The organism is Pseudomonas sp. HLG18 (assembly GCF_051903985.1).
Taxonomy (GTDB): Bacteria; Pseudomonadota; Gammaproteobacteria; order Pseudomonadales; family Pseudomonadaceae; genus Aquipseudomonas; species Aquipseudomonas fluorescens_BT.
Genome location: NZ_CP195831.1, coordinates 2,038,211 through 2,265,638 on the forward strand (window position 1 = coordinate 2,038,211; position 227,428 = coordinate 2,265,638).

Here is a 227,428-nt window from a genome sequence, read left to right on the forward strand (position 1 = left end):
CCTTCGAACACTTTCAGCCTGTGCACCTGCATCTCGGCACGCAAGACGTGATCGCCCGGGTGGCGTTGCTCGAAGGACCACGGCTGCTTCCGGGCGAGCGCATGTTCGCGCAACTGTTGACCAATGTCCCGGTACACGGCGTAAAGGGGGATCGACTGGTCCTGCGTGATGCCAGCGCCCAGCGCACGCTCGGCGGCGGTCAATTGCTCGATCCGTTTGCCCCGGCCCGGCAACGGCGCAGCCCCGGGCGTCTGGCGCAATTGCGGGCACTGGCAATCAGCAGTGATCTTGAACAAGCGTTGCCGACGTTGCTGGAATACAGCGACAGCGGCATTGATCCGCAGCGACTGGAGCGTCAGTTCAACCGACCGCGTGAAGGCTGGTTGCTGCCGGACAACGTCCGCCTGATCGAAACGCGCCAGGGAACGAGGCTGTTCAATGCCCAGCACTGGGGCATCCTGAAATTCACGTTGCTGGAGCAACTGGCGCGATTCCATGAGCTGGAGCCCGACCAGATGGGCCCGGACCGTGATCGTCTGCGGCGTTTCAGCGGATTGAATATCGAGCATTCGACGTTCATCAGCCTGCTGGAAGAACTTCGCAGCGCCGGCTCGCTCACCGCCAGCGGCCCGTGGTTGCATTTGCCGGATCATCAGGTGCGCCTGAATGCCGACGACGAAGCCCTGTGGCTGGTGTTGCAGCCGCTGTTCGAACAGGCCGGTTTCGATCCGCCGTGGGTGCGCGACGTGGCCAAAGCCGTGGAGAAGGACGACGCGACCGTCAGGCTGTTGCTGCGCAAACTGGCGCGGCTGGGCGTGATGCATCAAGTGGTGCGGGACTTGTTCTTCACCGACATCACCTTGCGGCAAATGGCCGCCGTGCTGCTGCGTCTGGGTGAAGAAAATCCGCCGATTCAAGTCACGGCGTTCCGCGATGCGCTAGGCTTGGGACGCAAACGCAGTATCCAGATCCTCGAATACTTCGACCGCCTCGGCCTGACCCGGCGTCTCGGCGAGGGCCGGCAGATCCGCTACGACAACGCGCTGGCCAACCCCGGCGCGGATTGAGTTCAAGGAAGGCAATCGCGCCCGGTGGCGCGGCCGGGCTTCAAACCCGGTTGGGGACGGCATCCGTTCCCGGGCAGGTTCGACTCCGGCTGCCTTCCGCCATACTTTTCTCTTGGATGGGCTTTTCGTTGAAGCCTGTGCACTCATGGGCGCGGAGTGTGACATTCACAGAATAAGGGCGATGTGACATCATTTGCTCGGCAAGTTTCGTGCGGCCAACTGCGAATTCAACTCGTACGGTGTTTTGCCGAATCAGGTTCGATAGCGGCATTTATAGAATGATTTAGGGAAGACGGTTTTGCTTAGAAAAATATCAGTGTCCATCGGGCTTGCCCTGATCAAGGTTTTAATTTTGTTTATGTCCGTATGGCTTGTTTGTACAGGCGGTCCCAAGGCATGGCATTGGCTATTTCCAAACGACACTGTTGAAGTTGCCGATAAATCGATGGTTATAAAAAAAGCCATGATCGGCGAGGCCTGTAACAAGGAAAGTACGGACTGCAAGAAAAATGTCTTGATAATTATTGGCGCCATTGATGATGGCACGGCGAAAGCAATCGATCACCTGGCTGAAACCGCGACATTCGATACCGTATGCTTCAGTAGTCCCGGTGGCAGTGCTGGCATCGCACAAGACATAGGCAACTGGATAAAATCCCGGCACTTCAATACATGCATGGCCGAGCGCTACAAGCTTGAGGGTGGAATCGGTATCTCTAACGTACAGTGCCTGTCCGCCTGTCCTTATCTTCTGCTGATGGGGAAAACAAGAGTTGCGCTGGGAAGCGATTTCAGTATTGGCGTTCATCGCTCAGGCGTTACATTTGATTTGTGCGTTTGTCATTTCAAGGTCAATGAATTTTGGCCGTACGTTTCCACTTGGGGCTACCGCGACATGTTGGGGCATTCCGATCAACCAGAGATTCACCAAAGTCTTCTGAGTTTTAGCCTGGATGTTGATTCGACGGATATACATAACTTGACTCAGGCTGAGCTTAAAAAATATGCCGTTTTCAATGCAGGCAGCGTAGCGGGTTCCTCGACTCAATAGCATGGGTGTTCATCTCCGTTCTCATAAACCGAGCGGGTACTGAATCACCACATAGATCCGGTCAATGTCATCCCCCGCCTGAGCACTGTTGGCCCGGTGCGAGACGTGGGACAGCTGCACGGAAAGATCCTTGGCGGCACCGGACTGGACAATGTAGCGAAGATCGATGTCGCGCTCCCAGTGTTTGCCGCCATCCCCTTGCTGTGGTTGGTATTGACCGCTGTCCGGGTCGAACGGATTGTAGGCGCCGCCCTTGGGCGCGTGGGTACCGTCGATGTGGCTGCCGGAGACGTAGCGGGTCATGAAATTCAGGCCGGGAATGCCGAACGCACCGAGATCCAGATCGTAGCGGGCTTGCCATGAGCGCTCGTGGGCGCCGTTGAAGTCGGCGTATTTGATCGAGTTGGCGAGGTAGATCGAGTCGCCGCCGACGAAATCGAACGGTGTGTCACCGTTGATCCGTTGCCAGCCAAGCATCACCGCGTGCGGGCCGAAGGCGTATTTGCCCGAGAGACTGAACGCAGTGTTGTCGATTTCACCGGCCAGTGCCTGCCCGGTGTCGCGGGTGTGGTAGACGTTGGCATCGAGCAGCACGCCGGACTGTTTGAAATGCAGGTTGGCGTAGTACTGGTGCCAGGTTTCGCTGAGGTCTGAGGCGTACAGCGCACCACCGACCGGATTGTCAGTGAACAGGTCAGCGCCGATGAAGCTGATTCCGCCGGCCTTTGTACTGGCGCCGTAGCCCTGAAAATCGCCTTGGCCGGAAGAACTGTCCTGATTCTTGAACGCGGTGAAATGCCCGGCCACCAGATTGACGTTGTCGATTTCACGGCTGTTGAGCAGAAACCCGGTGGCGTACTCCGGTTGCAGGCGTTTGTCCGAGGTGTCGAACACCGGCGTCTCGACGGTCATTTCGCCGAAGGCGAGGGTGGTGCGCGAGGCCTTCAACTTGAGTGCCCCGCCCGCGCTGGAGTAGTCGCTTTCGCTGCGACCTTCGCTGTCCACCGGCAACAGACCGGTGCCGGAATGTCCCCGGCCACCGTCCAGTTTCAAGCCATAAAAGGCATGGGCATCGAGGCCAAAACCGACTGTTCCTTCGGTGAAACCGGATGAGAAGGTGCCGATAAAGCCTTGAGCCCATTCCTGTTTGTAGTTCTTGCCGCTGGGCGAGGGCGAGCGGTAGTCGTTGCTCAGAAAGAAGTTGCGGCTGAGCACTTCGCCTTTGGCGTCATCCAGAAAACCGCTGGCCAGGGCTGTGTTGACGGCACCACCGAGCAGCAAGGCGAGTGTGATGCCCGAGGGCGGAAATCCTTTCATGTGTCAGTGACCGGCGTAAATGGAATGTCGCCGGATTGTGGTGCCGGTTGCCTCTGAATGATTGAGCGGGTGTGCTGTGTCAATCGACAACAGGCAACTCGACCCTCGCCACCAGCCCCGAGCCCTTGCGATTGCTCAAGGTCAGTTCTCCACCCTGTTCACGCACGATCGCCCGGGCCGCCGATAGGCCGAGGCCGACGCCGCCGGTTTCACGGTTGCGCGAGGTTTCGAGGCGCAAGAACGGGTCGAACACCCGTTGCAGCGCGTCCTCGGGAATGCCCGGGCCCTCGTCGCAGATTTCGATGCAGATGGAGCGTGTGTTGCGACTCAGCGCGATGTGCGGGCGCTCGGCGTATTTCACGGCGTTTTCCAGCAGGTTGACGATCACCCGCTTCAGGCTCAGCGGCCTGCCGTCATAGACCAGATGGGCCGGGCCGTTGAAGTCGATGAGGACGTTCTGGTCGCGGTAGTCGTCGAGGATGGTTTGCAGCAGCTCGGACAGATCGAACGCCGTCGGTTGTTCAAGCCGTGTGCCTTCACGGAAAAACGCCAGCGCGGCGTTGATCATCGATTGCATTTCTTCGATGTCGCGAATCATTTTCTGCTGATTGTCCAGGTCTTCCATGAACTCACTGCGCAGGCGCATCCGGGTCAATGGCGCGCGCAAGTCATGGGAAATCGAGGCAAGCATGTGAGTGCGCTCACCGATGAAGTGCTGGATCTGCGCCTGCATCGTGTTGAAGGCGATGATCGCCTGACGGATCTCGTGGGGGCCTTCGATATCGATGGGGGGCGCGTTCAAATCTTTGCCAAACCGTCTCGCGGCGCCGGCAAAACGCTGCAGCGGATTGGCCAGTTGGCGCGTGGCAATCCAGGCGACCAGCAACGTGGCGACCAGGCCCAACGCGATGATGACCGCGATCCGGGCATCCAGGCTCAGTCCCCAGCTGCGTTCAGGTGGCGTGAATGTCAGCCAGCTGCCATCGGCCAGAGGCACGAGGGCGACGTAATGAGCCTGCGCACTGCCTGGTGGCCAGTCGTCGGGGTTGAATACTTCGATTTCCCGGTCATCGCCGAGCAATTGCCGCAGCGCAGGAACCTTGCCGGTCTCGACCGGTTCGCCGTCCCCGGGCAGATTGAACTGGCTGCGTTGCGCACTCCATAACACCTCAAGCGTCGAACTGCTGGCCGCGTTTGCCAGTTGCGGGCGTAATTGAGCGGGTGCCGCCTCGATCACGCGAGTGCTCGCCGCAATCCGTTCCAGTAGTCCGGTGCGTTCGATGGGGGGACGGGCCCAGGTGCCTGCCACCTGCACGAACAGGGCATTGAGAATCAGCGAGGCGAGCATGGCCGCAATGATCGTCAGGGCGATCCGGCGACTGAGGGTGTCGCGCGGCAGGATTCGACCGATCATGAGCGGCTGACCTTGACCGTGAACATATAACCGCCGTTGCGCACGGTACGGATCAGGTCCGGGCGTTTGCTGTCCGGTTCGATCTTGCGTCGCAGCCGGCTGACCTGCACGTCGATGCTGCGATCAAAAGCATCGTGGCCCTTGCCGTGGGTCAGGTCGATCAGTTGTTCACGGGTCAGGATGCGTTGGGGATGCTCGAGAAAAACCAGCAGCAGGTCGAATTCTCCGCCGGACATCGGGATCATCACACCGTCGGGCGAGCGCAGTTCGCGACACGTGATGTCCAGGTGCCAACCGGCGAAGGTCATTACCGGACGGGTCGGTTCGCTGGCGGGATGACTTTGCTCGCCGGCGCGACGTTGCAGGGCGCGCACCCGGGCCAGCAATTCCTGGGGAGCGAAGGGTTTGGTCAGGTAATCATCGGCCCCCAGTTCCAGACCGACAATCCGGTCACTCAGTTCAGCCATGGCCGTCAGCATGATGATCGGGATCCCCCTCTGCGCACGGATTTTCTGGCACAGGCTCAAACCGCCTTCACCCGGCAGCATCAGGTCGAGAATGATCGTGTCCGGTCGCGCCTGTTCGATGGCGGCCCACATGGCCTGGCCATCCGGTGCCACATCGACCTCGTAGGCGTGCTGAACGAAAAACTTCTTCAGCAGGGACAGAATTTCCACGTCGTCGTCGACGATCAGCAATCTGCTCACGTTTGCAGGACCCATGTACCCAAAAAGAGGGCATCTAAAACCATTTCGTGGCCAGGGTCATTTATTTCAATCGAGCAACATTCCTTCAACACGGACATCAGCCGGACATCGTCGGGCAAAAAACCTCGGGCACTCTGCCGGCATTCCATCCAAGGGGGTTCATATGAAGGATATGAAAAGCGTTTATTCCACTCAGAGTCATGGCGCCGTGCGCCCATTGATCCTGACCCAGCGCACCACAAGCAGCGTTCTCAACGCGCCGATCTTTTTCCAGGAAACCTGCCTGGGGATCGCTTCGGATCAAAGCCAACTCGTCATGCGCCGCTACTTCGAGCGCTTCAGCCCGACCGACAGTCATTGGGTGGAATACATCCACACGATTCCCACGGCCGAATTCATTCACTGGATCATGACCCATGGCCAGTTGCGCATCGAGTGTTCTGAAAATACCCCGTTCGGCCAGATTCAGACCGCTGGGGAAACGCATTGATGAGAAACAGTCATTCGCTGGCGTTGTTGTTTGCAGCGACTTTGAGCCTGTCGGCCTGCAGCAGCAAAAAAGTCGAACCGGAAATGTATTCCGGGTTTCTCAACGACTACAGCATGTTGAAGGAGCAGCAGACGCCGTCAGGACAGACGATTCTGAGTTGGGTCAGTCCGGCGTTGGCGAAGGGGCGTTACACCCGGATTTACCTGGCGCCGAGCCAGTTCTATCCGCAGGTTCAGCCCACGGGGCGGATTCCGCAGAGCACCTTGTCAGGTGTGACCCGCTACTACGACGCAGCCCTCAGGCAGGAACTGGGCAAAACGCTGCCGCTGGCATCCGGGCCCGGCCCGAACACACTGGTTGTGCGGCCAGCCATCACGCAAGTCGCCGCCAGCACCCAGGGCCTGCGGTACTACGAATGGCTGCCGATCACGCTGGTTGCGGCCGGAGTGAGTACGGCTGCGGGCATTCGTGATCAGGACAGTGAGATCGCCACGGAAGTGTCGATCGAGGATGGATCCACCGGCGAGGTGGTGGCGAAAGTCGTTCGCAAGGGCATGGGCGTGCCGCTGGAAAACGACAAACAGGTGATGACCGCCGAGAACGTCAAAGGCGTGCTCGACGGTTGGGCCACGGACTTGAGTCAGTCGTATGTCGTGACCCGCAAAGTAACGTTGCGCTGACAGCGGTGAGGTCAGAGACTTGCTTTCACCTGTAGACCCACCACCAGTGCATTATCGATGTCCTGCCCGGAAAACGCGCCCGGCTCGATGATGTACTGCAGGTTCGGTCGCAGAGTCAGCCATGGGGTGGCCTGGTAGCCGTAACCGAGTTCGATCAGCTGTTCAGCGCCGTCGATATTGGAGAGCGGTGTGCCGTTGGCCAGCGCGGCGTCTTGTTGCACGTCGCGACTGCGCGGGTTTTGCACGGCGCGACCGTAGCCCAGGGCGACGGTGTCACGCGGGCGGCCTTCGAACGGTTTGTACAGGACCACCCCGGCGCCATACCACTTGCTGAACGGCGAAGCCGCTTCGCTGGCCGCCGAGTATTGACCGAAAGCGTGCAGGCTGCGGCCCTCCGACGTTGGCGAACTCCACACCGCCTGATCAATGAGCAGGTAATGGCCGCCGCGACCGGACACTTCCTTGTCACTGCCGATGCGTTTCACGTCGGAGCTGTCGTAGTAATAACCGAGCTTGTACTCGCCGGGCAGCGTGCCCGCGTGTTTGTAGACCAGTTCGACAGGCACCACGGTGCCGGTGGTGTGTTTCGGCCCCAGGTGCCAGGCGCGGCTGGAGTTGCCGTTGCTTTCGGGATCGACGTTGAACGCGGCGACGCGCAGTTGCCATTCCGGCGACAGGTCGTATTTCACCCGCACGCCCAAGTGCGCGTTGGGATAGTTGGTCCAGCCGCTGCCGCCGGACATGTTCAGCGGATGGCCGCAGAAGCCGGCGTTCATGAAGTTGCAGAGAATGCCGCTGTCGAGGCCGCCGAGGTCGTTGCCCATGGCCATGTAGCCGAGTTTGACGTTCAGCGCCGGTGTGAACAGCGTGCGCTCGTAACTCAGTTCAGTCAGACGCGTGTAGAGGCCGCCGTAGTTTTCCTGGATCGGCAGACGGTTGCCGACCAGATCTTGCGAGGCGCTGTTGCCGCGCCGGTCATTGATGGTCAGCTGAACCTTGCCGGCGTTGTCCACGCCATAGATTTTGCTCAGATCAAATTGCGCGCCGAGCTTGATGTTCTGTGAGTAACGGGCTGAGCGGTGCTTGCCGCCGTCGGCGTTGTAGGCGGTTTCGCCGGTGTAATCGCCGGTGAACTTGACGCCATCTTCGTCGAGCTGGTGGCGCAGGCCACCCCAGTCGCCGGTCAGGGTATTGCGGGTGAAGACGTTCGAATCGGTGTCCGCGAAAGCGGGCAGGGCGGCGCTACAGGTGATACCGAACAGCACGCCGGTGAAGATGCCGGTGCGGGAAAAACGAACAACGAATGACATTGCTGAAATCCAGAGTTGGGGACATAAAACAACGCGACACCCGAAGGTGTCGCGCACAAGAACGTGAAGGAGGGCGCAGTGGCTTACGGCAGGGCGTAAGCCATTACGTAGTCGCCACGATCGGTCGACTGACGGGCGCCACCGGCGGTGATGACCACGTACTGCTTGCCGGTTTTCGGCGACACATACGTCATCGGGCCACCCTGGCTACCGACCGGCAGGCGGGCTTTCCAGATTTCTTCACCGTTGTTGCTGTTGTAAGCGCGCAGGTAGAAATCCTGGGTGCCGGCGATGAAGATCAGGCCGCCCTGGGTCGACAGCGTGCCGCCAAGGGTTGGCAGACCGATCTTGATCGGCAGGTGCATGCGGATGCCGAGCGGGCCAGTGTCTTCAACGGTGCCGACCGGAACCTGCCAGGCGACTTTCTGGGTTTTCATGTCGATAGCCGTCAGCGTACCGAACGGCGGGGCCTGGCACGGAATGCCGGCGACCGACAGGAAGCGGTTCTTGTTCACGGCGTAAGGCGTGCCTTTCAGTGGCACCGCGCCCATGCCGGTGTTCAGCGCTTCGCCACCGGAAGAGGCCTGAGCCTTGTTCTGCGACGGAATCATCTGAATCCACAGGCCCAGACGCATGTCGTTGACGAAGATGAAACCGTGCACCGGGTCAGTGGAGATGCTGCCCCAGTTCATGCCACCCAGCGAACCCGGGAAGCTCAGGGATTTGTCAGTGCCTGGCGCGGTGTACAGACCGTCGTAACGCATCGACTTGAAGTCGATCCGGCACAGCAACTGGTCGTACGGCGTAGCGCCCCACATGTCCGACTCGGTCAGGTGCTGGGCACCGATCTGCGGCATGCCCACCGATTTTGGCTGGGTCGGCGAGTACGGCTCGTTGGGGATATTGGCTGCCTTGACCGGCACTTCTTTCACTTCGGTCAACGGTTTGCCGGTGGCGCGATCCAGCACGTAGATCTGCCCGGCCTTGGTGCCGATCACCAGCGCCGGCACGGTTTTGCCGTCCTTGGTGAAGTCGATCAGGCTTGGTTGCATCGGCAGGTCGAAGTCCCAGAGGTCGTTGTGCACGGTCTGGTACACCCACTTTTCTTCGCCGCTGTTGGCGTCCAGCGCCAGGATCGACGCGCCGTAGGTGTGATCGAGTTTGCTGCGTTCCACGCCGTAGATGTCGGTGGAAGAACTGCCCATCGGCAGGAATACGGTGTTGGTTGCCGGGTCGTAAGACATCGGTGCCCAGCTGTTCGGCGTGCTGCGAACATAGGTCTTGCCGTCGGCAGGTGCCTTTTTATCCTGCGGGTTGCCCGGGTCGAACGCCCAGCGCATGGCGCCGGTCATCACGTCGAAGCCACGGATCACGCCGCCCGGCATGTCGGTCTGCACGTTATCCGCCACGCGACCGCCAACGACCACGGTCGTGCCAGCCATCAGCGGCGCGGAGGACAGTTGATAGTAGCTGTCCGGGACATCACCCAGACCGGCTTTCAGATCAACCTGGCCGTTGTTGCCGAAACCCTGGCAGAACTCGCCGGTGTCGGCATCGACTGCGATCAGACGGGCGTCGATGGTGTTGGTCAGCAGACGGCGCGTGCAGTTGGCGACGGGAGCGGCCGGCGTGTCGGTTACCGGCGAGCTGGCCGGTTTGGCGACGGCTGCGCTGGCATCGAAGTAGGCCATGCCACGGCAACGCTGCCAGACTTTGGACTTGGCGTTGATCGCGTTTTTCCAGAGTTCTTTACCGGTGTCGGCATCCAGCGCAATCAGGTTGTTGTGCGGGGTGCAGATAAACACCTTGTTGCCGATCTGCAGCGGGGTGAGCTGGTCTTCGGCGCCATTGCCGTCGCTCTCGGCGATGTCGCCGGTGTGGTAGGTCCACGCGACTTTCAACTTGTCGACGTTGCTGCGGTTGATCTGGTCCAGCGCAGCGAAGCGGCTGCCACCCTCGGTATTACCGTAGTGGTCCCAGTCTTTCTGCGCCTTTTCCGGCTCGACCGGTGTGAGGCCCGGGCCAGTGCCGGTAGGGGCGACGGTCGGGTGCGCGACGAACATGTTGCCGGCAGCTACCGCGAGTCCAACCGCCAGAACAGCCGCAACGCCGTAAGCGCCGCGACCTGCAACGTCACCATTGGCGCGTTTGAGCAGCGGATAGACCAGCGCAACCACCAGACCCACGGCGCTGAACATGAACAGGCGCGAGAACACCGGCCAGAACACCAGCCCTGCATCGATCACGGCCCAGATGGCGGTTCCAACCAGAAACGCAGCGAACAGCCAGGCGCCGGCAGGCTTGCGCCGCGCAATCAGCAGACCGGAGACAGCCATCACCAGACCACCCACCAGGAAGTACCAGGAGCCTCCCAGGCTGACCAATTTCACACCGCCAGCGGCCAGTGCCAGGCCGAGCAGGGCGATGATCACCCCGAGCCCGACCAGAATGATTGTTGATATGCCCGAGAGGCGTTGACTCTGCTTCACGTTGAATGTCCCGTTGAAATGAGGCGGGCATTATATCGTTAGGTAACTACCTAGTTAAATCACTAATTTTGAATGCAGTGTGTAAACAGCTAAATCGTGCGGCTGATTGGCGACGGGCCAGCGCCGACTGAAGCGGCGGATTTGCGGCATTGGATCGACTCGATATTGCGATTTGGCCCAAGTCTTTGTTGGTATTACCGGTGTTATGGCACTTTTCAAGCTTGCTGAAACGTTTCATCGCGTTTATAAAAATGGCACAACTCCAAAAAAGGCTACTGCCGTGACCCCGCTCAAACTCGTCGTTGCCCTCAGCACACTGTCCGCTGCCTCCCACGCCATGGCCTGGGATTACGTTCTGCTCGACACCGACAAAGCCGCCCAGAACTGGCAGATCACCAGCCAGCAACTCGGCCTGAAAACCGACAAACCCTTCAGCGTTACCCTGCGCACCTTGCATGGCGGTCGGCAGGAGGGCGTCAGCATCGTCGACATCGATAACGGCACGATGAAACTCTCGGTAGTGCCGACACGGGGAATGAACGTCTTGCAGGCTTCGGTCGGCAATGTGCGCATGGGCTGGGATTCGCCGGTCAAGGAAGTGGTCAATCCGTCCTTCATCGAACTCAATGGCCGCGGCGGTCTGGGCTGGCTGGAAGGTTTCAATGAACTGGTCACCCGCTGCGGATACGAATGGGTCGGCCACCCCGGCGTCGACAACGGCGAACTGCTGACCCTGCACGGTCGGGCCGCCAACATTCCAGCGAACAAAGTCACCCTGCACATCGATGAAACTCCACCGTACGCCATCACCCTGCGCGGTGAACTGAAAGAGCAGGCGTTCAAGAAGGTCGACTTCTCCGTCGCCACCGAGCTGGTCACCGAACCCGGCAGCGTAGTGTTCGCGCTCAACGACACGCTCACCAACAACGGCGACTATCCGAAGGAATACCAGGCGCTGTATCACAGTAACTTCAGCACCCCGTTCCTGGAGCAAGGCGCTCGTTTTGCCGCGCCGGTGAAACAGGTGTCGCCGTTCAACGACAAGGCCAAGGGCGATCTGCCCGAATGGCAAACCTACCGCGCACCGACCAAGGACTACGATGAAACGGTTTACAACGTAGTGCCGTATGCCGATGCCAAGGGCGATACGCTGACCGTGTTGCATAACAAGGCCGGCAGCCTGGGCGTTTCGGTCGGCTTCAATACTCAGACACTGCCGGTGTTTTCCCTATGGAAAAACACCGATACCCAAGGCCAGGGGTATGTCACGGGGCTGGAGCCGGGGACAAGTTTCTCCTACAACCGCCGTTATCAACGGCCACTGAACCTGGTACCCACAATTGGGCCGAAGGAACACAAGCAGTTCCGCATCAGCTACAGCTTGTTGGTGGATAAGCTGGCTGTGGATAAGGCCTTGAAGCAGGTGAGCGAGATTCAGGGTGGGCGGGAGACTGAAGTGCGGCAGACGCCGTTGGTTGATCTGACCAAGGAGTGACGGGCAGACCTCGCCAAGGGGCAATGCAAGGTCTGTGTGTCGGAGCCGATGCTGGAGGGGGAGGCGGCTGAGGCGGATGCTTTTACACTGCTCCTGCGCAATCCGCATGCTATCAACGCATGCGGCGTCTGCGATAATGACGACTCAGTGAGGTGCAAAGGCATGTCGAATACTCGTCTCGGCATCTGAAATTAGGCTTTGGAGAACCCCATGCGTGACATTATTGATGGCTTTCTGCGTTTTCAACGCGAGGTGTATCCACAACGCGTCGAGCTTTTCAGGCAGCTCGCGACCGAGCAAAACCCGAAGGCGTTGTTCGTAACATGCTCGGACAGTCGTGTAGTACCTGAACTTCTCACACAGCGCGAACCGGGTGAGCTGTTCGTGATCCGCAACGCCGGCAACATTGTGCCGTCGTACGGTCCTGAACCGGGCGGTGTTTCGGCCACAGTGGAATATGCGGTTGCAGTGCTCGGTGTACGGGACATTGTGATCTGCGGCCACTCGGATTGCGGAGCGATGGGCGCGATTTCACGCTGCACGTGTCTGGATCACCTTCCGGCCGTTGCAAACTGGCTTCGCCATTCGGACGCCGCGAAAGCGATCAATGCTGCGCATGAGTTCGATACGCCGCGTGCCAAGCTCGATGGCCTGGTTCGTGAAAACGTGATCGCACAACTGGCGAACTTGCGGACTCATCCATCGGTGGCGCTTGCGCTTGAGCAAGGACGTTTGAATTTGCATGGATGGGTCTATGACATCGAGGCGGGTTGCATCGATGCACTGGATGGCGCGACTCGGAGCTTCGTCAAGCTTTCCGATTCACCGGCGACCGTGGCAGTCGCTGCGCGCAATGTCGGTCAGTTGTAGGTCAGGGCGCAGATCTCTTCGTTTCGGCCAATTCCAGAGAGAACGTTCTGGCGAATAACAACGCAGGCGCCCCTGAAGAGGGGCGCTCTGACTTGGCTGGAACGGGCGTGATGACACTGTTATTTCTGGCGGACGCTATTTAACCGCATACACTTTGCGCACATAGCGCGTGCTTTTCCAGGCGCACGGCGCACCGCGCGCAACAAACACGCTGTCGCCGGTATTGACGGTCACGCTCAAACCCTCGGGCGTCTGCAACGTTACAGTTCCTTCGATCAGATACATCAGCTCATTGAGCTTGTGCGGGCGACCGTGACGTTCGTAGGGCGTCGAGTCCCACACGCCGACACGCAGATCGGTTGTGGCATCTTCGAAGGCATTACGTGACCGGCATTGCGGGGTTGGACCGATCAGAATCTGTTGTTCCGGCGCGGCGGAGGGAGACAGGTGCGCCAGCGGGTCGAGCAAGGTCAGGCCAGGCGTCGCGCCTTGGGTGGCCATGGCGCAAAACGCCCACCGGGTGCCGGTCTGTGCTTCGATCCGCACGTCCGTGCCCCGGCCGATGACCGCGCTGGCGCCGACGGCCAGTACCAGTGTCCGCTCCCGGGTTTTCAACGTCACGTGCCCTGCATGAACCACGATCACCTCGGTGTGCGGGAAGTCCTTGATATCAAGGCTTTCGCCTGCTTCGACGATGCCGGCAGACGCACCGTCGCTCCCTGACCAGGCGATCTGACGTCCGGTCGAGAAGGGGTCGGCAGCGTTCAAGGATTGCTGTTTGAAAGAGGTGTCGACGCGACTGCCATCGGCGCGAGCCAACAGCATGATGCAAGGTTCGAACATACGGGTGACGCTCCAGTTATTGAGAGATTTTTTGGGCAGGGACGAGTTCAAACCCGATGATCAGCCAATGGCTTGAGTGACCAGGGCAAACTGCCGAACGCCGTTGCTTGCTTGCGGTGCCGGACCGCGGGACATTTGTGCCACGGTGTCGACCTTTTTCAGGCCGGCGCCTTCCAGCCAATCGGCCAGGCCGCAATCCGCTGGAATATCAATGCGCACGAAGGCGTCCGGTACCTTGGCCAGCAATGTCGCGATCAGGTGTTGGGCCTGCTCAAGGTTTTCGGCGATCAACGGGCCGATGCAACGACCGCGACCGAACGGGCGCAGCAGGGCGAAGGCGCGCAACTGACCGTCGCGCACGATGCCCACCGAATGCTCGACGACAGCGAACAGATCAGTGAGCACCGCTTGCCGATCCAGTCCGCTCCCGGCATTGGCCAGTTCCAGCACCCGCGCATGATCCGCTTCGCGCAGTGGGCGGCATTCTTCACCGTCTGCCAATGGCTCGGGCAGGGGGGCTTGCGCCTGGCCCTGATGCTGCTGAATTCGGCCAAACTCGACAAAACCCTGGCTGGCATACAGCGGTGCGCCGGCCACGGTTGCATTCAATATCGCCGTGCTTGACTGGCAAGCCTGCAGCGCGTGTTCCATGAGCTTTCGCCCGATGCCCTGGCCCTGGTAATCGTCACTGACAATGACCAGGCCAATAGTCGTGAAATCACCTTGCGGGCAGGCGAACGCGGTGCCGATCAAACGCTCGCCATCAAGTACGACAAAGCCCTTGCTGACCCTTTGCAGCATGGCCCAGTCGTCGAGTCGATGGGGCCACTTCAATTGCACGGACAGTGCATGGGCCTTGGGCAGGTCGTCGGCAGTCATCGGCCGATAGACGTAGGACGGACGCGGGGTAGACATGGCGATTCTCCGATAAAGAGTGTGCGCTTACGCCGGTTTTTCCGGCGAGATGACGCCTGTATCCCATCTGGATGAAAGCCTGACAAGGGGGGAGGGAATATTCGGCAGATTCCGCGAAGCACAGTCCCGAAGACCACACTTACTACTTAATTGCGGCCTTGTGCCGGCAGCAAATGCTTGGGCTTTTTTACCCTATAAAAGGCTTGTACCGAGCTTTGTCGTTCAAGGCGCAGGATGTGCCTTCAATCACTTCAATTCAGAACCGGACCGACGTGTGTCGCAGCAACCGACACGTTCCTGCGAGGGGGCGCAGTTTCTGCGGGCAAAGTCGATATCCGAAATCCACAGCGGCTGATACAGGTCCATAAGAGCGCATAAACCGGGGCTTTGCCCAAGGCTGGAGCGCACCGCAAAGTCTGCTGAGCAGCGTGAGCAAAACGGTGATTTGTATCGAACGGAGGTCGCTTTTAACGCCATCTGCTGATTTCACGGTGTTGTAATGACGGTGTGCTGCAGCGTTGCATCGCTACTGCGCAATCCAGGCAAATGCTTGTAGCGCCATTGACCTCAACGAACTTCAGGAACGCACTCAATGAGCTTTCTTCGCCCCAAATTCATTACCTTCGACTGCTACGGAACGCTGACCAATTTCCACATGGGCACGATGACCCGCGAACTCTTCGCTGATCGCGTACCCGCGGAGCAGATGGATCAGTTCGTCAAGGATTTCTCGGCCTATCGCCTGGACCAGGTCATGGGCGACTGGATGCCGTATGACGAGATTCTCAAGACCGCTCTGGCGCGTACCTGCAAGCGCTGGGGAATCGAATACCGCGAAGAAGGCCAGCTGTATTACGACGCCGTTCCGACCTGGGGCCCGCACCCGGACGTACCGGCCGGCCTGTCGAAAATCGCCGACAAGATTCCCTTGGTGATTTTCTCCAACGCCAGCAACAGCCAGATCATGTCCAACGTCGAAAAACTCGGCGCACCTTTTCACAAAGTCTTCACGGCCGAACAGGCACAAGCCTACAAACCACGTCTGGCGGCGTTCGAGTACATGCTCGACAACCTCAACTGCGGCCCGGAAGACATCTTGCATGTGTCCTCCAGCTTCCGTTACGACCTGATGCCGGCCCACGACATGAAGATCAAGAACAAGGCCTTCGTCGCCCGTGGCCACGAAGTACCGGGCAATGCCTTCTACAGCTACCACCAGATCCCGGACATCGGCGGTCTGGCCGGGCTGGTCGGCCTGTAACGACATCCTCATTGGCAAAGGCGGGATTGAACATGGGCAGTGAATCCTACTGGCTCGACAGCGCACCGGCCTTCACCGGCGCACAGCTCGGCGGTTTGCCCGGGCAAGTCGATGTAGCCATCGTCGGTGGCGGTTTCACCGGGCTGGCAGCGGCCCGGGCCCTGGCGCTCAAGGGCGCCAGTGTGGTGGTGCTGGAAGCCGGGCGGGTGATCGGCGAGGCTTCGGGACGCAATGGCGGGCAGTGCAACACGGGGGTGGCGCAGGACTACGCCAGCCTCAGCGCCAGTCTCGGTGCCGATCGGGCGAAAGCCTATTACCAGGCTTACGAAAGTGCCGTGCAAAGCGTTGTGTCGCTGGTTGAGCAGGAGCAGATCGCCTGTGACCTGTTGCGTAACGGCAAGCTGAAACTGGCGGCAAAACCGCTGCACTACGAAGGGTTGGCCCGCACCTGCGAGCTGATTCGCAACGAAGTCGATGCCGATGTTGAATTGCTGTCTGCCGAACAGACCCGCACCGAAGTCAACTCTGCGCAGTTCCATGGCGGCCTGCTGCAGCGCAATGGCGTGCAGATGCACGTCGGCCGTTTCGGCGTCGGTCTGGCAGAAGCGGCGGTGCGTCACGGCGCACTGATTCATCAGGGCACCTCGGTGCTCGACTGGAAAGCCCGTGCCGGCGGTTATCAGGTCAACACCAGCAAGGGTTCGCTGCACGCCGGGCAGGTTCTGCTGGCGACCGGCGCCTGTCAGCACGGTGGTCTGGGCTGGTATCGGCGGCGGATTGTGCCGGTGGGCAGTTTCGTGATTGCCACCGAGGTTCTGCCTCAGGCGCTGATCGATCAGCTGCTGCCGGGACGCCGCGCTTATGTCACCAGCCGAATGATCGGTAACTACTTCCGCCTGACCCCGGACAACCGCTTGCTGTTTGGCGGGCGTGCGCGGTTTGCCATGTCTGACAGTGTCAACGATGCCAAGAGCGGCAAGGTGCTGCAGGCGGCAATGATCCAGATGTTCCCGCAACTGGCAGGCGTCAGGATCGATTACTGCTGGGGCGGCCTGGTAGACATGACCTCCGACCGTTTGCCGCGAGCCGGCCAGCACGGCGGCGTGTTCCACTCGATGGGCTACAGCGGCCACGGCGTGCAGATGTCGGTGCACATGGGGCAGGTCATGGCCGACGTGATGGCCGGCAATGCCGAGGCCAACCCCTGGCGTGAACTCGACTGGCCGGCGATCCCCGGGCATTTCGGCAAGCCGTGGTTCCTGCCTTTGGTGGGCGCCTACTACCGCTTTCAGGACTATTTGCACTGAGTTGATGTTGTGGCTTCACCGTCGTTTGCGTTTCCAGGACGTTCCGGTCAACCGGAACACTTGAGCCTTCTTGATTTCGACAGGTAGCACTGAAATGACTGATCACAAGAACGATTCACCGTTGATCTCAGGCGAAGAAAGCCTGCGGGTGTTCGAAGGCCTAAATCGCGGCATGTCACGCCGTCACGCGTTACAAATGCTCGGCGTGGCCGGCGTAGCGGCTGCCGGCGCCGGCAGCCTGTTCGGTGCCGCCGGCAAGCTGTTGGCTGACGATACGGCGACGCCGGGCAAAGGCAAGCAGGGTGGGCGGATACGCGTCGCCGGCATGTCCAGCTCCACCGCCGACACCCTCGATCCGGCCAAAGGCGCGCTGTCCACCGACTATGTGCGGCACTACATGTTCTACAACGGCCTGACTCGTTTCGACGCGCACCTGGTGCCGCAACTGGAACTGGCCGAGCGCATCGACAACACCGACGCGACGTTGTGGACGATCACCCTGCGCAAAGACGTGACTTTTCACAACGGCAAAACCCTCAGCGCGGCCGACGTGGTGTTCTCGCTGTCACGACACAAGGATCCGCTGACCGGCTCCAAAGTCATGCCGCTGATGGAGCAGTTCGCCGAAATCAAGGCCACCGGCACCAACGAAGTACAGATTCGCCTGACTGCGCCAAACGCCGAATTGCCGTCGATTCTGGCCGTCTCGCATCTGCTGATCGTTCCCGAAGGCACCACCGACTTCAACCAGGGCATTGGCACCGGACCGTTCAAGGTCAAGGAGTTCAAACCGGGTGTACGTTCGGTTGCCGCACGCAACACCGGTTACTGGAAGCCTGGCCTGCCGTACCTCGACGAAATCGAATTCATCGCCATTGGCGACGAGCCGTCGCGGGTCAACGCGCTGCTGTCCGGCGACGTGCACATGATCAACGAGGTCAACCCGCGCTCCACCGACCGGATCAAGGCCAGCGCCAGGCACCGGGTCGTTGATGCGCCGTCGGGCAACTACACTGATTTGATCATCCGTCAGGATCAGATGCCCGGCCAGAACGCCGATTTCACCCAGGCGATGAAGTACCTGCTCGATCGCGAACAGATCAAGTCGGCGGTATTCCGCGGCTTTGCCGTGGTCGGCAACGACCATCCGATCGCGCCCGGCTCGCGCTACTACAACAGCGACCTGCCGCAAACGGTCTACGACCCGGAAAAAGCCAAGTTCCTGCTGAAAAAAGCGGGCATGGAAAACATCAGCATGGAGCTGTTTGCGTCGCCTGCCGCAACGGGTTCCGTGGATATCGCCGTGCTGTTGCAGCAGTCGGCCAAGCAGGCCGGGCTCAAGCTCGACGTCAAGCGCCTGCCGAGCGACGGCTACTGGTCCAACCACTGGATGAAGCACCCGATCAGCTTCGGCAACATCAACCCACGGCCGAACGCCGACGTGATGTTCTCGCAGTTCTTCCAGTCGAAGGCGCCTTGGAACGAGTCCGGCTGGAAGAACGAGCAGTTCGATCAGTTGCTGATGCTCGCCCGCGGCGAAACCGACGATGCCAAGCGCGGCAAGATGTACGCGGACATGCAGACCCTGGTGCACGACCACTGTGGCATCGGCATACCGGTGTTCATCAGCAACATCGACGGCGTCGATCAACGGATCAAGGGCTACGGCAGCAACCCGCTCGGCGGTTTCATGGGTTACATGTTCGCCGAGCAGGTCTGGCTGGACGCTTGAACAGAGCCGTCGAAATGAACGGCAAGCCAGGTGCAGGAGGGTAGGCGATGAATAGCAACACACTGTGGTTGATCGGACGGCGGCTGGGCGCCGCGATCGTGACTTTGTTGATCGTATCGATGGTCGTGTTCGCGATCACGGCGGTACTGCCGGGAGACGCGGCGCAACAATCCCTTGGCCAGTTCGCCACCCCGGAACAGGTGGCGGCACTGCGCCTGAAACTGGGGCTCGATCAACCTGGTGTGGTGCGTTACCTGCACTGGTTGATGAGCCTGCTCGGTGGCGATATGGGCGTGTCGGTATCCAACGCAATGCCGGTCGGTGAGCTGATGGCCGGGCGCGTGCCCAACACCCTGATGCTGGCGGCCGCCACGGCGCTGGTGTCGGTGCCGGTGGCGCTGGTTCTCGGCATCGGCTCGGCGATGGGGCGGGGCGGACGGATCGACAGTGTCCTGAGTTTCACCACCCTGGCCATGGTCGCGGTGCCGGAGTTTCTGGTGGCGACCCTCGCGGTGTTGATCTTTGCGGTAAACCTGGGCTGGCTGTCGGCGCTGTCCTATGCCAGCGACATCACTTCACCGTGGCAATTCATGCGCACCTACGCCTTGCCGGTGATGACGCTGTGCTGCGTGATCGTTGCGCAAATGGCACGGATGACGCGCGCCGCAGTGATCGACCAGCTCGACAGCCCCTACGTGGAGATGGCCCGGCTCAAAGGCGTCAGTCCGATCCGCATCGTACTGCGTCACGCGTTGCCCAATGCCATCGGGCCGATTGCCAACGCGATTGCGCTGAGCCTGTCGTATCTGCTCGGCGGGGTGGTGATTGTCGAAACCATCTTCAACTATCCCGGCATCGCCAGCCTGATGGTCGATGCCGTGACCAACCGTGACATGGCACTGGTGCAGGCCTGCACCATGTTGTTCTGTACGGCTTATCTGGGTCTGGTGCTGATTGCCGACCTGTGCGCGATTCTGTCCAATCCGAGGCTGAGAAACCAATGAACAATCTCATTGTGAAATCGACGCCCGCAGCCCCCGATCTGTCAGCCGGCAAGGTGTCTCACGGGCCCGCGTGGCTGGGACTCATCGGCGCCGCCATCTGCGTTATCTGGCTGCTGGTTGCGTTATTCGGCCCGTGGCTGGCGCCGCACCCGGTCGGCGAGGTGGTCTCGGGCAACGTGTTCGACAACATCAGCGCGTTGTACCCGTTCGGCACTGATTATCTGGGCCGCGACATGCTCAGCCGGGTGCTCGTCGGCGCACGCTTCACCGTGGGCCTGGCGTTGATTGCGGCGGTGCTGGCCAGTGCGCTGGGCACCGGTTGCGCGCTGCTGTCGGTGGTGTCGCCAAAGTGGCTGGACGAAGTGATCAGCCGCTTGATGGACGCCTTTATCTCGATCCCGAGCAAGATGCTCGCGTTGATCATGGTCTCGGCGTTCGGCTCTTCAGTGACCCTGCTGATCAGCACGGCGGTGTTGAGCTTTGCTCCGGGCGCGTTCCGTATCGCCCGCAGCATGGCAGTGAACATCGAAGCGCTGGAGTATGTGCAGGTCGCCCGGACCCGTGGCGAGCGCCGCTTGTATATCGCTTGCGTGGAGATCCTGCCGAACATGCTCAACCCGGTGCTCACTGACCTGGGCTTGCGGTTCGGTTTCATCGTGCTGCTGCTCAGCGGCATGAGTTTTCTCGGGCTGGGCGTGCAACCGCCGGATGCCGACCTCGGTTCGCTGGTGCGGGAAAACATCGGCGGCCTCAATCAGGGCGCCGCGGCCATCGTCATCCCGGCGTTGGCCATCGGCACCCTGACCATCGGCGTGAATCTGTTTATCGACAGATTGTCGTCGCGACGCAGTCGCCGCACGGGAGGCCATTGAAATGACCCAATTGATTCGAGTTGAAGACCTGCGCGTGGTCGCTTGCGGCGAGCACGGTGAAACCGAAATCGTCAAAGGCGTGAGCTTTGCCCTGGAACAAGGTGAAGTGCTGGCGTTGATCGGCGAATCAGGCTCGGGCAAGACCACCATTGCCCTCGCGCTGTTGGGTTATGCGCGACGGGGCTGTCGGTTGTCCGGCGGAGTGGTACAGGTCGGCGAGCACAACATGCTCGCGCTCAGCGAGCAGCAATTGCAGGGCCTGCGCGGCAATCGGGTGTCGTATATCGCGCAGAGCGCTGCGGCGGCGTTCAACCCGGCGAAGAAACTGATTGACCAAGTGGTGGAGGGCGCCTTGATTCACGGCCTCGGCACCCGCGCCGCCCTTGAGGCCAAGGCTATTGAACTGTTTCGCGATCTGGCCTTGCCGGACCCGGATCATATCGGCCAGCGTTACCCGCACCAGGTGTCCGGCGGGCAACTGCAGCGAGTGATGGCGGCAATGGCGCTGATCAGTGATCCGTTGCTGGTCATCCTCGACGAACCGACCACGGCGCTCGATGTGACGACCCAGATCGATGTGTTGCGGGCGTTCAAACGCGTGGTGCGTGACCGTGGCGCAACAGCGGTGTATGTGTCCCATGACTTGGCTGTAGTGGCGCAAATGGCTGATCAGATCGTCGTGCTCAATGGCGGTCAGATATTCGAACAAAGCGCCACGGCGGCGCTGCTCAAAGGCCCGAGCCACGAATACACCCGCAGTTTGCTGGCGGCCGCACGGCCCGACACGACGATCCGCCCACCGGGTGGTATTGCCGAAGAAACCCCGCTGCTGACCATTCGCGGCCTGACCGCCGGTTACGGCAACAAGAACACCCAGGGCATGCCGGCCATACGTGTCCTGGAAGACATTGATCTGACCGTGCGCCGGGGCCGGGCGATTGGTGTGATTGGAGAGTCGGGTTCGGGCAAGTCAACGCTGGCCCGCGTGGTGGCCGGCTTGCTCACGCCGGCATTGGGCGAGCTGACCTTTGACGGGCAACCGCTGGGCGGTTGTCTGTCCGAACGCAGCGACGAGCAATTCCGGCGGATCCAGATGGTGTTCCAGAACGCCGACACGGCGCTCAATCCGATGCACAGCATCAGCACGATTCTGAGTCGGCCGCTGAAGATGTATTTCAACCTCAAAGGCGCGGCGTTGCGCGAACGTATCGACGAGTTGCTGGACCTGGTGCGCCTGCCGCGAGCCCTGGCCGAGCGTCGTCCAAGCGAGTTGTCCGGCGGGCAGAAGCAGCGGGTGAACCTGGCGCGGGCATTGGCGGCCAAACCCGATCTGATCCTCTGCGATGAAGTCACCTCGGCGCTGGACACCGTGGTCGGTGCAGCGATTCTTGAATTGCTCCGCGATTTGCGTGAGCAGCTCGGCGTGTCCTACCTGTTCATCAGTCATGACATCTCCACCGTACGCGCCCTGTGCGATGACGTGGTGGTGATGTACAGCGGCCACAAGGTTCAGGCCGGCAGCCGCCAGTCGTTTGCGCAGGCACCGTTCCATCCCTACACCGATCTGTTGATTCACTCGGTGCCGGAGCTGCGCCAGGGCTGGCTGGAAACCTGCGGGACCACCTGCGGCGAACTGCCGCCCATCGGGCCAAAAGCCAACGTCGCCGAGCTGTGCACTTTCCTCAATCGCTGCCCGGTGCGCGTCGATGGCCTGTGCAACCGTACGGCACCCAACCGCCGAATCATCGACGGTGGCAGTGAAATTCTCTGCCACCACGACAGCGTCGAACTGCTGAAAACCCAGCGGGACGTGACCACCTTCAATCAGGGAGCCTATGCATGAGCGCTCGTTTTGTGAGACTGGCCGAGCAGGGTCGGGCGACCGTCAGCTTGACCGTGGATGGCGTGCCCATCAGGGCGTTGCAGGGCGACACATTGATGGTCGCATTGCTCACTCAGGGCAATGCGTTGCGCCAGTCGGAATTCGATTCCGGTCGACGTGCCGGGTTCTGCCTGATGGGCGCCTGCCAGGACTGCTGGGTGTGGACGCGCAGCGGCGAGCGTCTGCGTGCGTGCTCCAGTGAAGTCCGTGAAGGACTGGATCTCGTCACCACACAACCGGAGGCAACATGGCCACTGCACGGGTAGTTATCGTCGGCGCCGGCCCTGCGGGGATTCGCTGCGCCGAGACGTTGGTGAAGGCCGGCTTCAAACCGGTCCTGATCGATGAAAATCGCCGCGACGGCGGCCAGATCTATCGGCGCCAACCCGAAGGTTTCACCCGCGACTACCGCGCGCTGTACGGCACTGAAGCGGCCAAGGCGCGTGACCTGCACGAGAGTTTCGAGCGCTTGCGCCCACACATCGATTACCGCCCCGACACGTTGGTGTGGAATCTGGTGCCCAGGCAATTGTGCTGCGTCAGCCAGGGGCACCATACGACGGTGGACTACGACGCGCTGATCCTCTGCACCGGCGCCACGGACCGTTTGATGCCCATTGAAGGCTGGCAGCTGGCGGGCACCTACAGCCTCGGCGGGGCGCAGATCGCGCTCAAGTCGCAGGCGGTTTCCATCGGCCATCGCGTGGTGTTCATGGGCAGCGGTCCGCTGCTGTATCTGGTGGCCAGCCAGTATGTGAAGGCCGGCGCCAACGTCGCTGCGGTGCTTGATACATCGCCACTGAGCAAACGCATCGGCGCGCTGCCGAAGATGCTCGCGCGGCCCGGCGTGTTGCTCACCGGGATGAAACTGTTGGCGCAGTTGTATCAGGCGAAGATACCAGTGCATCTGGGGATCAAGCCGGAGCTGATATCGGGAGATGCCACCGGCGGCGTCAGTGGTGTGCGTGTGCGCTCAGCCAAAGGCGAAACCCTGGACATCGACTGCGATGCCGTGGCCCTGGGGTATCACTTGCGTCCGGAAACCCAGTTGGCCGATCTGGCCGGATGTCGCATGCGTTTTGATGAAGCGTCCGGCCAATGGTGGCTGGCGCTTGATGAAGAAGGCCGCACTTCGGTCAGCGGTGTGTATGCCGCCGGCGACGGCGCCAGGATTCGCGGTGCCGATGCCGCTGAACATGCCGGGCGTCTGGTGGCGATGGCGCTGCTGGAGGATCAGCAAAAACCGGTGGATGCCGTATTACGCGCAGAGCAACGGCGCGCATTGGCGGTGATGGATCAGTTCCGCCTCGGTCTGGCGCAGGCATTTCCCTGGCCCGCCGAACAGGCCGGGGCCTTGCCGGATTCGGCGATCGTCTGTCGCTGCGAGATGATCAGCGCGGGCGAACTGCGCCGTACGGTCAGTGAAAAGGGCGCGTGCGAAGTCAATCGGGCCAAGGCCTTCAGCCGGGTCGGCATGGGCCGTTGCCAGGGCCGCTACTGCTCGCAGGCCGGCGCCGAAGTGATCGCCGCCGCAGCCGGTGTCAGTGTGCAACAGGTCGGCCGCCAGCGCGGTCAGGCCCCCGTCAAACCGCTGCCGATGGTGATCATCGAGGAACCGTCATGAACCCGCAGAAAAGTGATGTATTGATTATCGGCGGCGGCATCATGGGCGCGGCGTCAGCGTTTTTTCTGCGCCAGCGCGGGCACTCCGTGACCCTGCTCGAGCGCGACCAAATTGGCCAATACGCCAGTGGCGTCAACTTCGGCAACGTGCGGCGTCAGGGCCGTTATCTGGGGCAACTGGAATTGGCCAACCGTTCGTTTGCGCTATGGAAGCGCTTGCCGGAGCTGATTGACGACGATCTGGAGTTCATCGCCAGCGGCCACATGCGCGTGTGTTACCGCGAAGACGAAATTGCCGAGCTCGAAGCGTATGCCGCGGCGCCGGAAGCGGCGCAACTGGATCTGCAGATCTATCGCGGCGCTGAACTGCATCGGCGCTTTCCGTTTCTGGGGCCGGACGTGAAGGGGGGCTCCTACGCACCGCACGACGGTCACGCCAACCCGCGTCTGGCAGCGCCGGCATTCGCCCGGGCGGCGCGGCGGATCGGTGCGCGTATCGAAGAACAGACTGAAGTGGCCGAAGTGCAGAAAACCGCAGGCGAGTTCTGCGTCACCACTACCGATGGCCGGCAATATCGCGCCGCACAACTGCTGATCACCGCCGGCGCCTGGGGAGAGAAACTGTCCGCGCAGTTCGGCGAACCGGTACCGCTGGACACCCATGGCCCGCAGATGGCGGTGACGGAACCGGTGCCGTACGCCTTGCCGACGGTGATTGGCGTGTTCACCAAAATCCCTGAGGAAGTCATTTATTTCCGGCAGATTCCGCGCGGCAACATCATCATTGGCGGCGGCTATCGCAGCAAACCGGACATGGTCAATCGCCGTGCCTATGTCGAGCCACGCAGCATCCTCAACCAGATCCGGCAAATGCGCCGACTGCTGCCGGGTGTCGGCAATCTGAACATCATTCGGGTCTGGAGCGGCATCGAAAGCTATCTGCCGGACTCGCTGCCGATCATGGGGCCAAGCGGCACGGTCGAGGGGCTGTATTACGCATTCGGCTTCTGTGGCCATGGCTTCCAGTTGGGGCCGGGCGTCGGTGACGTCATGGCTGAATTGATCAGCACCGGCAGCACCTCCACGCTGATCGAACCCTTTTCCATACGCCGGTTCGCCCCCTTGGCCGAACAACGGAGCAAAGCCTCATGAAACCCCGTGTACTGGAGATTCTCAAACGATTGATTGCGTTCGATACCGTGTCCTCGGAATCGAACATGGCGTTGATCGAGTACGTTCGCGAGCTGCTGCTGAGCAAGGGCATCGAGTCGCTGATCGTCAAGGACGAAAGCGGCAAGAAGGCCAATCTGTTTGCCAGCACCGGCCCGAAAGACCAACCGGGCATTCTGCTGTCCGGCCACACCGACGTGGTGCCAGCAGCGGGGCAGGCGTGGACGGTTCCACCGTTTCAGGTGACGGAGCAGAACGGGCGGGTTTACGGGCGCGGCAGTTGCGACATGAAAGGCTTTATCGCGCTGGCCATCGACGCGATGCTGGATGCTGCTGACCATGCCCTCAGCCGTCCGCTGCAACTGGCGCTGTCACACGACGAGGAAATCGGCTGCGTCGGCGTGCGACGTTTGCTCGATGTGCTGCATCTGGCGCCGGTGCGGCCGTTTCTGTGCCTGATCGGCGAACCGACCAACATGCAGTTTGTGCTGGGGCACAAGGGCAAGGGCTCGTACCGCACCTATTGTCGGGGGCTGGAGGCGCATTCTTCGCTGGCGCCGCGCTCGGTCAACGCGATCCACGTGGCCTGCGATTTCATTGCAGCGTTGCGTGAATCCCAGCGTCAACTGCAGGAGCAGGGCGCCCGGGATGCCGATTACGACGTGCCTTTCACCACCGTGCACGTGGGCCAGATCGGCGGTGGCCGGGCGCTGAATATCGTGCCGAATCTGTGCACGGTGGATTTTGAAGTGCGCAATTTGCCAGCGGATGATCTGGAACAGATTCTCGCCCAGATGCAGGAGCGTGCCGAGTTGATCGTGCGCGAGGCGAAGAAGCTTTCGAGCGTGGCGGCCATCGAGATTGAAACGGTCAACGTCTATCCCGGCCTGGACACACACCCGAGCGTCGAAGCGGTACGGTTCCTGAAAAATTTCGCGGCGCCGGATACCACGACGTCCAAGGTTTCGTTCGGTACGGAAGGCGGATTGTTCAAGCAGCGTCTGGATGTGCCGGTGGTTGTCTGCGGGCCAGGTTCGATCGAGCAGGCGCACAAGCCCGACGAGTTTATCGAGATCAGCCAGATGGAGGCGGGGGAGCGCTTTCTGGAGGGCTTGCTCGGTTCGCTGAAACGATAGAAACAGCAGTTCTGCTGTTCCACCGCCAATTTCAGCAGCCGACACTGTCCGTCAAGCGCTTTCAGCATCCTTATCCGTCGAGTCTCCCTAGACTGGAATCTGTCTCGGATCAGGACTCGACCATGCTCAAGAATCGTTTGAAAGACCCCGGTCTTCTCGCAGAACTCGCTTATGTGAACGGCCAGTGGATCGGCGCCGATGACGGCGCGACCCTGGATGTCATCGACCCGGCCAGCGGCGAATTGATCGGCCGCGTGCCCGCCATGCAAGGCGTGGAAACCCGTCGCGCCATCGACGCCGCCGAACGGGCCTGGCCCGCCTGGCGGGCACGCCCGGCCGCCGAACGTGCGGCGCTGTTGGAGCGTTGGTATCAGGCGATGATCGACAACCTCGACGATCTGGCGCTGATCATGACCTGCGAACAAGGCAAGCCGCTGAATGAAGCCAAAGGTGAAATCCGCTACGGCGCGGGTTTCGTCAAATGGTTTGCCGAAGAGGCGCGGCGGATTTACGGCGAAACCATGCCGGCACCCAGCGGTGACCGCCGACTGTTGACCCTCAAGCAACCGGTGGGTGTCTGCGCGGCGATCACGCCGTGGAATTTCCCCAACGCAATGATTACCCGCAAGTGTGCTCCGGCCCTGGCGGCGGGGTGCCCGATCATCGTCAAACCGTCGGATCTGACGCCGCTGTCGGCGCTCGCATTGGCGGTGTTGGCTGAGCGCGTCGGTATTCCGGCCGGGGTGTTCAATGTGCTGACCGGCATGCCCGCCGGGATTGGCGAAGAGCTGACCGGCAACCCGACGGTGCGCAAGATTTCCTTCACCGGTTCCACGGCGGTGGGCCGTTTGCTGATGCGCCAGAGTGCCGAACACATCAAGCGATTGAGCCTGGAGCTCGGCGGCAACGCACCGTTCATTGTGTTTGACGACGCTGATCTTGAGCAGGCGATTACCGGAATCATGCTGAGCAAGTTTCGCAACGCCGGGCAGACCTGCGTCTGTGCCAACCGGATTCTGGTGCAGGACGGCATTTACCAGCGTTTTGCCCAGCGTCTGGTCGAGGAGGTCGGCAAACTCAAGGTCGGCAATGGCCTGCAGGACAACGTGACCATCGGCCCGCTGATCAACAAGGCTGCCGTGAGCAAGGTGGCCCGACACATCGATGATGCCTTGAGTCAGGGCGCGCAGTTGCTCTGCGGCGGCGTTCCGCAGGGCGACAGTCAATTTGTGCAACCGACGGTGCTTGGCGATGCCCACGCCGGCATGCTCCTGGCCAACGAAGAAACCTTCGGACCGGTCGCGCCGCTGATGCGTTTTACCGATGAAGCCGAAGCCTTGGCGCTGGCCAATGCCACACCGTTTGGCCTTGGCGCTTATTACTTCACTCAAGACTTGCGTCGCTCATGGCGTTTCGGCGAAGCGCTGGAATTCGGCATGGTCGGCCTCAACACCGGAATCATCTCCATGGAAGTCGCGCCGTTCGGCGGCATCAAACAATCGGGCCTGGGCCGTGAAGGCAGCAAATACGGTCTCGACGAATACCTTGAAGTCAAAGCCTTCCACATCGGCGGCTTGTAACTTCACAACAACGGGGAGCCACAACTGATGAGCAAGGTCTTCAAGATCGCCGCGATTGCCGGCGACGGGATTGGCAAGGAAGTGCTGCCCGAGGGGCTGCGGGTTCTGGAGCAGGCCGCGAAAAAATGGGAGCTGGACTTGAGCATTGAAGTGCTCGACTGGGCGCATTGCGATTATTACCTGGAACACGGGCAGATGATGCCCGAGGACTGGTTCGAACAGCTCAAGGGCTTCGACGCGATTTACTTCGGCGCCGTGGGCTGGCCGGAGAAAGTGCCGGACCATATTTCCCTGTGGGGGTCGCTGCTGAAATTCCGTCGCGACTTCGACCAGTACGTGAATATCCGCCCGGTGCGCTTGTTCCCCGGGGTGCCATGCCCGTTGGCCGGACGCGAACCGGGGGACATCGATTTCGTGGTGATTCGCGAGAACACCGAAGGCGAGTATTCATCGGTCGGCGGCAAGATGTTCGAAGGCACCGAGCATGAGTTTGTGCTGCAGGAATCGGTCTTCACCCGCCGGGGTGTCGACCGGATTCTCAAGTTTGCCTTCGACCTGGCCCAGACCCGGCCACGCAAGCGCCTGACCGCAGCGACCAAGTCCAACGGCATTTCGATCAGCATGCCGTACTGGGACGAGCGCACCGCGCTGATGGCCGCGCAGTACCCGCAGGTGACGTGGGACAAGCAGCACATCGATATCTTGTGTGCGCGCTTCGTTCTGCAACCGGATCGGTTCGATGTGGTGGTGGCGTCGAACCTGTTCGGCGACATCCTCTCCGACCTGGGGCCTGCGTGTGCCGGAACCATCGGCATTGCGCCGTCGGCCAACCTGGATCCGCAGCGACGTTTTCCGTCACTGTTCGAGCCAGTGCATGGTTCGGCGCCAGACATCTATGGGCAGAACATCGCCAACCCGATTGCGATGATCTGGTCCGGGGCGCTCATGCTCGATTTCCTGGGCAACGGTGACGAGCGTTATCGCGCAGCACACGACGGGATCTTGCAGGCGATCGAGCGGGTGATCGCCGAGGGACCGATCACCCCGGATCTGGGCGGGAAGGGCTCGACCCAGGATGTCGGCAAAGCCATCGCCGAGTTCCTCTGAAGCTTCGTCATCCTCTGCATGAGTGAGCCTGCTCGCTCGTGCAGAGGGTGTGAATCAGTAACCTTTGTTGCGGTCGATCTGACCGCTCATGGGCTCGCCGCGTTCGAAGCTGCGGATGTTCTCCAGCAGGACAGCAAATGCACTTTCCGGCTGAGTCATCGCCGCGATATGCGGCGTCAGCAGAATCTGCGGATGGCCCCAGAAGGGATGATCCGCCGGTGCCGGCTCGTTCTGCACCACATCCAGCACCGCGCCGCTGAGTTGCCCGCTGTCCAGCGCGTCGAGCAAGTCCTCTTCCACCAGATGCCCACCGCGCCCCATGTTGATCAGTGCCGCGCCATGCGGCAATTGGCGAAACAACTCGCGGTCGAGAATGCCACGGGTCTGCTCGGTCAGCGGCAATACGCACATCACAATGTCGCACTGGCTCAGAAACGCCGGCAGTTGCTCGCGACCGGCAAAGCACTCGACGCCGGCAATCCGATGCGCACTGCGCGCCCACCCCTTGAGGGCAAAGCCCAGGGGCTGCAAGGTGGCGAGAATCTGCTGCGCCTGAGTACCGAGGCCCATCACCCCCACCCGACGTTGATGCGCCGGCTGCAGCAGGTGCGCCTGCCAACAGCGCGCCATCTGCTGCTGGCGATAGCGCAACATATCCCGGTGCAAGCTGAGCACGGCAAAACTGGCGTACTCGCACATGCCTTGGGTGATCCCGGGATCGAGCAGGCGCACCACCGGAAGACTCGCCGGGATACGGCTCAGGTCCAACTGATCGACTCCGGCCGACAACGCAAACAACACCTGCAGATTCGGCAACACCGTCTGCAGATCCTCCGGCGCCTGCCACGCCGCCAGGTACTTGATGTCTGCGGGATCGCCGATGTCCGGCCAGGCGCGCCATTCGATGTCCGGGGCATGTTCGGCGAACAGTGCTTTCCACTGTTCGCCGCGCACGGGGTCAGCTTTGTAGAGCAGGGCCATGGTCAATTCCTGAGAGGGTTGAAAGTGCTCCCATCATCGCCCAACGCCAGAGCAGGATCTGTCGAAAGCAGCGCTGCGAACACTGTGCGTCATGTCATATATGCACGCGGCCGGCAGATTCGGCGGCCTGAAGGAATCTGCCGTTTGGCAGGGTGAAAACAGTCGATCCGGATTTCTCAGGGGCCAAGTTCGGCGTAGTTCGTTCCGCACAAGTCTTAATCTTAAGACCCTGTGTAACCACCTCCTGCATTCACTCCGGGCTGCCGGACTCACGAAGGGAAATGCCATGAACAGCCAAGTCGACCAAACACCTCATTTACTCCGTCAGCGTGATCAGTTCGTGCCACGCGGACTGGTCACCGCTCATCCGCTGGTGATTGATCGCGCCCAAGGGGCTGAATTGTGGGACGTAGACGGCCAGCGTTATCTGGACTTCGTCGGCGGCATCGGCGTGCTGAACATCGGCCATAACCATCCCAAAGTGGTTGCAGCGGTGCAGGCCCAATTGCAAAAAGTCTCGCACGCCTGCTTTCAGGTGGTGGCCTACAAGCCGTATCTGGATCTCGCCCAGCGCTTGTGCGAAATGATAGGCGGCGAGGAGCAATACAAAGCGGCGTTCTTCACCTCCGGCGCCGAAGCCGTGGAGAACGCGGTGAAAATCGCCCGTGCTCACACCAACCGCTCTGCGGTGATCTCCTTCCGCGGCGGTTTCCATGGACGCACCTTGCTCGGCACCACTTTGACTGGCATGAGCCAGCCCTACAAACAGAACTTCGGGCCATTCGCGCCGGAGGTGTTTCACACCCCATATCCAAATGCCTATCGCGGCGTCACCAGTGAGATGGCGCTCAAGGCGCTGGACGAGTTGCTTGCCACTCAGGTTGCGCCGGAGCGGGTTGCGGCGATCATCATTGAACCCGTGCAGGGCGACGGTGGTTTCCTTGCCGCGCCGGCACAATTCCTCCAGGCATTGCGCGAGTTGACCCACAAGCACGGCATCGTGCTGATCCTCGATGAAATCCAGACCGGATTCGGCCGCACCGGCAAGTGGTTCGGTTTCCAGCACGCCGGCATCCAGCCTGACCTGGTCACCGTCGCCAAGAGTCTGGCCGGGGGGCTGCCGTTATCGGGCGTGGTCGGCAAAGCCGACATCATGGATTCGCCACTGCCCGGGGGCCTCGGCGGCACCTACGGCGGCAACGCACTGTCCTGCGCAGCGGCCCTGGCGGTGATCGACGCTTATGAAGAAGAGAAACTGCTCGAACGCGGCTATGCATTGGGCAAGCGTCTGCGTGAAGGTTTGCTGCAGTTGCAGCGCCGTTACCCGCAGATCGGTGACGTACGCGGCACCGGGTTCATGTTGGCCATCGAGCTGATCAAGAACGATGAAGCGCGCTCACCGGACGCGGATCTGAACCAGCGTGTGATCGATGAAGCGCGCAAAGGTGGCTTGCTGGTGATCAAGTGCGGCGTCTATCGCAACGTCCTGCGCTTCCTCGCGCCACTGGTGACGACCGAAGCGCAGATCGATGAAGCCTTGCAGATTCTGCAGGCGGCGTTGGCACGGGTATTGAACTGATGTCCGCCGGGTTCAGAGGCGCGGTCGCTGGCCAGCGTCGCTGAACCTTTTTGGCGCATGGATTGATGAAACGCATCATCGGAGGCTGTGTACACCATGGGGCTGACTGATTATCGAGCACTGCTCATCGATTGCGACGAAGTCCTGGTTGACCGTGATTCGGGGGTCTGGGCAGCGCTGCAGCCGTTGCTCGACAGCCGGGGCGGGCGCCCGGACAAGGAACAGGTGCTGGGCGAATTTCGCGAGGTGGTGCAGGCGCTCTATCCCCGCTTTGACGAACTGGGCTTCAGCGGATTGCTGTGTTTTGCCCATCGCCAACTGGCCGAGCGCTGGAGCTTGAAAGCCAGTTGGGAGGAGGGCATGAGTTTCGCGCGTTCTGCTGCCAACTGGTCATTGTTCGAAGACGCGCCCGGAGCGATGCTGTACCTACGCAAGTTTTATCGCCTGTTGGTCGTGGGCGACCGGGATGCCGAGGATCGCGCCGTGTTGTGCGAGCACCTGGGGATTGTGGCTGATGACTTTATTTCGCTGGCCAGCGATCCGCTGCGGGACGAGGACTGGTTGAATGCCAACGAGCTGAAGCCGGTACACATTCTGCGGGTCACCCGACCCGCCGCCCGCGGTCAGGCGCTGACCGATGTGTGCCTGATCGGTCGCGAACGGGTGAAACAACCGACCCCATGCGCTGCGGATTATTGCATCAACAGCATGGCTGACCTGGTCGCACAGCATCAGATGTGTTTACGGCGCTGATTTTGCTAGTAGATTGTCCTACAAATGGCAGTCAAGAGGTTCGCAATGGAAGGTTTAGTCAAACTGGACCGCATCGACATCAGTATCCTGGTTGAGTTGCAGAAGGACGGGCGCATGACCAATGTGAGTCTGGCCGATGCCGTGGGATTGTCGGCCAGCCCCTGCCTGCAACGGGTCAAACGGCTGGAATCGGCCGGGTACATTTCCAGCTACAAGGCACACTTGAACCTGGCGAAGATCACCGAATCGGTAACGGTCTTCACCGAAATCACCCTGAGTGACCACAAGCGCGAAGACTTCGCCAAATTCGAGTCGAATATCCGGCTGGTGGATGAAGTGCTCGAATGCCATTTGATCAGTGGCGGCTACGATTATTTGGTGCGCTTCATGACGCGCAGTATTCAGCATTATCAGGAAGTGATTGAAAGCCTGCTGGATAAAAACATCGGCATTTCCAAGTACTTCAGCTACATCGTCATCAAATCCCCGGTGCTCAAGGACGGCGTGCCGTTGCGCAAGTTGTTGCGGCACTGAAGTTCCATACACCCATCAGGCGCAAACAGGGGGACAGCTGACTGTCCCCCATTATTTGCTAGCCACCAAAGCCAACGATGGCTTTGGTTTCCAGATACTCCTCAAAGCCGTAGACACCAAATTCACGACCATTGCCGGATCGTTTGTAGCCACCGAACGGTGCCATGGGATTCCAGGCAGGGTGGTTGAGCAGCACTTGTCCAGCGCGGATGCGTGAGGCAACGGCACGTGCATGATCAAGGTTGCGGGATTGAACGTGGGCGCTCAGTCCGTACACCGTATCGTTGGCGATCGCGACAGCCTCATCGAGCGTTTCATAGGCAATGATGCACAGCACTGGCCCGAAGATTTCCTCCTGGGCAATGCGCATGCTCGAATCGACCTCGGAAAATACAGTCGGTCGGGCATAGAAGCCGGTTTCATGACCAGGCACGCGTCCTGGACCGCCGCACAGGAGTTTGGCCCCTTCACTCAGGCCCGATTCGATCATGGTTTGCACACGCTTGAACTGGGCCTCATTGGCTATCGGACCGAGTACCGTCTCTTCCGATTGCGGATCCCCCACGATGATCGCGTTGGCGGTTGCGGCGGCCAGTGCCTCGACTTCCGCGAGCCGGTCCCTAGGTACGATCATTCTGGTCGGGGCGCTGCAGGATTGCCCGACGTTGCGAAACGCCGTCATCACGCCCAATGGCACGACGTTGGCGAAGTCGGCATCAGGCAGCAGCACGTTGGGTGATTTGCCGCCCAGTTCCTGGGTGACGCGTTTCACTGTAGGGGCGGCCGCCTGTGCAACCAGGGCACCTGCACGGTTTGAACCGGTGATCGAAATCATATCGATATCCGGGTGCGCAGCCATGGCGCCGCCGACCTCGGCGCCCGTGCCATTGACCAGATTGAAGACACCCGGAGGGAGGCCGGCGTCATGCACCAATTGGGCGAAAAGAAGGGCGCTCAGCGGTGACAGTTCGCTGGGTTTGAGCACCACTGTGCAACCGGCTGCAATCGCCGGGGCCACTTTGGCGGTGATTTGATAAAGCGGCCAATTCCAGGGGGTGATGAGACCGCAGACGCCGATGGGTTCGCGTTCGATCGCGGTGCCGCCTTCAACCGTCTGGAAGCGATAGGTGGACAACAGGTCACGGGCAATCCGAACGTGTTCGGCCGCCAAGGGCACTTGCATCGCTCGGGCGAAACCGATGGCAGCGCCCATTTCCAGAGAAAGGGCCTGCGCAAGCGACTCTTTTCGCTCAAGGATCAGGTCGTAAATTTTGCCAAGAAAATCCGCGCGCACTTCGGCGGAGGTCGCAGACCAGCGAGGAAACGCTGCACGCGCCGCAGCGACAGCCCGATCAACGTCTTCGGCCGATCCGCTGGCGACCTCTGCAACTACGCTTTCGGTCGCCGGACTGACCACGGGCAAACTGGCAGGCGTTGCCGGCGAGCACCAGCCACCATTGATATAAAACTGTTGAGACGTAGGCGAATCCACGGGGTGGGTATTCGAAGATTGTGTTGTCATCCAACTAGCTCCTTAGAGGACTGATGGGGGGGTGTTAACAGCAGGGACGGTGGGAGGTCAGAGCAACGCCGGGGCACCGGTACAGGCGGTGCCCTGTGGTTTGAATAAGCTAGCAAAAGTGCCCAGCCGAAATATGCCGTTCTTGAAATCGGCAAGGGATAATCTGCTGTATCTCAGGGGCTGACGTTGTCTCTGTGCGATCGGGCTTTTCAGAGGCATGCGTCCGGCCAAGTCATCTACCCGACCCCGCAAAGCCAGGACATGGTGTGCACTTCAATTTAAGTGGGCACCCGTTCCAGCCTTTTAAGCGGGTATTTCCATGCAGCGTATTCGGTGCGGCGAAGTCGCACTGCGTCTATCTGTTTGCCAATCGCCGCGCGACCCGAGTCAAAGTGCTGGTGCACGATGGGATTGGCGTCTGGCTGGCGGCACGCGCCTGCCAACGCAGCGGGTGAGTGAAATTGATCAGTTGCTGCCGCATAAGTGGCAACCGGTTTCATCGGTGTGCGGCATGAGCGCTTATACAAAATAAGCAATTTATTGACGTCAAATCATAGTTATGTATAGCACCATTCATTTGCCAGATTGCCCGCCGATACTACTTAAGTCGAATCCGTTGACGGTCACTGCGAGGGTAAGTCCATGTTCAATAAATCACTTAAAGATGAACTACAGGCCAGGAAGGCCGAAGTCTTGGGCTATAAGGGATTGATCGAAGCACTGGGCCGCTCCATGGCGGTAGTCGAGTTTGACCTGGACGGCAAGGTGTTGCGAGCCAACGATAATTTTCTCGCCACCATGGGCTATAGCGCTGAGCAATTGCTCATGAAATCGCATCGGGAATTCTGCTCCTCTGCGCTAACTAACAGTGCGGAGTACAGCCAGTTTTGGTCGCAACTGCGTGCTGGCAAGTTCGTGTCGGGTACTTTCCAGCGAATCAACTCGAAGGGACAGAATGTCTGGCTTGAAGCCAGTTACAACCCTGTGATCGACGAGCGAGGCCAAGTTATTACGATCGTCAAGTATGCCCTGGACGTGACTGAAAAAGTCGTTCAAGAAGCGCTGAATCGGGGCAAGCTTGCCGCACTGGATCGCGCCATGGCCGTGATTGAGTTTGACCTCAGTGGCAATATCCTCTCGGCCAACGACAATTTTCTACACACCATGGGCTATGCCCTAAACGAGCTCAAGGGTAAGCACCACCGGCTCTTTTGCGAGGCAAGCCTGATAAATGGAAGCGACTACAGCGACTTCTGGCGTCGATTGAATGCAGGTGAGTTTTTCAGTGGTCAGTTCAAACGTATCGGCAAACACGGACGAGTGGTCTGGCTGGAAGCGACTTATAACCCGGTGTATGACGCTACTGGCAAATTGACGAAGATCGTCAAGTTCGCCAGTGATATCACCGAGCGCATCGAGCGCTTTGAAGAGGATTCACGCGGCGCTTCCCGGGCGTACCATATTTCCGCCGAGACCGAGAAAGTCGCCGAACAGGGCGCCCAAGTCATTCAGGAAACAGCTCGAGAGATGCGCCAGATTGCCGAAAACATTGGCGCGTCGGCGAGGCTGGTTGGTCAGTTGGGCGACCGTTCCGAACAGATCACGGCCATCGTCAATACTATTCGCGGTATCGCTGATCAAACCAATCTGCTCGCCCTTAACGCCGCCATTGAAGCGGCCCGAGCGGGCGATCAGGGCCGAGGCTTTGCGGTAGTGGCCGACGAAGTTCGGCAACTGGCGGGACGCACCAGCCGGTCGACTGCGGAAATTGCCGAAATGATCGGCAAGATCCTTTCTGAAACCCGTGATGCCGTCGCCAGCATGAACGCAACTCAAGAGAGTGCACAACGCGGCGTCGGTCTGGCCGATCAGGCTGGCTCGGTGATCCTGCAGATTCGTAGCGGCACCAGCGACGCCGTCGAGGCGGTGAGCATGTTCGCCTCCAAACTCGACGAGTCAGAAGTGATTCCCAAAACCGCCGTCAGTTGGGTCGGGTAAAAGGCTACAACTGGTGCGCACTTGATTTAAGTGCGCACCCTGTCTTGGCTTTTTGTGCAGCTGGGTAGATGACTTGGCCAGACACTTTCAGAGCCGATAGCTAACGCCTGGAGCCGCTCAGTCAATGTCTTTTTGTGGCGGGGAATGACAACTTTTTGTCCTGACAACTCAATAGCCAGTTTGCTACGGATTCGCCAGTTGGACCTGATCACGACCACTTGATTTAGCTTTGTACATGGCGCTATCGGCACGCCGAATGAAGTCGTCAAACGATTCCGATGGCGCCCACGTTGCAACGCCGAAGCTACAAGTGACCTTTCCTGCCTCTTCAAATGGGAGAGTGCTTATCAGCACTCTTAGCTTTTCTGCCAGCAGGCTCGTATCGTTCGATTCGCTGTCCGGGCAGATCAATGCGAACTCTTCTCCGCCCGTTCTGCACAGCAAGTCGGTTTTGCGTGTTGCCGAACGTATTCGTGCGCACAACGACTTGAGAACGTTATCCCCACACTGATGCCCCCAGTGGTCATTGATGCATTTGAAGTGATCGACGTCGAACAGGATCAGCGATAGAGGCTTGTCGTGCTTGTCAGCCTCGATGAGCAGGCGCTCCATCAAATCTTCGAAATGCCGGCGGTTATAGACACCGGTCAGGTGGTCGGTAATGTTCAATAAACGCAAGTCTTGCGTGCGCTCATCCACCAGCGAGAGGGCGCGGGCGCGCTGTGTGATCAGCAAGTACACCATCAAGGTCAGCAGCAGCGTCAATCCTACTCCGAATAATGCAATCAAACTGACGGACAGGGCGTTGCTGTTGGCGACCAGAAAAGTCGAGCTGGGTCGAAACTGGATCAGGTAATTCTGATCAGCCACTTTCAACAGCCGTTGTGTGTACAGCTCTGAAGGGGCAGCAGGGGCCTGGCTCTGATAAATGGTTTCCCCTTGATGCTGCGTGTCGATCAGTGAAAGTCTCACGTTCAGCCGTTGCAGACTGGGTAATGGAATGCCCTGTTCCATCAAAGACGCCAGGCGTACGGTGGAGACAACGAAACCCTGCAAACCATCATCCTTGGCTGGAACCTCAAGGGAGTTCTGGAATACGGGGGCGACGAAGAAAATCCCGGACTGCCCATTAGTCATTTTCAATGGTTCCGACACGACTATTTGATTTGTTTCTCGCGCCTTGCTCATCAAGGCCTGGCGACCCGGACGAGCCATGACATCCATGCCAGGAACGATCTTCACGTCATCGCGCTTCAACAGGTAGAGCAATATCCAGTGTTCCGGCCTGCTGGAGAGGGGAATTTTTTCGCCGGTGACTGGATCAATTTCATGATATGAAAAATCACTTGTACCGTTGAGGAGCGCCTTGGCGCGAAACGACTGTAGATCCTTCTCGAGAATCCTCGGTACCCAGCTATAGGCTTCGTCCTCTCCAACTAGAGGCGTGACGAATCCCAGAAACTCCTTTTCAGTGACATCGTCGGCATTGATAAAGAAATGCTTCACAACGTCCAGCTTCAAGACCTGCGTATTGAAGCGTCGTTGCAGGCGACTGAATCGTTCGTCGACCTCCAGTTGGAACGCAACGTTGACGGTGCGCTGCTCCGACCCAACGAAAAGAATCAGTACCAAGACCGTGACGGCGACACCCGCCAGGAACACCAGAGCGCAAAGGCTCACATCTGTTGCTTTGAATGCGTTCTGACGAGAAAACATCATTTCCTGTTCCTTGCTCATCGCCAAAATCGACGCACGGCCATTCAGTATTCTTTCGAGTTATCGGCACTTGCGACGACATCTTTACAGGCTATGCGAGCCGGATACTTGCCTACTCAATCTGCAGGTTTGGGTCCGTAGCCGTTAGCGAAATCATCAACAAGGCGAAGCTGATGTGGGGGGAGCGTCCGCTACTCGTGCGCAGCACTTACTGCGCCGAGAGCGGCAACACTCCTGCATTGTTTCTGGAGCACGGTGGCTGGATCGAGGAACAGGGCGTCGACCGGGTCGACGGCAGTTCAGGCGGTATCAAAAAGATTAAGGTAAAGACCTTCCCAAACGACCAAGTGCCGCCTCGGTACTTCTGCGCAGGCAATTGAGTATCGCCACTAGCGTGGTGAGCTTGACTCAGGGCGGTCGTCAAGCCGAAGAGATCCTTCAGAACGGTCATACTGAACGAATTCTCGTCAGTCACCAGATGCTGCTTGATTCGCCCTGGGTAAGGACAGCTGCGGATAATTTGCAGTATCACGCAGCCTCACGCAAAAGCTTCACGTATTTGTAGACAGTAGCTCTATCGGAGTGTCCCGTGCCTCAGGACTTAGGGGGCATTCATTCTTTTATGCCTCGCAAGCGCAACGAGCGTCGACGCATCAGTTCAACAGCGACCAGCAATGCCACTGAGCCGAGAATCAGTAACGTGGCCGCCGCCAGGATGGTTGGGCTGATCTGTTCGCGCATGCCTGACCACATCTGGCGCGGTATGGTGCGTTGCTCAACCCCGCCAAGAAATTGCACCAGCACCGCCTCATCGAATGAGGTCACCATCGCAAAGAGCGCGCCGGACATGATCCCCGGACGAATAATTGGGAAGGTCACGCGGAAAAATGTATAGGTGGAAGAAGCTCCAAGGCTTGTCGCTGCTCTGGTCAACGAGTGGTCGAAACCCACCAATGTCGCCGTCACTGTGATGATGACGAATGGCGTGCCGAGTACCGCATGGCCCAGAATGATGCCAAGGTGGTTTTGCCCGATGCCCAGTGCGCTGTAGAAAAAGTACATGCCGGCAGAAGAGATGATCACCGGTACGATCATCGGCGAAATCAAGGTACCCATCAGCAGTCCCTTGCAAGGCAGATTAGCGCGACACAAGCCGAGTGCTGCCAACGTCCCGAGTGCCGTTGAAATCACCGTTGCGCAGAAGGCGATCAGCAGACTGTTCTTGAACGACAGCACCCACAGTAGATCCTCGAGAAGCATGTGGTACCAACGCATTGAAAAGGCCGCTGGATCAAGGCTGAGCATGCCGCTGGTAAAGCTGAAGTAGGGCTCGACGTTAAATGACAAAGGCACCACTACCAATATTGGCAGAATCAGAAACAACAGCACCAATACCGCAAAGCTTCGAACGCTGAAAAACCAGACTCTGCCCATCGGGCTGGTATAGCTTGGAAGACTCATCTTGATTACCCCAGTTTCATATTGTTGATGCCCACGACCCGGTCATAAATCCAGTACAGCACCAGGACAATCATCAGGAGGATGGACGCGATGGCGGCGGCCAGTCCCCAGTTCAGGGAAGTCTGCATGTGGTAGGCAATGAAATTACTGATGACTTGTCCGGTACGCCCACCCACCAACGCCGGAGTGATGTAGTACCCCGTGGCCAGAATGAACACCAGGATGCCTCCAGCGCTCAATCCAGGCAGAGACAAGGGAAAATAGATCTGCACAAAGGTACGGAACGAACTGGCGCCCATGGAGTGCGCTGCACGGGTATAGGTTGTGTCGATGCTTTTCATGACGCTGAACATCGGCAGCACCATGAACGGCAGAAGGATGTGGGTCATAGCAATGACCGTTCCGAACATGTTGTACATGAGTTCGAGTGGCTGGTTGATCAATCCCATGCTGTTCAACGTGCTGTTCAGCACACCGTTGGATTGCAAGATCACCATCCAGGCGCTGGTGCGTACCAGAAGTGATGTCCAGAACGGCAACAGCACCATGACCATCAACAGGTTGCTGGTTTTTGCTGGAAGGGTGGCGAGCATGTAGGCCAGCGGGTAACCCAGGATCATGCACAGCGCCGTGATACCCAGTGCGACCATCAAGGTCTTGATCAGAATGCTGACGTAGATGCGTCGGCTCTCAGGTTGTTGAACGACCTTACCTTGGTCGTCATAACGCAAGTCCAAGGCCGCGAGATAGTTGGTTGCGGAGTAGGCTGGCGCCATTTTCTTCAACTGCATCCAGGTGCCGATCTGCCCCCAGCGCTTGTCGATGCCGGTCATTGTGGTGTTAAACGCACCTGGCACGACGACCTTGCTGGCCAGGCCACGTGCAGTGCGGGCCATCAGGCTCTTGGCGTCACCCATCACTCTATTGAGATCGGAGCCGACACTGTCCAATTGTCGGGCCTCTTGCAGGGCGAGGATCTCATGACCCACGGTGGCGAACAGTTGCTCGTCTGGCAAGGCTGTGCCCTCCCAGTTGGCTAAAGCGGCTGCGGTCTGTGGCATCGCCGTGGAAAGTGTCGGGTTCTGAATGCTGCGCAACAACATCGCGCCGATAGGCAGCAAGAAAAATACCGTAATGAATGCCAGCAATGGGACGACCAATAGCAGTGATTTGGTCTTGTTTAGACGTTCTGCCCGGTCAAGACTGGACTTCAGATCTCCTTGAGGCAGGGTTTCGCTGACTGTCTCTAGCATGGGGCTGACGGTATATGAGTTGTTCATCTGGGTGCTCCGGCAAAACAGTAAAGTCGTTGTAGGGCCTCAGGCGTCCAGCGCCCGACAGTCGTCGGCTGACCAACCCACATCAATGCAAGTACCGGCTTGGGGAGCAGCGTGTCCTGCGGTGTTGACCATCTTGACGATGAACTCGTCGTTGCCTGCCAGTTTCAAGCGCGCTCGCAAGTGATCACCGTGATAAATGATCTCCTCAATGCGGGCCGGCATATGGTTGTCGTACTCACCTGGACGTGCGCCAATCTGCACGCGCTCAGGACGAATCGACAGTGTGGTGGTCGAGCTGACAGGGTGGATATTGACGGCCAGCGCCTTGACGAGGTGCTCACCAACACGCACCTGGCAGTAACGTTCCTGGCGCTCGATAATCTGCCCCTTCAGCCGGTTGTTCTCGCCGATGAAACTCGCGACAAAGGCGGTCTGCGGTTTTTCGTAAAGGTCGGACGGATTGGCCAGTTGCTGGACAATTCCATCGTTAAAGACTGCAATGCGATCCGACATCGTGAGGGCTTCAGTCTGATCGTGAGTGACGTACACAACTGTGATGCCGAGCTGTTTTGACAGGCGCTTGATTTCATATTGCATTTGTTCACGGAGCTGTTTATCCAGCGCTCCAAGGGGTTCATCCATCAGTACCAAACGTGGCTCGAAGATCAATGCACGAGCTAGTGCAACACGCTGTTTCTGACCGCCAGACAACTGAGCCGGCATTCGCTTTGCGAATTGTCCCAAGGCCACCAGGTCAAGTGATTTACGCACCCGGTCTTCGATGTCTTGCCGGGGCAATTTGCGCACCCTCAGCGGGAAAGCCAGGTTTTCCTCAATGGTCATGTGAGGGAAGAGGGCATAGTTCTGAAACACCATGCCGATACCGCGTTTTTGCGGAGCTATGTCATTTACCGGTTTTTCATCAATGCAGATTTGCCCATGAGTCACAGTCTCGAATCCTGCCAACATCATCAAACATGTCGTCTTGCCGGAACCTGATGGACCAAGCATGGTGACGAACTCACCCTGTTCGATTTCGAGGTTGAAGTTTTTGACGACCAGATGTTCGCCGTCATAACTCTTCTGCACATTTCGAAAGCTAACGAATGATTCAGTACGCATGGGAGATATCTCTTGTTATTGGTGCTGTAGAGGAGCCGGGCACGAAAAGTCGCCCGGGCCCATCAAAGGGGTGTGTCAGGTGTGTAGCAGCAAGGTTGTGGTTGAGTTTTTGGTTACTTTGACAGCCAAGCGTTGAAGCGCTCGTTCAATTCGTCTGCATGGTCTCCCCACCACTGGGAGTCCACCTGTAGCGCGCTGGCAAAGTTTTCAGGGCTGGTTGGCAAGTTGGGTTTGACCTTCGGGTCTACCAGGGCTTGCGCCGAGAGTCGTGTCGGGCCGTAAGCGATATAGTTGCTTTGGTCAGCCAGTACCGAGCTCTGAGTGGCAAACTTCAAAAAATCCATCGCCAGATCTTTTTTCGGGTTGCCGGCAGGCACTACCCAAGCCTCCATGTCATACATCTGACCGTCCCACACGATTTTGAACGGCTGCTGCTCTTTCTGCTGAGCAATCACGATACGCCCGCTATAAGCCGAGATCATGCTGACCTCGCCATCGGCTAGCAGTTGTGGGGCTTGCGCCCCGGCTTCCCACCAGATGGTGTCCTTTTTGATTGTGTCGAGCTTGGCAAAAGCTCGATCCAGGCCATCTTCAGTCCCAAGCATTTCGTACACCTTTTCACGGGGCACACCGTCGGCCATCAGCGCCCATTCAAGATTGACTTGAGGTGCTTTACGCAGTGCTCGCTTGCCTGGGAAGCGCTTGGTGTCGAAAAAGTCTTTCAGGGTATGGGGCTGTTCGCCCTTGAAGGCTTTGGTGTTGTAGGCCATGACTGTCGACCAGACGTAACTCGCCACGCCGCATTCTGTTAGAGCCCCTGGCAGAAAATCCTTTGCAGCAGGTGTTCCATCCGGTGCAGGAGCCAGGGTGGCGGGGTCAATTCGTTCGAGCAGGCCGTTGTTACAGGCACGAATGACGTTCGGTATTTCAGCGTCAACTACGTCCCAAGTGACCTTTTTGCTGTCGACCTGAGTCTTGATTTGCGCGATGCCCCCGGAATAGTCCTCCGAAATCACCCGGGTACCCGTGGCAGCAGTGAAGGGTTTGTGTGCGGCTTGGATCTGGGCATTAGTCAGGTTGCCGCCATAGGACACAACCGTGAGAGTGTTTTCTGCGTAAGCGCTGCAGGACACGATGCCGGATAGCAAAAGAAACGTTGCGCTTTTCATGCGTGAGACCCCTCGTTTTTATTTTTGTGGGAAACCGTCACGAGCTCTTTGCACGGGGGTGCGTGAGCAACCGAAGAGACGATCAGGGCTTTACTCTCGGCAAAAAAATCCGAAGGTAAAAGCAATAAAAAAAAGCCCAATGGGGCGATTTTTTTTATGGGCGCACAAAAATTATCTATTGATGGGTGAGGTGAAGGGCGTTCAGGGATTCAAAATCACTTCCTCATTCTTCGCTACGCGCGTCGGACGCTTCTTCCATTAGCCAATTTGCGAAAGCTGCTGCTTGGGGATTGACGATTTTGTGCGGGGAATACACCAAGTAAAACGCTTCTGAGGTTTTGAATTTTGCAGTTAAAGGGGCAATGAGTTGTCCTGATTCAAGATACTGTTCGACGAGTGATGATCGCGCCAAGGCAACGCCTTGACCAAGCTCCGCCATTTTCAGTGCGGAAATAAGCGTGTCGAACTGCAGTCCTTGAGATGAGTCAATGTCCTCGGCCTTGGCCTTTTTCAACCAATAGCCCCATCCCTCCTCATAACCCAAGACATGCAGAAGTTCGTGATGACGAATGTCTTTTGGGGTTTTCAAAGGTTTTTGCAGTGTGGGCAAATCAGGGGCGCACACAGGGAACAACAAATCCCAGGTCAGACGTTCACTCTTCAGACCAGTCCATTTCCCACTGCCATAGCGAATTTCCAGATCGGATTCGAGATCGGTTTCGCCCATCCAGATGTTGCTGGTGATGCGCAAATTGACATCTGGATGCTGTTCACGAAATCGCGGCAGACGACCCGCCAGCCAGTGAGTAAAGAAAACCAGACTACTGCGCACCGTGAGTACCTTCCGGTGCCCTTGACCGAATATTTCATCGGTCGCTGCTGCCAGACGCTCCACCGATTCATGGACAACGGGTAGAAAGGCTAAGCCAGGCTCCGTCAGTTCCAGACCTCTAGGCAGACGCTTGAACAACGCTGCGCCGAGTTGCGATTCCAGCGCTTTGATCTGCTGACTGACGGCTGCCTGAGTGAGGCTTAGTTCTACCGCCGCCTCCGTGAAGCTGAGGTGACGAGCGGCTGATTCGAACGCGCGCAACCAGTTGAGCGGAGGTAGTCGCTTCTTCATGGCTCAAAACTCTCTGGTGGGAAAATGCCTGGCAATGGGGCGAGCCAGCGTACGTCTTCTAGCGTTATCCATAAATCCTACTCCTGTCGCATAAAAAAAATGACCCCAAAGGGCTTTTTTTTATTGCTTTCGCAGTCCCCGACTTTTCTCGAAAGTAACTTCCAGATCGCCAACTCAATGGGCCAGGCCTGAAACGTTTTGTGCCTATGCAGACGGCCTCTGAAAACCGAAACCCTGCGTGAAAGCGTGAAGAAGCAGGACAATAAAAATAATGGGTGAAACATGACAAACCTCAGTCAGCTACCCCTTTGCGGTGTGAACGTTATCGATTTTGGCCAATACATTGCCGGCCCCGCTGTCGCGATGATCCTGGGTGATCTCGGGGCCACGGTCATTCATATCGATCCACCTGCTGGCCCACTCTGGGATAGCCCGGCGAATGCCGTCCTCAACCGAAACAAGCAGTGCTTGCGCTTGGACTTGAAGTCTCCTGAGGGGTTGCGCCACGCGAGGCAGATGATCGCTAAAGCCGACATCGTGATTGAGAACTTCCGTCCAGGCGTGATGAAAAACCTGGGACTGGATTTCTCCGAGTTGCGTCGTGAACACCCGCAGCTGATTACCTTGTCCATCCCGGGTTTTGCCACCAATGATGAGCTGCGAAGCCAATGGCGAGCCACTGAGGCAATTATTGCTTCAGCCTCAGGGGTTTTCACTGATATGGGGCAGAATCGGGTATTGATGGGCATTAACCCGAGCTTTTCGCCACTGCCGCTCGCATCCGCTTACGGCACCATGCTCGCTGTCTCGGCTGTGGTGCTGGCATTGCAATCCAGGCAGCGCACTGGCATGGGGGATGAAATCGAAGTGCCGCTCGCTTCGGCGGTCATGGAGGGACTTTCTTACAACTCAATCAAGATCGACGGCTATCCAGCGCGCTACAAAACCTTGCGTGAAAAAGAGATTGAACGTCGGCGAGCCGAGAACCTGCCGATGAACCTCAGTTATGAGGATTTGCAGGAGTATCTCGACCCCTTCTACCGTACCTATGAATGTGCGGACGGACGCAAATTCTACGCAGTTTGCCCTTCACATCGCTCGCATGCCAAACGCTGCCTGCAGGCAATGGGTTTGTACGAGGAAATGCTCGCTGCAGGCCTTCCCAAAGTTGAAGATCCCTACCTGCCATTTGCGCAATGGGAAGGTGATGCCTCACTCGGTGTTTATCCGTTACCCGCTCATTGGGCCAAGGCCATCTCGGCGCGCATGAAGGAAGTCTTCCTGACCAAGACGGCTGCCGAATGGGAAAAAATCTTCGGTGAAGGGCAGTTTCCTGGCGCTCCCCATCGTTCAACTCAAGAGTGGTTGCACGATGAGCATGCAAACACTGCAGGTCTAGTGGTGGACGTCACTGATCATCAATACGGGCTGATGAAACAGCCTGGTGCTATAGCCTGGCTGGAAGACAGTGCAGAGTTGATGTTGTCTCCGCTCTCACGACGAGAAGTCAGTATCGAGGAGGCATTGGCCACCTTGAATGAAGGCACTCGCGAGCAATTGCCGGTTGCAAATCAGCCATGCTCAAAAGGATGGCTGGACGGTGTTCGTATCCTCGACCTGACCAACGTGATTGCCGGCCCGCACTCGACCTCATTCCTCGGGCGATTCGGGGCTGATGTCATCAAGCTTGACCCCACCAAGCCAAATTACGATCCATGGAACACCGTGGTGTTCGGTATGTCTTCGGCGCGCGGTAAGCAAAGCGTGTTGGTCGACCTCAATCAAGAGGAGGGGCGTGAGGTATTCGACAGGCTGGTGAAGTCAGTGGATGTGATTGTCATGAATGCGCCTGATCGCCAACTGGCGCCTTTAGGGTTAGATGAAGCCAGCCTGAAGGCGGTGAATCCTGAGGTGATTTTCTGCCAGTTGGACTGCTTCGGCGGCCCGCGCCGTGGCCCTCGAACTGACTACTTGGGTTACGACGATCTCATCCAGGCCACGACCGGCATCATGCTGCGGTTTGGTGGCGGTATGCAGACCCCGGAAGAACATGCTCATGTTGGCACCATTGATGTGATGTGCGGTTTCGCTGCTGCGCTTGGCGTGGCCACAGCGTTGTATCAAAAGTCCAGAACAGGCAAGGTCAGCCGAGCTCGGACGTCACTGGCTGCCTTGGGCAACCTGGTTCAAATTCCTTTCTGTTACGACTACTCGGGGCGCGCCCCTTTTGATGAGCCGGCGGGTCGTGAGGTGTTGGGTTATAGCGATCTGTCGCGTTTCTATCGAACGGCTGACGGTTGGCTATACCTCGATGCAGATTCAGCGGATCTGGTGAGACTGGATGCAGTTCAAGGCTTAACCGGCCTTTCTGCGGCAGGTGACCACGCGGCTTTCCTCAGTGCAGCTCTGGCCAAGGCGGCGGGAGAAACCTGGCAACGTCGTTTGCAGGAAGCCGGAGTCGCCGCTGCTGTCCCGGATAACATCGACAATCTCCGCAATCGCTACAGCCGACCTGCTGACAACTACCCGGGCACGGACAACGGGAGCTACTCGTTCAGTGTCTATGCCGATCATCCGAGTGGGCGCTGCGTGACTCAGCTCGATCCCTTTGCCATACGCCCGCGCCATGCGGCGATCCGCAGCCTTTCACCAGCAGAAAAATTTGGCGCTTCAACCAGATCTGTCTTGGGTGAACTCGGTTACAGCGAAAGTGAACTTGACGCTCTCATGACCCGCAGCGTTATCAGCGACAGCTGGAGCCAAGAGTATTTGCCCAGCTGACATCCCCGTCAGAGGTCAGGGGTAAGAAGTTTCACAAATACCCATTTACCTCGGCGACTTCCATCACAAGAAAAATAGGGGGCGGCACTCTCCTGGAGTCGACGCCCTCACAGGGAAACTTTCGGAGGCAACATGTCGAATCAAATAGTTCTGCCGCGCATCCTGCAGGTGGGCGCCAAGGCCAGCGAGGCCATTCCAGATGTGCTCGCCAGCCTGGGTTGCCATCGACCATTGATCATCACTGACAAAATGATGGTGCAACTCGGTTACGCCGGTCGTATCCAGGATGTACTTGCAAGCAAAGGTTTGAGCGCCGACGTTTTCGCCGACACTGTTCCTGAGCCAACGGTCGATTCGATCCGTGCCGGTGTTGAACATGCCAGATCGGGCGACTATGACAGCATCATTGCATTGGGTGGTGGCAGTCCAATCGACAGTGCCAAAGCCATTGGCATTCTCGCCAAGTTCGGTGGCGAGATGCGTGACTATAAATTTCCACGGCAGGTGAGCGAACAAGGCTTGCCGATTATTGCAGTACCGACCACAGCGGGTACCGGCTCGGAAGTTACCCGTTTCACCATCATTACTGATGAACAGAACGACGAAAAAATGCTCTGCGCAGGCATAGGGTTTATGCCAGTGGCGGCATTGGTCGACTACACCCTGACGCTCTCCCTGCCAGCTCGTGTCACGGCTGACACCGGTATCGACGCGCTAACCCACGCCATTGAGGCCTATGTCAGCCTCAAGGCCAACCTCTACAGTGACAGTCAGGCGCTGGCCGCGATGCGCCTGATTGGCCCGAACTTGCGCCGGGCCTATCACGCAGGCCAGGACACTGCAGCGCGCGAGGCGCTGATGCTGGGATCTACGTTGGCCGGCGTTGCGTTTTCGGCAGCCTCGGTTGCCCTGGTGCATGGTATGAGCCGCCCGATTGGAGCTTTTTTCCATGTACCACACGGACTTTCCAACGCGATGCTGCTGCCAGGCGTAACAGCTTTCTCCATCCCAGGCGCCCCAAAACGTTACGCCGATTGCGCGCGGGCCATTGGCGTCGCGACCGTTGAGGACAGCGACGATAGCGCCAACGCTAAGTTGCTCGTCGAACTGCAAGCCCTCAATGACGAGCTGCAAGTTCCTACACCTGAAGGCTTTGGCATCAGTCGCGCACGCTTCTTCGAGCTGATGCCAATTATGGCTGAGCAAGCCCTCGCATCCGGTTCACCGGGCAACAATCCTCGGGTGCCTTCGGTTGACGAGATGATCGAGCTCTACCGAAACCTCTGGTAGCCAAAACGATAACCACGCCTCTTCATCACTTCAGCGGTAACTGCCGCGTACATAAAATAAGGAACACTCACATGATTACTGTAGGTCATCTGATCAACGGCCAGATTGTCACTGACACTGAGCGCACTCAGGACGTGTTCAATCCTGCGACGGGCGAAGTCACCAAACAGGTCGCGCTGGCCTCGAAACTAACGGTCGAAAAAGCCATTGCTGCCGCTGAAGCGGCTTTTCCTGAGTGGCGCAACACGCCACCTATCAAGCGCGCGCGGGTGATGTTTCGCTTCAAAGAACTGCTTGAGCAGAATGCCGAACGTATCTGCCAAATGATTGGTGAAGAGCACGGGAAAATTGTCCACGATGCCATGGGCGAGCTTCAGCGGGGCATCGAAAATGTTGAATATGCGTGTGGTGTGCCCGAGTTGCTCAAAGGGGAACACAGCAAAAATGTTGGCCCCAATATCGATTCCTGGAGTGAGTTCCAACCGCTGGGTGTCGTTGCTGGAATCACGCCATTCAACTTCCCGGCGATGGTGCCGCTGTGGATGTTTCCTATGGCGATTGCCTGCGGTAACTGCTTCATCCTGAAGCCCTCCGAGCGCGATCCAAGTTCGACCCTGTTCATCGCCCAACTGCTGCAGGAAGCTGGTTTGCCGAATGGCGTCATGAGCGTGGTTAATGGTGACAAGGAGGCCGTTGATACCTTGCTCCACGACCATCGTGTTCAGGCGGTAAGTTTTGTAGGCTCGACACCAATCGCTGAGTACATCTACCGGACGGCTGCGGCAAATGGCAAACGTTGCCAGGCATTGGGTGGAGCAAAAAACCACGCCATCGTCATGCCAGACGCGGACATCGATAATGCGGTCAACCAGTTGGTGGGGGCTGCATTTGGATCATCAGGGGAACGATGCATGGCTCTGTCTGTAGCGGTCACAGTAGGTGATGCAACAGCCGATGCCTTGATCAGTAAAATGCGCGAAGCGATGACCCGTCTCAAGGTCGGCGCCTATCAAGACAAGAGCAACGACTTCGGCCCTCTGATCACTCGCCAACATCAGCAAAAAGTGATCGGATACATCGACAGCGCAGAAGAGGAGGGCGCAGAGGTCGTGGTGGATGGTCGAAATATTCAGGTACCAGCTTGCGAGAACGGTTTTTTTGTTGGGGGAACATTGATCGATCAAGTCAAGCCCGGCATGCGCTGCTACGAGGAAGAGATCTTCGGGCCGGTACTGTTGATCGTGCGTGCGCAGAGCATGCAAGAGGCGATGCAACTGATCGATGCTCATGAATACGGTAATGGCACCTGTATCTTCACTCGCGATGGTGAAGCCGCCCGATACTTCACTGACAACATCAAGGTCGGCATGGTCGGCGTCAACGTACCGCTCCCAGTACCTGTGGCCTATCATAGCTTTGGCGGCTGGAAACGCTCGTTGTTCGGCGATTTGCATGCCTACGGCCCGGATGCGGTTCGCTTCTATAGCAAGCGTAAAACGGTCACCCAGCGCTGGCCGTCTTCGGGAATTCGGGAGGGGGTCGAGTTCTCTATGCCGACGATGAAGTGAGTCTCTTTATCTGAGGTGACCCAAATGCAAGGTTCGAATCTTTGCTGACCAGGTGATTTCAATTTGAGTACGGAAGGGCCCTTCAAGGGCCCTTTTTTCGAAAGGAAGAGTCCACAGTCAGTTCTGCCAGCGGCCTACCGATGTTCGGCGCACGTTTCCCGGATTCAATTGAGTAAAAGGGCGGGCTGCAACGATCCATTAATGGCCCCTGAGATTAAATGGCGCCTCGGGGCGGGCATGTGTCCACCCCGAGGCGCCAACGAGGTTTCATGCTCGATAGTTCAATATCGAGGGATTTCACAAGCATGAGTCATCACACGATCCGTTTCAGGGGAGTTTGAGTCCCGCTCTTTGCCGCATCCAGCAACTGGTGCAGGCGCAATGCATCGTTGAACGTCGCCGCCGCATGGGTGCCTTCGGCAACATCCTGCGCATACACGTGATAGAGCTCTGCCAGTTCAAGCACGGCTGACGGCAATGAGGAGGTCGGCAGGCGCTGATAACTCTCAGGCACGGGCAACACTTCCAGCGTCAGGTTATCGCCATGCGCGCCCTCGACGACATAGTCGTCGCCGACATCGCCAAATGCCGAACGGTTGGTGATTTTCAGATCCCCCTGGTCGCCGGTGATGTCGATCTGCACACCCGAGCCGTTGCGTTTACCGCCTTCGATGTGGATCGAAATGACGCCGCCGTCTTCGAGCATGCCGCTGAGTACGAGCTGATCGGGGGCGTTACTGTCCAGCACTTCGCCGGTTTCCTTGATCGTCACTTTCGGGAACTGGTTGACCATCAACCCCGAGACACTTATTGGCCAGCCGGTGGCGGTGAAGAGCATGTCGAGGAAGTGTCCGGCGTAGATGGCAATGACGCTGGAGTAGTTTTCCTCGGGGGCGGTCCAACGCAGGGCGTTGGGGCGCTGGGCCTGGAAGTAATTCATGCTGACGTGCATCCGCACGGAGCGCACCTTGCCGACGTAGCCTTGTTGCAGCAGGTCTTGCAGGTAGCGGTTGTGCGGCGCGTGGCGGCGTTGCAGGCCGACGATGTGACGCACGCCGGCGTCTTTGGCCAGGTGCAGCAAGTGTTCGGAGTCTGCGGTGGTGGTGGTCAACGGCCATTCGCAGTAGACGTCTTTGCCGGCAGCGATGGCGGCGCGCACGGTTTTTTCGTGTTGCGGGGCGGTGTTGAGCACCACGACCAGATCGACTTCAGGGTTGTTGACTAACGCGTCGACCGAGTCGGCGACCTGGCTGATGGCGTACTCGCTGGCCGCGGCTTCGGCGCGTTCACGGCGTTCGCTGTACACCGCTTGCAGGTGATATTGCTGCAGCAGATTAAGCACGCGCAGATGGCCGTGGCGAGCCCAGTTGCCAACGCCGATGATGCCGACGCGAATAGGGGACTGTGCAGTTGTCATGGGAATGTCCTCGTAGGGTTTGGCTGACGAGGTGAAGTCTAGGGAGCGAAGCCCCGCGGAAAAACCGGCCAAAGGGCCGAACACTGCGGACAGGAAAGGCGCTAATGGCGGCATGCCTGTCCGATTGCGGAACGATTGATCCGCAGTGATCGGAGCTGCGCACTGTTTTTCCGCAGTGATCAGATACCTAGCATGGCGCCACTCATTACTGTGGAGCTTTGCCATGAACGATCTGTCTGCATCACCGGCCACCGCTGCGCTCGCGCCAGCGGAGCCGTCCTCCTGGCGCGACTGGCTGTCGGTGTACGCGGTGGCCCTGGGCGCTTTTGCCTTTGTCACCACCGAATATCTGCCGGTCGGCGTCCTGCCGCAAATTGCCAATAGCCTGGGCATCACCGATGGTGTTGCCGGGTTGATGGTGACCGTGCCGGGCATGGTAGCGGCAGTGTCGGCGCCGGCGATCATGCTCGGTGCCGGGCGGATGAATCGGCGACACCTGTTGCTGCTGTTGACCCTGTTGCTGTTGGCGTCCAACGTCGTTTCGGCGGTGGCACCGTCATTGCCGATCATGTTGTTGGGGCGCGGCTTGTTGGGGGTGGCGCTGGGGGGGTTCTGGGCGGTGGCGATTGCGGCTGCCGGGCGGTTGGTCAGTGAGTCAAAAACGGCGAAAGCGACGGCACTGATCTTTGCCGGGATTACCTTGGCGACGGTGTTCGGTGTGCCGTTTGGTACGTTTGTCAGCACGCTGTTTTCGTGGCGGATGTCGTTTGCAGTGACCGCAGGGCTCGCGTTGCTGGCGCTGATTGCGCAAGCGTTGACCTTGCCGTCATTGCCTTCCAGTGAAGGCTTGAAGTGGCGCGCGCTCGTGGCATTTGTGTCACGCAGCAATGCCCGCCGCAGCATGCTGTTGCTCGGTACGGTAGTGGCGGCGCATTTTACGGCGTACACCTATATCGCGCCGTTCCTTGGGCATGATGCGGGTTTCTCGCCGAGTGCGATCACTTCGATTCTGTTGGGCTTTGGCCTGGTCGGCATGTTGGCCAACTTCGCCATGGCCGGGAGCATCACCACGCACTTGCGTGCGTCGCTGGGCGCCGTGGTGTTGCTGATGGTGATTGCGCAATTGGCCTTGCCCGGGGTGCAGGGGTGGGGCGTGACGTTGGCGGTGCTGGTGTGGGGTGTTGCCTACGGCGCAATTCCGCTGGGCGTGAGCAGTTGGATGCAACTGACGTCGCCGCAATTGCCGGAAGCCAGTTCCGCCATGTTGGTGACCACGTTTCAGGTGGCGATTGCTTCGGGTTCGCTGTTTGGCGGCTTGATGGTTGATCACGCCGGTGTGTCTTCAGCGTTGTGGCTGGGCGCCGCCATCGGCGTGTTCGGTTTGGCGGTGATGCTCAGTTTCGGTCTCGGCAAAGCGCCGATTGCCGAGGCACTGCAACGCTGATTCAAGCCTTCAAGATGTTGTCTTTGAAAAAATCGATCAACACTCGCAACCTTGGTGCGGTCTGCTTCGACGCAGGCCAGAGCATCCACAGGTTGCCAGTGTGGTCGGTGTAGTCCGCCAACACCACTTTCAGCCTGCCATCGGCCAACGGCTGGCGGATTGAAAAATCCGGTAGGCAGGCAATCCCCACCCCATCGATCGCCAGGTACGTCAGCGGGTCCATCGTGGTGCAGGTCAATGCTCGCGTCAGGTTCGGCTCGATGTGCGTATCGTCGACGCGCAGCGGCCAACGCTCAATCATCCCGGTGGCCGGAAACTTGTGCAGCAGGCACACGTGGCGGATCAAATCGTCCGGGTGTGTCGGATCGCCATGACGCTCCAGATACGCTGGCGATGCCACCAACTGCAATTGATAACCCCCCAGCTTGCGCGCCATCAGCCGCGAATCCTGCGGTGCGCCCGTGCGGATCACTGCGTCGAACCCTTCCTCGATCACGTCCACCATGCGGTCGGACATGTCCACGTCCAGCTCGATCTCCGGATAGGCACGCATGAACCCGGCCAGTACCGGCATGATCAACACGTTCTGGATCGGCACGCTGATGCGCACCTTGCCGCGCGGGGTGGCGGACAGTTCCAGCAATTCCATTTCTGCCGCTTCCACTTCACTGAGGATACGCTTGCAACGGTCCAGGAACAGCTCGCCTTCGGTGGTCAGGGTGACACTGCGGGTGCTGCGATGGAACAGCCGCACCCCCAGGCGTTCTTCCATGCGCGCCACGCTCTTGCCGACGGCGGAGGAGGAGATCTCCAGCAAGCGACCGGCTTCGGTAAAGCTGCGGGTTTCGGCGACTTGAATGAAGGCCGTGATGCCGCTGAGGCTGTCCATCATTTGAGGTGTGCTCGGTGCTGGGAAAGGGTTAAGGCAGAGTAGAGGCGGGCGGGGAAATTGGAAAGGGAAGTAATAGGGAGCGAGGCGTTGGCGTTGGCCGCGTTTTTAATACGACCTCTCGAATGCTGAACTAAGATCAACAGCCAGTACCGTAGGTCGCTAGTGGGAGTTGCCGGTTGGCTTCGTCCCTTTGCAGTGCTCCTCTACCAACGAAAAGGAATGGGAATGAAATTCTCCACGCTAGCTTCTCGCGCCGTCTTTGCAGTAACGCTGGCTATCAGCGGAGGACTTTTCTCAGTCGAGCCGGTTCAGGCCGCAGCGCCTATGCAACACAAGCAAGTCCCGGGCTTCTATCGCATGATGATGGGCGATTTCGAGGTCACCGCACTCTTCGATGGCGGCATCAGTATTGATTCATCGCTACTCAGCGGCGACCCGGCTCTCATCCAGTCGCTGCTGCTGCGATCGTTTTTCGATGATCCGCAAAAGGTGTCCGGTTCGGTAACGGGCTATCTCATCAATACGGGTTCAAAACTCATCCTCATCGACACGGGCACCGGAGGCCATTGGGGAGGGCCGTCACTTGGCAAGCTCACTGACAACCTGAAGGCTGCTGGCTACAAACCCGCACAAATCGACCTGGTGTTGCTGACCCATATGCACGCCGACCACATTGGCGGAATCTACGACGCCAAAGGCCAGCGCGTGTTCTCGAAGGCACAGATTTCCATGATGAAGACCGAGAGTGACTTCTGGCTGTCGAAGGACATTGCGGAAAAAGCGCCGGAGGGCGCAAAAATATTCTTCCAGATTGCCCAGGCTGCTGCTGCGCCTTATCTGGCGGCTGGCAAATGGAAGCCATTGCAGGGCATGGATGAAATCGTGTCGGGCATTACTCCCGTTGCCATCCCGGGGCATACGCCAGGGCATGTAGGCTACAGGGTTTCGTCCAAGAGCCAATCGCTGCTGATCTGGGGCGACGTTGCCCACGTCGTCTCTGTGCAAATGCCACATCCCGAAGTGGGTATCGCGTTCGACGCTGACGGACCGACCGCAATCAAGACCCGCGAAGACCTTTTCGTGAAGTTGGCAGAGGACAAAACCCTGGTCGGTGGTGCTCATATGCCGTTCCCTGGCTTTGGGCGCCTGCGCAAGGAAGACACAGGCTATTCATGGGTGCCGGTAACCTTCATGAACCTGAACTGATGGCCCAATCGACAAGAGACAAAACCACCTGCAGGTGATCATTCAAACCAAGGGTGATCACTGTACAGAAAGTTGCCTTAATGCTGGCTGCACTCTCTGCAGAGTCTGCCAATCCTGCAGTCAGTGAGATGTCCCGAAACGTCGGTATTTCGACCCATCTGCTTCTTAGCTCGCGCCTAGCATAGACCCTGAATTCACAGCACGGGCAACCCGCCCGTCTACCCGGAATCAGGAGAAGGCATGAGCACTATCGAACACGTCATTCTTGTACACGGTGCCTGGGCCGACAGCACCAGCTGGAACAAATCGCGCGCCTTGATCGAAGCTGCCGGCCTGAGCACGACCACGGTCAACCTGCCGCTGACGTCACTGGCAGCAGATGCCGACGTTGTGTCCCAGGCAATCGCCGCGGCTCCAGGACCGGTGTTGCTGGTGGGCCATTCCTATGGCGGTGCGGTCATCAGCGAGGCAGGTGTTCACGCCAAGGTGGCGGGCCTCGTCTATATCAACGCCTTTACCCCTGACGTTGGCGAATCAGCTTTGGGGCTGACCGCATTGGCCGAGCCGTCGCTGATGAGTGCCGAGATCCGCATAGATCAGGCGGGCTCGTCGAGCCTCACTTACGAGGGTGTCCATGAAGGCTTTGCTCAGGATGTGAGTGCGCAGGAGAAGCATCAGCTGTTTGAAAACCAGCGTCCGACCGCTGTAGCGGCACTCACAGCACCACTCACTCAAGCCGCCTGGCAGTACAAGCCCAGCTGGTATCTGGTGGCGACCCTTGATAACGCCATAGCACCGGCACTTCAAGAGCTGATGGTGAAGAAGATTGGCGCCGTCAGCGACCATGTCGATGCGGGCCATTGCTCAATGATTTCCAAACCTGCGGCTGTCGCCGACCTGGTCATTCGCGCCGCCAAGTAACCGATATGTCCCCTCCATTGTTCACGCTTTGCATTTCTGTAACCTCAGAGGACTCACCCATGAAACTCACTCAAAACACCATCTTTATAACCGGCGGCGGCTCTGGCATCGGCCGTGGGCTGGCCGAAGCACTGCACAAGCTGGGAAACCAGGTAATTATCTCAGGTCGGCGCAAGGGCCATCTGGAAGCCGTCGTTGCGGCCAACCCGGGCATGCACGCGGTCGAATTGGATATCACCGATCCAGCCAGTATTACCGCGGTGGCGAAACAGTTGATCGACGAATTCCCGCAGCTCAATGTGCTGATCAATAACGCCGGGATCATGTTGCCGGACACTGCGGCCGGCCAAGTGGATGACGAATTGCTGGTGTCGACCGTTACCACCAATCTGATGGGCCCCATCCGCATGACTTCGGCGCTGATCGAGCACCTCAAGAAGGCCGATGACGCCTATGTGGCGTACACCTCTTCAGTACTCGGTTTCGTGCCCATGGCGCTGACGGCGGTGTACAGCGCCACCAAGGCCGCGCTGCATTCTTATGCACTGTCTCAGCGCTTCATGCTGCGCGATACCTCGGTCAAGGTGCTGGAAATCGCGCCGCCATGGGTACGTACTGAGCTGATGGATAGCTCCGAAGCGGAACTGGCGATGCCATTGGATGAGTTTATTGCCGAGACGATAGCGGTGCTGGGCACAGACGCGGTGGAGATTTTGGTCGAGCGGGCCAAGCCATTGCGCGCTAATGCGGGGGCGGATGAACACGCCTTTGTCACTGAGTTCAATGGTCAGCTATTGGCACTCTACGCCCAGTGAGCACCTTGCGGCGCTTGCATGAGTGCGGGCGCCGTTATCCGGACATCGACAGTTCGACCTCCATGATCGCCAGCATTACAGCCAAAAAGTCCGAAGTGATGGGAAACGCGGCCCATTTATTCACTCCAGAAAATCACCTTTACTGATGCCAAGCGCCCCAACCCCGAAAGCCCACATGGCGATCGACCCGGGCAGATATCCAAAGGCTTTACACATACACTTCAATCGAGGCAACCATGTCCAAACTTCATTCCCCAGTTAAAGTCGGGCGGTTCACCTTCGCCCACCGCATTGTATTGGCGCCACTGACCCGCATGCGTGCCGAAGATGGCGCTCGTCCTGGCGCCCTGATGGCCGAGTACTACGCTCAGCGCACTTCCGAAGGCGGTTTCCTAATCGGTGAAGCCACCATCGCCGCACCAAACGGCAACGGCTATCTCGGCGCACCAGGCCTGTTCGACGACAGCCAGATCGTGGGCTGGAAACACGTCACTGACGCCGTGCACGCTAAAGGCGGCAAGATCTTTCTGCAGCTTTATCATGCGGGTCGCCAATCCAATGCCGACGTGCAGCCTGCAAACAGCATCCCCGTCGGCCCGTCGGAAGTGCTGCACGGCGGCGTTGCTTACACTACCGAAGGTTGGGTACCCAATACCCCGAACCGCGCCCTGACCCTCAAAGAGATCGCAGACCTGGTAGAAAGCTTCCGCAGCGCTGCCGAGCGCGGCGTGAAAGCCGGTTTTGACGGCGTGGAACTGCATGGTGCCAACGGCTATTTGATCGACCAGTTCCTGCAGGACAACAGCAACAAGCGCACCGACATTTACGGCGGCTCGTTCGAGAACCGCGCACGCTTCCTGCTGGAAGTGACCAACGCGCTGATTTCGGTGTGGGGCAGTGATCGCGTGGCGGTACGTGTCGGCCCGAGCGGCACCTGGGGTGACATGGGGGACAGCGATCCAGAAGGTCTGTTCACCTACGTCGCGCAACAATTGGCGCCGCTGAACCTGGCTTACCTGCACCTGATCGAGCCGCGCATCCTGGGCAACATCGAGGACGAGAATGCCGACCCGGCACCGGTCGCAGCCCAACTGATGCGCAAACACTACAAAGGCGTGATCATTGCTGCCGGTGGCTTTAACGGCGAATCCGCCGAGGCCATCATTCAGGCTGGCGACGCCGATCTGGTGGCCTTCGGTCGCCACTTCATCGCCAACCCGGACTTGCCGGAGCGCCTGCGTCACAATCTGCCACTGAACGCTTATGACCGTCCGACCTTTTTTGGCGGTACCGAGGTGGGTTACACCGACTACGAGTTCTATAAAGAAGAAGCGATTGCGTAACATCTTTCGCCAAGCTCGAGTTGCTTTAGCGCAGATACCAAACGAAGCCCCCTAGCGGGGGCTTTTTTATGTGGTTTCGTGCTATTTGGCTGGGGTGTTTCAGCCGCAATCGGCCTGGCCATCAGCGGCCGGGCGGTAGACCGAAGAGGCCCGCGCGCAGTCATCCTGCCGGGTCTCGGTTCTCTGACATTGCACTACAGCTCATTGGCTAACCTTGGCTTTGTCAGTGCCCTCTGCGCAGCAACGGCCTTGGCTTTCGCCTATACATCTGGCCGCCGACCTGCACCGCAACTTCATCCTTCACATTAAATGATCTACATACTCAAAAAGTAGCGTTCCAAGAATGAATAACGGCGGCCAATGGCCGCCGCTATTCTGCTGCGAAAAAATAGAAGCTTATACGTCGGCGTTAGAACCGAAGGTGCGGCGCAACGATTGCGGGGATTGGCCATATACGCGCAAGAACGCCCGGCGCATACGTTCGCGGTCGCCAAATCCGGTCTCCGAGGCCACCGCTTCAAGCGTCAGGCGCCCCTGTTCGATCATCAACCGGGCGGCCTCCAGGCGCAGATTTTCGATGGCCTTGGCGGGGGAGCTTCCGGTCTGCTCGCGAAAGCTTCGACTGAATTGCCGAGGACTCAGGCACGCCGCATCCGCCAGGTCTTCTACTGAAAGGTCGCGGTGCAGGTTTTTTCGAGCAAAGTCCAGCGCTTGCTGAATGCGGTCGGAGCTCGGACTCAGTTCCAGCATCGCCGAATGCTGGGACTGCCCACCCGCGCGGCGATGGTATAGCACCAGCCGCTGCGAGACGGTCCGGGCCAGCGCGGCACCGTAATCCTTCTCGACCATACCGATGGTTAAATCGAGCGCAGCAGTCATGCCTGCCGAGGTCCAGATCTTGCCATCGATGATGAAGATGCGATCTTCTTCGACCTTGATTGCAGGGAATCTGTCGCGCATTTCCTTGGCGCGAGCCCAGTGCACTGTTGCTCGGCGGCCATCGAGCAATCCGGACTCGGCAAGCGCGAAAGCACCGACGCACAAAGCGCCTACCCGCCGTGAATGTGCATTGGCTTCAACCAGAAAGGAGTGAATACCGTCCGACGCCGAACTGCGATCCATTGCACCGCTGATCAAGACGGTATCGAAATCAGTCTTGTTGAACTGCTGAGTATCAACCGACGTGAACAGGGAGCTGGCGACCAAGCCACCATGCTCGGATAGCACACTGATGTCGTAGAGTTTTTCACCCGCGGCCAGGTTGGCAAACTCGAAAGCTGAAAGCGCGGCAAGGCTCATCACCTGAAAATCGGGCCGTACGATTAACGCCACACTTTGCATAAAAACTCCCGTTCGCCCAGTTGAACACTGGCTTGAGGCATGGATGTCTGGTGACAGGCGAAACGTAAGCATGCGCGAAAATCGCGGGACTGCAAGCAGAACCGCGATTTAGAGGGGGGTAGCGTTTTACGCCGGATAAATTCAGTAAGGCCGATACTGAGGTACGAGAAACTTCGGAACGCCAATATTTCGGCCATGAACTTGACCAGACCAAGGCCGAAAATGATGGTTTTACGGCCTTTACCGACATACGGGCGTTCACTACTCTGGCCCTACTTCATGCACCGCCTTTGGAGCAAACCGCATGACTCATAAAGGCACGGCCGTTATAACCGGCGCTGGTACAGCAATAGGCATAGCTTTCGCCCACCGACTGACTCAGCGGGGCTACGACTTGATTTTAATTGCGGTGGATCGGCCGCAATTATTGACGCTTGCTGCAGCGCTCACTGACTCCAGCGGACGATCGGTGGAAGTGCTGAATGCTGATTTGGCAGTGTCCGCCGAAGTTGTCCGCATCGAGGCCTTGTTAAGCCAGGACGCCAGTATCACATTGCTCATCAACCATCACGACATCACTGAGGAAAATGAGATAGGGGCCACAATCGCCTTGGGGATCACTGCTCCCGTACGCTTGTTCTACGCATTGGCAAATGGTTTCGTAAAGAGGGGCACCGGAACGGTAATCAATCTGGTGCCCGTGTTCGAGGCGAGTTCCGGTGCTGCCATTGAGTCGGCGAACAGCGCTTTTTTACTCTCGCTCTCCCACGCGCTGCGGCAGCATTTCAATAAAGTCGCAGTACGAGTTCAAGCAATTTTGTATGCAGGTTCACAGCAAATCCAATATCAAAGCGCAGTGGCCATTGTGGATGCCGCGCTAGAGGATTTTGATTCTGGAGAAGCCATCTCGCTACCCAAGTTTGCCGATCGGGTGATATGGAATAAATTCGAGGTTGCCCGGCTGGAATTGCTCAGTAGGTTAGCAGCGGCGCCCAATATCGTATCACCTGCACGTCTGCTTCATTGACCTGAGGTGAGTAGCGAATGCGTGCGATCTGTATATCGGCGTGCGCCAGGCACGACTGGTGCTGATCGACAGCGATGGTGTCCGCGCCCGGATTGTCGCGAGCTGGCTGCGTCAGGCGCGGCATGAAGCCTATGTGCTGGCAGGTGGTGTGAGCAGCACGCTGTCGCACGTGCATACGCGGCTGGTGCATTCGGCACTGGCCCAGGGGGCCGGTGGCCGCGCAGTCAATGTGCCGGTGACTCGCTTGAGCACGGTGTTGTTCGACAACCTGGCGCAAATGCGTGACGCCCGTGCTCGTCGTGATAGCGAGCGGGTGCTGAGTTTTGGCGCGCGCGGCAATCCGACGGCGTTCGCCCTCGAAGACCTGGTCACCGAGCTGGAGGGTGGGTATCGCACGCGCTTGTACGGTACCGGGTTGGCAGCGATCGCACAGACGTTTCTTGCTTATCTGCGACCCGGTGACCATGTGCTGATCACCGACGCGGTATACGCGCCGGTGCGACGCCTGGCACGAGAGTTTCTTCAGCCCTTCGGCATTGAAGTCAGCTATTTCGCGGCCGACGGCCGTGACCTGGAGGTCCGGCTGCAAGCCAATACCCGAATGGTCTACACCGAAGTGCCTGGCTCGTTGTTGTATGAACTGTGCGACTTGCCGGCCATGGCTGCCCTGTGCAAACCGCGAGGTATCCTGCTGGCTGTCGACAATACCTGGGGCTCCGGTTACCTGTACCGTCCCTTGGCGCTCGGTGCAGATATCTCGATCATGGCACTGACCAAATACCTGAGCGGCCACAGTGACGTGGTCATGGGCAGCGTCTGCACGACCGAAGACGCATGGCCCGCACTGGCGGCCATGAGCGACAGCTTTGGAACGACCGTCAGCCCTGACGATGCGTATCTGGTGCTGCGTGGCGCTCGAACGCTCGCGTCACGACTGCAAGTGCATGAGCGTCAGGCTCTGGAAGTCGCTCACTGGTTACAGGCACACCCGCAGGTGAAGCAGGTGTTCCATCCGGCCTTGCACGATCATCCCGGCCATGCCTTGTGGCGCCGGGACTTCATTGGCAGCAATGGCCTGCTGTCCTTTGAATTGTGTGAAACGGACGTCGCGTACGTGGAACGCTTCATCGATGCGCTGCAACTGTTCGGATTGGGGGCTTCCTGGGGCGGTTTTGAAAGTCTGATCACCGTGGCCGATACCGGGGATCGCGGCAGTGCGGCGGATCGCTTGTTGAATCCGGTGTTGCGCTTGCACGTCGGTCTGGAGTGTCGCCGACTTGATTGAAGATCTGCAGCGCGGGTTTGCGGCTTTGGAGAGGGATGAAGGTCGTGCCGTTTGATGTTCGCTCACTCAGTGAGGGGACTCTGAGGTAGCGCCTGCACGGGCGCGGAACACTCCATCAAAACCGGGCTGAGTCTGCTGCTGGACGTCAGCCCGTCGATGAGTCGATCAAGCGTTGACAGGCACGGCTTTGGGTCTGCGATACAGGATCGTTGTCGCTGTGAATCCACACACGGCGGCAAACATCAGCCAGTACGCCGGCGAGGCCTTGTCACCTGTTGCCTGTACCAGAATTGTCGATACGGCGGGGGTAAAACCACCAAACAGCGCCGTCGCCAAACTGAATGCCAGTGAAAATCCTACCACTCGCACGTTTTGCGGCATGACCTCGGTCAATGCCGCCACCATCGCGCCGTTGTAAATGCCAAAGAAAAAAGAGAAGTACAGCAGCACGGCCAGCAGTCGCTCGAAACTTGCCGCCGCGGCCAGCCAGTGCATGGCGGGATAAGCGCTGAAAATGCACAGCACAGTGACTGCCAGCAGCAAGGGGCGACGACCGATACGATCGGAGAGCGTGCCTCCGATGGGCAACCAGATGAAATTGCTGAGGCCGACGAAGAGCGTGACCACCAGACTGTCGGTGGTGCTCAGGTTCAGCACGGTGCGACCGAACGTCGGTGTGTAGACGGTGATGAGATAGAACGTGGTGGTCGTCATCGATGCCAGCAGGCCGCCGGCCAGTACCGTACGCCAGTTGTCGCGCATCGAGCGAAAGACTTCACCGGCGCTCGGGTGGTGGCTGCGCGCCTTGAAGGCATCGGTTTCCTGTAGCGAACGGCGAATGACGAAGATGAACGGGATAATCAGGCAGCCAATGAAAAACGGGATACGCCAGCCCCAGGCTGCGACCTCGGCTGCCTCCATGGCTGAGTTGATGGCATAACCCAACGCCGCCGCCAGAATGATCGCCACTTGTTGACTGGCCGATTGCCAACTGGTGAAGAATCCTCGACGGCCCGGCGTGGCGATTTCAGCCAGGTACACGGAAACACCGCCCATTTCCGCTCCTGCAGAAAATCCCTGCAACAGTCGCCCGAGCAGCACCAGTATCGGCGCGGCGATGCCGATGCTGGCGTAACCCGGCACCAGGGCAATCAAGACCGTACCCGCAGCCATGATCGACAGCGTCACGATCAGTCCCTTGCGCCGGCCCACCTTGTCGATATAGGCGCCCAGCACGATGGCGCCCAGCGGGCGCATCAGAAAACCCGAGCCGAACACCGCGAAGGTCATCATCAACGAGGCGAACTCACTGGTGGCAGGAAAGAAAGTCTGCGAGATGTACGTTGCATAGAACCCGAACAGAAAGAAATCGAACTGTTCGAGAAAGTTGCCGCTGGTGACCCGCAGGATGGCGCCCAGTTTCGACCCTTGGGATCGGCTGTCTCGTGTTGTTGTTTTCATCATGGCTACCGTGGTGATCAATATTGTTTTTGGAAATGCGTCGCCGATCAGTCGTTTGCGGCATTGATCGGGTTGGGTTGGCGTTTTTCGATGGCGTACTTGAGCAGCGCGGCGCTGCGGAAAATGCCATGAGCGAATTTGCTGTAGGGCATGGTCAGGAAAAACGCCATGACCAGACCGAGATGGATCGCCAGCATCAAGCCCAGGGCAACGCTTTCGCGAACGGCCAGGAGCGCCAGGCCGCTGGCACTGACCAGGAACAGCAACGCGATAAAACCGCGATCCATGGGTTTCTGCTTTTCGTCGCCGTGCTCGGGGTGGCGACGCAGGTTCAACCACAACAGGCCTGCCGGGCCTATCAGCAGGCCGACGCCGCCTGCGATGCCCAGCATCACCGGCAGACTCAAGACGCGATAAGGCGCCGACCAGCCCAGCAGAAAATGGTAAAGCGTGGCCACACCGGTGGCGGCAAAACACAGCATGAAGCCGTAGAAGGTGAAATGGTGAAAGCGCCGCCGCCACAGGGTGAACCGGTCATCGGCGTTGTTGCAGCCCTCGCCATGCCCGCCGTCCAGATATTTGAGCCGGGCGACGTTGGCCGCGGCTTCCAGCGCAGCCGCTGACGTTTGCGGCCGGGGTGCCGCTGGCGGTGATACGTTGCGCCAGAAACGCCGCACGCCAATCGTCAATGCAAGGATCGCGAAACCAAACACCGCACCAAACATCAATGCCAGGGTGTCATGCGGGAAAATCCCGTAGAAATTCCCGCCGGGCATGGCAGTAAACAGATTGCCCATCACCATCAATGTCAGGCAGAGAAACAATGCCAATCCCGCACCTGAGGCCAGCGCAAGCGTCAGCCCGTTGCGCTGGTACAACTTGCCCAGCACCCGTGGCCAGGCGTACTCGGCATAAGTGTCGAGGCGGACTTTGGCCATGGCCTTGGGCACATTGATTTCGAATTCGTGAGGGGCCGCATACTGGCAGGCATGCAGGCACGCCCCGCAGTTATGACAAAGGTTCGCCAGGTAGTGGATATCTGCCTGGGCAAACTCCAGGCGTCTGGTCATGGCAGGGAATACAGCACAGAAGCCTTCGCAATAACGGCAGGCATTGCAAACGGTCAGTTGTCGCTGAACTTCACTTTCATCAAGGTTGAGTACGGGAATCAGATGGCCCGGTGCCTCGGGATCAAACAGCTGCATGGTGGGGCTCCGTGATTGAAGGGGTCGGCAAGCCAGCCGCTGCGGCGGCCTGCGCACCGGCGATGCGACCGAAGGCAGTACCGATGGCCATGCCGATGCCGGCGGTATAGCCCTTGCCCAATACGTTGCCCGCCATCATTTCTCCGGCGACAAACAGGTTGGGGCTCGCCTGACCATCGAAGTGAACGGCTGCGGTTTCGTCGGTCGCCAGCCCCAGATACGTAAAGGTCACGCCTGGCTTGAGCGGGTAGGCGCAGAAGGGGGGCTTGACCAAGGGACGGGCCCAGTGGGTTTTGGCGGGGATCAGACCTTCGGTGTGGCAATCGTCCAGCGCGGTGTGGTCAAACGTACCGACGCGGCAGGCGGCGTTGTATTGCTCGATGGTTTTGACGAACGGCGCAACGGGCAGCTTCAACCGCCGGGCCAGCTCTTGCAGCGAGTCGGCTTTGGTGCCCGGAAACACCGGAGGCATGAAACGGCCGAGGGCTTGCTGGTCGATGATCGAATAGGCCTGTTGTCCGGGTTGTCCGGCCACGAGGCGACCCCAGATCGCATAGCGCTTGGGCCAGAAATCTTCACCCTCGTCATAGAAGCGTTCGCCATCGCGATTGACGACCACGCCCAGCGAGACGCAATCGATGCGGGTGCAGATACCCCCGTCATACAGCGGGGCCCGGGCGTCGATGGCGACCATGTGCGCTTGAGTCGGGTCACCGATAAAATCGGCCCCCAGGCTCTGCATGCGCCGCAGCAGTACGCCGGTATTGAAGCGCGTCCCGCGGATCAGAAAGTTGTCGGAAGGCCATTCTCCGCGCTCGTTCTGCCCCCAGGCTTCGCGGAGCCATTGGCGATTGGATTCGAAACCGCCAGCCGCCAGAACGCAGGATTTGGCTTCAATGCGCTCGGCGGGGAAATGCCGACCTTCGACTTCCCGTTCACCAATATGCGCGGCGACGAACGCTTTGCCGTTCAACTCGATATCAGTGACTTGAGCGTCGTAGCGGATCTTGACGCCCAGCCGCTCGGCACTGCGAAAGTACGCATTGACCAGCGCTTTGCCGCCGCCCATGAAAAACGCATTGGTACGCGCCACATGCAACGCGCCCGACAGCGACGGTTGGAAATGCACACCATGGGAGCGCATCCAGTCACGGCAGTTCGACGAAGCGCGGATGACCAGGCGTGCGAGCTTTTCGTTGGTCATCCCACCGGTGACTTTCAGCAGATCCTGCCAATATTCCTCTTCGGGATAGGCATCGACCAACACGTCTTGCGGTGCGTCGTGCATACAACGCAGGTTGCGGGTGTGTTGCGAATTGCCGCCGCGCCAGATTTTCGGTGCGCCTTCCAGCAGCATGACGCTGGCCCCGGCCTCGCGGGCCATCAACGCGGCACACAGGGCGGCATTACCACCGCCGATCACTAATACATCGATCATCATTACTCCTCAATCGCAAGGAGGCATGAACGAAGTACTCCTCGCGAGTGGGGAAAGGTAGAGCGGTCGTCCTGTCCTCGAAAGGCGCGAAACGAGTCGGGGTGTTCAGTTTTCGTAAAGGCTTTGGCGCGCAAAGCGCCGGCATTGAAACGCGCGAAGCGGGCGCGCGAGGCTCAGGGCGCGGGATCCTCGATCCACGAGGCCCCCGGCCATTGGCGATCCATGACCAACTGCCGAGCGACATCGGTGATGACCCGTCGCGCCGCGAGGGCCGCGGGAGACAGTTCGTCATCGGGCAGTGTCGCCAGCAGGTTTCGTCGACCGACATGCACATCGGAAATTTCCACCACTGACAATCCCGACTCACCGCTGAGCGCAGCTGCCGCGCCGGGCTGGATGGTCGCCGCATGGCCTGCGCGTACAGCGTTCATCAACACGGCCAGACCGTCCACTTCCATGATGATGTTGGGCGCCAACCCCGAACGTTCGAACGCCACCGTCAGGGTAGATCGCAAACCGTGTTGTGCAGTCGGCATCACCAGGGGAAGTTGCCCCAGATCCGCCAGTTGCACACGGCTGCCCTGTGGTGCGTGGGGCAGTTGCGGTGAGCTGATGACAAACAGCTTTTCGTCGAGCAGCGGCGTCACGCTCCAGCGCTTGCCACCTTCGAGTTGAAACACAATGGCCAGATCGATCTGGCGGGCATTGAGCTGCGTGGCCAGGTGCCCGGACAGCATTTCGACCAGGTGCAATTGAATATCCGGGTAGCGCTCGCGCATCGCGTTGATCAACGGCAGCGCAAGCACAGTGGCGGTGGTGGGGGCCATGCCGACAGTGACATAGCCACTCATTCGCCCACGGTGGGCGGCCAGTATCGCGTTTTCGGCCTGTCGCAGGCACAACTGGGCGTGGTGCAGGAACGCCGTGCCGGAACTGGTCGGAGTGACGCCGGTCGTGGTGCGATTAAGCAGGCGCGTCGACAGCTCACTTTCCAGTTTCGCGATCTGTTGGCTGAGGGCTGACACGCCGACATCCAGCTCAAGAGCGGCGCGTCCCAGACTGCCGTGTTCGATGATTTTTACGAAATAGCGCAGCTGTCTCAATTCCAAGCGTTGCCGCTCCACGTCAGGTTGAAGGGTTACCGAGCTACCCGGGATTTCCTGTGGCAGCACTGCCTTGTCAGCGTGAGAGGTTATGCCGTGACAGTCAAACATCGTGGGCGGTAGAGCCAGAAAATCAGCGTTCTGACGTGACTGCAAAAGACTCGTTTCGAGTGGCTCTCGGAAGGATCAAATCGCTGCAGAGACCGCAGCCGGAAAACCGGGCGGGAAAGCCTAAGCTAATTCCAAAAAGATATTTATTTAATATTTTTAAGATCGTTTAGCTTTTAGCAAAGGAGACGTGCAGCGCCTCGCTTGCGGCGTTTTTTTTGCCTCAGGCCGACCCTGTCCGCGGTCATTGCCTGAGGCTCCTGTCCATTTTTTCTACCCTGAACGGCCATATATCTGGCCGTCAGCGGTTCGTTGCCCGGAGCCCTCGTGACACTTATTCAAACCTCTTTGGCAACGGTACAGGTCGACTTGCCTGAGCGATTGGCCCCACCCATCGACGATAGCGCCGAGGAGGGCGATGTTGTCCTCGAACTGCGAGGCGTCACTAAAGCTTATGTGCGCAAAGGCGGGTCGCCGTTGCCGGCTGTCAACCATGTCAGCTTGAAGGTCCGGCGCGGCGAAGTGCTGTGCCTGATGGGCACCTCCGGCAGCGGCAAATCGACCTTGCTTCGCCATATCAATCGTTTGATCGAACCCACCAGCGGTGAGGTCTTGATTGAAGGTCAGGCTATCAGCGGCTTGAGCCACAAAGCGTTGCGGGATTTGCGCTCGCGGCGAATCGGCATGGTGTTCCAGCATTTTGGTCTTTTGCCCCATCGCACAGTGCTGGACAACGTTGCGCTGCCTCTGGAGTTGCGCGGCGAATCCGAGGCCGTCCGGCACGCAGCGGCCACCCGACAGTTACAGGCGATGGGCCTGGAGGGATGGGGCGAGCATTATCCTCACGAGTTGTCCGGCGGTATGCAGCAACGGGTCGGTCTCGCGCGAGCATTGGTGACTGATCCGGATATTCTCCTAATGGACGAGCCTTTCAGCGCACTGGATCCGACCATCCGGCGAGACCTGCAAAGCCACTTTCTGGCGCTGGTACGCGAGCGCGGGATCACCACGTTGCTGGTCACTCACGATCCTGCCGAAGCGGTACGTCTCGCTGACCGGATAGCGGTATTGCGCCAGGGACGTCTGGTGCAGTCGGGCACCCCGAAACAGCTGCTCGAGACGCCGGCCGATGCTGAGGTCGCGGATTTTTTCCGCGATTGCCTTCCAGCCGCACCGGTATTGCACGATGCCGGTGGCGCGGTACGTCAGGTTCCCGAAACGGCACCGAAGGAGCAACCGGTTCAGTCGGGCTTGCGCGGCTGGCAAGCCCTGTTTCTCGGGCCGGCAGCGCTGGCGGCGCGGGGCAGAGGCGGGTTGTTCTGGCTCGGGTTCGCCGCAGAACTCGCGGCCTTGGCCACTGCGGTGCAAGGCATTGCGAGCGCATCCTGGATATCGGTCGTGGTGGGATTGGCCGTGCTGGCAGCCAGTCGTTTCACCGCGTATTCGCTGAGCCGTCAACCGGTGCGGCGCGCCGTTTCGAGTTGGGCGTTGCCGCTGGCGGTGCTGCTGGTCAGTCAGGCATTGGTGATCTGGCGGGTGTTGACGCCCGATACCACACAGGCGTTCTTGCAGTTCCCGGCCAGCCGCCAGGCGCTGTTACTGACTGCACAGAGCCTGGATGATTTTATTGGTTGGTCACAGGTGACATTCGAGAGCGCTTTTGTCGGCGTGATCGTTGCGGTTCGCACGGTCATTGAAGGGATCGAAACCCTGCTCGGTTGGCTGCCTTGGCCGGTTTGTGCGTTGGCGCTGATATTGCTGGCCTGGCGCTCGGCGGGCCTGGCCCTGGCGCTCACCAGCAGCGCAGCGTTGTTGTATATCGGCCTGTTCGGGTTTTGGGAGCGGACGATTGCAACCCTGGCGCTGGTTGGTTCTTCGGTATTGATCGCACTGGTGATCGGCGTACCCACCGGCATTCTGCTGGCGAAGCGGCCGTTTGCCCGCAGGCTGCTCACGCCCTTGCTGGATGTCATGCAGACCCTGCCGACCTTTGTCTATCTGATTCCCGCTGTGGCGTTCTTCTCCGTGGGCAAGACCCCGGCGGTCATTGCGACGGTGATTTTCGCCCTGGCACCGATGATTCGTCTGACGTCCCTGGGCATTCAGGAAGTCCCGAAGGATGCCGTGGAAGCGGCAATCGCCCATGGAGCAACCCCCTGGCAAACCCTGGTGAAGGTGCAACTGCCGCTGGCGCGACGATCCCTGTTGCTGGGGATCAATCAGACCATTGTCATGAGCCTGTCGATGGTGGTGGTTGCTGCCCTGATCGGCGCTGGAGGGTTGGGTTACGACGTCATGACGGCGTTGCGCAATATCAAGGGCGGCGAGGGCGTGCTGGCCGGCGTGGCGATCGTGCTGTGTGCATTGATTCCCGATCGAATCATTCAATCGAGCTTGCGCAAGCAAGACCATCTGCATAACTGAACTGTGAGACTTATCGTGACAAAACATCTATTGCGTAACCTGAGTACAGCCGCAGTGCTGGCTTCCCTGATCGTGCCGGCCAGCGTGATGGCCAAGGACAAAATTGTCATTGGCGAGCAGAACTGGACGGGGGCCATCGCCATTCAACACATTCTGGGAGAGGTGATCAAAACCCGTCTGGACGGTGATGTGTCGTATCTGGCCGGGGACGTGCCGGTGCTGTTCAGTGCGGCGGCCAAGGGCGACGGTTCTGTGGATGTGCTGACTGACATCTGGCTGCCCAATCAGTCGGCAGCGTGGGCCAGGTACGTCACCGGCGGCACCCGCTCACTGGTACCCAATGCTCACCCTTATGCCGGCGAACAAGGCTTCTACATTCCCGGTTATCTGCAAGACAAGTACGGCGTCAAATCGATCTACGACCTGAAAAAACCGGAAGTGGCCAAGCTCTTCGAGCCAGTGGGCGGCGGCAAGGCCGAACTGCTGGTGGGGCCGGCGGGCTGGGAGTCGACGTATATCGGCCAGATCAAGGCCAAGGATTACGGCTTCGCCGATAAATTCGAATCCGTGTCGACGGAAGCCTCGGTGACCTACGCCAAACTGGCCTCGGCTTACAAGGCGCAACGCGGCGTGGTGTTCTACGCCTACACCCCTGACTGGATTTTCTCGGCCTATGATCTGCGTCGCCTGGAAGAACCCGCGTTCGATGGCTACGCCCAGGACAACAAAAAAGAAGATCCTCTCTACAAGGCGGATGGCTGCTGGAAATTCGTCAGCCCGACCGTCGATCCCGACTGGCTGAACAAGAGCCACATCACCTGCGCCTTCCCGGATGCCAAGGTGTACGTCCTGGCTTCCACCGCACTGCAAAAGCGCGCGCCGAAAGTTGCCGAGTTTCTGCACAATTTCGCCATCGACCCGGCACAGTTGAACGGTTTGATCCAGAAGATCGAAAAGGAGAAACAGCCAGCAGACGTCGCCGCCAAGGCTTGGGTTCAGGCCAACCCTTCTACTGTTGACCAGTGGTTTGTATCGCAGGCGCCGCAAGTGAGTTCAGCCCAATGACCAGAGCGAACGTACGTGTACTCGATGGTGGCATGGGACGCGAGTTGAAGCGAATCGGCGCGCCGTTCCGTCAACCGGAATGGTCGGCCCTCGCGCTGATCGAAGCGCCCGAGTATGTGCTGCAGGCGCATCAGGCGTTCGTGACAGCGGGCGCTCGGATCATCACCACCAACAGCTATGCGGTGGTGCCTTTTCATATTGGCGACGAGCGATTTGCCGAGCAGGGAAGAGCGCTGGCTGAGCGCGCCGGACGGCTGGCGCGGCAGGCCGCCGACGAAAGTACCGATGCGGTCACCGTGGCCGGGTCGTTGCCGCCGGCGTTGGGGTCGTACCGGCCGGATCTGTTCGATCATCAGCGTTCAGTAGCGATCCACCGCGAACTCATTGCCGGATTGCGAACGCACGTCGATGTGTGGCTGGCCGAAACGCAAAGCTCCATTGCTGAAGTGCGGGCGGTGGTCGAAGCCCTCGGAACGGATCCCGCGCCACTCTGGGTGTCATTCACGCTGTTGGATGAAGAGGGTCGGGAACCGCGATTACGCTCAAACGAGGCCGTTGCCGATGCGGTTCGCGTGGCGGCTGAGCTGGGGGCCAAGGCGGTGCTCTTCAATTGCAGCCAGCCGGAAGTGATGGTCGCGGCCTTGATTGAGGCACGCGCTGTGATTGAAAACCTGGATCATCCTGTCGAACTGGGGGTTTATGCCAATGCTTTCCCCCCTGTCAGTGCCAAAGCCGAGGCCAATAGCGATTTGTTGGACATTCGGCGCGATCTGGGCCCCGAGTCCTACCTGGACTGGTCGAAGTCATGGGTTGCCGCAGGGGCCAGCATTGTCGGCGGATGCTGTGGGATCGGCCCGGAGCATATCGCCCAGTTGCATTTGCACCTGCAATATCTAAAGGGGGAGGAGGCCGCGCATGAGTGATGTTCCAGGCGACGTTCTGCCAGAGCAGGCGACATTGGGTGCCGGCTGTTTCTGGGGGGCGGAAGCCTCATTCCGGGCATTGCCGGGTGTGCTCGACACACGCGTCGGGTTTGCGCGGTCAGACCTGGGCGACGCCACCCTGATCGAAGTCGTGCAAGTCGACTTCGATTCGAACACTTCTGGACACTGCACGATCCCACGTCAGTCGACCGACAGGGTGCGGACGTCGGGGCGAAATACCGTTCCGCGCAGTTCTTCAACAGTGCCGAGCAGGCCCGACTGGCGCTTGTCGCCAGGCAGCAGCTGGATGCCAGTGGCCAGTTGGGCAAGCCAGTGGCTACGGTGATCCTGCCACTGGGTGAATTTCAAAAGGCGGATGAAGAACATCAGCGCTACCTTGAAAAACACGGTGGCAGCGCCTGTTCCATTTGATGCATATGCAACGCCTTTGACGTCCTGGATCGCTCGCAGGTGCGCCGCAGCCGTGTTGCACGCACGGTGCCTGAGTTCAAGTTGGACGTAGATGAATGGAATGATTAAGGGCAACGGCGCGGCGTTACCAGCTTGCACCAGCAGCGGTACACGCTGACCTGAAGAGAAACGGCACTGAATCAGCTTCATTGTCAGTCACCTCATTCAAGGACTTGTCATGAACACGAAGGACATGGTCCATTGTGAGAGTGAACGCCAGAAGCGGGTTTGTCGAATCAGCGCCTTAGGCAGCTCATGAACATCTACGACATGATCTGTCATTTAACATAATATACATTACACGTAACAAAATATTACGCGACCAGCCCGGTTGCACACACGATTTCAATCTGCAGCAACGCCCCAAGGCTATGGATGCCTGATGATCTCGCTATTCAAATGTACGGCTCTCAATCCTCGTCACGCGTCAGCTTTTCAATCAGCGCTCGGTGTTGTGGATATTGGGCCATAAGTTTCTGTCGATTTCCCATTTCCATGTCCGCGAAATCAAACCCTGGTGAGACGGCTTCGCTGATCAAACCAAAGCCATTCGAGCCGTTCAGCAGTCTGGAGGCTTTCCAGATTCCGCCCGGTACGTGCAGTTGCAAATGATGTCCTGCCAGAACATCGCTGCCCATCACCAACGTCTGCAACGAACCGTCAGCATGAATCAGGCTGTACTCGATGGCGTCGCCCAGATGGAAAAAATGCAGGATGTCCGACTGGTTGAAATGAAACTGGCCGACCGGTGAGTCTTCGGTCAACAGGTAATAAATGGACGTCATCAAATAACGTGGACCGCTCCGGGTTTCGAGCATGTCTAGATGATCTGCCTGAAATTTCCTGCGGAAATAGCCGCCCTCGACGTGAGCTTCCAGGTCCAGGACGGAAATCACGTCTTTGGCGTTCATTTGATGACCTTCTCCATTGACTGAGCACAGTTTTTTGCTTAGCTCAACTAAAGACTCATTTAGTGTAGTTAACCTACAATTACGACATATTCGAAGACGTTCGCTACACTTACACTCTTTGCCTTACCACGCTGCAATATGCGAATCCGCCCTCGGCTCAGTCCCGCCACAAAGCACACCACTGACCGGATCACGAAGAATGATCTGCCCTCGTCCATAATCGGTCAGATCACAGGCGATCTGCACCTCATGCCCACGTCGCGCCAGGGCATTGGCCAAATCCCTCGAAGCCCCCTGCTCAATCCCCACCTTCATCCCTCCCAGCCATTGCCAGCGTGGAGCGTCCAGCGCCGACTGCGGATTCAATCCGAAATCCACCAGGTTCATGACCATCTGCACATGCCCCTGAGGTTGCATGTATCCGCCCATCACGCCAAACGGCCCAAGTGCCTTACCGTCCTTGGTCAGAAACCCCGGAATAATCGTATGAAACGTCTTCTTGCCCGGAGCCAGACAGTTGGAGTGTTGCGGATCAAGACTGAATTCCTGCCCCCTGTTCTGCAGCGCAATGCCGCTGTCAGGCAGCACCACACCCGAGCCAAACCCGTGGTAATTGCTCTGGATAAACGAAACCATGTTGCCCTGTCCATCGGCCGTCGCCAGATACACGGTGCCGCTGGCATGCGGATCGCCAGGCCGGGGTGGCTGAGCTTTATCGCCGATCTGCCCACGACGCCGGGCGCTGTAGTCATCACTCAACAGATCGGCCACCGCCACGCGCATGTGCAGTGGATCGGTGATGTAGTGCAAACCATCGCTGTAGGCCAGTTTCATCGCCTCCAACTGATGATGCCAGGTCTGCTGGCTGTCACGATGATCAAACTCAAAACCCTCGAGAATCTTCAGCGCCATCAACGCGACCAGACCCTGGCCGCTCGGTGGGATTTCCCAGACATCCACACCACGATAATTGACGTGGATCGGCTCCACCCACTGCGCGCGATAATGCGCCAGATCCTCGGCTCGCAAATACCCGCCAGTCGCCCTTGAATGAGCATCCAACTGTTGGGCGAGCGCGCCGCGATACAAGCTTTCACAGCGGCTCTGCGCCAACGCTTCAAGCGTCCGCGCTTGCGCTGGATTGCGAAACAGCTCCCCTGCCCTCGGTGCGCGGCCATCAATCAGGAAAGTATCGAACCAGGCGTCCAGCACCTCGTCGCGATGAGGGCTGAACTCATCCAAAGCAACCTGCCACTGATGGGCAACCACTGGCGACAACGGAAAACCATCCCGCGCAAGGCTGATCGCCGGTTGCAGCAAATCAGCAAACGGCAATACTCCAAAGCGTTGAGAAAGCTCGGCCCAGGCCGACGGGCAGCCAGGCACCGTCACCGGCGTCCAGCCATACAGCGGCATTTGTTCATGGCCATCGGCCCTGACTGCTTCGATACTCAAAGCAGCCGGTGCATGGCCGTTGGCATTGAGTCCATGTAGCTGATCCTTGAACCAGACCAGAGCAAAAGCGTCCCCGCCAATCCCGCACCCTGTTGGCTCGACCACGGTCAGCGCGGCAGCCGTGGCGATGGCAGCATCGATCGCATTGCCGCCTTTTTGCATCATCTCGATGCCGGCCTGAGCGGCCAGAGGCTGAGACGCCGCCACCATGCCACGACGGGCAAACACGCATTGACGTTGCGACGGATACGGATACTCATGAGCAGAAAATTTCAGCATGGCAAAAGCTCTTCAAAGCAAGTTTTCGAAGTTTTTCAGGGTGTCGGGGGCAATCAAGTCGGACCCGTTGTCGACTTTCACCACCTCGTCGGCAGCCTGAATCATGGGCACCACGGCAGCGCAGCACAGGGCTGCAAACATGCTTGATAAACGCATCGTCAATATCCTTGTGAATCTCACAGCACGCGACTGAGAAAGGCTTGGGTACGGGGGTGGGTGGGGTGACTGAAGATCTGTTCTGGCGGTCCCTGCTCGATCAGTTCACCTTGATCGAGCACCACCACACGGTCGGCGACTTCACGGGCAAAGCCCATTTCATGGGTGACCACCACCATCGTCATGCCCTCCTCGGCCAGTTCTTTCATCACTTGCAGGACCTCGCCAACCGTTTCCGGGTCAAGGGCGCTGGTGGGCTCGTCGAACAGCATGGCCTGGGGTTTCATGGCCAGGGCCCGGGCAATTGCCACCCGTTGCTGTTGGCCACCGGAAAGCATCGACGGATAATGGTCGGCCTTCTCCGCCAGCCCGACACGCTTGAGCAGCGCCCTCGCCTGTTTCTCCGCCGCTTTGCGCGGCACACCCAGCACTTGAATCGGTGCTTCGATGATATTTTCCAGCGCGGTCATGTGCGGAAAAAGATTGAAGCGCTGGAACACCATGCCGATGTCCCGCCGCTGACGGGCGATGTTGCGCTCCGAGTCCCGCACCAGACTGCCATCGGCCTTCGTGCGATAGCCCATGGACTGCCCGTTGACCCGGATCTGTCCCGACTGAATGTCTTCCAGCAAATTGATGCAGCGGATAAACGTGGTTTTGCCCGACCCCGATGCGCCGATCAGCACCACCACTTCACCGCGTCGCACTTGCAGGGAAATCCCTTTGAGAATCTCGAGGTCGCCGAACGACTTGTGAATGTTCAGCGCTTCGATGATCAGCTCGTCACTCTGGTGCGCCATGATTAACGTCCCCTCAGCAATTTCAGCGTGCTGCGGCCGAACATCCGGCTGGATGCCGGCGGCGGCGACGAAGGTCGATCCGACTGGCCGAAACGGGTCTCCAGCCAGCGCTGAAAAAAGCCCCACAGCGTCGTGAGCAACAGGAAATAGATCGCCACCACGAGGTACAACTCGAACACCCGAAAGGTCGCCGAGGTGACCATTTGCGTGCTGAGCAACAACTCCTGCACGCCGATCACGCTGACCAGGGTCGTATTTTTGAGCATCACGTTGAACTCGTTGCCCAGTGGCGGAACGATGACCCGAAACGCCTGCGGCAAGACGATACGACGCATCAGCTTGGCGAAGGTCATGCCCAGGGAACGCCCGGCCTCGTACTGTCCCTTGTCGACGGCGCCGATACCGGCACGGATGATCTCGGCCATGTACGCACCTTCGTTGAGGCCCAACGCAATGATCGCGGCCTGGATATTGCCAGGGATCATCAGCCCGAACAGTTCAATGTCTTCGAAGCGGAAAATCCCGCCCGCCGCCAGTGCCGTGTAAAGAAAGACGATCTGCACCAGCAATGGCGTCCCGCGCATCAGCCACACATAAAAGCGCACCGGCAGATGCAGCAAAGGATTCTTCGACAATCGCAGCAACGCCGCGGCCAACCCCAGAACACAACCCAGCAACATGGCCAGCACACTGATCAGGCAAGTCAGCCAGAGCCCGGTAAGGTAGACCCCGCTGGGCTGCAACAGGTACTGCCAGAACACATCCCAATTGAAGTTCATCAACGCCTACCTCAATCAAGCGTGTCGCTGGAGACATGCCATTTACTCAGGAGCTGGTTGTAGCTGCCATCGCTGCGCATGTCGGCGATCACCTGCTGGACCGCAGCACTCAATTGCGGATCATCCTTTCGAATACCCAGGCCGGTGAGGATCCGACTGAAGGCCGGAACGCCTTCCTCAAACAGGTCCGGGGCCATGGCGGCGTAATAACCGGCGGTTTCCACCGTGGTGCCATAAGCGTCGACCTGACTGATCCGCAAGGCCTGGAATGCATCGGTGTCGGTGTTGTAGACCACCAGTTTCATCGGCGGCTTGCCGGCCCTGGCCAGGCTTTCATTCTCGGTATCGAGCAAGGTCTTGATGGTCGACCCGTTGAGTACCGCGATCTTGTGCCCGCTCAGATCGGCCAGGGTCTTGAGCCCCTTCGGATTGCCCTTGGGCACCACCACCGCCTGACTGGAGTACATGTAGTTGACGATGTCGATCACCTCGCGGCGCTCGGGCTTGTCGAACAACTGGTCGACGATCATGTCGCACTGCTTGGCCAGCAAGGCCGGCAGCAATCCGGAAAACGGAATCACCCGCCACTCGACCTTCTTGTCCCCCAGACGTTTGGCGACCTCCAGGCCCAGATCGACGGTCAGGCCCTTTGGCTTTTGCGCTTCATCGAAGGAAACAAGGGGCGGCGAATCCATGCCCGAGCAATAGGTCAGTTTGTCGACCTTGAGCAAACGCTCCGGTACGGCAGGAGCGGCAACCGCCCACTGCGTACAGAGCCCCAGAGAAATTGCAGCCAACAACAGCCGAGACGTATGCATGACCAGACACTCCAGTTCGGTTAGTAACGGGGCAGTTCTCAAAGTCACAACATTGGCGGGTTCGTTGCCCGCTCTGTGGTTATCGTTCCGATTGCAGAAACTTGATCAACTCAGGCACCGTGCCTTCGATGTGTTCGCGCACCACCGCTTCTGCCTTGGCGGCATCACCGGCGCGTATCGCATCGAGGATCACCACGTGTTCCTGGCGTGCACTCAACGGCTTTTCCACGTGCTGCAGCCAAAGGCGCATCGGGGCTTCGATCAGCGCATAGAGCGCACTGATCTGCTTCACCAGCCGAGGCCGTCCACTGAGACTGCACAGATACTCATGGAACTTGCGGTGACGGCTGACCCAAGCCGCACTCTCGTCGCGGTAGTCATCCATTTCATCGAGCAGTCGTTCCAGCGCCAGCAACTGACGCTCATTGATCTTCGGCACCGCCACCCGGATCGCCAGCCCCTCCAGGGCGCTGCGCATCTCGAAGACTTCGTGCATTTGCTCGACATCCAGACCGCTGACAATCGCACCGCGATTGGGCCGCAGCGTCACCAGCCCCTGAGCATCCAGACGTCGAAAGGCTTCGCGCACGGGCATCCGGCTCATGCCGATTTCAGTGGCGATGTCCTCGGCGATCAGCCGGTCACCTTTGCGGTAACGACCGCCGCAGATGCCTTCCAGAAGAAAGTTGTAGGCCTCCTCCTCGGCGGTCATCGGTTGGCGCTGGTCGAAGGCGGGAGCGAATTGCATGGCGGCACCTTTTGTCTTTTTGTATCCAATAATCCACGGATACACAAAAGCAGAATGCGTGCCAAAACCTGAAGCAATGCACCAAGCGTTTGATTTGAATGAATTAAGGAAAAAAGATGCCGTGCACAACCAGCAGATTTGCCGGCACGAAGATCGGGATTTGCTACCTGATGGCTCACTGCGAGACCGGAAAAGGTGCAGAACGGTAGCCCAGTAACACCTATTGAAAACAGCTGCCGCCGACAACCCTCCATCCGGATCTTTCTTTCAATGTGAACTTGCTAGTTTAAAGACCAACTAACCAAGTAAATCACTCAACTATCAAGAACGCTTATAGCCAGTCGCAATAACTTAAATAACAAAATAATGCCACATCGCCACCATCTAAGTAGCTTGCTAACAAACCCGGTTGAAAAAAATTACTCATCCGACTGTTTAATCAGCATTTAAATCACTTCAACAAAAGCGCTCATCATGTTGAAAACGCTATGTAAATACACGAACGAAATCCCGCACCTTGCGACACTCTCACGCCTACTAAACACTTTCTGAAAAACACCACGTCCCAGTCGACTTGCAAAACCACAACAACCGTCTAGGTTCATGAATATCCTCACTGGCACGATCCACCGAATAATAAGAACAGCCTTCCCGGCGGGAGCATTCATTCTTCTGAAACAAGTAAGACGCTGCTTTAGTTGCTGAACGGAACTCAGTCATCACAATCAAGAGGGATGCTTGATGAAGCACAGCCGTTGGTATCGTGCGCTCTCGAAAAATGCATCGGCCGGACATTTCTGGCTGTCACTGTTTTGCTTTGCAGCACTGGTGATTGCCAGCTTCCTGTTATTCGAACGGCAGATCCAGGACTTCCTCAATCATCTCGACCTGTACCTGCCGACTTCCCCCACCCAGCAACTCAACCTGGCGCTCTTGCTGATCGCCCTGTTGGCGCTGGACGTTGTATTGCCCGTGCCTTCAAGTGTGGTCGCGCTACTGGCCGTGGCCACGCTCGGCAGCGTCGGCGGTTATCTGGTGATCTTCATTGGCCTGTGTCTGGGCGCCGGATTGGGTTACGCATTGGGTGCCGGTTATTTCCGGATGCTGTCCAGTCGCCTTGGATTGCATCAGCGCAAGCCTGGGCAAATGGCCTATCGACTGGGCACGCTGTCATTGATCTGCCTGCGCGGCGTGCCGGTATTGGCGGAAACCTCGGTGGTGGCCGCCGGCATGCAGCGTTATCCGCTGCGGGCATTTCTGCTGGTCACTACCCTGGCCAACGCCGGGCTGGCACTGGCTTACAGCGCCATCGGTACATTCCTCGTCGAAGAGAACGCGCTGCTGGTGACGATTCTCGCCAGCATGGTGTTGCCGGGGCTGTTCATCGCTGGCTACAGCCTCTTCAAAACCTTGCGCAAACACGACGTCGGGCAAGTGCTGCATGGGCGTTTCGAGGTCAGTTACGACTACCCGGTGGTGTTCACCGAGCACCTCTTCGATTCTTCCAACCCCTGCCTGCATCAACAACTCACCGCCCGGCAAAACGGTCGGGTGACGGTGATGGTGTTCGCCGATGAGCAACTACTGAAAAGCGCGCCGCACCTGCTGGATCAGATCGATGGCTACTTTACCGCCCATGCAGCGGACCTGCATTTGCAGGCACCGCCGATTGCCGTTCCGGCCGGTGAACTGAGCAAGGATTCACAGGTGCTGCAGCAGCTCTACGCCGACATGCTGAAACACGGGCTGGACCGGCATTGTTACGCACTGGCCCTTGGCGGTGGCGCGGTGCTGGATTCCGTGGGCTACGCCTGCGCCACCTTCCATCGCGGCATCCGCCTGATCCGTGTCCCAAGCACGGTGCTGGCCCAGAACGACGCCGGCATCGGAGTGAAAAACGGCATCAACGCCTTCGGCCAGAAAAACCTGCTCGGCGCCTTCTACCCCGCCACGGCCGTGATCAATGACTTCCAGTTGCTGACCAGCCTGACCCGCCGCGACCAGATCGCCGGGCTCGCCGAAGCGGTGAAAGTTGCGCTGATCAAGGACCGGACATTCTTCGAATGGATGGAGCAACAGGCCGACGCCCTCGCCCGTTTCGATCATCCGGCCAGTCGCTATGCAATTCGCCGCTGCGCCGAACTGCACCTGGCGCACATCACCGGCGCCGGCGATCCCTTCGAGCGCGGCAACGGACGGCCGCTGGATTACGGGCACTGGGCCGCACACAAACTGGAGAATCTCAGTCACCACCGGTTGCGCCATGGCGAAGCCGTTGCGGTGGGCATAGCCCTCGACGGGCTCTACGCCAATGCCCTCGGGCTGTTGAGCGATATCAACTGTGAACGGGTGATGAGCCTGTTGACCCGGCTCGGTTTCAACCTGTGCCCACCGGAACTGACCCTCAAAGATGCACAAGGTCGCCCGCTTGTATTGCTCGGACTGGAGGAGTTCCGCCAACACCTCGGCGGACAACTCTCGATACCGATGCTCAGCGGAATCGGCCAGTCGGTGGACCTGCATGAAATCGACGACGCACGGATGGAACGGGCGCTGCAGAAGCTGTCCGTGCGCAGCACGCCGGTGCCCGACCTGAGCGAGGGCTTCGCAAAATGAGTCAGACTCCGCAAAACCTCAAGACCTGGCTGACCCTCGGCCGAGTCTCCAACCTGCCCACGGTGTGGACCAACACTCTGGCCGCCGCCCTGCTGGCCAGCAGCGCCGGTGCACTGGCGCCGCCCTCGTGGCTGGTGTGGATTCTCCTGCTGTTCACCCTGTCGCTGCTGTATCTGGCCGGCATGTTGCTGAACGATCTGCTGGATGCCGACTGGGATCAGCAACACCACAATCCTCGGCCCATCACTTTGGGTCTGGTCAGCCGCCAGCAAGTGCGCCTCGCCACTGTGTTGTTGCTGACACTGGCAGCAGCCTCGGTACTGGGCCTGAGCCAACTGATCGATCAGCCGCATTGGCTGTTGGCCAGCGTCACGCTGTTGGTGGGCTGCATCATTGGCTACAACGTGCTGCACAAAAAGTACGCCCACAGCGTGTGGTTGATGGGCGCCTGTCGCTCGGCGCTGTACCTCACGGCGGCGGCCAGTCTGGCGGTGCCGCCGGAGCCGATCTGGCTCTGCGCGATGTTGCTGGGCGTCTATATCAGCGGGCTGACTTACCTGGCGCGCAATGAGCACAACAACCTGTTGCTCAGTCGCTTGCCCCTGCTCTTGATGTTGAGCCCGCTGGCCCTGGCGATCTACGCCGGCAACCTGTGGTTCTGGCCGGTGCTGCTGCTCTGGCTCGGCTGGCTGGGCTGGCATTACCGGCAGCACCTTGCCAACCCGCAGCATCGAAAGGTCCGCGCCTTTATCGGTGCCGGCCTCGCGGCGCTGCCACTGTTCGATGCGTTGGTGATGGCCGTGGCCAATCAACCATTGGGCAGCCTGCTGTGTGTTCTGGTGTTTTTCCTGCTCCCACACTTCCAACGCTGGATCAAACCGACATGAACATGGACGTCACTGCGCCGCCGATGGCGGCCCTCGGCATGCGCCAGGATTGCCTTGCCGAACACCATCAGACCCTGACCTGGCAACTCGACGACACCGAATTGCACTGGTGGCGTCAGGCACAGGAACAATTGGCCCGGCAACCGGACGCCAATACTGCATCGCTCCTGAGCGGCCAGTGCAAGCGTCACCTGCGAGACCGAGCACTGCCGGACAGCCACTGGAGCCTGATCCAGCTGGCGCGCGCCTTATTGCTGGCACAGGTCCTTGAACAGTCCTCCAAGGACGGACAATTGTCCTTGCTGCGCCAGCTTTTTCTGTGGGGCGACGATCAGGAGAAGATCGCCGTCCTCAAAGCCTTCGACTGGCTCGACAGCCACGGGGTGTGCGTCGAACTGGCGTTGCAGGCCGGGCGCACCAGCAACAGCCAAGTGTTTGCCGCCCTCGCCCTCGATACGCCCTACCCGTTACGTCACTACCCGGAACGGGCCTTCCACCAACTGGTGCTGAAGGCGCTGGGCATGGGGCTGGATGTGCGACGCCTGACCGGTCTGAGCCAGCGACACAGCCTCACCCTCAATCAACTGGCCCTCGACCTGCTGGAAGAACAACTCGCGGCTGACCGAGCGGTGTCCGTCGGGTTGCCCCTGGCGATTGCCTTCGACCGGCTCACCCCGGCGCAGCGTCAGCGACTGGTCGAGCTGAACAAACAGCAACGTTTGCCGCCGGAATGGCGCAGCCACCTGAACTGATACCCAACGTCTCTTTTCCCTTGACGAGGATTCACCATGCCCAAGTACTTCGACCCGCACATTCACATGGTCAGCCGCACCACCGACGACTACCAGAACATGGCCGCCGCCGGAATCACCGGGGTGATCGAGCCGGCCTTCTGGCAGGGCCAGGCCCGGACCAGTGTCGGCAGTTTCATTGATTACTTCGACACCCTGCTGGGCTGGGAGCGCTTTCGCGCCAGCATGTTCGGCATCCATCACTTCTGCACCATCGGCCTCAATCCCAAAGAGGCCAATGACTTGTCGGTGGCCAATGAAGTGCTGGAGATCTTGCCGCGCTATCTGGTGAAGGACGGCGTCGTCGCGGTCGGCGAAATCGGCTACGACGACATCACGCCCGAGGAAGATCGCTTTCTCGCCGCGCAACTGGAACTGGCCAGACAGTTCAATCTGCCGGTGCTGGTGCACACGCCGCACCGCGACAAGATTGGCGGCACCAAGCGCACACTGGCGGTGATTCGTGAAGTGGGGATCAATGAACATCTGGTGATCATCGACCACCTCAACGAACTGACGTTGCCGCTGGTACTGGACAGCGACTGCTGGCGCGGTCACTCGATCTATCCCAACACCAAGATGTCGGAACAGCGCATGGTGGCCCTGCTCCAGGAGTACGGCACCGAGAAAATGGTGGTCAACAGCGCCGCCGACTGGGGCATCAGCGACCCGCTCAAAGTGCCGAAAACCGGTCAGGCGATGTTGGCGGCGGGCTTCAGCGAGGCTCAGGTTGAACAGGTGCTGTTCCACAATCCGGTGGATTTTTTCGCCCAGAGCGGTCAACTGGACAAAACCCTGATCAGCACCCCGCTGCCCATCGATCAGCGCCGGCAATGGCAGGACAACTCTGCCCTGCGCGGGCAGGAGCCGGTGATCAAATGAGTGCCGGCATGGGTTGGGCTGCCGCGCAGGTCGGGTATTGCAGCAACGTGCACCCGACCCATGACCTGGCCAGGCTGAAGGCCTCCATCGAACAGCACTTTCAGGGTGTGCGCACACAACGCGGGCTGAAAGAACAAGACAGCGGACTGTGGATCAGCGCCCTCGCCGCCACCGGGTTACAGCAGAAATCCGCACGTACGGAGTTCCTCGGCCTGCTGCAACGCAGTGGATTGCGACTGACCTCGCTAAACGGTTTCCCCTACGGGCAGTTTCATGAGGGTGCGGTGAAAGCCGCCGTGTACCTGCCCAGTTGGGCCGAGCCGAAGCGCCTGGCGTACAGCCTCGAACTGGCGCAGATCCTTGCGCAGGCGTTGCCGGCGGACTGTCATCAAGGGGTGATTTCCACCGTGCCGCTGGGGTACGCCGCCACCTGGAGCCCGACGCTGCAACAACGTGCGGAGTTTCAACTGCGCGAACTCACGACGTCACTGGCCAGACTGCATCGGGAGACCGGCAAGAAAATTCTGTTCTGCCTGGAGATGGAACCTGACTGCGTGCTGGAAAACACCGATCAGGCCATCGCCTTCTTCCGCCGCTGGCAAACCACGGATCCGCACCACGATTATCTGGCGCTGTGTTTTGACGTCTGCCACCAGGCCGTGATGTTCGAAGACTGTTATCGCTCGCTGGTCAGACTGCGTCAGGCTCGGGTGCCGATCGGCAAGATCCAGCTGTCCAATGCCTTGGTCTGTCGCCTGCCCTCCCCGGACGACCGCCGCCGCGAACAAGTCCTCAAGACCTTGAGCGACTTTTGCGAAACCACCTACCTGCATCAAGTGAAGGCGCGCGACGCACAGGACCGCCTGGTGGCCTGGGCCGATCTGCCCGCCGCTCTCGACGATTGCGCGAAGCACCCGGATCGCTATGCCGAGTTACGTATTCATTTCCATATCCCGCTGTTCAGCGAACAGCTGGTGTTGCCCGAGCTGAGTGGCAGTCAGATAGCGCTGGCGCAGACCTTCGACTATCTCGCTGACCATCGGGAGTTTCGCCCTGTGCTGGAGGTGGAAACCTACAGCTGGGGCGTCCTCCCCGCCCAATTGCGCCCGACGACCGAACACGCCCAACTGCAGGGCATCGCTGCGGAACTGAAATGGGTCGAGGAGCAGTTGCGCCAACGGCAACTGCTGCAACCACAAGCGCAGGAGACTTACGCCGATGCCCTCTGAACGACCACGCCAACCGCTGCTGCTGATCAACGTGGTCGGGCTGACGCCAGCATTGCTGGGAGACGCGACCCCGAACATCAATGCCCTGCTGAAAAACGCCAAAATGGCCAGCCTGCAACCGGTGTTCCCGGCCGTCACGTCGTCGGTGCAGGCCTCGATTCTCACCGGGCGGCCGCCGTCCGAACACGGCATCGTCGGCAACGGCTGGTACTTTCGCGATCAGGCCGAAGTGCGGTTCTGGCTGCAGCCCAATGCATTGATTCAGGGCGAAAAGGTCTGGGAAACGCTCAAGCGCGAGATCCCCGGGTTTCGCTGCAGCCAGTTGTTCTGGTGGTACAACATGTACGCCGACGTGGACGCCGCCATCACCCCGCGTCCTCACTACCCCGCCGATGGTCGCAAGCTGTTCGGTCTGTACTCGTCACCGGCTTCGTTGCACGACACCATCGAACGGCAAATCGGCGAGTTTCCCTTTCCGGCTTTCTGGGGGCCGGTGGCGGGTATTGCGTCGAGCCGCTGGATCGTCGATTGCGCGATTGCCGAATTCCAGCTCGACCGGCCCGATCTGCAATTGATCTACCTGCCGCACCTCGACTACAGCCTTCAGCGCGTGGGGCCCGAGCATCCGTCGATTGCCGATGAGGTGCGGGCTATCGACCATGAGGTCGGCCGGCTGCTGACCTTCGCCGAGGCGCAAGGCGCCGCGGTGATGCTGTTGTCCGAATACGGCATCGAAGCGGTCAACCAATCGGTGTCCATCAACCGCCTGCTGCGCTCGGAAGGTTTGCTGGAAGTACGCCAGTCGCTGACCTGGGAATTGCTCGACCCCGGCGCCAGTGCAGCCTTTGCCGTGGCCGATCATCAGATCGCCCATGTCTATGTGAAAAACGCCCGGGACATTCCCCGCGTCAAAGCGTTGCTGCAGTGCCAGCCTGGTATCGAGCAGGTGCTGGACAAGGCCGGGCAACGAGCCTTTGCGCTGGATCACCCGCACAGCGGCGAGCTGGTGGCCGTGGCCGCAGCGGGTTACTGGTTCGATTACTACTACTGGTTCGACGATCGCAAGGCCCCGGACTTTGCCCGCACCGTGGACATCCACCGTAAGCCGGGCTACGACCCGCTGGAGCTGTTCATCGACCCGGCCATTCGCTTCCCGAAATTGAGAGTCGCGCGCCGTCTGCTGCAGAAAAAACTCGGCTTTCGCTACTACATGGACCTGATCCCGCTGGACACCGGACTGGTCCGTGGCAGTCACGGACGCCTGCCCGAGCGCGAGGAAACCGGCCCGCTGCTCATCACCAATTGCGATCTGCCGTTGCCGCAAACCCTGGCGGCTACGGCGGTGAAACAACTGCTCCTTCAGCATTTTCTGGGGCACCTCTACCACCACTCGGCCAATGCCAAGGAGCTTCCATGCGGCGAGCCATTTCTATAACCGTTCTCAGTGCACTGGCCGGTTTGGCTCAGGCACAGGACACCAACAGTTTCGATTGCAATCAGTTTCTGAAATTTGGAACCGACATTGCCAAGACCCGGGCGGCGTTCGAGCAGAGTCCCGAAACCATGGCCTGGAACTGGTTTGTCTGTCTGAACCAGTCCAGCCCCACCCAGGCCAGTAACCGGGTGTGGGAAACCATGAAGCCTTCGGACCAGGTCTACCTGCCCGATGGCGCTGCGCCTAGCGCCTACGCCAGTCCCGTGCCGCCTCCGACCGAGGTGATAACACAGGCCCGAACGCTGGGGATGGACCTGAACCGGACCTTCCACAACATCAATGCCACGCAACAGGTCGATGGCCTGGCGCTGCACATGGGCGGCGCAGTGCCTGCCTCTCAGCGAGGCAACCCGGTGCGCTTTCAACTGTTGATGGGTGAAGACACCTTCGACTACATCGTGGCGCGTCAGGTCTACAACATGAACGGTCAGGCCGCGCTGGCGGACAACCTGAACTTCCCGGCCACCGCGTGGGAGTTGAAGGCGGCGTGGCTGTGGATCGGCTCGGACACGACCTATCGGCAAACCCTGGCCAACGACGGTTACTACATTGGCCAGGCTTATTACCGTCAGGACGACGGCAGCTATCAGGTCGGCTATGCGGCGTTGAGCGGGCTGCATGTGGTCAACAAGCTGGACGCCAACTGGGTCTGGACCACCTTCGAAAACGTCAACAACAGCAAATACACGGTGACCAACGACCCCACACCGAAACCGATGACCAACACCACCGGGCCGACCCCGGCCGCGAAACCGGTGAACGTCAGTTTCCAGGCCAACAACCCGACGCTGTCGAAATACGAGCTGATCGGGGTCGAGTTCCAGCCCATCACTCAGGTACTGGCCAACTCGCAGCTGGAATCGGCATTCCAGAACACTTCGTCCTGCCTGGCCTGCCATGGCACTGCGGCCTATTCGAACGACAAGGGCTATTTCGATTTCGCCATCAAAAAGGATGGCGGCATCGTCTACCCGACAACCCCGCTGCCGCCGTCCGCTTTCGACGGCTACAAAAAACTGGACTTTGTCTGGTCGCTGAAGCGCGCCCAGTGGCAACGCTAAGGAGCACGACATGAGCGTATTGAACTTCCCCCGGATCTACCTCAACGGCCATATGTTCTGGAACCCGCCAACGGCCAACAACAATGATGTGCTGCCGCTCTATGACGCCGTGAAGATGGACATCAACTGGCCGTTCACCCGCTACTACGACATCACCCAGGCGAACGCTTCCACCACTCTGATGCCCTGGATCATTTCCCCCGTGCAGCAGAATGATCTGCCGCCCTATGTGCAGCAGGTTCCGACCAACGGAAGCCCAAAAACCTTCCCGTTCATACCCGCCGAATGGGACCTGTTTGGCGACAACGCCTGCGGGACCGTGAGTTACCAGAGTACCCGCTCGACCATTATTGGCGGCGAGTTGCAGGCCAACACCTACATTGCTCAGGACGCACTGGTCGGCAGGGACTTCCAGCTGCTCGGCAATCCTTTTGGCAGTCAGAGCCCGACGGCCGCGCGTTTCGTGGACATCAGCCCGTGGCAGAACACCTTCACAGCGCTGTACTTCGACAAGCTGCAGCTCGGGGATGCCACCTGTGGCCTGACGTTGAACCGTGAATACCGGATGCTCGACCGCTTCCTGACGTTCAATTGGGCCGGCGACTTCGGTGGTCTGGCGTATGTCACCACCACCTGGCAGACCTGCTTTCCCCGGGACAATCTGGAATGGGTCATCGGCAATTCCGTCCTGCTGAGCAATCTTCAGCAACAGATGGAGGCTCAAAACGCTCAGGGCCTGATGTTCAGGTTCGCCACGTACCTCACCTGTTACGACAGGAACGGTGTGTTCAACGACTTCCCGTACGTCGACACCCGCGACAATGACAAATCGGCGCAGGCCCGTTTGACGGCGATGTATCAGAAGGGGCTGGACAACGTATCCGATATTTTCTTCAACCCCGCCTACAACCGTACCGTAGCGACCCTGGGTCTGTGGTTCGACCACGAATACCCCACGGCGCCCGCCGGCCCGCGTCTGGTCACCGACCAGAAGATCATGGTCACTCACCCCGGCATGTCTGAGCCGACCAGCACCAATCTGGGTGTGACCTCGGCGCAGATCACCAACAACATGCTGTCGCTGGATCTGGCCAACACGTTTCCGTTCTATCCGCTGGACAAGAACGCCGATGTCCTGACGGCCGAGAAGTTCCAGGCCGGCGACTACAAGCTGGGCGTATCGCAGAACGGGAATTTCGTGCCGGTGGTCGACATCGGTTTCGAGCAGTATCGACAGTCGGCGTTCGACAAGCGCTCGGGCCTGCTGGATATCCCCCTCAGCGCCACGCAAGCGACCACCTTGCAATCCGGCCCGCTGGAGCTGCAACAACAGACGTCATCAGGCCCCGTGAAAGCCGCCACTCAGCAAGTCTGGACCGCCGAGGTGGTAGAAAGTGGCACCTTCGTCGACGTGAACGATCGCAAGACGCTGAACATCATGGTGCAGAAAAATGGTCAACCGGCTGCCAACACCACACTCTGGGTGGTGGAATACGGCAACCCTTACAACGTGACCACCAGCGACTACTACCTGACGTTCCTGAATAACCCCGACTTCACGCTGTTTTACGACAACGCAGACCGCAACAAAAACACCGCCAACCTGCCACAGTTCAAGGGCACGGCGCCGGTAGCGAACTACCTGGCCACCGGCAGCGGTCGTCGACTGGTCAATCTGGAAGCCAAAGACAAACCGGTGGGCGTTGAGGTCAGTTATCAGTCATTCATGAATGGCTCAAGTCAACCGATCACGGTCCCCCTGACCCCTTGCCTGCAATTCGACGCCGGTGTGTACGTCAGCGGAACGCTGGATAACGATCAGACGGTGGATTACTCCTACGTCGCCACCACCACCGACGCCAACGGCATCGCCCAGGTGAGCTTCACGGCTGTGGCCCCGGGCTTCCCGACGCTGCGCTTCGTCGTCAAGGAAGACTCCAGCGACCCGGTCATTCCTTTCAGCTTCGCGCTCACGGACGCCCAGACCGACTTCCTCGCCCCGCTGCGCGTCCTGCCTCTGGACATGCAGCTGCAACAGGACTTCGTCAATTACTGGAACGACATCTACAAGGACAAGAATGCGCCCGAAGCGATCTGGGATGACTTCATCTACCCAAGGGTCCTCAAGACGTTCTATTACCTGTACCCGATCATGAACAAGTTCATGCCGCTCAATTCCCGGACACGTGTGGAAGGCGCTGTCGACCAGTTGATCCGGCTGATCAGCAAGGAGTACCAGGAAGAAAGCACCCTCGCGATGCCTATCACCCGCGACCTGTCGCAGAGCCGGCGCGCCGTGCTGGAGTTGTGGGCGCAGAAACTGGTCAAGCGCAACTTCCCGCCCATGCCACTGAAGATGAGCGATTACGACGACCTCTGATCCATCAGGAAAGATGAGCCACTGCGGGTGTTCAGGCCCGCAGTGCGCCTTGCCAGGGAGTGACCCATGAACGTCAGCCTCTTGAACCGTCTGTTGCTGTTGATCCTGTTGTTCTGTCCATCCGCATTCGCCCAGGACAGCGGCGCCGTCTACTTCACCAATGGCGTACACAACACGCTGGGGTGCAATGAACAGAACGGCAACTGCATCGCCAAACGCAATCCGGGTGAACCTTCCGACCCGTTCTTTCCGGCGTTCTGGATCAGCAACTGGACCATGTACCGGGTGATGCATAACTACGAAAACAACCCGCCGCCCTACAGCAACCCGCCAACGACCCTGAAGCCTGCGGACTACACCGTCTCCCGGGGGACCAGCTACTACGACACGACCTATATTCCGCCGGACGGCGACGGCTTCGGCGCGATGATGGAGCACTACGAGAAATACTGCCTGCCGATCTTCCCGATCAAGAACAACAACTACACCTGCTCGTTCGTCTCCCTGGGCAACAAGGCGTACTTCCTGACCTATCCGCAGGATCGCCCGAAAGACATGCCGGCCTGCTGCATGTTCTCACCGATGAATCATCCGCCACGGCAGGATTTCATCGAACACCTGCCCTACAGCGCCGAGCGCAGCAAGAATCTCGATGGCAGCGTGCAGGCCTACGCCCTGGATCTCGACTCGCCGCAAGGTCCGATCCTGTTCGGCTATGCCTTCTACAAAAAAATGTCGGGGCAACCGCCCTACCGGCAGCCGCAGTCGTTCTTCTTTTCCGGTGACAGCAGCGTCGCCAACGCACCGATCGTCAGCCAGAACTACACCGACTTCCGCATCGCCAAACCGGACCCGAAACAGACCTGGGCGCAGGTTGCCGCCATGTGCCCGTCGAATCCGCCGCCCTGCCAGTTGTTCGAGCCGCCGACGTCGCAGAGCAACGGCCAAAAGGCGCAGTGGAACAAGCTCATGCAGCGTAAACCGTGATCAACGACGAAGGATCGCCATGAAAACCACACTCTGTTTTTCCGTGATGTTGCTGGGTCTGGCCAGCCTGCCGGCGCTGGCCAGGGAACAAGCCATGCCATCGGTGCAGGCCAGCCAGTTGAACTGCCAGCCGCCCGGTACCGCACCGGCCGCCACGGCCGGTCAGGATCAGTTCGATCAATACAGCTGGCAGATGTTCATCGCCCTGAGCTGGCCGGCAAAGAGCGGGCAGCGCGGCAATCCCGACTGCACCAAGCAACCCGGTGCAGCCGGCTATACCGTGTGGCAGACCTACAAGACCGTCGGGGAAATCTTTCTGCCGAACGCTGCCAATCCGGGGCCGTGGAATTCCCCGCAGATCGCAAAAAGCTTCAACATCATCAACATCGCTTCTTTGAAAAACAGCGCTCAGGTCAACGCCGTCGATCAGGCGGTCGGCGGCTGGCTGATCGATCAGGCGAAAAACCCGACCTACTACGACATTTCGGCCAACGAGACTTCATACAACTACATCGTGGGCAACAACTTCTACAACGCCGATGTCGTCTCCAAAGCCAACAACATCACGTTTCCGTGGGGCGTCATCGAGATCAAGTCGAGCTGGCGAATCCTCACCGCCCATGACAACGCCAGCCGTTACCTGACCCTGCTCGCCCGGGTGGCGACCTTCAATGATCAGGGCCAGAAGAACGGTGTCACCGAGGCGTTTCTGGGGCTGGTCGGCCTGCACATCATCACCAAGGCCAACGGTTATCCGCAGTGGATCTGGTCGACGTTCGAACAGGTCGACAACGTTCCGCCCAAGGCACTGGTGAACGGCCAATGGGTCGATCAGCCTGTCGCAGGCACGGCCTACTCCTACTTCAACGCCGCTGCGCCCGCCGCATCCCTCAACCAGTCACCCTGCGACTGGCAGACTCAGGGCCCGCATCAGGTCTGCGTGCCCAAACCCGGCACCACGTTCCAGACCCCGAACCCGCTGAACCGGGTCACGCCGATCGCTGACATCACAAACCAGATCAACGCCCGTTACCAGGCCGACCCGGGGCTGCAAAACAGCGTATTGAAGTACTACCAGCTCATCACCACCCAGCGCCCGTTGATGCCGGATAACCCGAGCAACCCGCTGGGCCAGCCGACGCCAGCACTCTCGGCCAACGTGACCATGGAAAGCTACATCCAGCCCAACAGCAGTTGCATGAACTGTCACTCCATGGCGACGCCGGTCAAGAGCCCCTACAAGTCCGATTACTCCTATCTGTTCAAATTCGCCCATTCGCCGCTCGGCAAAACCATCAAGGACGGGAAATAAATCATGAGCATCCTCAATGGCCCGCGACTGAATTTCTGGGGCGGCATCCGCACGGATGTCAGCCTGCCGAACAACTCCCCGACCATTCCTTATGACGGCGATGACAACTGGCCGATCTTTGACCTGACCACTTCGACCCTGGCATCGGGGGCCCGGTCTTATACCGACGATCAGTTGAACAGCATGATCAATGCGCCTACGGGCGACTATTACACCGCTGGCGGCTGGAATCATTACGGGCAGCATGTCGTCGACATGCAAAACGCGCTGATCAGTTCTCAGGGCAGCCCGGGCAGCGTCAGTACCACTGGCGATATGGTGGGCCAGCCGGTCTATCTGCTGGGTTCCGTGGACCCGGTGACCGGACAAGGGCCGGTATCGGGCCCGATGATGGTGGACCTCGATCCCACCTCGACCACCACCACCCAGATATTTGTCGGTGGCCTGCAAATCGGTGGCAGTAACAACATCCAATTGCTGATTCACGACAATGCAGTTTGCAGCAGCCAGGATCTCGGCAAGCGGGTGCTGCAGCCAACGCCGAAGGAGCTGGATGCACCCGGTTCCTGCCGTATAAGCGGCACCTTCCAGCTGACCTTCCCGCTGAGCAGCATTGTCAGCTGGAACCAGAACAGCAGCGGTTTGCGATCGATCATCCAGGCACCGGGTGCCACCGGTATTGTCCTGCGCTTTGTGATGTTCGAAATGTGCCCGACAATGACCACGCCCCAGTTGCAAGCCGATTATGCCGCCGGCAGAGACACCCCGAACCCGAGCATCGGCCGGGTCATCGGTACATTGGCGCCGGCGTTCGCCAATGAGCCGCTGGACTGTCAGGCGGGCCGTCAGATCGTCAATCAGGGCACGGGCGGCACCGGCTATGCCGACCTGAGCAGCGCGGCAATGCTGAGCGTCGACATGGTCAACATCATTCCGAAAGAGACGTTCAGGGTCGTCCGGGATGACATCACCAGCCCTATCGGACCTAACGGCAATTACGGTCCTGTCACCCTCGCAGCCGGTGACACCAACCTCGCCACACTCGATCCGACCAGCAGTCCCCTGCTCGACTATTACGTGTATGGCGGCATTGTCGATCTGCCTCTCAATACAGCCCAACAGTCGGCGGTCAGATCCTCGGCACTGGCCATCAGCGCCCCCGGCAAGGTCGCCGGGACTACCTTGCAGGCAACAGAGTCGGTCTATCGGGTCTACGCCGATCAACGCAGTGTCTATACCGAGGACTACCCGCAGGGCCTGTCGATTACGCTACAGGTCCGGTATCTGGGGGCTGCGGTGACCAGCACAACCGAAATCGATCTCACCGCCGCGCCCTCGGGACCGTATTACACACAACAGCGCTACTGCGACTTCCTTTATTTCCCCCCGGCCCTGACGGTGAGCCCCGGTCAGTTGTCCGTCACGTTCTCCGTCAACGTAAAACCCGCAGCGGCGCCCCTGGCAGGGTTCGTCGCCCTGACCTACACCGTTAACGGTCAGGATAGCGGCACGTATTTCACCAACTTCCGCAAATACGCCCAGACCGACTTCGGTATCCCCAGAGGCACCAGCATCACCTGGGAAATGATGTATCCAAACGTCCTGCGCTTTCACTACCTGGCCTTTCCGGCCATGTCTCGCTACATCCCGCTGAACCAGCCCGACGCGATCATGGGCGCGAAAAATCCGATCCTCGCCCGCACGTCGGATGCCTACAAAGGCACCACGCTGTTCATGCCCGTGGTGCGCTCGATGTCGCCTTGTCAGCGGGCTCTGTTGCGGGCCTATCTCACGGGCGAACCCTGGCAGCCACCGCAGTAATCGCATCCCTCAGCCCATGGAGAGAAACCTATGACTGTTCATGTTCCTGCGCGCCCCCGCGAGACGCTGCGCCCCAGCACTATCATCGCCGAAGGCCTGTTGAACCCGCGCGGTGTCTGCGTGCAAGCCGATGGCAGCCTGCTGCTGGTCGAGGCTGGATCAGGCCTGCCGGACCAGACGTTCAGCGGCCGCATCAGCCGACTGCGACCGGACCCGCTCAAGCCCGGCGCGTATCTCGCCCCTGAAACACTGGCGCCGGGTTTTCGCTCGATGAACATGCAGGCCCGCATGCTGCGCGATGAAATCATGGGCCTGTCGGACATCGCCTGCGGTGAAGGACGCTGTCTGGTCAGCCAGACCGATTATGTCGCGGGCTCGAAACTGCTGGACCTGCAATACACCCCGCCCGAGCCGGTGTTTCACAGTCGGGGCAATCTCAATGCACTGTGTTATCACCCGACCCGCCACAGTTGGCTGGCCGTCAAACCCGATACCAACCAACTGGTGGAATTCCGTAGCGGCGAGGATGAACAGGTCCTGGTCCAGTTGCCCGATCTGGACATGGGACAGGAAGCCGTTCCCGTCACGCTGATCCACGAACCGGCGACAGACGCCGTGCTGATCAGTCTGTTCTCCGGAGAGCTGCACAACGACCCCGCCCGCAAAGGCATCGACTTTGACGATCAGGCCGGTCAGGTGATTCGGGTCTGGCCCGACACCGGCCGGATCGAAGTGCTGATTCGTGGCCTGCAATTGCCCACCGGGCTGGCACTGTGTCCGCAAGGCGATGTGTTGGTGCTGGAGCTCTGTAGCCGTCTGCAACAACCGTTGCCGCCTGACTGGAACGGTGAACCGCTGCATGGCGGCTTCACCCGATTCAGCGGGCGACTGTTGAGCTGCAATCTGCAAACGGGCGAAGTGACCGTGCTCGCCCGTGACCTGGATACCCCGTCCAATCTGTGTCTGGTGCAGGACGCGGTACTGGTGAGCGAAGGCATGGGGTTGACGGGGCGCCCCCTGCCCACGCCAGACAATAAAGTCGTTGCGTTGAGTGGCAGGCTGCGTCGGGTACTGCTCTGAAAACGGCTGAAAAAAGGCGCGCCCCTTTAAGAGGCGCGCCTTCTGTTTATTGAGTGACCACGATCTTGCCGATCATCTGCGGATGCAGCACGCAGAAATACTCGAACTCGCCCGGCGTATTGAACACCCAGGAAAAACTGTCATGGGTGTCCAGCGCCCCCGAGCGGAACACCTTGTGGGTTTCAGCCACCGTGTGCGGGATCTGGTCGTCATTGACCCACGTCACCTGGGTGCCCACGGCCACGGTCAGATCCTTGGGGCCGAACATGAACTCCTTGATATCGACTTTCACCTCCTGCGCCCACACCGGCATCGACAACATCAGGCACATCACGGCCAACAGTCGCGTTTTCATCTGGCTGCCCTCCCCTAGACCAGTGTCGAATCGATCAACGCCAGCGGATGATCGCCCTGTGTCGCCCGCACTTCGGTAATCCCCAGATAGTTGCGCAACTGATCGGCCGCCACGGTCATCGGCCCCGGCGACGGTGCCGCGCCCGGTGCGGGTTGCGGATACGCCGTGCCACGGGCGGTATGGAAGGTGATGTTGCCTTCGACCTTCTGGATGACCTGATGAATGTGCCCGTTCAGCACCGTCACCGAGCCGTACTTGCGCAGCATCGCAATCGCCTGATCGCCATCCTCGGTGCCCCAGCCCCAGGGCTGATAGATCGTCCACAGCGGAATGTGGGTGAACACCACGATCGGTGTACTGGTCGAAACTGCCCGCAGATCATCGGCCAGCCACGCCAGTTGATCGGCGCCGAGGTTGGCTTCATGGCCAGCCTGGAAGTTGAAGACATTGACCAGCGCGATGAAATGCACGCCGTGGTCATCGAAGCTGTACCAGCCATTGCCTTTGGTGCCCTTACCGTAGCGTTCCAGATAGAGCTTGCCGCCGCCCTCGTCGAGGGTGTCGTGTTCGCCGGGGATGTAATGCACGGTCGACGGCAGGCCTTTGAGTACCTGCGCTGCGGTGTCAAATTCCTCGGCCTTGGACAGGTGGGTGATGTCGCCGGTGTGCAGGATCAGCGACGGCCGTTTCGGCAGTGCGATGACCTTGTCGATTGCCACTTGCAGGGTTTTCACCGGCTCCGGGTTGGCGTCCTTGTTGAAGCCGATGTGCGAGTCACTGATCTGCACGAAATGAAAGGTGCTGGCCAACGCCTTGGGGTCGGTGACGTTACCTGCTTCATCCATCGCAAAGGCTCTGGGAATGCCACCGCTCAAGGCCCAGAGGACACCGGCCCCGGCCCATGCCGAGCATTTGAGCAGCGTTCGCCGGTCCGGGTTATGCAGCAAGCCGTCGGTGCGCAGTGGATGTTTTGTTTGATTGTCCATCGGTATGTCCTCGAGGGCGGACTACAGTCATGTAGCTGACACCAGGAAGAACCTTGCGGGACGAACGTTTATTCCGCGCCGCAACACAAATTTTCCAGGGAATAAAACACGGTGCATCACGGTTATAGGGGGTGTGACGGTGCGGAAATCACTATGAATCGATTCGAGGAACTGGTTGCGCCGCACCTGGACGCGGCTTACAACCTGGCGCGCTGGCTCACGGGCAGCGACAGCGCCGCGCGAGACGTGGTGCAGGAAAGCGCGTTGCGTGCCTTCCGGTATTTGCAGCGTTTCACTGACGGCAATGCCAAGGCCTGGTTCCTGACCATCGTGCGCAACGAAAGCTACACCTGGCTCAAGAGCTCGGCCGGGCGCCACTGGGTGCCTGTCGACGACGAAACCGGTCACCACGAAGGCGCCTTGAGCCACCACCAGACGCCGGAACTGCTGGCCATCCACACGGAAAACGCGGCACTGATCCAGCGGGCATTGAGCGCCTTGCCGCCGGCCTTTCGCGAGGTCATCGTGCTCAAGGAGCTCGAAGACATGCCCTACAAGGACATCGCCCTGGTGGTCGATATTCCCATCGGCACGGTCATGTCGAGGCTGGCCCGGGCCCGTGCGATGCTCAAGCTCGAATTACTGAAGTGGCACGAACATGAATGAACTCGATTGCGCGATTTGCCGCACGCAACTACACGGTTTTCTGGATCAGGAACTTGATCCGGAGGTGGCTGCGCAAGTGGCTGCGCATCTGAACATCTGCGGCGAGTGTTCCCGACGGCATGCCGAGGCGAAGGTGCTGAAGATCAGTGTGAAGCGCCACGCGCCCTATTACGCGGCACCGGAATCACTGCTCGCCAGTGTGTTGGCCGCGCAAACGCCCGCCTCGCCGAGTCGGCGTTGGCAAAACTGGTTCGCCCCGGCATTTTCCGCAGCAGCACTGGCGCTGGCGCTGGTGCTCTACGTGGCAACGCCCGGCAGCGAACAACCGTTGATGGACGAGGCCGTCTCCAGCCATGTCCGCTCGTTGATGGGCGAACACTTGAACGACGTGGTGTCTTCCGACCGCCATACCGTCAAACCCTGGTTCACCGGCAAGCTCGATTTCTCGCCGCCGGTCGTGGACTACGCGGCACAGGGCTTCCCACTGCTCGGCGGGCGGCTGGATTACCTGCAACACCAGACCACCGCCGCCCTGAGTTACGGCCGGGCCAAACACATCATCAATGTGTTTATCCTGCCGACGCCGGAGGCCGACAAACCCTTGCAGAGCCAGGCGATTCGCGGCTTCAACGTGGTTTCCTGGCAGGCAAACCACATGCGGTTCGTACTGGTTTCCGATGTGGAAAAAGGCGAACTGGAAGCGCTCGGGCAGTTGCTCAGAAAGGGCGCCTGAGAGGGAAATCGTTTTCTGTTAGCGGCAGGATCGCTTCAAAGTCTCACTCGGCAACTCATTAAACAGCGCCCGATAACTATTGGAAAACCGCCCCAGATGCCAGAACGACCAGTTCATCGCCACTTCGGCCACCGTGGTGCCCGAAGTGGCACCCTTGAGCAGTTCCCGGCGGGCACTGTTGAGCCGCCGCAGACGAAGCCATTGAGTCGGTGACATCCCGGTGTAGGCCTTGAACGTCTGCTGCAACTGCCGCAACGACACCCCGGCGACCTGGGCCAGTTCCAGCAGATTGAGGGTTTCTTCCGGCGAGTCCGCCGCCCATTCCCCCACCCGTTTCATGGTCGTCCGCTCTTCGGCGCGGCGCTGCAAACCACCACTGTCCAGACATACACAGGCGTTATCGAGGATGAACAGACAGTCCTCCATCAACTGCTGGGTCAGCGCTTCTTTGCTTGGATAATCAAGGGCTTGCGACAACTTCGTGAGCGTGGAGCTTAACCAGCGGCTGAACAGCGCATTCTGCGCGCCGTTGAGCGGCGCCATGAACAGACCTTCCAGCCGAGCCACGTCCAGACCGTTCTGGCGGACGAATTCGGGACCGAACACCACGGCGATTTCCTGGTAGTTCTCCGGGGTGATCCAGATGTTGCGACTCTCTTCATTCAGCAGATACAGCGCGTTGTCACTGCGATCGAAGCAGAACGCCAGAGACCCCGGCGGCGCACTGAAATTCTGCTCGACCCGGGTGTTCATCTGTTCTTCGTAGACCTCCACGCCTTCCAGGTCCAGATAGCGGATTCGCCCGGCGAAATGCCCCGGCGACATCTGTTGATACTGCTGGACCCAGCCCGGTGTCGCGCGGATCTGCTCGGCGACATCGGCGGTGTTGAAAGCTTGAACCTGTAGCGGATTACACGTCGTCATGGGAGACCTTGCGCACTCTTTTGGTGCGCTTTGGTGCTGCTGAAAGTGGATAGATGGAACGGCAAGGCCCGCCCAAGATAGTCGTCAACGCGCCACAGGGGAAGCCTGCGAAAGATGAAATCGCGATTCCCCCGCGTCAACAAAACCAACGACGAGGTCTTTATGAATGCCCCTTTCGATCAGCTGTTCACATGGCTGAAAGATCACAAGATTACCGAAGTGGAATGCGTGGTCAGCGACCTGACCGGCATCGCCCGCGGCAAAATTGCACCGACCAACAAGTTCCTGCATGAGCGAGGCATGCGTCTGCCGGAAAGTGTGCTGCTGCAAACGGTAACCGGGGATTTTGTCGACGACGACATCTACTACGACCTGCTCGACCCGGCCGACATCGACATGGTCTGCAAACCAGTGAGCGACGCAGTGTACGTGGTGCCATGGGCCATCGAGCCAACGGCCATCGTGATCCACGACACCTTCGACAAGTTCGGCAACCCGATTGAACTGTCGCCACGCAATGTGCTGAAGAAAGTCCTGCAGCTGTACACCGACAAGGGCTGGAAGCCGATCGTGGCGCCGGAAATGGAGTTCTACCTGACCCAGCGCTGCGAAGACCCGGACTTGCCGTTGAAGGCACCGCTGGGCCGTTCCGGGCGTGCCGAAAGCGGTCGGCAGTCGTTCTCCATCGATGCGGCCAACGAATTCGATCCGCTGTTCGAAGATGTCTACGACTGGTGCGAACTGCAAGGCCTGGACCTGGACACGCTGATTCACGAAGACGGCCCGGCGCAGATGGAAATCAACTTCCGTCATGGCGACGCGCTGGATCTGGCCGACCAGATCACCGTGTTCAAGCGCACCCTGCGCGAAGCCGCACTCAAGCACAACGTCACTGCGACCTTCATGGCCAAACCGATTGGCGACGAACCCGGCAGCGCCATGCACCTGCACCAGAGCGTGGTGGAAATCGCCACCGGCAAGCCGATTTTCGCCAACGCCGACGGCACCATGAGCGACCTGTTCCGCCATCACATCGGCGGTCTGCAAAAGCTGATCCCGAAAGTGCTGCCGATGTTTGCGCCCAACGTGAACTCGTTCCGCCGCTTCCTGCCGGACACCTCGGCGCCGGTCAATGTCGAATGGGGCGAAGAAAACCGCACCGTCGGCCTGCGGGTTCCGACCTCCGGTCCTGAGGCAATGCGCGTGGAAAACCGCCTGCCGGGCGCCGACGCCAACCCGTACCTGGCCATCGCCGCGAGCCTGCTGTGCGGCTACATCGGCATGGTCGAGGGCATCGAACCGAGCGCTGCCGTCGAAGGTCGCGCCTATGAGCGCCGCAACCTGCGCCTGCCGATCACCATCGAAGAGGCCCTGACCCAGATGGAAGAGTGCGACACCGTCGCCGAGTACCTGGGCAGCAAGTTTGTGCGTGGTTATGTGGCGGTGAAGCGTGCCGAGCATGAAAACTTCAAGCGCGTGATCAGCTCCTGGGAGCGTGAGTTCCTGTTGTTGAGCGTTTAACCAAAACAAAAACAACCAACCCAACGATCGTTCCCACGTTCTGAGTCCGCTTTGGGACGCGGAGCGCCCCGGGCTGCATTCCCACGCAGAGCGTGGGAACGATCAATCGAAGAGGTGTCGATATGCGTCTGTTGAAATCCGTGATCCCCGCCGCTCTGGCCCTGGCATGCAGTGCCGGAGCCCTCGCCCAACCGCAGGTCAGCGTCTACAACTGGACCGATTACATTGGCGAAACTACCCTCGCCGACTTCCAGTCATCCAGCGGGATCAAGGTGATCTACGACGTCTTCGACTCCAACGAAACCCTCGAAGGCAAATTGCTCGCCGGACGTACCGGCTACGACGTGGTGGTGCCGTCCAATCACTTCCTGGCCCGTCAGGTGAAGGCAGGGGCGTTCCTCAAACTGGACCGCTCGCAACTGCCGAACTGGAAGAACCTCGACCCGAAACTGCTGGCCCTGCTCGAGAAAAACGACCCGGGCAACGAACACTCGGTGCCGTACCTGTGGGGCACCAACGGCATCGGCTACAACGTCGACAAGGTCAAGCAAGTGCTGGGCATCGATCACATCGATTCCTGGGCCGTGCTGTTCGAGCCGGAGAACCTGAAAAAACTCACTCAGTGCGGCGTATCGATGATGGACTCGGCGGACGAAGTGTTCCCGGCGATCCTCAATTACATGGGCATGGACCCACGCAGCGAGAACCCGGAAGACTTCAAGAAAGCTGAAGCCAAACTGCTGAGCATCCGCCCGTACATCACCTATTTCCACTCTTCGAAATACGTGTCGGATCTGGCCAACGGCGATATCTGCGTGGCCTTCGGTTACTCCGGCGACGTGTTCCAGGCCGCCAACCGCGCCAAGGAAGCCAGGAACGGCGTGAACATCGCCTACGCGATCCCCAAGGAAGGCGCAAACCTGTGGTTCGACCTGCTGGCGATTCCCGCCGATGCCGGCAACACCAAAGAAGCCCACGTTTTCATCAATTACCTGCTCGACCCGCAAGTGATCGCCAAGGTCAGCGCCTCGGTCGGCTACGCCAACCCGAACCCGCCGGCCAAGCAGTACATGGACGTGGCACTGGTCAGCAATCCAGAGGCGTATCCGCCTCAGGAAGTCCTCGACAAACTCTACATTTCCACCACCCCGCCCCAGTCGATCATGCGTCTGATGACCCGTTCCTGGAGCAAAGTGAAGTCGAACAAATGAATCAGTACACCCAGGAACATGCTCGCTCCTACTACGCCGCGTCGGCCCGGACGAGCACGCAGTACCCTGCGCTTGAAGCCGACCTGACCGCCGATGTCTGCGTGATCGGCGGCGGTTTTACCGGCGTCAACACCGCCATCGAGCTGGCGCAGCGCGGCCTCTCGGTGGTGCTGCTCGAAGGTCGGCGCATCGGCTGGGGCGCCAGCGGACGCAATGGCGGCCAGTTGATACGTGGCATCGGCCATGAGTTCGAGGGCTTCGCCCGTCATGTCGGCACAGAAGGCGTGCGCTATCTGCAACAGGCCGGCGTCGATTCGGTTGAGCTGGTGCGCCGGCGCATCGGCGACAACGCCATCGAGTGCGACCTGCGCTGGGGCTTCTGCGAACTGGCCAACACCCCGGCACAGTTCGAGGCGTTCAAGGCCGAACAGGACAGTCTCGCGGTCTCGGGTTATGCCCACGAAACGCGACTGGTCAGCCCTGAAGACATGCGCCGGCAAGTCGTCAATTCAGGTGTCTACAAAGGAGGCCTGATCGACATGGGTTCGGGCCATCTGCACCCGCTCGATCTGGTCCAGGGCGAAGCGAGGCTGGCGGCGTCGCTCGGGGTACGGATCTTCGAGCAGAGCCCGGTGCTGGAAATCGTCCACGGTGCCACGGTGCAAGTGCGCTGCGCTTCGGGCACGGTGCGCGCCGGCAGTCTGGTGCTCGGTTGCAACGCGCATCTGGACGAACTCGAGCAACAGCTCAGCGGCAAGGTCCTGCCGGCGGGCAGTTACATCATCGCCACCGAGCCCCTGTCCAAAGAGCGTGCTACCGAACTGATCCCGCAGAATCTGGCGCTCTGCGACCAGAAAGTCGGCCTCGACTATTACCGGCTCTCGGCGGACCGGCGCTTGCTGTTCGGCGGCGCCTGCCACTATTCCGGCCGGGATCCGGCGGACATCGCAGCCTACATGCGACCGAAGATGCTCAAGGTGTTCCCGCAACTGGCGGATGTACGCATCGACTATCAATGGGGTGGCAAGATCGGCATCACTGCCAATCGCTTCCCGCAGGTCGGGCGGCTCAAGCAGCACCCGAACGTGTTCTACGCCCAGGGTTACTCCGGCCATGGTCTGAACGTCACGCACTGGTGCGCCAGGCTGTTGGGCGAAGCGATTCATACCGGCCACAGCCAAGGCATGGACGTGTTCAGCGGCGTGCCGCACATGACCTTCCCCGGCGGTCCGGCGTTGCGCTCGCCGCTGCTGGCGCTGGGCATGCTCTGGTATCGCCTGCGGGAACTGCTGGGCTGAGGCTCGCCGATTTGCTCTATCGCAAAGCACTTCTATATTGATGAAGTGCTTTTGCGTTCCTGACGCTCAGTGCCCAACACACTCTGGAGGTCATGGATGGAGTCGTCAGCCGCCGATCAACCGCGAGCACCCGGCCAAGCCCCGGTCAAGACCCGGCGTTTCAGCATTTCCCTGGTGTGGATCGTGCCGATCGTCGCGGTGCTGGTGGGCATTTCACTGGTGGTGCACAACCTGATGCAGGAAGGCCCGACCATCGTCGTGACCTTCAAGACCGGCAGCGGTCTGACCGCCAACAAGACCGAAGTCAAATACCGTAACGTGGTGATCGGCCAGGTCTCGGACGTCGAGCTGAGCGACGACCAGAAAAGCGTCAACGCCACGATCAAACTGGCCAAACAGGCCGAAACCTTTACCCGCGAAGACTCGAAGTTCTGGGTGGTGCGACCCCGTATCGGCGCTGGCGGTGTTTCAGGTATCGATACGCTGCTGTCCGGCGACTACATCGGAGCCGATATCGGCCAGTCCGACTCGCGCGCCAAACACTTCAAGGGGCTGGAAAACCCGCCACCGATCACCTATGGCGAACCGGGCAAGCGCTTCAAACTGCACACCCAGGACCTGGGGTCGCTGGATATCGGCTCACCGGTCTATTACCGCAAGATCCCGGTCGGCCAGGTCGTGGCCTATGCCCTGGATGCCGATGGCAAGGGTGTCAATGTCGAGGTGTTCATCCATGCGCCGAACGATGCCTACGTCACGGAGAACACCCGGTTCTGGAACGCCAGCGGCATTGACGTCAATGTCGGCGCCAATGGCTTTGCGGTGAAAACCGAATCGCTGTCGACCTTGCTGATCGGCGGCGTCGCCTTCCGCGCCCCGGAGTACAGCCCCAACGATGTCGCCGCCGCTGAAGAAAAGACCTTCGACCTGTTCGAAGACCAGCAGACCGCCCTCGCCCCGCCTGCCGGCAAGCCGCAGTACCTGAGACTGCGTTTCGATCAAGCGATGCGCGGTCTCAAGGTCGATGCGCCGGTTGAATTCCTCGGCATGGAAATCGGCCGGGTGGTGAGTATCAACCTGGACTACGACGAGAAGAAACGCAGCTTCCCGGTCAACGTCGGCATCGTGATCTACCCGCAACGCCTCGGACGGGCCCACGAGAAGATGCTCCAGGTGCTCAACCACAACCCCGAAGACGAAGCCGCCGCCGTGCGCCTGATCGGCACCTTCGTCGACAACGGTCTGCGCGCCCAGGCCCGCAGCGGCAACCTCCTGACGGGGCAGCTGTACATCGCTCTGGACTTCTTCCCCAAGGCCGAAAAAGTCGCGTTTGACACGACGGCCCGTCCGATCGTCATTCCGACCATCCCCGGCAGCCTTGAACAGCTGCAGGAAAAACTCGAGGCCATGGTCGACAAGCTGAACAAACTGCCCGTGGAGCGCATTGCCGGCAATCTCGACGGCAACCTCGTCGAGCTGCGTAAAAGCCTGACCCAGTTCAACGCCAAGACCTTGCCCGGCGTCCAGAACACCCTGGCCGACGTCAGCAAGACCCTGCAATCGGCCAGCTCGACCCTGGCCGAGGACTCGCCGCAGCGGGAGAAACTCACCCAGACCCTCGACGAGCTCGGGCGCATGTCGCGCTCGTTGCGTGAACTGTCGGATTACCTCGGTCGCCATCCGGAATCGCTGATTCGCGGTCGCCCCGACAACGCTGCGCCGCTGGACCTCAAAGGCCCGCCGCGCAATTGAGCACAGGAGCTTTGCCATGGCTTTACCGCTGAAGTTCACCGTGCTCGCTGCGTGCCTGCTGTTGGGTGCCTGTCGCAGCGACCCGATCAGCTTCCACACCCTGACCCCGGCACAGCCGATGCCTGGCCGATCAGGGCAGGACATCGCGATTGAAAGCATCAGCGTGCCGCCCCAGGTCGACCGCCCGCAAATCGTCATCCGCGAAGGCAACAACGGCCTGGCGATTCTGGAAACCCAATGGTGGGGCGCCAGCCTCGGCGATGAGCTGCGCAGCGCACTGGTGGATCAGCTAAGCAACGCTGGCGTTGCGCGCAGAACGTCGGTGCGCATCGATGTGCAGCGTTTCGATTCGATTCCCGGGCAATACGGGCTGATGGACGTGAAATGGCGCTTGCGTCCGGCCGATGCAGGCGACAGCGGCCTGCTCACCTGCCGCTCGATTCTGCAGACGCCGTCCGGATCGAGCATCGACGATCTGGTGAACGCTCAGCAGAACAACGTCAAACGCCTCGCCGCGCTGATCCGTCAGGCCGCCGGCAATGTGCGCAGTTGCCCGCCGTCCTGAGTCGCCGGCTTCAATTCAACGCTGAAGCGGCTGCCACTGGACTGGCCGCTGCTCAACTGCACCCGCCAGTGCTGGCGCCTGCAGATCCGCTGCACCAGCGACAACCCCAGACCGAGGCCTTCACCGCGGCCCTCATCACCACGCACGAATGGCTGGAACACCGCCTGACGCTGTTCCTCCGGAATACCGATGCCGCTGTCCTCCACCACAAAACCGTTGCTCGTCAGGGTCAGTCGGACGAACCCGTGATCCGTGTAGTGCCAGGCATTGCGCAACAGGTTGCCCATGACCGATTGCAGGAACGTCAGGTTGAAACGCTCCTTGCACGGCTGATCCACTTCGTAGAAAAACTGCAGGCCCTTTTCGCGGATCAACCGGCCCCAGATTTCACATTGAGCGTCCGCGACTTCCTTGAGCGTCACGCAGACATCATTGCCGGCATCATCCTCCGCCCGGGCCAACATCAAAAAGGTATCGACCAGTTGGCGCATCTCGTGGGCGGCGCGGGCGATCCGGTTGACCTGCGCGGTCGAGCGGGCGTCCAGCGACGGGTTGGCCAGCAGCAACTCGCAGGAGCCGCCAAGCACCATCAACGGCGTGCGAAGCTCATGGCTGACATCGCTGGTGAACAGTTTTTCGCGACTCAGGGTTTCACGCAGGCGCCCCAGGGTCTGGTCGAACGACAGCGCCAGCTCCCCCACTTCGTCTGCTGCGTAGTCCGGGTGCAGCGGCGGTGCCAGCACCAGCAACTGATCGCGGTGGCGCACCTGACGCGCCAGACGAATGACCGGTGCCATGACTCGCCGGGCCAGCAAACGGCCAAGCACCAGCGCCAGCAGAACACTCAGGACAAAACCGACCGTGACCACCATGAACAACAACCGCTCGCGATGTTCGAGGCTTTCCTGATCGCGCAACAACACGTACTTGCGTCCACCGACCACCTCGACCATGGCAAAGAAGTCATCGCCATTGAAGCTGATCTCCTGAAAACCGGGCGCCAGTGCCGCCAGCGAAGGAATGAGGGCCATCGGGCCCGGTCCGTCTTCGAAGAAAAACAGTTCGCTCTTTTCCGGCTGATGGCTCCAGCGATTGATGTCCTCCATCGCCAGCAAGCGGTGCAGACCACCGCTCAAGGTGCTGGTGGCCAGCCTGTGCTCGACCACATGCACGGCGGCAACGATGCCCAGTGCAAACACCCCGGCGACCAGGGCGCTCATCAAAGCGAACACGATGACGATCCGTTTCGTCAGGCTTTGCTTGAGATCCATTCGGGTCGATGACTCCACGGCTGAATTCAGACTTTGCGGTCAACAACAGGCGAGCACCGCCACATTGACCGAACCTGCGCAGCTTCACCGCAAACATAAACATTTGTTAAGACTGGCCGGTAAAAAAAGGGTATTTGAGTCTGGTTATCAAACACCGGATTAATTGCGCACTTTCAACTCTCGCGAAATTTTCACATGTTCTTCACCGCCCCCCGACGTGCACGAACGTAATGTTCAGCCATTATTCAAGTACACAACTATAAAAGTTGGTTAAATCGCCGGCCAATCTCGCCTGCGACGTCAAGGGGCATGCCGTGGAGCGACAGATGCAATTGACAGCGACATATAAACAACGCCGTACGCTGCGACTTGGAAAACTGTTGACCGGCATCGGTGTAGTCGTCGCTATTGCGCTGGTCAGCGGCTTCGTCTGGGTGACCCGCTCGCCCGTCGATCTGGGCCAGGCCGGCAAGGCCGCCCGGGCTGACTGGACCCGGGCCTGGCAGGCTGGAGAAGTCGTGGCACTGGTGCGTCATGCCGAGCGGTGCGACCGTTCCGACAACCTTTGCCTGGGCCCGGCCGACGGCATCACTCAGGCGGGCAATGACTCTGCAGCGCAGGTAGGCAAAGGCTTCATGAGTCTGGGCATGCAGCAGGCGCAGGTGTTCACCAGCCCGTTGACCCGTACCGTACAGACAGCGCGAGCCATGTTCGGTCAGGACGCTACCGCCCAGATCTGGCTCGAGTCCTGCGGTTCCTCTCTGCGCAACGATGTGGTGGCGCACAAGGTTGCCAGGCGCAATCTGGTGCTGATCACCCACAGCGGATGCATCAGTGATTTCGAAAAACAGACCGGTTTTCCTCACGCGGTCGCCGCCGAATATGGCAGTACTCTGTTTGCACGCATTGATGACAAAGGCGAACTTAAAGTATTGGGCATCATGAATGCGAATGCCTGGTCTCAACTCAATAGTCATTAATGCTTTAGTTGGGGCGGAGCGGCAACGTTGCACTTTTTTTCAACTAGCCAGTACGAATTTCATTAATTTGTAATGAGAGATGTATCCGCCCCCGATTTACTGGACAACGGTTTTTTTTAGGCTTGGCTATAGTGCGAGAACTCCAGCCTGGAGGTTCGGCAGTTCTCTGGATACAGGAATGCCCGTCGCTCGATCGCACACCTGCATTCATTCAACACGGTGACCCCGCCCGCTCAGGAACGCGCCGGGCAGGCCATCGACACAAGAACTTCGTTCGGTACCAAGGCTTTGTCATGACGTCTGAAAACATCCCGCTGCGACACGCTGCCCGTCATTTCTCCCCCACCACGACCTTCGAACGCTGGGCCATTCCCGGCCTGATTCTGGCCTTCGTGGTGTTTTACCTGTTGCCGTTGATGACTCACGGCCTGTGGATCCCCGATGAAACCCGCTACGGACAGATCAGCCAGGAAATGCTGCTCAGCGGCAACTGGGTCGCGCCGCATTTCATGGGTATCCGCTATTTCGAAAAACCGATTGCCGGCTACTGGATGATTGCCATCGGCCAGGCGATTTTCGGCGAAAACCTGTTCGGTGTGCGCATTGCGTCGGCACTGAGTACCGGTGCCAGCGTCTGGCTCACCTATCTGATGGCGCGCCGACTGTGGAACAACCCGCGCATCAGCGTCGCCAGCGCCCTTCTTTATATGAGCTTCGGGCTGATTGCCGGCCAGGCCGGCTATGCCAACCTCGATCCGCAGTTCACCTTGTGGGTCAACCTGAGCATGGTCGCCGTGTGGTTTGCCATCGACAACCAGACGCCTCGGGCGCGCTTGGGTGGCTGGGCGCTGCTCGGTGTCGCGTGCGGCATGGGCCTGATGACCAAAGGATTTCTGGCCCTGCTGCTGCCGGTACTGATCGCCCTGCCGTACATGATCTGGCAACGTCGTTTCGGCGAGCTGGTGCGTTACGGACTGGTCGCGGTGGTGGTCTGCACCCTCGTAAGCCTGCCGTGGGTACTGGCCGTTCATTATCGGGAACCTGATTTCTGGCGCTTCTTCTTCTGGCACGAACACATTCGTCGCTTTGCCGCCGGCGATGCCGCGCAGCACGCTCGCCCGTGGTGGTTCTACCTGCCGCTGCTGTTGGCCTCCACCCTGCCGTGGGCCGTTCTGCTGCCTTCGACGCTTCTGCGCACCTGGCTTGAAAAGCGTGAAGCCAAAACCGCCTACCTTGCATTGTGGTTCCTTCTGCCACTGGCCTTTTTCAGCCTGAGCAGCGGCAAGCTGCCGACTTACATCATGCCGTGCCTGCTGCCGATCGCCCTGTTGATGGGAAAGACCGTGGTCAACTGGCGGGATCAGAACAGTGGCCGCGTCCTGCGCCTGAACGGCGTGATCAACACCCTCATCGCCAGCGCGGCGCTGGTGGCGCTGCTTTATCTGCAAGCGACCAAGGAAATCTACGAAAACACCGAGATGTTCAGCCTGTCGCTGGCCTATATCGTGCTGGTGGGCTGGATCATCGTTAACGCCCTGCAAGTGCTGCGCCCGCTGACGCTGTGGGCCATGCCGGCGCTGGGTATCGGGCTGCTGGTGGCGTTGTTGCCGGCGGCCATGCCGGGGCAGATCGTCAACAGCAAGATGCCCGACCAGTTCATTGCCGAGCATCAACAGGAACTGAGTGAAACCGCGTCCCTGCTGAGCAATGACCTGGGAGCGGCCTCCGCGCTGGCATGGCGCCTGAAGCGGCCGCAAGTGGATCTGTTCAACACCATCGGTGAACTGAAATACGGCCTCGAAGACCCGGCCATGGCAGCACGCAAGGTCACCATGGACGGTGTCGGCCAGTGGATGACCGAAGCGCGTAAGAAAGGCGCGGTCGGGGTGGTCATGCGCGTCAACAGTACGCAGGAAGAGCAGGAAGTCGAATTGCTGCCGGTAGACGGCAAGCATTATCGTCGCGGCACTCTGCAGATCTTCATCTTCCCGCAGCGCCAGCCATGACCTTGCGCAATAACGACCGGGGCGCCCTGCTGCTCCTGCTGGCTGCCAGCGCCCTGATGCTGCTGCTCGGTCTGGGCAGCCGCGAACTGTGGGGCGCAGAAACCCGCTGGGCGAACATCGCCTTGCAGATGATGCAAAGCGGCGACTACTTCGATCCGTACCTCAAAGGTGATCCCTACTACGACAAGCCGTTGCTGTCGTACTGGCTGATCACCGCAACCGCCTGGTTGACCGGCAGTCTCGATCACTGGTCGCTGCGCCTGTCTTCGGTGGTGTCCGCGTGGCTCAGCGTCTGGCTGGTGTATCTGCTGGGCGAGCAATTGTTTCGCAAAGGCACGGGCCTGATCGCCGGGTGGATGCTGGCGACCACGTTCTATTTCGTGTTCTGGGCGCGGGTGGCCACCGCTGACATCCTGACGGTGTGTGGTGTTCTGGCAGCGGTCTGGTGGTACTGGCGGGGGCCGGACGACACGCGGTTTTCGCGCTATCTGGTGTTCTGCGTGTTGCTGTCCCTGACCTCGTTGTTCAAAGGCCTGATCGGTTTCATCCTGCCCGGGCTGGTGCTGCTGCCGCACCTTCTGAATGAAGGTCGCTGGAAGCGTCATCTCAACCTGCGCCTGCTCGCAGCGCTGGTGATTGCCGGGGCGTTCTACATGACGCCGTTCCTGCTGTCCCACCTCTACGGTGCGCCGAACTACGGGGAAAGCGGCCTGGGACTGGTCCTGCGGGAAAACGTCGTGCGGTTTTTCCAGCCGTTCGACAACATCGGCCCGATCTACACCTATTTGCTGTACCTGCCGATCTACACCCTGCCCTGGGCACCGTGCTGGATCATTGCCCTGTGGGTCGCGGCGCGGAACTGGAAACACATCGAACCGGATACCCGCTGGCTGATTCGGGGCCTCGGGTTGTTGATGCTGTTCTTCACCGCCAGCGGCAGCCGACGCAGTTATTACGTGCTGCCACTGGTGCCGTTCGCGCAGTTGCTCGGGGCCTGGTGGATCACCCGGCGCATGGCCGCGCGCAATGCCGAAAGCCCGTTCGGCGGGCGTGGCCTGAAAATCGGTTTTGCCGTGGCCACGGTATTGTTGCTGGGGATCCTCGGCGTGCTCTACCCCTGGACCAACAGCGGTGGCGGCGCGATCCGTTTCGGCGAGACCGTGCGCCTGCAGGCCAGCCAGCGGGCGCCGTTGAATCAATGGCACTTCGTCATGGTCGAGGTGGACAACAAGGTCCCGATGTACCTGCAGACCGGCGGCGAGCCGTTCTACTACGTGCCGGAAACCCGCGACTTCCCTCGCGATGGCGATGCCGGCGCGATGTTCCAATGGCTGGAACGCAACAGCGGCCGGCACTGGGATCCGCAACGTACGATCTTTGTCGCCCAGTACCGCACCGGCGATCCTGTGCCGCTCTCTCAACTCGGTCGAGACCATCAAGTCATCACGACCACCCCGACTCGCGGCGAACAAGTGTTCCATGGCCGCGAGGATCAAAGCGTCGCCTATCTGCCCCAAGGCTCCTGAAAGACAGCGCCGGGTTCACCCGGCGTCCCCGCCCCGCGACTGCTAACCTGAATGAAAATTACATGTATTAATGGTTTCTTTGACGTTTTTTTCTCATTTGCCGCTCTACATTGCCAGCCAGCCAACATATGCAAATCATTCGCATTGAAGATTTTCGGCGAATGCTTGCCCATAACGTCTGAAAAACAGGAGCTGCTCCGTCATGAGTCCATCCCTTCCGTCCTTTCTCAAGCACGCTACTCTGGCAACCGCGCTGCTTGCAGCCGGACAGGTGTTTGCGGCCGATTCCGTCGGGATCGTGGTCTACAACGCCCAGCACGAAACCCTGACCAAGGCCTGGGTGGCCGGTTTCACCGAGGAAACCGGGATCCCGGTCACGATCCGCAACGGTGACGACACGGAAATGGGCAACCAGCTCGTGCAGGAAGGCGCAGCCTCTCCGGCGGACGTGTTCCTGACGGAAAACTCCCCGGCCATGGTGCTGGTGGACAATGCCAAGTTGTTCGCCCCGGTGGCACCGGCCACCCTTGAGCAAGTGGGTTCGGCTTATCGCCCGGCCCATGGCCAGTGGGTCGGCATCGCCGCTCGCTCGACAGTCTTTGTCTATAACCCGGCCAAGCTGCCGGAGAAAGACCTGCCAAAATCGCTGATGGATCTGGCGACCCCGGCGTGGAAAGGTCGCTGGGCTGCATCCCCTGCCGGTGCGGACTTCCAGGCCATCGTCGCCGCCGTACTGCAGCAGAAAGGCGAAGCCGCCACGCTCGAATGGCTCAAGGGCATGAAAGCCAACTCCACCGCTTACCGTGGCAACAGCTCCGTGCTCAAAGCGGTGAACGCTGGCCAGGTGGACAGCGGCGTGATCTATCACTATTACGCGTTCGTCGATCAGTCCAAGACTGGCGAGAACAGCAAGAACACCGCCCTGCACTACTTCAAGCATCAGGATCCGGGCGCGTTCGTGAGCATCTCCGGTGGTGGCGTGCTGAAGTCCAGCAAACACCAGGAAGAGGCCCAGAAATTCCTCCAGTACATCACCGGCAAACAAGGCCAGGACGTGCTGCGCACCGGCAACTCCTTTGAGTACGCCGTTGGCAAGGACGCAACTTCCAACCCCAAACTGGTGCCGTTGAAGGATCTGGACGCGCCGAAAGTCGATGCGTCGAAGCTCGACAGCAAGAAAGCCGTCGAACTGATGACTCAGGCGGGACTGCTTTAATTGATGCCTGAAACTCTACCGGCGGGGATCGCTGTGGCGCCCCCCGCCAAACGGTCACGCAGACCCCGCGCCCTCAACGGGCGCGGAAGTCCCTGGGTGGTCGTATTGGCGGTCGGCGTGTCGCTGCTGTCACTTCTGCCGATCGCATTTGTCATCGGGGTGTCGTGGTACACCGGCTGGGCGACGATCGAAGCCATGATCTTTCGCCCACGGGTAGCAGAGCTGTTGATCAACACCGTGCTGCTGGTACTGATCACCCTGCCGATCTGCATTGTGCTCGGCATCACTCTGGCCTGGCTCACCGAACGTACCGACCTGCCGGGACGGCGATTGTGGTCAGTGCTGGCCGTCGCGCCGCTGGCGGTACCGGCGTTTGTACACAGCTATGCGTGGGTCAGTCTGGTTCCATCGATCAATGGACTGCCGGCTGGCGTGCTGGTGTCGGTGATCGCCTATTTCCCGTTCCTTTATCTGCCGATCGCGGCGACATTGCGTCGTCTCGACCCGGCGATAGAAGACGTTGCCGAATCACTCGGACTAAAACCGTGGGCCGTATTCTTCCGGGTGGTGCTGCCGCAATTGCGGCTGGCGATCTGTGGCGGGGCGCTGTTGGTGGGCTTGCACTTGCTTGCCGAGTACGGTCTGTACGCGATGATCCGCTTCGACACCTTCACCACGGCCATTTTCGATCAGTTCAAATCCACTTTTAACGGCCCGGCCGCCAACATGCTTGCCAGTGTTCTGGCGCTGTGTTGTCTGGCGATGCTGACCGTGGAATCCGCCGCTCGTGGCCATGCACGATATGCCCGGGTCGGTTCCGGCAGCGCCCGGGAACAGCGGACCGTGGGCCTGAAACGCAGCACCGCCACATTGGGCCTGTGCCTGCAAACCCTGACCTGCCTGCTGGCCCTCGGTGTCCCGATGCTCACGCTGGGCAGATGGCTGATCGCCGGGGGCGCTGAAGTCTGGCAGGGCGAAGAGTTGTTGCCGGCCTTGCTTCAAACCCTGTCATTCGGCGTGGCCGGTGCATTACTGACCAGCCTTGCGGCGATCCCGATTGCCTGGCTGTCGATCCGTGCGCCCGGCAAACTGCAACGTCTGCTCGAAGGCTGCAACTACATCACCAGCTCTCTGCCGGGGATTGTCGTGGCGCTGGCGCTGGTCACCGTGACGATCCACTTCGCCCGGCCGATCTATCAGACCACCATCACCGTGCTGCTGGCGTACCTGCTGATGTTCCTGCCGCGGGCGCTGGTCAGCCTGCGTGCCGGTTTCGCTCAGGCGCCCGTGGAGCTGGAAAACATCGCGCAAAGCCTCGGCCGCTCGCCGTTGCGCGCCTTGTGGCTGATCACCCTGCGCCTGGCTGCGCCCGGTGCGGCGGCGGGTGCAGCACTGGTGTTCCTGGCGATTACCAATGAACTGACCGCGACCCTGTTGCTCGCGCCCAACGGCACGCGCACCCTGGCCACCGGTTTCTGGGCCATGACCAGCGAGATCGACTACGCCGCCGCAGCGCCTTACGCGCTGCTGATGATCGTAATTTCGCTGCCGCTCACCGCCATCCTCTATCACCAATCCAGGCGCAGTGCCGGCCGATGAACGCTCTCGACATCATCAATCTCAGCAAATCCTTCGGCGCGCAAACGGCGCTGGATACCATCAATCTGTCGGTCCCGACCGGCAGCCGCACGGTGATCGTCGGCCCGTCAGGCTCGGGCAAGACCACGCTGTTGCGGATGATTGCCGGCTTCGAGTTTCCCGACGCCGGCAGCCTGTCGCTCAACGGCCAGACGCTGGTCGACAGCACCCACGCCGTGCCTGCCTACCAGCGCCAGATTGGCTATGTTCCGCAGGATGGCGCGCTGTTCCCGCACATGAGCGTGGCCGACAACATCGGCTTCGGGCTCGCCGTCACCGGCAGCGCCAGAACCGAGCGCATTCAGACGCTGATGGACAGCGTGGCCCTCAACGCCAGCATGGCCAGCCGCTGGCCCCATGAATTGTCAGGCGGCCAGCAGCAACGGGTCGCCCTCGCCCGTGCCCTGGCCCAGCAACCACGCTTGATGCTGCTGGACGAGCCCTTTTCCGCCCTCGACACCGGCCTGCGCGCCGACATGCGCAAAATGGTCGCCCGCCTGCTGGAGAGCGCCGGCGTGACCACAATCCTGGTCACCCACGATCAAAGCGAAGCGCTGTCATTTGCCGACCAGTTGGCCGTGATGCGTGACGGGCGACTGGTACAGTCGGGGCATCCGATGGACCTGTACCGCTACCCGGACGACGAGCAGACTGCAAGGTTTCTTGGGGAAGCGGTGGTCATGCCGGCGCGGATCGAGGCTGGCTGGGCCCACTGCGATCTGGGACGGGTGGCGGTGAACATCAACGGCTTTTCCGGTCCGGCGCAGATCATGCTGCGCCCCGAGCAGCTGCAATTGTCCGATCTCCCCGACGATCCGCAAGGCTGCAATGCCGTCGTCACCGACCGCGATTTCGGCGGCAATACCTGCACGTTGACGGTTGAACTGCTTGCCGGAGCCAGAGAAGCGTGCGGCCGTTCATTGCTGGTGCGCAGCTCCGGGATGCACGCGCCGCCGGCGGGCAGCGCGGTGCAGTTGTCGGTTCTCGGGGCCGCGCACGTCTTCGAGGTGCGGTGACGCTTCTCTACAGGTCGAAACGGTCCACGGCGCGGCGACGTTCATTGTCGTCGCGCACGTCGTAGTTGGCGGTGGTCTGGATATTGCTGTGGTGCGCCAGTTTCTGGGCAATCGACAGGTCATGCTCTTCAATGACCCGGGTGATGAAGGAACGCCGGAAATCGTGCGGCATGATCTTCACCCCGACCTGTGTGCCACGCTGGCGGGCAATGTAATAGATCGCGTGCTTGGTGATGCGCTCTCGGGTGATATGGCTGCCACGGCGAATGCGATTGAACAGAAACACATCGTCGCTCTCGCCTTCGTTGAGCTGTGAACGGCGAAATTCCAGCCAGGCGTTGAGCTTGGCAAAGGCCCAGGCCGGCGCGTACTTGATCAGTTGTTTGTTGCCCTTGGCGGTGACACAAAGACTGCGCTCGGCGAAATCCACCTGGCTCAGGTCCAGGTCCACCGATTCCGACTTGCGCATGCCGGTGCCGTACAGCAATGCAATCACGGCCGCATCACGCAGCCCCTGCGGACGCGGATCCGCCGCACAGACTTCCATCAACTCATGGATCAGCGTGCGCTTCAGATTGCGCCCCTGAGACAGCCGCGTACCGGCAATCCCCTTGACCGAGCGCATTTTCAACAGGTGATCCTGGCTGATCAGGCTCATGCGCCAGGCTTCGTTCATGACACCACGAATGGCGTTTACATAAAGTGAAGAGGTGTTGGGGGCATAGTTGTCTGCACGCAATGCCGCCACTAACGCCACAACATCCTCGGGTTGTAAGGCGTGCCATGCAATGTCCTCGACATTCATGTCTTCGAAGCCGAGACGATCGGCGGCATCTTGTAAAACGTACCGCATGGTGAGTTGGCTGGAAGGTGCCAAACGCGCCAGATACAAGGACAAAGGATTACTTGCGATGGATTCTGAAGGGGTAATGGGTAAGCTGCTCAAACGAAAGGCCTTGAGTAAAAACAGTCCAGCACAACAACTAACAACTGCAATGAACTTGATGTAAAGAAGAGTCTTTTAGTAGGACTTTTCAGATAAAACCGCGGAAATCTGAACAGCGGCTGTATGAATTTAAGATAAACGATTCGCCGACCGGTTTTTCATATTCCTTTCACAAAATCGGGAATAACCTTAGCTAGATAGGTCCTCAGTCGGTAACGCCCAACCTGCCGGGCATCGCCTGAAAAGTCAACCAACCTCCGACGTCATGCTTACCAAGCAACTCGTTGATGCAAAACCTGTTTTTGCGTCTACTCTGGGATTGGATCCGATGAACAGATGGATCTGTCCATTTTTTTTGCAATGAGGTGTCCATGAGTCAGGCGTTTCTCCCCTTCTCTCGCCCGAGTATCGGCGATGAAGAAATTGCGGCTGTCGAGCAGGTTCTGCGCTCGGGCTGGATCACCACCGGACCGAAAAACCAGGCACTTGAAGAACAGTTCGCGCAGTACGTGGGATGCAAGCACGCCGTTGCACTGTCGTCTGCCACCGGCGGCATGCACATCACCCTGCTGGCCCTGGGTATCGGCCCCGGCGATGAAGTCATCACGCCGTCGCAGACCTGGGTCTCCACCGCCAACATGATTTCCCTGCTGGGCGCCACGCCGGTGTTCGTCGATGTCGACCGCGACACCCTGATGACCGACGCCGCCCGCATCGAAGCCGCCATCACGCCACGCACCAAGGCCATCATTCCGGTGCACTACGCCGGTGCCGCCTTCGATCTGGATCCGCTCTATGCACTGGCGGACAAGCACGGCATCGCCGTGATCGAAGACGCCGCCCATGCTGCCGGGACCCGCTACAAGGGCCGCCATGTCGGTTCCCGGGGCACCGCGATCTTCTCGTTCCACGCGATCAAGAACATGACCTGCGCCGAAGGCGCGATGTTCGTCACCGACGACGAAGCCCTGGCCAACCGTGTGCGCATGCTCAAGTTCCACGGTCTGGGCGTCGATGCCTACGACCGCCTGACCGGTGGCCGCAAGCCGCAGGCCCAGGTCATGGAGCCGGGCTTCAAGTACAACCTGGCCGACATCAACGCCGCCATTGCCCTGGTGCAACTGGAGCGTCTGGACGCCATCAACGCCCGCCGCACCGAACTGGCCGGTCAATACCTGCGAAAGCTCGAAGGCCTGCCCGTACAGCCGCTGGCCGTGCCGCAGCAATACGCCCAGCAACACGCCTGGCACCTGTTTATCCTGCGCATCGACAGCGAGCGCTGCGGGATGGATCGCGAAGCCTTCATGAAGGGCCTGCAGGACCAAGGCATCGGCACCGGTATCCATTTCATCGCCACCCACCTGCACACCTGGTACCGCCAGCGTGACCCTGACCTGTACCTGCCCGACACCGAATGGAACTCGGCGCGGCTGTGCTCCATTCCGCTTTTCCCCGACATGACCGACCAGGATCTGGATCGTGTTGTCGGCGCCATCGCCACTCTTATGGACAAACGCTCGTGAGACCTTACCCGATTAAATGCGTATCGATCGTCATCCCGGTCTACAACGAACAGGACAGTTTGCCCGAGCTGCTTCGACGCACAGAGGCAGCCTGCGCCCAACTCAGACATGACTACGAAATCGTGCTGGTCGACGACGGCAGCCGCGACGAGTCGGCCAGCATGCTGGAAGAAGCCGCCGGTCGCGAAAACAGCCCGTTCGTGGCGGTCATCCTCAACCGCAACTATGGTCAGCACGCTGCGATCATGGCCGGTTTCGAGCAGTGCAAGGGCGACGTGGTCATTACCCTCGACGCTGACCTGCAGAACCCGCCGGAAGAAATTCCGCGCCTGGTGGCCGAAGCCGAAAAGGGTTACGACGTCGTCGGTACCGTGCGCGGCAACCGTCAGGATTCGGCCCTGCGCCGCTACCCGTCAAAGCTGATCAACCTCGCCGTGCAACGCTCCACGGGCGTGGCCATGAGCGACTACGGCTGCATGCTGCGCGCCTACCGCCGCACCATCATCGACGCGATGCTCGCCTGCCGCGAACGCAGCACGTTCATTCCGATCCTGGCCAACAGCTTCGCCCGCCACACCACCGAAATTGTCGTGGCCCACGCCGAGCGTGAACACGGTGATTCGAAATACAGCCCGATGCGCCTGATCAACCTGATGTTCGATCTGGTCACCTGCATGACCACCACGCCGCTGCGTCTGCTGAGCATCGTCGGCTTCGCGATGGCAGGTCTGGGTGCGCTGTTCGCCGTTGCGCTGATCGTCCTGCGCCTGGCATTCGGCGCGGTCTGGGCCGGTGACGGCACGTTCGTACTGTTTGCGGTGCTGTTCGTGTTCACCGGTGGCCAGTTCATCGGCATGGGTCTGCTGGGTGAATACCTGGGACGCATGTACAGCGACGTGCGCGCCCGCCCGCGCTTCTTCATTGAAAAGGTGTTGCGCAGCCAGCCGGCCTCCCCGGCGCCTGCGGTCACCGTTGACGGCCTTACTTCCAATTCCACTTCCGATCAGGTTCTCTCATGAGTGCAAAAACTGTTGTCTTCGCTTACCACGATATTGGCTGCGCCGGCATTGAAGCCCTGCTTAACAGCGGCTACGACATTGCAGCAGTGTTCACTCACGCCGACGATCCGAAAGAAAACGCCTTCTACGCCTCGGTTGCGCAACTGTGCGCCAGCAAAGGCATCCCGGTTCACGCGCCGGAAGACGCCAACCACCCGCTGTGGATCGAGCGCATCGCCAAGCTCGACCCTGATTACATTTTCTCGTTCTACTACCGCAACCTGCTGAGCGAGCAACTGCTGGCCCTGGCCAAAAAAGGCGCGTTCAACCTGCACGGCTCGCTGTTGCCACGCTACCGTGGCCGCGCACCGGCCAACTGGGTGCTGGTCAACGGCGAAACCGAAACCGGCGTCACCCTGCACCGCATGGTCAAGCGCGCCGATGCCGGCGCCATCGTTGCCCAGCAACGCGTTGCCATCGAGCGCAGCGATACCGGTCTGACCCTGCACGCCAAACTGCGCACTGCCGCCAGCGACCTGCTGCGTGACACTCTGCCGAACATGCTGCAAGGCAAGATCACCGAAACCCCGCAAGACGAATCCAAGGCCACCGTATTCGGCCGTCGTACGCCGGCTGACGGCAAGCTGGTCTGGGCCAGACCGGCCGAGCAGCTGTTCAACCTGGTTCGCGCCGTGACCCGTCCGTACCCGGGCGCCTTCTGCGCCGTGGGCGAGCACAAGCTGATCGTCTGGAGCGCCGAAGTCGTCAAGGGCAATGAAGGTCAGGCTCCGGGGCGCGTGATCAGCGTCGATCCACTGCGCATCGCCTGCGGTGAAGACTCGCTGGTGATCAATGCCGGTCAGCGCAACGACAACGGTCTGTACCTGAGCGGCCCGCAACTGGCCAACGAACTCGGTCTGGTAGACGGTTCGCTGCTGCGCGGTGCCGAGTCCGGCCGTGCACCACGCCGCACCCGCGTGCTGATCCTCGGTGTCAACGGCTTCATCGGTAACCACCTGTCCGAGCGCCTGCTGCGTGACGACCGCTACGAAGTCTATGGTCTGGACATCGGTTCCGACGCCATTGATCGTCTGCGCAGCCACCCGAACTTCCACTTCGTCGAAGGTGACATCAGCATTCACTCCGAGTGGATCGAGTACCACATCAAGAAGTGCGACGTGGTCCTGCCGCTGGTGGCCATCGCCACCCCGATCGAATACACCCGCAACCCGCTGCGCGTATTCGAGCTGGACTTCGAAGAAAACCTGAAACTGGTTCGCTACTGCGTCAAGTACAACAAACGCGTGATCTTCCCGTCGACCTCGGAAGTCTATGGCATGTGCCAGGACAAGAACTTCGACGAAGACAACTCGAACCTGATCGTCGGTCCGATCAACAAGCAGCGCTGGATCTACTCGGTGTCCAAGCAACTGCTGGACCGCGTGATCTGGGCTTACGGCGCCAAAGGCCTGAACTTCACCCTGTTCCGTCCGTTCAACTGGATGGGCCCGCGTCTGGACCGTCTGGATTCGGCCCGTATAGGCAGCTCCCGCGCCATCACCCAACTGATCCTGAACCTGGTGGAAGGCACCCCGATCCGCCTGTTCGACGGCGGCGAGCAGAAACGCTGCTTCACCGACATTGCCGACGGCGTCGAAGCCCTGGCACGCATCATCGACAACGACAACGATGTCTGCAACGGCCAGATCATCAACATCGGCAACCCGGAAAACGAAGCCAGCATCCGTCAGCTGGGCGAAGAACTGCTGCGTCAGTTCGAAGCTCACCCGCTGCGCAGCAACTTCCCTCCGTTCGCCGGTTTCCGCGACGTGGAAAGCAAGGCGTTCTACGGTGCCGGCTACCAGGACGTGGAACACCGCAAGCCAAGCATCGCCAACGCCAAGCGCCTGCTGAACTGGGAGCCAACCGTGGAAATGCGCGAGACCATCGGCAACACCCTGGACTTCTTCCTGCGTGAAGCCATGCTCGAAATCGCGGACAAGCGTTGATGCAGGCAGGTCTTCGTATCGATGTCGACACCTACCGAGGCACCCGTGAAGGGGTGCCCCGGTTGCTGGAAATCCTCGACGAAGCGCAGGTCAAGGCAACGTTTTTCTTCAGTGTCGGCCCGGACAACATGGGTCGACATCTGTGGCGCCTGATCCGCCCGCAATTCCTCTGGAAAATGCTGCGTTCCAACGCCGCCGGCCTGTATGGCTGGGACATCCTGCTGGCCGGGACCGCCTGGCCGGGCAAACCGATCGGTCGCGATCTCGGGCACCTGATGCGTCAGGCCCGGGACGCCGGCCATGAAGTCGGCCTGCACGCCTGGGATCACCACGGCTGGCAGGCCAATGCCGGGACCTGGAGCGACGCGCAACTGATCGAACAGATCCGTCGCGGCGTCGACACCCTGAGCGACATCATCGGCGAGAAGATCCAGTGCTCGGCCGCCGCCGGCTGGCGCGCGGACGAGCGCGTGATCGAAGCCAAAGAGACCTTCGGTTTTCGCTATAACAGCGATTGCCGCGGCAATCGGCTGTTTCGACCGCTGCTGGCCGATGGTTCAGCCGGCGCGCCGCAGATTCCGGTGGACATGCCGACGTTCGATGAGGTGGTCGGCCCGGCCGTGGCGGCGAAGGATTTCAACGCCTTCATTCTTGACCGGTTCCACCCGGACAACCTCAACAACTACACCATTCATGCCGAAGTAGAAGGGATTCTGATGGCCGAAGATTTTCGCCGTTTGCTGGCCGATGCACGCCAGCGAGAAATCAACTTCCAGCCCTTGGGTGACCTGTTGCCCGAGTTTCTCAACACATTGCCTGTCGGCCGTGTGCAACGTGGCGTCTTCGAAGGCCGTGAAGGCTGGCTGGGAGTGCAAGGGGCATGAGCAAACGCTGGGCATTGCCGCTGCTGATCGGACTGTTTCTGCTTGCCTACCTGCTGCCACTCGGCACCCATGGCCTGTGGATTCCCGACGAAACCCGTTACGCCCAGATCAGCCAGGACATGCTGCTGAGCGGCAACTGGGTGTCCCCGCATTTCATGGGCCTGCGTTATTTCGAGAAACCGATTGCCGGTTACTGGATGATCGCGCTGGGTCAGGAACTGTTCGGACAAAACCTGTTCGGCGTCCGCTTCGCCTCGGCCCTCAGCACCGGTTTGAGCGTGCTGTTGTGCTTCCTGGTCGCCCGTCGCCTGTGGAACGAACCGAGCAAGAGCTTCATCTGCGCCTTGCTCTACATGAGCTTCACGGTGGTTGCCGGTCAGGCGGGTTATGCCAACCTCGATCCGCAGTTCACCTTCTGGGTCAACCTGAGCCTTGTCGCCCTGTGGTTTGCCGTTGACAGCCGCAGTACCTGGCAACGTGTGATCAGTTGGGCGGTCCTGGGGCTGGCCTGCGGCATGGGGTTCATGACCAAGGGTTTTCTCGCCTGGCTGCTGCCGGTGTTGATCGCCCTGCCCTGGATGCTCTGGCAGAAGCGCTGGCGTGAACTGCTGATCTACGGTCCGGTGGCGGTTGCCGTGGCGATCGTCGTCAGCCTGCCGTGGGTCCTCGCGGTTCACGCGCAGGAACCGGACTACTGGCGGTTCTTCTTCTGGCACGAACACATCCGCCGCTTTGCCGGTGACGATGCCCAGCACGACGCACCGTGGTGGTTCTACCTTCCGCTGCTGGTCGCGTTCAGCCTGCCGTGGGTCGGCATGCTGCCGCCGGCCTTCAAGCAGGCCTGGCAGACCCGTGCCCAACCAGGCATTGCTTTCCTGCTGCTGTGGCTGGTGATGCCCCTGGCGTTTTTCAGCACCGCCAACGGCAAACTGCCGACCTACATCCTGCCGTGCCTGCTGCCGCTGGCGCTGTTGCTGGGTCATGCCCTGGCCGACCGTTTGCGTCTGGAACAGGGCCGGGCACTGAGCATTAACGGCTTGCTTAACCTGGTTCTGGGTGTCGTCACGCTGATCGCACTGGTTTACCTGCAACTGAAAAAACCGGTGTACGACCATGAGCTGCACAGCATGGTGCTGGTGTTCATTGCCCTGATCGGCTGGATCATCGCCAACCTGGCGCAAGCGTTTCTGCCGCTGCAGTGCTGGGCCGCTCCGGCGCTCGGCAGTCTGTTGCTGATCGGCGTCCTGCCGGCCGCGCTGCCAAAGTCGGTGGTAGCCAACAAGACTCCGGACCAGTTCATCCTGCATCACCTCGACGAACTGTCCGGCACGGCTCACCTGCTGAGCAACGATCTCGGTGCCGCTTCGGCACTGGCCTGGCGCCTGAAGCAACCCAAAGTGGCGTTGTACAACACCGTGGGCGAGCTGAAGTACGGCCTGAGCTATCCAGAAGGCGCGGAACAGCGGATCACCACCGATGAAGTCCAGCAGTGGGTACGCGATGCCCGCCGCACCGGCTCGGTCGGCGTGGTCATGCGAGTCAAGGGTGACGACGAGCTGCATGAAGTCGACCTGCTGCCCAAGGACGGCACCCGTTACGAGCAAGGCAACCTGGTGATCATCGTCCTGCCCAAGGATCCGTCATGAGTGGGTTGCTGTTGCTGACGGCATGTCTGCTGACGTGCCTGGGCCAGGTTGCACAGAAATATGCCGTAGAGAGCTGGCGCGGTGTCGACTCGTCCTGGGCCGGCAAACTGCGCTCGCCCTGGCTGTGGCTGGCCCTGTTCGCACTGGGCTCGGGCCTGCTGGTCTGGCTGTTGGTGTTGCAACGCCTTGAAGTGGGCATCGCTTACCCGATGCTCAGCCTCAACTTTGTGCTGATCACACTGATCGCGCGTTTCGTGTTTCGCGAACCGATCGATCGGCGGCACTGGATCGGCGTCGCACTGGTGATCGGCGGCGTGGCACTGCTGGGGCAGCAGTCATGAGTCAGAAACGCGGAATCGGCTTCGCGCTAGGCAGCGTACTGCTGGTCAGCGGCGCCCAACTGGGCATGCGCTGGAGCATGACGCGCCTGCCGCAGCCTGAACAATGGTTGTCCGCATTGACCACCGGCAACGTCGATCTGACGGCGCTGGCGGTGGTGTTCACGGCCATCGTCGCCTATGCGCTGTCGATGCTCTGCTGGCTCGCCGCCCTGCGTGATCTGCCGCTGGGCCGGGCCTATTCACTGCTGAGTATCAGTTATGCGCTGGTGTACCTGTTGGCGGCCAGTCTGCCGCTGTTCAACGAATCCTTCAGTTTCACCAAATCACTGGGCGTGGCACTGGTCATGCTCGGTGTCATCACTATCAACACTCGTCCGGCACAAGCGCCCGATTTGAGGAGTGCTCCATGAAAATCACAGTATTTGGAAGCGGTTACGTCGGCCTGGTGCAAGCCGCGGTTCTGGCAGAGGTCGGCCATGATGTCGTGTGCATGGATATCGATCAGAAGAAGGTCGAACTGCTCAGCCAGGGTCACGTCAGCATCTTCGAGCCGGGCCTGTCGAGCCTGGTCCGTGAAGGCCTGGATTCCGGTCGCCTGCACTTCACTTCCGATGAGAAAGCCGCCGTGCTTCACGGTCGCGTGGCGTTCATTGCCGTGGGCACTCCGTCCAGCGAGGATGGCTCGGCCGATTTGAAATACGTGCTGTCGGTAGGCGATGCCGTCGCCCGTCATCGCGAGCAACCGCTGATCCTGGTGGAAAAATCCACCGTACCGGTCGGCACCGGCGACACCCTGCGCGCACATATCCAGGCCGCGCTGGACAAGGCCGGTCGCGCGCTGCAGTTCGATATCGTCTCCAACCCGGAATTCCTCAAGGAAGGTTCGGCGGTCTCCGACTGCCGTCGCCCGGATCGCATCGTCATCGGCTGCGAAGGCGATGAAGTACGCGATGTGATGCGCGATCTGTACTCGCCGTTCAACCGCAACCATGACCGCATCATGTTCATGGACCTGCGCAGCGCCGAGCTGACCAAGTACGCCGCCAACTGCATGCTGGCGACCAAGATCAGTTTCATCAACCAGATCGCCGAACTGGCCGAGCACCTGGGCGCCGACATCGAATCGGTACGCCAGGGCATCGGCGCCGACACGCGCATCGGTTACCACTTCATCTATCCGGGCTGCGGCTACGGCGGCTCGTGCTTCCCCAAAGACATGCGCGCGCTGATCCACAGTGCCGAACAGGCCCATTGCTCCAGCGACCTGCTGCAAGCGGTCGAAGCGATCAACGAGCGTCAGAAGCACAAGCTGTTCGACCGCATCAACGCGTTCTACAAAGGCGATCTGCGCGGCAAGACCTTTGCCCTGTGGGGCCTGGCGTTCAAGCCGAACACCGACGACATGCGCGATGCGCCAAGCCGTGTGCTGCTCGACTCGCTGTTCGCCGCCGGCGCCAGCGTTCGTGCCTTCGACCCGGAAGCGATGCAGGAAACCCAGCATCTGTACCCGAATGAAGAGAAACTGATGCTGATGGGCACCCCGGAATCGGTGCTTGCCGGTTCCGACGCGCTGATCATCTGCACCGAATGGCAACAGTTCAAGGCACCGGATTTCGACCTGATCCAGCAACGCCTCAAGGATCCGGTGATCTTCGACGGCCGCAACCTGTACGACGCCGATCGCCTGTCGCGCAACGGCTTCAAGTACTTCCCGATCGGTCGCGGGGACTCGCGCAAATTGCCGATCCCGCTGCAACAATGGCCCAACACTGCGGCCGTCGCTTGATTACGTTGTCGCCTGCCATCCGCCGGCAGTCCCTGATCGCAGGGCTGCTGGCACTGTTGTTGTTTATCGCCGGGGTTTATGGACAGGCACCCATTGGCTTTGATTCACGCTTTGTACTGTTTGCCCAGGAAATGCTGCGACACGGGCCGACGGTATTTCCGACCACCTACGGCGAGCCTTACGCTGACTATTCGGCCGTCTCGACGCTGTTCATCTGGCTGTTGTCGCTGCCCTTCGGCGCGGTCAATACCCTGACCGCGTGGTTGCCCAGCGCCATCGCCGGCGGTGTGATCGTGACATTGATGTACCGCTTGCTGGCGGTGCATTCGCAACGCTGGGCATTGATCAGCATTGCGCTGTTGATGCTCACCAGCACTTTCGTCACGGAAGTCCGCGCAGTGTCGCAAGACCTGATGCTGGCCGCCGTTGCGTTGTCGGTGTTCTACCTGGGCTACGCACACGACCATTTCGGCTCCGGCCGGCGCTGGCCGCTGATTTTTGTCCTGTTGTTACTGGGTTTCGGCATCCGTGGGCCGATCGGGCTTGTGGTGCCAACCGGCATGCTCTGCAGTTATTACCTGCTCAACCGTCAGTGGACACGGCTGTTCGTGTTCGGTGTGCTGGCGTCGATCCTGCTCGCGGTGTGTGTCGGTCTGTTGTTGTGGCTGGCCAAGCTCAGCGGTGGCGAGGCTTTCCTGCAAGACGTGATCCGCATGCAGTTCATGGGGCGCATGGATGGCAGTGAAGGTGTCAGCGGTTCGCTGTATTACTTCACCAGTTCAATGGGCAACTACGCGCTGGCTTATCCGCTGGCCATTGTGGCGCTGGCGGCGGCGTGGTTGAGCAAACCGCATCAGCGCGGGCCGGCGTTGCGCCTGGTGCAGTACTGCGCAGCAGCCGGGTTGATCGTCATGGTCGGCCTGTCGATTCCACAGGCAAAGAAAGCGCGTTACCTGCTGCCGATGCTGCCGATGGCAGCGATCATCGCGGCGTACCCGTTCCAGGTGGTTCACGGACGGGTATTCGCCTGGTTGCGCGGGATCGTTCAGGGCGTGTGGATGCTGACACCACTGTTGCTGATCGTTGCCCTGCTGGTTGCACGACGCAAGTTCCCGGAGTTGTTGACCGGTGTCATGCCGGTGCTGATCGTGCTCGGCGTGCTGCAACTGCTGGCATTGTCCCGACTGTGGAAGGCGCGCTGGCGTGCCGAAGTGTTGGCCCTGAGCGCCGTCCTGGCGTTGTGGACGGTCTATGCAGCCGTGTTCGAGCCGGTGGAGCGCGCACTCTACGACACCCGCTCTTTCAGTCGTGCGGCGTTCGCACAGGTTCAACAGAACCCGGCGCCGCTGGTGCTGCACGGCATGGGCAAAGACGCCAAGGCGATCAAGTTCATGGTCAACGTCGAGCAGGACCTGCAACCGCAGTTCACCGAGACTGTTCAGCAACTGGAGGCACTGCAGGGGCCGGCCTGGCTGATCATGGACAGCAAGGATATGCAGTCACTGCAAGGCACGCCGCTGGCCAGCCTGCAACCGGTACTGAGCGGTCGCTTCGACAAGAACGATTACGTGTTGTTGTACCTGAAACCCTTGTAGACCCCGCTGAAGGCTGCGATCTTGCAGAGCTTCCCAAGATCGCAGCCATCGGCAGTTCCTGCATGACATTCCTCATTCGCCCCGCCCGGCCCGCAGACGCGGCCGCCCTCCCTGCCATCGAACGCTCGGCCGCTGAACTGTTTCGCCTCGACCCTGCGCTGGCCTGGCTGGCCGACAGCGATGTACCTGACGAGACGCAACATTTGCAGGCCATCGAACAGGGACGTGTATGGGTTGCAGAGCATACTGTCGGACAACTTGCCGGTTTTTTAAGGGCGGTTGAAACCGACAGCCAGTTGCATATCGAGGAACTGTCCGTCGGCCAACACTTTCAGGGCCAGGGCATCGGCCGCAAGTTACTGTCGGGCGTGATTGAACACGCACGACGGCAGCAACTTGAAGCCGTCACGCTGACCACTTTTCGCGACCTGCCGTGGAATGCGCCGTTCTATCAACGCATAGGTTTTGTGCCATTGAACGAAGTGGACGCCGGACCCCGTTTGATCGAGGTACTCAACGACGAAATCGCCCACGGTTTGCCCGGCGAGCGACGTTGCGCGATGCGATTGATGCTCGGCTGAATTACAGCGGTGCCTTCAGATCAACACCCAACGCCCGGGCAAACGCCTTCACCAACGGACTGCGCACGGTGTTGTGACGCAGGATCAGATTGAACGGCGTGGCAATGTTGATGCGCTCCGGCAGCACCGCACGAAACTGCCCTGCCGCCACCAGCGTGGCCGCGTAATGCCGGGGCAGGAAGCCAACGAAACGCCCGGTCTTGATCAGCAGCGCCACGGCTTCGACCTGGGTCGCCGAAGCGGAAAAACTGTCGTAGCGGGCAAAGTTCAGCTTGTCACGATGGATCGCGTAGCGGTGGTTGATGCACTCGTAATCCTGCAGCACATTGCTGTTCATCTGCGACTCCGGCATGTCGAACAATGGATGGCCGACAGCGCAGTAAACCTCCGAGCGTTCTTCATATAACGGGTAGTAATCGAACTCTTCGCGCTTTTGATATACAGGTACTATCCCGGCCACCAGACGCCCCTCTACGACGCCTCTTTCAACCTCATCCAGTTGCGTGGATTGAAGTTGAAACCTGACCTTTGGCGATTCCTCATTGATTCTTTTAAGCGCCGCAACTAACGGCGAACTTTCATCCGTAATCGTATTATCAATAACCCCCACACCAAGGTCACCAACAAGTTCATTCTGCGCCGAACTAAGCCGGTCGCGAAAGTTGTCAACCGACGCAAACAGATCAATCGACGCCTGATAAACCAGACGCCCCTCTTCGGTCAGGTGAAACCCCTCGCGACCTCGGGTACACAGGCGCATGCCGATACGGATTTCCAGGTCGGAGATCTGCTTGCTGATGGCCGCAAGGCCCACGTTCAGCTCGTTCTGCGCGGCACTGAAGCCACCTGCCTCGACCACGGCCTTGAACACCTTGAGCAGTTTGAAATCCAGTCCGCTGAGGGCCAGCGGTGCTCGGTGAGCCGTTTTCAGCGGCGGGTTTCCGGAATTGGAAAGTGGGGTTTCCATAATGCTGATTTACCTCTGGCGCAATGTTCAACAATCTGTGTCCAACAACAAAAACATCGCCGACTAATAATAATGACCACAGAAAACAGGCCTTGGCAACCGCCAAAAAACCTCGAACATCAGTGCCAACTCACTGATCGCCAAACATGAAAAGCTGACACTTCGATCAGCTCTTGTCTCTTTGCAACTGCCCTCTTGAAAACTGCTTTGGCCTGACTCTGTCCGCTAACTCTTCAGCGTGATTTTCAGGGCCCGGCACACCGATTTCAGTTCGCGTTACCGACGAGGAAAACAACAAATGTCTCAAACCACCGACCGTCTCTGGGGTGCCCGTTTCAAAAGCGGCCCGTCCGCAGCCCTGGCGGCCCTGTCCCGTTGCCCCGAGCGCTATTTCCGCCTGACGCCGTACGATCTGGCCGGCTCCAAGGCCCACGCCGGGGAACTGCAACGTGCCGGTCTGCTGGACGAGCAGGAAACCCGCACGATGATCGAAGCCCTGGACGGCATCGGTGCCGATTTCGCTGCCGGGCGCATCGCCCCGACGCTGGACGACGAAGACGTTCACACCTTCATCGAGCGCCTGTTGACCGAGCGCCTCGGCGCACTGGGCGGCAAACTGCGTGCCGGCCGCTCACGCAACGACCAGACCGCCAATGACCTGCGCCTGTTCCTGCGTGACCACGTCCGCACCCTGGCCGTGGAAGTGCTGGCCCTGCAAACGGCGCTGGTGGATCAGGCCGAGCAGCACGTCGAGAGCATCTGCCCGGGCTTCACTCACTTGCAGCAGGCGCAACCGATCGTGTTTGCCCATCACTTGCTGGCCCATGCCCAATCGATGTTGCGAGACGTGCAACGTCTGGTGGATTGGGACGCACGCACTTCGCTGTCGCCCCTCGGTGCCGCAGCCATGGCCGGTTCCGCCATTGCTCGCCAGCCGCAGCAATCGGCCAAGGAAATGGGTTACGCCGGGGTCTGTGAAAACTCTATCGACGCCGTGGCCAGCCGTGATCACGTCGCCGAATTCCTGTTCATCGCCAGCATGCTCGGGATCAACATCTCGCGTCTGGCCGAAGAATTTTGCCTGTGGTCGTCGCGCCAGTTCCGCTGGGTCGATCTGGACGACGCCTACGCCACCGGCAGTTCGATCATGCCGCAGAAGAAAAACCCGGACATCGCCGAACTGGCCCGGGGCAAGGCTGGACGCCTGATCGGCAACCTGACCGGTCTGTTGTCGACGCTCAAATCCCTGCCGCTGTCGTACAACCGCGACCTGAGCGAAGACAAGAACGGCGTGCTCGACAGCGTCGACACCCTGTTGCTGGTGCTGCCAGCGATGGCCGGGATGGTCGCGACCATGACCGTCAACGTCGAGGAACTGCGGCGTCAGGCACCGCTGGGTTTCACCCTCGCCACCGAAGTCGCCGACTGGCTGGCGGTGCGCGGCGTGCCGTTCAAGGAAGCCCACGAAATCACCGGCGCACTGGTGCAGGCCTGCGAAAAACACGACCTCGAATTGTGGGAAGCCTCGCCGGCGCTGCTGGCCGAGATCGACCCGCGCCTGACGGCAGATGTGCGTGACAGCCTGACCCTGGAAGCCGCCATCGCTGCCCGCAGCGGCTGGGGCGGCACCGCGCCGCAACAAGTGCGCGAGCAGATCGGCCGCCTGAAAACCGCCCTCGCCGCGCAGCAGCAGTGGACCGAAAACTACCAGGGCTTCCGCCTCTAAGCCGGGTCCCCCTCCCCCCGGGAGGGGGTGATCGATAAGTACAGTGTACGGAGAAACACCATGAGCCAGACTCAGGCAGAACGACTCCAGGCGGAGCGCAAACTGGCGGAAAACCAGTTCGACATTACCCAGTACCAGCATGTGCCACGGCGCTATTACGGGCGGATCTTCTTCGCCACCGTGATCGTCATCGCCATCATCGGCCTGGTGCGGGCCTTCGCCGAAGGCAAGATCGAATGGTCGTACATCGGCCAGTTCCTGACTTCCGAAGCGATCATGTGGGGCCTGCTCAACACGATCATCATGGCCGTTCTGGCGATGGCGCTGGGCATCGTGTTCGGGGTGATCACCGCGATCATGCGCATGTCGGCCAACCCGATCCTGCGTTACGTGGCAGTGACCTACACCTGGCTGTTTCGCGGTACGCCACTGATTCTGCAACTGCTGTTGTGGTTCAACCTGGCGCTGATCTTCCCCACCATCGGCATTCCCGGCCTGTTCGAACTCGACACCGTGAGCCTGATGACGCCGTTCGTGGCCGCCCTGCTCGGCTTGAGCATCAACCAGGGCGCCTACACCGCTGAAGTGGTGCGCGCCGGCCTGCTGTCGGTAGACACCGGCCAGTACGAAGCCGCCAAGTCGATCGGCATGCCGCGCCTGCAAGCGCTGCGCCGGATCATCCTGCCCCAGGCCATGCGCATCATCATCCCGCCGGTGGGCAACGAATTCATCGGCATGGTGAAAATGACCTCGCTGGCGAGCGTGATCCAGTACTCGGAACTGCTCTACAACGCCCAGAACATCTACTACGCCAACGCCCGGGTCATGGAGCTGCTGATCGTCGCCGGTATCTGGTACCTGGCCACCGTCACCGTCCTGTCCTTTGGTCAAAGCCGTCTGGAGCGTCGTTTCGCTCGCGGCGCCGGCAAGCGTTCTTGAGGAATCCGTCATGAGAAGCATCGTCAAGGCCGTGAGCCTGAACAAATATTACGACCAGTACCACGCGCTCAAGGACATCAACATCGAGGTCGAGCAAGGCGAAGTGCTGTGCATCATCGGCCCGTCCGGCTCGGGCAAGAGCACCCTGCTGCGGTGCGTCAATCAGCTGGAAAAGATCGACAAGGGCGGCCTCTGGGTCGACGGCGAACTGGTGGGCTACCGCGTGGTCGGGCACAAACTGCACGAACTCAACGAGTCACAGATCGCCCGCCAGCGCCTGGCCACCGGCATGGTGTTCCAGCGTTTCAACCTGTTCCCGCACATGACCGTGCTGCAAAACATCATCGAAGGCCCGTGCCAGGTGCTCAAGCGTTCGCCCAAGGAGGCGCACGAAGAAGCCCTGGAACTGCTGGCCCGAGTCGGTCTGGCTGACAAGCGCGACAGTTACCCGATCGAACTGTCGGGCGGTCAGCAGCAACGGGTAGCCATAGCCCGCGCCCTGGCCATGCGCCCCAAGCTGATGCTGTTCGATGAACCCACTTCGGCACTCGACCCGGAACTGGTCGGTGAGGTGCTGTCGGTGATGCGCGATCTGGCGCAGACCGGCATGACCATGATCGTCGTCACCCATGAACTGGGCTTCGCCCGGGAGGTTTCCAACCGCATGGTGTTCATGGACGGCGGGCAGATCGTGGAGGCTGGAAGCCCCGAAGAAATACTAATAAGTCCGCAAAACCCGCGCACCCAAAGCTTCATTTCTGCCGTTCGAACCTGAGGCCCCTTTGGCCTTCACAACACTCATAAGAGAACGTCCATGAAGAACTTCGTCATTCCAGCAGTACTCACCTCCCTCATGTCTTGCGGTTTCGCCATGGCCGCCGAATTGCCGGCGAGCATCAAGGAGAAAGGCGAGATCGTCGTCGCGATCATGCCCAACTATCCGCCGATGGACTTCAAGGATCCGGCCACCAACAAGCTCACCGGCCTGGACTACGACTTGGGCAACGCCCTGGCCGAGCGCCTCGGGATCAAGATCAAGTGGCAGGAAACCGGCTTCGAGCAAATGATCAACGCCTTGACCACCGACCGCGTGGACATGGTCCTGTCGGGCATGACCGACACCGCCGAGCGCCAGGCCAGCGTGACCTTCGTCGACTACTTCACCAGCGGCCCGCAGTTCTACACCTTGCAGAAGAACACGGCGACCAACGAGATCATCGACCTGTGCGGCAAGAAAGTCGGCACCAGCCGCCGCACCACATTCCCGGCAGAAATCGCCGCGTGGAGCAAGGAACACTGTGAAGCCGCGGGCAAACCTGCAATCAACGTGATCGGCACCGAAGGCTCGGCCGACGCCCGCGCCCAACTGCGTCAGAGCCGCATCGATGCGGCGATGCAGGGCAGCGAAACCCTGTCGTACCTCAAGACCCAGGAAAAGGACATGTACAAGACGGTCGGCCAGCCGATCTCCGTACAGTTCACCGGGTTGGGTGTGAGCAAGAAGAAGCCTGAGCTGAGTGAGGCGGTGAAGGTGGCGCTGCAGAGCATGGTGGATGACGGCAGCTATAACGCGATTCTGAAGAAGTGGGATCTGGAGTTGGGTGCGATCAAGGATGTGACCATTAACGCGGGCAAGTAACTGGTTCCTCTGTGGGAGCGGGCTTGCCCGCGATGGCGCTCGATCAGTCGACATCAATGTTGAATGTACCGGCCTCATCGCTGGCAAGCCAGCTCCCACAGGGGTCGTGAACAGTTGGAGAGTTATCGATGTCCTCCTTGCAACCCACCTGGCCCGACCAGCACAAAGCCTGCCTCGCCCTGGCCTTCGACCTCGACGGCCCGACTGGCGACGCCATGCTCAACGGCTCGATCTGGCACAAACCCGAATACTTCGGCTTCGGCGGCTACGGCCCCTACCGCGCCCTGCCCCGCCTGCTCGACCTGCTCGACGCCTTCAAGATCCCGACCACCTTCTTCGTCCCCGCCTGGGTCGTGGAAAACTGGCCGAAACAGTGCCAGGCCATCGTCGAGCGCGGTCATGAAGTCGCCTACCACGGCTACAAACACGAATCCTTCTACGCCCTGACGCTGGACCAGCAGCAGGCCGTGATGAACAAATCCCGCGACGTTTTCTGGCAATACCTGCACATCCGCGCCGAGGGTTTTCGCACCCCGTCCGGTGACTGGCGCGCCGAGACGCCGGCGATGCTGGCCGACAACGGCGTCATCTATTCCAGCAGCATGCGTGGCGACGACCGCCCGTATCTGGTCAACGTCCCCGGCCACGACACGCCGCTGGTGGAGATCCCGGGTCGCTGGGAAATGGACGACTACGCCTCCCTCGCCTACACCCGCGCACCGAACTTCCCGTCCGGCCTCGACCGCACCGCCAGCTACGAGCTGACCCTCGACAACTGGCAACGCGAGTACGACGGCGCGATGGACGAAGGCCTGTGCCTGACCACGCTGTTCCACCCGAAAATCACCGGCAAGCCGGGGCGTATCCTGTTGCTGGAGAAACTCTTCGAACACATGCGCCAGCGCGATGACGTGTGGTTCGCCACCTGCCGTGACGTCGCCCGCTGGTGGCTGAAGGAGCATCACCATGGCTGACTCCAGCACTCTCTGGCCCGCCGGCAAACGCTGCGCGGTGGTGCTGACTGTCGATTACAACGACATTCACGGCATCCTCACTCAGGCCCCGGAAGTCGCCGGACGCGACAAGACACTGTCGGTGTGGCGCTACGGCACGCAACGGGGTGTCGAGCGTTTGCTCGGTTTGTTCACGGAATTCGGGGTGCGCAGCAGCTGGTTCGTGCCCGGCATCGTTGCCGAGGAAAACCCGCAGCACATCGCCGCGATCCTGGCCGCCGGCCACGAAATCGCCTGCGCCGGTTACCGCCATCAGGATTACGACACGCTGGATCTGGCGGCGCAAAGTGCGGAAGTCGCCAAGGGTTGTGCAGCGCTGGAAGTATTGACTGGCGTGCGCCCGACCGGTTTCCGGATTCCTGCGGGTAACGGCGCGCCGGGATTCATCGAAGCCTTGAAAGATCACGGCATTCACTGGTCTTCGTCATGGCGCGGCGATGATCTGCCGTTCTTGCACCCGACCGCCCCTGAAGTGGTCGAGTTGCCGCTGCATTACGAACTGGAAGACGAACCCTATTTCGCCTTCAACCTGAGCCCGGCCGTGCCGCCGGCGCAATCACGGATCGCCTCCTACAGCCACACCCTCGGCAACCTGCAAATGGACTTCGCCGGATTCCACCGTTTCGGCCTGTGCTACGTGCTGCGCCTGCACCCGGAAATCATCGCCACGCCGGGGCGTATCGGCGTACTGCGTGAGTTGCTGCAAGGCATTCAGCAGCATGACGACGTGTGGATCGCCACCGGCGCCGACGTCGCGCAGTGGTGGGCGCAAACCGCATCACCGGTCGCGCAGGATCATCCGGCCTCGGTGTATGAACGCCATTATCGGGACTACCTCGTATGACGGAACGCATGCAGCGGCTGGCGCGGTTTTGCGTCGAAACGCGGTTTGAAGATCTGCCCCCGGCGTTGGTGGAACAGGCCAAGCGACACATTCTCGACACCTTCGGCGCAGCGCTGGCCGGGGCCGACAGTGCGGTGGCGCTTCAGGCGCGGCAGGTGTTCGGCGCCGAGCCGGGCAACGCGCTGGTCTGGGGTTCATCACTGCGTGTCGGCGCGGGGCATGCGGCGTTGCTCAACGGCATCGCCGCCCATGCGCTGGAACTGGACGACACCGGCGGTTGCGATCACTCCGGTGCGGTGGTGCTGCCGGCAGTGATGGCGGCGCTGTCACTGGTGGATCGACCGGTGGACGGTCGCGAGTTCATCACCGCCGTGGTGATCGGCTACGAAATCGGCCGGCGGGTGCTGGAAGCCTGCGGCAGTTATTCGGCGCATAACGGCGCCGGTTGGCACTCCACCGCCACCTGCGGCGTGTTCGGCGCGGCGGCGGCCTGTGCGCGGATCTTTGCCCTGGATGCAGCGCAAACCGTGTCGGCACTGGGCATCGCCGGCAGTTTCAGCGGCGGGTTGTGGGCGTTCATTCATGACGGTTCGCAAAGCAAGAAACTGCACAGCGGACGCGCTGCCGAGGGTGGTTTGCTCGCGGCGCGTTTTGCTCGCGAAGGCGTCAGCGGGCCGTCGATGTTGTTCGAGGATGTCTGGGGCGGTTTTCTCAAGACCCTGGCGCCGGGCAGCGCGCAACCGGATGCGCTGGATGCTGAATTGGGCCAGGTCTGGAAACTCGCGCGCTGTTCGATCAAACCCTACGCCGCGTGCCGTGGCACCCATTCGGCCATCGATGCACTCGGGTTGTTGCTGAAGCAATTGCAGGTCAGCGCGGATCAGGTGGAGGACGTCCAGGTGACGCTGTGCGGGTTTCTGCTCGACATGTGCGGCGGCCGCGACACCCGCAGTCTGGCCGCCGCGCAGATGAGTCTGCCCTACGCCCTCGCCGCGCGACTGGTGCATGGTCATTGCCGGTTGGAGGCTTACGACGAACAGCCGCGCAACGATCCGCGCATTGCTCAATGGCTGACGCGCATTCGCCTTGAAGTGGATGAGCGACTGTCGGAGGATGGCGAGCCGGTGGTCATTGTCCGAACCCGCGACGGGCGTCAGGCGAGCCTGTGTGTCGAGGTGCCGCTGGGCGCGCCGGGTAATCCGCTGAGTGAAGCGGCGCTGGAGGAGAAATTTTTCAGTCTGGCGTTGCGGGTCATTTCACCGGTCAAGGCCGAGCCGTTATTGGCGCAGTTGCGACAACTGCAAACGCTGGCTTGCGTGCGCGATCTCGGGCACCTGTTAACCGAATAAGGACATTTGATTTTCCGTGGCCACCTACTCGCTCGTTATCCGCCGCCTGATGATCGTTTCGCTGACCATCGTCGTCAGCCGCGCCATCACCAGTCCTTTGCTCACCCTGTTTTTGAGTAAAAAGCTGGGCCTCAACCAACAGGACGTCGGGCTGTTACTGGGCATCGCGGTGTTCATCGCCACCCTGCTTGCGTTGTACGGCGGCTACATCATCGACCGGCTGGAAAAGCGCCGGTTACTGATCCTCGCCATGCTTTCCAGCGCCATTGGTTTCGTGCTGCTGACGTTCGCCAAAGACCTGTACCTCACGACCGCCACCCTGGTCATCACCGAAACCGCCTCGGCGCTGTTCCTGATCGGCTCCAAGGCGATCCTCAGCGAAAATCTGCCCATGGGTCAGCGGGCCAAGGCGTTTTCCCTGCGCTATACCCTGACCAACATCGGCTACGCCACCGGACCTATGCTCGGTGTAGTGATCGCCGGGGTGTACCCGATTGCGCCATTCCTGATTGCCGCTGGCATCGCCTTCGGCAGCATCTTCCTGATGGTCGGGATTCCCAGGGACGCCAGCCCGATCGCCGCCATCGGCCAGCCACAAAGCTTCCTGAAGACCCTGGTGACCCTGAAAAACGACCGCACGCTGATCATGTTCACCTGCGGTTGCCTGCTCAGCACCGTCGTTCACGGACGTTTCACGCTGTACCTGTCGCAATACCTGCTGGTGGTCGAAGACTCGCAACGGGCGCTGCAAACCATGGCCGCCCTGCTCGCTTGCAACGCCATCGCGGTGATCCTGCTGCAATACCAGATCGGCCGCCTCCTCAACCGGGAAAAGCTGCGCTACTGGATCGCCGCCGGCACCAGTCTGTTCATCCTCGGCCTGATCGGTTTCAGCCTGGCCGACAGCCTGCTGACGTGGTGCATCGCGATGTTCATCTTCACCCTCGGCGAGATGATCATTTATCCGTCGGAATTCCTGTTCGTCGACACCCTGGCCCCCGAAGAACTGCGCGGCAGTTATTACGGCGCACAGAACCTCGCAGCCCTGGGTGGCGCACTGAGCCCGGTGATCTGCGGCTTCCTGTTGATGCATACGCCGGCGCCGACCATGTTCTACGCCCTCAGTGCATTAACCGCGATGGGCGGGTTCCTGTGCTTCATGAGCGGTCGGCGAGCGGCTTTACTTCACAAATAATGCATTGAAACTGCATTTATATGAATTTGTCAGCATCGAGATTGCTTGGCACACTGTGCGCGTTCCTCCCCCAATAGTTGGAACGCTTCGAAGGACTTTCCGGGTTGACGGACAAGTCCTTTTTTTTGCCTTCGGTTTTCGTCAAAGGATCGTTTCTTCATGCTCGCTCGCTGGTTGCCCGCTGCCATCAACACCCGCCCCACCGAATGGAGCCGCGCTGCCATCGGCATGGCACTCGGCACACTGTTCAGCGTGTGGGCGTGCAGTCAGGTGTTCGGCATCGAAGTGGCCTACCACCTGATCGGCCCATTGGGCGCCTCGGCGGTGCTGCTGTTCGCCGTGTCCTCCGGCGCCCTCGCCCAGCCATGGTCGATCATCGGCGGCTACCTGTGCGCGGGCGTCGTCGCGTTGCTGGTGGCCCACGTTCTCGGTCGAACCCTCGGCAGCGCCTGCCTCGCCGCCGGGATGGCCCTGATCCTGATGTGCTGGCTGCGCTGCCTGCACCCTCCGGCCGGTGCGGTGGCATTGACCATGGTGCTGGCCGATCCGACGACCATCGCCATGGACTGGAAAGCCCTGGAACCGGTGATGCTCAGCGCCGCGTGCCTGCTGCTGGCCGCTTTGGCCTACAACAACCTGACTCGCATCCGCTACCCGAAACGCCCCGCCGAACCGGCGCCCGCCCTGGCGCCGGTCGATTCTCAGGCCATCACGGCCGAGGATCTGAAATTGGCACTGGCGGACATGGAGGCGTTTATCGATGTCACGCCGGAGGATCTCGAGCAGTTGATTCATGCCAGTGAACTGCATGCCAAACGGCGGAGCATTGGTGAAGTGCTGGGTGGTCGCAGGTAATACGTGATCCGACCGAAGGTTGTCGAACGCCCTTGCCAAGACATGACCAACGACTACCTTTCAGCTTTGTACCGCACAGATTTGTCTGCCTTTCACTTGGAAGTCTGGCCCGCTGTAATGTCCAGTAGCGATGACATCGGTAGTCTGGCTATGGAAAAACGCTCAATGTTGTTGAGAAGCGAGCTGGCTTTGCGCTTTGACTGAAACGTTACTTTCCTCAAACACCGCATTTCTGCGTAACCAGCAGTCCGCCCAAATGCCCCGCCTGTAGCATGCGGGCACGTGTGTTTTTCGCCAGCTCCGTGAATCTGGTGGTTTTCGAATCCATGGTTTCGAAATCTGCGAGAGGAACGTTTCATGAGCGACCCATTGCTGAAGTTGCTGCAAAAGCCCCTGTTCGACCCCGAAAAGCGCTATCGCGTGTCTCTGCGCGAATACATGGATCTGAATATCGATCGGATGCGCGCAATCATCGGCAACGGGCTCATGACCAATGCCATGTGGCTGAGCCAACCCCGTCAGTCTGAATTCCGGTTGATGCTTGAACGTGCAGCGCTTATCGGCGCCTGGGACTATTCATTGATTGCCTGCATCGTCGACCACTTCATTGCCGGTGACGCTTTTTTTGCCCACGGCAGTCAGCGCCAGATCGCGCAGTATCAACAGGAAATCTGTCAGCTGGATGCGGTTTACGCCTTTGGCTGCACGGAGATCGCCAGCGGCTCCGATGTGGGTAACCTGCAAACCACGATCACCCATGACCCTCACAACCATTGTCTGATTCTGAACTCGCCCACTGCGCAGTCGTGCAAGTTCTGGATCGGCAACGCACTGCACGCAGCAGTGGTGGTCATGGTACTGGGGCGTCTGATCGTCAAAGGTGTGGATGTGGGGTTGCACTGGTTCCGCGTGCCAATTCGCGAGCAAGAGAATGGCCCGCTCCTGCCAGGTGTCAGGATGACCACCTGCGATCCCAAGGGTGGCATTCACGCCAATCAAGTCGCCGGCATCCGTTTTTGCACAATGAAGCTGCCGCTGGACGCACTGATGCAACGCTATGCCAGGTTCTCTGCGCAAGGTGATTTCAGCAGCGACATCCCGCCAAAAGAACGCTTGAAAAGCGCGATGCAGACATTCATCCAGGAACGCCTTTTCCTTATTGCTGCCGCTCGTGGTGGCGCCAGTATGTGTGCTCACCTGACGTATCGTTTCGGCTCCCATCGTTTGGTCAAGAGTAACGAGGGCAACCAGCCTCTTCTGACCAAGGCACTGTTCCGACAACGACTGTATGTCGTACAACTCAAGGTGCTGGCCCTGAAGATGCTGGAGCGGGCGGTGCTGTCGCGGTTCGAAGCGAACTGGCATCAACCGGCCAGGCGAACAGAACTGCATATTCTCGCCGCCATCGTCAAAAGTGTCGGTACATGGCTGGGACTGGAGGTCATGAGAGCGTGCAGAGAGCTTTGTGGTTCGCAGGGTTTTCACCATCACAACCAGATCGTCACCTTGTGCATGGATCACGAGATCAGCACTACGTTCGCCGGTGACAACAGCATCCTGTGCGCTCAGGTCGCCAGGGACGCCATCACCCGACCACGGTTTGCCTCCCACAACATCGCCCAGCGCATCGAGTCGCTCATCGCTGATCAATGCCGCGATAGTGCCGACTTTTCTCACCGTGAGGCCGTGGCACTCACCTACGCCCGTGCGCTGGACCTGATCCTCGTCGAAGGCGAACGCAACCGGCTCGTTTCTCCCGGAACACTTCAGGACATACTCCACGTCTTTTCCCCGGTGTTGCACCCTTGGGGGCTGTCGGTCGCTGGCGACGAACTGGAACTGCGCGCTACAGGAACCCGGCTCGGTGAGATCGACGATCTGCTCAAGCCACCGCCGGAGCTGGTCAGTGCCCCCATCGACGCAGCCGATTACGTGGAGCGTTTCACGGCTGCACTCTACGAGGAAGCGTGAGCATGGCCAATCAATCTTTTCCGGACTTCTCCGACCGCTACACGATCCAGGACCCCTATCGGGCCTACGCGTACCTGAGAATTCATCAACCGGTCTATTGGTGCGATCACTTGCATGCCTGGTTTCTGACCCGCTATGGCGACGTCCACGCCGCCCAGGCCGATACCCGACGTTACTCCTCGAACCGTATGCGGCAATTGGTGGACACCCGCGTATCGAAAGAACAACGCGAGCAACTGAACGTCTTCGTCCTCCTGGCCTCGCAATGGATGTATGACCAGGATGGAGACGCGCACAAGAAAAGTCGTCAGTTGCTAGGCAAGGCATTCACACCTCGCGCCATTGAGTCGTTGCGCCAGATCATTCAGGACATCACCGATCAAGAGCTGTCCGGCCTGCAAGGCCAGGTCGACCTCAAGGCCAGCCTTTTCGACCGGATTCCCGCGCTGATCCTCGCCGAGCTCTACGGCATCGATCGCGAAGATGCCCTGAAACTGCGGCGCTGGACGAGGGACATCGTGATGTTTGTGGGCGGCAGCCACGATCCTGACTATGGGCCTGAACAGGCACTGGCAGGGATTGAAGAAATGTACGCCTACTTTGCCGACCTCGTTGAAAAGCGCCGCCGCCAGCCCCGGGACGATCTGGTCAGTCGGGTGCTTGAGTCGAGTATGGAAAGTGCGGCAAGCGATGACGAGGTACTGGCGCAAATTGTCTTCATCCTGGTTGCCGGTTACACCACCAGCGCTGACCAACTCTGTATCGGCTTGCTGCACTTGCTCGAACACCCTGCGCAGCATGCGGCCCTCAAAAACGATCCGACCCTGGTGAACCTGGCCGTGGAGGAAATGCTGCGCTTCGATGCCGCCGGTTCATTGAGCCATCGAGTGCTGACTGAAGACGTCACGATCGAAGGCGTCACGATGAAGGCGGGAGACCTGGTCTATCTGATACGAGCCTCCGCCAACCGGGATCCGGCGAAATTCACCGCCCCTGACACCTTCGATATCCGTCGAGCGGACCATGACCATCTGGCATTTGGCCGTGGACAGCACTTCTGCATGGGTACCGCGCTGTTCCGCCTGGAGGCCGAGATCGTTTTTACGTCCTTGCTAAAGCGCTTTCCCGATTTGGGTCTTGTCGCGGATAGCCCTGCGACCTGGCGCACCAGCAACCTTCAATTCCGGGGCTTGAAGGCACTTCCGATCAATCTTGGGAAAGGAGTCTGAACCATGGAGTTTCAACGCGTGTTTTCTGCCGCCCCTTGGGAATCCATCGCCGGCTACTGCAGAGCCTTGAAGGCTGGCAATACCCTTCTGGTAGGCGGCACGGTGGCGTTCGATGATGACGGCAAGCCGTTCAAACCCGGCGATGCATATGCCCAGACGCTACGGTGCCTGGAGATCATCGAACAGGCGCTAAAAGAACTGGGCGAGGATCGCACGCGCATCATTGCAACCCGCATGTACACCAGCGATATGAAACTCTGGCGGAAAATCGCGCAGGCCCACAAGGAATTCTTTGACCAACACCCACCCACCACCATGCTGCTGGAAGTCGCACGATTGATCAGCCCTGAATTCGTTATCGAGATTGAGGCAGAGGCCCGCTCGAACGGGGATCGCGGTCATGAATGAGGCCTCTTTGACCGTGGAGGACGCCAGAGCAACGTTGCGCCAGGCTCAAGTGACCCGCGTTCACGACATGGCGATTGAAAGTCACGGTCGCCGGTTGCCGCTGCGCCTTTACTGGCCTGCGGGCAAGGGGCCTTTTGCCGTGCTGGTGTTCTTCCATGGTGGTGGCTGGGTCACGGGCGACCTGGATACCCATGATGGATTCTGCCGACTGATGTGTGACTGGGCTGGCTGTGCGGTAGTCGCCGTTGATTACGCCCGCCCTCCGGAACACCTGTTTCCGGCAGCCCTGGATGATTGCTGGACAGCTTTGCAATGGGTCGCACTGCAGGGTCGAGAGCATGGTCTTGATACTTCGAGAATCGCGGTCGCCGGCGGTGGCTCCGGAGGGGCAATGGCCGCTGTCATCTGTCAGCGCGATTCGGCCCAGCAAAGACCGTGTCTCGGCTTTCAGCTGCTGCTTTACCCTTTGCTTGATTGCCACACCCGATACCCATCCCACGAGCAATTCGCGCAAGGACATGGCCTTACAACACAGATGCTCGAATGGTATCTCGGCCACTATCTGCCGCCCGGCACATCGCGCGCCGATCCGCGGTTGTCCCCCCTGCTCTACAACGCGTTGCACGGACTGCCCCGGACGCTGATCATCACCAGCGAACTCGACATTTTGCGGGATGAAGGCCGTGCCTATGCAACGCGATTGCGTGCAGCAGGTGTGAGCGTCGAACACCTGGAATTCCAAGGCATGCGCCATGGTTTCATGAACCATCCCGCGGCGCATGATGAGGCTCGGCAGGCACTGTTGTCATGCGTCCGCTCGCTGCAGGCACAGTTTCGCGGGGAGTGACAGCCAGTGCTGCTCTGCGCGGCGGTTCCCCCGGCCAAGATCAGGCAAAAATGCAGACACCCCATGCACATATCCCCGTTGTACACGGCAAATTTGCACTGTTACGATCCGCTAACGCCCGCGCGCGGGCTTCTCGAATAAAGACAATAAAAGCAGGGAGTTAGTGATGACTGCTCAGGCTTCATCCCCGCGGACTTCGTCCATGGATGCCACGCCACACGAAGTGCTGGCCGAGGTTCGCAACCACATCGGTCACCTGACCCTCAACCGCCCCGCCGGCCTCAATGCCCTGACCCTCGACATGGTGCGCCAGCTCCAGCAACACCTGGACGCCTGGGCCGCCGATGCCGATATCCACGCGGTCGCGCTGCGCGGTGCCGGCGAGAAAGCCTTCTGTGCCGGTGGCGACATTCGATCGCTGTACGACAGCCACAAAAGCGGCGACACGCTGCACGAAGATTTCTTCGTCGAGGAATACGCCCTCGACCTGACGATCCACCGCTACCGCAAACCCGTGCTGGCGCTGATGGACGGTTTCGTTCTCGGCGGCGGCATGGGCCTGGTGCAAGGCGCCGATTTGCGGGTGGTCACCGAAAAGAGTCGTCTGGCGATGCCGGAAGTGGCGATCGGCTATTTCCCGGATGTCGGCGGCAGTTATTTCCTGCCGCGCATTCCTGGCGAGCTGGGGATTTACCTGGGCGTCAGCGGCGTGCAGATTCGTGCGGCGGATGCGCTGTATTGCGGGCTGGCCGACTGGTATCTGGACAGCAGCAAACTCGGCACCCTCGATGAACAGCTCGATCAGTTGGAGTGGCACGACACGCCATTGAAGGATCTGCAAAGCCTGTTGGCCCGTCACGCCGTGCAAACCCTGCCGGATGCGCCGCTGGAAGCCTTGCGCCCGGCCATCGACCACTTCTTCGCCTTGCCTGACGTGCCAAGCATCGTCGAGCAACTGCGCGCCGTGACGGTTGCCGACAGCCACGAATGGGCGACCACCACGGCCGACCTGCTGGAAACCCGCTCGCCATTGGCCATGGGTGTGACCCTGGAGATGCTGCGTCGCGGCCGGCACCTGACACTGGAACACTGCTTCGCCCTCGAACTGCATCTGGATCGCCAGTGGTTCGAGCGCGGCGACCTGATCGAAGGCGTGCGCGCCTTGCTGATCGATAAAGACAAATCACCACGCTGGAACCCGCCGACCCTCGCCGCGTTGCACGCCGAGCAGGTCGCGAGTTTCTTCCACGGTTTCGAAGAGAGCGGGAGCTGAGTCATGCACGATCTCGAATTGACTGAAGACCAGGTCATGATCCGCGACATGGCCCGGGACTTTGCCCGTGGCGAGATCGCCCCCCACGCCCAAGCCTGGGAAAAGGCCGGCTGGATCGATGACGGTCTTGTGGCGAAGATGGGCGAACTTGGGCTGCTGGGCATGGTGGTACCGGAGGAATGGGGCGGCACCTATGTCGACTACGTAGCCTATGCGCTGGCGGTGGAAGAGATTTCCGCCGGCGACGGCGCCACCGGCGCCTTCATGAGCATCCACAACTCGGTGGGCTGCGGGCCGGTGCTCAATTACGGCAGCGAAGAACAGAAACAGACCTGGCTGGCGGATCTGGCCAGCGGCGCGGTGATCGGCTGCTTCTGCCTGACCGAACCCCAGGCCGGCTCCGAAGCGCACAACCTGCGCACCCGCGCCGAACTGCGCGACGGGCAATGGGTGATCAACGGCGCCAAGCAATTTGTCAGCAACGGCAAGCGGGCGAAACTGGCGATCGTGTTTGCGGTGACCGATCCGGATCTGGGCAAGCGTGGGATCTCGGCGTTTCTCGTGCCGACCGATACGCCGGGCTTCATCGTTGACCGTACCGAACACAAGATGGGCATCCGCGCTTCCGACACCTGCGCCGTGACGCTGAACAATTGCAGCATTCCTGAAGCGAACCTGCTGGGCGAACGCGGCAAAGGCCTGGCGATCGCCCTCTCCAACCTGGAAGGCGGACGCATCGGCATCGCGGCGCAAGCCTTGGGCATCGCCCGTGCAGCGTTCGAAGCGGCGCTGGGTTACGCCCGTGATCGGGTGCAGTTCGGCAAAGCCATCGTCGAGCACCAGAGCATCGCCAACCTGCTGGCGGACATGCAGATGCAGATCAACGCGGCGCGCTTGATGATCCTGCACGCGGCGCGGCTGCGCACGGCGGGCAAACCCTGTCTGTCGGAGGCTTCGCAGGCCAAGCTGTTTGCTTCGGAAATGGCCGAGAAGGTGTGTTCGTCAGCGATTCAGATTCATGGCGGGTATGGGTATCTGGAGGATTACCCGGTTGAGAAGTACTACCGGGATGCACGGATTACCCAGATTTATGAGGGGTCGAGCGAGATACAGCGGATGGTGATTGCTCGGGAGTTGAAGAACTATCAGTTGTAACCGAGTAACGCCTGCCCCCTCATCGGAACGCCGCCCGCCCAGCCCTCTCCCCCAGGAGAGGGAGCTGACCGAGGGGTCTGGCGTCATACATCGACCTGAAAGATCGCGTCGATTATGAATAGCGGACTACATGCTTTTTACAGCCTGAGTTCGACTCGGTAATTCAGGTCGGCGTAACTCCCGAGTACAACCCGGTCAGTCCCCTCTCCCTCCGGGAGAGGGTTAGGGTGAGGGGGCTCTTGAGGGCGCCGCGTTATTTGCCCTGGAACTCGGCAGGCCGCTTGGCCACAAACGCAGCCATCCCTTCCTTCTGATCCTGCGTCGCAAACGCCGCATGGAACACCCGGCGCTCGAAGCGCACGCCTTCGGTCAGGTTCACTTCGAACGCGCGGTTGACGCTTTCCTTGACCATCATCGCAATCGGCAGCGATTTGCTGGCGATCATCGCCGCGACTTTCAGCGCTTCATCCAGCAGTTCATCACTCGGCACGATCCGAGCGACGATGCCGCAGCGTTCGGCTTCCACCGCGTCGATCAAACGCCCGCTCAGGCACATTTCCATGGCTTTGGCCTTGCCCACGGCGCGGGTCAGGCGCTGGGTGCCGCCCATGCCCGGCAGCACGCCGAGGTTGATTTCCGGCTGGCCGAATTTGGCGTTGTCGCCGGCCAGGATGAAGTCGCACATCAGCGCCAGTTCGCAGCCACCGCCGAGGGCAAAACCGTTGACCGCCGCGATGATCGGCTTGCGGCGGTTGGCCACGCGGTCGCTGTCACTGAACAGATCGTCCATGTAGATCTGCGGATAGGTCAGCTCGGCCATTTCCTTGATGTCGGCGCCGGCGGCGAAGGCCTTTTTCGAGCCGGTGATGACGATGCAGCCAATGTTCGCATCGGCTTCCAGGCCGTCGAGGGCGCGGTTCACTTCGCTGACCAGTTGCGCGTTGAGGGCATTGAGCGCCTGCGGGCGATTGAGGGTGATCAGGCCGACGCGGCCGTGGGTTTCCAGCAAAATCGTTTCGTAACTCATGTGCAGATTCCTTCTCAAAGATTGCGCGAAATGACCATGCGCTGAATGTCGCTGGTGCCTTCGTAGATCTGGCAAACCCGCACGTCGCGGTAGATGCGCTCCAGCGGAAAGTCGTTGAGGTAACCGTAACCGCCCAGAGTTTGCAAGGCCATGGAGCAGACCTTCTCGGCCATTTCCGAGGCGAACAACTTGGCCATCGACGCCTCGACCAGCGCCGGCTGACCGCTGTCACGCAGGGCGGCGGCGTAATGCACCATCTGCCGCGCCACGGCGATCTGGGTGGCCATGTCCGCCAAGCGGAACGCCACGGCCTGATGCTCGATGATCGGCTTGCCGAAAGTGTCACGTTCACGGGCGTAATCGCGCGCCGCTTCGAACGCGGCGCGGGCCATGCCCACCGATTGCGAGGCGATGCCGACGCGTCCGCCTTCGAGGTTGGCCAGGGCGATCCTGTAGCCCTCGCCCTCCTCGCCCAACCGGTTGGCCACCGGCACTTTCACGTCTTCAAACAGAATCTGGCAGGTGTCCGACGCGTGCTGGCCGAGCTTATCTTCGACGCGGGCGACTTTGTAGCCCGGCGAATCGGTCGGCACGATGAAGGCGCTGATCCCGCGCTTGCCGGCACTCGGATCGGTGACCGCAAACACGATCACAACCCCGGCATTCTGCCCGGAGGTGATGAACTGTTTGCAGCCGTTGAGCACGTAGTGATCGCCTTCCAGCCGCGCACGGGTTTTCAGGCTGCTGGCGTCGGAGCCGGCCTGCGGTTCGGTCAGCGCGAAGGCACCGAGCATCTCGCCGCTGGCCAGTGGTTTGAGGAAGCGTTCACGCTGGTCGTCGTTACCGAACTTGAGGATCGGCACGCAACCCACCGAGTTGTGCACGCTCATGATGGTCGAGCAGGCGCCGTCGCCGGCGGCGATTTCTTCCAGGGCCATGGCGTAGGCCAGATAACCGGTGTCGCAACCGCCCCACTGCTCCGGCACCAGCATGCCGAAGAAGCCCAGCCCGGCCATTTCGCCGATGGCTTCTTTCGGGAAGCGGTGTTCGCGATCCCACTCGGCGGCAAACGGTTTGAGCCGTTCCTCGGCAAACTGCCGGGCCATGTCGCGGATTTGTTGTTGGTCGTCATTGGGAATCATGGCAAATCCTTATTCATTGGCACCGTCTATCCCCTGTGTGAGCGGGCTTGCTCGCGAAAGCGGTGGATCAGCACAGTGAGTGTTGGCTGACAGGACGCTTTCGCGAGCAAGCCCGCTCCCACAATTCGAGATGCGCGGGCTTTAGTAGAGGCACTCGACAGCCATCGCCGTGGCTTCGCCGCCGCCGATGCAGATCGCCGCAACACCGCGTTTCAAGCCTTTCTGGCGCAGAGCCGAGAGCAAGGTCACCAGAATCCGCGCACCGGAGGCACCGATTGGATGGCCCAGGGCGCAGGCGCCACCGTGGATGTTGAGCTTGTCGTGAGGAATTTCCAGGTGGGTCATCGCCGCCATGCCGACCACGGCGAAGGCTTCGTTGACTTCAAACAGATCGACCTGATCCAGCGACCAGCCGGTCTTCTTCATCAGCTTCTTGATCGCGCCAATCGGTGCCACCGGGAACAGGCCCGGAGTGTCGGCAAACGCGGCGTGGCCGTGAATCACCGCCAATGGTTTCAGACCTTGCTTCTGCGCTTGCGACTGGCGCATCAGCACCAGTGCGGCGGCGCCGTCGGAGATCGAGCTGGAATTGGCGGCGGTCACAGTGCCGCCCTCGCGGAACGCCGGTTTCAGTGACGCGATCTTGTCCAGCTTGGCTTTTGGCGGCTGCTCGTCGTTGCTGATCACAACCTGTTCTTTGCCGACGGTCACGGTCAGCGGAACGATCTCGGCCTTGAAGCTGCCGTCCTTGATTGCCTGCTGGGCACGGGTGGTCGAAGCGATGGCGAAAGCGTCCTGAGCCTCGCGGCTGAAGTCGTTGGTTTCGGCGCAATCCTCGGCGAAGGTGCCCATCAGGCGGCCCTTGTCGTAAGCGTCTTCGAGGCCGTCGAGGAACATCGAGTCCAGCACCCGGCCGTGGCCCATGCGATAACCGGCACGGGCGCGGTCCAGCAGGTACGGCGCGTTGGACATGCTTTCCATGCCGCCGGCGATCACTACATCGGCGCTGCCGGCCAGCAACATGTCGTGAGCCAGAATGGTGGTTTCCATGCCCGAGCCGCACATCTTGTTGACGGTGGTGCAGCGAGTGGATTTATCCAGCCCGGCGCCCAGCGCAGCCTGACGCGCAGGCGCCTGACCGAGACCGGCCGGCAGTACGCAGCCGAACAGCACTTCATCGACCGCATCGGCGGCCACACCGGCACGTTCAACCGCCGCCTTGATTGCAGCGGCGCCGAGTTGCGGTGCGGTGAGGCTTTTCAGTTCGCCCTGGAAACCGCCCATCGGGGTGCGGACGGCGCTGACGATGACAATCGGATCGTTGGAGATGGTCATGAAAAAATCCTCCTTACTTGGCGGCCATGCGCAAGGCACCGTCGAGACGGATCACCTCGCCGTTGAGCATGCTGTTTTCAATGATATGCCGCACCAGCGCGGCGTACTCGGCAGGTTTGCCCAGGCGTGGCGGGAACGGTACGCCGGCGGCCAGCGAGTCGCGCACTTCCGGGGTCATGCCGGCCATCATCGGGGTTTCGAAAATGCCCGGGGCAATGGTCATCACGCGGATGCCGAAGCGCGCCAGTTCACGCGCGGCAGGCAGAGTCAGGCTGGCGATGGCGCCTTTGGACGCGGAATACGCCGCCTGGCCGATCTGGCCGTCGAACGCCGCGACGGATGCGGTGTTGATGATCACGCCGCGCTCGCCGTCGGCATTGGCTTCGCTTTCGGCAATCGCGGCTGCCGCCAGACGCAGCATGTTGAAACTGCCGATCAGGTTGACGTTGATCACCTGGGCGAAGCTCGCCAACGCATGCGGACCGTTCTTGCCGAGGATCTTTTCGCCACGAACAATACCGGCGCAGTTCACCAGGCCATTGAGGCTGCCGAAGGCTTTTACCGTGGCCTGCACGGCGGCTTCGGCGGCGGCTTCGTTGCTGATGTCGGCCACCACACTTTGCGCGCCGAGGCGTTGGGCCTGGGCGGCGACGGCTTCGGCGTTCATGTCCACCAGCATCACTTTGGCGCCGGCGCTCACCAGCAACTCAGCGGTGGCGGCACCCAGGCCGGATGCGCCGCCGGTGACGATAAAAACCTTGTTCTCGATCTGCATGACTGACTTCCTGATTCAAGCTGAAACTTAGTGCGCCGCGGCCTCTTGAGCCTTGGCGATTTCCTGGTTGCGCAAGATAAAGCGCTGCAATTTGCCGCTCGGGGTTTTCGGCAACTCGCTGACAAATTCGATTTCACGAGGGTACGAGTGCGCGGCCAGGCGCTTGCGCACGTGCTGCCGCAGTTCTTCGGCCAGCGCCGGTTCGGCGCGGTATTGCGGGTTGAGCACGACGAAGGCTTTGACCAGTTCGGTGCGCTCGGGGTCGGGCTTGCCGACCACTGCGGCTTCAACGACGGCCGGGTGCTCGATCAGGGCGCTTTCAACGTCGAACGGGCCGACCCGGTAGCCGGACGTGGTGATCACGTCATCGCTGCGGCCAACGAAGCTGATGCTGCCGTCCGGGTTCCACTCCACGGTGTCGCCGCTCAGGTAGTAATTGCCGACGAAGGCCTTGGTCGGTGCACCTTCGTAACCGGCGAACCAGCACATGGGCGACTGTGTGCGGTCGATGGCGAGAATGCCGGGCTGACCGACGCCGAGTTCGTTGTTCTGATCGTCGAGCACCACGATGCGATGGCCCGGCGAGGCGAAACCGGCGGCGCCGAGGTGGATCGGGTGTTCGAGGCCGTGATGGTTGCACAGCACCATGCCCAGTTCGGTCTGGCCGTAGTGGTCGTGAATGACCACGCCGAGGTTGTCGGCGAACCAGCGGATCACTTCCGGGTTCAACGGCTCGCCGGCGCTGCTGACGATACGCAGCTTGCCCTTGATCGATTTGGCGAACTCATCGCCGCCGGCAATCAGCAGGCGATAGGCCGTGGGCGAACCGGTGAGGTTGGTGATCCCGTACTTGTTGATCACCCGGCAAGTGCTTTCGAGGGTGAACGGGCCATCGTAGAAGGTGATCGGATGGCCCATCGACAACGGGCCGGTCACGCCAAAATAAATGCCGTAGGCCCAGCCCGGATCGGCGACGTTCCAGAACGCATCTTCCGGGCGCAGATCCACGGCATCGCGGGTGTAGCTCTGGAACGCGACGATGGCCTTGAGCGGCACCGACAGTGCTTTCGACGGACCGGTGGTGCCCGAAGTGAACATCAGCAGGAACGGGTCTTCGCCGGTCAGCATCACCGGTTCGCAGACACTGGAATGGTTGGGCAACTCGGCCCAGAAACTGAAATCGCCACGGACGATGCCCTGGCCTTTCGGGCCGCCGACGGTAACCAGCGTCGGGCAATCGGCGACTTCACTGAGCTTGGGCCGGTTGACGGCATCGGTGACCACGACTTTGGCGCCGGAACTGTTCAGGCGATGTTCGAGGGCTTTGGGGCCGAACGCGGTGAACAGCGGTTGATACACCGCGCCGATGCGCCAGGTGGCGAACACGGTGATCAGCAATTCGATATTGCGCGGCAGCAGGCCGGCGACCTTGTCGCCCTTCTGCACGCCCTGGGCGAGAAGGAAATTGGCGAAGCGCGCGGCTTTGTCCTGCAGGTCGCTGAAGGTGTACGTCGCACTGGCGCCGTCGCGACCTTCCCAGAACAGCGCGATGCGCCCCGGCAAGGCGTGACGGTCACAACATTCGACGCAGGCGTTGAGCGCCTCGAGCGAGCCGCTGAGTGCGGCGTCCACGGTGTGCTGATAATCAAACTGTGCGGTGGCAGACAAGTAATCGCGCATTGCCAGAATCCCTCTGTTCTTATTAGGTTGGGGAACCGTAAACAACAGAGGAATACTCGCGCCGCACGCCGATTGCGGCAATGGTCAAAGCCCTCAAAGTGGATGACTGGTTTGGCCAAGATTCGCGTCGATGATCGTTCCCACGCGGAGTGTGGGAACGAGAACCAGCGGCGGGTAGTGTGGGTCAGGACGCTTCGTTGAGGATCAAGCTGCGATAGTGCCCAGGATTAGTACCGGACCACTTGCGAAACGCCTTGTAGAACGAGCTCGCATCGGCAAACCCCAGCCGCGTGGCGATCTCGGCAAAACTGATCGCAGGCTCAGCCAGCCAGGTAATCGCCAATTCCTTGCGCACGCTGTCCTTGAGGCCTTGATACGTCTGCCCCTCTTCCGCCAGACGCCGACGCAGGGTCGAGGCCGACATGCACAGTTGCTGGGCCAGGGCTTCGGTTTCCGGCCACTGTTCGGCGGGCAACTGCCGCAGATCCTGCTTGATCCGGCTGGCAAGGCTTTCCGGGTCGCGGTACTTCACCAGAATGTTCGCCGGGGCATGGGCCAGAAAACGCTTTAACTCCTCGGCACTGCGCTTGATCGGCAGATCCAGCACGTCGGCGGCGAAAATCATCCGCGTGCGCGGCCGGTCGAAACGCAGGTTCTCGGAGAACATCACCCGATAGTCATCACAGAAATCCGGCGCCGGGCAGCGCAACTCGATGGCCAGGATCGGAATCCGCCGCCCCGCCAGCCAGCACGCCACGCCGTGGACGATCATCCAGTAAGTGAAATAGGTGAAGGCGCGGCGCGGCTCGGGGTCGTCCTCCAGCAGGACGATCTCCGCCAGGCTTTGCTGGTGCACGAGTTGTGCCGGCAGGCGTTCAAGCATCAGCGACAGGAAACTCAAACCGCTGCTCAGCCCGGCAGCCAGATTCGGTTGGGCCATCGCGCTGCGGCAGAGGAACTCCAGGCTGCCGGACTTCAGCTTGCGCGGGTCCATGCCAAAGAACTCGTCGTCTCCCCGCCGCGCCAGCAGCCGCCACAACCGCGCGTATTGACCGGCCGGCACGCGGGCGTCATCGGTGCCCAGCAGCGCCGGATCGATGCCGACCTTGTTCAAGACTTCCTCCGTGGCCACGCCCGGCGCACAACTTTGCTGCAGTGCTTCACGCACCAGTTGAATGGCGATGGTGTCTTTTTCCGACATGGATCGAGGCAAATCCTGTTGTTGTTCGAGTGGCTGGCATCTTAACGCAGCCATCGAGACACAGCTCGCTCACGCTCTGAAATGCTTTTGGCTGACATGAGAATGATTGTTCTTCAGGCCTGTTCAGCTATCGTTCAGGTAAATGTCAATGAGTGGCATGTGAGAATGACTTTCATTATGTTACAACTTGTAACCTCATTTCGTTACACAGTGGATGCCGAATGCTCGTTCCCTTTCTGATCATGCTGCGTGAAGGCATTGAAGCCGCGCTGATCGTTGGCATTATCGCCAGCTACCTGCAACAGACCGGTCGTGGCCAGTGGATGCCGGCGGTATGGATCGGCGTGTTTCTCGCCGCTGCGCTGGCGTTGCTGGTCGGCGGCGGCCTGGAACTGGTCAGCGCCGAATTCCCGCAAAAACAGCAGGAACTCTTTGAAGGCGTGGTCGGCCTTGTCGCCGTGGGGATTCTCAGCTCCATGGTGTTCTGGATGCGCAAGGTGGCGCGCTCGATCAAACATTCGCTGCAAGCCTCTCTCGATCACGCACTGACTTCGTCGAAGCATCAGGTCATCGCCCTGATCGCCATGGTGTTTTTCGCCGTCGCCCGGGAAGGACTGGAAACGGTGTTCTTCCTGCTCGCCGTGTTCCAGCAGAGCGAAGGCCCGGGCGCGCCGATTGGCGCCCTGCTCGGCCTGATCCTGGCCATCGTCGTCGGCTTCCTGATCTACAGCGGCAGCATGCGCCTGAACCTGTCGGCGTTCTTCCGCTGGACCGGACTGTTCATCCTGGTGGTCGCTGCCGGGATTCTCTCCAACTCGGTGCAGGCGCTGCACGAAGCCGGGGTCTGGAATCACCTGCAAACCGTGCTCTTCGACTTCAGCGCGACGTTGCCGATGGACGGCCCGCTGGGCTCGGTGCTGGCCGGCATGTTCGGTTATCAGGATGCCCCGACCGTCAGCACCCTCGGTGCGTATCTGATCTATCTGGTAGTGGCGCTGGTGATGTTCTTCTATCCGGCTCCCGCCCCTGCACCCAAAGCCGCCGCCTCGAATTCCGTTTCCAGCCAATAAGGGCCTCCATGTCAAAGCCTAATATCCCTCAGGCCTCGCCTCCCCGCGCCTTGCGCTGGGCGGTGGCCGGTTCGGTGGTCGTGATGATCGCCGCCGGCGGCCTGTTCTACTACGCCTCGAAAATGGCCGCGGCCAAACGTCAGCACAATCATGACGAAGTGGTGGTCAACATCCACCCCGGCAGTTGCGAGCCGAACGAGCTGAGCGTACCCGCCGGGCGCGCCAGTTTCCGCATCGTCAACCGCTCCGACCGGGCGGTGGAATGGGAAATCCTCGACGGCGTGCTGGTGATCGAGGAACGCGAGAACATCGCGCCGGGCCTGAGCCAGGTGATCAACGCCAACCTGCAACCCGGCGACTACGCCATCACCTGCGGGTTGCTGAGCAATCCGCGCGGCGTGCTGCATGTCACGCCGACCGCCGCTTCCGACGCCGCCGCCAAAGCCAAGCCGTCGATGGTCGCTTTCGTCGGGCCGCTGTCGGAGTTCCGGGTTTATCTGGCCACTCAGGGAAGCGCGCTGATCAGAGCTGTCACGGCGCTCAACCAGGCAATCACCCGCGGTGATCTGGCCCAGGCCCAAGCGGCGTATTTGCCGGCCCGTGCCGCGTATCAGCGTCTGGCCCCGGCCGCACAACGCCTGGCGGAACTGGACAACAGCATCAACGCCCGCGCCGATTACTTCGAAAAACGCGAGCAGGATCCGGCCTTTGTCGGTTTCCATCGCATCGAGTACGCGCTGTTCCAGCAACGCAGTCTCGACGCCCTGTCGCCGGTTGCCGAGCGCCTGTTGGGCGACGTCAACACGCTGAAACAACAGTTGCTGGCCCAATCGCTGCCGCCGGAGCAACTGGTGGAAATCCTCGTGCGCAACCTCAACACCCTGGCCGACGTGCGCGCCGCCAGCGGCGAAGAGGAACGCTACAGCCACAGCGATCTCAACGGCTTCGCAGCCAACCTGGAGACCGCGCACAAAGTCGTCGAACTGCTGCGGCCGCTGCTGAGCAAATCCGCCGCCGAGCTGCTGCCGAAAATCGACAGCGCGCTGACTGATTTCGACAACACCCTGAACGGCTTCAAGGTCAAGGATGGCTACGCCAGTTACGACACCGTCAGCGGTGAACAACGCAAACAGATTGCCGACAAGGCCAAGACCCTGGCCGACGCCCTCGACGGCATCGATCCCGCCCTCGGCCTCTCCGGCCTGTAAATAGAAGACGAATACCGATGAACGATTCCGAACACTTCAACCTGCAACGCCGTCGCGTACTGATGGGGATGGGCGCCGCCGGCGTCGCACTGGCCGGCACCGCCCTGAGCTGCCCGGCCATGGCCGCCGTACCCGCGCAAGTCACCGAAGCACCGAGCAGCGACAAGACCCAGGATCATCACGACTTCCATGGCGTACACCAGACCGGCATTGTCACCCCGCGTCCGGCGTCCGGCATGCTGGTGTCATTCGATGTACTGGCCAGCGACCGTGAAGACCTCGAACGCCTGTTCCGCACCCTCAACGAGCGCATCGCGTTCCTGATGAAGGGCGGGCCGGTGGCGCAGATCGATCCGAAGCTGCCGCCGCCGGATTCCGGCATCCTCGGCCCGGTGGTCACCCCGGACAACCTGACCATCACCGTGTCGGTGGGCGAATCGCTGTTCGACGAGCGTTTCGGCCTCGCCGCTGCCAAGCCCAAGCGCCTGATCCGCATGGTCGGCTTCCCCAACGATGCACTGGAAGCCGATTGCTGCCACGGCGACTTGAGCCTGCAGTTCTGCTCCAACACCGCCGACACCAACATCCACGCCCTGCGCGACATCGTGAAAAACCTGCCGGACCTGCTGCTGGTGCGCTGGAAACAGGAAGGCAGCGTGCCGCCGCAAGCCCCGGCCAAACCCGGTGTGCCGGCGCAATCGGCGCGTAACTTCCTGGGTTTTCGCGACGGCTCGGCCAACCCGGATTCCAACGACGACAAAGCCATGGACCGTATCGTCTGGGTGCAACCGGGCAGCGACGAACCGGCCTGGGCCGTCCACGGCAGTTATCAGGCGGTGCGGATCATCCGCAACTTCGTCGAACGCTGGGACCGCACGCCGTTACAGGAGCAGGAAAGCATCATCGGCCGGGTGAAAACCACCGGCGCGCCAATGGGCGCCAGCCATGAAACCGAAGTCCCGGACTACAGCAAGGACCCGGAAGGCAAGCTGACCAAGCTCGACGCGCACATCCGTCTGGCCAACCCGCGCACCGCCGCGACCCAGGCCAATCTGATCCTGCGCCGGCCGTTCAACTATTCCAACGGCGTGAACAAGAACGGCCAGCTCGACATGGGCCTTTTGTTCATCTGCTATCAGGCCGATCTGGAAAAAGGCTTCATCACCGTTCAGACCCGCCTCAATGGCGAGCCGCTGGAGGAATACCTCAAGCCGGTCGGCGGCGGTTACTTCTTCACCCTGCCGGGTGTTACGGGCGACAAGGATTTCATCGGTCGCTCGCTGCTCAACGCTACCCAACCAAAAACAACTGCATAGCATTCAACAGGAGCCGCCCCCATGAAAAAGACGCCCATCGCGTTATTGCTGACCCTTGGTCTACTCAACACCCCGCTGTCGGTGTTCGCGGCGACCGCGCCGCTGGATCTGGTCGGGCCGGTTTCGGACTACAAGATCTACGTCACCGAGCAACTGGACCAACTGGGCACCCACACCAGGCAATTCACCGATGCCGTGAAAAAGGGCGACCTGGCCACCGCACAAAAGCTCTATGCGCCAACACGCGTCTACTACGAGTCGATCGAGCCGATTGCCGAGCTGTTCAGTGACCTCGATGCATCCATCGACTCACGCGTCGACGACCACGAAAAAGGCGTGAAGGCTGAAGACTTCACCGGTTTTCACCGCATCGAGTACTCGTTGTTCTCGGAAAAAAGCACCCAGGGCCTGAACGATCTGGCCGACAAGCTGGATAAAGACGTCCAGGACCTGCAGACCCGCGTCGCCGGCCTGACCTTCCCGCCCGAGAAAGTCGTCGGCGGTGCTGCCGCACTGCTGGAAGAAGTCGCCGCCACCAAGATCTCCGGTGAGGAAGACCGTTACAGCCACACCGATCTCTATGACTTCCAGGGCAACATCGACGGCGCGAAGAAGATCGTCGACCTGTTCCGTCCGCAGATCGAGAAGCAGGACAAGGCCTTCGTCGCCAAAGTCGACAAGAACTTCGCCACCGTGGACAAGATCCTGGCCAAGTACAAGACCAGGGACGGTGGTTTCGAGACTTACGACAAGGTGAAGGACAACGACCGCAAGGCGCTGGTGGGCCCGGTCAATACCCTGGCGGAAGACCTGTCGACGTTGCGTGGCAAGCTCGGTCTGAACTGAGACGTGTAGCGCCTGTTCTGCCGCCTTCGCGAGCAAGCCCACTCCCACACAGGGTCTTTGTTGAACACAAAATTGTGCTCAGCGAAGATCAGTGTGGGAGCGGGCTTGCTCGCGAAGACATTTTTAGCGACGCTGAAAACTCTGTGCGTTAGAGGATGCGATAGAGCAACCGCTCGACCCGCACCCGGCTCACGCGCTTGAGGAACTTGGCCACCCCGGCCGGGTAGTCCGCCAAGGCTTCCAGGTCCTGGAATCGCTCGATCCGCGTGGTGTGTTCGAAGATGTTTTCCAGCTCAAGGCGGCGCGGTTCCAGCCACTCGCCTTTCGGGTCATCGATCAACAACGCGTTTTCCAGGTCGAGACGGAAGGCCCGCGGGTTGAGGTTGTTGCCGGTCAGCAGCGTGTAGCGCTGGTCGATCCACATGCCCTTGAGGTGATAGCTGTTGTCGCCCTCGCGCCACAGATGCAGGTTCAACTGCCCGCTGTCGATGTTGCGCTGATGGCGCTTGGCGAAACGGCGCAGGCTGATCTCGTAGAGATACGGCAGCGCGGCGATCACCTTGAACGGCTCGGTCGGCGGAATGTAGAAGTCGTTGGCGGTCTTGTCGCCGACCACGATATCGATCTTCACACCACGGGCCAGCGCCCGGTTGATCTCGCGGATCACACCCAGCGGCAGGTTGAAGTACGGCGTGCAGATGGTCAGTTGCTTCTGGGCGCTGGCAATCAGTTCCAGAATCACCCGGTTCAGCGGATTGTTCTTGCCCACACCGAGCAACGGGCTGACGGACAGGCCGGCATGCGCCGTGCTGCCGGCACTGGTGTCATACGCGGCGTATTTGAGACGGCTGCGCAGGTCGCCGATGTCGTTGCGCAGGCTGCGGGTGGTCGGCAGGTTCGGCAAGTCGAGGCGATGCACCGCTTTGGATTCGATCAGGCCGTGCTTGACCAGGTGGTGCATGGAGTCCGCCAATTCACGGTTCTGCAACACGTGATAACGGTCAAAGCGATACTTGTCGAACTTGTGCAGGTAGACGTTGTTCAGGCTGGCGCCGCTGTAGACCACGCAATCGTCGATCACGAAGCCCTTCAGGTGCAGCACGCCGAACAGCTCGCGGGTCTGCACCGGCACGCCATAAACCGGCACCACGCTCTGGTGGGTGCGGGTCATCTCCTGATACCAGGCGGCGTTGCCCGGTTGCTTGCCGGCACCGATCAAGCCGCGCTGGGCCCGCAGCCAGTCGACGACCACCGCGATTTCAAGCTCGGGACGCTTGAGTTTGGCGGCGTGCAAGGCATCGAGAATTTCCTGGCCGGCCTCATCGTTTTGCAGATAGAGCGCGACGAGGTAGATGCGCTGGGTCGCCTGGGCGATTTTCTCCAGCAGGCAACGGCGGAACTCGGCGGCACCGGACAGAATGGTCACGGCCTCGGCGGTCAGCGGAAAGCTGCGCAACTTGGGCAGCAGAGAGCGTTTGAAAAGCAACGGCATAGGGCTCGCAATGGGTCGAATCCGAAGAACCCGAGAGCTTACACCATCAACTCCTTCGGGTCTTCACGCCTGATTGATCGTTTCCACGTTCTGCGTGGGAATGCAGAGCGCGGGAACGATCGTAAAATAATTTCTTGACCAAGGAGAACGATCGTTCTACTGTTCATCACATGAACGAAATCACAAGCAACGACACGACCCGAGACATCATTCTGGATGTCACCGAAAAGTTGATCTACAAAAGTGGCATCGCGGCCACCGGCATGGATCTTCTGGTGAAAACCGCCGGTGTCTCCAGAAAGAGTATCTACCGCTACTTCGCCAACAAGGAGGAGTTGACCGTCGCCGCCCTGCAACGCCGCGACGTGCGCTGGATGCACTGGTACAGAAGCGCCGTCGATCAGGCCGAAACCCCGGCCGACCGCCTGCTCAACCTGTTTACCGTACTCAAGGGCTGGTTCGCCTCGGAAGGTTTCCGGGGCTGTGCCTTCATCAACACCAGTGGCGAAACCGGCGATCCCGAGGATCCGGTGCGCCTGGTCGCCAAAGACCACAAACAAAAGCTGCTCGACTACCTGTGCGAGCTGTGTACCGAACATGGTGCCGAGGACCCGCAGCTGTTGGCCAAGCAGCTGCTGATCCTGATTGACGGCGCCATTACCGTAGCGCTTGTGATGGGTGATCACAGTGCCGCCGATAATGCGCAATGCATGGCGCGAAAGTTATTGGACCTGTAACGCCTTAATAAGCCTGACAAGTTGTTTAACTGTTATTAGATCGGGAGACAAACATGTCTACTGCAGCCGAAGTTCGTCCGCCATTGCCACCGTTCAACCGTGAATCGGCCATTGAAAAAGTTCGTCTGGCCGAAGATGGCTGGAACTCCCGCGACCCGGAGCGCGTGTCGCTGGCCTACACCCTGGACACCAAATGGCGCAACCGCGCCGAATTCGCCAACAACCGCGAAGAAGCCAAAGGGTTCCTGACCCGCAAATGGGCCAAGGAACTGGATTACCGTCTGATCAAGGAGCTCTGGGCTTACTCCGACACCCGCATCGCCGTGCGTTACGCCTACGAATGGCACGACGACTCGGGCAACTGGTTCCGTTCCTACGGCAACGAGAACTGGGAATTCGACGAGCACGGCCTGATGTTCCAGCGTTACGCCTGCATCAACGACATGCCGATCAAGGAAAGCGAACGCAAGTTCCACTGGCCTCTGGGCCGACGCCCGGATGATCATCCGGGGTTGTCCGAGCTGGGTCTGTAATCACGGAGCCCGCCACTCACGATGGAAGCAGGGATGCTTCCATTTCGTGCTTTCCCCAAAACAACAATAGCCCATTGTTTTTATCGCAAAAGGTACTTATGGACTGTCAGTAATGACAGTAGCGACAACAGCAAATTCATCAAATCATTGTCATGCAACGAACGTGGCCGGTTGGACGACCGCCCTCTCTTCTACCTCATGACAATGAGCAACTGATATGACGCAAAATAATCTGGTCCCAAACGGTGATTTCGGCACCGGTAACTTTAGTCACTGGATTCCACGAAATTACGACACGCCTATGTCTGTCGTACACCACAACGGTAACTATGTCGCACGTTTGGTCGGCGGTAGAAACCAGGGGCAGAATCTGGCAACCGAGCCCTTCCCCGTTCAGTCCGGTGCATTCGCTTTAAAATTCAATGTTCAGGCGCCCGAGGCTGTCCCGCTGCAAGACACCAAGGATCGACGGTTTCACATCACCGATAGCGGCAAAGCTTCCAATCCACTGGTTCACGCATTTATCGTCTACACGCTTTGGGCGACCAACCGCAGCACGGGTGAAGCAGAAATCTGGTCAGGGTCGGAATATGTCGATCCAAAAACAAGAACGATTACGCTCAATGGCATGATTCGACCTGGCTTCGAATGGTTGGATATTTTCTTCGCCATTTCCAGCGATCCCTTTGGCAACAAAGGGCCGTACTTCATCGGCAATGTCTGGCTCTCGGTGGTGTAACAACTCCCTTCAGGCGCCGCGGGATCATCGAGGATCCCATTCGCGATGAACCGGTGTTACGGCTATGATGACCGCCCGCTCCTGCCCTGCCGAAATAAGCCGATTCCATGCCTTTCGATCTCAGCGTTGACCTCACTACCCTGGCCGTTCTGGCCCTTGTCGCTTTCATTGCCGGATTCATCGACGCCATCGCCGGCGGTGGCGGTCTGTTGACCACGCCTGCGCTGCTCACCGCCGGCCTGCCGCCGCACCTGGTGCTGGGCACCAACAAGTTGAGTTCGACCTTCGGTTCGGCCACCGCCAGTTTTACTTTCTACCGGCGCAAGCTGTTCCACCCAAGGCAATGGATGCACGCGATCATCGGCACGCTGGTCGGCGCCCTGACCGGCGCCATCGTCGCCCACTATCTGCCGGCGGAATGGCTGAACAAGATGCTGCCGGTAATCGTCTTCGCCTGCGGCCTGTACCTGTTGTTTGGCGGCACGCCGAAAGCGCCGCTGGACAGCGACGCACCGATCAAGAAGAAGTGGCAATCGACCCAGGGCTTCAGCCTCGGCTTCTACGACGGCGTGGCGGGTCCTGGCACCGGCGCGTTCTGGACGGTCAGCAGCCTGCTGCTGTACCCGATCGATCTGGTCAAGGCCAGCGGCGTGGCGCGCAGCATGAACTTCGTCAGCAACATTGCAGCGCTGTCGGTGTTCGTGTTTTCCGGGCAAGTGGACTGGATCATCGGCCTGAGCATGGGCCTGTCGGTGATGGTCGGCGCATTCTTCGGGGCGCGCACCGCGATCAGCGGCGGCGCCAAGTTCATTCGTCCGGTGTTCATCACCGTGGTGCTGGGGTTGACCGTGCGCCTAGCCTGGCAGCACTGGTTCAGCATGGCCTAAACGCCGCGCTACATAGACGTCGATCAGATAACGCGCAATCGATTTTGACGCCGGCAACGGCGGCAGATCGTGTACGTTGAACCACTGGGCGTCTTCGATCTCGTCTTCCTGACAGACAATCTCGCCACCGGCGTATTCGGCATGGAAGCCGAGCATCATCGAGTGTGGGAATGGCCAGCACTGGCTGCCCATGTACTGGATGTTCTTCACTTCGATGCTGACCTCTTCGCGCACTTCGCGGATCAGGCAATCCTCGGCGGATTCCCCAGGCTCCGCGAACCCGGCCAGCGTGCTGTAGACCCCGGTGACGAAACGCGGTGAGCGCGCCAGCAGGACTTCATCGCCACGGGTCACCAGCACGATCATGCTCGGCGAAATGCGCGGATAACTGCGCAGCTCGCACGGCTGACAATACATCGCCCGCTCCCGTGGCACCTGAGTCATGGCCTGACCGCAGTTGCCGCAGAACCGGTGTTCACGGGCCCAGGTGCCGATCTGTGCGGCATAGCCCAGCACTTTGTAGATCGTGTGATCGCCGTCGAGCATGAACGCCCGCAGCCCCTTCCAGTTACAACCCGACACCTCGCTGGTGTTGCGCAATTCCAGCAGGTAGACCGGCTCGCCATCGAGGTGGCCGATGCCGTGCTCGGCAAGGATCGACAAGTCCTGGCGCTTGAGCCATTCCCGGGGGAACAGCGCGCCGTTGTCATCGAACAGAAAACCCTCGGGGCTGCGCGCGACGGCCCAGCCGCCGGGTTGATCGGTGTCCAGTACTGCGGTGGTCCAGCGAGATGTCATGGTTTCTCAATCCAGAAATTCGGGTTTCTGTTTGCTCATATGGGCGGCCATGGCCACGCGCAAGTCGGTGGATTGCAACATGGCGGCGTTCCAGGTGGCAACGTACTCCAGACCATCGTCGATACGATGGTCGCGCATGTAGCTGATCATTTCCTTGGTGCCGGTGACCGCGATCGGCGACTTGCCGGCGATGTCCCGGGCAATGTCCATCACGCCTTCGATCAGGCTGTCCTTGTCGCTGTAGACGCGATTGACCAGGCCGATGCTGCGCGCTTCTTCGGCGCCAAAGGTGCGACCGGTGTAAGCCAGTTCCCGCAGCATGCCGTCACCGATGATCCGTGGCAACCGTTGCAAAGTGCCTACATCGGCCGCCATGCCGATATCGATTTCTTTAATGGAGAATTGTGCATCTTCGGCGGCGTAGCGCATGTCGCAGGCCGCGATCAGATCGATGGCGCCGCCCAGGCAATAACCCTGAATCGCCGCCAGCACCGGTTTACGGCAATTGTCGACGGCGTTGAACGAGGCTTGCAGGGTCAGAATCTTTTTGCGCAACAGACGTGCGTTGCGGCCGACGTCCTTGCCCAGCTCGTTGGCGACGCCGGCCAGCATCATCAGGTCGATACCCGAGGAAAAGTGTTTGCCGGCACCACTGAGCACCACCACCCGCACTTCGTCGGTGTCGTCGATCCACTGGAACACCTCGACGATTTCGCTCCAGAACGCAGCGTTCATCGAGTTGATCTTTTCCGGACGGTTGATCTGCACATGGGCGATGTTGTCGGCCAGTTCGACGCTGAAGGCGGTGTATTGAGTCATGGCAGAAATCCTTTACCGGGCTGAAAATGAGGCCCGAACTATAACAAGGCATCAGCACGGCGGTTCGGCCAAATGCGGGACTTTAGCCGTTCTTCACCGCGACGAAAGCGGCGGTCTCGTAAGGCACAGTCACCACCTCTCTGCCCCGCAGCTGCGGCTCGCCGGCAATCAGTTGAGCAATCTGCTCGTCGATCTTCGCGCGCTGTTGATCGTTCAACGCGGCAATGAAACTGGTGGATCGCACCCGGTTGAAAATCACATCTTCCGGCGAGCCGGTATGACCATGCTGAAAGTGCTGAGCCTGCAACGGCCCGAACGCCGGGTGTGGAAAGGCCTTGCGCCATTCGCCGGTGTAGAAGCGCGGCGTGTCGCCTTCCAACGCATTGACGATGGCGTCCAGCTTGGGCACCCAGTCGATCCGGGTGTCGCGCAGGTTCCAGATCAGGCCCAGTTTGCCGCCCGGCTTGAGCACCCGGGCGATTTCATCCAGCGCCTCGGTGCTGGCGAACCAGTGAAAGGCCTGCGCGCAGACGACGGCATCCACCGAGGCATCGGGCAGCGGCAAATCCCTTGCCGTACCGCTGACGGCCAACACCTGCGGCCAGGCCAGCGACAGTTTCTCCAGCATCTGCGCCACCGGCTCAACGGCAATCACCTGAGCACCGGTCGCCACCAATCGTCCGGTGAACTTGCCGGTGCCGGCGCCGAGGTCGATAACGGTCTTGTGGCCATCGAGGCCCAGTGTGCCCGTCAGCCATTCGGTAACGGCAGGCGGATAGTCGGGCCGGCCTTTGACGTAGGTGTCGGCGGCGGTTTTGTAGCCGCTGGCGGCCGAATGGTGAACCTGATCTTTCATGGCCAAACTCCCATGGTAGAACTGCAGATCGAAAACGAACGCTGACGAGCATAGCGCCGGAAAAAGGGCTTTCCTTTAACAAAGCCTGACAAAGCAATGAATAAATTTTCACCCTGCAGTGTTCAAAGTGAAACATGACCCCCTGTGGAGCCTTGCCCATGACTATCCGTTCCGTTATGTTCGCCGCCCCGTTGCTGGTGGCCGCCGTTTTCGTGAGCCCCCTCGCCTTCGCCAATGGCGATGAAGAGGCGCCCGTTCAGAAACCCAACTGCCCCAAAGGCCAGGTGTTCGACACCAAAACGCAGAAGTGCGTGATGCAGACCAGCCATCTGGTGCCCGACGCCGACCGGACCGATTACGCCTACCGTCTGGCCAAGGCCGGCCGTTATGAAGAAGCCCTGGCCCTGCTCGATACGCTGGAACAACCGAACACCGCCAAGGCCCTCAACTATCGCGGCTACGCCACGCGCAAACTGGGGCGCACCGACGAAGGCATCGGCTATTACCTGCAATCGGTGAGGCTTGATCCGCAGTACGCGCAAGTCCGCGAGTACCTGGGCGAGGCTTATGTCATCAAGGGTCGCGTCGATCTGGCGCAGGAACAGTTGCAGCACATCCAGAAGATTTGCGGCACAACCTGCGAGGAATACCGAGACTTGGCGGAAGCCATCAACGATTCATCGAAAACCTGACACGACACGCGGAGGCGAACATTTTCAGCGATCAGGCCTTCAGAACCGAACTCGGGCAACACCTGGCGCGCCTGTGGCGTTACGGCTTGCTGCTGTCGCGCAATCGGCACGTGGCCGAGGATCTGGTGCAAGCCACCTGCGTGCGGGCACTGGAGCGTGCCGGCCAGTACGTGGCCGGCACGCGCATGGATCGCTGGCTGCTGAGTATCCTGCATTCGATCTGGCTCAACGAAGTGCGCGCCCGCCGGGTGCGCCAGGGCCAGGGCGTAGCAGACGCCGACAGCCAGCTGACATTCGATGGCGAATACGCCGCGCAGACCCACGTCATGGCGGCGCAGGTGATCCGCCGGGTCGATGCGTTACCGGAAACCCAGCGCGAGACGGTTTATCTGGCGTACGTCGAGGGCCTGTCCTACCGCGAAGTCGCCGAGATTCTGCAAGTGCCGATCGGCACGGTCATGAGCCGCCTGGCCACCGCACGCCTGAAACTGGCCGAATACCCGCCGCTGCAAGCGGTACCGAACACCCCCGCAGGAGACCGGCAATGAATACGCCTTCCGACGAGCAACTGGTGGCGTATCTGGACGATGAACTGGACCGCGAACAGCGCAGCCACCTCGACAGTCTCATCGCCGACGATCCGCTCCTGAGCCTACGGGTGCAATGGCTGAGCCGCAGCAACCTGCCGTTCAAGACCGCCTATGACGAACTGGCGCAACAGGCGCCGCTCGATCGCTTGCAGGCCCGGCTCGATGCCGCGCCGTCACCGCAGAAGCCGGGTTTCAGCCGACGCTGGTTCATCGGCGCAGCGGCAGCGGGCGTGGCGCTCGCAGGTGTCGCGGCGGACCGCTTGTTCCTGGCCTGGCAAGCGCAGCAATCGCACAACTGGCGCGAACTGGTGGGCGATTACATGGCGCTGTATGTGCCCCAGACCCTCGAACATCTGCCCACCGATGAAGCCTCGCAATTGGCGCAGCTGCGAACCGTCGATGCGCGACTGGGCGTGAGCCTGTCGCCCGCGAAACTGAAATTGCCCGGCGCCGTGTTCAAGCGTGCACAAATACTCGAATACGACGGCGTACCCATTGCGCAAATCGTTTATCAGGACGCCAGATACGGCCCGCTTGCGCTATGCGTGACGCGCTCGAACAGTGGCAGTCTCCCCGTGGAGCAGGAGCGTCGACACAAAATGAATGTGGTGTACTGGACCGTTCACGAACATGCATGGATGTTGATCGGATACAACCCGACATCCGAGCTTCATGGTTTCGCCCGAACCCTGATCAATATTCAGCTTTGATCGTGTCGAGGGAGAACCAGTCTGCCTTCGGACAGACAATCCGGATGAACTTTATCCCCGATGCCTCATGCAAGACGCTTTGTGGCGTGCTGTAGGACGTGCCGAGAGACTTGCTTGCAAGCAGGGTTCCGTCCGCAGACAGATATTCCACGAAACTGTCTTCATAGTTAACGCTTAAATGCCAGAAACTGGCGCAGGAACAGGCATCTTTCAACTCCAGCTCGACGATCACCGGCTCCGGAGGATTACTGTCGCGACCGATACTCAAGACCTGTCCTTCAACCCGCCCGGCGAACGATTGGCCGATATCGGCACGTGGCATGATCGCGCACTCGCCACTGCCCGACACAAAACTGATTCGCAGGTTGGCGGTTTCCATGATGCCCCCCTTCGTCACCACTTGCGCGGGTGCCTGTGTGAAGTCCTCCAATACATTGGTCGGCAGGTTCAGGACCTGATACTCGCGGGTTTTGAAAACCACGGCGGAGCGCTCGTCGTGATGACCGTCAAATGCCACCTTCAGCTCCAGGACCACCGTGGTTTCCGGCTTGAATTTCAGCAATAGATCCCGCATCAGCGCATTGTCCAGACCGGCCGTTGTTTCCGGCTCCGTGACTGGAGCGCCGTTGGCAATCGTGATCTCATAGTCCTTGTCATCGAGACCGGTCCCACGCAGATGAAACCAGCGTAACTGCCCCACAGCCATCCCTGGCCACGGTTTGCAGGTTGCCTGAGCGTGCCCTTTGAATGCGCCCAGTTCGAGCACTTCATCCAGAGCCTGTGGCAACCCCGGGGTTGGCAAGTGCCAATCGGCGTCTTCGATCCTGTGGACGGTGACCACCCGCTCGCCCGATGGCTGCGAGCCTCCTGCCCCCAGCAACTCCCAACCCAGTGTCATCGTTCGGCCGTGATTGGCCAAAAGCACTTCAGGCTTGAGTACAAAATTGGCACGGTGATTCTTGTTGAAGTTGACCGCCTTGAACACCGGTGAGCCAAGCCCTGGAGCCCCGTTGACCACCAGACGAGCCTGATCGCCGTCCCGGGCCTCAAGGAACTCGACACGAGCGGTCACACCGTTGGGAAAGTCCAATGGATGAAACTTGTAGCCAGTCCCGACCAGGGTTGGAGGCAACAGATCACTGGTGGCGGCGCCAATGATGCGGACGGTCAACGTCTCGGAACGATCCAGCGGTACACCACCACTTACCCGGGTGTATCGGAATGTCGCCTTGCCGCCCGAAGCGGCAACCAGACACTCGTGCGGTACGGAGAACGTGTACATGAACGGCTTGTTCTTGACCGTCTCGATCAACGTCAATGACTGCACGTCACCGGTCGCATCATGGAAGCGGCAGTCCAGATAAATGTCGTCACCTTTCATCCAGTTGCCTGACACGTACACCAGCGCAGTCGCGGGCCCGCCGGCAAGCTTGTCGAGGTCGATCGTATAGGGGTCATCTTCGGCGTCGGCAGGGTCTTCACTGACAATCGGCGGGTCGTACCATTGCCCCAAAAGATTGACGTACAAAGGCAATGCGACCGAGTACGGATTGTCGGTGTCCGGACCGTTGCCAACACAATCGGTCACCGTGAACTTCAACGAAAAATCCGCCGCGTCGCCCGCTTCGATGAACGTCGCTTCCTCGATCCTGATCACCAAAGGCTCTACGCTATCGACGTCGGCCTGGGTCACAAGCCGCGTCAGGATCACGCCGTTGCAATCAAGTTGCACGTTGTCGAAAGCTCTCATCAGTGGATAGGAAAGCGTGACAGCAACGCCTTCCCGTGCCCGTTCGGGATTGACGCCTTCATCGAGGACCACTTGCGCGACTTTCAGCTTCAGCTCCGAATGCCCCTCCTCCTCGGGAAAACGATCCACCAGCCCCGGACGCTTGCTGTGGAACCAGACCCGCAACGGGTGTGAAGTTTCAATCTCGACGCCGGCTTGTTCCAGGCCGTAGTCCAGCGTGTTAAGCCCGTCCTTCAAAAATTTCACCGGAACATACAGGTCCGCTCGTTGGTTTTCCTCTCCGGCGGAAATCGGTTTAGTTGCCACTACAACACCGTCAAGTCGCAAGACAAGCCTGTCATCCGCAACCATACCCGCCGAAGGCTCGATGAAAACCTTGACCCCCTCGGGATAGAGATAAGTCAGCGCCAACGGCAGTCCGGCATCGACCGGTTGCGGCGCGGACACCGGTTGTTTCATACCGGGAATACGAGGTTGAACGAGTGTAGGGACGGCCATCGTCTTCAGTCCTTTGCCAGCGGATCGAAAGGGATTGATCACTGCAGGATCGCGTTGCCTGCCATCAGATACCCATGCAGCGAAGGCCACAACTGTCATATCTGACAGGTGTTTTCTCGAAGAAAATGATCAAGAATTGCTGTTGAATTGCGCTCGCCCGATCAGGCGCACGAGGCAGGCTGTACTATGCTGGACCAGTGACTTTCCAAGTAAGGATTACCGATGTCGATCACGCCTCGTAGTGCATTGCTGGTCATCGATGTACAGAACGACTTCATTCCCGGCGGCCAATTGCCGGTGCCCGAGGGTGATCGGATAGTGCCGTTGGTCAACGATCTCGCCCGCCAGTTCAAACAGGTCGTGATCGCACAGGACTGGCACCCTGCCGGCCATGCGTCGTTCGCCTCCAGTCACCCCGGCCACAAGCCCTACGACGTGATTCAACTGCCCTACGGCGAACAGACCCTGTGGCCGGATCATTGCGTGCAGGCCACCCGGGGTGCCGAACTCCACCCGGAATTGAACCTGCCCCATGCGCAACTGATCATCCGCAAGGGCTGCAACCCGGACATCGACAGCTATTCGGCGTTTCTGGAAGCGGACCGCGTCACAACCACAGGTCTGGCGGGTTATCTGAAGGAGCGCGGCATCGACACGGTGTACATGGTCGGCCTGGCGCTGGATTTCTGCGTGATGTTCTCCGCGCTGGATGCACGGGCCGCGGGGTTCAATGCGTTTGTGGTGCTGGATGCATGCCGGGCGATTGATCTGAACGGCTCGCTGACGGCGGCGATCGAGCGGATGCAAGTGGCGGGGGTCGGCCTGATCCATTCCACTGAACTGCTTTGACTGACGCCTGTTATCTCACGCTGATCGCTGTGCACTGATCGTTCCCACGTTGAAGCGTCGAACCGTTTGCGTGGGAACGATCATCAACGAACGCTAAACGGGGGTTGGTAGCCACAGCCTGAACCGCGCCCCGCCCAACGGCGAACCTTCCACCGTCAACGTCCCACCCTGGGCTTCCAGCGCCCGACGGCTGATTGCCAACCCCAGTCCAAACCCGCCGGTCGCCCGATCCCGGCTGCGATCCAGCCGATAGAACGGCTCGAATATCCGCTCCCGCTCGTCTTCCGGAATGCCGATTCCGTCATCGTCCACCCAGATCTCACAACCCTTCGGGCAAACCTGCACACCGATCTGAATGCGCTTTTCGCAGTAACGCATGGCGTTACGCAACAGGTTCTGAATTGCTCGGGCGGTCAGGCGTGGATCAAGGGAAAAACGTTCCAGCTGATTATGCAGCAGCACATCGATGACGATTTCCGGAGATTCCAGTTCTTCGTCGACGCTGCCCAGAATGCTGTCGATGAACTCGTCCAGCGACACTTCGACCTGCTCCGGCAACTTCGCCGGATTCTGCAGGCGGCTGTAGGACAGCAACTCCAGCACCAGCTCATCCAGTTCGCGGATGTGCGCGACCAGCCCTTGCAGGCGTTCGCGGCTGGCTTGCGGCAAGTCATCGGACAGCGCCAGCGCCAGGCCGAAGTCCAGGCGGGTCAGCGGCGTGCGCAATTCGTGGGACACGGCGTTGAGCAGGTCCCGCTGCTGGTTGAGCAGGTTTTCGATGTCGCCGGCCATAGTGTCGAACACGTTGGCCAGGCTGCCGATGTTGGAGCTCGGGCCAATCTGCGTGCGCTCGCTCAAATGGCCCTTGCCGAAACGTTCGGCCGTGCCCTTGAGGCGTTCCAGATCGCGCCAGTGCGGACGAAACCAGAGCAACAGGCACGCCAGCAGACTCGCGCCGATCAGCACGTTGATGCTCCAGTACAACAGGTTCACGTCCATCGGATCCGGTGGGACCACCATTTGCACGGCAACCTGGTCGTTCAGCGGCGTCACCGCCAGCGTACGCCAGCCCCAGTCGCCGATGCGCACCACGTTTTCGCCACGACGCAGGCGCTCTTGTTCGATCGGGGTGAAATCGGCGTTATCGATACGGGCGAGGACGATGTGCAGCGGCTGGAAATCCTTGTCCATCGACGCCGCAACCGCCGGCCACTGATCCTGCGGCACGGCGCGAAACTGCTTGGTGATCAGCGATTGCAGGCCACGGGAATAATCGAGGTTGTAGGTGACGAACCGCTGCTTGAACGCCATCACCACCAGATCCGGCACCAGATAGATCGCCGCGCTGTAGGAAACGATCGTCACCAGATAGAGGCGAAACAGGATTCTGAACATCGAATCAGCATTCCCACTCGGAACGGCTGAACAGATAACCCTTGCCCCACACGGTCTTGATCTTGCGCGCTTCGCCCGCGTGGTCGTCGAACTTGCGTCGCAGCTTGGAAATCGCCACATCCACCGAGCGGTCGGTGCCGTTGAACTCTATGCCGCGCAGGCGTTGCAGAATCTGGTCGCGACTCAGCACTTCACCGGCATGACGGGCCAGCACCACCAGCAGGTTGTATTCGCCGCTGGACAGTTCAACCGGCTGATCGCGCCAGGTCACCGTGCGCTCCGACAGATCGATGCACAGGTTGCCCATCAGGATGCGGTCGTTGGCGGTCATCGGCTCGCCCAGGCTGCTGCGACGCAGCAAGGTGCGTACCCGCGCCAGCAGGACTCGCGGCTCACAGGGTTTGGTGACGTAATCGTCGGCGCCCATTTCCAGGCCCAGTACCTGATCGTGGCTGTCGTCGCGGGCGGTCAGCATCAAAATCGGCAGCGTCGCCGAGTCTGCGCGCAACAGGCGACAGACCTGCAAGCCGTCGAGGCCCGGCAGCATCAGGTCGAGAATCACCAGGTCCGGCGGATTGAGCCGCGCCCGTTCGCGCACATGGTCGCCTCGGCCGATCACGCTGACGGAATAGCCGTTGCGCTCGAGATAGCTGGAGATCAGTTCGGCGAGGGCGGTGTCGTCTTCGACCAGGAGGATGTTGGGCATTGATGATCCAGAAAGTGCTGTGGCGACTGGCTTGCCCGCGAAGGCGGCATATCTGTCGCAATAAATTTCAAGGCGTAAAGGATATACGCCCTCACTCGTCCCTGAGCAAAACCCTTACACAATTTCACACAGCACCTACAAAGCTTCACCGCTACCCTCTGCGACTGTCCGTAGGATGCGCAGATCAATATTGGGGGTTGTACATGTCGAAGAATCTGCTGGCCGGGCTCGGCCTGATCGCATTGGCGCTGACGCTGAGTGCCTGTGATAAATCCTCGAACGCCGAGGAACAGGCGCCGCCGGCCACCGTGCGGATCGAAACCCTTGAGGCGCGCCCCCTGTCGATCAGCAGCGAACTGAGCGGGCGGATTGCCGCCCCGCGCATCGCCGAAGTCCGCGCCCGGGTCGCCGGCGTGGTGCTGCAACGCACCTACCGCGAAGGCAGCGACGTGAAAAAAGGCGACGTGCTGTTCCGCATCGATCCGGCACCGTTCAAGGCTGACCTCGATAGCGCCGAAGCGGCCCTGCGCAAGGCCGAGGCCAACGCGTTCCAGGCGAAGTTGCAGGAGCAGCGCTACGCCCAGTTGATCGACGACAAGGCCATCAGCGCTCAGGATTACGACAACGCCCGCGCCAACGCCCGGCAGACCGCCGCCGACGTGGCCGCCAACAAGGCAGCCGTCGAGCGGGCGAAGCTGAACCTCGGTTACGCCACCGTCACCGCGCCGATTTCCGGGCGCGTCGGGCGTGCGCTGGTGACTGAAGGCGCACTGGTCGGCCAGAACGAAACCACGCCCATGGCGCTGATCCAGCAGTTGAACCCGATCCACGCCGACCTCACCCAGTCGACCCGTGAATTGAATGAGCTGCGCCGGGCGTTCCGTTCCGGCCAGTTACAACAGGTCGGCCAGGATCAGGTCAAGGCCACGCTGATTCAGGACGACGGCAGCCTCTATCCGCTGCCGGGCAAACTGCTGTTCAGTGACATCACGGTCGATCCGGGCACCGGGCAGATCATCCTGCGCAGCGAATTCCCCAACCCGGACCTCGATCTGCTGCCGGGCAGCTACGTTCGCGTGCGTCTGGAGCAAGGCGTGATCCAGCATGGCCTGACCGTGCCGCAACGCGCAGTACAGCGTGACAGCGCCGGTGTGGCGCAGGTCCTGACGGTCGACGACCAGATGCGCGTCGCCCAGCAGCCAGTGCAGCTCGGCACGGTACAGAACGACCGCTGGATCGTCACCGGCGGCCTCAAGCCCGGCGACCGCATTGTCATCGAAGGCCTGCAACACGCCCGTCCGGGCGAAGTGGTGCAGATCGACGACACCCCTCTTCCACTTGCCCAGACCTCTGGTCAGTAAGCAGGACGCTCTTCTATGCCGCAGTTCTTTATCGACCGCCCGGTGTTCGCCTGGGTCGTCGCGTTGTTCATCCTGTTGGCCGGTGCGCTGGCCATCCCGCAATTGCCGGTGGCGCAATACCCCGACGTCGCGCCGCCGCAGATCGAAATCTATGCCGTGTACCCGGGCGCCTCGGCGCAGACCGTCGACGAGAGCGTCGTCAGCCTGATCGAGGAAGAACTCAACGGCGCCGATCACCTGCTGTATTTCGAATCGCAAAGCAGCCTCGGCAGCGCCACGATCAAGGCGACGTTCCAACCGGGCACCAACCCGGAACTGGCGCAGGTCGACGTGCAGAACCGCCTCAAGGTGGTCGAGTCGCGCCTGCCGCAAGCGGTAAACCAACAGGGCTTGCAGGTGGAGAAAGTCTCCGCCGGTTTCCTGCTGCTGATCACTTTGACCTCCAGCGACGGCAAGCTCGACGACGTGGCGCTCAGCGATTACCTGGCGCGCAACGTGATGAACGAGATCAAGCGCATCGACGGCGTCGGCAAGGCCCAGCTGTATGGGGCCGAGCGGGCGATGCGGATCTGGGTCGATCCACAGAAGCTGATCGGCTTCAACCTGACGCCTGCCGATGTCAATGCCGCCATCGTCGCGCAGAACGCCCAGGTCTCGGCGGGCAGCATCGGTGATTTGCCAAATCCGAGCAGTCAGGAAATCACCGCGACGATTCTGGTCAAGGGTCAGCTTTCGACGCCGGAAGAGTTCGCCGATATCGTACTCAAGGCCAACCCGGACGGCTCCACCGTACGCATCAAGGATGTGGCGCGGGTCGAGATCGGCAGCCAGGAATATCAGTTCGGCACCCGCCTGAACGGCAAGCCGTCCACCGCCGTTGGCGTGCAACTTTCGCCGGGCGCCAATGCCCTCAGCACCGCGACCTTGATCCGGGCGAAAATGGATGAACTGTCGCGCTATTTCCCGGCGGGCGTGGAATACAAGATTCCCTACGACACGTCGCCGTTCGTGAAGGTCTCGATCACCAAAGTGGTCTACACCCTGGGCGAAGCGATGTTGCTGGTGTTTGCGGTGATGTTCCTGTTCCTGCAGAACATCCGCTATACCCTGATTCCGACGCTGGTGGTGCCGGTGGCGCTCATGGGCACCTTCGCGACCATGCTCGCGCTGGGTTTCTCGATCAACGTGCTGACCATGTTCGGCATGGTGCTGGCCATCGGCATTCTGGTGGACGACGCCATCGTGGTGGTGGAGAACGTCGAACGGATCATGGCCACCGAAGGCTTGTCACCCAAGGAGGCGACACGCAAGGCGATGAGCCAGATCACCGGCGCGATCATCGGCATCACGCTGGTGCTGGTGGCGGTGTTCATTCCGATGGCCTTCATGCAGGGTTCGGTGGGTGTCATTTACCGGCAGTTCTCGCTGTCGATGGCCACCTCGATCCTGTTCTCGGCATTCCTCGCCCTGACCTTGACCCCGGCACTGTGCGCCACTTTGCTCAAGCCGATTGCCAAGGGTGAACATCACGAGAAAACCGGTTTCTTCGGCTGGTTCAACCGCCGTTTCGAGCAATTGACGGATCGTTATCAGGGCTGGGTCGGTTACGCACTGAAACGCACCGGTCGCTATCTACTGATCTACGTTGTGTTGCTGGTGGGTCTGGGCCTGTGCTTTGCGCGCCTGCCCTCCTCGTTCCTGCCGGTCGAGGATCAGGGTTACACCATCACCGACATTCAACTGCCACCCGGTGCGAGCAAGAACCGCACAGTGCAGGTGGTCGAGCAGATCGAAGCGCACAACGCCAGCGAACCGGGTGTGGGCGACAGCACGGTGATTCTCGGTTTCAGCTTCTCCGGCAGCGGGCAGAACGCCGCGCTGGCGTTCACCACGCTCAAGGACTGGTCGCAGCGTGGCAGCGACGACTCGGCAAGCTCGATTGCCGACCGCGCCAACATTGCCCTGAGCCAGATCAAGGATGCTGTGGCCTTCGCCGTACTGCCGCCGCCGGTGGATGGCCTCGGCACGTCCAGCGGCTTCGAGTTCCGCCTGCAGGATCGCGGCGGCCTCGGTCATGCGACCTTGATGGAAGCGCGCACCCAACTGCTGGACGCCGCCGAGAAAAGCCCGATCCTGATGAACGTGCGTGAAAGTGCCCTGGCTGAAGCGCCGCAAGTGCAGCTGGAAGTGGACCGCAAGCAGGCCAATGCACTGGGGATTTCATTCGCCGACGTCGGCAACGTGCTGTCCACCGCCATCGGTTCTTCGTACGTCAACGACTTCCCCAATCAGGGGCGGATGCAACGGGTGGTCGTGCAGGCTGAAGGCGATCGCCGCAGTCAGGTCGATGACTTGCTGAAAATGCACGTGCGCAACGACGCCGGGAAAATGGTGCCACTGTCGGCGTTTGTCCGGGCCACCTGGACTCAAGGCCCGGCGCAGTTGACCCGCTACAACGGCTACCCGGCGATCTCGATTTCCGGCGAACCGAAACCCGGCCACAGCACCGGCGAAGCCATGGCGGAAATCGAACGGCTGGTGGCCCAGGGGCCAAAAGGCATGGGGCAGGAATGGACCGGTCTGTCGTTGCAGGAACGTTTGTCCGGCAGCCAGGCGCCGATTCTGCTCGGCCTGTCGCTGTTGATCGTGTTCCTGTGTCTGGCGGCGTTGTACGAGAGCTGGTCGATTCCGACTTCGGTGTTGCTGGTTGTGCCGCTGGGCGTACTCGGCGCTGTACTGGCGGTGACGTTGCGCGGGATGCCCAACGATGTGTTCTTCAAGGTTGGCCTGATCACCATCATTGGTCTGTCGGCGAAGAACGCGATCCTGATCATCGAGTTTGCCAAAAGCCTGTATGACGAAGGTCACGATCTGATTGATGCCACATTGCAAGCGGCGCGTCTGCGGTTGCGGCCGATTGTGATGACTTCGCTGGCGTTCATTCTGGGCGTGGTACCCCTGGCGATTGCCACGGGCGCGAGTTCGGCGAGCCAGCAAGCCATCGGTACCGGGGTGATTGGCGGGATGATTACGGCGACGCTGGCGGTGATTTTCGTGCCGGTATTCTTTGTGGTGGTGATCAAGCTTGTGCGCAGGTTCGCCAAGCCTGATTGATTGACCGGTTCCGGCGCGGTGGCCACAGGTCGCCGCGCTGGGCTAAGGTGTCTGCACACCCTGGCCCATCGAGTTCCCATGCGCTTCCTCGCCCGCACCCACCCTCGCCTTTCCGCCGCCGCATTATTCGGTCTTGCAGTCGGCCTGCTGGTCCCTGCCGACTCCGTCATCAGCAAAACCCTCATTGGCTGGAACGCCGGCGTCTGGACCTATCTGCTCCTGATGTTCTGGCTGACAGCTCGCGCGAAAGCACCGGACGTCAGACGCATCGCCGAAGTCGAGGACGAAAACGCCGGACTGGTGTTGTTCGTGGTGTGTATCGCGGCGCTGGCCAGTCTGGCGGCCATCACCCTGGAACTGGTCGGCAGCAAGGACCTGCAAACTTCCCACAAGCTCCTGCACTACGGCTTTACCGCGTTGACGGTGATTGGCTCATGGTTGCTGATCGGGGTCATTTTCAGTGTCCACTACGCCAGGCTGTTTTATACCTGGGACGGCAAGGAGCCGGCGCTGCGTTTTGCCGAAGGCCTGACAACGCCCAACTATTGGGACTTTCTGTACTTCTCGTTCACCATCGGCGTCGCTGTGCAGACGGCGGATGTCGGCGTGGCCACCCGAGAAATACGCAAGATCGTGCTGGCACAGTCGTTGATCGGCTTTGTATTCAACACTGCCATTCTCGGGTTCTCGATCAACATTGCGGCCGGGTTGTTCGGCTGATATCTAGCTCATCCTCGAGCGCCACTTGTCGGTGACTTAGGGTTTTCCTCCGATCATTCACTTGACGACCCAATCGCTTCTGGTGTTTCCTGAAACCGGTTTCAGATACAGATAATCTGACCTGACAAATCCAATAACAAGGTTTCAGACCGTGAACGATTTCTCCGCCGCCCAGCGCAGCCGCGTCACCATGCTCGACGTTGCCGAACACGCTGGCGTGTCCAAGGCCAGCGTCTCTCGCTTTATCGGCGATGACCGCGCCCTGCTCTCCGATGCCATTGCCCAGCGCATCGAGCAGGCGATTGCCGAACTCGGCTACCGTCCCAATCAAATGGCCCGAGGCCTGAAACGCGGTCGCACCCGCCTGATCGGCATGCTGGTGGCCGATATCCGCAACCCCTATTCGATTGCCGTGATGCACGGCGTGGAAACCGCCTGCCGCCGGCACGGTTACAGCCTGGTGGTGTGCAATACCGATCGCGATGACGAGCAGGAACGCCAGCATCTGGCGCTGTTGCGCTCGTACAACATCGAAGGGCTGATCGTGAACACCCTGGGCCACCACCGGGATGAACTGGATGAGCTGAAGCGGGAAATGCCGCTGGTGCTGGTGGATCGCAAGGTCGATGGGCTCGACAGCGACATGGTCGGGCTGAATAACCCGCAAGCCATCGAGATGGCGCTCGAACATCTTCAGCAACGCGGCTATCGCGATGTACTGCTGGTGACGGAACCGTACGACGGCACCAGCTCGCGGGTCGAGCGGGTCAGCGGTTTTCAGCAGCAGATTGGCCAGCGCGAGGACATCCGTGGCGCTGTACTGGAAACCGGCCCGAGTCTTGCCAAAGACCTTCAAACCTTTTTAAACACACCTGATTCGGGCCCTAAAGCCCTGTTCTGCGCCAATGGCGTGGCGGCGCTGGCTTGCACCCTGGCGCTGCGCGAGATCGGCTGCCGGTTGTTCGAGGATGTCGGGCTGATCGCGCTGGATGATCTGGACTGGTACCCGCTGGTGGGCAGCGGGATCACCGCCCTCGCCCAGCCAACCGCCGAGATCGGGGCACAGGCATTTGAATGCTTGCTCAAGCGCTTGCGTGGGGATGATGAAGCGGCGCGGACGCTGGATTTTGCACCGTTGCTCATTGAGCGCGGTTCGACCCGTGGATTTTGTGGTGACTGACATGGCCTCTTCGCGGGCAAGCCCGCGAAGGGACCCGAAAGAGCAATGCACAACTTGATGATTTTTTTTGAACAAAAATGAAACCGGTTTCAGAGGTAGATAACAATGAATAAACCCGCCGTTTCCATCAGCCTTTCCAGCTACGGCGCCGACCTTGTGCGCCGCCGTGGTCAAGGCTCTTTCATCGAGGTGTTGGCCGCTGCCGGTGCCCATCGCATCGAATGGCGCGAAGAACTGCTGACCATCGAAGTCCCCGAACAACTCGCCGCCGCCACACAAGCCGAAGGCCTGCAAAGTATCTATTCCTCGCCCACCGAACTGTGGCTGGCCGGCCAGTCGCGGCCCAATCCCGAACTCATCACTGCACTGCAAAACGCTGAAGCGTTCGGATCGAAGTGGCTGAAGGTTTCCCTTGGTTTCTTCACCGACAACAACGATCTGCAGGCGCTGGGGCAAATCCTCGCGCAGAGCCCGGTGCAACTGCTGGTGGAGAACGATCAGACCTTGCACGGCGGTCGCATCGAACCGTTCCAGCGCTTTTTCGCCGCCGTCGAGCAACACAACTTGCCAATCAAGATGACCTTCGACATCGGCAACTGGCAGTGGCAGGACCAGTCCGCCACCAGTGCCGCTCGACTGCTGGGCCGCCACGTCGGTTACGTGCATTGCAAAGCCGTGGCCCGCCGCGCCGACGGCAAACTGGTAGCGGTTCCGCCGGCCGCCACCGACCTGCATCTGTGGGAACAACTGCTGCGGCACATGGCCCAAGGGGTCATGCGCGCCGCCGAATACCCGTTGCAGGGCGACGACCTGGTGCAATTGACCACCGAACACGTTGCCGCCCTCGCCTGCCTCGGCCAATCCCGCCTGGAGCCTGCTCATGTCTGAGATCGATATTCTGTCGTTCGGCGAAACCATGGCCATGTTTGTTGCCGAACAGAGCGGTGATCTGGCATTCGTCGATCAGTTCCACAGGCGGATTGCCGGGGCGGACAGCAATGTGGCCATCGGTTTGTCCCGGTTGGGTTTCAACGTTGCGTGGCTGAGCCGTGTCGGTGCCGATTCCCTGGGACGATTTGTCGTCGAAACCCTGGCCCGCGAAGGTCTGGATTGCAGCCATGTCGAAGTGGACAACGCGCACCCGACCGGTTTCCAGCTCAAGTCGCGCAACGATGACGGCAGTGATCCGACGGTCGAGTACTTCCGTCGCGGCTCGGCGGCCAGTCATCTGTCATCGAAGTCGATCACCCCGACGCTGCTGGGCGCGCGACATCTGCACGCCACCGGCATTCCGCCAGCGCTGTCGGCGTCGGCCCGGGAAATGTCCCGTGAACTGATGACCCGCATGCGCAACACCGGGCGCAGCGTGTCATTCGACCCGAACCTGCGCCCGAGCCTGTGGGCCAGCGAACGGGAGATGATCACCGAAATCAACCGCCTCGCCGCCCTCGCCCATTGGGTGTTGCCGGGGCTGAGCGAAGGTCGCTTGCTCACCGGGTTTGAAGATCCGGCGGACATCGCCGCGTTTTATCTGGATCAGGGTGCCGAAGCCGTGGCGATCAAACTCGGGCCGCAGGGTGCGTATTACCGCACGCACCTGGATCAGGGGTTTGTTGCCGGTGTGCCGGTCGAAACCGTGGTCGATACGGTAGGTGCCGGGGATGGATTTGCAGTCGGGATGATCAGTGCCCTGCTGGAGCACCAGAGCTTTCCCGAAGCCGTCAGACGCGCCAACTGGATTGGCAGCCGGGCGGTGCAGAGCCGTGGCGACATGGAGGGTTTGCCGACCCGATCCGAACTTTCGGCTGAACTGGAGGCCGTCAATCGCGAGCAGGCTCGCTCCCACACTGGATCGGGTTCCAACTCAGCCCCCTTGTGGGAGCGAGCCTGCTCGCGATAGGGCCAGTACAAACAACCGATTAATTGAACCTGCTGCGACAAAAACAACAAGCTCAGGAGCAAGACCATGAAAACCGCAACCCTCGCCACCCGCCGCTGGTGGTACATCATGCCGATCGTGTTCATCACCTACAGCCTGGCGTACCTGGACCGCGCCAATTACGGATTCGCTGCCGCCTCCGGGATGGCCGCCGACCTGATGATCACACCGGGCCTGTCGTCCCTGCTCGGCGCGCTGTTTTTCCTCGGTTACTTTTTCTTCCAGGTGCCCGGCGCGATCTACGCGCAGAAGCACAGCGTCAAGAAGCTGATCTTCGTCAGCCTGATCCTCTGGGGCGGGCTCGCCACGCTGACCGGCGTGGTTTCCAACGCCTATTGGTTGATCGTCATCCGCTTCATGCTCGGCGTGGTCGAAGCGGCGGTGATGCCGGCGATGCTGGTCTATCTCTGTCACTGGTTCACCCGTGCCGAACGCTCGCGGGCCAACACCTTCCTGATCCTCGGCAACCCGGTGACCATGCTGTGGATGTCGGTGGTTTCGGGGTATCTGGTGCAGCATTTCAGCTGGCGCTGGATGTTCATCATCGAAGGTTTGCCGGCGGTGCTCTGGGCATTCATCTGGTGGAAGCTGGCCGATGATCGTCCGGCGCAGGCCAAGTGGCTCAGCGACCGGGAAAAGCACGATCTGCAAAGCGCTCTCGCCGCCGAACAGGTCGGGATCAAAGCAGTTAAGAACTACGCTGAAGCTTTCCGCTCGCCGAAGGTGATCATTCTGGCGCTGCAGTTTTTCTGCTGGAGCATTGGCGTCTACGGCTTTGTGCTGTGGCTGCCGTCGATACTCAAGGCCGGCGCGCAAATGGACATGATCGAGGCCGGCTGGCTCTCGGCCCTGCCGTATCTGGCGGCGGTGATCGGGATGCTGCTGGTGTCCTGGGGCTCGGACAAACTGCAAAAGCGCAAACGCTTCGTCTGGCCGCCGCTGCTGATTGCCTCGGTGGCGTTCTACGGTTCGTATGCCTTGGGTGCCGAGCATTTCTGGTGGTCGTACACGCTGCTGGTGATTGCCGGCGCCTGCATGTACGCGCCTTACGGGCCGTTCTTCGCCATCGTGCCGGAAATCCTGCCGGCCAACGTTGCTGGCGGCGCCATGGCACTCATCAACAGCATGGGCGCCCTCGGTTCGTTCGGCGGTTCGTATCTGGTCGGTTACCTCAACAGCTCCACCGGTTCGCCCGGCGCTTCGTATCTGCTGATGAGCGGCGCACTGATGCTCTCGGTGGTGCTGACGATTTTTCTCAAGCCCGGCGCGAGCGACCGGGTGACGGCCAAGCGCGTCGCACCGCGTCCGCAGCCGGCCCATTCCTGAATTGATAGAGAGATGACTGCGATGAAAAAGCAGGTTGTGCTGTACAAAAAACTGTCGGCGGCGCTGATGGCGCGCCTTGAGGAACAGGTCGACGTGACGCTGATCGACAGCCTCGACGCCGACGGCCTGATGAAACTGCGTGACGCCCTGCCCGGCGCCCACGGATTGCTCGGCGCGAGCCTGAAACTGGATGCGGCATTGCTTGATCTGGCACCGCAGCTCGAAGCGATTTCCAGCGTCTCGGTGGGCGTCGACAACTACGACATCGACTACCTGACCCGACGCAGAATTCTGCTGACCAACACCCCGGATGTGCTCACCGAAACCACTGCCGACACCGGTTTCGCGCTGATCCTGGCCACCGCCCGGCGAGTGGTGGAACTGGCGAACATGGTGCGCGGCGGTCACTGGCACCGCAGCATCGGCCCGGCGCATTTCGGCACCGATGTGCACGGCAAGACCCTGGGCATCATCGGTATGGGGCGGATTGGCGAGGCGTTGGCGCAGCGTGGACATTTCGGGTTCGGGATGCCGGTGATCTATCACAGCCAGTCGCGCAAACCGGCGGTCGAGGCACGCTTCGATGCGCAGTACCGCAGCCTTGAAGACTTGCTGCAGCAGGCGGATTTCATCTGTCTGACATTGCCGCTGACGGCGCAGACTGAAGGTTTGATTGGCGCCGAACAGTTTGCGTTGATGCGCCCGGAAAGCATCTTCATCAATATTTCACGGGGCAAAGTGGTGGATGAGGCCGCGCTGATCGATACCTTGCGCCATAACCGGATTCGCGCGGCGGGGCTGGATGTGTTCGAGCGCGAGCCGTTGAATCATGACTCGCCGTTGTTGCAACTGAATAATGTGGTGGCAACGCCGCACATGGGTTCGGCGACCCATGAAACGCGCGAAGCGATGGCGCGGTGTGCGGTGGAGAATCTGTTGGCGGCGTTAACTGGGAAGAAGCCGGTGAATCTGGTGAACTCATCAGCTTGGCAGAGCTGAAACTTTCAGCGCTTGTACCGGCCCTTCGCGAGCAGGCTCGCTCCCACAGGTCTTGTGTACACCGCAGTACACTGTGGGAGCGAGCCTGCTCGCGAAGGGGCCATTAAAGACAACACAGAACCTTCAGGCGCTGCGCACTTGCAAAAGCTGCGCAGCGCACAGCGCAATCCGCGAACACGCATCCGCCAGCTTCACCCGATCCACCACCAGCCCGATGCGAATATGCCCCGCCGCACTGGGCCCGAACGCTTCACCGGCCAGCACCGAAACCCCATACCCCTCCAGCAATCGTTCTGCAAAATCCTGCGCCCCGATCCCGGTCTGGCGCACATCGACCATCACGAACATCCCGCCATCCGGCTTGATCGGGTACAACCCCGGACAGCCGCGCAACCGCTCGCACACCAGATCCCGACGCAACCGGTATTCCTCGCGCATCTGCGTCACTTCCGGCAGGTCTGTCTCCAGCGCTACCTGCGCCGCTTTCTGCACGAAATCCGGCAGACCGAACAGCATGCTCAACGACAGATTCACCAAATGCTCGGCCAACGGTTTGGGCCCGATCATCCAGCCGATCCGCCAACCGGTCATCGCGTGGGACTTTGACAGGCTGTTGACGGTCGCGGTGCGCTCGGCCATGCCCGGCAGGCTCGCCGGGCTGACGTGCTCGCCTTCGTATAACAATTCGCTGTAAACCTCGTCACTGATCAGCCACAAGTCATGACGAATGCACAGCGCCGCCAGCGCCTGCCAGATCAGCAACGACAGACTGGCGCCGGAAGGATTGTTGGGGCTGTTGAGCAACATGGCCCGAGTCTTCGGAGTGATCCGCGCCGCGACATCCACCGGGTCGACGCGAAAACCGTTCTCAGGGCGAACCGGAACAGGCACCACGGTTGCGCCACAGGCACCGAATACACCTTCATAAGTCACATACATCGGTTCGGCGACGATCACTTCATCGCCCGGATCAAGCAGGCATTGCGCCACCGAATACACCGCGCATTGTGCGCCGGGCAACACGATCACATGCTCGGCATCGACATCCTGGCCGCTGTTGCGTCGATGGCGCTCAGCGATCAACGTGCGCAGCTCCCGCCGGCCGCGCACTTCGGAATAATGCGTATCGCCCGCCAACAGGCTGTCGATGGCGCCGTGGATGATCGGCAGCGGCGTGTCGAAATCCGGATCACCCACCGACAGCAGCAACACATCGACCCCTTCGGCGCGCAGTTCCAGCGCTCGGTCGTGAATCCGCCAGGCCGCTGCTCCCTCCCCGGCGATTCGTTGGGTCAAGGCTGAATAGCGCATGTACGTCTCCTGATTGCGCGGTCTCCAGCCTACACCCTAGGTCAAATCACAAACCGCGCCACCATCGCATTCAAATCCACCGCCAGGCGCGACAGTTCGTGGGTCGCGGCGCTGGTCTGGTTGGCCCCGGCGGCCGATTGCGTGGCCAGGTCGCGGATGTTGACCAGGTTGCGGTCGACCTCGCGGGACACCTGCGCCTGCTCTTCCGAAGCGCTGGCGATCACCAGGTTGCGCTCGTTGATCTGGTGAATCGATTGGGTGATCTGCTCCAGCGCGACGCCGGCAGCGCGGGCCATTTCCAGGGTGGTCTGGGTGCGTTGGTTGCTCTGCTGCATCGACTCGACCGCTTCGCCGGTGCCGTTCTGGATGCCGGCGACCATTTTTTCGATTTCCTGGGTCGATTGCGCGGTGCGATGGGCCAGGGCGCGAACCTCGTCCGCTACCACGGCGAAACCACGCCCGGCTTCACCGGCCCGGGCCGCTTCGATGGCAGCGTTGAGTGCCAGCAGGTTGGTCTGTTCGGCGATGGCGCGGATCACGTCCAGCACCTTGCCGATGTCGCGACCCTGAGCGGCCAGGCCTTCGATCATCTGCGCGGTGTTTTGTACGTCGTGGGTCATGGTCTGGATCGCATCAACGGTTTTCACCACCTGATCGCGACCTTCGCGGGCGGCGTGGGTCGACTGGTTCGAGGCTTCGGAGGTCGACACCGCGTTGCGTGCCACCTCTTCCACCGCGGCGGTCATTTCGTTGACGGCGGTGGCGGCCTGTTCGATTTCGTTGTTCTGCTGTTGCAGGCCACGGGAGGCTTCTTCGGTCACGGCGTTGAGTTCTTCGGCGGCGGCGCCCAGTTGCGTGGCGGAGCCGGCAATCTGCTCGATGGTCTTGCGCAGGTTGGCCTGCATGGCAGACAGGGCTTCGAGCAGACGCGCCGGTTCGTCCTTGCCGTCGATTTCGATGACTTTGGTCAGGTTGCCGCCGGCGATGGTCTGTGCCGCAGCGACGGCGCGGTTCAGCGGGGTGACGATGCTGCGAGTCAGCAGCCAGGCCAGCAATACCGTGGCCACTGCTGCGATGACGGCCACGATGACGATGCCGGTAATGGCACCGTCGTAATGCTCACCGGCCTGAATAGAAGCGTCTTTAGCACCAGCGGCATTGATCGCAATGAGTTTGTTGAGCTGCTCTCCCATCTGGTCCGTGCCGTCCTTGATCTTCGTGTTGATCAGGGCGCGCATCTCTTCGAGCTTGTCCTGACGCGACAAATCCATCATTTGGTTCTGGGCTTGCAGATAGTTGTCCAGCGTCGTCGCGAAGGCCTGATATTGCGCACGCTCTTCACTCTCAGCGGGCAACGCGGCGTAAGCGGCCTGGGCGCTGCGCACTTTGTCCACCAGCACGCCGATGCGAGTCTGTGCTTCCTGCAGGCCTGCAGCTTCACGGTTGACCAGAACCCGGAACGATAGAATCCGCAGACGCAATACGTTCTCCGTCATCACACCAAGATAAGTGACGCTGGGCAACTGATTGGTCTGCATCTCGACGGACGCCTGACGGATGATCGACATGCGGTTGACGGCGAACACGCCGAGCACGATCACCAGCAGGGCAATAAAGGCAAAACCGAGGAAGGCACGGGGCGCGATATTCAGATTACGCAAGGACATAGGAGGACTCTCGGATAGTTGAAACTACTAGCGTCCATGCCCTTTCACTGGCCCTTGTGCGGGCTTCAGTCCGGCGTCACTGTTTCAGGAAGTCTTGTGCGCGCCTGATCTCTGTATCGGCCAGGCTTGAGGGATTTTGCAGGTAAAGAGCAAATATTTTTCTAATTATTGCGAGTGTTTCGCTATTGAAACACCCGACGTTTTAGATGATGGGTGACAGGTCAGCCCGCAGTTGCCACACGCCATACGCGAGCAATGTCTGTGGCACGTTCGCGCAGCAGGCGTGGCGCCTCGGCGCAGGCTTGTTCCAGCGTCATCGGGCCGCTGGTGACGGCGAATGCTGCGTCGATACCGTGCTCGTAGAGTGCCTGATAACCCTCGCCCAGCGTGCCGGCAATGACAATCACCGGCACGCCGTGCTGCTTGGCGATCCGCGCGACGCCGAACGGGGTTTTGCCGCGCAGGGTCTGGGCATCGAAGCGTCCTTCGCCGGTGATGACCAGATGTGCGCCCTTCACGGCCTCGGCCAGTCCGACCAGTTCCGCGACGACTTCGACACCGGCCTGGAACCGTGCGCCGAGAAATGCCTTGGCAGCAAAGCCCAATCCACCCGCGGCACCGCTGCCCGGCTCATCGCGAACATCCTTGCCCAGCACTTGCGCGCAGAGTTCGGCGAAGTGGCCGAGGGCCTGATCCAGTTGTTGTACTTGCGCAGGGGATGCGCCCTTCTGCGGGCCGAAAATCGCCGAGGCGCCGTGAGGGCCACACAGCGGGTTGTTGACGTCGGCGGCGATGTCGAAACGCACTTGCGCCAGACGCGGGTCGAATTCGCTCAAGTCCAGTCGTGCAAGTTGCGCCAGCGCCAGACCGCCCGGCACCAGCGATTGCCCTTGAGCATCCAGCAATTTCACGCCCAACGCCTGCATCGCGCCGGCGCCGCCGTCATTGGTGGCGCTGCCGCCGATGGCCAGAATGACCCGCTGTGCGCCGGCATCCAGCGCTGCACGGATCAGTTCACCGGTGCCGAACGTGCTGCTGATGCAGGCATCGCGCTGCCCCGGCGGCACCAGTTGCAAGCCGCTGGCCTCGGCCATTTCAATGATTGCGGTGTGGTTGTGCGGCAGCCAGCCCCACGCCGCATCGACCGCCGCGCCCAACGGGCCGCGCACGCGGGTACGGCGCAGTTCGCCTTCACACGCAGCGAGAATCGACTCCACCGTGCCTTCGCCACCGTCGGCCATCGGGCACTTGACCAGCGTCGCCTGCGGCCAGACCTGCGCCAGGCCCAGCGCAATGGCTTCTGCAACGCCTTGGGCACTCAGGCTGTCCTTGAACGAATCGGGGGCGATGACGATTTTCATGCGAATTCTCCAGTTCCAATGCCCCTCATGCTGCCAGTCGCCTCGCACGTTGACGCCTGTCCGCTGCACAAGTCGTGCAGGCGTTTATTGTTCATTTCGACAAATCGTCGGTCTGTGGCAGCAATTGCACACCCAGATACAACGCCAGCATCCCGTCCAGTTTCAACGGATCGACCCCGCTCAACTCGGCGATCCGCTCCATCCGGTAACGCAGGCTGTTGCGGTGAATCCCCAACGCATCGGCGCAGGCCTGACTCTGCCCGTCGTGATCGCACCAACTGCGCAGGGTCGCGAGCAACTGGCCGTTGCTGTCCTTGGCGATCACCTTGCGCAATGGTTTGAGCAATTCGTCCAGCGCATCATCGTTGCGATGGCGCCAGAGCATCACCGGCAGGCGATAGCGGTTGAGGGTCAGCAGTCGAGAATGCGGCAACACTTCGCGGCCATAGGCGAGCAGATCGCCGACCCGTCGATAGCAACGACGCAACCCGGCCAGTCCATCGGCCTGCCCGCCGACCGCAATGCGCAGGATGTTCCAGCCCAGGCCATCGAGTTTTTCCAGCAAGCGATCATGCTCGACGTTCTGACTCGCCGGCCGACACCACAGCAGCGACGACTTGGCCGAACTCACGCACCAACTGTCAGGATAACGCGACATCAGCCAGGCACTCAGCGCCTCGACGGTTTGCCCCGGCCCGTGCTCCAGTCCTAGCTCAAACAGGTACGGCACCCGCGTCAGTTGCGGTTTGAGGCCCAGTTGCTGGGCCTCGTCGACCAGCCTTGGCGAATCCCCCGCCTCGCTCAGCAGCAGCGCCAGCAAGTCATCGCAACGCTGCCGCCGCCATTGCTGCTCGGATTGCTGGTTGCGCTGGCCGACCAGCATTTCAGCCGTCATGCGCACCAGTTCGGCGTAAGTGCGCAGTTGCTCCGGTTCGCCGGTGATGCCGAGCACACCGATCAAGCGCTGATCGAGCAACAGCGGCAGATTGATCCCCGGCTGCACGCCTTTGAGATGCACCGCCGTCTGCGCGTCGATCTCCACCACTCGCCCGTTGGCCAGCACCAATTGCGCACCTTCGTGACGGGTGTTGATGCGCTCCGGCTCGCCGCTGCCGAGGATCAGTCCCTGGCTGTCCATGACGTTGACGTTGTACGGCAAAATGGCCATGGCCCGGTCGACGATGTCCTGGGCGAGGTCGTGATCGAGTTCGAACATAAAGGCTGAAATCCTTGAAAACAGGCGCGGACGGTTGTTCACCCGCACAGGGTCTGCCGGCAAACCCTGTGCTCAGGCACAAAGACAATCCGGCCAAAGGTGACCGAGACTCTCAGGGCGATCAACGTTACCCTTTGCATCGCAAAAAATCATAATAAAGAGAGAGCCGCCATGTCGCAGAGCGCCGCTGCCGCCCAGACCATCGCTGACGATAAAAATGCCGTCTACAAACGCATCACGCTGCGTTTGATCCCCTTCATCTTCATCTGCTACCTGTTCAACTACCTCGACCGGGTCAACGTTGGATTTGCCAAACTGCAGATGCTCGACGCGCTGAAATTCAGCGAAACCGTGTACGGCCTCGGGGCCGGTATCTTCTTCATCGGTTACGTGCTGTGCGGCGTACCGAGTAACCTGGCGCTGACCAAGTTCGGCCCACGGCGCTGGATCGCGCTGATGATGATCACCTGGGGCACGCTGTCGACTTGCCTGCTGTTTGTCACCACACCGACCGAGTTCTACACCCTGCGCCTGTTCACCGGTGCCGCCGAAGCCGGGTTCTTCCCGGGCGTTGTGCTCTATCTCTCGCAGTGGTTCCCGACCTTCCGCCGTGGCCGGATCATGGCGCTGTTCATGTCGGCGATCCCGGTGTCCGGCCTGCTGGGCAGCCCGTTTTCCGGCTGGATCCTCAATCACTTCGCTGCGGGCCAGGGCGGTTTGGCCGGTTGGCAGTGGATGTTCCTGCTGCAAGGTATTCCGACCGTGATCCTCGGCGCGCTGGCGTATTTCCTGCTGAGCGACAACTTCGCCAACGCCAAGTGGCTGACCCCGCATGAGCGTTCGGTGCTGGAAGCGGATCAGGCAGAAGACCTGGCGAACAAACCTAAAACCACCTCCGACTCACTGATCGCGGTGTTCAAGAACCCAGCCATCTGGGCCTTCGGCCTGATCTACTTCTGCATCCAGAGCGGCGTGTACGCGATCAACTTCTGGCTGCCGTCGATCATCAAGAACCTCGGCTTCAGCGACAACCTGGTGATTGGCTGGTTGAGTGCGATTCCGTATCTGCTGGCGGCGGTATTCATGCTGGTGGTGGGTCGTTCGGCGGACTTGCGTAAAGAGCGTCGCTGGCATTTGGTGGTGCCAATGTTGATGGGGGCGATTGGTCTGCTGATCGCGGTGAACTTCGCGGCGAATCCGGCGATTGCGATTCTCGGTCTGACCATTGCGACCATGGGCGCGTTGACCGGTTTGCCGATGTTCTGGCCCGTGCCGACGGCGATGCTGAGTGCAGGCGCTGCGGCGGGTGGGTTGGCGTTGATCAATTCGATGGGGCAGATGGCGGGGTTCCTGAGCCCCTACCTTGTGGGTTGGGTCAAGGACAGCACCGGGTCGACGGATGCGGCGTTGTACCTGCTGGCGGGTGTGATTGTTGGCGGGAGTCTGCTGGCGTTGCGGATGACGCGGACGTTGCGGGCCTGATTATTGGCAGGTACACAAAAACGGCCCGATTCGGGCCGTTTTTTATTGTTGCTCTTTGATCGGTCAGGGCTGGGCTTCAGCCGCCGTGTCCAGATTATCCAGCACCCGATTTACCGCCAGTTCCGCCAGCATGATCAGTTGCCCAATGCCCAGCAGCACATGCCGCTGCGGCGCATCGAGCATTCCGGCGAAATCGCTGGCCATGGTTTTGGCCGAGGTCAGGGTTTCGCAGGCGTCGGCCAGTAGCTCTTCACTCGGGATGCCGGGGGCGATGAGGTAGCGGGTGTTGGGTTTGAGCAAAGGTTTTCGGGGGAGCAGCGGATTGAGGTAATGATCGAGGGCGCGTTCGGCGGCTTCGTGGAATTTCTTTGAATCGAGGGTTTCGTAGGGCGAGGTGGTGTCGGCTTCGGGTGGGTTGGGTGTTGGTTTGATCATGGTGAAACTCCTAAGGCGCTTATTGGAGCCACCACACTCGCTACCAAACGATGGTGGTGGCCAGACGCAGGTTGGTAGACCGGGCCTTAGGAGAAACGGCGCACCCGAAGGTGCCCTGCGAATGACCACCATAAAACAGAGACAAAAGACTCTACAAAATGGAGCACTCTGCACTTAAAGACCCGGGCTACCAAACCCGATCGCTGTTCTTTTCAGCGACGGAACAACGATAAAACCCGGCCCATAAGCGCACAAGCCGGCGGATTCTGGCTTAGTCGTAGGCAACGGCGCAAGGTTGTGTAGCCCGGGGTGCGTGTCTGAACGTGTCCTTTAAACGCCACGATTAAACACTCACAAAATCCCCGTTTTTGCATCCAGTTCCAGCACCAGGCCTCCCGGCATCTGCACAAAAATCTGCCAGATTCCGTCCTCCGGCACCTGCGCCACCTGATACGGCAACCCACTGCCCTGCACCCGCTTCAAAACCACCGCCGCGTCTTCATCGGTACGAAACGCGATATGACTCAACGCCGCCTCATCCAGCGCCGCTTGCTCAATCACATGCACCAGCGCCTGCCCATCCTGATACAACCAACGCCCGGGAAACGGAAACGGCGGTCGACGCCCCGGCGTCAATCCCAGCAGTGCGTTGAAAGCATCCTGAATCGGTTGCCCGTCCGGCGCGTTGAACGCCATGTGATCGAAGTGCCAGGTCATAACAATCCACCTCCGTCGACATCGATGATGCTGCCGCTGATAAAGCCGTTTTTCATGACCAGCATAAACGCGGCGGCCAGGTCCTGCGGCGTGCCGACACGGCCCACCGGCAGCGCCGCCGAGGTGCGGGCGAACATCGCGCTGCGCTGGCTTTCATCCATGCCGGCGTAGGCTTCGGTGTCGGTCACGCCGGGGCTGATCACGTTGACCCGGCGTGGCGCCAGCTCCTTCGCCAGTTGTTTGGCCAGAGCGTCCAGCGCGGCATTCAGGGTGGTCTTGATGAATTGCCCTGCGACGAATTTGCGCGACAGCAAACCCGACGTCAGGGTGATGCTGCCCCGCTCGCTCAGGTACGGCAGCGCCGCTTGAATCGCGCGCAAAGTGCCCCAGAATTTCACATCGAACGCCTGCTGCGCCTGGAGCAGATCGCTGTCGGCCAACGGCTTGGCGCTGACGCTCGGCCCGGCGGTCATCACCAGATGATCGAACGCGCCGATGCGTTCGAACAGTTGACGCAGCGAGGCCTCATCGGTGACATCGGCTGACTCGTGGCGGATACCTTCGTGAGTTTCGGACGTTTCAGCACGGCGCCCGACCGAGTAAACACGGGCGCCACGTTCCGCGGCATTCGACGCGACGGCGGCGCCAATGCCGCTGCTGCCGCCGATGACCACAACAGTCTGATTGTCGAATGGTTTCATGGGAGTTCTCCGGTGGGCTTGAGGAGATTGCATCTTCCCCCGTTGCCAATCGCAGAAAAATCCCGGTAAATCGGAAGGATCTTTAAAGGATTTTTACCAATGAGCTCGATTCTGGATCTTGAGATCTTCGTCCGCACCGCCGACTCCGGCAGCATTTCCGCCGCCGCCCGGGCGCTGGAGCTGACGCCAGCCGCCGCCAGCATCGCCTTGAAACGCCTGGAAACCCGCCTCGGCATCCGCCTCTTCGCCCGCTCGACCCGCAGCATGCGCCTGACCGAAGAAGGCCGGCGCTATCTGGAAAGCGTGCGTCTGGCACTGGCCACACTGGCCGAGGGCGAACAAGCGCTGAAGCAGCAGACCGAAGGCCTGAGCGGCGTGCTGCAACTGGCGGCGCCGTCGGACTTCGGGCGCAATGTGCTGTTGCCGTGGCTGGACGATTTCAAGCGCGAGCACCCGCACATTCAGCTGCAATTGCTGCTCAACGACCGACACGCGGACCTGTTTCGCGAGACGGTGGATGTGGCGTTGCGCTTTGGCGTGCCGAGTGATTCGACGCTGGTGGCGTTGCCGATTCTGTCCGAGCATCGTCGCGTGGCCTGTGCCAGCCCTGCGTATCTGGAGCGTCACGGCACACCGCAAAATCCTGCCGAACTAAGCGACCACAGCGCCCTGCTCTATCTGCGCAACGGCCGACCTTACAACACCTGGCGTTTCCATCGCGAAGACGAAACGGTCGAGGTCGAAGTACGCGGCGACTACCTCAGCGACGACGGCGAAGTCGCCCGCCGCTGGGCACTCGCCGGGCACGGCATCGCTTACAAGGCCTGGCTCGACGTGGCCGAAGACGTACGCGCCGGACGACTGGTGACGCTGTTCGATGACTGGCATGGCGAGAGCGTGCCGTTCAATCTGCTGTGCCCGCACCGGGTGCAGGTGTCGGAACGAGTCAAGGTGTTGCAGGCGTTTTTACGCGAGCGCTGCGAGGCGTTGCGCCGATAAATTCACTTTGCCGCGCCGGGCGCTTCTGGTATTTGATGGAAGCTTTCCCACCGACAAAAGGATTTCGGCATGAGCTATCGCACACTGGGTCATTCGGGGTTGCAGGTGTCCACCCTCACCCTCGGCACGATGATGTTCGGCGAGCAGACCAGCGCAGAGGATTCGCTGCGCATCATCGACAAGGCGTGGGATCAGGGCATCAACTTCATCGACACGGCTGACGTCTACACCAACGGCCGCTCGGAAGAGATCGTCGGCGAAGCCATCGCCCGTCATCGTCACGAATGGGTGCTGGCGACCAAGGTCGGATTCGGCCCGGTGGACGGCGTGCCGAATCGCAGCGGCTTGAGCCGCAAGCACATTTTCAATGGTCTGGAAGCCAGCCTGACACGGCTCGGCACCGACTACCTCGACATCTATTACCTGCACCGCGAAGACCACAACACGCCGCTGGAAGTGACGATCTCGGCGATTGGCGATCTGATTCGCCAGGGCAAGATCCGTTATTGGGGCCTGTCGAACTATCGCGGCTGGCGGATCGCCGAGGTGATTCGTGTGGCGGACAAACTGGGTGTCGATCGCCCGGTGATCAGCCAGCCGCTGTACAACATCGTCAACCGTCAGGCCGAAACCGAGCAGATCACCGCCGCCCAGACCTACGGCCTCGGCGTGGTGCCTTACAGCCCGCTGGCCCGTGGCGTGCTCAGCGGCAAATACGCACCGGACGTGACCCCGGACGCCAACAGCCGCGCCGGGCGTCAGGACAAACGGATTCTGGAGACTGAATGGCGCGTGGAGTCGTTGCGCATTGCCCAGCAGATCCAGCACTACACCAAAGAGCGCGGGGTCGGGATTGTCGAGTTTGCGATTGCCTGGGTGCTGAACAACGGCGCGGTGACGTCGGCGATTGTCGGGCCGCGTACGGAAGAACAATGGGATGCGTACACCAAGGCGCAAGCGGTGAAGATCACGGCGCAGGATGAGGCGTTTATCGACTCGCTGGTGACGCCGGGGCATGCATCTACGCCGGGGTTTAATGATGTGAGCCATTTTGTGTCTGGGCGTAAACCGCGTTCGGCGTGAGATCGCTGCCCTCATCGGAACGCCGCCCGCCTATCCCTCTCCCGGGGGAGAGGGAACCGATTGGGGGAAATTGAAGCTACGCTTTTGCCTGAAGCTGTTGTGTTGAATCCGTAATCGACTCGGACTTTCACGTCGCTGAAACTCGTGAGACACCTCGGTCAGTCCCCTCTCCCTCTGGGAGAGGGTTAGGCGGGCGGCGTTCCGATGAGGGGCTTTTGAACTCATGTAGAAAATATTGACCACTCCGACCAATATTCACCACAAAAACCACGTATCCTGCGCGCCCCGTTTGACCATCACCCCCGCGAGGACAGTTTGTCTAAAGGTATCGCTCTTTCGGTAACAGCCTCGACGCTGTTTGCCGTCATGTATTACTACACCTCGTTGCTCACTCCGTTGAGTGGCGTGGAAATTTTCGGTTGGCGGATGCTGCTGACCGTGCCCTGCATGACCGTGTTCATGATGTTGTCCGGCGAATGGCGGCGGGCGCTGGAGCTGCTGCGCCGGATCCCTGCGCTGCCGAAGCTGATCGGTGGCCTGATCCTGTCGTCTGCATTGCTGGGCATGCAGTTGTGGCTGTTCATGTGGGCGCCGCTCAACGGCTACAGCCTCGATGTGTCGCTGGGTTATTTCCTGTTGCCGTTGGCCATGGTGCTGACCGGACGCATCGCTTATGGCGAAAACCTGTCATACCTGCAAAAAGTCGCGGTGTTTTTTGCCAGCCTCGGCGTGTTGAACGAGCTGTATCAGGTCGGCGGGTTTTCCTGGGCGACGCTGGTCGTAGTTGTCGGTTACCCGTTGTATTTCGTGCTGCGCAAATACCTCAAGACCGACAACCTCGGCGGTTTGTGGGTCGACATGACGCTGATGCTGCCGGTGGCGTACTGGTTTGTGCGCGGCGGCGAACAGGGTTTCGGTGTGTTCGATCAGTACCCGGCGCTGGCGTGGCTGATTCCTTTGCTCGGCCTGATCAGTGCGTCGGCGCTGGTGGTGTACATCATTGCCAGCCGCTTGCTGCCGTTCAGCCTGTTTGGTTTGTTGAGTTACGTTGAGCCGGTGTTGCTGCTCGGTGTGGCGCTGTTGCTGGGCGAGAGCATCAAGCCCGGTGAATGGCTGACTTACATCCCGATCTGGCTCGCGGTGGTAGTACTGGTGTTTGAAGGGTTCAAGCATCTGACACGCCAACGCAGGCCTTAAAAGCAGCACAAAACAAATGTGGGAGCGGGCTTGCTCGCGAAGGCGTCGGATCAGTCAACTGAAGTGTTGAATGAACGATTGCTTTCGCGAGCAAGCCCGCTCCCACATTTTTTATCGGTGCAGCTAATTATTCAGTAGCGAGAACGCCACGACGCACCTGGTCACGCTCGATCGATTCGAACAGTGCCTTGAAGTTGCCTTCGCCGAAACCATCATCGCCCTTGCGCTGGATGAATTCGAAGAACACCGGGCCCATCAGGGTTTCCGAGAAGATCTGCAGCAGCAGACGCTTGTCTTCTTTATCCGACGCACCATCGAGCAGGATGCCGCGCGATTGCAACTGATCGACCGGTTCGCCGTGGTTCGGCAGACGGCCTTCGAGCATTTCGTAGTAGGTGTCCGGCGGCGCGGTCATGAAGCGCATGCCGATTTTCTTCAGCTGATCCCAGGTCTTGACCAGATCGTCGGTGAGGAACGCCACATGCTGGATGCCTTCGCCGTTGAACTGCATGAGGAACTCTTCGATCTGCCCGGCGCCCTTCGACGATTCTTCGTTGAGCGGGATGCGGATCATGCCGTCCGGAGCGGTCATCGCTTTCGAGGTCAGGCCGGTGTACTCGCCCTTGATGTCGAAGTAACGGATCTCGCGGAAGTTGAACAGCTTCTCGTAGAAGTTGGCCCAGTAGGCCATGCGACCGCGATACACGTTGTGGGTCAGGTGGTCGATGATTTTCAGGCCGGCACCGACCGGGTTGCGGTCAACGCCTTCGAGGAACACGAAGTCGATGTCATAGATCGAGCTGCCTTCGCCGAAACGGTCGATCAGGTACAGCGGCGCGCCGCCAATGCCCTTGATCGCCGGCAGGTTCAGTTCCATCGGACCGGTTTCGATGTGGATCGGCTGGGCGCCGAGTTCCAGTGCGCGGTTGTAGGCCTTTTGCGAATCCTTGACCCGGAACGCCATGCCGCAAACGGACGGGCCGTGTTCGGCCGCGAAGTACGAAGCAACGCTGTGGGGTTCGTTGTTGAGGATCAGGTTGATCGCGCCCTGGCGATACAGATGCACGTTCTTGGAACGGTGGGTCGCGACCTTGGTGAAGCCCATGATCTCGAAGATCGGCTCCAGGGTGCCAGGCGTCGGCGATGCGAACTCGATGAACTCGAAGCCCATCAGGCCCATTGGGTTTTCGTATAAATCTGCCATGGTTGGCGCCTCATCATTCTTATCAATTAACCAGAGTTATTTGTCAGTAATGCTGAGACCGGTGGGTGGCGCACAGGAGATGCCACGCACACTGCGGGCGAGGAAGTCACCGTAGATCAGTTGAAACCCGAATATCTTCATTGTCGACCCAAGGCTCTTGCGGGCGAGGCTTCTGCTGCCAGAAGACGATTATTATTGTATGCGTAACCCGATTCTACACAGCGTAAATAGGGTTGTCTGCCCTCTCTATAAAATCCGCTTTTTTCGGCCCGGTGCAAGGGGTTTGTTGCACAGGTAAATGCCCGTCAGGATCAGTGCGCCGCCCAGCCCCATGGGGATCGTCACTGGTTCACCCAGCAGGATGGCACCGGCCAGCACGGCAGTCAGCGGGTTGAGCGCGATGAACACGCCAGAGCGAGTTGCACCCAATTTGCGGATACCGTCGTAGTAACCGATGTAGGCCACCGCCGAGCCGAGTACGCCCAGGTAGATCAGGCTCAGCCATTGCGTCGTGCCCAGATTGGCCACCGGTTGCACGCTCACCTCACCGTGAATGGCAGCCAGCACCCAAAGCATCAGCGTACCGAGTACGATCGAAAACGTAACGGTCTGCAACGGGCCGATGCTGTGATTAAGGCTGCGGGAAAAAAGCGAATAAACGCCCCAGCCGATTACGCAGCCGAAAATCAGCAGATCACCCAGCCAGGCGTCTGGCGGCGTAGTCAGCCATTGTGGATCACGGCTGACGATCACCACACCGGCGCCGCCGATACACACCAGAACGCCGATGATTTTGGATCGACTCATTTGCTCCTTGAACAAGAGCCATGACGCCAGACCGATCACCGCCGGATTCAACGCGACGATGAGCGATGCCCGCGACGCATTGATGTATTGCAAGCCGTAAAAGAAGCACAGGTTGTAGAAGAAGATCCCGAAGAAACCCAGCGACACCAGTTGCAGCCATTGCCGGCCGGTGGGTCGCGCAAAAGGAATTCGCGCCAGCCACAGAAATCCGAGCAACGCGACGCTGGCCAGCAGGAATCGAAGGCTGGCCGCAAGGATCGGGCTCAGGCTGCCGGCCAGCATGCGCCCGGCGACCCAGGTCCCGCCCCAGATCATGGTGACCATGGCCAGATTCAGATAGACGGGCATGTCCGAGGTCTCCGGACGGATTGATTCATGACTATTCATAACGCTCTCAACGACTCAACGGGCGGATGCCGTATCATTCGAGTCATTATTGATCATCGTAAAATGAGCTTTTACTCATGACCTTGACCCAGCTCGAAATCTTTTCGCTGGTGGCCGAACTGCGCGGCTTCACCCTCGCGGCCCATCGCCTGGGGATCTCGCAATCGGCGGTATCCCACGCCTTGAAGTCGCTGGAGCAGGAACTGGGTGTCGATTTATTTCGCCGGCATCAATCGCAAGTGGAACTCAGCGACATTGGCGAGCAGTTGCTGTTGCGCGCGCGGGCCATGCTCGGGCTGGCCAACACGTTGCGCCAGGAAGCCGCCGACGCGCGCGGGCTGAAAAGCGGCACCTTGCGCATCGGCTCGTTCGGCCCGACCTCATCGATCAGGTTGCTGCCGCGAATCCTCCGGCATTTCCGCCAGGTGCACCCGGGCATCGAGGTTCACATCGACGAAGGGCCGGACCGCCAGGTGCTCCAGTGGCTTGATGCACGACGGATCGATATCGGTTTCGTGGTGTTGCCGGAAGAACGCTTCGATACGTTCGCCCTGATGGAAGATCGGATGGTCGCCCTGCTCCCGCTCGACCATCCTCTGGCCACGCAGGCGGCACTGAGCCTGAACGATCTGTGCAGCGACCCGTTCGTACTCACCGAAGCCGGCTCTTCGGAACTGGTATCGCGACTGTTCAACGCGGCAAGGCTGAGCCCGAATATCCGCTACCGGTGCTCGCAACTGCTGAGCACCCTCGATACCGTGAGCCGGGGCGACGCCATCACGATCGTTGCCGAAGGTTCCCTCCCGGACGAGCCGGATCCGCGCTATGTGAAGAAGCCATTGTCACCGGCCGTGCAACGACACATCGGTCTGGCCGTACTCGATAAACGCCAGGCTTCACCCGCGACCCTGGCATTCATCAAATTGGCAACAACGCTGGATTACCGCTGAGCGGCACGAGTTCCAACGGCCAACTATCATGGGCACAGCCCCATCGCTTTCCGGAAGGTGCACCCTTGCCCCGCCTGCAGTCGAGAGCCCCACACCATCGCAACAGGATGCGCCCATGCCTCTGACCGTCAGGCCCCGCCGCAAACGCAGTACCCGAATCATCGTGACACTGTTGTGCGGCTTGCTGCCGCTCATCATCGGCACCGTCATTCTTCATATACAGGCCGAACGAACGCTGGAGCAGAGTTCCCGACAAACCGCCGAGGAAGCTTTGCGCCAGTTTGATCTGATGCTCGACAATACCGCCCAGTCCGCCCGGGAGTTGCTGCCGCTGGCTGGCCAGCCCTGCGAGAACGTCAAACTGGCACTGCGCGAACAGGTCACCCGCCGCCCGTTCGTGCGCTCGACCAATCTGGTGTGGGACAACAACCTCTATTGCAGTTCGTTGTTCGGTGATTTCAAGGAAGCCGTCAATCCGGGGGACTACACCCAAGGCAAGTTATGGCTCATGAACGGCAACCCGGTTACGCCGGATACGGCGCTGCTGGTGTATCGACTGAACGATGGCCGGGGCGGCGCCCTCACGACGCTGGACGGCTATCACTTGAGCAATATCCTGCGCCTGATCGGCCGGCAGACATTGTTATTGCTGCAGGTCGGCAACAACTGGCTTTCAGCCGACGGCAAGGTGCATCAAGGCGCCCTTCCCGAGTTGCCGGTGGCCCAGAGTACGTTGAACTCTCCACACTATGCCTACACGGTGAGCGCCGGTTTCCCTGAGAATGAAATCTGGAACTACATGAGCGACGAATATCCGCCGCTGTTCAGTCTGTTGATTTTCTTCGGGGCGGTATCCGGAGCAATCGGTTATGTCGTGCAGAACCGCGCAACATCCCCCAGTCACGAAATGCTGCGCGCGCTGGAGGCCGGAGAGTTCATTCCCTACTTTCAACCGGTGGTCTATGGCGACAGCAAACGCTGGTCGGGCTGCGAAGTACTGATGCGCTGGAATCATCCCAGAGAAGGCCTGGTACGTCCGGACCTGTTCATACCGTTTGCCGAACATTCCGGGCTGATCGTGCCGATGACCCGTTCATTGATGCAGCAGACCGCTGTCGTGCTCGGGCCGCTGTCTTCTTCCTTCGAAGCCCCCTTCCACATCGGAATCAACATTACAGCCAGCCACTGCCACGATCTTGAATTGGTGGAAGACTGTCGGGAGTTCCTGGCGGCATTCGCGCCCGATAGTGTCAGCCTGGTACTTGAGTTGACGGAGCGGGAACTGATCGAGCCCACCGACATCACCCATCAACTGTTTGAGCAACTGCGCGCCATGGGCGTAAAGATCGCCATCGACGACTTCGGCACCGGTCATTCGAGCCTGGGTTACCTGAGAACACTCAATGTCGACTTCCTCAAGATCGACCAGACGTTCGTCGCCATGATCGATAAAGATGCCCTGTCACGACACATTCTGGACAGCATCATCGAGCTATGCGCCAAACTGGATCTGGGAACTGTGGCCGAGGGTGTAGAGACACAAGCCCAGTGCGATTACCTGGCGGCGCATCACGTCAACTTTCTGCAAGGCTACCTGTTCGGCAAGCCCGTTTCTGCCATAGACTTCATTGACGCATTAACTCACCATTAACTTGGCCTGATAAATCCGGGCTTGCCGACAGCGCGCACGAAATTGATTCAAGACATCGCCGTTTTTTACATAAAGAAAAAGTCAGGATTTACTCTCGTCGCATTAACTACTACAATTTTTCTTACCTGTTGCAAGACTGGCAGGTGAGCCACTATCACCGAGTCGCTTCAAGGCTCTTGGCTTATAGCTTTGTTTGCGGTTGGTATCAGCCAAACACACTATTGGAGTAAAGATATTGTCCAGACTCGCTGAATTTCGTGCAGCTGAAAAGGCCCTTCAGGAACAGCTCAAGCAGCTGGAATCGCTGAAGAACGATGCCGGGCTCAAGAAAGAAATCGAATTCGAAGAAAAGCTCCAGGGGCTGATGAAAACCTACGGCAAAGGCCTGAAAGACATCATCGCCATCCTCGATCCGAATCCGGCAAAATCCGGCCTGCAACAGGCCTCGGCACCTAAAACCCGCCGCGCTCGCGTGGTCAAGGTCTATCAGAACCCGCACACCGGCGAGCTGATCGAGACCAAGGGTGGCAACCATCGCGGCCTGAAGGCCTGGAAGGAACAATACGGTGCAGCCACCGTTGATTCCTGGTTGCGCGGTTAATCCCTGGCAAACATAAAAGCCCTGCAAATGCAGGGCTTTTTTTTGGACAATATTTAACAAATGCAACATTTTCTTGTTGAAAAAGTTGGGAGCAAAATCTCCGTCGCACGCTGAAACTATGCTTCCGGATGTTGCGCACCTGCCAGGCGAACAACTTTGTATTTAATTACTTTCGGTATCTGGAAACCCGTTGGCCAGCGAACAGCCGATTAAAATTTCAGGCTGTTTCTTGCGCTCGCAATTTCATCCGCGCTGGCCTTGTAAACGTCGGCTTGCCCGGCATACGAAAGTACATACGCCTTGTCCGCCTCTACTGCGGCGACCAGTGTTTGCGACAACACATGACGTCCGTTCTCGGTGACAGTACAAGTGGTTTCAAGCGCTGCCAATGAACCCAGCGTACTGGGATGAACCTTGTTGCAGACACTCTGGTAGCCCCCTTGGAAAAAGTCCTTCTGCACCGACTTGCGCATCTCCAGCAACACGCCTTGCAGATTGACCTGATGACCTGTCTCCACACGCGTCATCGTCAACTCCATCACCATCACCTGATTACCATCGGCGTCGGTCTTCGCCGCCCGCTGACGGGTAACTTCCGGCGTTGTGTCGGGCAACGCTTCAACTTGCCAGCCGGACGGCCAGGTAATGCTCGGAGCGTCGGCCAGGGCTGCAATGGCAACGAGGGACAAGCCGAAGAAAACGAACAGCGATTTGAACGGTCGGATCATTACCAGAGGCACTCGCAGATTGAACCATAAAGTCTGAGGCTCGCCCGCTCGCAGGGCAAGCCCGCGCTTTCGGTTTGGCGATGCCGCAACGCATGCGTATCATTGCGCCCATTCACTCGCCCCAATTTGTTACGGAGGGCTCATGAGCCTGCAAGAACTGAACACCTTCCCTGGCGTGACCGCCACCCCGGACAGCGCAACCCGCAACTTTGTGTTCAACCACACCATGCTGCGCGTCAAGGACATTACCAAGTCGCTGGACTTCTACACCCGTGTACTGGGCTTCTCGCTGGTAGAGAAGCGTGATTTCCCGGAAGCGGAATTCAGCCTGTACTTCCTCGCATTGGTCGACAAGTCGCAGATCCCGACCGATGCCGCTGCGCGTACCGAGTGGATGAAGTCGATCCCCGGCATCCTGGAACTGACCCACAACCACGGCACCGAAAGCGATGCCGATTTCGCCTACCACAATGGCAACACTGACCCGCGCGGTTTCGGCCACATCTGCATTTCGGTCCCGGACATCGTCGCGGCTTGTGCACGCTTTGAAGAACTGGGCTGCGACTTCCAGAAGCGCCTGACCGATGGCCGCATGAAAAGCCTGGCGTTCATCAAGGATCCGGATGGTTACTGGGTCGAGATCATCCAGCCAGCGCCGCTGTAAAGCTGAACCTGGGTAGAAAGCACCGCGCAACGAAAAAACCCCATCATCGCTGATGGGGTTTTTCTTTTTCAGGCCCGGGATTACGCCGGAGCCGAAGTGCGGATCAGGTGATCGAAAGCGCTGAGGGAAGCCTTGGCGCCCTCGCCCACCGCAATCACGATCTGCTTGTACGGCACGGTGGTCACGTCACCGGCGGCAAAGATGCCGGGGATCGAGGTTTCACCGCGGTTGTCGACGATGATCTCGCCGCGCGGCGACAGCTCGATGGTGCCTTTGAGCCAGTCGGTATTGGGCAGCAAACCGATCTGCACGAAGATCCCTTCCAGCTCGACCGAGCGCAGTTCGTCAGTATTGCGATCCTTGTAGCGCAGACCGTTGACCTTCTGGCCATCGCCAGTGACTTCAGTGGTCAACGCACTGGTGATCACGGTGACGTTCGGCAGGCTGTGCAGCTTGCGTTGCAACACAGCGTCGGCACGCAGTTGTACATCGAACTCGAGCAAGGTGACGTGGGACACGATGCCAGCCAGATCGATGGCCGCTTCGACGCCGGAGTTACCGCCGCCAATCACCGCCACACGCTTGCCTTTGAACAGCGGACCGTCGCAGTGCGGGCAGTACGCCACGCCTTTGTTGCGGTATTCCTGCTCGCCCGGCACGTTCATTTCACGCCACCGCGCACCTGTCGCCAGAATCACGCTCTTGGCCTTGAGGGTCGCGCCGCTGGCGAAGTGGACTTCATGCAGCTCGCCATGCTTGCCCGGGATCAGCTTGTCGGCGCGCTGCAGATTCATGATGTCGACGTCGTACTGCTTGACGTGCTCTTCCAGCGCGGTCGCCAGTTTCGGGCCTTCGGTTTCCTGCACGGAAATGAAGTTCTCGATGGCCATGGTGTCCAGCACCTGACCGCCGAAGCGCTCGGCCGCAACACCGGTGCGAATGCCTTTACGTGCGGCATAGATCGCTGCCGACGCACCGGCCGGGCCACCGCCGACCACCAGCACATCAAAGGCTTGCTTGGCGCTGATTTTCTCGGCCTGACGCTCGATGGCGCCGGTATCGAGTTTGGCGAGGATTTCTTCCAGGCCCATGCGGCCCTGGCCGAAGTTTTCGCCATTCAGGTAAATGCTTGGCACGGCCATGATCTTGCGATCATTGACTTCGTCCTGGAACAGCGCGCCGTCGATGGCGACGTGGCGGATGTTCGGGTTCAGCACGGCCATCAGGTTCAGCGCCTGAACCACGTCCGGGCAGTTCTGGCAGGACAGCGAGAAGTAAGTCTCGAAGTTGAACTCACCCTTGAGCGAGCGGATCTGCTCGATCACTTCGACACTGGCCTTCGAAGGGTGGCCGCCGACTTGCAGCAGGGCCAGCACCAGCGAAGTGAATTCATGGCCCATCGGGATGCCGGCGAAACGCAGGCTGATGTCGGCACCGGGACGGTTGATCGAGAACGACGGTTTGCGTGCATCGTCGCCGCTGTCAATCAAAGTAATCTGATGCGAAAGACTGGCAACGTCTTTCAGCAGGTCGAGCATTTCACGGGATTTCGCACCGTCGTCGAGTGAAGCAACGATCTCGATCGGCTGGGTGACCCGTTCCAGGTACGATTTCAACTGGGCTTTAAGATTGGCGTCCAACATACGGGCGATCTCCTGACTTTATTTGAGGCGAAAAAAAGCCCGAGCGAATCTCGCCCGGGCTTTTCTATTGGGCGGTGCAGCTTACTTAGGTAGGTGCGGAGTTCCGCCCTGCATTGCGTGTCACAGACTTAGATCTTGCCGACCAGGTCCAGGGACGGAGCCAGAGTGGCCTCGCCTTCTTTCCACTTGGCTGGGCAAACTTCGCCTGGGTGTGCAGCAACGTACTGAGCAGCCTTGATCTTGCGCAGCAGCTCGGAAGCGTCACGGCCAACGCCGCCATCGTTCAGTTCAACGATTTTGATCTGGCCTTCAGGGTTGATCACGAAGGTGCCACGATCCGCCAGACCAGCTTCTTCGATCAGCACGTCGAAGTTGCGGGAGATCACCTGAGTCGGGTCGCCGATCATGGTGTACTGGATTTTGCCGATGGCTGGCGAAGTGTTGTGCCAGGCAGCATGGGCAAAGTGGGTGTCGGTCGAAACGCTGTAGATCTCTACGCCCAGTTTCTGGAAGGCAGCGTAGTTGTCAGCCAGGTCTTCCAGCTCGGTTGGGCAAACGAAGGTGAAGTCGGCCGGGTAGAAGAACACTACGGACCATTTGCCTTTCAGGTCAGCGTCCGAGACTTGTACGAAGTCGCCGTTTTTGAACGCGGTAGCTTTGAACGGTTTTACTTGGCTGTTGATGATAGGCATTGATGACTCTCCGTCAGGGTTGTGAATTCGATGGGTGAATCCTACCCACTCACTCGACGGATGGCTCATTGGCAAACCTGATGCTGCTGATTTGTTTTCGCTATTAGCTGAGGTTATTAATAGAAGAAAACGATATCTATGGCGACAGCGGCTTATCCGTAACCCGGGCCATCCCGTGAAAAGGGCTCGCTTCAACATAGCGCATGGCGGACTTCATATCCTTCCAGCCGACGTAACTCATCAGCGATTTGAGGTCCCAGCCACTTTGATGCGCCCACGTTGCAAAGCCGCGCCGCAGTGAGTGGCTGCTATAGCGTTCGGCAGAGATCCCCGCGCGCTCCAGGGCCTGACGCAACAACGGAATCACACTGTTGGCGTGCAAGCCCTCCTCGCTCAGATTGCCCCAGCGGTCGACGGCGCGAAACACCGGGCCCCGCACCAATGCTGCTTCGGTGATCCAGTCGATGTAGGCCTGCACCGGGCACAGCTTCAGCAATGCAGGCGCCTGATAGGTCTGACCGAGATTCTCCCGATCGCCCTTGCTGCGCGGCAAGTACAGGGTGATGCCGCTACCGGCGTGGGCCTGGACATGCTCGATTTGCACCCGGCACAACTCATCACTGCGAAAGCCGCGCCAGAAGCCCAGAAGAATCAACGCTCGATCCCGACAGGCTCTGAGTAGCAACGGCCGGTCCTGATTTTCTCGCGCCTCTTTCATTTCCTGCTCTAGCCAGGCAACGGTCTGCTCAAGATCCTGCAGTTGTAACGGCTCGGCCTGTTTTTCCCGCGCGGGATGCAGCGCGCGGATGCCCTTGAACACTTTGCGCACCACCGGCGACTTGGTGGGATCAGCGAACCCCTGACTGTTATGCCACTGCGCGAGTGCCGACAAACGCAGCTTCAGCGTATTGACCGACAGCACACCCGCGTGAGCCACCAGGTAGCGCGCGACGCTGTCAGCCGTCGCGGGCAGAAACCCTCCCCATACCGTTTCAAAGTGCTCGACGGCCGCACGATAGCTGCGGCGGGTGTTGTCACGGGTGGCGGCTTGCAGATAGCGATCGATATCGCTCATGGGCTGATTTCTCGCAGATGTACTGATTTGAAGATTGAAAAGCGGATTCTGGCGCTTCACACGGGGTAATACCAGTATATCCCGCCCGTTCATCTTGAAACATTTAACTTTATTTTCGGCGTGGTACACTGCGTACTTTGGTGGCATGTACCACAGTACGTAATCGTAGGAGCACATATGGCCCGTGGCGGCGTTAACAAAGCAGTAGTCCAGATCGCGCGCGCAGCGATCCTCGCCCGTGGCGAACACCCCAGCATCGACGCAGTACGCATCGAGCTGGGCAATACGGGTTCCAAAACCACGATTCATCGTTATCTGAAGGAGCTGGATGACGGCAGCGAACCGGCCGATCCGTCGGCAGAACCTGTCGATGACGAACTCCTCGCCCTCGTCACGCGCTTGGCGCAACGCCTGAAAGAACAGGCACAGGAGCCGATTGACCAGGCTCGCGAGCAGTACGAGCAACAGCGTCAGGCACTGGAGGACGAGCTGAATCAGCTTCGTCAGGATCATGCGCAACTGGAGAAGAAGCACGACATTCAGGCTGCCGCGCTGGCCAAAGAATCCGAAGCGCTGAGCGATACCCGCTCGATGCTGCAGACCGAGCAGACCCGCAATGCAGGACTGAATCAGGCGCTGGCAGATTTTGAATTGCGCCTGCAGGACAAGGACGAGCAGATCCGCTCGCTGGAAGAAAAACACCTGCACGCCCGCGATGCGCTTGAGCACTACCGCAACGCCATCAAGGAACAGCGCGAGCAGGAGCAAAGCCGTCACGAAACTCAGGTTCAGCAGTTGCAGATGGAGTTGCGCCAGGCGCAGCAAAGCGCACTTGTACGTCAGGACGAGATCACCCAGCTGCACCGCGACAACGAACGCCTGCTGACCGAGAATCGCGGCACCGTGCGCGAACTGAGCCTGATGCAGGATCAGCTCAAGCACAGCAATCAGCGTCAGGATCAATTGCTGGAGCAAGCGACGCGTGTCGACAGCGAGCGCACCCTCCTCCAGGAACGCCTGCGCGTGGCGCTGCTGGAGAGCCAGACGCTCAAGCAGAGCGTCGACGAGCAGTCGCAGCTCAATCAGTCATTGGAAAAGGAATTGACCAAGGTGCAAGACAGCCTGCGCCTGGCTACCACCATTGCGGCAGCGCCAGACGCAGCAGAACCGAAAAAGACTTAAATGCCGACCGGCGTACGCATCGTGACAAACTCTTCGGCCGCCGTCGGGTGCACCCCGATGGTGTCGTCGAAGTCACGCTTGGTGGCGCCAGCCTTCAACGCAATTGCCAGCCCCTGCACGATCTCGCCGGCATCCGGACCAACCATGTGACAGCCCAGCACCTTGTCAGATTTGCCATCGACCACCAGCTTCATCAGTGTGCGCTCCTGGCAGTCCGTCAGGGTCAGCTTCATCGGGCGGAAACGGCTTTCGTAGATCACCACGTCGTGACCCGCTTCCCGGGCCTCTTCTTCGGTCAGGCCGACGGTGCCGATATTCGGCAGACTGAACACTGCCGTCGGGATCATCTTGTAGTCCACCGGGCGGTATTGCTCAGGCTTGAACAGACGCCGCGCCACCGCCATGCCTTCAGCCAGCGCCACCGGCGTCAACTGCACACGACCGATGACATCGCCCAACGCCAGAATTGATGGCTCAGTGGTCTGATATTGTTCATCGACCTTGATGAAGCCTTTGTCGTCGAGCTGCACATCAGTGTTTTCCAGCCCCAGGTTGTCCAGCATCGGACGTCGGCCGGTGGCGTAGAACACGCAATCGGCCTCCAGCACGCGACCATCCCTGAGGGTCGCTTTCAGGCTGCCATCCGCCTGCTTGTCGATCCGCTCGATATCGGCATTGAACTGCAGATCCATGCCGCGCTTGGTCAGCTCTTCCTTGAGATGGTTACGTACCGAACCGTCAAAACCGCGCAGGAACAGATCGCCGCGATACAGCAACGTCGTGTTGGCGCCCAGACCATGGAAGATTCCGGCAAATTCGACGGCGATGTAACCGCCACCGACGACCAGTACACGCTTGGGCAGCTCTTTGAGGAAGAACGCCTGGTTCGAGCTGATCGCATGCTCATGCCCCGGAATCTCGGGGATCTGCGGCCAGCCACCGGTGGCGATCAGAATATTCTTCGCGGTGTATCGCTCGCCATTGACCTCGACTTCGTGCGGACCAACGATTTTCGCGTGAGCCTCATGCAGGGTCACGCCGCTGTTGACCAGCAGATTGCGATAAATGCCGTTCAGGCGAGTGATCTCGCGATCCTTGTTGGCAATCAGCGTGGCCCAATCGAAATCCGCCTCGCCCAGATTCCAGCCAAAACCCGAGGACTGTTCGAAGTCTTCGGCAAAATGGGCGCCGTACACCAACAGTTTTTTCGGTACGCAACCGACGTTGACGCAGGTACCGCCCAGATAACGGCTCTCGGCCACCGCCACTTTCGCACCGAACCCGGCAGCAAAACGCGCAGCCCGCACACCGCCGGAACCGGCACCAATCACATAAAGGTCAAAATCGTAGGCCATTTCTATCTCCTCGGCAGGCGATCAGCATACCCGCAGACGCTTATTGAGCAAGTCTCTACTGCACGGGGACGGGCAATACCGGGAGGTTCTACCGTTAGCATTTGATTAATGGCTTTCTGCCGGTTGAATTTTTGGCAGCCGCAACGTATGCCAGGCGATCAGAATCGCTACGAGCGCCAGGCCGAAAGCGAGCCACGATGCCAATGCAATTCCGCCCTCAAATGCACTTCCCGCCTGCTGCATCAACTGTTGCGCTTGATCCCCCGCCAACCCCGTCGCCACATGATGAGCGCCAGCCAGCGTTTCACTTGCCAGCATCGTCTGAACATCGCTCAAAAACGCTGGAAGCTGCAGGTCTGCTCGGTAGTGAGCTGTCAAACGCTCTCCTTCGCACCTCCCTGGCGAAGACGAGTCAGTTCAGCAGCGAATATGTCAGCTGACAATCGAATATTTGTTTGACGTTGCATCGCGTATCGAATCGAGATGCACTATTTCTCCCCACAAACGCAAACGCCCCGAACATGTCGGGGCGTTTGTTTTTAGCGTCACACGATTCAGACCGTGTGACGCACCTTCAGACAGATCAGGCGCTATCAGTAGGCCTTGCCAGTCTTGTAGAAGTTTTCGAAGCAGAAGTTGGTTGCCTCGATGTAGCCTTCAGCACCACCGCAGTCGAAACGCTTGCCCTTGAACTTGTAGGCCATTACGCAACCGTTCTGGGCTTGTTTCATCAGGGCGTCGGTGATCTGGATTTCACCACCCTTCCCTGGCTCGGTCTGTTCGATCAGGTCGAAGATGTCCGGGGTCAGGATATAACGACCGATGATCGCCAGGTTCGACGGAGCATCTTCCGGCTTTGGCTTCTCGACCATGCTGTGTACGCGGTAGATGTCGTCGCGGATCATCTCGCCGGCGATTACGCCGTACTTGCTGGTTTCTTGCGGATCGACTTCCTGAATGGCAATGATCGAGCAGCGGAACTGCTTGTACAGTTTGACCATCTGGGTCAGCACGCCGTCGCCTTCGAGGTTGACGCACAGGTCGTCCGCCAGCACTACGGCGAACGGCTCATCGCCGATCAGCGGACGACCGGTCAGGATCGCATGACCCAGGCCTTTCATTTCAGTCTGACGGGTGTAGGAGAACGAGCACTCGTCCAACAGTTTGCGGATACCAACCAGGTATTTTTCCTTGTCGGTGCCTTTGATCTGGTTTTCCAGCTCGTAGCTGATGTCGAAGTGGTCTTCCAGAGCACGCTTGCCACGGCCGGTCACGATGGAGATCTCAGTCAGACCAGCATCCAGAGCTTCTTCGACGCCGTACTGGATCAGTGGCTTGTTTACCACCGGCAGCATTTCTTTGGGCATGGCCTTAGTCGCTGGAAGGAAGCGAGTACCGTAACCGGCTGCTGGGAACAAGCATTTCTTGATCATATAAGTCCTTGAAAGGGCTGTGTGTACGAGTTTCGGCGCAGTCTAATCAGGCGGCGTGCACCTTACAATGCCCCGCACTGGCTAACCGATGTCAACATAGAGAAATATTCTGGCGGATAGTTCAATCCGCACGCAGAAGCTGCGCATTGAGCGTAGCCCAAAGATTCAGGAACACCGCATCGACCCGCGCCCGTTCGCCCGTTTCCCGTTATCATGACGCCTTTGAACCAGCCAACGAGGCCGCTAGATGTCCGCAGCAAAAATCATCAACGGGTACACCGTCGCCAAGGCAAAAGATGGCCAGTGGCATATCACCGCCGCCAACGGCGAAGATGTATCCGGCCCATTGCCCACTGAAGCGATGGCAATTGAGGTAGCCGCGGTGCTTGATTACACACCTCCTGCACCGAAGCGTCGCGGGAAGGATCAGGACTGATCAAACAGGCCCTGCCACTGCGCAGGGCTTTTTTTGGCCCGCACACAAAGACGTGGCCAATCGCTATAACCTTTTCACACCGGCGCTGTCATAGCGTCTAGCCCTCTCCTTCCGAAGACGACATCGCCATGACCACCCGTACCCTGCACCGCATGCTGCCACTGATTGCACTTCTGGCCCTGGCCGGCTGCGCCACTTCCGAAACGACTTATCTGAACAATGGTGAACAAGGCCTGAGCATCGACTGCTCCGGTGAGGCCAATTCCTGGGCCGCCTGCTATGAAAAGGCCGATGCTTCCTGCGCCGGCACCGGCTACCGCATCGTCGGAACCGACGGCACGCCGGCGCCAAAAGAAAGTGACAAGACGCTGGGTGTCGACGTCGGTAATTACAAGAATCGCAGTGTTGTGGTGGTCTGCAAGTAAGGGCCTACATGTGAATCTCGGCGAACTTGATACCCAGTCCGCGTACCACCTCGATCAGATCGTCGAGCCGGTCGAAGGATTCGACTTCGTCGTTTTCATCCACCAGAAAATAACTGCGTCCGGCGCTCTTCTTGAAAAATACGATCCATTCACCCGGGTTCGCCGGATTCTGGATCACATGGGTGGCTTCAATAAGCCCCTCTCTATGGCGCTCGCGCACCTGTTCTCGCTTCATGCACGTCTCCTGAAATGAAAATGCCGTCCAGGCGTGACCTGGACGGCATCGATACCGGTGACTGACAGTTTATCAGCCGGAAATGCACGCCGTGGCGGCATTGCGTACATCCCGTGGACGTATCGGCACATTGGACATGCGCTCATGCAACTTGATGCTGCTACCGCCAGAGCGATCCTCGATGTCAAACACCGCCGCCGGGCCGGACGACAACTTCCCCGGCACGATCACCCTGACACCGTCCTTGTGCGGCTCCATTTGCAGGGCCCCGCGGCTTTGAGCCAGCTTGTCGGCCAGACACTGTGCGTACTCGTGGGGTTTTTTGCCGGAAATGACGTTCATGGTCGGCAGCGTTTCATTGATCTGCGAAACACTTGCGCAACCACCCATCGCCAATGCGAACGGCACAATGACCACACCCCACTTCATACAGAATCTCCTATAAAGACCCTCGGACAGCCTGAATGCCGTTTTTCTCCGAGGCCCATTGCATTTAACGCACATGGAATCGCGAATAACTGTTTTTAATTGTCAAAGCAGCGCTCGACGGCCGGATAATAACCTGTCCGGACTGATAAACTGCCGCCAATTGACCTTGCTATCGTTTTGATTTTGTAGAAAAAGCCCTTCTGGAGGCGACCATGAAATTTATTCACCAGCGCGAGCATCTCAACGAAGACGACATCGTCGTCATCCAGTGCTCGCAAACCTGCAACATCCGTCTGATGAACGACGCCAACTTCCGCAGCTTCAAGAACGGCGGCCGTCACACCTATCACGGCGGCGCGTTCGACACATTTCCTGCCCGTATCACCGCGCCGAGCACCGGTTTCTGGAACATCACCATCGACACCGTCAGCCGCCGCGCAATCAGCGTGACTCGCAAGCCGACCCTGACGCACTCGATCAAGATCATCCGCCGTTCCAGCTCGAAGCTCAGCTGATCGACCCCATCAATACAATCAGGTAAGCATGACCGTGGCCCAAACGACCAAATATGTCATCAAGTACAAATTGAACGGCGAGCGCCGCTTCGAATTCGCCCAGCTGGAGAACGGCACGCCGGAAGAAGCCAAGGCTGCGCTGGACGCCCTGCACGGCCAAAGCGAAGACGTGATCAGCGACATCAGCGTCAGCAAGGCGTTGTAAGACGCGGATGACAATTCGACCGCAAGCGCCGGAGTGTTCCGGCCTCGCGGGTTGCCTAGACTGATCGCCTGGACGCAAGCCAAGGAATCAGTATGCCGATGTCACCCGACTCTCCCCTCGATACGCTCGACTGGGTCGCACTGGAACAACAGCTGGATCAGGACGGCTGTACCGTCATCCGTTCTTTGTTACGCCCGCAAACCTGCGATCGCCTGAGTACGCTTTACCCGCAAAGCGAACCGTTCCGCTCGCAGGTGATCATGGCCCGCCACGGTTTCGGGCGCGGCGAATACAAGTATCTGCGCTACCCGCTGCCGCCATTGGTGGAGCACCTGCGCAGTGCGCTTTACGCGCGCCTGGTCCCCTTGGCCAACCGCTGGCATGAACGAATGGCAATACCGGAACGGTTTGCGCCCCTGCACAGCGATTTTCTTGCGCGCTGCCATGCCGCCGGTCAACTGCGGCCTACCCCGCTCTTGCTGCAATACGGCCCTCAGGACTACAACTGTCTGCATCAGGACTTGTACGGCGAACACATTTTTCCGCTGCAAGTGGCGATTCTTCTGTCAGAACCTGGCGAGGATTTCAGCGGTGGTGAATTCGTCCTGACCGAACAACGTCCAAGAATGCAGTCTCGCCCACTGGTGATGGATCTGAAGAAAGGCGATGCGGTGATCTTTGCCGTCAACCAGCGCCCGGTCAAAGGCCTGCGCGGCGACTATCGCGTCACCATGCGTCACGGCGTAAGTCGCTTGCACAGCGGAAAACGGCATACTCTGGGCATCATCTTTCACGACGCAACCTGACCATCATGCACAGCAATTTCGACCTCTTCGCCGACATCGAGCAGCCACACCGCTCTGAACAGATTGGAGAGCAGTCTTGGGTGCTGCGCGGCTTCGCGCTGTCCTGTACCGAACGATTACTGCCAGCTCTGGATTCGATCATCGAACGCGCACCGTTGCGACACATGATGACGCCTGGCGGGTTCAGCATGTCGGTGGCCACCAGCAGTTGCGGCGCACTTGGCTGGATCACTGATCGTGGCGGTTACCGCTACTCGGCCGAAGATCCGATCAGCCACCGGCCCTGGCCGCAGATGCCTGACGTGTTTCGCGAACTGGCGCAAACAGCAGCCTTGCAGGCAGGCTTCTGCGGTTTCGTCCCGGATTCCTGCCTGATCAACCGCTATATTCCCGGCGCAAAAATGTCTTTGCATCAGGACAAGGACGAAAGCTCCTACACAGCGCCCATAGTTTCCCTGTCATTGGGTTTGCCCGCGACATTCCTGTTCGGCGGCTTCAATCGCAGCGACAGGAGTCAGCGCATTTCGCTGCTGCACGGTGACATGGTGATCTGGGGTGGTGTCGACCGACTGCGCTACCACGGCGTCCTGCCGATCAGACACGGTCGGCATCCGCAACTGGGCGAGCAGCGTTTCAACCTGACGTTTCGCACCGCGGGATAACCTCGCGGAATTTGACCGCAAGGGCCGGAGTGTTACGGTTGGCGGCACTGGTTAACCTGACATTCAACAGGTCAACGGACTCTCCATCATGAAAACGCTTTCGACCACTTTGAGCACTCAAGACGATCCACGCTGGGCCGCTGTCGTCGCACGGGATCCAAGGGCGGATGGACAATTTGTCTACGCCGTCAAAACCACGGGCGTCTATTGCCGCCCGAGCAGCCTGGCGCGCTTGCCGAAACCGCAGAATGTCGAGTTCTTCGACACGGCCGAAGCAGCTGAAGCGGCGGGTTATCGCCCCAGCAAACGGGCGAGCAGGGATCAGAGCGAAATCGCCGCGCAACATGCCGCGACCGTAGCGGCAGCCTGCCGCCAGATCGAAGCAGCCGAAAACCTGCCGCCGCTCAATGAACTCGCGCAAGCCGCTGGCCTGAGTTCGTTTCATTTCCATCGGGTTTTCAAAGCCGCCACCGGCCTGACTCCCAAAGGCTACGCTGCCGCGCACCGGTCTCGTCGGGTACGGCAACACCTGGCGGATGGCAGCTCGGTTACCGAAGCGCTGTACGACGCCGGTTTCAACTCCAACAGCCGCTTCTATGAAGCAGCAGACCAGTTGCTGGGCATGAAACCCGGCGACTTCCGGGCTGCCGGGCAAAACAACGACATTCGTTTTGCGGTGGGCCAGTGTTCGCTCGGTGCCATTCTGGTGGCCCAGAGTGCGCGAGGAATCTGCGCGATTCTGCTGGGAGATGATCCGCATCAATTGGTCTGTGACCTGCAGGATCAGTTTCGCCGGGCAAACCTGATCGGGGCTGATGCCGAGTTCGAGCAACTGATCGCCCATGTCGTCGGTTTCATCGAAGCACCGGCCATCGGCCTCGATCTGCCACTGGATGTGCGGGGCACCGCGTTTCAGGAGCGGGTCTGGCAGGCACTGTGCGAAATACCGGTTGGCAGCACCGCCAGTTACGCCGATATCGCCCAGCGCATCGGCTCACCCAAAGCGGTTCGGGCGGTGGCCCAGGCTTGCGGCGCCAACAGCCTCGCGGTAGCAATCCCTTGCCACCGCGTGGTCCGCAGCGACGGTAACCTTTCGGGCTATCGCTGGGGCGTGGAACGCAAGCGTGAGTTGTTGTCCCGGGAAACCCGCTCTTGACGAATAGATGGCCACCGACTCGGGGCCCGGATGGGCCTCGAAGTCGGTGGCGCAGCGGCGCGAAACCTGCGGATGGGTTTCGAAGTGCTTCCAGATCCGGCCCCCGTCAGCGATTGACGTCCACGACAACCCGTCCGCGCAACTGGCCGGCGAGCAATTTCGGAGCCGCTTCAATCACTTCGCCGAGGCCGATCTCGTGACTGATCAGAGGCAGCAAGGAAAAGTCCAGATCCTTGGCCAGACGCTCCCAGGCCTCGATCCGTCGCGCCTTGGGCTGAGTCACGCTGTTGATTCCCGCCAGCGTCACCCCGCGCAGAATGAACGGCGCTACCGACGCCGGGAAATCCATGCCCTGAGCCAGACCACAGGCCGCTACCGTACCTTCGGCGCGGGTACTGGCGCAGGCGTTGGCCAGGGTATGGCTGCCGACCGAATCGATGACAGCCGCCCAGCGCTCCTTGGCCAATGGTTTGCCAGGTTCGGACAAGGTTGCGCGATCGATGATTTCGCTGGCGCCCAATTGTTGAAGATACGCATGCTCCGAGATCCGCCCCGTGGAGGCCACCACCCGATAGCCCAGCGTGTGCAACAACGCGATGGCAAAGCTGCCGACTCCGCCATTGGCGCCGGTGACCAGTACTTCACCCTGCTCCGGCGTCACGCCGTTACGTTCCAGCGCCATGATGCACAGCATCGCGGTGTAACCGGCCGTGCCAACGGCCATGGCTTGTGCCGGGGAAAACGCTTCGGGCAGCGGGATCAGCCAATCGCCGTTGATCCGCGCCTTCTGGGCCAGGCCGCCCCAGTGGCTTTCTCCCACGCCCCAGCCGTTGAGCAACACTTGATCGCCAGCCTTGTAGTCCGGATGCGAGCTGACGTCTACCGTACCGGCCAGATCGATTCCCGGCACCATCGGGAACTTGCGCACCACCGGACTGCTGCCGGTAATCGCCAGTCCGTCCTTGAAGTTGAGCGTGCTGTAAGCCACACGCACGGTCACATCGCCCTCGGGCAGTTGCTGCTCGCCGATTTCCTGCAGGCTGGCGCGATAACCGGTGTCGTCTTTGTCGATCAGAATGCCGTTGAACATGACTGCCTCTCTGGGGAAGGATTCTGGGATTGTGGCATTCAAATAGCACACCGCAACATTTTGCCCCACTCGACTTTCCGCCAATCGCTGCAACCGGCGGGTGATTCATGAACCACTCCTGCGGAGGTGGCGGATTGCATCGGCGTTGACCGGAATTACCGTGAAGCCACAATCCCGGCTGGCCCTCGACCCGCTTTTGCTGGTAAAAAACCGGCTCGAGCGTCCTGCCCTGTTTTGTCTTTCGGAGTCTTTTCCAATGAGCCAATGGCCAGATACCCGCATTCTCGACCTGTTTGGCATCGAACTGCCGATCATCCAGGGCCCGATGGCCGGTGCCACCCAGTCTTCGATGGTCATCGCCGTGTGCAACGCAGGTGGCCTGGGGTCGATGCCGGCGGCAATGTTGAGCATCGAGCAACTGCGCGAAGAGTTGAAGACCATCCGCCAGGGCACTGACAAACCCTTCAACGTCAATTTCTTCTGCCACCAGCCGCCGGCTCCCGATGAACAGCGGGCACGGGACTGGAAGAATCTGCTGGAACCTTACTACCGCGAACTCGGTGCCGATTTCGACGCTCCCACACCGGTTTCCAATCGTGCGCCTTTTGATGCAGCAGCCTGCGAAGTGCTGGAAGAGTTTCGTCCTGAAGTGGTGAGTTTCCATTTCGGCCTGCCGGAAAAATCCCTGCTGGATCGGGTCAAGGCCACCGGGGCAAAAATCCTGTCGTCGGCGACTACAGTCGACGAAGCCATCTGGCTGGAACAGAACGGTTGCGACGCAATCATCGCCATGGGCTATGAGGCCGGCGGGCATCGAGGCATGTTTCTCAGCGATGACCTGAGCAGCCAGGTCGGAACCTTTGCCCTCGTTCCGCAAATCGTCGACGCGGTCAAAGTGCCGGTGATCGCTGCCGGCGCGATCGCCGATGCACGAGGGGTTGCAGCCGCCTTCATGCTCGGCGCGTCGGCGGTGCAAGTCGGTACGGCCTACCTGTTCACTCCGGAGGCGAAAGTCAGCGCTTCCCATCACAAGGCGTTGCGCACAGCGAAAGAAAGCGAAACAGCGGTCACCAACCTGTTCACCGGGCGTCCCGCACGGGGGATCATGAACCGGGTGATGCGCGAACTGGGGCCGATGTCGGGCAAGGCACCCGCATTTCCCTTGGCTGGCGGCGCCCTGATGCCTCTGCGCGCCAAGGATGAAGCCGACTTCAGCAACCTGTGGGCGGGCCAGGCGTTCACGCTGGGCAAGGAACTGAGCAGCGCCGAACTGACCCGGCAGCTGGCTGAAGGCGCGCTGGCGAAACTGGCTCGATAACCAGCGCAATCGGGTGAGAGGCTGCGCGCCCTCACCTGATGTGAAACCAATACTTTCCGTTTAGCGGCATTTCGCTATATATTCAGATATATAGCGGACCAGACCCTCGTATCGGCGCACTCTACCCCTCTAACAACAACTGCCCGCTGCACCTGCCAACAACGGAGCTGTTACATGACCATTCGTGCCTCACGTTTTGCCCCTGCCTGCTTGGCCTCCCTGCTTGCGGTATTCGCCGTTGGCGCTGTTCAGGCCGAAGAAGTGCAGGTCGCCGTCGCGGCCAACTTCACTGCACCGATCCAGGCAATCGCTGTCGATTTCGAAAAAGACACCGGGCACAAACTGGTTGCCGCGTATGGTGCCACCGGGCAGTTCTACACCCAGATCAAGAACGGCGCGCCATTCGAGGTATTCCTCTCCGCTGACGACACCACCCCGGAAAAACTGGAAAAAGAAGGCGACACCGTCAAAGGCTCGCGCTTTACCTACGCCATTGGCACCCTGGCGCTGTGGTCGGCTAAAGAAGGTTACGTCGATGCAAAAGGCGAGGTTCTGAAGAAAAACGAGTATCAGCACCTGTCCATTGCCAACCCGAAAGCCGCGCCCTATGGCCTGGCTGCCACTCAGGTGCTGGAAAAGCTGAAACTGACTGAAGCGACCAAAGCCAAGATCGTCGAGGGTCAGAACATCACCCAGGCCTACCAGTTCGTTGCTACTGGCAACGCTGAACTGGGCTTCGTCGCCCTCTCGCAGATTTACAAGGATGGCAAGGTCAGCAGCGGCTCGGCCTGGATCGTTCCGGCAAGCATGCACGACCCGATCAAGCAGGACGCCGTCATCCTGAACAAAGGCAAGGACAACGCCGCTGCCAAGGCGCTGGTTGATTACCTCAAAGGCCCGAAAGCCGCTGCGGTCATCAAGTCCTACGGTTATCAGCTGTAAATGTCGCTGACGAATGCCGATTTCGCGGCGATCTGGCTGACCCTGAAACTGGCGTCTCTGACCACTGCGATCCTGTTGGTCATCGGCACTCCGATTGCCCTGTGGTTGTCGCGCAGCCGTTCCTGGCTGCGCGGCCCCATCGGAGCCATCGTCGCCTTGCCTTTGGTGCTGCCGCCAACCGTCATCGGTTTTTATCTGTTGCTGGCAATGGGCCCGAATGGCTTTCTTGGCCATTTCACCCAGTGGCTGGGGCTTGGCACGCTCACCTTCAGTTTCACCGGGCTGGTGATCGGTTCGGTGCTCTATTCCATGCCTTTTGTGGTGCAGCCGTTGCAAAACGCCTTTTCCGCCATCGGCACTCGCCCACTGGAAGTGGCCGCCACCTTGCGCGCCAATCCCTGGGACACTTTTTTCAGCGTGATCCTGCCGCTCGCGCGTCCGGGTTTCGTTACCGCGGCAATCCTCGGTTTCGCCCATACCGTGGGCGAATTCGGCGTGGTGCTGATGATCGGCGGCAATATTCCTGACAAGACCCGCGTGGTTTCGGTACAGATCTACGACCACGTCGAAGCCATGGAATACTCGCAGGCACACTGGCTGGCCGGGGCCATGCTGGTGTTTTCGTTCCTGGTGTTGCTGGCACTCTATTCCAGCCGCAAGTCGCGCTCAGGCTGGAGCTGACCGATGATAGAAGCACGCTTGAAACTCGCCTGGCCGGGCTTCGGCCTGGATGTCGATCTAAGCCTGCCCGGGCGTGGCGTGACCGCGCTGTTCGGGCAGTCCGGTTCGGGCAAGACCACCTGCCTGCGCTGTATTGCCGGACTTGAACGGGCTCCCCATGCCTTCATCAGAATCAACGATGAAATCTGGCAGGACAGCGATAACGGTATTTTCGTCCCGCCCCACAAGCGTTCGCTCGGCTATGTCTTTCAGGAAGCCAGCCTGTTTGCGCACCTTTCGGTGTTGGCCAATCTGCAATTCGGCCTCAAACGCATCGCGAGAACCCAGCGCCGGGTCGACATGGCGCAAGCCACCGAACTGCTGGGGATCGGCCATTTGCTGGAGCGTCATCCGCAGCACCTGTCCGGCGGCGAACGTCAGCGAGTCGGCATCGCCCGCGCCTTGCTGACCAGTCCGAAATTGCTGTTGATGGACGAACCTCTGGCAGCCCTCGACAGTCAGCGCAAACGTGAAATCCTGCCTTACCTGCAACGCCTGCACGACGAGCTCGACATACCGGTTCTTTACGTCAGCCACGCTCAGGATGAAGTGGCGCGTCTGGCCGATCATCTGGTGTTGCTCGAAGACGGCAAAGCATTGGCCAGTGGCCCGATCGGGGAAACCCTCGCCCGACTGGACCTGCCACTGGCGATGGGCGATGACGCCGGAGTGATCATCGAGGGGCACGTCATCTCCTACGATCACGAGTACCAGTTGCTCTGCCTGCAATTGCCCGGCACATTGCTGGGCATTCGCGTGACCCACGCACCGATGGACGTCGGCCAGGCACTGCGCTGCAAAGTACAGGCCCGCGATATCAGCCTGACGCTGCACGACACCGAACACAGCAGCATTCTCAATCGACTGCCGGTCAGGGTGGTCAGCGAGATGCCTGCCGACAATGCCGCGCACGTGTTGATTCGCCTTGACGCCGGTGGCACGCCGCTGCTGGCGCGGATTACACGGTACTCGCGGGATCAACTGGGCGTGCATCAGGGCCAGGCATTGTGGGCGCAGATCAAGGCAGTCGCGGTTCTGGCCTGAATCGGTTCGCACGACTGGCAGGGCACGCGGTCAATCGCTGTAACAGTTGACCGCCGCAAAGGAATCCGCCATGCCCGATGCCACGCTGACCGAAGTGTTGCCTTCGGACCTGCATTACGTCGATGACACCCAACCCGGAATCACACGCAAGAAGCTGCGTGGCAAGTTCTGTTACTTCGACCCCCATGGACAGCGAATCGTCGATACCGACGAAGTCAAACGCCTCAATGCGCTGGCCGTGCCGCCGGCCTATACCGATGTGTGGATCTGCGCCGATCCTCACGGTCATCTGCAAGCCACCGGCCGCGATGCTCGAGGGCGCAAACAATACCGCTATCACCCACGCTGGCGTGAAGTGCGCGATGCCGACAAATACTCGCGCCTGCGCGAGTTCGGCATGGCGTTGCCAAGGCTGCGCAAACAACTGGAAGCGCTGCTGGCAGCACCGGGGTTCAGCCGCGACAAAGTCATGGCCACGGTCATCACACTGCTTGACGCCACGCTGATCCGTGTCGGCAACACTCAATACGCACGGGATAACCGGTCATACGGCCTCACCACATTGCGCAGTCGGCACGTCGAGATCAATGGCAGCGCGATTCTGTTCCAGTTCCGGGGCAAGAGCGGCATCGAGCATCAGATCACCGTGAAGGATCGGCGACTGGCGCAAATCATCAAGCGCTGCCTGGAGATTCCGGGGCAAAATCTGTTTCAGTATCTGGATGAAAATGGCGAGCGGCACACCGTCAGTTCACAAGACGTCAACTCGTACCTGAAAACCCTCACCGGCGCAGACTTCACCGCCAAGGACTACCGCACCTGGGCCGGCAGTGCTCTGGCGTTGGCGGTATTGCGAGAGCTGCAATGGGAGTCGGAAAGCGAGGCCAAACGCCATGTGTTGGAGATGGTCAAGGGCGTCGCCCGGCAACTGGGCAATACGCCAGCGGTCTGTCGCAAGTGCTACATCCACCCGGCTGTGGTCGAGCAGTTCATGCTGGGCGCGCTGGCTGAACTTCCAAGGCCTCGGGTGCGCAAGGGCTTGCGCGCAGAGGAAGTCGCCCTGGCAATGTTTCTTGAGCGAATGGCCGACATGGCAACCGCACCTTGAACCCTGCAGACGTTTTGGCTAGGCTTGCGGCTTTCTCCTCCTCGGGATGACCGCAGAAGTGAACAACTAAGCCTTCAAAAATGTAATCGCGACACGCCTTTCAAGGCGCTTGTCAGTGTTCACGACATTTTTTGGAGGTGCCGATGACTCACGTCTCGCGTACGCCTGCCCTCGTCTCCCTGAATCAACTGGGTTTCCAGTTCGCCAATGGCGAGACGATTTTCAATGAAATCAATCTGAAATTCGACCACACACCAACCGCCATCGTCGGGCGCAATGGCGTCGGCAAAAGCGTACTGGGACGCTTGATCGCCGGGCGTTTACAGCCAACCAACGGTAGCGTGGTCTGCTCCGTGACAACCGCCTACATGGAACAAAACCCCGTCGTACCAGCCAACCTCACAGTCGCCGACGCAACAGGCAGCACAGCCATTCTTCTGGCACTTGATCGTCTGAGCGAGGGCAAGGGTTCAATCGAGGATTTCGACATTGTCGGTGAACAATGGGATTTCGCAGAACGTTTGCGACGGTTGCTGGATGACGCAGGGCTGGCAAAGACTGGCTTTGACGACCGGGTCGGCAATCTGAGTGGTGGTCAGCAGGCCCGCATTGCTCTGATTGGCGCCTTTTTAAACCACACATCTCTGTTGATTCTCGATGAGCCGAGTAACCATCTGGATGCTGTCGGCCGGCAATGGCTACTGGGCATGCTCGAACGTTGGCGAAGCGGGTTGATCGTCATCAGTCATGATCGGCAATTGCTTGATTGCATGCAGCGCACGGTCGAGCTGACCGCCGCAGGCGCGAACGAGTTTGGTGGCAACTACTCGGCGTTTCGAGAGCAGCAGAAAATTCATCAAGCGGCCGCGCAGGCTCGCCTCGATCAGGCCAGGAGCGAACGCCATCGCGAACAGATCAGGTTGCGGCGCGAGCACGACACCATACAGCGACACGCGGCAACCTCCAGTCGCAATGCCGATACGGCCAACATCGCCAGTTTCGAACGCGTCGCCATCAAGGGCGCCGCCCGCGAAATCATGGGTCATGTCCGTTCTGTACATGAGCGGCGCAAATCCGAATTGAATGCTCAGGTGCGTGATGCCTACGCCAAGGTAACCCCCGAGGATTGTGTGCTGGTCAACCTGCCGGGCAGCAGCGTGCCGACCGCGCGCCAGGTCTGTACGGTGATTGATGCAGGTTTGCCCTGGTTGCCGCCTGATGCGCCGACAAGCAGACTGAGCTTCTGGTTGTGCGGTCCGATGCGGATCGCTGTCAGTGGCCCAAACGGCTGCGGCAAGTCCACCTTGCTGAAAATGCTCGCGGGGGAGTTGCATGCTGTCACCGGACATTGCACGACTCATGTGCCTTGCGCATTTCTCGATCAGCAACTGAATCTGCTGGACGAGCAGCACTCCATCACTGAACAGCTGACAGCTCAAGGCTCGACGCTGAGTGAAGGCACTCTGCGCAGTTACCTTGCTCAGTTGCAGCTCGATGCCCGGCGCGCCACGCAACCTTGCGGTTCACTGAGTGGTGGCGAACGACTGAAAGCGGCACTGGCGCTGGCCTTGTGGAGGGAAACGCCCGCACAACTGTTGCTGCTCGACGAGCCGACCAATCATCTGGATCTGCCGTCTGTTGAAGCTTTTGAACAGGCTTTGCAGACATTTCCGGGAGCAATTGTTGTGGTTTCACACGACCAGAAACTCCGACAAGCGTTGTGCCCGACGCACAACCTGCACTGGCACCCCTCAGGCTGGTTGCTCCAGCCGACAAATTGAGCTGTGTATTTTTTGCATGATCGGTCAGGGCTTCTATAGTTGATCTGACACGCATCAGCTGCGGTGACGCCATGGAAGACATATTCGTCGTGAAGCATTGCAACAAGATCATCATTCACGGTCGCCGCGCCGGAGAAAGTCTTCATGAGCCTGCCGAAGCCATTGGCTGGTATCGCATCAGCGACACCCGCACCGGCGGCTTCATCGGCGACGGCTACGATCTCGAGGAAGACGCCCGGCAAGAATGCCTGCGGCTCAATGCCGCCAGCGCCCGAGTAACCGTCGATGAGTCTTGCGGCTGATAGCTGTCATTTACGGGTCTATACTCAAACGAGCTGAAGGAGCAGCGCCCCAACGGCAGAGAGCTCGCGCTTCGCGGGCTTTTTGCTGCCTCAGAGCGGTTTACCGAACGGAGGTGTTCCATGTCCGAAAGAGAGTCCATCACCACGCTTCTTACCTTGCTCGAGGCCCGGGAGGCGCGCCTCGCCGCGGCCTGCAAAGAGATCGCCGACTGGGTCGATCATCAAGGCGGGCACCCGACCGCCCTGCGTATCCGTGACCGTCTGAACGACATTGAAAAGGACACTCCGCTGATCCGCAGCACCCTGTCATCGCTAAAACCTGTCGATCGGCCGCTGCCACGTTTCCGGTAATCCGCTGATTTGCGTGTGGTCAGTTACAAAGAACGTCCCTGGTGGTGAAAGGTCAAACCCTTTACACGTCACCAAGGAGACGTCTCATGGTCACTCATTTCAAAGTCGACGGGCATCTTGCCTGTGGTCACAAGGGCAACAATCTCAGCGCGAGCTCCGAGCTCAATCGCGTCAAATGCCGCAGCTGCCGCAACACTGAAGCCTATAAGGATGCACGCAAGGACCAGCGCAATGCCGCACGACGGGCCGCGCGTCATGCCAAGGCGTCACATCACGAATCAAATTGGCGTTCTGAATGGATCGACCGCCTGACGGCCATGGCAGGTCTTCAGCGTTTGCCAAGGGGCTTTACCGGCCAGGCCTTCGCCTAGACATCCCCTCACAACGGGCCGGCCTGCCCGGCCCTTTTTGCGGATGCGTTTACCCCTGTGCAGATCTGCCGATGCTATGGTGAGTTTTTGTACGCCTCAATTGGAAACTCATCGTGCCAGTACCATTTGAATCTACAGACAGCGCCGGAAACGCTCCGTCACCCCATCGCAACTTTTATGAGGGCAACTCACATTCAACCGCAGAGTGTCGCCGTGCACGCCCTCACAGCTGCGGGCCACACCGCAAAACTCTATGAGCTGACAGGCCCGAAGCTTTGGGGCGGCCTGCGAACGACTTCAACGCTTATGCCAAGCGCACCGCTTCGACCGAAGTCTGGAAGACTCTAAAGTGAACAAACGGTAGAAAATGGGGTGAATGATTACTGCAAGGCAAAAGGGGCTCGCATGAAAAATAGCGTGCAAGTCCATTCCACGAGACAAGTCCTCGAAAGGATCATCAGCGAGCCAAACGCTGGGAGAGTTGAATATTCATGCAGCGACTCTTTAGAATCTCCCCCCCATCACGGCAAGCTGCTTTGAAACCAATAGGAAAATTATGAGTAATCCGAACATCCAATACCGTCCGGATATTGATGGGCTGCGCGCCCTGGCCGTTCTGGGTGTTGTCATCTACCATGCTTTCCCGTCTTTACTTCCCGGTGGGTTTGTTGGTGTCGATGTATTCTTCGTGATATCCGGTTTTCTGATCGGTACGATACTACTTAAAAGTCTCGCAAAAGACACATTCAGCTTCAGCGACTTCTACTCTCGCCGGATACGTCGAATATTCCCCGCGCTAATCGTTGTTCTGGCATCTTGTTTGATAATAGGCAAACTCGTACTGCTCGATGATGAGTATCGACAACTTGGCAAACATGTGACTGCCGGTGCCACGTTCATCGCCAACTTTGCATTCTGGAGTGAAAGTGGTTATTTCGACACTGCCGCAGAACTTAAACCACTGTTACACCTCTGGTCTCTGGCTATTGAAGAGCAGTTCTACCTGATTTGGCCATTGGTGCTGTGGGGAGCATGGAAACTGCGCGCAAACATGTTGGCTGTGACCATCGTGATCGCACTTGTGTCCTTTGCCATCAATATCACCCATGTCACCAGCAATCCTGTTGCAACATTCTTCCTGCTACCGAGTCGCGCATGGGAACTGCTTGCAGGGAGTATCCTGGCATGGCTCGCTCTTCAAGGCGGCGGGGCAACAGCGCGGACGCCACTTCGTGCATTGCTTGATGATCTGGCTGGTGTACTTGGTTTCGCCCTGGTTGTTTGGGCAATGTTTTTTGTCCATAAATCTGACGCGTTTCCCGGCTGGTTTGCACTTGCACCGGTTACCGGAGCTGTCCTGTTGATTGCTGCGGGTCCGCAAGCACGCGTCAACCGTTTCCTGCTTTCGAATAAACTAGCGGTATTTATCGGTCTGATCAGCTTCCCGCTGTACCTGTGGCATTGGCCACTGCTGTCGTTTGCAAGGATTGTTCAGAGCGACGAGCCTGGCCGAGAAATACGACTGGCTGCAGTCCTGCTCGCAATCGGACTTGCATGGCTCACATACAAGTTTGTTGAACCCCCATTCCGCAGCAGCAACCGCAGATTGGGCAAAGTCGTCGCACTGGTTTCAGTCATGCTGGTGGCGGGGGCCATTGGCTATAAGGGCCTTGTCAGCCAAAGCAGTGCTGACGAGACTCAAACCATGGCCTTGACAAAGAGTTATCAAACCATGGCTCTGTCACAGGCAAACTGTGAAAAACGGTTCCCGGATTGGACTAGCATCACGGACAATGCCTGCCGCTTCCAGAGAGAGGCAGACAACTCCGTTGCCATTGTTGGCGACTCTCATGCTGGCCACCTATTTCTGGGTATTAGCGAGCTGCTGAAGCCAAGCGAAGGGGTTGCGGTATTTGCAGCCAGCTGTGCGGCGCCCTATATTGATGTCGCCACTGCTCAGCAAGACAAAAATGCTCAAAAAGTCAGGAAAGGCGCCTACAAGCTTATAAACCGCGCGTATGACTACATAATTGACGACCCGAAAATCAAAGTCGTTATTCTGGCTCACCTTCCGATTTGCTCTTATCAAGATGCCACTGACATGAGAGATCCCTCCAATGGCGACTATAAGAAAGCTCTCACTGAAGGAATGAAGCGGACTTTCTCGGCACTGACGCAAGCAAACAAAAAAATCATTGTTTTGCTGGATAACCCAGTCCTGCCCTACGCGCCCTCAGCGTGTACCGAACGCCCTTTCAGGCTTACAAAGAACACTGATCGCTGCTCCTTCCCGCGCGAGCAATTCGACAAAAACCAGCCTTTCGCAGATTACAAAGCGCTTGTAGAAGCGGCAACCAATGACTTCCCGCAAGTTAAAATACTCGATCTTTCCACCAAGCTTTGCGATGAAAATCGCTGCTATCTGGCGAAGGATGGACGCTTGCTCTATAGCGATAACAGCCATCTAAATTTCGATGGATCTCGATATGTTGCACCCTATTTGGTTAAGGCAATCGAGAGTAACAACTAACCCCAAAATCGCGGCCCACCCTGCACGGACTGGGCGCAGGGCGGCCCGCTGATCGAATTTCCCACGGTTACAGTGGCGCCATATTTCGTAAATGTGAGCGGCGCCGCACATTTCTGGGTTGCTGAGCCATGGCCAGAATGTCGGTCACCGGCACACGTGGCTGGACGACGCGACGAACAATGCATTCAGCCACCAGCCCGGCGAGACCCGAACCGACGCCGTGGTCTTCGCCAGGCGCGGCGCCTCGGTCAAAGTCCCCAACGTGGGATAACGGAACAAAAACGAGGCCAGAAACATCCACGCACTGAAACACGTATTGATTGATCTAATCCATACCCAAAACAGACCAGCATATAAATATAAAACCGATCACGGACCAAACACTAAATCTTCAGCCTGCTCAAGAGTCAACACCTGAGTCAACTCAATCTTTAGATAACGATAAGCCCTAGGGTTGAATTTGATCTGCACAGCTGGGTTTTCACTGGCATTCGACAGCCAATCATAATTATTGCAATAGTCCGCAGGTATGTTTTGCCACTGCTGAGCTTCTGGAACCGCAAAGCTCTCCATATCGACCAACTCTCGATTGCAATATACAGCCCATATATCAACTCCCTCCTGAGGAACAACAGTAGAAGCAATCCCATATCCATAAGTATAAAGGGCCGGTGTTTTTTTAAAGGATTTTATTACATAAAATCCACTTCCCAACTCCCCGCCTGATGCATGATCCCAAGCCCCTGGCACGACTCTCAGACCGCTTGTCAAAGATGCCCTATGTCCAGATCTAGTAGCGTGAAAACCTATTAATCTCATAGAAAACTCCATTTAAGTTACACGATTCATCCAAACGCACAGGTTGAGTAAATCGCCCTCCAGGAAGACGAGACACCTAGATTAAATAGATCGGGTTCCGTCAGTTCGCCATCAATTTAGATGATGAGAACTGTCTACCCCCTAAAAACCCCTGACTTGATATAACAGCCGGCCAGGCGCCCTGTCCACACGCAAACTCTTGGTCCATCGCCCGAGCATTTTTACTTCTCTTTATCCAAGCTTAATGCCAGCTATCAACAAATAGACCATTCCCGAATAAAACGCCAATACGCCAGCCTCATAGGTCTACCTGGAACAGCCCATGGCCCCTTCCCACCCTATATTGATCGGTGAATGCATCGACATGATGTGGACTATGCCCGACCAGTCAGTGCAGTGCTGTTTGACCAGACCGCCCTACTTCGAGTTGCGGGATGACGGCGTCGACGGGCAGATAGGCCAGGAAGAAACCCTGCCGAGTAGCAACGGAAATATGAAAGCGGTGGCCAGGAAGCCAAACGGCGTTGGCTGGGGGCATGGCACCTATAGTCAAGACAGCGCCCGTGGCAGGATCAAGGCGGTGGTCGCCATACAGGAAGGCTGAAATCGATCCTGTGCGAACTAAACCCGGACTATGCAGCCATGGCCGAACAGCGGATAGCGGCGGCACGGCTCGACGGTGCGGCACAGATGGACGTGATTCACGATTCTGCGCCAGCCGCCTGATCCGCCAGAGCCTGACGACAAAATTGTCGTGCCTGGACTCATGCCTGCTTGAGTGGCTCGCTCTTTCCCCTCAAAACAGCATCATAGGCATTCTGCAACTCGATGCTTGCACGGGTCGGAATAAAGTCCGATACCGAAGGTTCACGGGGGCAGCTCTTGGTCATTGAAAGCGCGTGAGCAACCAAGTCATCGAGATTTACACCAAACCTTTCTGATGCGATCAGCACAGATATGAGGGCAGTTTGTAAGGCACTTTCACGAACAACGGCCATTTTGATCTCCCTTCGGCCTCATGCCGAGCCGCAAAAGTTAACCGATCCGACATCATTTTGCCATAACCCAATGCGGCGCATCCGGTAACGGAGGACAGCGCCCGACTGGAGGTCACCGACAGACCTGGCCGCAATTGCCGGCCAGCGGAATTGAAGAGGTAGGCCATGGCCGGTCCGATTCCTCAGATCGAGAATCGAAAAATCGTCACCTACCGGTGCGGGAAGCTGCGCGGCGAGTTCGTTAAATCCGGTGCCGACTGACCATTACCAAGCAAGAATCCATCGAGTCGGCCCGTCAGCTCCGGAAGCAATGTCGGAATGAAGCCGAGACGAAAGGGTTGTTGACTGCGTAAACCACCGCTCACCCGGGCAAGGAAGTGCGCCACGACCATCACGAAGATCATCAAGGGCCGGCCGATAGCAGCCGCCCACGAACGATCGCAACCCGTCATTCGTGATCCATAGTTTTGGACTCAAATTGGTTTTCTGTTCCCTGCATCAACATCGCACTTCTACTGAAACTACGCTTTGAGTGAGCGCCCTATCTACTCCGGCTCCACGTCCTCGACCGGCAATGAAGCAAGCATTTCTGCCCGGCACACCTCAAGGATTTCATCAGCAAGTGCGGAGTCATCGGGGCAAGCACGCGACAAAATAATCGCGCCGACCGCACGCGACAGCAGGTCGATCATTTTCTTTCTCCCCTCACCCTCTGCGGCATCCGGCCCTGTCGGATATTTTCCCCCCAGGGTTTGCAAGGTGCGTTCAATGCCTTCAGCAAACGTCGCTTTCACATCGTCCGTCTGACGCGCCGCGTCGCCACACAGTGCGGCCATAGTGCAACCGCTGCCGCGTCCGTCGCGATGTTCTTTGTTCACATAGACGTTGATGAAACCGGGCACGTCGAGCGCCTGGGCACCTGTTAACGATTTGCCAAGACTGCAGGCCGAGGCTTCGGCCATCAGGTCGGCCTTCGAACCGAAGTGCTTGTAGAAGCCTCCATGAGTGAAACCGGCAGCCGCCATGAGGTCCGCTACACCGACGCCGTCAAAACCACGCACACGGAACAGCTCTGAGGCCGTTTCAACGATGTGTTCTCGATTGGCCTGCGCCTGGGCCTTGGTCACTCTCACGTGCAATACCTCGTGTTCAGCGGGAATTCCTGCGTCCGATGATACATAGATGTCGACCATAATCAAAACCGTTGACAGTTTAGATTTCGATCATCATCCTAATTTCACACCCACCGATCTCCATCCACGGGCACGGAAGATTCATCAGATGACCAAACAGACTCTGTTCACCCCTTACCTAGGCAGTCTCGCCCTGTCGAACCGCGTCGTTCTTGCACCGCTGACACGCAACCGCGCGGGCCAGGGCTTTGTCCCGAGCGAATTCGCGGCGACCTATTACAGCCAGCGCGCCAGCGCCGGTTTGCTGATCAGCGAAGCTACTCAGATTTCCCGACAGGGTCAGGGTTATCAGGACACCCCCGGGATCTACACCCAGGCACAGATTGACGGTTGGCGCACAGTCACTGATGCCGTCCACGCCAAGGGCGGAAAAATCTTCCTGCAGCTGTGGCATGTCGGCCGCGTTTCACACGTTGACCTGCAAGAAAACGGCGCCGCACCGGTGGCCCCTTCTGCGCTGCGTGCCGCGACCAAAGTGTTCGTCAACAACCGCTTTGAAGACGTCTCCGAACCCCGCGCCCTGGAAACCAGCGAACTGCCGGGGATCGTCTCCGATTTCCGCCAGGCTGCGGCCAACGCGATCGATGCCGGGTTCGATGGCGTGGAGATTCACGGTGCAAACGGCTACTTGCTGGATCAATTCCTCAAGGACAACGCCAATCTGCGCACCGACGCTTACGGCGGCTCGATTGAAAATCGTGCGCGTCTGTTGCTCGAAGTGACGGCGGCTGTCATCAACGAGATCGGCGCGGATCGCACTGGCGTGCGCCTGTCTCCCGTGTCGCCGGCCAATGGCGTGTCTAGCAGCGATCCGCAGGCGCAATTCAATTACGTCGTCGAGCAACTCGACGCCCTCGGTGTGGTTTATCTGCACATGGTCGAAGGCGCGACCGGCGGCCCGCGCGACGTGGCCCCTTTCGATTTCGGTGCCCTGCGCCAGCGCTTCAAAAACACCTATATCGCCAACAACGGCTATGACCTGGACCTGGCGAACGCGCGGCTCGCCGAAGACCAGGCCGACCTGATCGCCTTCGGTCGCCCGTTCATTGGCAACCCGGATCTGGTGGAGCGCCTCAAGCAGGGCGCGCCGCTGTCCGCGTTCAATCCCGCCACCCTCTATGGCGGCGGCGCGGCGGGCTACATCGACTACCCGACGCTGGCTGAATAAAGCGTCAGCGCAAGCTGAGCGCGTTCTGTTTCTCA

General features: G+C 59.7%; 201 protein-coding genes, 1 tRNA gene and 5 pseudogenes (1 of these 207 only partly in view). 137 read left to right on the plus strand and 70 right to left on the minus strand.

Annotated elements, in window-relative coordinates; all coding sequences use genetic code 11:
* The 3 genes from selB to ACSPX5_RS09330 all read left to right on the plus strand — a co-directional run.
* Positions 1–1,067, plus strand: the 3' portion of a protein-coding gene (gene selB, locus ACSPX5_RS09320; RefSeq protein WP_439822018.1) for a selenocysteine-specific translation elongation factor. 853 nt of this gene lie to the left of the window's left edge; 1,067 of the gene's 1,920 nt are visible here — the last part of the coding sequence; its start codon lies off the left edge, out of view; its stop codon occupies positions 1,065–1,067.
* A 6-nt stretch (positions 1,068–1,073) separates the two neighbouring features.
* Positions 1,074–1,169: transfer RNA gene (locus tag ACSPX5_RS09325), tRNA-Sec, on the plus strand.
* A 214-nt stretch (positions 1,170–1,383) separates the two neighbouring features.
* Positions 1,384–2,118 (plus strand): hypothetical protein, encoded by a 735-nt coding sequence (locus tag ACSPX5_RS09330; RefSeq protein WP_439821520.1) that lies wholly within the window; start codon positions 1,384–1,386, stop codon positions 2,116–2,118.
* A 21-nt stretch (positions 2,119–2,139) separates the two neighbouring features.
* Here ACSPX5_RS09330 and ACSPX5_RS09335 read toward each other — a convergent pair whose 3' ends face one another.
* The 3 genes from ACSPX5_RS09335 to ACSPX5_RS09345 form a co-directional block, all read right to left on the minus strand.
* Positions 2,140–3,435, minus strand: coding sequence for an OprD family porin (locus ACSPX5_RS09335; RefSeq protein ID WP_439821521.1), 1,296 nt, complete (start codon positions 3,433–3,435; stop codon positions 2,140–2,142).
* A 79-nt stretch (positions 3,436–3,514) separates the two neighbouring features.
* Complete coding sequence (locus ACSPX5_RS09340; protein ID WP_169430399.1) at positions 3,515–4,849, minus strand: ATP-binding protein; 1,335 nt, start codon at positions 4,847–4,849, stop codon at positions 3,515–3,517.
* Positions 4,846–5,571 (minus strand): response regulator, encoded by a 726-nt coding sequence (locus ACSPX5_RS09345; protein ID WP_169430400.1) that lies wholly within the window; start codon positions 5,569–5,571, stop codon positions 4,846–4,848. The genes ACSPX5_RS09340 and ACSPX5_RS09345 overlap by 4 nt, the downstream gene beginning before the upstream one ends.
* A 148-nt stretch (positions 5,572–5,719) precedes the next feature.
* On the opposite strand from ACSPX5_RS09345, the gene ACSPX5_RS09350 reads away from it, so the two are divergent.
* The gene (locus ACSPX5_RS09350; RefSeq protein ID WP_439821522.1) at positions 5,720–6,046 is read left to right on the plus strand and encodes a hypothetical protein; all 327 of its coding nucleotides are present in this window, start codon (positions 5,720–5,722) and stop codon (positions 6,044–6,046) included.
* Positions 6,046–6,726, plus strand: coding sequence for a DUF3313 domain-containing protein (locus ACSPX5_RS09355; protein ID WP_439821523.1), 681 nt, complete (start codon positions 6,046–6,048; stop codon positions 6,724–6,726). The genes ACSPX5_RS09350 and ACSPX5_RS09355 overlap by 1 nt, the downstream gene beginning before the upstream one ends.
* 11 nt (positions 6,727–6,737) lie before the next feature.
* Here the strand turns inward: ACSPX5_RS09355 and ACSPX5_RS09360 are convergent, their stop codons facing one another.
* Positions 6,738–8,036 carry a carbohydrate porin gene (locus tag ACSPX5_RS09360; protein ID WP_439821524.1) on the minus strand — a complete coding sequence of 433 codons (1,299 nt, stop codon included), beginning with the start codon at positions 8,034–8,036 and terminating at the stop codon, positions 6,738–6,740.
* 83 nt (positions 8,037–8,119) lie between these two features.
* Entirely contained in the window at positions 8,120–10,525 is a 2,406-nt protein-coding gene (locus ACSPX5_RS09365) for a glucose/quinate/shikimate family membrane-bound PQQ-dependent dehydrogenase (RefSeq protein ID WP_439821525.1), read from the minus strand.
* 280 nt (positions 10,526–10,805) lie between these two features.
* On the opposite strand from ACSPX5_RS09365, the gene ACSPX5_RS09370 reads away from it, so the two are divergent.
* Positions 10,806–12,020, plus strand: coding sequence for an aldose 1-epimerase family protein (locus ACSPX5_RS09370; protein WP_169430405.1), 1,215 nt, complete (start codon positions 10,806–10,808; stop codon positions 12,018–12,020).
* A gap of 210 nt (positions 12,021–12,230) precedes the next feature.
* Positions 12,231–12,890 (plus strand): carbonic anhydrase, encoded by a 660-nt coding sequence (locus ACSPX5_RS09375; RefSeq protein WP_323160415.1) that lies wholly within the window; start codon positions 12,231–12,233, stop codon positions 12,888–12,890.
* Positions 12,891–13,025: 135 nt separating this feature from the next.
* Here the strand turns inward: ACSPX5_RS09375 and ACSPX5_RS09380 are convergent, their stop codons facing one another.
* Together ACSPX5_RS09380 and ACSPX5_RS09385 are read right to left on the minus strand one after the other, a co-directional pair.
* Positions 13,026–13,733 carry a cupin domain-containing protein gene (locus tag ACSPX5_RS09380; protein ID WP_439821526.1) on the minus strand — a complete coding sequence of 236 codons (708 nt, stop codon included), beginning with the start codon at positions 13,731–13,733 and terminating at the stop codon, positions 13,026–13,028.
* 60 nt (positions 13,734–13,793) lie between these two features.
* Positions 13,794–14,648, minus strand: coding sequence for a GNAT family N-acetyltransferase (locus ACSPX5_RS09385; RefSeq protein WP_439821527.1), 855 nt, complete (start codon positions 14,646–14,648; stop codon positions 13,794–13,796).
* A gap of 592 nt (positions 14,649–15,240) precedes the next feature.
* Between ACSPX5_RS09385 and ACSPX5_RS09390 the strand changes: the two genes are divergently transcribed.
* From ACSPX5_RS09390 to ACSPX5_RS09445, 12 genes are all read left to right on the plus strand, one after another.
* Positions 15,241–15,909 carry a haloacid dehalogenase type II gene (locus ACSPX5_RS09390; RefSeq protein ID WP_085730903.1) on the plus strand — a complete coding sequence of 223 codons (669 nt, stop codon included), beginning with the start codon at positions 15,241–15,243 and terminating at the stop codon, positions 15,907–15,909.
* Between the two features lie 32 nt (positions 15,910–15,941).
* On the plus strand, positions 15,942–17,216 hold the full coding sequence (locus ACSPX5_RS09395) for an NAD(P)/FAD-dependent oxidoreductase (protein ID WP_439821528.1): 1,275 nt from the start codon (positions 15,942–15,944) through the stop codon (positions 17,214–17,216).
* 94 nt (positions 17,217–17,310) lie between these two features.
* Entirely contained in the window at positions 17,311–18,948 is a 1,638-nt protein-coding gene (locus tag ACSPX5_RS09400) for an ABC transporter substrate-binding protein (RefSeq protein ID WP_169430410.1), read from the plus strand.
* Positions 18,949–18,995: 47 nt separating this feature from the next.
* Entirely contained in the window at positions 18,996–19,952 is a 957-nt protein-coding gene (locus ACSPX5_RS09405; RefSeq protein ID WP_169430411.1) for an ABC transporter permease, read from the plus strand.
* The gene (locus ACSPX5_RS09410) at positions 19,949–20,824 is read left to right on the plus strand and encodes an ABC transporter permease (protein WP_323160420.1); all 876 of its coding nucleotides are present in this window, start codon (positions 19,949–19,951) and stop codon (positions 20,822–20,824) included. The genes ACSPX5_RS09405 and ACSPX5_RS09410 overlap by 4 nt, the downstream gene beginning before the upstream one ends.
* 1 nt (position 20,825) lies before the next feature.
* Positions 20,826–22,667: an ABC transporter ATP-binding protein gene (locus tag ACSPX5_RS09415; protein ID WP_439821529.1), complete on the plus strand. Its 1,842-nt coding sequence runs from the start codon at positions 20,826–20,828 to the stop codon at positions 22,665–22,667.
* Positions 22,664–22,972, plus strand: a complete 309-nt coding sequence (locus tag ACSPX5_RS09420; RefSeq protein WP_085730909.1) for a (2Fe-2S)-binding protein — start codon at positions 22,664–22,666, stop codon at positions 22,970–22,972. The genes ACSPX5_RS09415 and ACSPX5_RS09420 overlap by 4 nt, the downstream gene beginning before the upstream one ends.
* Complete coding sequence (locus ACSPX5_RS09425; protein ID WP_439821530.1) at positions 22,954–24,330, plus strand: FAD-dependent oxidoreductase; 1,377 nt, start codon at positions 22,954–22,956, stop codon at positions 24,328–24,330. Before ACSPX5_RS09420 ends, ACSPX5_RS09425 begins: the two co-directional genes overlap by 19 nt.
* Entirely contained in the window at positions 24,327–25,481 is a 1,155-nt protein-coding gene (locus ACSPX5_RS09430; protein ID WP_439821531.1) for an NAD(P)/FAD-dependent oxidoreductase, read from the plus strand. Before ACSPX5_RS09425 ends, ACSPX5_RS09430 begins: the two co-directional genes overlap by 4 nt.
* The gene (gene argE, locus ACSPX5_RS09435) at positions 25,478–26,635 is read left to right on the plus strand and encodes an acetylornithine deacetylase (RefSeq protein WP_439821532.1); all 1,158 of its coding nucleotides are present in this window, start codon (positions 25,478–25,480) and stop codon (positions 26,633–26,635) included. Before ACSPX5_RS09430 ends, argE begins: the two co-directional genes overlap by 4 nt.
* A 122-nt stretch (positions 26,636–26,757) precedes the next feature.
* Positions 26,758–28,215, plus strand: coding sequence for an NAD-dependent succinate-semialdehyde dehydrogenase (locus ACSPX5_RS09440; RefSeq protein ID WP_439821533.1), 1,458 nt, complete (start codon positions 26,758–26,760; stop codon positions 28,213–28,215).
* Positions 28,216–28,242: 27 nt separating this feature from the next.
* Entirely contained in the window at positions 28,243–29,322 is a 1,080-nt protein-coding gene (locus tag ACSPX5_RS09445) for a tartrate dehydrogenase (protein ID WP_439821534.1), read from the plus strand.
* A gap of 54 nt (positions 29,323–29,376) precedes the next feature.
* On the opposite strand, the gene ACSPX5_RS09450 is transcribed toward ACSPX5_RS09445, so the two are convergent.
* Complete coding sequence (locus ACSPX5_RS09450; protein WP_439821535.1) at positions 29,377–30,303, minus strand: 2-hydroxyacid dehydrogenase; 927 nt, start codon at positions 30,301–30,303, stop codon at positions 29,377–29,379.
* A gap of 286 nt (positions 30,304–30,589) precedes the next feature.
* Here ACSPX5_RS09450 and gabT point away from each other — a divergent pair, with 286 nt between their 5' ends.
* From gabT to ACSPX5_RS09465, 3 genes are all read left to right on the plus strand, one after another.
* Positions 30,590–31,882 carry a 4-aminobutyrate--2-oxoglutarate transaminase gene (gabT, locus tag ACSPX5_RS09455; RefSeq protein WP_439821536.1) on the plus strand — a complete coding sequence of 431 codons (1,293 nt, stop codon included), beginning with the start codon at positions 30,590–30,592 and terminating at the stop codon, positions 31,880–31,882.
* A 96-nt stretch (positions 31,883–31,978) separates the two neighbouring features.
* Complete coding sequence (locus ACSPX5_RS09460; RefSeq protein WP_207864225.1) at positions 31,979–32,635, plus strand: 2-haloalkanoic acid dehalogenase; 657 nt, start codon at positions 31,979–31,981, stop codon at positions 32,633–32,635.
* Between the two features lie 45 nt (positions 32,636–32,680).
* On the plus strand, positions 32,681–33,169 hold the full coding sequence (locus ACSPX5_RS09465) for an Lrp/AsnC family transcriptional regulator (RefSeq protein WP_027616181.1): 489 nt from the start codon (positions 32,681–32,683) through the stop codon (positions 33,167–33,169).
* Positions 33,170–33,227: 58 nt separating this feature from the next.
* Here ACSPX5_RS09465 and ACSPX5_RS09470 read toward each other — a convergent pair whose 3' ends face one another.
* Entirely contained in the window at positions 33,228–34,691 is a 1,464-nt protein-coding gene (locus ACSPX5_RS09470; protein WP_439821537.1) for an aldehyde dehydrogenase family protein, read from the minus strand.
* 266 nt (positions 34,692–34,957) lie between these two features.
* Between ACSPX5_RS09470 and tnpB the strand changes: the two genes are divergently transcribed.
* The 3 genes and pseudogenes from tnpB to ACSPX5_RS09485 all read left to right on the plus strand — a co-directional run.
* Positions 34,958–35,146: an IS66 family insertion sequence element accessory protein TnpB gene (gene tnpB, locus ACSPX5_RS09475; protein ID WP_423815175.1), complete on the plus strand. Its 189-nt coding sequence runs from the start codon at positions 34,958–34,960 to the stop codon at positions 35,144–35,146.
* 277 nt (positions 35,147–35,423) lie between these two features.
* A pseudogene (locus ACSPX5_RS09480) lies at positions 35,424–36,101 on the plus strand (PAS domain-containing protein); the annotation flags it as partial.
* A gap of 111 nt (positions 36,102–36,212) precedes the next feature.
* A pseudogene (locus ACSPX5_RS09485) lies at positions 36,213–36,689 on the plus strand (methyl-accepting chemotaxis protein); the annotation flags it as partial.
* 183 nt (positions 36,690–36,872) lie between these two features.
* Here ACSPX5_RS09485 and ACSPX5_RS09490 read toward each other — a convergent pair.
* The 6 genes from ACSPX5_RS09490 to gcvA form a co-directional block, all read right to left on the minus strand.
* Positions 36,873–38,426: a sensor domain-containing diguanylate cyclase gene (locus ACSPX5_RS09490; protein ID WP_439821538.1), complete on the minus strand. Its 1,554-nt coding sequence runs from the start codon at positions 38,424–38,426 to the stop codon at positions 36,873–36,875.
* A 591-nt stretch (positions 38,427–39,017) separates the two neighbouring features.
* Complete coding sequence (locus tag ACSPX5_RS09495; protein WP_439821539.1) at positions 39,018–39,866, minus strand: ABC transporter permease; 849 nt, start codon at positions 39,864–39,866, stop codon at positions 39,018–39,020.
* A gap of 5 nt (positions 39,867–39,871) precedes the next feature.
* Complete coding sequence (locus tag ACSPX5_RS09500; RefSeq protein WP_439821540.1) at positions 39,872–41,146, minus strand: ABC transporter permease; 1,275 nt, start codon at positions 41,144–41,146, stop codon at positions 39,872–39,874.
* 39 nt (positions 41,147–41,185) lie between these two features.
* Positions 41,186–42,268 (minus strand): ABC transporter ATP-binding protein, encoded by a 1,083-nt coding sequence (locus tag ACSPX5_RS09505; RefSeq protein ID WP_439821541.1) that lies wholly within the window; start codon positions 42,266–42,268, stop codon positions 41,186–41,188.
* Between the two features lie 113 nt (positions 42,269–42,381).
* Complete coding sequence (locus ACSPX5_RS09510; RefSeq protein WP_439821542.1) at positions 42,382–43,437, minus strand: ABC transporter substrate-binding protein; 1,056 nt, start codon at positions 43,435–43,437, stop codon at positions 42,382–42,384.
* Between the two features lie 223 nt (positions 43,438–43,660).
* A complete protein-coding gene (gene gcvA / locus ACSPX5_RS09515; RefSeq protein ID WP_439821543.1) occupies positions 43,661–44,560 on the minus strand; it encodes a transcriptional regulator GcvA in 900 nt (299 codons plus the stop codon).
* Positions 44,561–44,842: 282 nt separating this feature from the next.
* Here gcvA and ACSPX5_RS09520 point away from each other — a divergent pair, with 282 nt between their 5' ends.
* The 3 genes from ACSPX5_RS09520 to ACSPX5_RS09530 all read left to right on the plus strand — a co-directional run bounded on the left by ACSPX5_RS09520 (position 44,843) and on the right by ACSPX5_RS09530 (position 50,199).
* A complete protein-coding gene (locus tag ACSPX5_RS09520; RefSeq protein ID WP_439821544.1) occupies positions 44,843–47,341 on the plus strand; it encodes a CoA transferase in 2,499 nt (832 codons plus the stop codon).
* A gap of 132 nt (positions 47,342–47,473) precedes the next feature.
* Positions 47,474–48,631 (plus strand): iron-containing alcohol dehydrogenase, encoded by a 1,158-nt coding sequence (locus ACSPX5_RS09525; RefSeq protein WP_439821545.1) that lies wholly within the window; start codon positions 47,474–47,476, stop codon positions 48,629–48,631.
* A gap of 71 nt (positions 48,632–48,702) precedes the next feature.
* A complete protein-coding gene (locus tag ACSPX5_RS09530) occupies positions 48,703–50,199 on the plus strand; it encodes a CoA-acylating methylmalonate-semialdehyde dehydrogenase (RefSeq protein ID WP_439821546.1) in 1,497 nt (498 codons plus the stop codon).
* A gap of 313 nt (positions 50,200–50,512) precedes the next feature.
* Here ACSPX5_RS09530 and ACSPX5_RS09535 read toward each other — a convergent pair whose 3' ends face one another.
* A complete protein-coding gene (locus ACSPX5_RS09535; protein WP_439821547.1) occupies positions 50,513–51,616 on the minus strand; it encodes a Gfo/Idh/MocA family protein in 1,104 nt (367 codons plus the stop codon).
* A 223-nt stretch (positions 51,617–51,839) separates the two neighbouring features.
* On the opposite strand from ACSPX5_RS09535, the gene ACSPX5_RS09540 reads away from it, so the two are divergent.
* Positions 51,840–53,060, plus strand: a complete 1,221-nt coding sequence (locus ACSPX5_RS09540) for an MFS transporter (protein ID WP_439821548.1) — start codon at positions 51,840–51,842, stop codon at positions 53,058–53,060.
* Position 53,061: 1 nt separating this feature from the next.
* Here ACSPX5_RS09540 and ACSPX5_RS09545 read toward each other — a convergent pair whose 3' ends face one another.
* The gene (locus ACSPX5_RS09545) at positions 53,062–53,949 is read right to left on the minus strand and encodes a LysR family transcriptional regulator (protein ID WP_439822019.1); all 888 of its coding nucleotides are present in this window, start codon (positions 53,947–53,949) and stop codon (positions 53,062–53,064) included.
* 228 nt (positions 53,950–54,177) lie between these two features.
* On the opposite strand from ACSPX5_RS09545, the gene ACSPX5_RS09550 reads away from it, so the two are divergent.
* From ACSPX5_RS09550 to ACSPX5_RS09565, 4 genes are all read left to right on the plus strand, one after another.
* A complete protein-coding gene (locus tag ACSPX5_RS09550) occupies positions 54,178–55,158 on the plus strand; it encodes an MBL fold metallo-hydrolase (RefSeq protein WP_439821549.1) in 981 nt (326 codons plus the stop codon).
* A gap of 240 nt (positions 55,159–55,398) precedes the next feature.
* Complete coding sequence (locus tag ACSPX5_RS09555; protein ID WP_439821550.1) at positions 55,399–56,079, plus strand: alpha/beta hydrolase; 681 nt, start codon at positions 55,399–55,401, stop codon at positions 56,077–56,079.
* 59 nt (positions 56,080–56,138) lie between these two features.
* Complete coding sequence (locus ACSPX5_RS09560; RefSeq protein ID WP_439821551.1) at positions 56,139–56,894, plus strand: SDR family oxidoreductase; 756 nt, start codon at positions 56,139–56,141, stop codon at positions 56,892–56,894.
* Positions 56,895–57,130: 236 nt separating this feature from the next.
* Positions 57,131–58,237 (plus strand): alkene reductase, encoded by a 1,107-nt coding sequence (locus ACSPX5_RS09565; protein ID WP_439821552.1) that lies wholly within the window; start codon positions 57,131–57,133, stop codon positions 58,235–58,237.
* A gap of 396 nt (positions 58,238–58,633) precedes the next feature.
* On the opposite strand, the gene ACSPX5_RS09570 is transcribed toward ACSPX5_RS09565, so the two are convergent.
* Positions 58,634–59,578: a GlxA family transcriptional regulator gene (locus ACSPX5_RS09570; protein WP_439821553.1), complete on the minus strand. Its 945-nt coding sequence runs from the start codon at positions 59,576–59,578 to the stop codon at positions 58,634–58,636.
* A gap of 304 nt (positions 59,579–59,882) precedes the next feature.
* Here ACSPX5_RS09570 and ACSPX5_RS09575 point away from each other — a divergent pair, with 304 nt between their 5' ends.
* Positions 59,883–60,605, plus strand: a complete 723-nt coding sequence (locus ACSPX5_RS09575) for an SDR family NAD(P)-dependent oxidoreductase (RefSeq protein ID WP_439821554.1) — start codon at positions 59,883–59,885, stop codon at positions 60,603–60,605.
* A gap of 25 nt (positions 60,606–60,630) precedes the next feature.
* Positions 60,631–61,945, plus strand: a pseudogene (gene metC / locus ACSPX5_RS09580) (cystathionine beta-lyase); the annotation flags it as partial.
* Between the two features lie 110 nt (positions 61,946–62,055).
* Here the strand turns inward: metC and ACSPX5_RS09585 are convergent.
* The 4 genes from ACSPX5_RS09585 to ACSPX5_RS09600 all read right to left on the minus strand — a co-directional run bounded on the left by ACSPX5_RS09585 (position 62,056) and on the right by ACSPX5_RS09600 (position 67,103).
* Positions 62,056–63,354: an MFS transporter gene (locus ACSPX5_RS09585; RefSeq protein ID WP_439821555.1), complete on the minus strand. Its 1,299-nt coding sequence runs from the start codon at positions 63,352–63,354 to the stop codon at positions 62,056–62,058.
* Between the two features lie 44 nt (positions 63,355–63,398).
* Positions 63,399–64,556, minus strand: a complete 1,158-nt coding sequence (gene tcuB / locus ACSPX5_RS09590) for a tricarballylate utilization 4Fe-4S protein TcuB (protein WP_439821556.1) — start codon at positions 64,554–64,556, stop codon at positions 63,399–63,401.
* Positions 64,543–65,994, minus strand: coding sequence for an FAD-dependent tricarballylate dehydrogenase TcuA (gene tcuA / locus ACSPX5_RS09595; protein WP_439821557.1), 1,452 nt, complete (start codon positions 65,992–65,994; stop codon positions 64,543–64,545). Before tcuA ends, tcuB begins: the two co-directional genes overlap by 14 nt.
* Positions 65,995–66,167: 173 nt before the next feature.
* Positions 66,168–67,103 (minus strand): LysR family transcriptional regulator, encoded by a 936-nt coding sequence (locus ACSPX5_RS09600; RefSeq protein ID WP_439821558.1) that lies wholly within the window; start codon positions 67,101–67,103, stop codon positions 66,168–66,170.
* Positions 67,104–67,574: 471 nt separating this feature from the next.
* On the opposite strand from ACSPX5_RS09600, the gene ACSPX5_RS09605 reads away from it, so the two are divergent.
* The 4 genes and pseudogenes from ACSPX5_RS09605 to ACSPX5_RS09620 all read left to right on the plus strand — a co-directional run bounded on the left by ACSPX5_RS09605 (position 67,575) and on the right by ACSPX5_RS09620 (position 72,049).
* Positions 67,575–69,629: an ATP-binding cassette domain-containing protein gene (locus ACSPX5_RS09605; protein ID WP_439822020.1), complete on the plus strand. Its 2,055-nt coding sequence runs from the start codon at positions 67,575–67,577 to the stop codon at positions 69,627–69,629.
* A gap of 87 nt (positions 69,630–69,716) precedes the next feature.
* Positions 69,717–70,694, plus strand: a complete 978-nt coding sequence (locus tag ACSPX5_RS09610; protein ID WP_439822021.1) for an ABC transporter substrate-binding protein — start codon at positions 69,717–69,719, stop codon at positions 70,692–70,694.
* Positions 70,691–71,617: a homocysteine S-methyltransferase family protein gene (locus ACSPX5_RS09615; protein WP_439821559.1), complete on the plus strand. Its 927-nt coding sequence runs from the start codon at positions 70,691–70,693 to the stop codon at positions 71,615–71,617. The genes ACSPX5_RS09610 and ACSPX5_RS09615 overlap by 4 nt, the downstream gene beginning before the upstream one ends.
* Positions 71,610–72,049: pseudogene (locus tag ACSPX5_RS09620) on the plus strand (peptide-methionine (S)-S-oxide reductase MsrA). Before ACSPX5_RS09615 ends, ACSPX5_RS09620 begins: the two are co-directional and overlap by 8 nt.
* Positions 72,050–72,498: 449 nt before the next feature.
* On the opposite strand, the gene ACSPX5_RS09625 reads toward ACSPX5_RS09620, so the two are convergent.
* The 7 genes from ACSPX5_RS09625 to ACSPX5_RS09655 form a co-directional block, all read right to left on the minus strand.
* Positions 72,499–72,999 (minus strand): cupin domain-containing protein, encoded by a 501-nt coding sequence (locus ACSPX5_RS09625; RefSeq protein WP_439821560.1) that lies wholly within the window; start codon positions 72,997–72,999, stop codon positions 72,499–72,501.
* Positions 73,000–73,122: 123 nt separating this feature from the next.
* Complete coding sequence (locus ACSPX5_RS09630) at positions 73,123–74,733, minus strand: gamma-glutamyltransferase family protein (protein WP_439821561.1); 1,611 nt, start codon at positions 74,731–74,733, stop codon at positions 73,123–73,125.
* Between the two features lie 12 nt (positions 74,734–74,745).
* A complete protein-coding gene (locus ACSPX5_RS09635) occupies positions 74,746–74,889 on the minus strand; it encodes a hypothetical protein (protein WP_439821562.1) in 144 nt (47 codons plus the stop codon).
* A 20-nt stretch (positions 74,890–74,909) separates the two neighbouring features.
* Positions 74,910–75,689 (minus strand): amino acid ABC transporter ATP-binding protein, encoded by a 780-nt coding sequence (locus tag ACSPX5_RS09640; protein ID WP_169430443.1) that lies wholly within the window; start codon positions 75,687–75,689, stop codon positions 74,910–74,912.
* 2 nt (positions 75,690–75,691) lie between these two features.
* Positions 75,692–76,468: an amino acid ABC transporter permease gene (locus ACSPX5_RS09645; RefSeq protein WP_085730925.1), complete on the minus strand. Its 777-nt coding sequence runs from the start codon at positions 76,466–76,468 to the stop codon at positions 75,692–75,694.
* Between the two features lie 11 nt (positions 76,469–76,479).
* On the minus strand, positions 76,480–77,286 hold the full coding sequence (locus ACSPX5_RS09650) for an ABC transporter substrate-binding protein (RefSeq protein ID WP_439821563.1): 807 nt from the start codon (positions 77,284–77,286) through the stop codon (positions 76,480–76,482).
* Positions 77,287–77,365: 79 nt separating this feature from the next.
* Positions 77,366–78,034: a GntR family transcriptional regulator gene (locus ACSPX5_RS09655; protein ID WP_169430446.1), complete on the minus strand. Its 669-nt coding sequence runs from the start codon at positions 78,032–78,034 to the stop codon at positions 77,366–77,368.
* A 741-nt stretch (positions 78,035–78,775) separates the two neighbouring features.
* Here ACSPX5_RS09655 and ACSPX5_RS09660 point away from each other — a divergent pair.
* From ACSPX5_RS09660 to ACSPX5_RS09715, 12 genes are all read left to right on the plus strand, one after another.
* On the plus strand, positions 78,776–80,650 hold the full coding sequence (locus ACSPX5_RS09660) for a 3-dehydroquinate synthase (protein ID WP_439821564.1): 1,875 nt from the start codon (positions 78,776–78,778) through the stop codon (positions 80,648–80,650).
* On the plus strand, positions 80,647–81,537 hold the full coding sequence (locus ACSPX5_RS09665) for a UbiA family prenyltransferase (protein ID WP_169430448.1): 891 nt from the start codon (positions 80,647–80,649) through the stop codon (positions 81,535–81,537). Before ACSPX5_RS09660 ends, ACSPX5_RS09665 begins: the two co-directional genes overlap by 4 nt.
* On the plus strand, positions 81,534–82,289 hold the full coding sequence (locus tag ACSPX5_RS09670) for an EboA domain-containing protein (RefSeq protein WP_439821565.1): 756 nt from the start codon (positions 81,534–81,536) through the stop codon (positions 82,287–82,289). The genes ACSPX5_RS09665 and ACSPX5_RS09670 overlap by 4 nt, the downstream gene beginning before the upstream one ends.
* Positions 82,290–82,325: 36 nt before the next feature.
* The gene (locus ACSPX5_RS09675) at positions 82,326–83,210 is read left to right on the plus strand and encodes a TatD family hydrolase (RefSeq protein WP_323160468.1); all 885 of its coding nucleotides are present in this window, start codon (positions 82,326–82,328) and stop codon (positions 83,208–83,210) included.
* Positions 83,207–84,439 carry a metabolite traffic protein EboE gene (eboE, locus tag ACSPX5_RS09680; RefSeq protein WP_439821566.1) on the plus strand — a complete coding sequence of 411 codons (1,233 nt, stop codon included), beginning with the start codon at positions 83,207–83,209 and terminating at the stop codon, positions 84,437–84,439. The genes ACSPX5_RS09675 and eboE overlap by 4 nt, the downstream gene beginning before the upstream one ends.
* Positions 84,429–85,874, plus strand: a complete 1,446-nt coding sequence (locus tag ACSPX5_RS09685) for an alkaline phosphatase family protein (protein WP_439821567.1) — start codon at positions 84,429–84,431, stop codon at positions 85,872–85,874. The genes eboE and ACSPX5_RS09685 overlap by 11 nt, the downstream gene beginning before the upstream one ends.
* Positions 85,853–86,995 (plus strand): hypothetical protein, encoded by a 1,143-nt coding sequence (locus tag ACSPX5_RS09690; protein ID WP_439821568.1) that lies wholly within the window; start codon positions 85,853–85,855, stop codon positions 86,993–86,995. Before ACSPX5_RS09685 ends, ACSPX5_RS09690 begins: the two co-directional genes overlap by 22 nt.
* 10 nt (positions 86,996–87,005) lie before the next feature.
* Entirely contained in the window at positions 87,006–89,375 is a 2,370-nt protein-coding gene (locus tag ACSPX5_RS09695) for a hypothetical protein (protein ID WP_439821569.1), read from the plus strand.
* A gap of 66 nt (positions 89,376–89,441) precedes the next feature.
* On the plus strand, positions 89,442–90,362 hold the full coding sequence (locus tag ACSPX5_RS09700) for a hypothetical protein (RefSeq protein WP_439821570.1): 921 nt from the start codon (positions 89,442–89,444) through the stop codon (positions 90,360–90,362).
* Positions 90,363–90,381: 19 nt separating this feature from the next.
* Entirely contained in the window at positions 90,382–91,674 is a 1,293-nt protein-coding gene (locus tag ACSPX5_RS09705) for a hypothetical protein (RefSeq protein ID WP_439821571.1), read from the plus strand.
* A gap of 3 nt (positions 91,675–91,677) precedes the next feature.
* Positions 91,678–93,495: a hypothetical protein gene (locus tag ACSPX5_RS09710; RefSeq protein WP_439821572.1), complete on the plus strand. Its 1,818-nt coding sequence runs from the start codon at positions 91,678–91,680 to the stop codon at positions 93,493–93,495.
* 30 nt (positions 93,496–93,525) lie between these two features.
* Positions 93,526–94,575 (plus strand): hypothetical protein, encoded by a 1,050-nt coding sequence (locus tag ACSPX5_RS09715; RefSeq protein ID WP_439821573.1) that lies wholly within the window; start codon positions 93,526–93,528, stop codon positions 94,573–94,575.
* Between the two features lie 46 nt (positions 94,576–94,621).
* Here ACSPX5_RS09715 and ACSPX5_RS09720 read toward each other — a convergent pair whose 3' ends face one another.
* Both ACSPX5_RS09720 and ACSPX5_RS09725 read right to left on the minus strand, forming a co-directional pair.
* Entirely contained in the window at positions 94,622–94,930 is a 309-nt protein-coding gene (locus tag ACSPX5_RS09720) for a plastocyanin/azurin family copper-binding protein (protein ID WP_439821574.1), read from the minus strand.
* 14 nt (positions 94,931–94,944) lie between these two features.
* On the minus strand, positions 94,945–95,916 hold the full coding sequence (locus ACSPX5_RS09725) for a metallophosphoesterase family protein (RefSeq protein WP_439821575.1): 972 nt from the start codon (positions 95,914–95,916) through the stop codon (positions 94,945–94,947).
* A gap of 153 nt (positions 95,917–96,069) precedes the next feature.
* Between ACSPX5_RS09725 and ACSPX5_RS09730 the strand changes: the two genes are divergently transcribed.
* Together ACSPX5_RS09730 and ACSPX5_RS09735 are read left to right on the plus strand one after the other, a co-directional pair.
* Entirely contained in the window at positions 96,070–96,582 is a 513-nt protein-coding gene (locus ACSPX5_RS09730; RefSeq protein WP_439821576.1) for a sigma-70 family RNA polymerase sigma factor, read from the plus strand.
* Positions 96,575–97,315, plus strand: coding sequence for an anti-sigma factor family protein (locus ACSPX5_RS09735; protein ID WP_439821577.1), 741 nt, complete (start codon positions 96,575–96,577; stop codon positions 97,313–97,315). Before ACSPX5_RS09730 ends, ACSPX5_RS09735 begins: the two co-directional genes overlap by 8 nt.
* Positions 97,316–97,333: 18 nt before the next feature.
* Here the strand turns inward: ACSPX5_RS09735 and ACSPX5_RS09740 are convergent, their stop codons facing one another.
* Positions 97,334–98,239, minus strand: a complete 906-nt coding sequence (locus tag ACSPX5_RS09740; protein WP_439821578.1) for a helix-turn-helix domain-containing protein — start codon at positions 98,237–98,239, stop codon at positions 97,334–97,336.
* A gap of 162 nt (positions 98,240–98,401) precedes the next feature.
* Between ACSPX5_RS09740 and ACSPX5_RS09745 the strand changes: the two genes are divergently transcribed.
* From ACSPX5_RS09745 to ACSPX5_RS09765, 5 genes are all read left to right on the plus strand, one after another.
* Positions 98,402–99,760: a glutamine synthetase family protein gene (locus ACSPX5_RS09745; protein WP_169430464.1), complete on the plus strand. Its 1,359-nt coding sequence runs from the start codon at positions 98,402–98,404 to the stop codon at positions 99,758–99,760.
* A gap of 122 nt (positions 99,761–99,882) precedes the next feature.
* On the plus strand, positions 99,883–100,971 hold the full coding sequence (locus tag ACSPX5_RS09750) for a polyamine ABC transporter substrate-binding protein (protein WP_439821579.1): 1,089 nt from the start codon (positions 99,883–99,885) through the stop codon (positions 100,969–100,971).
* On the plus strand, positions 100,968–102,269 hold the full coding sequence (locus tag ACSPX5_RS09755; RefSeq protein ID WP_439821580.1) for an NAD(P)/FAD-dependent oxidoreductase: 1,302 nt from the start codon (positions 100,968–100,970) through the stop codon (positions 102,267–102,269). Before ACSPX5_RS09750 ends, ACSPX5_RS09755 begins: the two co-directional genes overlap by 4 nt.
* Before the next feature lie 96 nt (positions 102,270–102,365).
* Positions 102,366–104,021 carry an intermembrane transport protein PqiB gene (locus tag ACSPX5_RS09760; protein WP_439821581.1) on the plus strand — a complete coding sequence of 552 codons (1,656 nt, stop codon included), beginning with the start codon at positions 102,366–102,368 and terminating at the stop codon, positions 104,019–104,021.
* Between the two features lie 16 nt (positions 104,022–104,037).
* Positions 104,038–104,586 (plus strand): PqiC family protein, encoded by a 549-nt coding sequence (locus ACSPX5_RS09765; RefSeq protein ID WP_169430468.1) that lies wholly within the window; start codon positions 104,038–104,040, stop codon positions 104,584–104,586.
* On the opposite strand, the gene ACSPX5_RS09770 is transcribed toward ACSPX5_RS09765, so the two are convergent.
* Positions 104,547–105,857, minus strand: a complete 1,311-nt coding sequence (locus ACSPX5_RS09770; RefSeq protein ID WP_439821582.1) for a sensor histidine kinase — start codon at positions 105,855–105,857, stop codon at positions 104,547–104,549. The two genes, ACSPX5_RS09765 and ACSPX5_RS09770, sit on opposite strands and share 40 nt — an antisense overlap.
* 326 nt (positions 105,858–106,183) lie before the next feature.
* Here ACSPX5_RS09770 and ACSPX5_RS09775 point away from each other — a divergent pair, with 326 nt between their 5' ends.
* The 6 genes from ACSPX5_RS09775 (at position 106,184) to ACSPX5_RS09800 (ending at position 114,239) form a co-directional block, all read left to right on the plus strand.
* Positions 106,184–106,837 carry a histidine phosphatase family protein gene (locus ACSPX5_RS09775; protein WP_169430470.1) on the plus strand — a complete coding sequence of 218 codons (654 nt, stop codon included), beginning with the start codon at positions 106,184–106,186 and terminating at the stop codon, positions 106,835–106,837.
* Between the two features lie 293 nt (positions 106,838–107,130).
* Positions 107,131–108,843, plus strand: coding sequence for a lipid IV(A) 4-amino-4-deoxy-L-arabinosyltransferase (gene arnT, locus ACSPX5_RS09780; protein WP_439821583.1), 1,713 nt, complete (start codon positions 107,131–107,133; stop codon positions 108,841–108,843).
* Positions 108,840–110,369, plus strand: a complete 1,530-nt coding sequence (locus tag ACSPX5_RS09785; protein WP_439821584.1) for an ArnT family glycosyltransferase — start codon at positions 108,840–108,842, stop codon at positions 110,367–110,369. Before arnT (ACSPX5_RS09780) ends, ACSPX5_RS09785 begins: the two co-directional genes overlap by 4 nt.
* A 202-nt stretch (positions 110,370–110,571) precedes the next feature.
* Positions 110,572–111,585: an iron ABC transporter substrate-binding protein gene (locus ACSPX5_RS09790; protein WP_323160488.1), complete on the plus strand. Its 1,014-nt coding sequence runs from the start codon at positions 110,572–110,574 to the stop codon at positions 111,583–111,585.
* Between the two features lie 3 nt (positions 111,586–111,588).
* Positions 111,589–113,184, plus strand: coding sequence for an ABC transporter permease (locus ACSPX5_RS09795; RefSeq protein WP_169430474.1), 1,596 nt, complete (start codon positions 111,589–111,591; stop codon positions 113,182–113,184).
* Positions 113,181–114,239 carry an ABC transporter ATP-binding protein gene (locus ACSPX5_RS09800; RefSeq protein ID WP_207864115.1) on the plus strand — a complete coding sequence of 353 codons (1,059 nt, stop codon included), beginning with the start codon at positions 113,181–113,183 and terminating at the stop codon, positions 114,237–114,239. The genes ACSPX5_RS09795 and ACSPX5_RS09800 overlap by 4 nt, the downstream gene beginning before the upstream one ends.
* A gap of 7 nt (positions 114,240–114,246) precedes the next feature.
* Here ACSPX5_RS09800 and ACSPX5_RS09805 read toward each other — a convergent pair whose 3' ends face one another.
* Entirely contained in the window at positions 114,247–115,170 is a 924-nt protein-coding gene (locus ACSPX5_RS09805) for a site-specific integrase (protein WP_347709513.1), read from the minus strand.
* A 386-nt stretch (positions 115,171–115,556) separates the two neighbouring features.
* Between ACSPX5_RS09805 and arnB the strand changes: the two genes are divergently transcribed.
* From arnB to ACSPX5_RS09855, 10 genes and pseudogenes are all read left to right on the plus strand, one after another.
* Entirely contained in the window at positions 115,557–116,708 is a 1,152-nt protein-coding gene (gene arnB / locus ACSPX5_RS09810) for a UDP-4-amino-4-deoxy-L-arabinose aminotransferase (protein ID WP_169430477.1), read from the plus strand.
* Positions 116,705–117,727: an undecaprenyl-phosphate 4-deoxy-4-formamido-L-arabinose transferase gene (gene arnC / locus ACSPX5_RS09815; protein WP_169430478.1), complete on the plus strand. Its 1,023-nt coding sequence runs from the start codon at positions 116,705–116,707 to the stop codon at positions 117,725–117,727. The genes arnB and arnC overlap by 4 nt, the downstream gene beginning before the upstream one ends.
* A complete protein-coding gene (gene arnA, locus ACSPX5_RS09820) occupies positions 117,724–119,715 on the plus strand; it encodes a bifunctional UDP-4-amino-4-deoxy-L-arabinose formyltransferase/UDP-glucuronic acid oxidase ArnA (protein ID WP_169430479.1) in 1,992 nt (663 codons plus the stop codon). Before arnC ends, arnA begins: the two co-directional genes overlap by 4 nt.
* Entirely contained in the window at positions 119,715–120,599 is an 885-nt protein-coding gene (gene arnD, locus ACSPX5_RS09825; protein ID WP_439821585.1) for a 4-deoxy-4-formamido-L-arabinose-phosphoundecaprenol deformylase, read from the plus strand. Before arnA ends, arnD begins: the two co-directional genes overlap by 1 nt.
* The gene (gene arnT, locus ACSPX5_RS09830; protein WP_207864108.1) at positions 120,596–122,245 is read left to right on the plus strand and encodes a lipid IV(A) 4-amino-4-deoxy-L-arabinosyltransferase; all 1,650 of its coding nucleotides are present in this window, start codon (positions 120,596–120,598) and stop codon (positions 122,243–122,245) included. The genes arnD and arnT (ACSPX5_RS09830) overlap by 4 nt, the downstream gene beginning before the upstream one ends.
* Entirely contained in the window at positions 122,242–122,586 is a 345-nt protein-coding gene (gene arnE, locus ACSPX5_RS09835) for a 4-amino-4-deoxy-L-arabinose-phosphoundecaprenol flippase subunit ArnE (protein WP_169430482.1), read from the plus strand. Before arnT (ACSPX5_RS09830) ends, arnE begins: the two co-directional genes overlap by 4 nt.
* Positions 122,583–122,996: a 4-amino-4-deoxy-L-arabinose-phosphoundecaprenol flippase subunit ArnF gene (arnF, locus tag ACSPX5_RS09840; RefSeq protein WP_169430483.1), complete on the plus strand. Its 414-nt coding sequence runs from the start codon at positions 122,583–122,585 to the stop codon at positions 122,994–122,996. Before arnE ends, arnF begins: the two co-directional genes overlap by 4 nt.
* Positions 122,993–124,374 (plus strand): annotated as a pseudogene (locus ACSPX5_RS09845) (UDP-glucose dehydrogenase family protein); the annotation flags it as partial. The gene arnF and the pseudogene ACSPX5_RS09845, both read left to right, overlap by 4 nt.
* A complete protein-coding gene (locus ACSPX5_RS09850; RefSeq protein WP_439822022.1) occupies positions 124,369–125,967 on the plus strand; it encodes an ArnT family glycosyltransferase in 1,599 nt (532 codons plus the stop codon). The pseudogene ACSPX5_RS09845 and the gene ACSPX5_RS09850, both read left to right, overlap by 6 nt.
* 62 nt (positions 125,968–126,029) lie before the next feature.
* Positions 126,030–126,548, plus strand: a complete 519-nt coding sequence (locus ACSPX5_RS09855) for a GNAT family N-acetyltransferase (RefSeq protein WP_439821586.1) — start codon at positions 126,030–126,032, stop codon at positions 126,546–126,548.
* Between the two features lies 1 nt (position 126,549).
* Here ACSPX5_RS09855 and ACSPX5_RS09860 read toward each other — a convergent pair whose 3' ends face one another.
* The gene (locus ACSPX5_RS09860) at positions 126,550–127,515 is read right to left on the minus strand and encodes a LysR family transcriptional regulator (protein WP_439821587.1); all 966 of its coding nucleotides are present in this window, start codon (positions 127,513–127,515) and stop codon (positions 126,550–126,552) included.
* A 298-nt stretch (positions 127,516–127,813) separates the two neighbouring features.
* Between ACSPX5_RS09860 and argH the strand changes: the two genes are divergently transcribed.
* From argH to ACSPX5_RS09935, 15 genes are all read left to right on the plus strand, one after another.
* Positions 127,814–129,241 (plus strand): argininosuccinate lyase, encoded by a 1,428-nt coding sequence (gene argH / locus ACSPX5_RS09865; protein ID WP_085745592.1) that lies wholly within the window; start codon positions 127,814–127,816, stop codon positions 129,239–129,241.
* Positions 129,242–129,301: 60 nt separating this feature from the next.
* Positions 129,302–130,180, plus strand: coding sequence for an amino acid ABC transporter permease (locus ACSPX5_RS09870; protein WP_207864098.1), 879 nt, complete (start codon positions 129,302–129,304; stop codon positions 130,178–130,180).
* A 10-nt stretch (positions 130,181–130,190) separates the two neighbouring features.
* On the plus strand, positions 130,191–130,955 hold the full coding sequence (locus ACSPX5_RS09875) for an amino acid ABC transporter ATP-binding protein (protein ID WP_064381510.1): 765 nt from the start codon (positions 130,191–130,193) through the stop codon (positions 130,953–130,955).
* A 39-nt stretch (positions 130,956–130,994) separates the two neighbouring features.
* Positions 130,995–131,819, plus strand: a complete 825-nt coding sequence (locus tag ACSPX5_RS09880; RefSeq protein ID WP_207864096.1) for an ABC transporter substrate-binding protein — start codon at positions 130,995–130,997, stop codon at positions 131,817–131,819.
* A 128-nt stretch (positions 131,820–131,947) separates the two neighbouring features.
* The gene (locus ACSPX5_RS09885) at positions 131,948–132,793 is read left to right on the plus strand and encodes a polysaccharide deacetylase family protein (protein WP_439821588.1); all 846 of its coding nucleotides are present in this window, start codon (positions 131,948–131,950) and stop codon (positions 132,791–132,793) included.
* A complete protein-coding gene (locus tag ACSPX5_RS09890; RefSeq protein ID WP_207864094.1) occupies positions 132,786–133,676 on the plus strand; it encodes a polysaccharide deacetylase family protein in 891 nt (296 codons plus the stop codon). Before ACSPX5_RS09885 ends, ACSPX5_RS09890 begins: the two co-directional genes overlap by 8 nt.
* Entirely contained in the window at positions 133,673–135,025 is a 1,353-nt protein-coding gene (locus ACSPX5_RS09895; RefSeq protein WP_439821589.1) for an MmgE/PrpD family protein, read from the plus strand. Before ACSPX5_RS09890 ends, ACSPX5_RS09895 begins: the two co-directional genes overlap by 4 nt.
* 16 nt (positions 135,026–135,041) lie before the next feature.
* Entirely contained in the window at positions 135,042–136,220 is a 1,179-nt protein-coding gene (locus ACSPX5_RS09900; RefSeq protein ID WP_439821590.1) for an MFS transporter, read from the plus strand.
* 159 nt (positions 136,221–136,379) lie between these two features.
* A complete protein-coding gene (locus ACSPX5_RS09905) occupies positions 136,380–137,075 on the plus strand; it encodes an HPP family protein (protein WP_207864088.1) in 696 nt (231 codons plus the stop codon).
* 357 nt (positions 137,076–137,432) lie between these two features.
* Positions 137,433–139,046: an acyl-CoA dehydrogenase family protein gene (locus ACSPX5_RS09910; protein ID WP_439821591.1), complete on the plus strand. Its 1,614-nt coding sequence runs from the start codon at positions 137,433–137,435 to the stop codon at positions 139,044–139,046.
* A gap of 2 nt (positions 139,047–139,048) precedes the next feature.
* Positions 139,049–140,275, plus strand: coding sequence for a cytochrome P450 (locus tag ACSPX5_RS09915; protein WP_439821592.1), 1,227 nt, complete (start codon positions 139,049–139,051; stop codon positions 140,273–140,275).
* 3 nt (positions 140,276–140,278) lie between these two features.
* Complete coding sequence (locus tag ACSPX5_RS09920; RefSeq protein ID WP_207864082.1) at positions 140,279–140,683, plus strand: RidA family protein; 405 nt, start codon at positions 140,279–140,281, stop codon at positions 140,681–140,683.
* Positions 140,676–141,530 carry an alpha/beta hydrolase gene (locus ACSPX5_RS09925; protein ID WP_439821593.1) on the plus strand — a complete coding sequence of 285 codons (855 nt, stop codon included), beginning with the start codon at positions 140,676–140,678 and terminating at the stop codon, positions 141,528–141,530. The genes ACSPX5_RS09920 and ACSPX5_RS09925 overlap by 8 nt, the downstream gene beginning before the upstream one ends.
* Before the next feature lie 166 nt (positions 141,531–141,696).
* Positions 141,697–142,803 (plus strand): enoyl-CoA hydratase/isomerase family protein, encoded by a 1,107-nt coding sequence (locus ACSPX5_RS09930; protein ID WP_169430496.1) that lies wholly within the window; start codon positions 141,697–141,699, stop codon positions 142,801–142,803.
* A 3-nt stretch (positions 142,804–142,806) separates the two neighbouring features.
* Positions 142,807–143,958 carry an acyl-CoA dehydrogenase family protein gene (locus ACSPX5_RS09935; protein ID WP_039768643.1) on the plus strand — a complete coding sequence of 384 codons (1,152 nt, stop codon included), beginning with the start codon at positions 142,807–142,809 and terminating at the stop codon, positions 143,956–143,958.
* A 253-nt stretch (positions 143,959–144,211) separates the two neighbouring features.
* Here the strand turns inward: ACSPX5_RS09935 and ACSPX5_RS09940 are convergent, their stop codons facing one another.
* From ACSPX5_RS09940 to ACSPX5_RS09965, 6 genes are all read right to left on the minus strand, one after another.
* The gene (locus ACSPX5_RS09940) at positions 144,212–144,985 is read right to left on the minus strand and encodes an enoyl-CoA hydratase (protein WP_439821594.1); all 774 of its coding nucleotides are present in this window, start codon (positions 144,983–144,985) and stop codon (positions 144,212–144,214) included.
* A 14-nt stretch (positions 144,986–144,999) separates the two neighbouring features.
* On the minus strand, positions 145,000–146,127 hold the full coding sequence (locus ACSPX5_RS09945; RefSeq protein WP_207865703.1) for an acyl-CoA dehydrogenase: 1,128 nt from the start codon (positions 146,125–146,127) through the stop codon (positions 145,000–145,002).
* A gap of 141 nt (positions 146,128–146,268) precedes the next feature.
* Positions 146,269–147,462, minus strand: coding sequence for an acetyl-CoA C-acyltransferase (locus tag ACSPX5_RS09950; protein ID WP_207865705.1), 1,194 nt, complete (start codon positions 147,460–147,462; stop codon positions 146,269–146,271).
* 13 nt (positions 147,463–147,475) lie between these two features.
* Positions 147,476–148,237, minus strand: coding sequence for an SDR family NAD(P)-dependent oxidoreductase (locus ACSPX5_RS09955; RefSeq protein WP_169430501.1), 762 nt, complete (start codon positions 148,235–148,237; stop codon positions 147,476–147,478).
* A gap of 27 nt (positions 148,238–148,264) precedes the next feature.
* On the minus strand, positions 148,265–149,917 hold the full coding sequence (locus tag ACSPX5_RS09960; protein ID WP_439821595.1) for an AMP-binding protein: 1,653 nt from the start codon (positions 149,915–149,917) through the stop codon (positions 148,265–148,267).
* Between the two features lie 184 nt (positions 149,918–150,101).
* Positions 150,102–151,118 carry an AraC family transcriptional regulator gene (locus ACSPX5_RS09965; RefSeq protein WP_207865709.1) on the minus strand — a complete coding sequence of 339 codons (1,017 nt, stop codon included), beginning with the start codon at positions 151,116–151,118 and terminating at the stop codon, positions 150,102–150,104.
* Positions 151,119–151,339: 221 nt separating this feature from the next.
* On the opposite strand from ACSPX5_RS09965, the gene efeU reads away from it, so the two are divergent.
* From efeU to efeO (ACSPX5_RS09985), 4 genes are read left to right on the plus strand one after another with little or no spacing between them, the layout of a single operon-like run.
* Complete coding sequence (gene efeU / locus ACSPX5_RS09970; protein WP_169430504.1) at positions 151,340–152,188, plus strand: iron uptake transporter permease EfeU; 849 nt, start codon at positions 151,340–151,342, stop codon at positions 152,186–152,188.
* A gap of 8 nt (positions 152,189–152,196) precedes the next feature.
* The gene (gene efeO / locus ACSPX5_RS09975; protein ID WP_439821596.1) at positions 152,197–153,396 is read left to right on the plus strand and encodes an iron uptake system protein EfeO; all 1,200 of its coding nucleotides are present in this window, start codon (positions 152,197–152,199) and stop codon (positions 153,394–153,396) included.
* A gap of 17 nt (positions 153,397–153,413) precedes the next feature.
* A complete protein-coding gene (efeB, locus tag ACSPX5_RS09980) occupies positions 153,414–154,712 on the plus strand; it encodes an iron uptake transporter deferrochelatase/peroxidase subunit (protein ID WP_169430506.1) in 1,299 nt (432 codons plus the stop codon).
* 21 nt (positions 154,713–154,733) lie between these two features.
* Positions 154,734–155,558 carry an iron uptake system protein EfeO gene (efeO, locus tag ACSPX5_RS09985; protein ID WP_439821597.1) on the plus strand — a complete coding sequence of 275 codons (825 nt, stop codon included), beginning with the start codon at positions 154,734–154,736 and terminating at the stop codon, positions 155,556–155,558.
* A gap of 148 nt (positions 155,559–155,706) precedes the next feature.
* Here the strand turns inward: efeO (ACSPX5_RS09985) and pssA are convergent, their stop codons facing one another.
* A complete protein-coding gene (gene pssA, locus ACSPX5_RS09990; protein WP_439821598.1) occupies positions 155,707–157,050 on the minus strand; it encodes a CDP-diacylglycerol--serine O-phosphatidyltransferase in 1,344 nt (447 codons plus the stop codon).
* A gap of 170 nt (positions 157,051–157,220) precedes the next feature.
* Between pssA and ACSPX5_RS09995 the strand changes: the two genes are divergently transcribed.
* From ACSPX5_RS09995 to ACSPX5_RS10010, 4 genes are all read left to right on the plus strand, one after another.
* The gene (locus ACSPX5_RS09995) at positions 157,221–157,787 is read left to right on the plus strand and encodes a TetR/AcrR family transcriptional regulator (RefSeq protein WP_007951264.1); all 567 of its coding nucleotides are present in this window, start codon (positions 157,221–157,223) and stop codon (positions 157,785–157,787) included.
* A gap of 53 nt (positions 157,788–157,840) precedes the next feature.
* Positions 157,841–158,320, plus strand: a complete 480-nt coding sequence (locus ACSPX5_RS10000; protein WP_007951263.1) for a nuclear transport factor 2 family protein — start codon at positions 157,841–157,843, stop codon at positions 158,318–158,320.
* Positions 158,321–158,537: 217 nt separating this feature from the next.
* Entirely contained in the window at positions 158,538–159,059 is a 522-nt protein-coding gene (locus tag ACSPX5_RS10005) for a hypothetical protein (protein ID WP_323160508.1), read from the plus strand.
* A gap of 107 nt (positions 159,060–159,166) precedes the next feature.
* A complete protein-coding gene (locus ACSPX5_RS10010) occupies positions 159,167–159,946 on the plus strand; it encodes a TSUP family transporter (RefSeq protein ID WP_169430510.1) in 780 nt (259 codons plus the stop codon).
* Here ACSPX5_RS10010 and nudC read toward each other — a convergent pair.
* From nudC to ACSPX5_RS10025, 3 genes are all read right to left on the minus strand, one after another.
* Positions 159,914–160,744, minus strand: coding sequence for an NAD(+) diphosphatase (nudC, locus tag ACSPX5_RS10015; RefSeq protein WP_169430511.1), 831 nt, complete (start codon positions 160,742–160,744; stop codon positions 159,914–159,916). The two genes, ACSPX5_RS10010 and nudC, sit on opposite strands and share 33 nt — an antisense overlap.
* Before the next feature lie 6 nt (positions 160,745–160,750).
* Positions 160,751–161,563: a crotonase/enoyl-CoA hydratase family protein gene (locus ACSPX5_RS10020; RefSeq protein ID WP_085709995.1), complete on the minus strand. Its 813-nt coding sequence runs from the start codon at positions 161,561–161,563 to the stop codon at positions 160,751–160,753.
* 82 nt (positions 161,564–161,645) lie between these two features.
* Entirely contained in the window at positions 161,646–162,419 is a 774-nt protein-coding gene (locus tag ACSPX5_RS10025; RefSeq protein WP_169430512.1) for a class I SAM-dependent methyltransferase, read from the minus strand.
* A gap of 158 nt (positions 162,420–162,577) precedes the next feature.
* Between ACSPX5_RS10025 and ACSPX5_RS10030 the strand changes: the two genes are divergently transcribed.
* From ACSPX5_RS10030 to ACSPX5_RS10040, 3 genes are all read left to right on the plus strand, one after another.
* Entirely contained in the window at positions 162,578–163,111 is a 534-nt protein-coding gene (locus ACSPX5_RS10030) for a tetratricopeptide repeat protein (protein WP_169430513.1), read from the plus strand.
* A 62-nt stretch (positions 163,112–163,173) separates the two neighbouring features.
* A complete protein-coding gene (locus ACSPX5_RS10035; RefSeq protein ID WP_439822023.1) occupies positions 163,174–163,659 on the plus strand; it encodes an RNA polymerase sigma factor in 486 nt (161 codons plus the stop codon).
* On the plus strand, positions 163,656–164,411 hold the full coding sequence (locus ACSPX5_RS10040) for an anti-sigma factor family protein (RefSeq protein WP_169430514.1): 756 nt from the start codon (positions 163,656–163,658) through the stop codon (positions 164,409–164,411). The genes ACSPX5_RS10035 and ACSPX5_RS10040 overlap by 4 nt, the downstream gene beginning before the upstream one ends.
* Here the strand turns inward: ACSPX5_RS10040 and ACSPX5_RS10045 are convergent.
* Positions 164,395–166,659 carry a hypothetical protein gene (locus tag ACSPX5_RS10045; RefSeq protein ID WP_439821599.1) on the minus strand — a complete coding sequence of 755 codons (2,265 nt, stop codon included), beginning with the start codon at positions 166,657–166,659 and terminating at the stop codon, positions 164,395–164,397. The genes ACSPX5_RS10040 and ACSPX5_RS10045 overlap by 17 nt on opposite strands.
* A gap of 222 nt (positions 166,660–166,881) precedes the next feature.
* Here ACSPX5_RS10045 and pncA point away from each other — a divergent pair, with 222 nt between their 5' ends.
* Positions 166,882–167,508 carry a bifunctional nicotinamidase/pyrazinamidase gene (gene pncA / locus ACSPX5_RS10050; protein WP_169430516.1) on the plus strand — a complete coding sequence of 209 codons (627 nt, stop codon included), beginning with the start codon at positions 166,882–166,884 and terminating at the stop codon, positions 167,506–167,508.
* A 93-nt stretch (positions 167,509–167,601) separates the two neighbouring features.
* On the opposite strand, the gene ACSPX5_RS10055 is transcribed toward pncA, so the two are convergent.
* A complete protein-coding gene (locus ACSPX5_RS10055) occupies positions 167,602–168,903 on the minus strand; it encodes an ATP-binding protein (protein ID WP_169430517.1) in 1,302 nt (433 codons plus the stop codon).
* A gap of 4 nt (positions 168,904–168,907) precedes the next feature.
* On the minus strand, positions 168,908–169,609 hold the full coding sequence (locus ACSPX5_RS10060; RefSeq protein WP_065261627.1) for a response regulator transcription factor: 702 nt from the start codon (positions 169,607–169,609) through the stop codon (positions 168,908–168,910).
* A gap of 203 nt (positions 169,610–169,812) precedes the next feature.
* Here ACSPX5_RS10060 and ACSPX5_RS10065 point away from each other — a divergent pair, with 203 nt between their 5' ends.
* The 8 genes from ACSPX5_RS10065 to ACSPX5_RS10100 all read left to right on the plus strand — a co-directional run bounded on the left by ACSPX5_RS10065 (position 169,813) and on the right by ACSPX5_RS10100 (position 180,248).
* Positions 169,813–170,970: an efflux RND transporter periplasmic adaptor subunit gene (locus ACSPX5_RS10065; protein ID WP_439821600.1), complete on the plus strand. Its 1,158-nt coding sequence runs from the start codon at positions 169,813–169,815 to the stop codon at positions 170,968–170,970.
* A gap of 15 nt (positions 170,971–170,985) precedes the next feature.
* Positions 170,986–174,084, plus strand: coding sequence for a multidrug efflux RND transporter permease subunit (locus tag ACSPX5_RS10070; protein ID WP_439821601.1), 3,099 nt, complete (start codon positions 170,986–170,988; stop codon positions 174,082–174,084).
* Between the two features lie 78 nt (positions 174,085–174,162).
* Positions 174,163–174,804 carry a DUF1345 domain-containing protein gene (locus ACSPX5_RS10075; protein WP_169430519.1) on the plus strand — a complete coding sequence of 214 codons (642 nt, stop codon included), beginning with the start codon at positions 174,163–174,165 and terminating at the stop codon, positions 174,802–174,804.
* 151 nt (positions 174,805–174,955) lie between these two features.
* Complete coding sequence (locus ACSPX5_RS10080) at positions 174,956–175,984, plus strand: LacI family DNA-binding transcriptional regulator (RefSeq protein ID WP_439821602.1); 1,029 nt, start codon at positions 174,956–174,958, stop codon at positions 175,982–175,984.
* 105 nt (positions 175,985–176,089) lie between these two features.
* Positions 176,090–176,872 (plus strand): sugar phosphate isomerase/epimerase family protein, encoded by a 783-nt coding sequence (locus ACSPX5_RS10085; protein WP_169430521.1) that lies wholly within the window; start codon positions 176,090–176,092, stop codon positions 176,870–176,872.
* Complete coding sequence (locus ACSPX5_RS10090) at positions 176,865–177,884, plus strand: sugar kinase (RefSeq protein WP_323160517.1); 1,020 nt, start codon at positions 176,865–176,867, stop codon at positions 177,882–177,884. The genes ACSPX5_RS10085 and ACSPX5_RS10090 overlap by 8 nt, the downstream gene beginning before the upstream one ends.
* 66 nt (positions 177,885–177,950) lie before the next feature.
* Positions 177,951–179,249: an MFS transporter gene (locus ACSPX5_RS10095; protein WP_323160518.1), complete on the plus strand. Its 1,299-nt coding sequence runs from the start codon at positions 177,951–177,953 to the stop codon at positions 179,247–179,249.
* A 21-nt stretch (positions 179,250–179,270) separates the two neighbouring features.
* Entirely contained in the window at positions 179,271–180,248 is a 978-nt protein-coding gene (locus ACSPX5_RS10100) for a 2-hydroxyacid dehydrogenase (protein ID WP_323160519.1), read from the plus strand.
* Positions 180,249–180,371: 123 nt separating this feature from the next.
* Here ACSPX5_RS10100 and ACSPX5_RS10105 read toward each other — a convergent pair whose 3' ends face one another.
* From ACSPX5_RS10105 to ACSPX5_RS10120, 4 genes are all read right to left on the minus strand, one after another.
* Entirely contained in the window at positions 180,372–181,559 is a 1,188-nt protein-coding gene (locus ACSPX5_RS10105) for a pyridoxal phosphate-dependent aminotransferase (protein ID WP_323160520.1), read from the minus strand.
* Between the two features lie 41 nt (positions 181,560–181,600).
* A complete protein-coding gene (locus ACSPX5_RS10110) occupies positions 181,601–183,226 on the minus strand; it encodes a methyl-accepting chemotaxis protein (RefSeq protein ID WP_169430526.1) in 1,626 nt (541 codons plus the stop codon).
* A gap of 221 nt (positions 183,227–183,447) precedes the next feature.
* Positions 183,448–184,587, minus strand: coding sequence for a glycerate kinase (locus ACSPX5_RS10115; RefSeq protein WP_323160521.1), 1,140 nt, complete (start codon positions 184,585–184,587; stop codon positions 183,448–183,450).
* 91 nt (positions 184,588–184,678) lie between these two features.
* The gene (locus ACSPX5_RS10120; RefSeq protein ID WP_323160522.1) at positions 184,679–185,803 is read right to left on the minus strand and encodes a sugar diacid recognition domain-containing protein; all 1,125 of its coding nucleotides are present in this window, start codon (positions 185,801–185,803) and stop codon (positions 184,679–184,681) included.
* 171 nt (positions 185,804–185,974) lie between these two features.
* Between ACSPX5_RS10120 and ACSPX5_RS10125 the strand changes: the two genes are divergently transcribed.
* Complete coding sequence (locus ACSPX5_RS10125; protein ID WP_323160523.1) at positions 185,975–187,285, plus strand: MFS transporter; 1,311 nt, start codon at positions 185,975–185,977, stop codon at positions 187,283–187,285.
* A gap of 63 nt (positions 187,286–187,348) precedes the next feature.
* On the opposite strand, the gene ACSPX5_RS10130 is transcribed toward ACSPX5_RS10125, so the two are convergent.
* The 3 genes from ACSPX5_RS10130 to ACSPX5_RS10140 all read right to left on the minus strand — a co-directional run bounded on the left by ACSPX5_RS10130 (position 187,349) and on the right by ACSPX5_RS10140 (position 189,138).
* Positions 187,349–187,720: a DUF6124 family protein gene (locus ACSPX5_RS10130; RefSeq protein WP_323160524.1), complete on the minus strand. Its 372-nt coding sequence runs from the start codon at positions 187,718–187,720 to the stop codon at positions 187,349–187,351.
* A 351-nt stretch (positions 187,721–188,071) separates the two neighbouring features.
* On the minus strand, positions 188,072–188,437 hold the full coding sequence (locus ACSPX5_RS10135; protein WP_323160525.1) for a hypothetical protein: 366 nt from the start codon (positions 188,435–188,437) through the stop codon (positions 188,072–188,074).
* Positions 188,434–189,138 (minus strand): SDR family oxidoreductase, encoded by a 705-nt coding sequence (locus ACSPX5_RS10140; protein WP_169430532.1) that lies wholly within the window; start codon positions 189,136–189,138, stop codon positions 188,434–188,436. Before ACSPX5_RS10140 ends, ACSPX5_RS10135 begins: the two co-directional genes overlap by 4 nt.
* Positions 189,139–189,237: 99 nt before the next feature.
* On the opposite strand from ACSPX5_RS10140, the gene ACSPX5_RS10145 reads away from it, so the two are divergent.
* From ACSPX5_RS10145 to rarD, 3 genes are all read left to right on the plus strand, one after another.
* Positions 189,238–190,137, plus strand: a complete 900-nt coding sequence (locus ACSPX5_RS10145; protein WP_439821603.1) for a LysR family transcriptional regulator — start codon at positions 189,238–189,240, stop codon at positions 190,135–190,137.
* Between the two features lie 69 nt (positions 190,138–190,206).
* On the plus strand, positions 190,207–191,220 hold the full coding sequence (locus ACSPX5_RS10150; RefSeq protein ID WP_207865759.1) for an aldo/keto reductase: 1,014 nt from the start codon (positions 190,207–190,209) through the stop codon (positions 191,218–191,220).
* Positions 191,221–191,535: 315 nt separating this feature from the next.
* Positions 191,536–192,417, plus strand: coding sequence for an EamA family transporter RarD (gene rarD / locus ACSPX5_RS10155; protein ID WP_439821604.1), 882 nt, complete (start codon positions 191,536–191,538; stop codon positions 192,415–192,417).
* Positions 192,418–192,544: 127 nt separating this feature from the next.
* Here rarD and hppD read toward each other — a convergent pair whose 3' ends face one another.
* Together hppD and ACSPX5_RS10165 are read right to left on the minus strand one after the other, a co-directional pair.
* The gene (hppD, locus tag ACSPX5_RS10160; RefSeq protein WP_007958955.1) at positions 192,545–193,621 is read right to left on the minus strand and encodes a 4-hydroxyphenylpyruvate dioxygenase; all 1,077 of its coding nucleotides are present in this window, start codon (positions 193,619–193,621) and stop codon (positions 192,545–192,547) included.
* A gap of 246 nt (positions 193,622–193,867) precedes the next feature.
* Complete coding sequence (locus ACSPX5_RS10165; protein ID WP_439821605.1) at positions 193,868–194,815, minus strand: DMT family transporter; 948 nt, start codon at positions 194,813–194,815, stop codon at positions 193,868–193,870.
* Positions 194,816–194,892: 77 nt separating this feature from the next.
* Between ACSPX5_RS10165 and ACSPX5_RS10170 the strand changes: the two genes are divergently transcribed.
* The 3 genes from ACSPX5_RS10170 (at position 194,893) to ACSPX5_RS10180 (ending at position 198,017) form a co-directional block, all read left to right on the plus strand.
* Positions 194,893–195,765 (plus strand): LysR family transcriptional regulator, encoded by an 873-nt coding sequence (locus ACSPX5_RS10170; RefSeq protein WP_169430537.1) that lies wholly within the window; start codon positions 194,893–194,895, stop codon positions 195,763–195,765.
* 115 nt (positions 195,766–195,880) lie between these two features.
* Positions 195,881–197,416: an EAL domain-containing protein gene (locus tag ACSPX5_RS10175; RefSeq protein WP_439821606.1), complete on the plus strand. Its 1,536-nt coding sequence runs from the start codon at positions 195,881–195,883 to the stop codon at positions 197,414–197,416.
* A gap of 235 nt (positions 197,417–197,651) precedes the next feature.
* Positions 197,652–198,017: a histone-like nucleoid-structuring protein, MvaT/MvaU family gene (locus tag ACSPX5_RS10180; protein ID WP_169430538.1), complete on the plus strand. Its 366-nt coding sequence runs from the start codon at positions 197,652–197,654 to the stop codon at positions 198,015–198,017.
* Positions 198,018–198,226: 209 nt separating this feature from the next.
* On the opposite strand, the gene ACSPX5_RS10185 is transcribed toward ACSPX5_RS10180, so the two are convergent.
* On the minus strand, positions 198,227–198,745 hold the full coding sequence (locus ACSPX5_RS10185) for a DUF4946 domain-containing protein (RefSeq protein ID WP_169430539.1): 519 nt from the start codon (positions 198,743–198,745) through the stop codon (positions 198,227–198,229).
* A gap of 142 nt (positions 198,746–198,887) precedes the next feature.
* On the opposite strand from ACSPX5_RS10185, the gene gloA reads away from it, so the two are divergent.
* Positions 198,888–199,409, plus strand: a complete 522-nt coding sequence (gloA, locus tag ACSPX5_RS10190) for a lactoylglutathione lyase (protein WP_439821607.1) — start codon at positions 198,888–198,890, stop codon at positions 199,407–199,409.
* A gap of 80 nt (positions 199,410–199,489) precedes the next feature.
* Here the strand turns inward: gloA and ahpF are convergent, their stop codons facing one another.
* From ahpF to ACSPX5_RS10205, 3 genes are all read right to left on the minus strand, one after another.
* Entirely contained in the window at positions 199,490–201,052 is a 1,563-nt protein-coding gene (gene ahpF / locus ACSPX5_RS10195; protein ID WP_169430541.1) for an alkyl hydroperoxide reductase subunit F, read from the minus strand.
* Positions 201,053–201,180: 128 nt separating this feature from the next.
* Entirely contained in the window at positions 201,181–201,744 is a 564-nt protein-coding gene (gene ahpC, locus ACSPX5_RS10200; protein WP_007958941.1) for an alkyl hydroperoxide reductase subunit C, read from the minus strand.
* A gap of 136 nt (positions 201,745–201,880) precedes the next feature.
* Positions 201,881–202,819, minus strand: a complete 939-nt coding sequence (locus ACSPX5_RS10205) for a site-specific integrase (protein WP_439821608.1) — start codon at positions 202,817–202,819, stop codon at positions 201,881–201,883.
* A 177-nt stretch (positions 202,820–202,996) separates the two neighbouring features.
* Here ACSPX5_RS10205 and ACSPX5_RS10210 point away from each other — a divergent pair, with 177 nt between their 5' ends.
* Positions 202,997–204,001, plus strand: a complete 1,005-nt coding sequence (locus tag ACSPX5_RS10210; protein WP_439821609.1) for a DNA-binding protein — start codon at positions 202,997–202,999, stop codon at positions 203,999–204,001.
* On the opposite strand, the gene gorA is transcribed toward ACSPX5_RS10210, so the two are convergent.
* The 3 genes from gorA to galU all read right to left on the minus strand — a co-directional run bounded on the left by gorA (position 203,998) and on the right by galU (position 206,789).
* The gene (gene gorA, locus ACSPX5_RS10215) at positions 203,998–205,356 is read right to left on the minus strand and encodes a glutathione-disulfide reductase (protein WP_439821610.1); all 1,359 of its coding nucleotides are present in this window, start codon (positions 205,354–205,356) and stop codon (positions 203,998–204,000) included. The two genes, ACSPX5_RS10210 and gorA, sit on opposite strands and share 4 nt — an antisense overlap.
* A gap of 105 nt (positions 205,357–205,461) precedes the next feature.
* Positions 205,462–205,734 carry a hypothetical protein gene (locus ACSPX5_RS10220; protein WP_439821611.1) on the minus strand — a complete coding sequence of 91 codons (273 nt, stop codon included), beginning with the start codon at positions 205,732–205,734 and terminating at the stop codon, positions 205,462–205,464.
* 215 nt (positions 205,735–205,949) lie between these two features.
* Positions 205,950–206,789 carry a UTP--glucose-1-phosphate uridylyltransferase GalU gene (gene galU / locus ACSPX5_RS10225; RefSeq protein WP_007912230.1) on the minus strand — a complete coding sequence of 280 codons (840 nt, stop codon included), beginning with the start codon at positions 206,787–206,789 and terminating at the stop codon, positions 205,950–205,952.
* 247 nt (positions 206,790–207,036) lie between these two features.
* Here galU and ACSPX5_RS10230 point away from each other — a divergent pair, with 247 nt between their 5' ends.
* Both ACSPX5_RS10230 and ACSPX5_RS10235 read left to right on the plus strand, forming a co-directional pair.
* Entirely contained in the window at positions 207,037–207,225 is a 189-nt protein-coding gene (locus ACSPX5_RS10230; protein WP_096821531.1) for a hypothetical protein, read from the plus strand.
* A gap of 128 nt (positions 207,226–207,353) precedes the next feature.
* Positions 207,354–207,650 carry a hypothetical protein gene (locus ACSPX5_RS10235; RefSeq protein ID WP_169430546.1) on the plus strand — a complete coding sequence of 99 codons (297 nt, stop codon included), beginning with the start codon at positions 207,354–207,356 and terminating at the stop codon, positions 207,648–207,650.
* Between the two features lie 4 nt (positions 207,651–207,654).
* Here the strand turns inward: ACSPX5_RS10235 and ACSPX5_RS10240 are convergent, their stop codons facing one another.
* Together ACSPX5_RS10240 and ACSPX5_RS10245 are read right to left on the minus strand one after the other, a co-directional pair.
* A complete protein-coding gene (locus tag ACSPX5_RS10240; protein WP_169430547.1) occupies positions 207,655–207,885 on the minus strand; it encodes a hypothetical protein in 231 nt (76 codons plus the stop codon).
* Positions 207,886–207,957: 72 nt separating this feature from the next.
* Positions 207,958–208,314: a hypothetical protein gene (locus ACSPX5_RS10245; protein ID WP_169430548.1), complete on the minus strand. Its 357-nt coding sequence runs from the start codon at positions 208,312–208,314 to the stop codon at positions 207,958–207,960.
* A 212-nt stretch (positions 208,315–208,526) separates the two neighbouring features.
* On the opposite strand from ACSPX5_RS10245, the gene ACSPX5_RS10250 reads away from it, so the two are divergent.
* From ACSPX5_RS10250 to ada, 5 genes are all read left to right on the plus strand, one after another.
* On the plus strand, positions 208,527–208,829 hold the full coding sequence (locus tag ACSPX5_RS10250) for a DUF1883 domain-containing protein (protein WP_039768744.1): 303 nt from the start codon (positions 208,527–208,529) through the stop codon (positions 208,827–208,829).
* 28 nt (positions 208,830–208,857) lie between these two features.
* On the plus strand, positions 208,858–209,034 hold the full coding sequence (locus ACSPX5_RS10255; RefSeq protein ID WP_169430549.1) for a hypothetical protein: 177 nt from the start codon (positions 208,858–208,860) through the stop codon (positions 209,032–209,034).
* A gap of 92 nt (positions 209,035–209,126) precedes the next feature.
* Entirely contained in the window at positions 209,127–209,840 is a 714-nt protein-coding gene (locus ACSPX5_RS10260) for a 2OG-Fe(II) oxygenase (protein ID WP_439821612.1), read from the plus strand.
* Between the two features lie 5 nt (positions 209,841–209,845).
* Positions 209,846–210,502 carry a DNA oxidative demethylase AlkB gene (gene alkB / locus ACSPX5_RS10265; RefSeq protein WP_439821613.1) on the plus strand — a complete coding sequence of 219 codons (657 nt, stop codon included), beginning with the start codon at positions 209,846–209,848 and terminating at the stop codon, positions 210,500–210,502.
* Between the two features lie 88 nt (positions 210,503–210,590).
* Complete coding sequence (gene ada, locus ACSPX5_RS10270; protein ID WP_323160542.1) at positions 210,591–211,658, plus strand: bifunctional DNA-binding transcriptional regulator/O6-methylguanine-DNA methyltransferase Ada; 1,068 nt, start codon at positions 210,591–210,593, stop codon at positions 211,656–211,658.
* A gap of 106 nt (positions 211,659–211,764) precedes the next feature.
* Here ada and acuI read toward each other — a convergent pair whose 3' ends face one another.
* Positions 211,765–212,748 carry an acrylyl-CoA reductase (NADPH) gene (gene acuI / locus ACSPX5_RS10275; RefSeq protein WP_439821614.1) on the minus strand — a complete coding sequence of 328 codons (984 nt, stop codon included), beginning with the start codon at positions 212,746–212,748 and terminating at the stop codon, positions 211,765–211,767.
* Positions 212,749–213,004: 256 nt separating this feature from the next.
* Between acuI and ACSPX5_RS10280 the strand changes: the two genes are divergently transcribed.
* From ACSPX5_RS10280 to ACSPX5_RS10325, 10 genes are all read left to right on the plus strand, one after another.
* On the plus strand, positions 213,005–214,066 hold the full coding sequence (locus ACSPX5_RS10280; protein WP_439821615.1) for an NAD(P)H-dependent flavin oxidoreductase: 1,062 nt from the start codon (positions 213,005–213,007) through the stop codon (positions 214,064–214,066).
* A gap of 174 nt (positions 214,067–214,240) precedes the next feature.
* Positions 214,241–215,008 (plus strand): molybdate ABC transporter substrate-binding protein, encoded by a 768-nt coding sequence (gene modA, locus ACSPX5_RS10285; RefSeq protein WP_439821616.1) that lies wholly within the window; start codon positions 214,241–214,243, stop codon positions 215,006–215,008.
* Positions 215,009–215,689 (plus strand): molybdate ABC transporter permease subunit, encoded by a 681-nt coding sequence (modB, locus tag ACSPX5_RS10290; RefSeq protein WP_207865784.1) that lies wholly within the window; start codon positions 215,009–215,011, stop codon positions 215,687–215,689. It abuts the gene before it with no gap.
* Between the two features lie 3 nt (positions 215,690–215,692).
* Entirely contained in the window at positions 215,693–216,772 is a 1,080-nt protein-coding gene (modC, locus tag ACSPX5_RS10295; protein WP_439821617.1) for a molybdenum ABC transporter ATP-binding protein, read from the plus strand.
* Positions 216,773–216,842: 70 nt separating this feature from the next.
* Complete coding sequence (locus ACSPX5_RS10300) at positions 216,843–217,880, plus strand: DNA topoisomerase IB (protein ID WP_439821618.1); 1,038 nt, start codon at positions 216,843–216,845, stop codon at positions 217,878–217,880.
* Between the two features lie 143 nt (positions 217,881–218,023).
* The gene (locus ACSPX5_RS10305; RefSeq protein ID WP_439822024.1) at positions 218,024–219,661 is read left to right on the plus strand and encodes an ABC-F family ATP-binding cassette domain-containing protein; all 1,638 of its coding nucleotides are present in this window, start codon (positions 218,024–218,026) and stop codon (positions 219,659–219,661) included.
* A 71-nt stretch (positions 219,662–219,732) separates the two neighbouring features.
* Positions 219,733–219,963 (plus strand): hypothetical protein, encoded by a 231-nt coding sequence (locus ACSPX5_RS10310; RefSeq protein WP_169430559.1) that lies wholly within the window; start codon positions 219,733–219,735, stop codon positions 219,961–219,963.
* Positions 219,964–220,083: 120 nt separating this feature from the next.
* Positions 220,084–220,314 (plus strand): hypothetical protein, encoded by a 231-nt coding sequence (locus ACSPX5_RS10315; RefSeq protein WP_085710047.1) that lies wholly within the window; start codon positions 220,084–220,086, stop codon positions 220,312–220,314.
* A gap of 86 nt (positions 220,315–220,400) precedes the next feature.
* Positions 220,401–220,685, plus strand: coding sequence for a hypothetical protein (locus tag ACSPX5_RS10320; protein WP_439821619.1), 285 nt, complete (start codon positions 220,401–220,403; stop codon positions 220,683–220,685).
* A gap of 556 nt (positions 220,686–221,241) precedes the next feature.
* Positions 221,242–223,215, plus strand: coding sequence for an acyltransferase family protein (locus ACSPX5_RS10325; RefSeq protein WP_439821620.1), 1,974 nt, complete (start codon positions 221,242–221,244; stop codon positions 223,213–223,215).
* Between the two features lie 369 nt (positions 223,216–223,584).
* Here ACSPX5_RS10325 and ACSPX5_RS10330 read toward each other — a convergent pair whose 3' ends face one another.
* Positions 223,585–224,034, minus strand: coding sequence for a hypothetical protein (locus tag ACSPX5_RS10330; RefSeq protein ID WP_169430562.1), 450 nt, complete (start codon positions 224,032–224,034; stop codon positions 223,585–223,587).
* 322 nt (positions 224,035–224,356) lie between these two features.
* Here ACSPX5_RS10330 and ACSPX5_RS10335 point away from each other — a divergent pair, with 322 nt between their 5' ends.
* The gene (locus tag ACSPX5_RS10335) at positions 224,357–224,638 is read left to right on the plus strand and encodes a hypothetical protein (RefSeq protein ID WP_439821621.1); all 282 of its coding nucleotides are present in this window, start codon (positions 224,357–224,359) and stop codon (positions 224,636–224,638) included.
* Between the two features lie 160 nt (positions 224,639–224,798).
* Here ACSPX5_RS10335 and ACSPX5_RS10340 read toward each other — a convergent pair whose 3' ends face one another.
* Together ACSPX5_RS10340 and ACSPX5_RS10345 are read right to left on the minus strand one after the other, a co-directional pair.
* A complete protein-coding gene (locus tag ACSPX5_RS10340) occupies positions 224,799–225,032 on the minus strand; it encodes a hypothetical protein (protein ID WP_169430564.1) in 234 nt (77 codons plus the stop codon).
* 545 nt (positions 225,033–225,577) lie between these two features.
* Complete coding sequence (locus ACSPX5_RS10345) at positions 225,578–226,165, minus strand: TetR/AcrR family transcriptional regulator (protein ID WP_439822025.1); 588 nt, start codon at positions 226,163–226,165, stop codon at positions 225,578–225,580.
* 148 nt (positions 226,166–226,313) lie between these two features.
* Here ACSPX5_RS10345 and ACSPX5_RS10350 point away from each other — a divergent pair, with 148 nt between their 5' ends.
* The gene (locus ACSPX5_RS10350) at positions 226,314–227,393 is read left to right on the plus strand and encodes an alkene reductase (RefSeq protein WP_439821622.1); all 1,080 of its coding nucleotides are present in this window, start codon (positions 226,314–226,316) and stop codon (positions 227,391–227,393) included.
* Positions 227,394–227,428: the final 35 nt, after the last annotated feature.

What these genes read in the sequence shown, in the direction of transcription:
- ACSPX5_RS09335 (WP_439821521.1), bottom strand. Translation starts at nt 3,435, where the DNA reads ATGAAAGGATTTCCGCCCTCGGGCATCACACTCGCCTTGCTGCTCGGT.
- ACSPX5_RS09340 (WP_169430399.1), bottom strand. Translation starts at nt 4,849, where the DNA reads ATGATCGGTCGAATCCTGCCGCGCGACACCCTCAGTCGCCGGATCGCC.
- ACSPX5_RS09345 (WP_169430400.1), bottom strand. Translation starts at nt 5,571, where the DNA reads ATGGGTCCTGCAAACGTGAGCAGATTGCTGATCGTCGACGACGACGTG.
- ACSPX5_RS09350 (WP_439821522.1), top strand. Translation starts at nt 5,720, where the DNA reads ATGAAGGATATGAAAAGCGTTTATTCCACTCAGAGTCATGGCGCCGTG.
- ACSPX5_RS09355 (WP_439821523.1), top strand. Translation starts at nt 6,046, where the DNA reads ATGAGAAACAGTCATTCGCTGGCGTTGTTGTTTGCAGCGACTTTGAGC.
- ACSPX5_RS09360 (WP_439821524.1), bottom strand. Translation starts at nt 8,036, where the DNA reads ATGTCATTCGTTGTTCGTTTTTCCCGCACCGGCATCTTCACCGGCGTG.
- ACSPX5_RS09375 (WP_323160415.1), top strand. Translation starts at nt 12,231, where the DNA reads ATGCGTGACATTATTGATGGCTTTCTGCGTTTTCAACGCGAGGTGTAT.
- ACSPX5_RS09380 (WP_439821526.1), bottom strand. Translation starts at nt 13,733, where the DNA reads ATGTTCGAACCTTGCATCATGCTGTTGGCTCGCGCCGATGGCAGTCGC.
- ACSPX5_RS09385 (WP_439821527.1), bottom strand. Translation starts at nt 14,648, where the DNA reads ATGTCTACCCCGCGTCCGTCCTACGTCTATCGGCCGATGACTGCCGAC.
- ACSPX5_RS09390 (WP_085730903.1), top strand. Translation starts at nt 15,241, where the DNA reads ATGAGCTTTCTTCGCCCCAAATTCATTACCTTCGACTGCTACGGAACG.
- ACSPX5_RS09395 (WP_439821528.1), top strand. Translation starts at nt 15,942, where the DNA reads ATGGGCAGTGAATCCTACTGGCTCGACAGCGCACCGGCCTTCACCGGC.
- ACSPX5_RS09400 (WP_169430410.1), top strand. Translation starts at nt 17,311, where the DNA reads ATGACTGATCACAAGAACGATTCACCGTTGATCTCAGGCGAAGAAAGC.
- ACSPX5_RS09405 (WP_169430411.1), top strand. Translation starts at nt 18,996, where the DNA reads ATGAATAGCAACACACTGTGGTTGATCGGACGGCGGCTGGGCGCCGCG.
- ACSPX5_RS09410 (WP_323160420.1), top strand. Translation starts at nt 19,949, where the DNA reads ATGAACAATCTCATTGTGAAATCGACGCCCGCAGCCCCCGATCTGTCA.
- ACSPX5_RS09415 (WP_439821529.1), top strand. Translation starts at nt 20,826, where the DNA reads ATGACCCAATTGATTCGAGTTGAAGACCTGCGCGTGGTCGCTTGCGGC.
- ACSPX5_RS09420 (WP_085730909.1), top strand. Translation starts at nt 22,664, where the DNA reads ATGAGCGCTCGTTTTGTGAGACTGGCCGAGCAGGGTCGGGCGACCGTC.
- ACSPX5_RS09425 (WP_439821530.1), top strand. Translation starts at nt 22,954, where the DNA reads ATGGCCACTGCACGGGTAGTTATCGTCGGCGCCGGCCCTGCGGGGATT.
- ACSPX5_RS09430 (WP_439821531.1), top strand. Translation starts at nt 24,327, where the DNA reads ATGAACCCGCAGAAAAGTGATGTATTGATTATCGGCGGCGGCATCATG.
- argE (WP_439821532.1), top strand. Translation starts at nt 25,478, where the DNA reads ATGAAACCCCGTGTACTGGAGATTCTCAAACGATTGATTGCGTTCGAT.
- ACSPX5_RS09440 (WP_439821533.1), top strand. Translation starts at nt 26,758, where the DNA reads ATGCTCAAGAATCGTTTGAAAGACCCCGGTCTTCTCGCAGAACTCGCT.
- ACSPX5_RS09445 (WP_439821534.1), top strand. Translation starts at nt 28,243, where the DNA reads ATGAGCAAGGTCTTCAAGATCGCCGCGATTGCCGGCGACGGGATTGGC.
- ACSPX5_RS09450 (WP_439821535.1), bottom strand. Translation starts at nt 30,303, where the DNA reads ATGGCCCTGCTCTACAAAGCTGACCCCGTGCGCGGCGAACAGTGGAAA.
- gabT (WP_439821536.1), top strand. Translation starts at nt 30,590, where the DNA reads ATGAACAGCCAAGTCGACCAAACACCTCATTTACTCCGTCAGCGTGAT.
- ACSPX5_RS09460 (WP_207864225.1), top strand. Translation starts at nt 31,979, where the DNA reads ATGGGGCTGACTGATTATCGAGCACTGCTCATCGATTGCGACGAAGTC.
- ACSPX5_RS09465 (WP_027616181.1), top strand. Translation starts at nt 32,681, where the DNA reads ATGGAAGGTTTAGTCAAACTGGACCGCATCGACATCAGTATCCTGGTT.
- ACSPX5_RS09470 (WP_439821537.1), bottom strand. Translation starts at nt 34,691, where the DNA reads ATGACAACACAATCTTCGAATACCCACCCCGTGGATTCGCCTACGTCT.
- ACSPX5_RS09490 (WP_439821538.1), bottom strand. Translation starts at nt 38,426, where the DNA reads ATGAGCAAGGAACAGGAAATGATGTTTTCTCGTCAGAACGCATTCAAA.
- ACSPX5_RS09495 (WP_439821539.1), bottom strand. Translation starts at nt 39,866, where the DNA reads ATGAGTCTTCCAAGCTATACCAGCCCGATGGGCAGAGTCTGGTTTTTC.
- ACSPX5_RS09500 (WP_439821540.1), bottom strand. Translation starts at nt 41,146, where the DNA reads ATGAACAACTCATATACCGTCAGCCCCATGCTAGAGACAGTCAGCGAA.
- ACSPX5_RS09505 (WP_439821541.1), bottom strand. Translation starts at nt 42,268, where the DNA reads ATGCGTACTGAATCATTCGTTAGCTTTCGAAATGTGCAGAAGAGTTAT.
- ACSPX5_RS09510 (WP_439821542.1), bottom strand. Translation starts at nt 43,437, where the DNA reads ATGAAAAGCGCAACGTTTCTTTTGCTATCCGGCATCGTGTCCTGCAGC.
- gcvA (WP_439821543.1), bottom strand. Translation starts at nt 44,560, where the DNA reads ATGAAGAAGCGACTACCTCCGCTCAACTGGTTGCGCGCGTTCGAATCA.
- ACSPX5_RS09520 (WP_439821544.1), top strand. Translation starts at nt 44,843, where the DNA reads ATGACAAACCTCAGTCAGCTACCCCTTTGCGGTGTGAACGTTATCGAT.
- ACSPX5_RS09525 (WP_439821545.1), top strand. Translation starts at nt 47,474, where the DNA reads ATGTCGAATCAAATAGTTCTGCCGCGCATCCTGCAGGTGGGCGCCAAG.
- ACSPX5_RS09530 (WP_439821546.1), top strand. Translation starts at nt 48,703, where the DNA reads ATGATTACTGTAGGTCATCTGATCAACGGCCAGATTGTCACTGACACT.
- ACSPX5_RS09535 (WP_439821547.1), bottom strand. Translation starts at nt 51,616, where the DNA reads ATGACAACTGCACAGTCCCCTATTCGCGTCGGCATCATCGGCGTTGGC.
- ACSPX5_RS09540 (WP_439821548.1), top strand. Translation starts at nt 51,840, where the DNA reads ATGAACGATCTGTCTGCATCACCGGCCACCGCTGCGCTCGCGCCAGCG.
- ACSPX5_RS09545 (WP_439822019.1), bottom strand. Translation starts at nt 53,949, where the DNA reads ATGGACAGCCTCAGCGGCATCACGGCCTTCATTCAAGTCGCCGAAACC.
- ACSPX5_RS09550 (WP_439821549.1), top strand. Translation starts at nt 54,178, where the DNA reads ATGAAATTCTCCACGCTAGCTTCTCGCGCCGTCTTTGCAGTAACGCTG.
- ACSPX5_RS09555 (WP_439821550.1), top strand. Translation starts at nt 55,399, where the DNA reads ATGAGCACTATCGAACACGTCATTCTTGTACACGGTGCCTGGGCCGAC.
- ACSPX5_RS09560 (WP_439821551.1), top strand. Translation starts at nt 56,139, where the DNA reads ATGAAACTCACTCAAAACACCATCTTTATAACCGGCGGCGGCTCTGGC.
- ACSPX5_RS09565 (WP_439821552.1), top strand. Translation starts at nt 57,131, where the DNA reads ATGTCCAAACTTCATTCCCCAGTTAAAGTCGGGCGGTTCACCTTCGCC.
- ACSPX5_RS09570 (WP_439821553.1), bottom strand. Translation starts at nt 59,578, where the DNA reads ATGCAAAGTGTGGCGTTAATCGTACGGCCCGATTTTCAGGTGATGAGC.
- ACSPX5_RS09575 (WP_439821554.1), top strand. Translation starts at nt 59,883, where the DNA reads ATGACTCATAAAGGCACGGCCGTTATAACCGGCGCTGGTACAGCAATA.
- ACSPX5_RS09585 (WP_439821555.1), bottom strand. Translation starts at nt 63,354, where the DNA reads ATGATGAAAACAACAACACGAGACAGCCGATCCCAAGGGTCGAAACTG.
- tcuB (WP_439821556.1), bottom strand. Translation starts at nt 64,556, where the DNA reads ATGCAGCTGTTTGATCCCGAGGCACCGGGCCATCTGATTCCCGTACTC.
- tcuA (WP_439821557.1), bottom strand. Translation starts at nt 65,994, where the DNA reads ATGATCGATGTATTAGTGATCGGCGGTGGTAATGCCGCCCTGTGTGCC.
- ACSPX5_RS09610 (WP_439822021.1), top strand. Translation starts at nt 69,717, where the DNA reads ATGGCCAAGGACAAAATTGTCATTGGCGAGCAGAACTGGACGGGGGCC.
- ACSPX5_RS09615 (WP_439821559.1), top strand. Translation starts at nt 70,691, where the DNA reads ATGACCAGAGCGAACGTACGTGTACTCGATGGTGGCATGGGACGCGAG.
- ACSPX5_RS09625 (WP_439821560.1), bottom strand. Translation starts at nt 72,999, where the DNA reads ATGAACGCCAAAGACGTGATTTCCGTCCTGGACCTGGAAGCTCACGTC.
- ACSPX5_RS09630 (WP_439821561.1), bottom strand. Translation starts at nt 74,733, where the DNA reads ATGCTGAAATTTTCTGCTCATGAGTATCCGTATCCGTCGCAACGTCAA.
- ACSPX5_RS09635 (WP_439821562.1), bottom strand. Translation starts at nt 74,889, where the DNA reads ATGCGTTTATCAAGCATGTTTGCAGCCCTGTGCTGCGCTGCCGTGGTG.
- ACSPX5_RS09640 (WP_169430443.1), bottom strand. Translation starts at nt 75,689, where the DNA reads ATGGCGCACCAGAGTGACGAGCTGATCATCGAAGCGCTGAACATTCAC.
- ACSPX5_RS09645 (WP_085730925.1), bottom strand. Translation starts at nt 76,468, where the DNA reads ATGAACTTCAATTGGGATGTGTTCTGGCAGTACCTGTTGCAGCCCAGC.
- ACSPX5_RS09650 (WP_439821563.1), bottom strand. Translation starts at nt 77,286, where the DNA reads ATGCATACGTCTCGGCTGTTGTTGGCTGCAATTTCTCTGGGGCTCTGT.
- ACSPX5_RS09655 (WP_169430446.1), bottom strand. Translation starts at nt 78,034, where the DNA reads ATGCAATTCGCTCCCGCCTTCGACCAGCGCCAACCGATGACCGCCGAG.
- ACSPX5_RS09660 (WP_439821564.1), top strand. Translation starts at nt 78,776, where the DNA reads ATGAAGCACAGCCGTTGGTATCGTGCGCTCTCGAAAAATGCATCGGCC.
- ACSPX5_RS09665 (WP_169430448.1), top strand. Translation starts at nt 80,647, where the DNA reads ATGAGTCAGACTCCGCAAAACCTCAAGACCTGGCTGACCCTCGGCCGA.
- ACSPX5_RS09670 (WP_439821565.1), top strand. Translation starts at nt 81,534, where the DNA reads ATGAACATGGACGTCACTGCGCCGCCGATGGCGGCCCTCGGCATGCGC.
- ACSPX5_RS09675 (WP_323160468.1), top strand. Translation starts at nt 82,326, where the DNA reads ATGCCCAAGTACTTCGACCCGCACATTCACATGGTCAGCCGCACCACC.
- eboE (WP_439821566.1), top strand. Translation starts at nt 83,207, where the DNA reads ATGAGTGCCGGCATGGGTTGGGCTGCCGCGCAGGTCGGGTATTGCAGC.
- ACSPX5_RS09685 (WP_439821567.1), top strand. Translation starts at nt 84,429, where the DNA reads ATGCCCTCTGAACGACCACGCCAACCGCTGCTGCTGATCAACGTGGTC.
- ACSPX5_RS09690 (WP_439821568.1), top strand. Translation starts at nt 85,853, where the DNA reads ATGCGGCGAGCCATTTCTATAACCGTTCTCAGTGCACTGGCCGGTTTG.
- ACSPX5_RS09695 (WP_439821569.1), top strand. Translation starts at nt 87,006, where the DNA reads ATGAGCGTATTGAACTTCCCCCGGATCTACCTCAACGGCCATATGTTC.
- ACSPX5_RS09700 (WP_439821570.1), top strand. Translation starts at nt 89,442, where the DNA reads ATGAACGTCAGCCTCTTGAACCGTCTGTTGCTGTTGATCCTGTTGTTC.
- ACSPX5_RS09705 (WP_439821571.1), top strand. Translation starts at nt 90,382, where the DNA reads ATGAAAACCACACTCTGTTTTTCCGTGATGTTGCTGGGTCTGGCCAGC.
- ACSPX5_RS09710 (WP_439821572.1), top strand. Translation starts at nt 91,678, where the DNA reads ATGAGCATCCTCAATGGCCCGCGACTGAATTTCTGGGGCGGCATCCGC.
- ACSPX5_RS09715 (WP_439821573.1), top strand. Translation starts at nt 93,526, where the DNA reads ATGACTGTTCATGTTCCTGCGCGCCCCCGCGAGACGCTGCGCCCCAGC.
- ACSPX5_RS09720 (WP_439821574.1), bottom strand. Translation starts at nt 94,930, where the DNA reads ATGAAAACGCGACTGTTGGCCGTGATGTGCCTGATGTTGTCGATGCCG.
- ACSPX5_RS09725 (WP_439821575.1), bottom strand. Translation starts at nt 95,916, where the DNA reads ATGGACAATCAAACAAAACATCCACTGCGCACCGACGGCTTGCTGCAT.
- ACSPX5_RS09730 (WP_439821576.1), top strand. Translation starts at nt 96,070, where the DNA reads ATGAATCGATTCGAGGAACTGGTTGCGCCGCACCTGGACGCGGCTTAC.
- ACSPX5_RS09735 (WP_439821577.1), top strand. Translation starts at nt 96,575, where the DNA reads ATGAATGAACTCGATTGCGCGATTTGCCGCACGCAACTACACGGTTTT.
- ACSPX5_RS09740 (WP_439821578.1), bottom strand. Translation starts at nt 98,239, where the DNA reads ATGACGACGTGTAATCCGCTACAGGTTCAAGCTTTCAACACCGCCGAT.
- ACSPX5_RS09745 (WP_169430464.1), top strand. Translation starts at nt 98,402, where the DNA reads ATGAATGCCCCTTTCGATCAGCTGTTCACATGGCTGAAAGATCACAAG.
- ACSPX5_RS09750 (WP_439821579.1), top strand. Translation starts at nt 99,883, where the DNA reads ATGCGTCTGTTGAAATCCGTGATCCCCGCCGCTCTGGCCCTGGCATGC.
- ACSPX5_RS09755 (WP_439821580.1), top strand. Translation starts at nt 100,968, where the DNA reads ATGAATCAGTACACCCAGGAACATGCTCGCTCCTACTACGCCGCGTCG.
- ACSPX5_RS09760 (WP_439821581.1), top strand. Translation starts at nt 102,366, where the DNA reads ATGGAGTCGTCAGCCGCCGATCAACCGCGAGCACCCGGCCAAGCCCCG.
- ACSPX5_RS09765 (WP_169430468.1), top strand. Translation starts at nt 104,038, where the DNA reads ATGGCTTTACCGCTGAAGTTCACCGTGCTCGCTGCGTGCCTGCTGTTG.
- ACSPX5_RS09770 (WP_439821582.1), bottom strand. Translation starts at nt 105,857, where the DNA reads ATGGATCTCAAGCAAAGCCTGACGAAACGGATCGTCATCGTGTTCGCT.
- ACSPX5_RS09775 (WP_169430470.1), top strand. Translation starts at nt 106,184, where the DNA reads ATGCAATTGACAGCGACATATAAACAACGCCGTACGCTGCGACTTGGA.
- arnT (WP_439821583.1), top strand. Translation starts at nt 107,131, where the DNA reads ATGACGTCTGAAAACATCCCGCTGCGACACGCTGCCCGTCATTTCTCC.
- ACSPX5_RS09785 (WP_439821584.1), top strand. Translation starts at nt 108,840, where the DNA reads ATGACCTTGCGCAATAACGACCGGGGCGCCCTGCTGCTCCTGCTGGCT.
- ACSPX5_RS09790 (WP_323160488.1), top strand. Translation starts at nt 110,572, where the DNA reads ATGAGTCCATCCCTTCCGTCCTTTCTCAAGCACGCTACTCTGGCAACC.
- ACSPX5_RS09795 (WP_169430474.1), top strand. Translation starts at nt 111,589, where the DNA reads ATGCCTGAAACTCTACCGGCGGGGATCGCTGTGGCGCCCCCCGCCAAA.
- ACSPX5_RS09800 (WP_207864115.1), top strand. Translation starts at nt 113,181, where the DNA reads ATGAACGCTCTCGACATCATCAATCTCAGCAAATCCTTCGGCGCGCAA.
- arnB (WP_169430477.1), top strand. Translation starts at nt 115,557, where the DNA reads ATGAGTCAGGCGTTTCTCCCCTTCTCTCGCCCGAGTATCGGCGATGAA.
- arnA (WP_169430479.1), top strand. Translation starts at nt 117,724, where the DNA reads ATGAGTGCAAAAACTGTTGTCTTCGCTTACCACGATATTGGCTGCGCC.
- arnD (WP_439821585.1), top strand. Translation starts at nt 119,715, where the DNA reads ATGCAGGCAGGTCTTCGTATCGATGTCGACACCTACCGAGGCACCCGT.
- arnT (WP_207864108.1), top strand. Translation starts at nt 120,596, where the DNA reads ATGAGCAAACGCTGGGCATTGCCGCTGCTGATCGGACTGTTTCTGCTT.
- arnE (WP_169430482.1), top strand. Translation starts at nt 122,242, where the DNA reads ATGAGTGGGTTGCTGTTGCTGACGGCATGTCTGCTGACGTGCCTGGGC.
- arnF (WP_169430483.1), top strand. Translation starts at nt 122,583, where the DNA reads ATGAGTCAGAAACGCGGAATCGGCTTCGCGCTAGGCAGCGTACTGCTG.
- ACSPX5_RS09855 (WP_439821586.1), top strand. Translation starts at nt 126,030, where the DNA reads ATGACATTCCTCATTCGCCCCGCCCGGCCCGCAGACGCGGCCGCCCTC.
- ACSPX5_RS09860 (WP_439821587.1), bottom strand. Translation starts at nt 127,515, where the DNA reads ATGGAAACCCCACTTTCCAATTCCGGAAACCCGCCGCTGAAAACGGCT.
- argH (WP_085745592.1), top strand. Translation starts at nt 127,814, where the DNA reads ATGTCTCAAACCACCGACCGTCTCTGGGGTGCCCGTTTCAAAAGCGGC.
- ACSPX5_RS09870 (WP_207864098.1), top strand. Translation starts at nt 129,302, where the DNA reads ATGAGCCAGACTCAGGCAGAACGACTCCAGGCGGAGCGCAAACTGGCG.
- ACSPX5_RS09875 (WP_064381510.1), top strand. Translation starts at nt 130,191, where the DNA reads ATGAGAAGCATCGTCAAGGCCGTGAGCCTGAACAAATATTACGACCAG.
- ACSPX5_RS09880 (WP_207864096.1), top strand. Translation starts at nt 130,995, where the DNA reads ATGAAGAACTTCGTCATTCCAGCAGTACTCACCTCCCTCATGTCTTGC.
- ACSPX5_RS09885 (WP_439821588.1), top strand. Translation starts at nt 131,948, where the DNA reads ATGTCCTCCTTGCAACCCACCTGGCCCGACCAGCACAAAGCCTGCCTC.
- ACSPX5_RS09890 (WP_207864094.1), top strand. Translation starts at nt 132,786, where the DNA reads ATGGCTGACTCCAGCACTCTCTGGCCCGCCGGCAAACGCTGCGCGGTG.
- ACSPX5_RS09895 (WP_439821589.1), top strand. Translation starts at nt 133,673, where the DNA reads ATGACGGAACGCATGCAGCGGCTGGCGCGGTTTTGCGTCGAAACGCGG.
- ACSPX5_RS09905 (WP_207864088.1), top strand. Translation starts at nt 136,380, where the DNA reads ATGCTCGCTCGCTGGTTGCCCGCTGCCATCAACACCCGCCCCACCGAA.
- ACSPX5_RS09910 (WP_439821591.1), top strand. Translation starts at nt 137,433, where the DNA reads ATGAGCGACCCATTGCTGAAGTTGCTGCAAAAGCCCCTGTTCGACCCC.
- ACSPX5_RS09915 (WP_439821592.1), top strand. Translation starts at nt 139,049, where the DNA reads ATGGCCAATCAATCTTTTCCGGACTTCTCCGACCGCTACACGATCCAG.
- ACSPX5_RS09920 (WP_207864082.1), top strand. Translation starts at nt 140,279, where the DNA reads ATGGAGTTTCAACGCGTGTTTTCTGCCGCCCCTTGGGAATCCATCGCC.
- ACSPX5_RS09925 (WP_439821593.1), top strand. Translation starts at nt 140,676, where the DNA reads ATGAATGAGGCCTCTTTGACCGTGGAGGACGCCAGAGCAACGTTGCGC.
- ACSPX5_RS09930 (WP_169430496.1), top strand. Translation starts at nt 141,697, where the DNA reads ATGACTGCTCAGGCTTCATCCCCGCGGACTTCGTCCATGGATGCCACG.
- ACSPX5_RS09935 (WP_039768643.1), top strand. Translation starts at nt 142,807, where the DNA reads ATGCACGATCTCGAATTGACTGAAGACCAGGTCATGATCCGCGACATG.
- ACSPX5_RS09940 (WP_439821594.1), bottom strand. Translation starts at nt 144,985, where the DNA reads ATGAGTTACGAAACGATTTTGCTGGAAACCCACGGCCGCGTCGGCCTG.
- ACSPX5_RS09945 (WP_207865703.1), bottom strand. Translation starts at nt 146,127, where the DNA reads ATGATTCCCAATGACGACCAACAACAAATCCGCGACATGGCCCGGCAG.
- ACSPX5_RS09950 (WP_207865705.1), bottom strand. Translation starts at nt 147,462, where the DNA reads ATGACCATCTCCAACGATCCGATTGTCATCGTCAGCGCCGTCCGCACC.
- ACSPX5_RS09955 (WP_169430501.1), bottom strand. Translation starts at nt 148,237, where the DNA reads ATGCAGATCGAGAACAAGGTTTTTATCGTCACCGGCGGCGCATCCGGC.
- ACSPX5_RS09960 (WP_439821595.1), bottom strand. Translation starts at nt 149,917, where the DNA reads ATGCGCGATTACTTGTCTGCCACCGCACAGTTTGATTATCAGCACACC.
- ACSPX5_RS09965 (WP_207865709.1), bottom strand. Translation starts at nt 151,118, where the DNA reads ATGTCGGAAAAAGACACCATCGCCATTCAACTGGTGCGTGAAGCACTG.
- efeU (WP_169430504.1), top strand. Translation starts at nt 151,340, where the DNA reads ATGCTCGTTCCCTTTCTGATCATGCTGCGTGAAGGCATTGAAGCCGCG.
- efeO (WP_439821596.1), top strand. Translation starts at nt 152,197, where the DNA reads ATGTCAAAGCCTAATATCCCTCAGGCCTCGCCTCCCCGCGCCTTGCGC.
- efeB (WP_169430506.1), top strand. Translation starts at nt 153,414, where the DNA reads ATGAACGATTCCGAACACTTCAACCTGCAACGCCGTCGCGTACTGATG.
- efeO (WP_439821597.1), top strand. Translation starts at nt 154,734, where the DNA reads ATGAAAAAGACGCCCATCGCGTTATTGCTGACCCTTGGTCTACTCAAC.
- pssA (WP_439821598.1), bottom strand. Translation starts at nt 157,050, where the DNA reads ATGCCGTTGCTTTTCAAACGCTCTCTGCTGCCCAAGTTGCGCAGCTTT.
- ACSPX5_RS09995 (WP_007951264.1), top strand. Translation starts at nt 157,221, where the DNA reads ATGAACGAAATCACAAGCAACGACACGACCCGAGACATCATTCTGGAT.
- ACSPX5_RS10000 (WP_007951263.1), top strand. Translation starts at nt 157,841, where the DNA reads ATGTCTACTGCAGCCGAAGTTCGTCCGCCATTGCCACCGTTCAACCGT.
- ACSPX5_RS10005 (WP_323160508.1), top strand. Translation starts at nt 158,538, where the DNA reads ATGACGCAAAATAATCTGGTCCCAAACGGTGATTTCGGCACCGGTAAC.
- ACSPX5_RS10010 (WP_169430510.1), top strand. Translation starts at nt 159,167, where the DNA reads ATGCCTTTCGATCTCAGCGTTGACCTCACTACCCTGGCCGTTCTGGCC.
- nudC (WP_169430511.1), bottom strand. Translation starts at nt 160,744, where the DNA reads ATGACATCTCGCTGGACCACCGCAGTACTGGACACCGATCAACCCGGC.
- ACSPX5_RS10020 (WP_085709995.1), bottom strand. Translation starts at nt 161,563, where the DNA reads ATGACTCAATACACCGCCTTCAGCGTCGAACTGGCCGACAACATCGCC.
- ACSPX5_RS10025 (WP_169430512.1), bottom strand. Translation starts at nt 162,419, where the DNA reads ATGAAAGATCAGGTTCACCATTCGGCCGCCAGCGGCTACAAAACCGCC.
- ACSPX5_RS10030 (WP_169430513.1), top strand. Translation starts at nt 162,578, where the DNA reads ATGACTATCCGTTCCGTTATGTTCGCCGCCCCGTTGCTGGTGGCCGCC.
- ACSPX5_RS10040 (WP_169430514.1), top strand. Translation starts at nt 163,656, where the DNA reads ATGAATACGCCTTCCGACGAGCAACTGGTGGCGTATCTGGACGATGAA.
- ACSPX5_RS10045 (WP_439821599.1), bottom strand. Translation starts at nt 166,659, where the DNA reads ATGGCCGTCCCTACACTCGTTCAACCTCGTATTCCCGGTATGAAACAA.
- pncA (WP_169430516.1), top strand. Translation starts at nt 166,882, where the DNA reads ATGTCGATCACGCCTCGTAGTGCATTGCTGGTCATCGATGTACAGAAC.
- ACSPX5_RS10055 (WP_169430517.1), bottom strand. Translation starts at nt 168,903, where the DNA reads ATGTTCAGAATCCTGTTTCGCCTCTATCTGGTGACGATCGTTTCCTAC.
- ACSPX5_RS10060 (WP_065261627.1), bottom strand. Translation starts at nt 169,609, where the DNA reads ATGCCCAACATCCTCCTGGTCGAAGACGACACCGCCCTCGCCGAACTG.
- ACSPX5_RS10065 (WP_439821600.1), top strand. Translation starts at nt 169,813, where the DNA reads ATGTCGAAGAATCTGCTGGCCGGGCTCGGCCTGATCGCATTGGCGCTG.
- ACSPX5_RS10070 (WP_439821601.1), top strand. Translation starts at nt 170,986, where the DNA reads ATGCCGCAGTTCTTTATCGACCGCCCGGTGTTCGCCTGGGTCGTCGCG.
- ACSPX5_RS10075 (WP_169430519.1), top strand. Translation starts at nt 174,163, where the DNA reads ATGCGCTTCCTCGCCCGCACCCACCCTCGCCTTTCCGCCGCCGCATTA.
- ACSPX5_RS10085 (WP_169430521.1), top strand. Translation starts at nt 176,090, where the DNA reads ATGAATAAACCCGCCGTTTCCATCAGCCTTTCCAGCTACGGCGCCGAC.
- ACSPX5_RS10090 (WP_323160517.1), top strand. Translation starts at nt 176,865, where the DNA reads ATGTCTGAGATCGATATTCTGTCGTTCGGCGAAACCATGGCCATGTTT.
- ACSPX5_RS10095 (WP_323160518.1), top strand. Translation starts at nt 177,951, where the DNA reads ATGAAAACCGCAACCCTCGCCACCCGCCGCTGGTGGTACATCATGCCG.
- ACSPX5_RS10100 (WP_323160519.1), top strand. Translation starts at nt 179,271, where the DNA reads ATGAAAAAGCAGGTTGTGCTGTACAAAAAACTGTCGGCGGCGCTGATG.
- ACSPX5_RS10105 (WP_323160520.1), bottom strand. Translation starts at nt 181,559, where the DNA reads ATGCGCTATTCAGCCTTGACCCAACGAATCGCCGGGGAGGGAGCAGCG.
- ACSPX5_RS10110 (WP_169430526.1), bottom strand. Translation starts at nt 183,226, where the DNA reads ATGTCCTTGCGTAATCTGAATATCGCGCCCCGTGCCTTCCTCGGTTTT.
- ACSPX5_RS10115 (WP_323160521.1), bottom strand. Translation starts at nt 184,587, where the DNA reads ATGAAAATCGTCATCGCCCCCGATTCGTTCAAGGACAGCCTGAGTGCC.
- ACSPX5_RS10120 (WP_323160522.1), bottom strand. Translation starts at nt 185,803, where the DNA reads ATGTTCGAACTCGATCACGACCTCGCCCAGGACATCGTCGACCGGGCC.
- ACSPX5_RS10125 (WP_323160523.1), top strand. Translation starts at nt 185,975, where the DNA reads ATGTCGCAGAGCGCCGCTGCCGCCCAGACCATCGCTGACGATAAAAAT.
- ACSPX5_RS10130 (WP_323160524.1), bottom strand. Translation starts at nt 187,720, where the DNA reads ATGATCAAACCAACACCCAACCCACCCGAAGCCGACACCACCTCGCCC.
- ACSPX5_RS10135 (WP_323160525.1), bottom strand. Translation starts at nt 188,437, where the DNA reads ATGACCTGGCACTTCGATCACATGGCGTTCAACGCGCCGGACGGGCAA.
- ACSPX5_RS10140 (WP_169430532.1), bottom strand. Translation starts at nt 189,138, where the DNA reads ATGAAACCATTCGACAATCAGACTGTTGTGGTCATCGGCGGCAGCAGC.
- ACSPX5_RS10145 (WP_439821603.1), top strand. Translation starts at nt 189,238, where the DNA reads ATGAGCTCGATTCTGGATCTTGAGATCTTCGTCCGCACCGCCGACTCC.
- ACSPX5_RS10150 (WP_207865759.1), top strand. Translation starts at nt 190,207, where the DNA reads ATGAGCTATCGCACACTGGGTCATTCGGGGTTGCAGGTGTCCACCCTC.
- hppD (WP_007958955.1), bottom strand. Translation starts at nt 193,621, where the DNA reads ATGGCAGATTTATACGAAAACCCAATGGGCCTGATGGGCTTCGAGTTC.
- ACSPX5_RS10165 (WP_439821605.1), bottom strand. Translation starts at nt 194,815, where the DNA reads ATGAATAGTCATGAATCAATCCGTCCGGAGACCTCGGACATGCCCGTC.
- ACSPX5_RS10170 (WP_169430537.1), top strand. Translation starts at nt 194,893, where the DNA reads ATGACCTTGACCCAGCTCGAAATCTTTTCGCTGGTGGCCGAACTGCGC.
- ACSPX5_RS10175 (WP_439821606.1), top strand. Translation starts at nt 195,881, where the DNA reads ATGCCTCTGACCGTCAGGCCCCGCCGCAAACGCAGTACCCGAATCATC.
- ACSPX5_RS10185 (WP_169430539.1), bottom strand. Translation starts at nt 198,745, where the DNA reads ATGATCCGACCGTTCAAATCGCTGTTCGTTTTCTTCGGCTTGTCCCTC.
- gloA (WP_439821607.1), top strand. Translation starts at nt 198,888, where the DNA reads ATGAGCCTGCAAGAACTGAACACCTTCCCTGGCGTGACCGCCACCCCG.
- ahpF (WP_169430541.1), bottom strand. Translation starts at nt 201,052, where the DNA reads ATGTTGGACGCCAATCTTAAAGCCCAGTTGAAATCGTACCTGGAACGG.
- ahpC (WP_007958941.1), bottom strand. Translation starts at nt 201,744, where the DNA reads ATGCCTATCATCAACAGCCAAGTAAAACCGTTCAAAGCTACCGCGTTC.
- ACSPX5_RS10205 (WP_439821608.1), bottom strand. Translation starts at nt 202,819, where the DNA reads ATGAGCGATATCGATCGCTATCTGCAAGCCGCCACCCGTGACAACACC.
- ACSPX5_RS10210 (WP_439821609.1), top strand. Translation starts at nt 202,997, where the DNA reads ATGGCCCGTGGCGGCGTTAACAAAGCAGTAGTCCAGATCGCGCGCGCA.
- gorA (WP_439821610.1), bottom strand. Translation starts at nt 205,356, where the DNA reads ATGGCCTACGATTTTGACCTTTATGTGATTGGTGCCGGTTCCGGCGGT.
- galU (WP_007912230.1), bottom strand. Translation starts at nt 206,789, where the DNA reads ATGATCAAGAAATGCTTGTTCCCAGCAGCCGGTTACGGTACTCGCTTC.
- ACSPX5_RS10230 (WP_096821531.1), top strand. Translation starts at nt 207,037, where the DNA reads ATGTCCGCAGCAAAAATCATCAACGGGTACACCGTCGCCAAGGCAAAA.
- ACSPX5_RS10235 (WP_169430546.1), top strand. Translation starts at nt 207,354, where the DNA reads ATGACCACCCGTACCCTGCACCGCATGCTGCCACTGATTGCACTTCTG.
- ACSPX5_RS10240 (WP_169430547.1), bottom strand. Translation starts at nt 207,885, where the DNA reads ATGAAGCGAGAACAGGTGCGCGAGCGCCATAGAGAGGGGCTTATTGAA.
- ACSPX5_RS10245 (WP_169430548.1), bottom strand. Translation starts at nt 208,314, where the DNA reads ATGAAGTGGGGTGTGGTCATTGTGCCGTTCGCATTGGCGATGGGTGGT.
- ACSPX5_RS10250 (WP_039768744.1), top strand. Translation starts at nt 208,527, where the DNA reads ATGAAATTTATTCACCAGCGCGAGCATCTCAACGAAGACGACATCGTC.
- ACSPX5_RS10255 (WP_169430549.1), top strand. Translation starts at nt 208,858, where the DNA reads ATGACCGTGGCCCAAACGACCAAATATGTCATCAAGTACAAATTGAAC.
- ACSPX5_RS10260 (WP_439821612.1), top strand. Translation starts at nt 209,127, where the DNA reads ATGCCGATGTCACCCGACTCTCCCCTCGATACGCTCGACTGGGTCGCA.
- alkB (WP_439821613.1), top strand. Translation starts at nt 209,846, where the DNA reads ATGCACAGCAATTTCGACCTCTTCGCCGACATCGAGCAGCCACACCGC.
- ada (WP_323160542.1), top strand. Translation starts at nt 210,591, where the DNA reads ATGAAAACGCTTTCGACCACTTTGAGCACTCAAGACGATCCACGCTGG.
- acuI (WP_439821614.1), bottom strand. Translation starts at nt 212,748, where the DNA reads ATGTTCAACGGCATTCTGATCGACAAAGACGACACCGGTTATCGCGCC.
- ACSPX5_RS10280 (WP_439821615.1), top strand. Translation starts at nt 213,005, where the DNA reads ATGAGCCAATGGCCAGATACCCGCATTCTCGACCTGTTTGGCATCGAA.
- modA (WP_439821616.1), top strand. Translation starts at nt 214,241, where the DNA reads ATGACCATTCGTGCCTCACGTTTTGCCCCTGCCTGCTTGGCCTCCCTG.
- modB (WP_207865784.1), top strand. Translation starts at nt 215,009, where the DNA reads ATGTCGCTGACGAATGCCGATTTCGCGGCGATCTGGCTGACCCTGAAA.
- modC (WP_439821617.1), top strand. Translation starts at nt 215,693, where the DNA reads ATGATAGAAGCACGCTTGAAACTCGCCTGGCCGGGCTTCGGCCTGGAT.
- ACSPX5_RS10300 (WP_439821618.1), top strand. Translation starts at nt 216,843, where the DNA reads ATGCCCGATGCCACGCTGACCGAAGTGTTGCCTTCGGACCTGCATTAC.
- ACSPX5_RS10305 (WP_439822024.1), top strand. Translation starts at nt 218,024, where the DNA reads ATGACTCACGTCTCGCGTACGCCTGCCCTCGTCTCCCTGAATCAACTG.
- ACSPX5_RS10310 (WP_169430559.1), top strand. Translation starts at nt 219,733, where the DNA reads ATGGAAGACATATTCGTCGTGAAGCATTGCAACAAGATCATCATTCAC.
- ACSPX5_RS10315 (WP_085710047.1), top strand. Translation starts at nt 220,084, where the DNA reads ATGTCCGAAAGAGAGTCCATCACCACGCTTCTTACCTTGCTCGAGGCC.
- ACSPX5_RS10320 (WP_439821619.1), top strand. Translation starts at nt 220,401, where the DNA reads ATGGTCACTCATTTCAAAGTCGACGGGCATCTTGCCTGTGGTCACAAG.
- ACSPX5_RS10325 (WP_439821620.1), top strand. Translation starts at nt 221,242, where the DNA reads ATGAGTAATCCGAACATCCAATACCGTCCGGATATTGATGGGCTGCGC.
- ACSPX5_RS10330 (WP_169430562.1), bottom strand. Translation starts at nt 224,034, where the DNA reads ATGAGATTAATAGGTTTTCACGCTACTAGATCTGGACATAGGGCATCT.
- ACSPX5_RS10335 (WP_439821621.1), top strand. Translation starts at nt 224,357, where the DNA reads ATGGCCCCTTCCCACCCTATATTGATCGGTGAATGCATCGACATGATG.
- ACSPX5_RS10340 (WP_169430564.1), bottom strand. Translation starts at nt 225,032, where the DNA reads ATGGCCGTTGTTCGTGAAAGTGCCTTACAAACTGCCCTCATATCTGTG.
- ACSPX5_RS10350 (WP_439821622.1), top strand. Translation starts at nt 226,314, where the DNA reads ATGACCAAACAGACTCTGTTCACCCCTTACCTAGGCAGTCTCGCCCTG.